This window comes from Haematobacter genomosp. 1 (assembly GCF_002196855.1).
Classification (GTDB): domain Bacteria; phylum Pseudomonadota; class Alphaproteobacteria; order Rhodobacterales; family Rhodobacteraceae; genus Haematobacter.
The window spans coordinates 1-209,953 of record NZ_NIPW01000011.1; the positions used below are offsets into that span (position 1 = coordinate 1).

A 209,953-nucleotide genomic window follows, 5' to 3' on the forward strand; every position below is an offset into this window, starting at 1 on the left:
CTTCCAGATTGTCGCGCTATAGAAGAAAGTGTTTTGTTGAAGTTCCGATCATCGCGACTTCGCGCAACGGCCCAAGGGGCCGTGGTATCTACCCGTGGAGAGGTGGCAGATGACTTTTGACGCGTTTTATGAATTGTCGCTTGCGACGCGAGTAGCTGTCGGCGCTGGATTCCTTGCGTATGGTGTAGCTTATGCTGGCCTTCGGCAAGACCACAGTGCGGTAGATGTATTTCTTGGCACGCTGGCCTTCTCGGTGCTGGCCACTCTGGTGTTCCAACAGCCTGAGGATTGGTCGGACTGGTCGAGAGCCGCATGTGCAATAGGGGCGACGCTCTGTGTTGCGCTTTTTTGGCGCGCCTGGTTGAGGGACTTCTGCATTTGGGCGATTGGCAAGCTTGGTGTTCATCGGGAAGACGGGGTACACCGATCATGGGCCGCTCTCGTCCAGACGAAAAGAAAAGTCGGACAAATTTCAGTCCACACCAGAGACGGCCGAACCCTCTATCTCAACAACCGACAGAGTTATTCGCATGCTCCTTGGGAGGGGCTATACCTCGGCGGTGACGGGTCAGTCATTATGGCGGTGGAAGAAGAGGAGCTTCCTGATGGAAGCGAAGAGCAGAGGGAGGACGTTCACCATGCCGAGTGGGGAACCCGCATGACCTACATCCCCGCAAGCGAGGTTGTACGCGTGAACATCCGGTTGAAATAGCTTCGTTACTTCTTTTTTGGTGGCTGTGAGGGTGATGCGAGCTTCGACGGTGATGCGCCGTTCTGTATTGTGGAGGGCTGGCCCAACGGCTTAGGGGAAGCTCCCTTGTTAAAGTCTACCCTGCTCCCACCGCCGTTTGTCTTTTTGTCTGTCATTCGAATCTCCATCGTCAGTGTTGTGGTGACCGCGATGGTGATGGGCGCCGGGGGTTCTGTCGAGTCCCCGGCGCTTTCATGGCAGTGGGTCAGGGTTTCTCGCTATGATTACGCCCGCGCTTGAAGTTCTCGGCCAGCTGGGGGAAGGCCTCAGCGAAGGGCTTGGCGCAGCCCAACTGTTCATCCGTGGCCTCCGGGCTGTCCACGGCTTCCCAGTCTTCGGGTGAATAGCCGCGGCCCGGTTCGAAACTGCCTTCTTCCTTCGCCAGCGCGTTCAGGGGCTCGGTCAGGTTGGTGATCGGGTCGTTGCTCATGCCGGATTCCTTAACCGAATCGTAACGATGGTCCTCTTCTGTCCTCAGGCACTGATCCCACTACAAAGCGATGCGAGATGGCTGCAGTGTATGAGATAGGTATTATTATAAGGGGTTAATGAGTGACCGTAGAATATGAGGCATTGCTATGTACGGCGGCAGAGCTCCTGCCAAGTGGGCAATTTGATGCCATCATCACTTGCTTGGATCTTTATCTGAGCCTTCCTGTCTCGCCAAAAGATAATCAAGGAAGTTCGCTAGGTCTCGCTGGCCTGCTTCATCGAGAAGTTTTGCACGGGCTTGAAGGCTCGCCAATCGATTGAACGGGCGGCGGTCCCCGCCGTGCAGTAGGTATCCCTCATCCACGTTGAAGAACTGCGCGATGGCGTAGAGGTCAGGCCCCTTTGGCAACGCTTTAGGGCGCCTGAACCATGGCTGTAGGCGATGATAAGGCACGTCTAACTCGCGCGCGAGTTCGGACAGATTCATCTCGCGCTCAGCAAGCAACATCTGAACTCTGGAGGCAAAAGGGCTCAATTCCATGGAAGCAAGCTAGTCTTTGGCGATTGCCAAAAGCAATTTGGCATTTGCCCATTGACAGATGTTGGCAAATGCCAAATTCTACCGGCATCATGGATCCGAACATCATCATAGCTGAACTTGATGCTTACTGCGCCGCCGCGGGCTTGAAACCGACGACGGTATGTCAAAACGCGCTCGGTGACGCCCGCCTTTATGATCGGCTCAAGCGGCGTTCGGAGAAGCTGCGGGAAAGCGCCGATAGGTTGCGCAGGTATATGCAGGCCAACCCAGCTGCCGGAAAAACCGAGGCGGCGGAATGACATCCCAATCATCCGCCGCCCCTCACTCGCTACATGGTCCCACAACACGCGACGATCATGGAGCGTTTCGAGTGAAAAGTCCTTCAGAACAGACAGAACAGAAGCCTGTCGGTCGCGATGAGGATCGGCAGGAGAATGCGAACCTCATTCGCCGCGTGTTCCGGTCGCCCTCCCAGGCCGAAGTCGCGCGGAAGGCGGCGGATTTCCTCGGCGGCGAGGTTACGGACCGGACCGTCATCAACTGGCTCCAGTGCCGACACGACATGCCGGCATGGGCCTTCAAACGCGTCTCGGCCTATCTCGAAATCGTCGAGCGCATCGCCCGGAGGATCGAGGGCTGATGTGGATCCTGCAGTGCGTGATCATTCTCCCGGGCTTCACCGTCGTGCGTCTCGCGCGCGCGGTGGCCGTGCGGATCAAAAAAAGCGTGAAGAATTCTTCATCTTCGTCAGGGAGCAGAAAATGACCGACCATCCCGACCGCAGGCCGGCGGATGACGAATGCGACTGTGCGCTGTGTCAGGCCGCGCGCGCCATGGACCGCGACGCCGCGGACACGTCGGGCGTGGTGGTGCCGTTTTCGAGCCGCGTGCAGTGGCCCGCGCCGACGGCGCGCGAGCCGTTTGATCCGCCGGCTGCCTGATGACCGGCGCCTTCACCCCCGTGGGTCGCGCCGCGGCGCGGATCGGCCATCTGGCCGTGCTGCGCGCCCAGTTGCTCGACCATCTACGCGCGGTGGGTGGGGTGCGGACGATGGCTGAACTGGCGGCAGAGCTGGGGCGGGACGGTGTGCTGCTGCGTGCCGATCTGGACCTGCTGGAGGCGGAGGGCCTCGTCTGGCGCCGCGACATGACATGGGCCCCGTTCGGGGTCGATCTGACTGAACCCTGCTGGTGGGCGCCACGGGTGCCAGTGCCGGCGCAACCCGAGGGCAGACCATGAATCTGGACGACATGAGCATCGACGAGTTGAAAACCTTCAGGAAGTCCATCGCCGGTGTCGAAAAGGCGGCGGATGTGCTGGCCGATCTGCCCGCGTCGGATGGCGGTGCGGTCCGGATCAGCCTGCAGCCCGGAGAGCGCGCGACCTTGACGACGGCATGGGTCATGCCCGCCGCCGGGGAGCGCGACGGCCTGGGGGGACCGATTCTTTTGGAGGTCGAGGATGAGCCGCGGTCATTTGCGGCACACGGGATGGTGGGCGGGTCGGGGGACCTGCAGCGCCATGGTCTTGCGGAGTGTCCCCCCGCCGAACCGGCAGCGTCAACGCCGGAAACGGGTGCAAGCCCCGAGGCGATCCCTCGCGCCGAAGCCCCGACCGGGGAGGCAGTTGCCGCCGCCGATCCGGTCGGGGAGCCTCCGCGGCCGCGCGCCACGGTATCCAGTGTCAGCCAGCCGGAACCGTGGACGGAGCAGGATGAGGCCTATCTCGTCGTGCTGGTGGCGGATCGTCTTGCGGCCGGGGACACACGCAAGACGGCGTTGGAGAAGGCCGCGGCGCTCATTGGCCGCACGGCGAACGCCTGCGATTTCCGGCTGCGCTCCCGCCTCGAGGAGCGCCTGCAGAAAGCGGTGGAGCATCAGCGGGGCGAGCGGGCAAAGCGGGCGGCGGGGCTGGCAAAGGTGGTGGCAGAGGCACCGGAAAAGCCCTCGACGGAGGGGGCGATCACTGCGCCTCCGGCCCCGGCTCCCGCACCGCCGCCGCCGGCGGAACATCAGCTGACGATTGCGCAGCGCGGTATTCTGGACACGCTTGGGCGCCTTTCCGGCCGCAAGGGCTTTGACGCGGAGATCGATCTGGAGATCGTCGAGGGCTTTGCCCGCGGCACCAAGACCGCGGCTCTGGCGCTGGACCTCGATCTCGATGCGCCGCTGCTGCTGGCACGGTTCCGGGACCTGACCGCCTGCATCCGTGATGCCCGCGGCAATATGACGATCGACGGGCAGGCGGACCTAATGAAGGTGTTGCGTCACCGGGTGAAAGAGGCGCGCGGCATCGCCGCCTGAGTGTCATGACCCGCTTTGCCGATGATCCGCGCCCGGCAGAGGCGCTGGCGATGGATATCGCCGAGATCGCCGACCGCCTTGCGATACAGGGGCTCAAGCGTGCCGGGGCCCGGGAGCTGACCGGACCCTGTCCGCAATGCGGTGGCCGGGACCGTTTTTCCATCAACACGGGCAAGCGGGTGTTCAACTGCCGCCATTGCGGCCGCAGCGGGGGGAATATCGATCTGGCCATGTTCGTGCTCGGCCTCGATTTTCCCGCGGCGCTGACCTGGCTGTGTGGCGAGCGGGAGGGGCTGTCGGACGCGGAACGGCGGGAGCGGATCGCGCGCGCGGAGCAGAACCGGGCGCGCAACGAGGCCCGGGCGGAGGCGGAGCGGCAGCGCGCCATCGCCGGTGCGCGGGACATCTGGTCGGCGGGTGGGCCGGCCGAAGATACGCCGGTGCGCGATTACCTCACCCTGCGCGGCGTGCCGCGCGACAGGTTTCCGCGGCTGCCCGCGTGCCTGCGGTATCATCCCGACCTTGCCTATACCGTGCAGGTCGATCGCCAGTGGGTGGAGGTCCATCGGGGGCCTGCGATGCTGGCCGCGATCCAGGCGCCGAATGGACGGTTTCAGGGGGTGCATCGGACCTGGCTCGACCTGTCCCGGCCGAAGGGCAAGCCGGTGATCCTGCACCCGCAGACGGGTGAGCCGCTCAAGGTCAAGAAGTCGCTGGGATCGGTGAAGGGTGGCGCGATCCGCCTGACCCTGGCTGCGCCGGTGATGATCATGGGCGAGGGTATCGAGACGACGTGCTCCGCGCTGGTGGCGGGCGAGCCGCCCGGGGCCGGGTACTGGGCCGGGGTCAGTCTCGGCAACATGGCGGGCAGCCGCAAGCTGGGCGAGGGCCTGCGCTATGCCGGCATCCCGGACCTGACTGACCGCGACGCATTTGTGCCGCCGCCGGGCACGGCGCGGCTGATCTTCATACAGGACGGGGATTCGGAGCCGCGCATGACGCGGGCGCAGCTGCTGTCAGGCCTGCGCCGCGCAATGGCCCTCCGCCCCGGCCTGAAAGGGCAGATCGTCCATGCCGGGCAAGGCGTGGACCTCAACGATGTACTCATGGGGCAGGAAAATGGGTGAAACGCTGGCTGATGCGCTGCCGAAGCGCATGAAGGAGATCCGGGAGGTTTTCATTCCGGCGTACCAAGCCATCGGTCCGACCGGAAGCTTTGCCATCGCAATGATGCAGTTCGAGTTGAGCGAGGCTGAGCGAGCACTCGCCTCTCAAGACGTTGCGCGCATGATGAGCGCATACCAAGCCCTCATGGACTTCAAGCTATGAGCGCTGACCAGATTGCCCGTGAATTTCTTCAGGCCTCCGGCGGTGACTGGCGCGCCACCCTCTTCCGCATGGCAGCGGTGGTAGACCTTGCGCGCGGGCGGACCGATGACGCGCTGTCGCGCGGAGCGATGCACCGCGATCAGCTCGACCTGCTCTGGCGTGACCTGCATCCCAACCGGCCCCGGGAGGCTCGCGATGACTGACCGTGTCGATAGCGTGCGCTCGATCATGTCCAATCCGGAGGATGTGGAGCTTCCCGATGACCTGACATCCCCCACGGACCCTGACGATTTGGGCCGGGAGGCCGGAAGGGGTGGAGATGAGCCCCCAGATGGCCCCGCACCCCATGACGAGGAGGCGGGGGACGAACCTCCGGCGGCGCGATGTGTCGACCTGCCGCTGAATGATCACGGCAATGGCCAGCGGCTGATCGTGCACTTCGGCGATGATCTGGTGAACGTCAAACGGGTCGGATGGTTCGTCTGGGACGACACCCGGTATATCGCCGATCCCGATGACGTCGCCGTGCGCCGGCGCGCGCACCGGATGACGGCACTGATCGAGGCCGAAATCGACCACATGGTGCTGCCCGAAGCGGAGATGGAAGTCCTCGCGGAAGCGGAGCACATGGCGGCGATTCTCGATGAGATCGGCGTGATCCCGGCGAAGGATCGCACATCGGATCAGCTGGATCAGATGATCCTGGCGAACCGGGTGATCGCCGCGGGCAAGGAGATCAAGGACCGACGCGACAAGTCCATCGGACGCCGCCTGACCCACGCCAAGAATGCCGGGAACAGCAACGCGATCAACAACATGATCAACGAGGCCGGCGCGATCATCGCGCGCCCGCTTGAGGACCTCGATGCCGATCCGCTGGTGATCAACACTTTGGGCGGTGTGCTGCGATTTCGCACCGAAGCGAACGACGAAGAGGATGGCGGGATGTATGCCCCGCCGCCGAAGGTCATTGTGGACCGGTTCGACCATAGCCGCGACCAGCTGCTGACCAAGATCATGCCGGTCGGACTTGATCCCGACGCGAAGTGCCCGACCTTCGTGAGCTTTATCAACCGTATCCAGCCGTCGCGTGAGATGCAGGCCTTCCTGCAGCGGTGGTTCGGCTATTCCATGACCGGCCTGACGCTCGAACAGGTCTTCGCCTTCTTCTATGGCGCCGGCGCGAATGGCAAATCCGTGCTGGTCGACCTGATGGCCCGGATCATGGGCGACTACGCGGCCTCCGCCAAGATCGAGTCGATCACCGGCCGGAGCCGGCGCGGGGGCGGTGATGCCACACCGGACCTTGTCCCGCTGATCGGGGCACGCTTCGTGCGGACCTCAGAACCCGATCAGGGCCAGCAGCTGCAGGAAGGCCTGATCAAAGAACTGACCGGCGGTGAGCCGATCATGGTCCGGTCGCTGAACGAGAACTTCATCACCGTCTATCCGTTCTTCAAGCTCACGATTTCCGGCAACCACCGGCCGGAGATACGGGGTGGCGACGATGGTATCTGGCGCCGCGTGATGCTCGTGCCCTTCGAAGTGCAGATACCGCCCGATGAGCGTGATCCGGACCTGGGCGAGAAGCTGTTCGCAGAGCGCGACGGCATCATGAACTGGCTTGTCAAAGGCCTGCGCGACTACCTTGCCCATGGGCTGCAGATCCCCGAACAGGTGCTGAGCGCCACGGCCGAGTACCGGGAGGACAGCGATCCGCTGGCCACCTTCCTCACGCAGGTCTGCGGCGTCTCGGGCAAGCCCGAGCATTCCATGCGCGCCAAGGCGCTGCAGGAGGCCTTTGCCTACTGGCTGGACGAGGGAGGGCGGGGCGCGTGGAAGCCGCGCACCATCTTCAACGGCCTGAGCGCCAAGCAGGGCAAGTGGCGCAGCCCGGCCACGGGCCAGACGTTCACCCGGCGCAAGACCTCGGACGCCTACTACGACGGCATCGCGCTTCTGGAGCCATTCAAGACCCGGTTCGAGGAGCATCAGACCGTTGTTGCCCGCGCCGAATTCCGCAAGTCTGGTGAGTTGCTGTGACGCCCCGCACCCCGCTTTCGAAGAAAATCAGGGACGTCAGGGACGTCCCGACCACGGTGGAGGGACGACGTCCCTTGCGAAGGGGTCCGGGGGAAAGATTGCGAAATCAGGGCCTTGTGTCGGTCTCAGGGACGACAGGGACGATAGGGACGACGATGCGCGCACGCGCGTGTGGTGTGTTACCCGGCGAAGGGTGCGGGGGATTGCTCTTCATGCGTAGCGTGGAAACGTCGTCCCTCACGTCCCTGTCGTCCCTAATAAAGCGCATCACACTGATTTTACGCGATTATCTTCCCTATCATCTCTCATCCTGTCGTCCCTGAAAAATCATCTGTCGTCCCTGACGTCCCTACGAACAACAATCGAAAACAAGATGTCGAAACATCACCCAGCGGAGGCACAAGATATGGATTTTAACGCAACCGGGCTGAGCGTCGGGGATGTGGTGAGGGCCGGTGATGATCTGGCGGCGGTCTTCGGTGCGGGTCCGGCGCGGTGGCATGCCCTGCGGGTGGCGCCGCAGCGCGAGGATCAGGCGGAGGCATGGCTGAGGCGCCGCGGGGTCTATGCCTTCCACCCGGTGCTGATGCACAAGGTGCGGCGGATGGGCAAGGTGCGGGAATATGCGCGCCGCTACCTGCCGGGCTATGTCTTCGCCCGTTTCCCGGGCGAGGCAGTCCCCCATCGGTTGGTCGGGCGCTGCGGCATCACGGGGGCGCTCATGTACCGCTTGTCCGGTTCTTGGGCGATCCTCAAGCCCTCCGATCTGCAAGCGCTTCACGATATGCGAAAGATCGACGCTGAGACTGCGCAGGAGCGGCGCGCCATCCGGTCGGCCACCCGTCGTGCTCTCACGGTCCACCCGGGTGGAACTGCCCTGTTCCGAGAGGGAGCGTTCTCTGGGATGCGTTGCGAGGTTGTTGAGTTGCTCGCCGATGGGGGCGCGAAGGTTCGGGTTAACGTGTTCGGAGCGATGATCTCGACCAAGACCCATGCAGCCGATCTGATCGGCATCGTTGGACGGTGTTGACAGGGAGCACGATGGTCGCTTAGTTTCTCTCTCCATAGCTCTATGCTGGCATGCCCGCCCCTAGTGGGGCCTAGCGCCCAGCGGGTGAGCGGCGAGGACCGGTTAGAACGCCGAGTCTGTGACCGCGTTCAATGTGCCCTGAGGGATGTCCTCGGGGCCTTTTGCTTTTCTGGGGGTCGCAATGGGTAAGCTGAAGCAGATGCCTTCTCGGCTTGCTGCTGCTCCGTCCCGTCTGTCGTCTATCGGGCAAGGATCGGAGCGTGATCGGTCCCGGATGCGGGACGCGGCGGTCCATTGGCGCAAGTGGTACAAGACGGCGCGCTGGAAGGACCTCCGATGGATCGTCCTGGAGCGAGACCTGTTCACCTGCCAGCGGTGCGGCCACGTCGAAGGCGACACTCGGCGCCTCGTCGCTGACCATCGGCAGGCACACCGTGGCGATGAAGCCCTTTTCTGGTCGCCGGCCAACCTGCTTTGCCTGTGCAAGGCGTGCCACGATGGCGCGAAGCAGCGCGAGGAGAGGCGCGGCCTCTGACCCGCCTGCCCGCATCAGGTCGGGCACCGCAAAGGGGGGGTGGGTCCAAAGTTCGGGGGTCGGTCGGGCCGGGACCCGCGTCCCCCTCATTCGGAGATTTTTTTTATGGATGACGTGGTTTTCGACCTGTTCGGCAATCCAGTTCGGTCATCGAAGGGTGAGCGGGGGCGTCCCGCTTATGAGGCGACTGAGAAAGATCGTAACAAAGTCAAACTGTTACTGGCACTTGGTTGGTCGAACCAAAGGATCGCCAACGCCGTCGCCATCTCTTTGGCCACCTTGAAGCGGTATTTTAGAGCCGAGCTCAAGGTGCGCGACCAGATGCGCGACCGTCTGGAAGCCAGACGCCTGGAGCAGGCCATGGAGCTGGCGCTCGCCGGAAACGTCGGGGCAATGCGCCAGCTTGATCGGCTGATCGACAAGAACGATCAGAAACTTGCCGCCGCGAAGATGATGAACACTGGTTCTGAGAACCCGGATCAGGACGACGACGAGAAGCCCGCTTCGCGCTACGTCGGCAAAGGTGAAGTGGCACGCAAGAAGGCCAACGCCCTGGCCTCGGGAGATGCAGATTCGGAATGGGGCAGCTTGCTGAGGCCGGGTCGTTACGATGGCTGAGGCTGCCACGGATATTCTTTGGGATACGTCTCTGCCGGATTGGAAAGAGCGGATCGTCAGGCGGGAGCCCTTGATCCCCGACTTGCCGCTGTTTGACCCGGTCGCTGACAAGGCCCTGGCAATCTTCAAACGTCTCCGGCTTCCGGATGATGTGGGGCGGGCCCGGACCTTCGGAGAGGCCGGAGACGAGTGGATCTTCAGGTTCGTCCGTGCGGTTTTCGGGAGCTATGACCCCGATCGCAAGATCAGGATGATCCGCGAATTCCTCCTGATGGTTCCCAAGGGGAATGCGAAGACCACCTATGCAGCGGCCATCATCCTGGTCGCGGCGATCATGAACGAGCGGCCGAACGCCGAACTCATGCTGATCGCGCCGAGCCAGAAGATCGCAAAGCGCGCTTTCAGCCAGGCGGCGGGGATGATCAAGCTGGATCCCAGCCTCGCGGACATGTTCCATCCGAAGGCCTACAGCAATGAGATCGTCAAGCTCGACGAGGTTGTGCCCTCCCGGATCCAGATCGTTTCAGCCGATCCTTCGGTGGTCACCGGTGCGATGTCGACCTTCACGCTGATCGACGAGACCCACGAATTCGCCAAGATGTCGAAGGCGGCCGATGTCTTCGCCGAGATCAAGGGCTCGCTCGGGAAGCGCCCGGACGGGTTTCTGCTTCAGATCACCACGCAGTCGAAGGCGCCTCCCGCGGGGGTATGGAAGTCGGAACTGACCATTGCCCGGAAGGTGCGTGACGGAGAAATCCGCCGTTCCCTGCTCCCCGTGCTCTACGAATTGCCGCCAGAGATGGCCGCTAATGACGGTTGGCTGGACCGCAAGACCTGGTCGATGGTGAATCCCAACCTCAATCGGTCGGTGACCGAGGGATACATCGCGGGCGAGATCGAAAAGGCCGAGATCGATGGGCCGCATCAGATGGCGCTGATCGCGTCTCAGCACCTGAACGTGGAGGTTGGGGTCGGCCTTCATGCAGATCGTTGGCCGGGGGCGCTCTATTGGGACCGGACAGCCGACCCGCGCATCACCTTTGACCGCATGTTGGACGAATGCGAAGTCTGCACTGCGGGAATCGATGGCGGCGGACTGGACGACCTGATGGGGCTCGGGCTCATCGCGCGGCATCGGAAAACCCGTGCCTGGTGGCACTGGGCGAGAGGCTTGGCACAGGCGGACGTGCTCGAGCGCCGGAAGGAGATCGTGCCGCGGCTTCGGGATTTCGAGCGGCAGGGTGATCTCGTGTTCTGCGAGAGCGCGGAGCAGCAGGAGGCGGAGATCGTCGCCATCTGCAAGCAGGTCCAGTTGGCGGGCCTGTTCCCGGAGCAAAGCGGTATCGGTCTCGACAGCGCCGGCGTTGCGACGCTGATCGATGCGCTCGCGGCGGAAGGCATGACGCAGCCTCTCGTCACCGCGGTCGGACAGGGCTGGAAGCTTCAGGCGGCGGTCCTCACGCTGCCGCGGAAGCTGAAGGACCGCAGCATGCTCCATGGGGGTCAGCCGATCATGCAGTGGCAGGTCGGAAACGCGAAACAAGAGCTCAAGGGGAGCAACTACATGGTGACCAAGCAGGCGGCCGGGTCAGCGAAGATCGACCTGCTGATGGCGACGTTCAATGCGGCCATGCTGATGTTTCTGAATCCGGCCGCGGATCAGAGCCGTCAGAACATGGACGGCTTTTTCGCGGCGCTGAGGGCCTGACGTGGGTCTGATCACGCGCGCTCTGTCGCTCGTCGGCCTCGAGCGGAAGGCGGCGACGAACATCACCTGGACGGATGGTCGGGATGTCATGGGCTCCGGCGTCGGAGAGGCCGGCGTCCTGGTCGATGAGCGTTCGACTCTCGGCCTTTCCGCGGCATGGGCCTGCGCGAATCTGATCTCGGGCACGATCTCGTCGCTACCGTGTCAGGTGTATCGTGGCGGTGGCCGCGTTGCTCAGGTGCGCGACGATCATCCGCTTTATCGCGTCCTGCACGACACGCCGAACTACGACCAGACAGCCGTGGATTTCTGGGACTTCATGTGCCTGTCGCTGGAGTTGTGGGGCAATGCCTACGCACGCGTGATCCGCACGGGAGACAGGGTCGTCGCCTTGCGGCCGGTGCGGCCGGACTTTGTCACGGTGCGTCGTCTTCCGGACGGGCCGCTGGAATATTCGTGGTCGCAGGATGGCCAGAGCTACCGGCTCCGCGATCGGGATGTGCTGCACATCCGGGGTCCGGGCGGCGATCCTCTCGGTGGTATGGGCACCCTTGCCGTTGCGCGCAACAGCCTGTCCGGGGCGATCGCGACCGAGCAGGCCGCGGCGCGCACGTTCCGCAATGGCCTGCGTCCTTCCGCCGTCATCAAGTTCAAGGAGTGGCTGACCCCGGAACAGCGCGCGACGGCAGAGCAGCGCGTCGCCGAAAAGTACATCGGCGCCATCAATGCGGGTCGCCCCTTCATGGCCGAAGGGGGCATGGAGTATCAGCAGATCGCCATTTCGCCAGAAGATGCGCAGATGCTGGAGACCCGGCAGTTCTCGGTCGAGGAGATTTGCCGGTTCTTCGGGGTGCCGCCGGTGATGATCGGCCATGCCGGGGCTTCCACCGCCTGGCCGACCAGCGTCGAGCAACAGGTGCTCATGTTCCAGAAGTTCACGCTGCGCCGCCGCCTGAAGCGGATTGAGCAGGCGGTGCAGCAGCAGCTCCTCAGTCCTGCGGATCGGGGCGAGGGCGTATTCGTCAAGTTCAACCTCGAAGGCCTGCTCCGCGGCGACAGCGTGTCGCGGTCGGCGTTCTACGTCGCGATGGCGAACATCGGGGCGATGACGATCAACGAAATCCGGGGGTTGGAGAACCTGGCGCCGGTGCCCGGCGGCGACGTGCCACGGATGCAGATGCAGAACGTCCCCATCACGCAGGCGGGACAGGAGGACGATGATGGAAACGAAAGCCTTCCCGCTTGAACTGAAGGAGTTGACCGACGAGGGCGTGATCGAGGGCTATGCCTCGATCTTCGGCAACGTCGATAATGGCGGCGACAAGGTGATGCCGGGCGCCTTCGTCGAAGGCCTCGCCAAAGCGCGGCAGACCGGGCGTACCGTCAAGATGCTCTGGAACCACAACCCGAGCGAGCCGATCGGCGTCTGGGAGGATCTGGCCGAGGACAGCAAGGGGCTGCGCGCCAAGGGGCGTCTCGTGCTCGAGGTTGCCCGGGCGCGCGAGGTGCTCGCACTCATGAAGGCGGGCGCGCTCAGTGCCCTGTCGATCGGATACATGACCCTCAAGTCCGCGCCCGACGGCAATATGCGGCTTCTGGAGAAGGTTGACCTCTACGAGGTTTCGCCCGTCACGTTCCCGATGAACGAGCGGGCCCGGATTTCTTCCGTCAAAGCCGATGGTTGCGACGACATCATCAATAAGCTCGCGGCCGGGGACCGGCTGACCGAGCGGGAGTTCGAGAAGCTTGCCAAGGGACTTGGCCTCTCGAACTCGCAGGCGGAGCGTGCCGCGCGCATTCACCTGAAAGGGCAGGGGGATCCTGCCGCAGCGGTAAGTGAGGCGGACCAGTTCTGGGCCGCATTGCGGGGCTGAGGCCCCATCCCCCAACCGATCAGGAGATACCCATGTCTGACCCGAAATCGGCTGCCGAACTGGCAGCGGAAGTGAAAACCGCGTTTCAGCAGGCGCTGGACGACGTGAAGGGCAAAGCTGAAGAGGCGCTCGGCAAGGCCAAGGCCGGTGAGGCGCTGACCACCTCCTTCAAGGGCCAGGTGGACGAAGCGCTCGTCAAGATGAACGGCTTCAAGACCCAGCTGGACGAACTGGAGCAGAAGGCGGCGCGCGGCGGAAACGGCGATGATGTCGAGCACAAGTCGTTCGGTCAGCAGTTCGTCGAAAGCGAGGGCTTCAAGTCCTTCGCGGACAGCGACTTCGCCAAGTCGATCGGTCGGGCTGACCTGCGGGTCAAGGCGACGATCACCACCTCGGACGCCGATGCCGCAGGCTCCATCGGCGCTGCGATCACGCCGACCCGCCTTCCCGTCATCCTTGAACTGCCCCAGCGCCGGCTGACGGTCCGTGACCTGATCTCGGCCGGGCGTATGGACGGCAATACGCTGGAGTATGTGCAGGAAACCGGCTTCACCAACAATGCGGCTCCCGTCGGCGAGACTGATGCAAAGCCGTCTTCGGACATCCAGCTCGAGTCGGTTTCGACTTCGGCCAAAGTCATCGCGCATTGGATGAAGGCGTCGAAGCAGGCGCTTTCCGATTTCTCGCAGCTCCGCTCCCTGATCGATGGGCGGCTGATCTACGGGCTGAAGTTCGTCGAGGAGAACCAGCTCCTCAACGGTACCGGAACGGGTCAGAACCTCCACGGGATCATCCCGCAGGCGTCGCCCTTTGCCGCACCCTCCGGTTCCCCTGCCGCAGAGACCTCGATCGATGTCCTGCGCATCGCGATGCTTCAGGCGACCCTTGCGGAATTTCCGTCGACTGGGGTGGTGCTCAACCCTGTCGATTGGGCATCCATCGAGCTGACCAAGGACGCCTCGGGCTGGTACATCATCGCGAATCCGCAAGGCACAGTGCAGCCGACGATCTGGGGTCTACCCGTTGTGCAGACGCAGGCAATCGCGCAGAGCAAGTTCCTGACCGGGGCCTTCAAGATGGGAGCTCAGCTGTTCGACCGCTGGGATGCGCGCATCGAGGTCGGCTACGTGAACGACGATTTCACGCGCAACCTCGTCACCATCCTGGCGGAAGAGCGGCTCGCCCTCGCCGTCTACCGGCCGGAGGCGTTTGTCTACGGCGATATCGAGCCGGTCACGCCCTGATCTGCTGACCAAGGGTGGCCGGTTCGCCGGCCATCTCTGTGAGCAGAGAGGTTCCCCCGATGAATCCTGTCCGGATCACCGCCCCGTCAACTCCCGTTGTCTCCCTCGAAGACCTGAAGCAGCATCTCCGCGTCCTGCATGACGACGATGACGCCCTGATCACGTCTTACGAGGCGGCGGCCGTGTCGTGGCTTGATGGTTATTCCGGTGTCCTTGGCCGGGCGGTCCTGTCGCAGGGCTGGCAGGAGACCTTCCCTGCGTGGGGGTGCTTTCGTCTCGCCCTGCCGGATGTGACTGCGGCGACCGTGACATACAAGGATGCCGCCGGCACGTCACAGACGGTGCCGGATGCGACACTCCGGTTCGATGGTTCGGCCGTCATCGTCGACGCGACCGGTCCCGCGGACGCAAGCGACATTACCGTGCTCTACACCTGCGCTCTTCCGGAGGGCGACCTTCCTGCAGTGGTGCAGGCGGTGAAGATGCTGGTTGCGCATTGGTATGTGCGTCGCGAGACGGTCGGGGATGCGGCTTTGTCGGTACCGTTCGCCGCGGAAGTGCTGATCGGCAGCAAGCGCAGGAAGCAGCTGTGAACGCGGCGGGAGACCGGAATTTCCGGGTGGCATTCGACGAACCGGTCGCCACGCCCAACGGGCAGGGCGGTCAGTTGATGGGCTGGACTGAACGCCTTCAGGCCTATGCAGCGATCCGCTGGCTGCGCGGCAGCGAGACGGTGATCGCCGCGCGGCTGGCCGGTCGGCAACCTGCGGTCGTCACCATCCCGGCCAGCGCGATCGCCCGGCTGATCACCACGGAATGGCGGATGCGGGATATCCGCTCCGGTGACGAATTCAACATCCGCTCGATGGTGGAAAGCGACGATCGCGCCGACATCGAACTCACCGTGGAGAAGGGAGTGGCTGTCTGATGCCCGGTCTGTCGAATGCTCTGCAGACGCTGATCCTCCAACGGCTCACGACCTTCGCACCGCTGGTTTCCCTCGGGGTTCGCGTGTGCGATCCGCCACGGGCAAAGGAGGTTCCGCCGTATATCAGTTTCGGCCCGTCCGATTGGCAAGAGGACGATGCCGACTGCATCGACGGTCGGGTCGAGACGATCCAGATCGATGTCTGGTCTTCCGCGCAAGACGGCCAGCGCGAGGCCAAGGATATCTGCGAAGCGGTAAAGAAGGCGCTGCATGGATACGACGCAGACCTTGGAGCGCACGCTCTGGTCGGAATGCGCGTGCCGATGGTCCGAGTATTCCGTGACCCCGACGGCATCACCACGCATGGGGTGGTGCAGGTCGAAGCACTGATCGAGGAGAATGATTGATGGTTGAGGGTCTGGAAAAGCTCCGCGCCCGCTTCCGGGCCTTGCCACGGGCGGTGCAGGAGGCCGCCACGCAGACGCTTGAACAGAACGCAAACGAGATCGTCGCAATGATGCGTCGCCTTGTGCCGAAGGATAGCGGCAGGCTGGCAGCGTCCATCGGGTGGACGTGGGGCGATGCGCCCGAGGGCTCGATATCGGTTGGCTCGGTGGCAGGGAGCCCGGACAGTGAGCGGCGCATTACGATTTATGCAGGCAGCGCGCAGACGATGGTGACGAACAGCCGCGGAATGAAGTTCCAGCTAGCCAAGCTGCAAGAGTTCGGAACGAAGAAAATGCCGGCTAATCCGTTCTTCTACCATGCTATCCGGGTGAAGCGCAAAGAAGGGCGGAAGCGAATGTCCGCCAGAATCAGTCGCGCTGCCAAGAAGGCGTTTAATGGCTGATTGGCAGACGCGGGCTCTGTTCCTGCGTGAATTCCATTGGCGCCGGCACAAGAAGAATGTCGGGTTCGGGGCAAAGCCAAAGCCAACCCCGCAGAGTTTCCCGCGCGACTTTATAGCTGCTGCCATCAAGGCGGGCGCGGCAATCCCGGTCCGCAAGGGCTGACCACCTCACAACCGAAACCAACGGTCCGCCTCGGCGGCCTTTTTGCCATGGAGAACGTGAAATGGCTGCCCCTATCACTGAATTCTTCCACCAGCTTGTACTTGAGGTTGAGACTGCCACCCCCGGCACCTATGCCAAAGTGTGCGGGCTCAAGGACGTGACTATCAGCCGTGCGACGCAGGTTGATACATCCGAGGTACCGGGCGATTGCGAGGATGAAAGCATCCCGTATTCGACCGAACGTTCCATCCGCGCACTGAACGTCACGGTTTCGGCTTCGGACGCGACGTGGGCACAGCAGTCGCATGAGATGCTGATGGACTGGTACTACTCGGGCAGCGTCAAGAACGTGCGGGTCGGGCACCTTAACGCTGCTGTCGGCGATACCGAGTACGAAACCGGTCCAGCGATCCTGACGCAGCTCGACGACACGCGCACCAAAGGCCAAAAAAATGCCCGGTCTATCGCGTTCGAATTCGACGGCACCCCGACGCGGACGGCGAAAGCGGCCCCCTGATGAAAATCACCCTGACATGGCCGGGCGGGGAGCATGAATTCGCGCTCCCCATCGGGCATCTCCGCGCCGTGCAGGATGCCTGTGACGCGGGTCCGATGGAAATCCTCACGGCCCTGCGCACGGGCCGGTGGCGGGTGGATATGCCGCTTTCGGTCCTTCGCTTCGGACTGATGGGGGGCGGTATGGAGAGGGAGCAGGCGAAGTCCCTTGTTAGCCGCCTCTCCGAAGCGGAGCCCATCGGATCATTTGTCATGCCCGCCATGCTGGTGATTGCCGCCGCGGTCATGGGGGTGGCCGATGACCCCGTGGGGGAGCAGACGGGGGCGACGAGCCCCCAGGAAAGTGGAAGTTCAGCGCCTTCTACAAAGGCGGGGCAAAAGCGGGCTTCACGCCGCGCGAAGTCGACGCAATGAGCCTGTGGGAATTCGCGTGCTGCATGGAGGGCATGGTGGAATTCCACGGCGGCAAGAAAACGCCGGGCGCGTCGTCATGGACTGACGAAGAAGCGCGCGAGATGGGGATTGTGGGGTTTGAGTGATGGCTGACGAATCCGTCCTTTCCTTTCGGCTTGAAGCCAATATCGCCGCGATGGAAAAGGCACTTGCCCGCGCGGAGGCGCGCGCCACCAAAGCCGCGAACAGCATCGATAAGCAGTTCGTGGCGGCGAACAAGAACGTCACGCAGGCTGTTGCGAAGTCCGGTCAGGAAATGAGCCGGTTCGGCAACATCACCGCTAACCAACGGTTCCAGATCCAGAACACTGCGGCCCAGTTCGCAGACCTTGCGGTGCAGATCGGATCGGGAACGAGTGTCCTGACCGCCCTTGGCCAGCAAATCCCGCAAATCCTTGGCCCGCTCGGCACCGTTGGCGCGTTGGCTGGTGTGGCTGCTGCTGTGTTTTTCCCACTGGCGAATGCAATGGGCCTGTTCGGAGAAGAATCGGTCGACGTCGCGAAGCAACTGAAAGAGGTCAATACGGCCATCAGCGACCTGCGGTCAATCACGGCGCAATATGCCGACGGCGACCTTGAGAAATTGCGGGAGAAATATGGGCAGGTCACCGATCAGCTTTGGGCGATGGTCGAAGCGCAGCGCACGCTGGCGAGGATCGACGCGCGCCAGGCGCTGGACACCGCAATCGGCGGCATCACCGAGGTTAGCCAGCCGGGCATGATCGACAGCCTTCGCGGCTACGCTGCGAGTGAGGCGGGGCAGCTGCGATTCCTGCGGGACGAGTTGAGCCTCACCGATGAGCAGGCCCGGCAGTTGTATGACGCCCTGAACGCGCTCGGCACCGCGGCGGGGCCGCAGGAGCAGCTGACCGCGTTCGAGCAGCTGCGGGCGCTCGCCGCCGACATGTTGCTGTCACAGGAGAACCTGAGCGCAGAGCAACTGACCCTGCTCAAGAATATCGTGGCCGGGGAGGACGCGACGCGGCAGCTGGTGGCAGCCACGGCAGAGATTGCGCCGGGCATCACGACGGCAGCGGATGAGGCCAACCGGCTCGCATCGAACCTTCTCGAGGCCATGTCGCTGCGAAACCGGCTTGCGCAGCAGAACCCCGGCGGTGGTCGAGGCGAGATCAACCAGTGGAATTACCGCGAGCCTGACCCGAACGTTTTCACGATGGACGATGTGTCGAGCTGGGAACGAGAGCAGGCCGAGGCGCGTCGAAAAGCGGAGAGCGAGGCCCGGAAGGCAGCCCGGAAAGCGCAGACAGAGTCAGAGAGAGATGCCAAGCGCGCAGCGAAGGAAATGGCCCGCGACGCAGAACAGGTCTTCAACTCCACCCGTACAGCGGCGGAGCAATATGCGCTGGAGATGGACAAGCTCAACGTCCTGCTCAAGGCGGGGGCGATCAGCCAGGATACCTACAATCGTGCGGCACAATCCCTGGGGGATGAGTTCACGCAGGCCGGACAGTTCGCGTCGGCGGTCTCCGACGAACTTCGCAGCAGTTTCAGCGGGCTTTTCGACGGCATCGTCAGTGGAAGCCAGAACGCCGGAGAAGCAATTTCCGATCTCGCACGGCGTCTCGCCGCCATGGCAGCTCAGGAGGCGACGTTCCGTCTTCTGGGCAGCCTGATGCCGAATGTCTTCGGATCGAGTGGGTTCGTCCCTCTCGTCCGCGCGGCAGGGGGCGGGTACATCTCGGGACCCGGAAGCGCTACCAGTGACAGCGTACCTGCAATGCTGTCCGACGGAGAGTTTGTCGTGCGGGCGAGCGCGACCCGGCAGAACCGCGCGCTGCTGGAGGCGATCAATCGCGGTGGCGTCAAGGGTTTCGCCCGGGGCGGCTACGTCGGCCCGTCCAGCATGTCATCTCCCACACGGCAGGGGGGCGGAGACATCCAGATCGTCAATCAGACGACCGGTCGCGTCGATCAGGTCGATCAGGAGACGAGCCGGAGCGCCTCGGGGCGGGAGACGACAAAGCTCGTCATGAAGGAGGTCAACCGCGGGATTTCCAGCGGGATGGCGGACAAAAGCATGCGTCAGAGGCAAGGGCTGCGCCCGACAGTGACGAGGCGGGGATGAGCAGTCCAGTGATCGCATGGCCAAGTGACGTGCCGAACTGCATCCTGCCGCTCTCTCCGCAAGGGGGGTTGCAGGATAATCGCGTCAGCTTTGAGCCAGAGGTCGGCGTTGCCATTGAGCGGCCGAAGACATCATGGGCGCCCGAGGTCTATTCCGTCGAATTGCGCCTGCTCACCATACCGCAGTTCGAGGCATTTCAGCGTTGGTATAAGCTCGATCTTCACCACGGGGTTCTGCCGTTCGAATTTTATCACCCGATCACCAGGGTTCGCTCCGCCTGGAAGATCGTGAAAGGTTCCCCGCCATATTCGGTGGCCAAGACCCGCCGCGCGGCTCCGGGGGCGAAATGCATAGCACTCTCTTTCAGCATCGTGTCCTTTCCCGTCTCAATCCCGGACGGATATCTCCTGCAGGAGAGCGGGGATTACGTGCTGCAGGAGGACGGTGGACGGATCATCGTGGATCCGGGGAGCCCCTTCGATGTCGGAGCGTGACATTCCCGCGGCCACGCGGGCGTCGCTGGAAGATGCGGCGTCGCCCGATGCGCTGCTGGCCTTCTTGCTGGTTGAGCACCCGGCGCTGGCGGAGCCGATCCGGCTTGTCTGCGATCCGCTCGACTATCTGTATCAGGGCGAGAAGTGGACGGGCATCGTTTTCGGCTACACGATCCTCGATGACGCAGAGGAGGCGGTTGCTGCGGCAGAGATTACCCTGCCGAACGTGGATCGCCGCATCGGCCAGGCGCTCCGGGAAATCACCGGAGAAGCGCGGCTGACGCTCTCATTGCTCTCCACGGCGGATTTCGACCTGTCCGTCGTGCCTCGCGAGCCGGTCGGCACGCCGGGCGTCATCCATCACATGCCGGGATACGTGCTGAAATCCGTCACCGGGGATGCCGTGCAGGTGACGGGGCAGGTCGGCCTGCACGATTATTCGCAGGAGCCATGGCCCTGCGTCAGCGCCACGCAGGCGCGGCTTCCCGGTCTTTATCGCTAGAGGATCCAGACATGTCTGCTTGGTGGGCCGATTACATCGGCGTGGAATACGGCGAGGAGCCGGGGAAGTTTACGTGCTGGTCTCTTGTCCGGCAGGTCTATGCGGATCAGCTCGGGATCGATCTGCCGGTCTACGGCGAGATCGAGGCTTCGGACCTGCTCCGCGTTGCCCGGGCCATGGATGCGGGGCAGGCGTCGGATGGCTGGATAGAGGTCATGGAGCCGCGGGAATACGACGTGATCCTGATGCGCGCGCCGCGCGGCAATGGGCGCGTCGTGCATGTCGGCGTCGTGGCGGGGGGCGGGTGCCTGCACGTCGAGCAATCCACCGCGACCTGTCTTGTGCCGCTGCAGCATTTCAGCGTGGCGGGGCGGATCAAGGGATTCAGGAGAAAATCAGATGAACAAACTGGAAATGGCTGAAATTGAGTTCGGAACCGGTCGGAATTGCCTCACAGCATGGGTGGGGGGGAAATACCTCGGCGTCGTGCATACCGACGGTGAAGGCGTTCATATCCTTCTTCATCAAAGAGTGCTCCGAACTTCCCGTCGCCGGTCATGGTCACGACCCGCTCTTGATGACGCTGTAGAGAAGCGACAAGGCGGCTCCGGCAGCCTGAGCGGCGACTCCACGACCGATCTCTGACGTTGTGTCAGCCGCCCAAGTCGCAAGCGACGAACCTATGGATTCTTGGGGAGTGATCGGGTTTGGCTTTTGGAGGACATCAAAAGACCGATCATTGAGGCGGATGTCCTGCGGAGGGATAGCGGTCAGGTACCCGTTCTCAACGAGATATCCTACCGTATCGTCAAAAAGATTCTGGTCGGCGCCAGAGGGTTCATCATCGCCAAAGATGAGCGATGCATCTGCAAACTGCGACTCTGGATGTGTTGCGTAGAGCGCTCCCAGCAGCCTCCCAGCCATGTCTTTGAAGCGCGCAATGTTCTCTGGATCTGCCATGACCGCTCTCCCGTTGTCGCCCGAAAGGATCGCCGCTTGCAGGTAATTGAGTCTATCCAGAACAATGGGGCAACTGAATGACCCTCTGCGTTTATCGCGAGCCCTTCGGGTTCACGCCGCGCGTCGAGCGTCACACCGGCACACTGGCGGAGATGGTCGCGCGGATGCATCTGCCCGAGGAGTTCGCAGAGCGGGGCGTGGTCTGCGTCAATGGTCATCCCGTGCCGCGCGGCGTCTGGGCGATGGTGCGCCCCAGGGCGGAAGTGACGGAGGTCACCTTTCATCTGCCGCCGGCGGGTGGTGGGGGTGGCGGCGGCAAGCAGGTGCTTGCCATGGTCGCGGCGATTGCCCTGACGGCAGGCACGGCGGCAATCGCGGGCGGGTCACTTGCGACCGCGGGTGGATGGTTTGCCAAGGGGAGTATATCGGCGCTGGCCTTGGCTTCCGGCACGGCGGCAGTCGGCAGCCTGCTTCTCGGCGCGCTGACGGCCCCGCCCACTTTCGGATCGGCAGATGTGCGCGACACGCCGGAATCCAGTGCCGAGGGCAATGTGCTGGCAGCAAATGGCCCGATCCCCCGCGTCGTCGGGGAGCGGAAAGTCTATCCGCCCTTTGCCGTCGAGCCGTTCCTTTATTTCGACGGACAGGACGAGGTCGTGGAGGCGGTCTACTGCCTCGCCGGGCCGCACCGGCTGCGTGATGTCCGCTTCGGGACCGCGCCGATCCATGAGATGCAGTCCGTCGAGTATCAGACCCGCGAAGGATGGGGGAGCGACGCCGATCAGACGCTTGTCGCGCGGCAGACCAAGACCGAGCAGCTGCAGGCGGAGCTGAAAGGCTACACGACGCAGGAGGACAATCAGAGCGCGCTCGACATCACCGACGGGATCGCATCCGCACTGCCTGTCCCACAGGTCGTGGCCACCCGTATCGCCCCCCATGAGCACTGGCTGCAGCTCGTCTTTCCGGCAGGTCTGAGTCAGGGCGGTGACACCCATGGCGACCAGCATGTGCGCGTGCCGCTGCGGATCAGGGTGCGCCGCGAGGGCACGACGCAATGGCTGAACCTGCCGGAGCTGCACTACGAGGGGGCCTCGCTGCAATCTCTGCGTGCGACGATAAAGCTCGTGTGGGTGCCGACGGCGCGGCCCGCGACGACCCAGCTTGAGGGCTGGCTTGGATGGACGGAGGGGCGCATCGCCAATCCCGCGCAGACCATCGCGCCCGGTTTTCCGTCGTGGCAGGCGCATTCGTGGTTCATCGGCAGCGGCGCGGCGGACTTCCTGAACCCGGCCACGGTGGGCAATACCCGTGTGCGCAATCTTCGGCTGACCCGCTACGACGCCACGGTCTATCTCTCTGCACCGGCATTCCCGCCGGGGCGGTATGAAATCGAGGTCACGCGCGGGGCAGGCTTCAAGCGCTCGGAGTATAACCCCATCACCTATGTCTATCAGGGGGAGGCCGGGAACGGGGTCTATGACCTTTTCAAATATGGCTTGAGCGGCGCGGTGCCGGTCGCACCGCACGGCCTCAATGGCATGTCGGACCGTGTCATGCTCATGCGCTCCGTGTCGATCTGGAACGAGCGGCCCATCCCCAGCGGGTCCGAGTTGGCCATCATTGCGGTGCGGGCGCGGAACCGCCAGCTCGGGCCGCTCTCAGTCGTTGCTGGCGGATATGTCCGCGACTGGGATGGCGGCACATGGGGGCCATACACGGTCACCAGCAACCCGGCCCCGCATCTGCGCGACATCTATGTGGGCTCGCTCAACGCCGCGGCTGTCCCCGCCGGCATCATCGACAATGGGATGATGGTCGGGTTTCGGCAGCACTGCATCGATCACGGCTACACCGTCAATGCGCTCATCGAGGGCCGGTCGATGATCGAGGCAGCGCGCGTCGTGGCGGCCTGCGGCTATGGCCAGCCTTATGTCTCGGAGGTCTGGGGGGTGATCTGGGATCGGGATCGGTCCGACGAGACGCCGGTCCAGATCTTCACGCCGCGCAACACGGCGAATTTCAGCTGGGAGAAGGCATTCCCGACGCTTCCGGACGGCTTTCTGGTCACCTATGCCGACCGCACGCTGGGATATGAGGATCGGCAGATCACCGTGCTGCGGGACGGCGTGACCGTCGCCTCCCGGCTGCTGGAGCAGGTGACCTATGACGGCATCGACACGGAGGCCGCGGCGCGGGAGCGGGCGCTCTTCGACTTGCGGCAGCTGGAGCTGCGTGCGGTCTACTACAAATTCGACGCCCCGGCAGAAGCCATCGTGTGCCGTCGTGGCTCGCTCATCGGCATGCAGCATCACTCCTTTGACGTGGCGACGGCTGCTGGTCGTGTCGTCGCGGTCGATGGCCTGACGCTGCACCTCGATGAGGCCGTCCCGGGCGGCACGGGTCGCAGCATCGCCATCCGGCAGGAGGGCATCGCCTTCGCCGGTCTCGTGGATGGGCCTGACAGTGCCGTGGTGACGCTGACGCATGCCATCCCGGTCGAGCCAGGCGCGCTGTTTACGGCGGGTCCGGGCGAAGCCGGAGCGAAGCGGATGATCGTCTTTGCCGTCGAGCCGCATGCCGACCTGACCGCCACTCTCACCTGTCTCGACGAGGCCCCCGGCCTCTGGGCCTGACCTCCTCCCATCCCGCATGACACCCCGCCTGCGGGGTCTATCGACATGGAGCCCATCAATGGCTGACAAGCGCATTACAGAGCTGACGCCGGTGACGGCAGGCGACACGACCGACGGCGACCAGTTTGCGCTGGCCAGCGCTGCGGGCGGGTCCATCGAGACGCGATCTTTGACGCGGCTGGAAGTCAAGCGGGCGCTGGCGATGGGCGCCGATCCTCTCGCTACGGCTGCGACAGCCGTCTATCTCCAGCAGCAGATCGATGCACTGACCTCTGGAGCGCGGATCGTCGGAGAATGGGACGCGTCCAGCGGGGCATTCCCAAGCACCCGGCCCGATGGCTCGCCGATTCAGCTGGGGGATGCCTGGATCGTCTCGGACGCGGGCACGGTAGATGGTGTCGCATTTGCGGAGGCGGATCGCCTGATCGCGCTCGCGCCGGGCGGGGGCGCGGAATACGATGGCGCTTGGGTCCGGGCGGGCTATGCCGACCTGCTGCAGGACGTGATCGACGGCGCGCAGCCCTACCCGGACAAATCGGCATTCGTGGCGGCGAGTATCCTTGCGCCGATCACGGCGGTGCGCGTCCTCGGGGGGCCGGGCATCCTGACCTACATCCGCGATGCGGCGGGTCAGACGGTGCATTCCGACGGATCGAGGTGGCGGCTTGCCTCTCCGGCACATTATTACAGCGTCGCGGCGCTCGTGGCCGATAGCTATGCTTTCGACCCCGATGACCGGATCACCGTCGGCTTTTCGATGGCTTCGGCCTTTGGCTATCGCGTGGTGGCCAGCGATGCGGACGTGACGACGGCGGGCGGCGTGCTGCTGCGCGTTCTGCCTCGGTCGGACCAGTTCTACCCGGTCGATGCCTTCGCCCCGCCCGCTGACGGGGCTGATTGCTCCGCGGTCGTGCAAAAGGCCATCAACAGGGGCAGGGTGGTGCTGGGGCCGCGGCGCTACCATGTCAGCAATCTTGTCCCCCGCACGTCTATGTATATCAAGGGCGAGGACAGCAGTTTCTCCGGCGGCAGGGCGGGGCTGATCTGCACCGGGGGCGCGGTATTCTCGGATACCGGGGCGACGGAGATCCATGGCGTCACGCTGGAGGATTTCTACACCGATGCTGCCGTGGCAGGCTGCCGCTTCTGGCACAGCCCGTCCACTGCAAAATATACCGGATCGTTCAAGGTCCGGAACGTTGTCGCGTCGTGCAATTTCACCTGCCTATTCACCTGTGTGCCGATTTACTGGCTGATCGATCGATGCAATTTTGGACAGTCCGGCAATCGCATTGGCGGCACTCAGGAATTCCGCATCTTCGAAGCATGGTGCACGAACGGCAATTTCCCTATTAATAATAACGTCGTGCGAGACACAAAGCACTACAACTGCGCGGCAGGCGCTACGTTCGACGCCGCATATACCGTGCGCTGCGGCAGAAGCTGGCTGTTCGTGAATTGCACAGCGGAGAGCTTTCCTTCCGCCTGCATTTTCGACGCCCGCAGCGTCGGACAGGTCGCATGGGTTGATGGATGGATCGAATGGGTCGGACACGCGGCGCTGTTTCGGTGCGCCATCGACAATACAGCCCCTTTTGCGATCAGCGGCTCTCCGATCCGCATCGTCGGCCCGACCATCTACTTTGGCGACGCGACGACGCAGTACCTCGTCCAGAATATCAACGGCGTCGTTTCGCTCCGTGATATCAATATGACCGGCGTCGTGGCGCAGGTGCGCGCCGCAAGCGATCCGCGCCAGATGGTCGAGCCGGTCAATATCTACGGTGCGCAGCCCGCCTTCTTTAATAACCTGCAGCCGCAGGGCCGGAGCTTTCTACAGCGCGTCACCCCGTGGCGGAATGGCGTCACGCAGGACCTCGTCAGCCTCACCTCGACCGGATCGCCGCCGACGAAAGCGGCGGTCGTCTCCGACCTGACCGGGGCCACAACGACGGCGATCACGGCGGGCAACGAGGGGCAGGCGGCGGCGGTGCAAATCCCGCTCGCCCTGATGCAGCCCCTTGAGGGTGGTTATGCCACGTTTGTCCTTGTCGGGCGGTTTCTGTCTTCGCCGCCGACGAACAGCTGGGCGCGCGTCGTGCGGTGGTCAAATCAGGTATCGCCGACCTACGCCAATATCAGCGGCGGTGCAGTGGACCTGGAGCGGATCACCGGCACGCGGCTCGCGGTGTCTGCCGTCGCCAGTTACATCCCTGTCGGTCTGACATCTTACCACATCGGCCTGCAATTCGCTCCCGAGACCAACGGCGCGACATTCCAGATCGAAGGCCTTTACGTGCTCACCGGCGATCAAGTGGTCCAGTACCCCTTCGTCGTCTGACCCCCCCGAAATCCTCATCCTCCACCCGCCTGAAAGGCGGGCTTTTCCATGCGCGGAGATCGCCTCATGACCCGACGTCCCAGATACCTGTCAAATAATCGCCGGCATCCGCGCAAAGGTCGTGGCGTCCCGGCAGATGGCACTGGCCCTCTGCCGGACGTCCTGCCTGAGCTTGTCTTCGGCAACATCGTCTTGGTCGGCAGCGAGATCACCCATGTTCCGGGCGAATGGCCTACGGGAGTCACGGTGGAAGGCGAATACGTGCGCCGGGCGAATGGCGCGGGTGCATGGCTGCCGACCGGCGTCACGTCCGGTCCGTACCTCGCCGCGACTGTCGCTGAGGTGGTGACATGGCGCGAGATCGGCACCGATGCGGAGGGCCGCAAGACCACCGTATATGCCCAGCCGTTCGCGACGGTGTATTCCGAGCCTGTTGTCGTCACCCCCGCGACGCTGACCGGCACGCTCCTGCCCGGGGAGGCCTATACCTCCACCGCCGCCACATTTGCGGGCTATCCGACGCCTGACGCGTCTCACTCCGTGCAGCGTCAACTTGGCACGACGGGGGCGATCGAGACCGTCCCGGTGACGGGGACTTTCGTGGTTGGCTATCGCTATCGTGTGGCGGACCGCGGATGGAGCTTCGCGGGCGAGGTATGGAGTTACAGCCCGTGGACGGATGTGATTTCCGAAGCGGCAGTGGCACCGACTGTCATCCTCTCCCGGACGCCTGCCGGGGCGATCACCGAGGGCGACACGGTCACGCTGACGGCGACGGTAACCGGCGCGCCGACGCCGACGCTGGCTTGGGTGGCGACGTTGGATGGCGATCCGATCACGCTGACCGGGACGGGGACCGAGAGGACAATCGCGGATGCCGGTCCGGGCGATTATGAGGTCACTGTCACCGCCACAAACAGCGCGAATACGGCCAGTGACACCGTGGCGTTCACGGCGGCTGCAGCGAGCACCGAGGTGGCACCTTACGTCATCACCAATCCCGCGATGCCTGCATTGACCGCTGGCGTGGCCGTCACGGCCCCGGCTGCGACGTTCGGCGGCACCCCGAGCCCGACGGCCACGCACAAGATCCAGCGGCGCCTGCCTCCGTCCGGGACTCCAGAGGACGTGGTGACCGGACTGAATTTCACGCCCGCTGCGAATTACCAATACCGCCGGGTCTCCAGCGCCAGCAATGGCGTCGGCTCTCCCGCCGTGGCCGAAAGTCCGTGGTCCGACACCGTCCCGCAGGTGGACTGGGCCTTTTCCGAGTCTGATGGCGTGCTGACGATCCCGGTGCATCCGGGCCAGCCGAATACCCCGAGCGTCACGGACATCACGCCGACAAGCGCTCGGATCGTGCCCGGCACGGCTCCGACCCCCGCTGTGACTCGGATGCTGATGATCCCCAAGGCCGAGTTCGATATTGACCACCCTGAGCTGGCGACGTTTGGGAATGCTCTCGCTTTTGCCGGAAATTCCACTTCCGACCACCTGCCAGGCACCAAGTATAAATTCTGGCGTGAAAGCGCTCCCGTAGAATTCGACACGCTCGCAGCTGTGGAGTTTGTCGATACGTTTTCAACGAATCTCGGGTCTGACCTTGCCGGGCATGTCTCCGAAAGCAACCACACATGGGCCGCGCCATTGTCGTCTGTCGGCATGCGGATCACGACGGGCGGCAGAGTCCGCGGCATCTCGAACCAAGCGACCACCAATATGCAACTGAACGGCTACGAGTTGCCGGCTGCAGGGGGGTATGTCGAAGCCAAAGCCTACGCGATGGGCACAAATCAGGAGGGTCAGGCGGCTGTTCGGAGAGCGGGCGCGCTCGGCTATATTGCTCTCGGAATCGACGCCAGCAATTTCCTGCAGCTGGTATTTCTTGCGGCCAGTGCCGACGCAGGCGGGAGCGCAGCCGATGCCATACAGGTACAGGAGCGGATCGGCGGAACCAGCTTTACGCGGATCGCACACTCTGTCCCCGGCATGGGCGACATCATGGCTGAGCACACGGCGCGGCTCTACATCAATCGAACGACGAAAGCCCTGAGGCTGCTTGTCGAGGGTGTCGAGGTCGCGACAGGGGCATACACCGGCACCTATCCGGCGGGGACGAAGACTGGTGTTCGCTGGGGGGCATCTGCATCGCAAGCGCCGTCGGATGGCAGCGCAATGCAATTCAACGAGTTGTCGGCGGGGGGGCTGTGATGCCGCTTTACCGCTACTGGTCCAGAGATTCCGGCTTGGGTGCAAGCAAGCTGACGGCTTCCACCGCGCTTGCATCGTTGATGGCAAGCACTGGCTATGCCGTGCGCACTCTCAGCGTGACGGCGGGCGAGTATACGACCGCGTCTGGTAATGCGACCGTGCCATTCACGGTCACAAGCTCGTCGGGCATGGTTTCGATCTCCGGCAATATGCCCGCTGGCTCGACCATTGCTTATACCGCAGACCCGCAGCGGCAGGCGGTCATTCGCGTGCCGGCAGGCCGCACGATTGAGATCACATCGAAGACCCCCGCGACGGCCTCGGACGCTTATGGTCGCATCATGCACGGCGCGATGATGAACCCCGGGGTGGCCCCGTCCCCGCAGACCAGCATTGTGAACGGCTTCGATCAGCGGGCCATGACCACTGCCGCCCCCGGGGCTTTCAGCCCAAAGTTCAATGACGATCTGATTCCCGATCTCCCCGCCGTCCTCGGAAACCGGGACAATTACGTCACTGTCGCCTCGCGGCTCACTGTCCCGTCGAACAATCAGAGGTATGGCCTGATTGAGGAATACTTCACCCTGACTGTAACGGAATCTGACCTTCCGGGCGTGGGAGACTACGCCCCCCCTCCGTTCCGGTCGGCGGCAGAGCGCGCGCAAGATGTCACCTATGACGACGATCTGGACGTGGACGCTATCTACGCAGCGCTGCCGAGCATTGATCTGAGCGCGACCGGCCCTTTGACCGAGGACGATCTTGAGGATGCCGTAATCGCCGGGGAGCAATTCGCTTGTCCGCTGCGCGCCATGGCGGACACCGTTTCCACAAATGGCGGCGGCTATGAGGCCATGACGCCGTGGCGCAGCGGTATGGGATCTCCCGACAACCCGCGATGCTATGGACGTTTCCGGTCAAAGCAGGTCGCGGCGATGCTCCCCATCCTCTACGGTAATTCTGCCTCAGTGGCTCTGAAAAAGCGGGCCATCAGGGCCGCATATTCCATGGGAAAGCAATACGACGGAATTCGCACAGGGCCGAATGGTGGCCACTGGACGTGGCACTTCGCCTATGCCGCCTTCTATAGATGGTGCCGTGGCTTGCCGTTGGACGAATTCACGATGGACGACTTGAGAACCGGAAACATTCTCGGCCAGTATTATACGCTGACCCCGGAGATAATCGCCTCCTTCAATACGCCCCACAACAGCGCGACAATGCCGGGGAATTCAATGCTGCGGCCCATTACCAAGATTACCGGGAACAGGGTAGAATTCCTTTCGCCAGAGTCCAAAGTGGCGTATCGGGGATTGGCATTGTGTTCCGCCGATGGAACGCGACGGACGCCTGTCACAGATGATAGCGGCTACAGCGGCCTTAACACGCCAGCGAACAAGCTTGTGGAAATAACTGTCGGCAACGCCTCCGGCTTCTCGGTTGGGGATCAGGTGGCCTTCCTCCCGATCAGGACTTTGGTCCCCGGAGACCCCGAGTGGCACATTCGCGCGGCCTCCATTCCGTCTGCGCCCACAAACGGCGCCAGCCGAAGCGTGGCGATCAATTCTCCCTACCGCAATCAGGGCGTCGGCGGCGACTTCATGCTTTTTGCTCAAGCGCTGGGGATCATGCAGCCGGGGTGGGAAGAAATGAAATCCTACGTCGTGCGCACCACGGATGGGACATACCCAGTCAACGGCGACCCCTATCCCCACATGTTCGAAGGGGCGGGGTTTGCCGAGTCCAATGACGATGATCCGGTCACCACGTGGGGGCTGCGCATTTTCAACACGCTTTGGGACGACGTTCTGTCCCTCATTCCGCAGCCGGGAGCCTGACCCATGCCCACATACAGATACTGGCCCATCGCCGCTGGCTTGGGCGCAAGCAAGCTGACGGCTTCCACGGCCCTTGCATCGCTCATGGCAAGCACTGGCTATGCCGTGCGCGCCCTCCACGAGCAGTCCGGGGAATACACCACGCAGGAGCAAGTCACGCCGCCGTCGCGCGTCATTACTGCCTATCTGTCGCAGTCGGAGCCGGTGAGCTGCACGGAGACGGGCCGGTTTTACCAGATCCTCACGCCGCCAGACCCAACGCGCGCTGGCAGCCTCGTCGTCATACAGCGTAACGGTGCAAATGAAACTGTCGCGTCATCATCAACCACGACAGCAATCACGGCGATGAACAAGCAGCAGGTTAATCCCTCGATGCTGATCCTCGCCAATGCGCTCGAGTATATCACCCCCGGCGTGGACTATGCATTTGTCGAGCTGGGCGAGGCGGGAACGGGGCGCACGGAGCTGGTGAACGACAGCAAAGCCGGTCGGCAGTGGCATTTCACTGCCGACATGGTTGCGGATTGCGTCGCAGAATTCGGTCGTCTACCCGATAGGATTGGCGAATTCTGGTATGCCAACGATCAGAGCGCCGAACCATATTGGCTTCGGGCGTTCTCACCGCTTTATTACGGCCAGCTTGAGAATGGGGCGGCTTTCGCTCTGCACAACAAAAACCCAGACTTGGCAGGCGATAGCAAGCTCAAAGATGTGATCTTTGACCATTGCCTCTGGGATTTCGAGGAAAGTAATCCTGCGGAAGTCGGTCGCGGGCTTTTCTCTCGCACCATGCCGTTCGATCTCGCGCCTCATTGTCCGTGGGGGAAGGATATCAACTTCCAGCTTGGCATCGACAAGTTTGCGCACGACAGCCGGTTCCAGGCGCTGGGGGGGGTCTACGGGCCTCCAGCCAGCCAGTGGTATACTCAGGACATGGCGCACCCGGGGAAAGACCATTGGGCCGGAATAGGGGAGGCGGCACTTATGTTCTTCCTCCCCACAATGCTCCGGTCTGCTGGTGTTGATGTCGTGCCGCCGAAAATGGGTGATCTTTACGTCGCGCCGGGCGGGGCCTATGCCGAAGTCGCATTGACGGAAGGCAATGGCGGGTATCTTTCGACCAAGGCCGCGATCCATGGCATGACGCCAGATCAGGACTGGCTGGACAATGCCCCGGAATTTCAGGAGGTGATGGGCTTCGGCATCCTGCGGGCCGGAGACCCGGGGAATCTCGCCTATTACATCTGCCGGCCCGGCGTTGGAACCGGTATCGACGAGAAATACCGAGGGACCGTGACGCTCGTCGGAGGAAAAATTCGCTTTACGCCGACGATCCCGTTTCAGACGGGCGATATCATCTTCCCGCAACGGTCCCCTCCGGCGGCGCAGACAACCGTCGGATACTATCGCCAAGATTATACCCGATATTCATTTTGGGATAAGAGCATGATTCGCATGTGGTATCCCATTGAGCACGTTCCGGAGTGGTATGACCCGGAAGCGACTTGGGGGCTGGCGGGATGGGAAATCAATTTGTGGCAAGAAGGGTGGAAGGTGGGCGAGATAGAACCTGCGGCTCACTTCACGCTCACCGGGGCCGGGCCTGTGTTCAGGGATACCGCCGACGTGCCTGCAAGCACAACCAAGGTTCGGCATAAGATTGTCATTCGCGTGCCTTACGAGGCGGCATTCGCCAATTCAAGTCGGTGCCTTTTTGGTATCGTCGCCAACGGATTCGACATTGATTATCACGAGCCGACCGATTCAATGTCTATTCTCAAAATCGAGGATACCACTGGGTCGGCGGACTTGTCTCCATCGCCCAAACCAAGCTTGGGGCGGCTCCACCGCAATATCTGGAATACGCTGGAGTTCTATGTTGATCTGGCAGAGGTCTACTCTGGGGCCACGGGTGTCTTTGCGTGCCGATTCAATGGAGGGTTGTGGCAGAAGTTTTCGCTCTCTAGCCCCGGCAATGGGGCGTTCGCGACCGGGCGGAGGCTTCACATGTATGGGGTGCCCAATTCCACCGGCAGAAGGATGGGCGCGGGGGTGCAGATCGCTGAGCATACCGTCTGGCTAACCACCGGCGGAGTTGAGACGGAGCGAATGAGGGTGGCGGGCAGCGCCGCAACGGTCAACGCATCCGTCTATAAAGACCCCTCTTCGGGCAACGCGGTCTAGCGTTTCCTCCGGCGCAGGCCGAACAGTGCTGCCGCTCCGCCTATCAGGAGAGGGGCGGCGGCAGGAAGGGGAACGGGAGCGGGTAGCACGTCTGGGACAAGGGCGCCGAGGACAAATCTTATCCGCTCTTGACCATCGGCGATGCCAATGAGCCTTTCTCCATATGGAGGTGGATAACCGGGATCGTTATAGGCTGTATACTCACATCCGAACCAACACCAACTCTTGAGTTCGGCGTGTCGAGCCCATGCCCCCACACTCAAGTTACTCCATTCGGGAGCAAAGAACTGATAGGTTTCTTGCCTGCCCACCCAATGGTCTAGGCTTCCGGCTTTACCAAAGTCGAAGTTCGCGAACGAGAAACGCCCTACAGCTTTGGTAGTTACGAAGACTGTCTTCCAGCCGTCATCGCTCCAAAAGCTTATGTCTGCGCCTGCTTGGGCCTCATTCTCGTTCGGTGGCGGTGTGAACCCCTTCGCCGTTCCGTAGTATGTGATGGCCTCAGCCTGCCCAGCTATCCCAAGGCAAGCCGCAGCCGCCAGCGCAAACGCTCTCATCGTCAAATCCCCCGAAGTTAACCAACGCGGTCACGGTGCCGTGAGGGCGTCGATTCGGGCAAGCATAATCTTCAATAAGATCAGAGGTCCGCATGATTGTTGTGAGACGCTTGAGCGATGGGATTGTTGCTCATTTCCCTATCCGTTTCAGCGAATGGCTGATGTTGTTTCCAGCCGTGGCAATGGGCGTCGCTCTTCGCTTCCAGCAGGACATGTTCAGCCTTACGCCGTCATTCGTCGCGGTTGCGCGATGGGGAGATGAGGCTTTCTGGGCGGTGCTCCTGCTGAGCTGCGGGGCAATGCGGCTTCTCGCTCTGATTGTAAACGGCACCTTCGCCGGCTTCAGGTGGTCGCCGCACCTTCGCGCGCTGGCAAGCGTCTTCGGGGCGCTCACCTGGGCGCAATTCGCCGTCGGCATCCTGAGTGCCGCTGTTTTCGAAGGTGGAACATGGTCGGGGGTCGTCATGTATACGACGATGCTGCTGGCCGAGATCGTCAATCTCGCCCGTGCGTCCGGCGATATCCAGGCTGGTCGGGGTGCGGATCGTGAATCTCGCTGAACTTGATCTTGAGAAGGCGGCGAACGCCCTGATGGTGCTGATCCTTGGTCTTGCCGCAGCTTTCGGATGGAATCGCGCCAAGAGAGGGCCCGCACGACCGGAGGAAATCGTCGAGGTTTCCGCGGCGCTCGTTAGCGACAGGTCTGCGCGCGAGATCATCGACGCGCTGGACCGAAACACCGAAGCGCTCGAGCGCAACAGCGAGACCGCGGAGGACATGCGGGATGAAATCCGCGATGTCACCCGGTCCATGTCGTCCCTCGCCGTAGAACTGGCTCGCAAGAGGTAGGAGCACCCCACATGACAGACCCCTGGAAGGGCGCCGCGCATCGCGCGAGCGCCGACGATTTCGTGCGTGCAGCCGAGCGGATCGGCTGCGAGCTGGCGGCGATCCGTGCTGTCTGGCAGGTGGAGGCGTCAGGCCGCGCGTTTCGCGCCGACGGCACGCTCGAGCGGCGCTTTGAGCCGCATAAGCTGCGGATGCCAATTGGCGACTATCGGTCGAGCCTGAAGCTGTCGGCAGCGGGCCGGGAGAGGCTCTTCCGCGCCGCTTACGCCCGCGATCCTGAGGATGCGATGCGTGCCACCAGCTGGGGCGCGCCGCAGATCATGGGCTTCAATGCCGGCGCGGCAGGCTACATCACCGCGCTCGGCATGGTGCGTGCGATGGCGGCGAGCGAGGCGGAGCAGCTCGCGGCTTTCGTCACCCTCATCCTGTCCTGGGGCCTCGATGCCGCGCTGCGGGCTCATGACTGGCGGGCTTTTGCGGCGCGTTATAATGGATCGGGCAATGTCGCTGAGTACGCCGCGCGGATCGAGACCGCCTATCAGCAGCTGTCGGGCCGGGCCTCGCCGGTGGTGCTGCGCGCCGGTGCGCGGGGAGAGGCCGTCCGTCGGCTGCAGGTGGCGCTTGGGTTGGATTCGGACGGCGCTTTCGGGCCGGAGACAGAGGCGGCGGTCCGCCGCTTTCAGGCGCAGTCGGCACTGCCGGTCGACGGGGTCGTGGGTGCGCGGACCTGGGCAGAGCTGGAGCGCCGGCGCGATGCGTCGCCGATCCGGCAGCCCGCGCGCGAGGATCGCGTGGCGCAGATCACCAAGGTAAGCGCTGCCGCAGGCGGGCTGGCATCGGCTGTCGCCGCGATCGGCGACGCGCTGCCCGAGTCGACGCTCAACATCCTCATCGGTGGCGGGATGCTGCTGGCGCTGATCGGTGTCGCTGTCTGGGCATTCCAGAAGAGCAGGGGGGTCGCGTGATGGTCATTGTCTACACTACGCCGGGCTGCCAGCCCTGCCGCGCGACCAAGCGGGCGCTCCAGCAGCGCGGTATCGCCTTTGAGGAGATCGACCTCACGCAGGATGCCGCCGCGCTGGCGCTGGTGCGCTCCTGGGGCTACCAGTCCGCGCCGGTGGTCTACCTCGGTCCCGATCACCACTGGCATGGCTATCGCCCAGACCTGATCGCGGGGCTGACATGACATGACATGGCTGCTCTCCACCCGCATCGGTCGGGCGCTCGCCGCGCTCGGCGGGCTTATCGTGGCGCTGCTGATCGCGTTTGCCTCTGGCAAGCGGGAGGGTCGGCGCGACGCGCGCGCCGATCGGCTGCAGGACTATCAGGACACACGCAGGAGGATCGACGATGCGGACGTATCTCGCGGCAATGCTGATGACGACGCTCGCTGGCTGCGCGACAGGTCGCAGCGGTGAGGCGGTCTGCGACGGGACGGAGGCGTCCCGGACGGCGCTTGCTGCCGCGCTGGTGGCGGACGGCGGGCCACAGAGCCGCGCGGCGGGGCGTGACCTGATCGCCCATGTGGATGCGGGGTGCCGCTAAAATACGTCTAGTGCAGAGATTTCATGAGAAATTCTCTCGCGAGGCTTGGGGCCTGCTTCCCCTCCTCTCTCGCGATCAATCGCAGCTTATCGTATTCCTCAGCAGTGAGTCTGATTTTCAGAACGACGCCCCTCCGCACCGGCGCGCGTCGGGTGGCTTTCGGGGCCAGCATGGCAATCTGATCCCGAACCGGCCGCAGATCATCGCCGACAACCGCGCGTCGCAGCAGTGTAATGGTCATCTCTTCCACAGGGACAGATCGCGTCGTCACCCTGCCGTCTTCGCCGACATCCGCAATATCAAATCCGTCGTCGATGAGACGGCGCTGAGTGGAGAGCGGCATATTCGTCATCTGCTTGATCAGCGTCGCCTGCCCCGCGCACCTTACGACGACGTCTGGCAGCAGACGACGATTGGCGATTAGAGGCAGATAGGTAAACAGGCCTCCTCCGCGCAGCGCGGATAAATCTGCGCCGCGGCGCTCTAACTCGCTCCATATCGCGGCCAGGCGCGATAAAGTACGGGCCGTGACGCCGATGGCCTCCGCCATTTCCCTTTGTAGCTCCTCGGTGCTGATTCCGCTGAGGTCGGGCAGGGGCTCATCGCCAGCAAGGACGATCTCACTCATCGGTATTCTCCATCATTTTTAGCAGGAGCGCCGCATCTGCCATCATCTGGGAGGACGCTCTCCGGGCGCGGTATTTCTTCTGGGATGCCCTCGCATGTGACCGCCAGACCTCCAGGCGCTCCGGCGACAGGTTGCGTAGCCATTCCTCGAATTTCGCCCGGTATTTTTCCGGGTCTGCGGCATAAAGCTCCCGCTGTCTCGCATTGCGAGCCGCGCGATCTTCGCCTGTCATCTCCATACGGCGCTGTCGCGCGCGCTCCCGATCCGCCTCCTGCAATGACATCAGGAGAAGGGGATTTTCTCTCGCGAGTTTGATGCGATACCCCGGTGTTCGCCGTCGCGGGCCGCGTGCAGCACTGAGGCGCGTAGCGATTTCCTGATTCTTGAGGCGACGGTAGATGAGTCTGCATTCGTCATCACCACAGGTGGCGGTCGATCCCGGCTTGAGGTATGCCGCGCCGCAGATCGCGCAATGGCGTGCACGGCATGCATCGCACGCTCGTACCGCGCGCGGGTCCTTGTCAGGCACTGTCAGCCGATTCTGCGCGCAGATCGTGGTGGTCCCGCAGTCGCATTTGCACTGCCACCACCTGCCCGCTCTGTCAGGTCTTTCGACAAGCACGACTGCTGTCAAGCGCCCGAATCTGATGCCCGTCAGATCACGAGGGGCAGGCATCAGCTCCGCGCCGACCGCTTTTCAATGACCTCTACGAGCGCGCCCCCGCACGCTTGATTCAGCATCTTAATCGTCTCCTCAGAGCCGACATGAGCCTGTATCTCATCGATAGTCAGCGCCAGAATCGCCGCCGCGACTTCTGCTGGATGCCACCCCGCGCTGACCGCTATATCCCGCAGCCGTGTCAGCTCAGGCTCTATTGCATGGACGCAAGCGGAATCGCGATCCTGCATATCGCTTGATCCCGGCGGGGGGGCGATGTGGGCAAGCGCCCGGATTTTTTCCGCAGCCCACGGCGCAACGGCATCATCTGCTATCCACCGCGAGACCGTCTTTCGATTGACATCAAGCGCGCTTGCGATCCGACCTTTCCATGCAGCCCCGAAAAGGAGCGCCCCATGGCGCTCCAGTTCCTTGCGTGTCATTGAGCGATCATTCTCCATCGATGATCCACACCCCTTTTCCGTTGGGTTCATAGCCTTGGACGACGGGACCATCTTCGGCGTCATAGAAGTCGATGTTGTGAATGGTTTTGAAGCCAGCCATGGTGATGGCATCTTCACGATTAGCGGCTTCGCCGATGATCTCGCCAGCATAGATGGCAACATAATGGGTCATTTCTCTGTCTCCTTGGACCTCCGGGCCGGAACCATTCCCTTGCCCTGTAAATACAATATGGGACATTATGGGACATTGCGCAAGAGGAAAATGCGCTTCGAGTTTCTTTTTTTCTCGCGTGGAGGCGGATTTTTCCGTCTATGGCAGAATCGCAGATGTTCTGCGAATGTTCTTGTATGCCAACCACGCCCTCGACCAACAAATTCCACAATCGCAACATGTCCGACGCCGCCAGCTCGGGCCTGTTGATGACGGTCTATTGTGGTGGGTGCCGCCGCACTGTCCATTACTGGGCGGTCGATCTGGTGCAGGTCGTGGGCGCTTTTCATGAGGCGCATGTCGCACCATGGCCGTGCTCCCGGTGCCGATCGATGGAGTACATGACAATGCGGGGGAGGCTCCCCGCCGCGAGCGAGCTGCAGGGCTTGACCGTGCGACGCCCGGTCCGTCAGATCGTCAAATGGATCTGGAGGGATGAGCCAGCCTGATGTGCAATCTTTACAGCAGCACGCGTCCGCAAGAGGCCATGCGACGGCTTTTCCCCGCGCTGACCTATCGGATCGGCAATCTCCCACCTCTCACCGGCATCTATCCCGATCAGCAGGCCCCGGTAGTGCGCCAGGATGGCCCGGACCTTGTGCTGCAGATGGCCCGGTGGGGTCTGCCGTCACCGCCGCAGTTCCATACCAAATCTGGGATCGATCGCGGCGTGACGAACGTCCGCAATACAGCCTCGCCGCATTGGCGGCGCTGGCTCGTCCCTGAGTACCGGTGCCTTGTGCCACTGACGAGCTTTGCGGAGCCGCGCGGAGCTGGCGTCGGGAATGCCTGGTTTCGACCCAAGGACGACGCACCTGCCTTCTTCGCCGGTATTTTTGTGCCGAGCTGGACAAGCGTCCGTAAGCTCAAGGATGGCCCCACAACGGACGACCTCTACGGGTTTCTGACCTGCGCGCCCAACGCCGAGGTAGGGGCCGTGCATCCTAAGGCAATGCCGGCGATTCTTACCGACCCTGAGGAGTGGGATACATGGCTCTCGGCATCCTGGTCGGAGGCAAGAGCGCTTCAGCGACCGCTACCCGACGGCTCGCTCGCGATTGATGAGACCCCGACGTGATACACACACGCGGCGGAGCCAAAAATGCCCGTCGCGTGCGCTCTCGGCATCCAACTACCTATGATCACAAACAGAAAAGTCCAAATTGTGGATCTGGGGGTCCCCCGTTCGAGCCGGGGAGGCGGTACCACCGAACCAGCAATATGATTGAGTTTTCTGTCTGGCTTGGAAGCGGGCGGAGAACTTTCTTCCAACCTGTCAGGTCGGGTCTTTTCCCACAGTGCGCCGCATCTGGACGACCTTGGCTGTGTGGTCGGATTTCTCCCGTTTATATCCCTTGTCGCGTGATCGGATGCTTGGGAGTTTCATGGGGCGCCTTTGATGCGCTTGTCTTGCTTGCATCAGTGATGGCGCGGGCCTCGGTGAGGCAGCTCACGGTCCGCGGTGCAAACCCAAGCCTTTCGCCAATCGCGATGGAGAGTTAGCGACCGATATCGGCCTTGATCCGGTTTTGCTGCCACTTGCCACGCCCAGACTCCCGCTGCTTGCCTCAGGTGCCTTCGAAAGTGGAGATACAGCCCTTGCAACGGCATTTCGGACCATGCTGCTTGCGGGCGGTTTTCCTGCAACGGCGGCTCTGCGAGGCCCGTTGTCGATCCGCTCTTGTCGTGGGCGCAGGCGCGCTATCCTTTGCGTAGTCCTGACGTGCTACGCACAGACGCCGGGGTGTTGGGGGTGCAGGGTGGAGAGCTGCTCTGCGCCCCCGTGTTTGGCCAGTCTCCCGTATTCGGCAAATCCCCCGTGTTCGCCAGATCACTGCCCGAGCGGAGGCACATACAGGCAGCGCGCGCGATTCGCGACGACGCAGAGGTGAAAGTCCTCATCCTGGCTCTTCTGAAGTGTCCGGCTGTTATACGGGATCACGGCGTGGAACGGTGCATCCATGAGGGGATACTGGCCGGCCCTCAGGTCGATTTCCCATCCGTCCTTGGTGGCGTGAACCGCAGAGGCGGGGATCGGCGCGCAATCCTGCCCGGAGCAGCAATACGCGCTGTACCAGCTATGAGCGAGCGCGGGCGACGGGGCAAGAAGAGCAGCGCACAGGATCAGGCGGGAAAGCTTCATCGCACATTCCTTCCACGTAGCGGACCCTCCAGCGGCAGGAGCCGGACAGGTCTGGGGACTTCGGCGAGGACGGGTAGAAGCAGCAGCGAAACGGCGTGTGGCGGGCGAGTGCCACTGCGAAAGTGTAGGCCGGTTCCGAACCTTAGCGAGGGGGAAGCGCCTCTTACGTTGCGATTGAGCGAAAAAAGGCCATGCGCCCGTCGCGCATGGCCTGATAAACCGGCAATGACCGCTGATGCTACTGAAGGTAGCTCATCGGATCGACACTCTCGTATCCGTTGCGCACTTCGAAATGCAGGAAGGACGGGTTGCCCTGTCGCACGGTCGCAATGGCCTGCCCACGGGTGACGGCGGAGCCTTTCGCCACCTTGATGCCATCGATATTGGCATAGACTGTGAGCAGGTTGTTGGCGTGGCGAATGACGAGGATCGGCACCTGATCGGTATCCTGAGTGATCGCTGCAACCGTGCCGTCGGTCGCGGCGTGGACGGCGGCTCCTGCGGCGGCGGCGATGTCGATCCCTTCATTCTTCCCGCGCGCATAGGGGCGGATGATGCTCCCCTCCACCGGCATGGCGAGCCGGGCGGAGGAGGCAGGTGTCCGCTGTGCGCCGAGGTTCGGTGAGGCGGGCGTGGCCGCAGCGATTTCCTCGTTGGTCTTGGTGTTTTTCTCCGGCAGCGGGGTCGCGGCGCTCGGCGGCGTCGGGGTGGGGGAGCCGGTGCCCGGCTGATTGGCCGCCGGCTGCGCGGGAGCGGGGCCGGTCGCGACGGGGATCATCAGAAACTGGCCGTCCCGCACGGTCATCTGGGCGTCCAGCCCATTCCATTCCGCCAGAGAGCGGGCGGAGACGTTGTAGAGCCGCGCGATCGAATAGGCGGTCTCCCCGCGCTTGACCTGATGGCGGACCGGCTCTGTCCGGCTGGCGGAGGCCGCGGGCGGCGCGCTGCCCACATTGGCGGAACTTGCGCTCTGGCTGGTCGCAGGCGTTCTCCGCACCGTGCCGGAGGTTTCTGCGCGTTCGATCGCACCGGAGGCAAGCGTCGTCACATCGACTGGCGCGGTCGCGATCGACCCGCTGGAGATACCGCTCGTATCGGAGGAGAAGCCGGAGTCCGCCGTCATCGTCATGGGCTCACTCACGCGACGGGGCAATGCCAGCACCTCGCCTTCCCGAAGGCCGGTTTCGCTGGGAAGCGCGTTGTAGGAGGCCAGTTCGCCTGCCGGGATGCCCACCCGCTGCGCGATGCTGCCGACAGTGTCGCCGCGCCGGGCCACAGCCACCTGATATGTCGGATAGGAGATGACGCCCCGCCCATCCGGTTGCGGACGGTTGGCGGTCGGCTGGCGCGCGGCTTCGGATGTGTCGAGATTGGTGGGAATGACGCCCCGCATGTCCCAGTCGAGCGGTCGCCCGCAGGCCCCCACGATGGCAAGCGCTGCGCAGGCAAGCGCGATCCGGCGCAACGGTCGCTGAGCGGAACGGAAAGGCATCACTGTCATCCTCTTCAGTTTCCCGACGGGGCCGTCTGTGCGACCCTTGCGTCCGGCATCATTCCTGGCCGAGCCCCTCCACGAGCGGCACGAACCGCACGGAGCGAAGCTCTTCGTAATGCACGCCTTCTGCCGTGCGCGTGACCTTGATCAGGCTCTGCACCGCGTCCGACTGGCCGACGGGGAGCACCATGATACCCCCCTCGCGCAATTGGGCCAAGAGGGGGCCGGGCGGATCTTCTGCCGCAGCCGTGACGAGGATGCGGTCGAACGGCGCCTGCTCCGGCAACCCGTGGGATCCGTCGGCGGTAAAGGCGGTAATGTTGTGCAGGCCGAGTTGCTGGAACGTTGCCTCTGCCTGCCGGACGAGCCTGCGATGCCGGTCGATCGTATAGACGCGGCGGACAAGCTGCGACAGGATCGCGGCCTGATAGCCGGAGCCGGTCCCGACCTCCAGCACCTTGTCGCGCGGGCCGGCTTCCAGCGCCTGCGTCATCAGGCCGACGATGGAGGGCTGGGAGATGGTCTGGCCGCAGGCGATGGGCAGGGGTGTGTCGTCATAGGCGCGTTCGGCAAAGACACCGGTGACAAAGCTGCCCCTGTCGATCCTTTCCATCGCCGCCAGCACGCGCGTATCCGTCACCCCGCGGGATCGTAGGGTGAAGAGAAAGCGCATCTTTCGTTCGGAGAGCTCGTCCTCCGTCATCGTTCAGGAGGCGAAACGTGCGCGCAGCGTTTCCACCGCGTCGTGAGCGGTCAGATCGGCGCGGAGCGGGGTGATGGAAATGTAATCATCGAGGTTGGCTGCAACGTCGCTGCCTTCTTCGGTCCGCAGGTGCTGCGGCCCGCCCTTGATCCACAGGAAGCGCCGCCCGGTCGGGGAGATCGTCGCCTCCGCCGTGAAAAGGCCCTCTCCGCGAAAACCCTGTCTGGTGATCCGGCTTCCCTTCACATCGGCCGAGCCGATGGGCGGGAAGTTGACGTTGTAGAACAGCCGGTAGCCCACCCCGTCCCACAGACCCTTCTCCAGCAGGTCGCCGACGACGCCCGCCCCGAATTCGGCTGCCGCATCGAACGGATCGGCAAGGTCGCGCGTCCGCGGCCCGAGGAATTGCGAAAGCGCAATCGCCTTCACCCCCTGCAAAGCCGCTTCCATCGCGCCGCCCAGGGTGCCGGAGTAGAGCGTGTTCTCTGCCGCGTTGTTGCCGCTGTTCACACCCGACAGCACCAGATCAGGCTTGGCGCCGTCCATCACGTCGTGGATCGCTGCCAGAACGCAGTCGGCTGGGGAGCCTTCGGCGGCGTAGGTGCGCTCCGCGAGACGGGCGATCATCATGGGACGGGTGTAGGAAATGCAATGGCCGACGCCGGATTGTTCAAAGGCGGGGGCGACGACCCAGACCTCCCCCTTCGGCCCTGCGACCCTGTTGGCGATGGCGATGGCAACCTTCAAGCCCGGCGCGTTGATCCCGTCGTCGTTCGTCACAAGAATTCGCATGTCACCGTCCCCTTATTCCGCTCCTGATTAGAGCAGGGGAGGCGTCAGGTAAAGCGAACGGTCAGGCGCGCTGCTTCTGGCGCCACACCCCCCAGGCGCCGGTGATCGCGGCAGAGGCGACCGCCCCCGTGGCGCACCCCACCATCCAGATCGGCAACGCGCGACCCGGATCACCTGTGAGCATGATGTGAAGGGCCAGCATCAGCAGGCCGAAGAGGCTTCCGAAAACCGCATGTCCCGCCATTCCGTCCCCCTTGTCGCATTGGCGCATGCGGCCCGGATGACAGACGGGCAGGGATGCGCGATTCGATTGCGAAGTCGGAAGAAAGACGCTCAGACGGGAAAAAAGTTCCCGCTTGCGCCGAAAATGTCACAGAACGGCGGAAAGCCGGGCAGCTTCGGAAAGTTCGGAGGTGAGGAGGGATCGATCCTCCCCCGGGAAGAACCGCGCCCGTGTGGCGGTCGGCATGGGCGCGGGCGTTTCCACCAGCACGCGGGGGCCGATCTTCACCGCTTCCGCCTGCCAGCTCCGGGCAAGGGAAATCTGCCCCGCCTTGGTCGCGCCGTAGGCACCGAAGAACTTTTCCCCCGCATGGGGATCGTCGAAGAACAGCGCCGTGCCACGCTCCGCCGCGCGGAGCAGCGGCTCTACCATGCCGATCAGCATGCCGGTGGCGCGCAGGTTCACGGCGAGGGAACGATCCCAGTCCTTGGTGTCGAGATGCCCCGCAGGGGTCAGCGGGGCCGCATGGATCGCCGCATGGACCCAGAGATCGACCTTGCCCCAGCGTTCGAAGATCGACAGGCACATCTGCCGCATCGCATCGTCGTTGGTGATGTCCATGGGAGCGAGCGTCGCCGCGCCGCCCTTTTGCTGGATACGGTCGTCCAGCTCCTCCAGCCCGCCGATGGTGCGGGCGACGGCGACGATGTGATAGTCACCCGCGAGAGCTTCCGCCATCGCGGCACCAAGACCGCGGGAGGCGCCTGTCACCAAGGCAATCTTCGTCATTCGGCGGCGGTCTTCATCTGAAAGCCCTTCTCCACCATATCGGCGGGGAACACGGGGTAATCGCCTGAGAAACAGGCATCGCAATACTGGGGTTGCGCCTTGTCGCGGCCCGCGGCCTCTCCTGCTGCACGGTAGAGACCGTCAAGGGAGATGAAGCGGAGCGAATCCACGCCGAGATAATCCCGCATCTCGTCCTCCGTCATGTGGGAGGCGAGAAGCTTGTCCCGATCCGGCGTATCGACGCCGTAGAAGCAGGGCCAGGCGGTGGGTGGAGAGGCGATACGGAAATGCACCTCCGCGGCACCGGCGTCGAGGATCATCTCCTTGATCTTGCGGCTGGTGGTGCCGCGGACGACGGAATCGTCCACCAATATCACCCGCTTGCCCTTGATGAGCGCGCGGTTGACGTTGAGCTTCAGGCGAACGCCCATGTTGCGGATCTGCTCGGTGGGTTCGATGAAGGTCCGGCCCATGTACTGGTTGCGGATGATGCCCATGGCATAGGGAATACCGCTTTCCTGGCTGAACCCGATCGCGGCGGGGGTGCCGCTGTCGGGCACCGGGCAGACCAGATCGGCCTCCACCGGAGCCTCGCGCGCCAGCTCAACGCCGATCTGCCGGCGCGTCTCATAGACCGAGCGGCCGCCGAGGATGGAGTCGGGGCGCGAGAAATACACATGCTCGAAGATGCAGAACCGCGGCTTCATCGGCGCGAAGGGGCGGAAGCTCTCGATCACGCCGCTGTCGGAGATGACGATCATCTCGCCCGCTTCGACTTCGCGAATGAACTCCGCCCCGATGATGTCGAGCCCGCAGGTCTCCGAAGACAGCGCCCAGCCGTCGCCGATCCGGCCCAGAACCAGCGGTCGCACGCCCAGCGGGTCGCGCACGCCGATCAGCTTCGTCCGCGTCATGGCGATGACGGAGAACGCCCCCTCCACCCGGCGGAGCGCGTCCTTCATCCGCTCGGGGATGTCCCGTTGGATGGAGCGCGCCATCAGGTGGATGATGCATTCGCTGTCGGAGGAGGACTGGAAGATGGAGCCGCGCTCGATCAGTTCCCGGCGCAGCTGTGCGGCATTCGTCAGGTTGCCGTTATGCGCTATGGCCGCGCCGCCCATGGAAAACTCGCCGAAGAACGGCTGCACGTCCCGGATGGCCGTGTTGCCCTTCGAACCGGCGGTGGAATAGCGCACATGCCCGATGCCGATGGAACCGGGCAGCGTCTTCATCACCTCGGCATCGGTGAAGTTGTCGCGCACGTAGCCGAATCGGCGGGCGGAGTTGAAACCGGTCGCGGGATCATGCGTCACGATCCCGCCCGCCTCCTGTCCGCGGTGCTGGAGGGCGTGCATGCCGAGGGCGACAAAATTGGCTGCATCGGTCACACCGATGACACCAAATATGCCGCATTCTTCTTTCAGCTTATCGTCGTCGAACGGATGGCTGTGCTGCTCGTCGCGCATGGCGCGTCCTCCGAATCCGGGGCGGGGGGAACGTCGTGCCCCACATAGTAACTCGGGACGCCGAAGTCATCCCCCTGAAAGTGCACAGCCGGTCTTCAGTTCTGCGCAGGGGTCGCGGGAAGATCAGGCGTGACGACCGGCGCGCCGCAGCTCCCGACCAACTGCTCATAGCGCGAGACGATCCAGCCCGGCGCATCCGCGGGGATCGACCGGTCGATATTCCCCTGCACGGAGGAGAAAATCTGCGCGGAACGGGAGTTGTCCACCATCGGGATCGACGTGCCCGACATCGCACGATCATAGACCACGAAGGCCACCGCCACGAGCAGCAGACCCCTGAGAACCCCGAAGAAGAATCCCAGCCCTTGATCCAGCCCGCCGAGCGCCGAGCGCTGCACGACCCCGGAGAACAGCGGCGTGAACAGCGAGGCCAGCACCAGCGCCACCGCGAAGACCGCGGCAAAGGCGGCGATCAGCGACAGTTCGCAACTGTCGGCGAGAAACTTGTTCAGGCCGGGGATTTCGCGAATCAGCGGTTCCGCAGCGGGGGCGAAGATGTAGGCGAGGATCGCCGCCACGATCCAGCCCGCGATGGCCATCGCCTCCCGCACGAAACCGCGCGAATAGGCGAGAAGCGCCGAGACGACGATGACGGCGGCCACGACCGCGTCGATGATGGTGAAGCCCTGCATCTGTCCCTGCTCCGCTGTCGTCTATCCTGCGCCGAACGTCTCGCCCACAAAGGCGGCGAGATCGGCGAAACCGCGCAGCCCGTCATCCCCTTCGGGGCTTTCTACGCTGCGGGCGGGCGCGATGGCTCGTGAAAAACCAAGTTTCCGCGCTTCTTTCAACCTGTTTTCCGTCTGGGACACCGGCCGGAGCGCGCCGGAGAGGCTGATCTCTCCGAAAACCACGGTCTCCGGGGGCAGCGCCGCATCCTCCCGCGCGGAAAGAAGCGCCGCCGCCACGGCCAGATCCGCGGCCGGTTCGGAGATTCGCAGCCCGCCCGCGACGTTCAGATAGACGTCCAGCCCGCCGAAGGGGATGCCGCAGCGCGCCTCCAGCACGGCGAGGATCATGGCGAGCCGCCCTCCGTCCCAGCCGACGACGCTGCGCCGCGCGCTTCCGGGGGGCGAGGGGGCGACGAGCGCCTGTATCTCCACCAGCAGGGGCCGCGTTCCCTCGATCCCCGCGAAGACGACAGAGCCGGGGCTGGGCCGCTCCCGTTCCGACAGGAACAGGGCGGAGGGATTGGCGACTTCCGCCAGACCGGTGCCGGTCATCTCGAACACGCCGATCTCGTCCGAGGGGCCGAAGCGGTTCTTGACCGCGCGGAGAATGCGGAACTGATGCCCGCGCTCGCCCTCGAAATAGAGCACGGTATCGACCATGTGCTCCACCACGCGGGGGCCGGCGATCTGCCCTTCCTTGGTGACATGGCCCACGATGATGACGGCGGTGTTGCGCCGCTTGGCGAAGGTGACGAGCTCATGCGCCGCCGCCCGAACCTGCGCCACCGAACCGGGAGCGCTCTCGACCGTATCGGACCACATGGTCTGGATCGAATCGACGATGACGAGGTCGGGCTTCTCCGCCTCCAGCGTCGCGATGATGTCGCGGAGCGCGGTTTCGGCGGCCAGCCGGAGCGGCGCGCCGCCAAGTCCCAGCCGCTCCGCCCGCATCCTGACCTGCGCGGGCGCTTCCTCGCCCGTGACATAGATGACCGAGAGGCCCGCTTGCGCGAAACTGGCGGCGGCCTGAAGCAGCAGGGTGGACTTGCCGATACCGGGATCGCCCCCCACCAGCACGGCGGAAGCCGGGACCAGGCCGCCGCCCAGCACCCGGTCAAGCTCCCCCATGCCGGAGGCGGTGCGGGCGGGCGGAGGCTCCCGCGCGGCAAGGTCGCCCAGGGGCACCATGCGGCCGCGAAGCTTGCCCAGCCCTTTCGGCGCGGCGGAAAGCGGTGCCTCCTCCACGATGGTGTTCCACGCGCCGCAGGCGTCGCAGCGGCCCGACCATTTGGAATAGGTCGCACCGCAGGCGGTGCAGGCGAAGGTGGGGGAGGGGGCGCGGGCCATGCTCCCTTCTGCCCGACCCCCGTGCCGCCTTCAAGCCCGTCCGGGCCCCGCGGTGGCTCTGCGGTGCCTGCGACCCCGAGTGCTTGGGTTGGCGGAACAGGTGCCATGGGAGCCGGCTGCGTTAAAAGGCCGCTGAAACAGTCCGAACTGTCATGCCGTGCGCCGGAAATCGGAAAATCGGCCCGGGAATGCCACCGGATTGATTTCCGGCTGTATTTCGCCTGATTGGGAAGAATCTCCGCTCCAACGCAGACCAAAAAGCCCTTTTAAATCGCCTGCGAGAGGACGTTTCCGGTCGGGGGGCGTTTCAGCGGGCGGGCTTTTCGGGCAGGAGGCATTTCCGCCAGGCACGTTTCCGGCGGGCTGTCGCGTATCAGACTTCCGGCCTGCTTGCCGCAGGGCGCGTCTGGGCATAAACGGGAGCAAAGGAGACAGCATGGCGCGCGGCAATTCGGCAATCGGGGCGGACCGGGCGAAATCCCGCAGGGTTGGTTCCCTGCGCGGACTGGTGCCGTTCATCCGGCCCTACCGTGTTCTGGCCATCGCTGCGGTGCTGGCGCTGATCCTGACGGCGGGCGTGTCGCTGATCCTGCCCATGGCCGTCCGGCGGGTGGTCGATGGCTTCGGGTCGGACGCGCTGCTGCTCGACACCTATTTCACCGCTTTTCTCGGCATCGCCGCGCTGCTCGCGGTGGGAACGGGCCTGCGCTACTATCTCGTCACCCGGCTGGGGGAGCGGGTGGTCGCCGATATCCGCAAGGCGGTGTTTGACAGGGTCATCAGCCTCAGCCCCGGTTTCTATGAGCGGGTGATGAGCGGAGAGGTGCTCTCCCGCATCACCACCGACACGACGGTGATCCTGTCGGTGATCGGCTCCTCCATCTCCGTTGCGATGCGCAATGCGATCATCGTGTTGGGCGGCACCCTGCTGATGCTGTTCACATCGGCCAAGCTGACGGGGCTCGTGCTGCTCATCGTGCCGCTGGTGATCGTGCCCATCGTGACGCTGGGGCGCAGGCTCCGGGCGGAATCGCGGACAAGTCAGGACTGGATCGCCGCCTCCGCCGGGAATGCCTCCGAGGCGCTGACCGCCGTGCAGACGGTGCAGGCCTTCGGCCATGAGCCGGAGACGCGCGCCGCCTTCGCCCGCGTGACGGAGAAGGCCTATGCCTCCGCCCAGCGGCGCATTGGCACGCGGGCGGTGATGACGATGATCGTCATCTTCCTTGTCTTTGCCGGCGTGGTAGGGGTTCTCTGGGTCGGGGCGCGCGATGTTCGTGCCGATGCGATGAGCATCGGCGCCCTCGTGCAGTTCGTGATCTACGCCATTCTGGTTGCGGGGGCCGTCGGTTCGCTGTCGGAGACTTGGGGAGAGGTGCAGCGCGCCGCGGGTGCGACCGAGCGCCTGCTGGAACTGCTGGCGACGGAGGACGAGATCACGGATCCCGCCGCGCCCGTTCCCCTGCCGCGCCCCGTCCGGGGAGAGGTCGCCTTCCGCGACGTGTCCTTCCACTATCCCACCCGTTCCCAACGGTCGGCGCTGGAGGATTTCACCCTCACCGTCCGGCCCGGAGAGACGGTGGCCCTCGTCGGTCCGTCCGGGGCGGGCAAGTCGACCGTGCTGCAGCTGCTCCTCCGCTTCCGCGACCCGGATGCAGGCAGCGTGACGCTTGACGGGATCGACCTGCGCGACATGGCGCGGGGCGACTTCCGCGCCGCCCTCTCGCTCGTGCCGCAGGATCCGGTGATCTTCGCGGCGACCGCGCGGGACAATATCCGTTTCGGCAGGCCCGATGCGACGGACGAGGAAGTGGCCGCCGCCGCCCGGGCCGCCGCCGCGCATGACTTCCTCATCGCCCTGCCGGATGGCTATGACACCTGGCTTGGCGAGCGGGGCGTGGTTCTGTCGGGCGGCCAGCGGCAGCGGATCGCCATTGCCCGCGCCATTCTCCGCGACGCACCCGTTCTGCTGCTGGACGAGGCGACCTCCGCCCTCGACGCCGAAAGCGAGCGTGCGGTGCAGCGCGCCGTTGCCCGGCTGTCTGAGGGGCGCACGACCATCGTCGTGGCCCACCGCCTTGCCACCGTCAGAAGCGCCGACCGGATCGTCGTGCTGGACGAGGGGCGGATTGTCGCAGAGGGCACCCATGAGACGCTCGTGGCCGAAGGCGGGCTCTACGCGCGGCTCGCACGTCTCCAGTTCGCCGAAGGACTGCAAGCGGCGGAGTAGGGCTTGCCCTCCGCGCATCCAGCTACAGATTGTCGGGAGAACGGCACCGCCGAACGGTGCCGGAAACCGGAGGAAAACCATGGGTGTATGGGATTTCGTCAAGGATGCTGGCAAGTCGCTTTTCGGCGGCGGCAAGGCGGAGGCGGCAACCACCGCTCCCGATGCCGAAGCGCTGAAAACCGAGGTCAAAAACCTTGGCCTGAACGACAGCGGCCTCCAGATCCAGACGGTAGGCGATACCGTCAAGGTGACGGGCAAGGCCGCGACACCGGAGGAGAAGGAGAAGGTGATCCTCGCCGTCGGCAACGTCGCGGGCGTGTCGAAGGTCGAGACCGATGATGACGATGGGCTGGAGCCGGTGTTCTACACGGTGAAGAAGGGCGACACGCTCTCGGCCATTTCCAAGGCGACACTCGGTAACGCCAACCGCTACAACGAGATTTTTGAGGCGAACCGCCCGATGCTCAGCCATCCCGACAAGATCTATCCTGGACAGGTGCTGCGTATTCCGCAGTAACCTTGCGTTGCCCCGCTCCGACAGAAGGTGCAGCCTGTCGGGGTGGGGTTAACGTGGCGTAGCCGGGCCGCTCCCGCCCTTGCCTTTCCCCCCGTTCCTTTTGCATCCTGCCAGCCGATAGCGGAGGGGCTGTCAGTCAAGGAGGACCGAACGAATGGGTGCCTATGCCACCATAGCCGACCGCAACGCGCTCGAAGCGGAGATGCCCTGGAGCGCGCGTGATGTGCCCGCGACGATCCATCAGCTTCTGGAGCGCACCGCGGCTCGCTACGGGGACAGCCCCGCGATCGGTTTTCAGCTCTCCTCCGGTCCGCAGGATCCCGCCGAAACCCTGACATGGCGGGAATTCCGCGATGAGGTGAACCGCGCGGCGAACCTGTTCCGCAAGCTCGGCGTGGGTGAAAACGACGTGGTGGCGTTTATCCTGCCGAACGCGCTGGAAACGGGGGTAACGCTCGTCGCCGGAATGGTGGCCGGGATCGTCAGCCCGGTGAACCCTTTGCTCGATGCAGAGCACATGGCGGGTCTTCTGCGGGAGACGAAGGCCAAGGTCGTCGTCACGCTCAAGTCCATCCCGAAGTCCGACATCTCCCAGAAGGTCGCCGAAGCCGTGGCGGCCGCGCCCTCCGTTCAGGCGGTGGTGGAGGTGGATCTGCTGCGCTACCTGCCAGCGCCGAAACGCTGGATCGCGCCTTTCCTGCGCCCGAAGGCCGGACGCCGCCATCAGGCGCGCATCGTGGACTTCACCAAGGCGGTCGCACAGGAAAGCGCCACGCTCTCCTTCGCTGATCCGGGGCAGGATCGGGTCGCTGCCTATTTCCACACCGGTGGCACCACCGGCCTGCCGAAAGTGGCCCAGCACCGCTATTCGGGCATGATCTACAACGGCTGGCTGGGCGCCACGCTGCTGTTCAAGAACACCGATGTATTGATGTGTCCGCTGCCGCTGTTTCACGTCTTTGCGGCCTATCCGATCTTCATGTCCACGCTCTCCTCCGGTGCGCAGATCGTCCTGCCGACGCCTGCGGGCTACCGGGGGGAGGGGGTGTTCGACAACCTCTGGAAGCTGATCGAGCGGTGGAAGGGCACGTACCTCGTCATCGTGCCGACGGCGATCTCCGCCCTGATGCAACGGCCCGTGGATGCCAATATCTCCACTCTGCGCGGCTGTTTCTCCGGCTCCGCGCCGCTTCCGCAGGAGCTGTTCAAGCGGTTCGAGGCCGCGACGGGCGTGCAGATCGTGGAGGGATACGGCCTGACGGAATGCACCTGTCTCGTCTCCGTCAATCCGCCGGACGGCGTGAAGAAGATCGGCTCCGTGGGCCTGCCGTTTCCCTATACCGAAGTCCGCATCCTGCACGCTGACGATCACGGCAATATCACGCGCGAATGTGCGACCGAGGAAGTGGGGGAGATCTGTGTCTCCAATCCCGGCGTCTTTGAAGGATCGACCTATACGGAGCCGGGGCGGAACCTTGGTCTTTACGCGGATCGCCGCTACCTGCGGACGGGGGATCTCGGGCGTCTGGACCGGGATGGCTACCTGTGGATCACGGGCCGCAAGAAGGATCTCATCATCCGGGGCGGTCACAACATCGATCCCGCGGAGATAGAGGAGGCTCTTGCCGGCCATCCTGCCGTGGCCTTTGTCGGTGCGATCGGTCAGCCGGATGCCTTCGCGGGCGAGCTCCCCGCCGCCTATGTGGAACTGATCCAGGGGGCGGATGTCACGCAGGCGGAACTGCTGGATTATGCGCGTGCGCATATCCACGAACGCGCCGCCGTGCCCAAGTTCATAGGCATTCTGGACGAACTGCCGAAAACGGCGGTGGGCAAGGTGTTCAAGCCCGATCTCCGCCGCCTTGCCATCACGCGGGTGCTGGACGCGGCCCTTGCCGAGGCCGGGATGTCCGCGCGGGTTGCCGAGGTGGTGGAGGATCGCCGCCGTGGGCTTGTCGCCCGCCTGCACCGGACTGGCGAGGTGCAGGAACCTGCGGTGGCCGAGGTGTTGAGTACCTTCACCGTTCCATGGGAATGGGAGGATCGCCGCCCCCTCCCGGTGCCCACCCCGGTCGCCTGAGGGCGGGCTGATGGAGGGGCCGGGTCGTTCGGAGGGCCGCCGGGCGGCGGGCAGGTGCCCGCCGCGCGAGGGGGGGGTCAGAATTCCCGCTTCAGCACCATCTTGTCCAGCGACAGGTAGCCGCCGCCGAACGCCGCGAAGAGGGCGGTGAGGCAGGCCCAGAAGGTTGAGGTGAACTCCGCCTTCTGCTGGACGCCGGACAGGAAAGAGACGCCCCCGTCAGGAGCGAGCTGCGCCCGCGCCGCGTCGGTGAAATACTGCGCCCCCTCCCCGGTCATGAAGGCCACGCCTTCGGGAGTAAGGAAGCTGGTCCCGTAGGGATTGTTCAGGTGGAAGGACAGGGTGACGAGCAGCAGGATCGTCGCCGCGAGGGCAGCGGGCCGGGTGAACAGCCCGATCACGATGAGAATGCCCCCCAGAAATTCCGTCAGCGAGACGACGAGCGACCAGAACCATCCCGGGCCGAATGGCACGAGCCCGCCCATCATTCCCGCCATGGCAAACGGCGCCTGTATCTTCGGCCAGCCCGACATGACGAGCATGGCGCCGGTGATGATGCGGATCAGCACCCAGACGCCCGGTTGGGCGATGTAATCATAGACCGGCCCCAGGAAGGGCAGCACCAGCCGGTCGCGCGGGTTATCAAGAGGCGTAGGCATGTGTCATGGCCTTTCCCATTGTTGCGGGCAGGTCATCCGGCGGACCCATGGCCGCCCCTGCTCCTGCCGCTATGGTGCAACAGTCTGTTCTTGCGTCAACCTGCCACCTTGCGATTGCGGCACGGGCGTCGCCCGCAGGACACGGGCGACAACCGGCAAGGCCCCTCTCTGCCGGGCGCGCCGCCGCACGTCAGAGCGGGGCGGGCGCAGTCCTCTGCCTGGCCATGGCATCCTGATCGCCCGACCGGCATCCTCGCTGTGGCTCCTCATCCTGCGCATCTCGACCACTCATGGAGGGGTGGCGGCCTGTCGCACGACGCGGGCCCATTACGGCGCGGCAGGGACAGTTTGGAGCGTCCGCGCGGAGGGAGCGACTAACAGGCTGCTGAAAAGCCTTTGGGTCTGCGGGAGCGGGGATCGTTCGCGATTTGGCGAAGTCCACCCGGAAATCTGCACAATTCGGATCATTTCGGGCTGTTTCCCGATGTGCACAGCGAGGACACGAGGGTTCGGAGTTTTTTCAGCAGCCTGCTGACCGCGAATGGATGGCCTTTTCCGTTTCCGGTCGGGCGCGGCATTCCCGCCGGACGCGCAAAGCGCGGGCGACGTTCCCCCGCCCTCTTCGCCATGAGTGTTCGCGGGTGTCCCCGTTATCGCGAAAAGCGTCGGTCTCCCGCCAGTCCGCAATCGGGCGGTGGTGCTTGAGCGGCCACTGCGTGCCACAGCCTCCCCCGCAGATGAAGCGCCACAGCGGGTCCGGCTCGCTTCCACCCTCCCTCAATGCGACCGGCGAGACGGATGCGGTGCAACGCGCGGTGCCTTAGCGGAATGTCAGCATCCATAGGGCAGGGTGACGGCATCCGAAAAGTCAGCTTTCAGGAGAAGCCATGACCCAGAACCTTTTTGCCAGCCAGGCCCCCGGCCTCACCGCGCCTCTGCTGCATATTTTCGACATCCTGCCGGGGGAGCCGCTGGCCTACGTCACCCGCGCGATCCTTCTGGCGGAGGAGGGAACCGTCACGCTCACCACCCTTGGCGGAGAGACGGTGACGACGCTGCCGCTCGCGCCCGGCGTCTGGCATCCGGTGATGGCGACAGCGGTAGGCGCCGCCAGCGTGCGGATACAGGGCGGATGCTGAGCCTGCGCTACTGGGCGGGGGGGAGTGCCGCGATTGCGCTGTTGCTCGCGGGCATGTGGGCGGGGGACCGGCTGGCGACGGCGGCGGCTCTCCGGGCGCGTGCGGCAGCGGCGGAACAGGCGGCCTTGCGGTCCGCCGCCCTGCGCCATGCGGAGATGGAACGACTGCGGGCGGAAGCGGGGCTGGACCTGGCCTTGGGGAAGGTGGTGGATGATGCGCGCGATATGGATGACGGTGCTGTCGTGTTCGACGCTGGCCGCATGCGGCAGCTCTTTCCCGCGCAATGAGCCGGTACCGCCCTCGCTCCTGCAGCCCTGTCCCGAACTCACTGCGCCCGGCGGCGACATGACGGCCGCCGCCGTGTGGCAGGCATGGAACCGCGACCGATGGGCCGGGGCGGTCTGCCGCTCCCGGCACGCAGGCCTCGTCGCCGTGCTGGAGGGCTAGCAAGGTGCGGAAAAGTTCTCAGGCCATGCGCTGGGGAATCGGCCCGGGAATGTCCCGAAGTATGTGGATTTCCGGCTGGGCTTCGTGAGATTGCGAACGATTTCCGCCCCACTGCGGACCAAAAGTCGGGCACCTTCCCGGGCTTGCAGTGAAAGCCAGAAAATCGGTCCGGTCACGCGCCAAACCCCCGGTTTCCGGGGCGTTCCTCAACACTGGGGGAAGATCTCTGCCCGAGAGCAACCACGGAATGCTTTTCAGCAGCCATTCAGAGACGGCGCATCCAGAACTGGAGCGGCTTCTCGGTCTCCGCTGTTTCTCCGATGTCCTTCCAGCGGAAGCGGGCGATGACACCGGGCAACGGCTCATAGCCTCGTGAACGCCAGAAGCCATCGAGCGGGCGGTAATCCGTGGGTCGCATGGGGTGATCTGCCGGGCGGATCACGGAGCAGAAGGCGCTCCAGACGAAGCCGTGTTCGCGGGCATGGGCCTCCCGCTCATCGAAGAAGCGGTGGCCGATGCCATGCCCGCGCCAGTCCGGCAGCAGAACCGATTCCGCACAGTAGAAGATCTGGTCGTGGGGCTCCGGCCGCCCGGCAAAGGCGGCGGCGAAATCGTCGGCGTGATCGGTCATCGGCGTGCCGGTGGCCGCGCCGACGATCCGCGCGCCGTCGAGCGCGCCCACCACCACCGCGCGCGGGCTGTTGCGATAGGCTTCCAGATAGCGCCGCTCGTAGGCAAGATCGCCGTCGTAAAGATAAGGCCAGTCCCGGAACACCGCGATGCGCAGCCGCGCCACATCGTCAAGCGCGCCCTCCAGCGCGCTGCCGGTGAGGCGCTCCACCCTCATGCCGAGACCTGACGGATCCAGTCTGCGAGATTGTAGAAGGTGGTCACCCGGGTGATCTTGCCGTCCTGCAGCGAAAAGAACGCGCCCGCGGGCAGGACATAGGTCTGGCCATGCGCGGGGGGCAGGTCGCCGTCGGTCTTGAGGTAAGTGCCGTTCACCACGAATTCCGCCGCACCCCGCGTGCCATCGGGAGTGGCGAACAGGACGATGTCGGTCAGGTTCTCCTTGTAGCATTCGGCCATGTGCGCGCCGAATTCCGCGAAGAGTTCCTTGCCGGGGCGGGCAGAGCCTTCGTTCACGTTATGCACGAACGCGTCGGACAGCTCGGCGAGCATCCCGTCGAGCGAACCGTTGTTGAAGGCTTCGTAATAGCGGCGCAGCGTGGCGATGGCGTCTGTCATGATTTCCCTTTCACTCAATCGTCGGGCCGAATCGCTCGATCATCCGTTCGCGGATCTGGTCGCGGGTCTGGCGATAGGCATCGAGCTTGGTTTCTCGCGATTCGCCAAGGCCGGTCGGGTCCATGATCGGCCAGTATTCGATGTCGAGATGGTAATAGCGCGTCAGTTCCAGCGCCGTTCTCTGGCTGGCGGGGGAAAGCGCCACGATCATGTCGAAGGTGGACATGTCATCGCCCCAGTCATGCATCTGCTGGAAGTTGCGCACCCGGTGGCGGGCAAGGTCGATGCCGATCTCGGCGCAGACGGCGATGGCGAAACCGTCGATGTCGAGATCGCTGCGCACCCCGGCCGACTGGACATAGTGCCGCCGGCCGTAGAACTTTTTCATCATGGCCTCGGCCATGGGGGAACGGATCGAATTGTGGTCGCAGCAGAAGAGCACGGAGGTCAATGTCGCGCCCGTCACGCTCTCAGCTCCCCCGAAGCACGCAGACCAGCGTGAACAGCCGCCGCGCCGTGTCTATATCGACGACCGCCTTGCTCTCCAGCCTCTCCTGAAGGAGCCGCGCCCCCTCGTTGTGAATGCCGCGGCGGGCCATGTCGATGGCCTCGATCTGGGCGGGGCCGAGGCGGCGGACCGCGTCGTAATAGCTTTCGCAGATCTGGAAGTAGTCCTTCACGACCTGCCGGAAAGGGCCGAAGGACAGGTGAAACTCCGCCAGACGGGCCGCTGCCTCATCCGAGACGTCGAAGACCAGCCGCCCGTCCCGCACGCAGAGCAGGAGCCGGTAAGGCCCGGGCGGTGCGTCGCGGCCATCCCGGGCGGGCAGGGTGAAGCTGTTGTCTTCCAGCAGGTCGAAGATGGCGACGCGCCGTTCCTGCTCCATCTCCGCCGAAGGCGTGGGCAGCCCGGTATCGTCGATCTCGATATGGGAGAGGCGCATCATCTCAGCCTCCATTCAGCCGGTCGAGCCGGGCACGGACGGAGAGGCCATGCGCCTCCAGGCTTTCGGAGCGCGCCAGCCGTTCGGCAGCCGGGCCGATGCGCCCCAGCGCCTCCGGCGTCATCCGGGCAAGGGTGGTGCGCTTCATGAAATCCAGCACCGAGAGGCCGGAGGAGAAGCGCGCCGAACGGGCCGTGGGAAGCACATGGTTCGGCCCGCCCACATAGTCGCCAATGGCCTCCGGCGTCCATGCGCCAAGGAAGATCGCCCCTGCATTGGAGATGTCGGCGGCCAGCGCCTCCGGCTCCGCCACGCAAAGCTCCAGATGTTCCGGGGCGATGCGGTCGGCCAGCCGCGCGGCGGTGGCGAGGTCCGGCACGGTGATGACCGCGCCGTAGTCCCGCCAGCTTGCGCCCGCGATGTCACGCCGCTCCAGCACGGGGATCAGCCGTTCCACCGAAGCGGTCACGGCGCGTGCCAGCGCGGGATCGGGGGTGATGAGGATGGATTGCGCGCTTGCGTCATGCTCCGCCTGGCTGAGCAGGTCGAGCGCGATCCAGTCGGGATCGGCGTCGCCTTCGGCAATCACCAGTATCTCCGAAGGGCCGGCGATCATGTCGATCCCGACCTTGCCGAAGACACGCCGCTTGGCCGCGGCGACATAGGCATTGCCGGGGCCGGTGATCTTGTCCACCGGGCGGATGGTTTCGGTGCCGTAGGCCAGCGCGGCGATGGCCTGCGCACCGCCGATGCGATAGACCGTCTCCACCCCTGCGAGCCGCGCGGCCAGCAGGACGAGCGGGTTCACCTTGCCGCCGGGCGTGGGCGCGCAGATCACCAGACGCTCCACCCCCGCCACCCGCGCCGGGATGGCGTTCATCAGCACCGAGGACGGGTAGGAGGCCAGCCCCCCCGGCACGTAAAGCCCCGCCGCTCCGACCGCCGTCCAGCGCCAGCCGAGCGTCGCGCCCGCCTCATCGGTCCAGCTTTCGTCGCCGGGGAGCTGCCGCGCGTGGTAGTCGCGGATCCGCTGGGCGGCGAGTTCCAGCGCCGCGCGTTCCTCCGCGTCGATCCCGGCGATGGCCGCGTCCGTTTCCCCGGCCGTGAAAGCCAGCGTTTCCGGGGTCAGGTCCAGCCGGTCGAACTTCCGGGTCAGATCGATCACCGCAGCATCGCCCCGCGCCCGGACATCGGCGATGATATCGGCCACCGCTGCATCCACGTCCGGCGCATCCTCCCGCTTGGTGGCGAGGAAGCTCTGGAAGGCGGTGTCGAACGCGGCGTCGGTGCTGTCGAGGAATACGGGCATCAGGGTCTCCTTCCCGCCTTGGTATCCGTTGCCGCCCCCCGCCTCAAGCTCAACCGAAAGAATGGGGGGCGCGGGGGCAGAATGCGGAAAGAACGAGATGGACGCGGGGGCTTTCCTTGGCTGTCAGCCCCCGTTATCATCGCTCCATGTTCACGATCGAGCACGATTTCGATGCGACCGTGGTGACGCTGGTCGATGAAGGCAGCGCCCCCCTGCAGGAGGACGTGGTCTGCAACGGTTTCGACGACCGCGTGACGGTGGAGCAATACGACCCCCGCAAGGATGAGGTCGTCTCCATCACCTTCTCCATGTCCCAGATCCGCGACCTTGCCGCCGCGCTGAACCTGCCCGAAGGGGTTTATCGCCTCCGTCCCATCCGCTGAGCGGCGGGTGGCGGGCACGGGGTTCTGTTCCGGCCCGCAGGCGTCGCCCCTGTTCGCCGGTAGCTGCTGATCTGGTGGTTCCGTACGCTGACAATGCAGCTCCCGGGTTTCGCCGCGTCGCGTTGTGCGAAGCTGCTTCGGCTGGCGGGGCTGGGCGATTTCTGCGGAGGGCTTGCCCCAGCCGCTGCAAAAGGCTTTCAGATCCCTGGGCGTGGAAATCGTCTGCGATCTGATGAAACAGCCGGAAAACCGCATTTCGCGTCATTCCGGGGCCGATTTCCTGTTGTCCCGGGCATAGGCATAGCACCTCAGAGGAGCGGGCTGAGAGAGTGCCCCCGGCTGTGCCGCGCCTGGAGAAACGGTTCATCCCATCGGCCTTTCGGGCGCGCGGGGGCATCGCCTCCTCCCATGGCGAGACAGCGCGTCACGCCCGTCTCCGGCGCAGAGCACGGAGACATCGCTCGGCGCTCGTGTTCCTTTCCGCTGCCGGATCACCGCTGCCGGACATGCCGATCCTCCGGTGGTGCACCCGATCAGAATCGCGGTCTGCAAGGACAACCGTGCCCGCTCCTGGACGGGACGGTCGGTGCTCCTCTGACGCCCCCTGCCTGCACGCGGAGCATTCGCTCGATCGCCGGAATGGATATGGTCCCGGGCAGCGCCCCCTGCCTGCACGCGGAGAGTTCTTCGCCGAGCGGGATGCCGGAGACGCGGCCTCCGCCCCGGTGCGCGTCGCCCGATGCGGGGCGACCTGACGCGCCTGTCCCGATGAACGCGCCCCGATGTGAGTTCCCCGTGCGCGCCTCTCGATGCCCATGCCCGGGTGTGCGCGGATGTCGGTTGTGCGGGGGGTGAGACTTTCCCGGAACCGGCGTCATTGGCACTGGCCCATCCGCCACAGCTTCGCGAGCGCGGCGGGAGGGGTCTTTTCCTCGGCAGGTCAGGCGGCTAGATAACGCGAAGACGACCCGGAGTAACGATGGCTCGGTTCCCGCTTCTGCTTCTTCTTCTGGCGATGGCAACCGGCGCCTGTGCCCCCGCTGCGCGGGACAGGATACCCGTGCCGGTACCGCCCACGCGCACGGAGACCGCGCCCGATGAGCAGGCGGGTGCGCGGCTGGATGCCCGGACGGCGGCGCACAATTTCATTGTCGTGGTGGACCGGATGGAGCCGGTGGTGGAGGCGGAATGCCGCCGCCAGCAACCCCGGCGCGACTGCGATTTCCTCATCGCCGTGGACGACCGTCCGGGCCAGCCCGCCAACGCCTTCCAGACGCTGGACGCAGAGGGGCGTCCGGTGCTGGCCTTCACGCTGGCGCTCATCGCCGATGCACGCAATCAGGATGAGATCGCCTTCATCATGGGCCATGAGGCCGGGCACCACATCCTCGGCCATCTGCCGCGCGCGCAGCAGCAGGCGGCGGCGGGGGCGATGATCCTCGGCACGCTGGCCACGCTCTCCGGCGCGGATGCGGAAGGCATCAAGCAGGCGGAGGGCATGGGCGCGAGCATGGGCGCGCGCACCTATTCCAAGAACTACGAACTTCAGGCAGACGAGCTGGGCACGGTTCTGGCCTATCGTGCGGGGTTCGATCCCGCGCGCGGCGCGCAGTTCTTCCGCCGTATCCCCGATCCGGGCGACCGGTTCCTCGGCTCCCACCCGCCGAATTCGGAACGGCAGCGGGTGGTGATGACCACGTTGCGGAAGCTCCAGACGGGGCAGCTCCGGTAGCGCCTCGGGCGGTGCAGGGGGGGTGAGATGCGTGTCCTGCTTCGCGCAGGCCGGTCTGCCGGGGCCGGCAGTGGCGTCAGCGCGGAGCGGCGAGGATGACGACCGATCCGGCAAGCACGAGAGCCACGCCCGCCAGATCCCAGCTGTCGGGGCGCTGACCCTCCACCAGCCACAGCCACATCAGGCTCGCCGCGACATAGACCCCGCCATAGGCCGCATAGCTCCGCCCGGCGTGATCCGCGGGCGTCAGCGCCAGAAGCCAGCCGAAGGCAAAGAGCGCGGCAATCCCCGGCGCCAGCCACCACGCGGGCGCACCCATCCGCCACCATGCCCAGATCGCGAAGCAGCCCGCGATTTCCGCGATGGCGGCAGTCAGGTAGAGGATCGGCGCAGGCGCGGCAATCACGACGGATCGCGCCAGCGGTTGACGATCGGATAGCGGCGGTCCAGCCAGAAGGCGCGCTTCGTCAGCCGGGTTCCCGGCGCCGACTGGAAACGCTTGTATTCGGAGAGATAGACCAGACGCTCCACCTTGCGCACCGTTTCCGCGTCGAACCCGGCGGCGACGACTTCGGCGACGGAGCAATCCTCGTCCACCAGCATCTCCAGCATCCGGTCCAGCACCGGGTAGGGGGGCAGGCTGTCCTCGTCCTTCTGGTCGTCGCGGAGTTCGGCCGACGGGGGTTTGTCGATGACGCGGGGCGGAATGACGATGCCCGGAGGCCCCATCATCCATCCCCGGTGATGGGCGTTCCGCCAGCGGCAGGTTTCGAAAACGCGGGTCTTGTAGAGGTCTTTCAGCGGATTGTAGCCGCCCGCCATGTCGCCGTAGATCGTGGCGTAGCCCACGGCCACCTCAGACTTGTTGCCCGTGGTCAGCAGCATCTCGCCGAACTTGTTCGACAGCGCCATGAGCAGCAGGCCGCGCATCCGGGACTGGATGTTCTCCTCCGTCAGATCGGGCTTCAGTCCCTCGAACAGTGGGCCGAGCGCCGTGCCCGCCGCTTCCACCGGGCCGGAGATCGGCACCTCGTCCAGACGGCAGCCGAGCGCATGGGCCACGCCCGCCGCATCCTCCAGCGAATGGGCGGAGGTATATCGCGAGGGCAGCATCACGCAGCGCACGTTCGCCGGGCCGATGGCATCGGCGGCGATGGCCGCGACCAGCGCGCTGTCCACCCCGCCAGACAGGCCCAGCAGCACCCGGCTGAAGCCCGACTTGCCAAGGTAGTCGCGCAGCGTCTCCACCATCACGCGGTAGTCGGCCTCCCAGTCGTCGGGAACGGGCACGACCTCTCCCGGCAGGGCGCGCCAGCCGTCCTCGCGCTGCACCAGATCGACATGGGCGATCGCTTCCTCTCCGAAGGGCATCTGCAGCGCGAGCTCCCCGCCCGGATTGAGCACGAAGGAGGCCCCGTCGAAGAACTGGTCGTCCTGCCCGCCCACCATGTTGAGATAGACGAGCGGCCGGCCGGTTTCGGCCACGCGGGAGGCCATGAGGCCGATGCGCGTCGCCTGCTTGCCCCGGTGATAGGGGGAGCCGTTGGGCACCACCATCACCTCCGCCCCCGCGCGGGAAAGGAGGCGCGCGACATCCTCGTGCCAGGCGTCCTCGCAGACCGGGGTGCCGAGGCGCAGCCCGTCCAGCACATAGCCCTCGCCCACATTGCCTTCGGCATAGAGGCGCATCTCGTCGAACACCTCCTCGTTCGGGCGGTGTTTCTTCAGCACATGCGCCATGCGCCCGCCGGAGAGCACGTGCCACGCGTTGTAGAGCCGTCCATCCTCCCGCCAGGGCGCGCCGATGCCGAGCGCGGGACCGTCGGCGCAGTCCCGGGCGAGCTGCTCCAGCACCCGCATCGCATGGTCGGTGAAGGCGGGTTTCAGCACCAGATCCTGCGGCTGGTAACCGATGAGGAACATCTCCGGCAGCACGACAAGGTCCGCCCCCGCCGCCTTGCCCGCCTCCCAGGCGCGGCGAGCCTTCTCCGCATTGGCCTCGATCGCGCCGACCGTAGGGTTGAGCTGGGCGAGCGTCAGTCGGAATGCGGCGGCGGTCATGCGGTGTCCCCGATCGTTGGTCGTGCGCTGATGTTTCCAGTTAGCCGCTTGCGCGCCGGAGGGAAAGCGGGGAGGCGCTTCACCGGCCATTAGCCAACAGGGCGCGGTGGTCTTGTCGCGCGGTGACGGCTCCGCTACGGTCTGCCCGATCCGCCCCAGCCATCGCCAAGGGCAGAAATTCAGCGGACATCACCGGGAGGAACGGGCTTGGCTCCGAGAGGTATCGCAGCAACCGCAGGTGGCATTCTCATCGCGGCGCTGGTGGCGCTTCCCGCCGGATCGCAGCAGGCGGCGCCCCCGTCCGCCCCGCCGCCCGTGCCACCGCAGGGGGAGCAGGCCGCCCCCGCAGGCACGGGGCCGGTCATCACCAAGCAGTATGACGACGGCTCTCTCTATCAGGGCACGTTTCGCGCCGGTCGGCAGCACGGGCAGGGCAGCTACAAGCTGCCGAACGGCTATGAATATACCGGCGACTGGGTGGATGGAGAGATCCGCGGGCAAGGGCGCGCACGCTATCCGAACGGCTCGATCTACGAGGGGGCCTTTGCCGACGGGCGGCCGGAGGGGCAGGGCCGCATGGTTTTCGCCGACGGCAGCACCTATGAGGGCGCCTGGACGGCGGGCGAGATGACCGGGGAGGGTATCCTGCGCCATGCGGATGGCGCGGTCTATTCGGGACATTTCCTGGCCGGGCGGCCCGATGGCCGGGGGAGCATGCAGTCCGCCGACGGTACGCGCTACGACGGAGCGTGGAAGGAGGGCCGGCGGGAGGGCGACGGCCGTATCGACTACGCCGACGGTTCGATCTTCGAAGGGGCCTTCGTCGCGGACCGGCGGCAGGGGCAGGGCCGTCTGACGCTGCCCGACGGCATGGTCTATGACGGCGCGTGGTCGGAGGGGCGGATCGAGGGGCAGGGGCGGCTGCTGCAACCCTCCGGCGATGTGTATGAGGGCGCTTTCGTCAACGGTCAGCGGGAGGGCGAGGGCCGTGTGCTCTACGGCAATGGCGACCGGTACGAGGGCGGCTTCTCCGCCGACCGGCGCAATGGGCACGGCGCCTTCCGGCAGGCCGACGGATACAGCTACGAGGGCGACTGGAAAGACGGCCGGAGAGAGGGGCAGGGCACCGCCCGCTATCCCGACGGTTCCATCTACGAAGGGGCCTTCGTCGCCGACCGCCCGGAAGGGCAGGGGCGCATCACCTATGCTGACGGCTCCATCTACGAAGGCGACTGGGCAGGCGGGGTCATCGCGGGCACCGGCAAGCTCACGCAGGCCAACGGCCTGGTCTATGAAGGCAGCTTTGCCAGCGGCAAGCCGGAGGGCAGGGGCCGCATGACCTATCCCGGTGGGCAGACCTATGAGGGCGACTGGATCGACGGCCAGCCGGAGGGGCAGGGCGCGGCGCGCTATCCCGACGGCTCGGCCTATGAGGGCACCTTCCACGCGGGCAAGCGGGAGGGCACCGGCACATTCACCCGGCCCGACGGCTTCCGCTATGAAGGGGCCTGGGCGGAGGGCGCGATGTCGGGGGAAGGCGTGGCCACCTATCCCTCCGGCGATGTCTATACCGGCAGCTTCCGCGACGGTCGCCGCAACGGACAGGGCGTGTTCCGCTATGCCTCCGGCCGCGAGGTGAGCGGTATGTGGACGGCAGGGGAGCTGAACCTGCCGGAGGCGGTGGCTCCCCCCGCAGAGAGCTCCGAACAGCCCGCGCAATAGGGCGCGAGAGACAGGTCTTGCGGGCCGCTGTCCCTTTGGCGCGACGGCTTTCCGGCAGCGTTACGCCTCGTCGCGGCGGCGCAGCAGCCGCATCCCCGCCAGCGCCCCCATCCCGCCGAGCGCGAGGGCAAGCCCGGCGGGCAGCGGGACGGGGGCAATGGTCAGGCTGTCGAGATCGACATGCCCGCAAGGCGCGTCGCCGCATTCGATGGGTTGTCCATCGACGCTCTGGCCCCAGGGGCCGATGGCCGCGATGCGGAGCCTGTCGATGCCCCGGAAATCCCCTCCAAAGGCAAAGCTGAACGCCCCGCCCGTCAGCCCCGTGGAAAAGCGGGTGTAGGCAACGGACAGACCGTTTCGGAACCCTTCGACCGCGATATTGTCATAGGGCACCGGGCGCATGTCCCACTCCTCCGGCGTCACGACGTAGCTCGCCTGTGGGTAGCCGAAGACGCTCATGCCCAGCGCGTGGAACTGCCTGCCGACGGCGACATCGACGCCGCCAGTCAGCGACGTGCCCGAATCGTCCAGATGGACCGCGCCCGGCAGCGAATACCAGACGACACCGTCGGAATTCGCATCGGCTGAGACGGTTGCCCCGCCCTCCTGCCAGACGAGCGGGGCGGGACCGCCCTGCCATCCCGGAATATCGTCGAAGGTCAGCGTCGTCGCAGCACAGGGCACGGCGAATGAACCGGCGAGAATGACGAGAGCAGCAATACGCATGGGGGCGCCTCCAAATGGCTTTTCGGGGGCGGATGCTGGAAAGATAGCAGAAAACCGCCGCTCTGGAACGGCGCCAACTGGAGAAAACTGCGCGGATGACGCGAAACTTTCGCTTTTCTTTCCCCGCTGGCCGGGTATAGTCCGCCGCATGAACGCGAACCGGCATATCCTTGTTTTCAGCGGCGCAGCCTGCGCCCTGCCGCCTCGCGGGCTCCTTCTCCTTAGCTGCCTCTGAGCGTGCCGTCAGGCGCGACCGCTCAGAGGTATCCGCGCGCCAGACACCCGACAGGCATCGCAAGACAGCAGGAGACATCCCATGACCGCCACCGCTTCCGCCGATCAGGCCCGCGTTCTGATTTTTGACACCACGCTGCGTGACGGGGAGCAATCCCCCGGCGCGACCATGACCCATGAGGAGAAGCTGGAGATCGCGGCGCTGCTCGACGAGATGGGCGTGGACGTGATCGAGGCGGGCTTCCCCATCGCCTCGGAAGGTGATTTCGCCGCAGTGAGCGAGATCGCGAAGAACGCGCGCAATTCGGTGATCTGCGGCCTCGCCCGCGCCAGTTTCACGGATATCGACCGGGCTTGGGAGGCGGTCAAGCATGCGCCCCGCGCCCGGATCCACACGTTCATCGGCACCTCGCCGCTCCACCGCGACATTACGCGGCTGACGCAGGACGAGATGATCGACAAGATCCACGCCACCGTCACCCGCGCCCGCAACCATTGCGAGGATGTGCAGTGGTCGCCCATGGACGCCACCCGGACGGAGCGGGATTACCTCTGCCGCGTGGTGGAGACCGCGATCAAGGCCGGCGCCACGACGATCAACATTCCCGACACCGTGGGCTACACCGCACCGCGCGAGAGCGCAGAACTCATCCGCATGCTGCTGGAGCGTGTTCCGGGCGCGGACAGGGTGATCTTCGCCACCCATTGTCACAACGATCTGGGCATGGCGACGGCGAACTCTCTCGCTGCGGTGGAAGCCGGCGCGCGGCAGATCGAATGCACGATCAACGGGCTGGGCGAGCGCGCGGGCAACACCGCGCTGGAGGAGGTCGTGATGGCGCTCAAGGTGCGCAACGACATCATGCCCTATCGCACCGGCATCGACACGACGAAGATCATGAACCTGTCCCGCGTCGTCGCGCAGGTTTCCGGCTTCCCGGTGCAGTTCAACAAGGCGGTCGTCGGCAAGAACGCCTTCCTGCACGAATCGGGCATCCATCAGGATGGCGTGCTGAAGAACGTCGAGACGTTCGAGATCATGAAGCCCGAGGATATCGGCCTGACCGCGAACAACATCGCGATGGGCAAGCATTCGGGCCGGGCGGCGCTGCGCACCAAGCTGGCGGATCTGGGCTTCCAGACCTCCGACAACCAGTTGAACGACGTGTTCGTGCGCTTCAAGGCGCTGGCCGACCGCAAGAAGGAGATCTTCGACGAGGATCTGGTCGCGCTGGTGACGGAGACGGCGAACGAGGCCGCGGATGAGGCGATCCAGATCCGCCGCCTGCGCATCGTCTGCGGCACGGAGGGGCAATCGGCGGAGCTGACACTGGCCATCCGGGGCGAGGAGAAGTCGGTGGAGGCGACGGGCGACGGCCCGGTCGATGCGGCCTTCAACGCGGTCAAGGCGCTGTTCCCGCATCAGGCGCGGCTGAAGCTCTATCAGGTGAGCGCGATCACCGCGGGCACCGATGCGCAGGCCACCGTGAGCGTCCGGCTGGAGGAGGACGGCAAGATCGTCACCGGGCAGGCGGCGGATACCGATACGATGCTGGCCTCCGCCAAGGCCTATGTGAACGCGCTGAACAACCTGATCGTGCGTCGCCAGAAGACCAAGCCGGAAGAGGAGGTCCGCGCCGTCTCCTGACGGGCCGGACGAGCGGAAAAGGGGCGGTGCCGATCAACCGGCGCCGCCCCGCTTGCATCCTGCGGTGGAAACGGCAAGGGTCCGCCAACGCCGCGGGCGATCACGACGTGCGGAAACGCGCCGGTTGGCCCGAGCCGCCCCTTTCGCTCAAGTCATGTGGGCTCTATACGAAGGACTGGCCGCCGTGCGGGTAGACTCGCGGCCTTCATCTTCTAGGGTTGCACACGGAAAGTCTCAGGGCATGGGTATTGCGGGTCTGTTTTCGTCCGACATGGCGATTGACCTCGGGACGGCGAACACGCTCGTCTACGTCAAGGGCAGGGGGATCATCCTCAACGAACCATCGGTGGTGGCCTACCACGTCAAGGATGGCAAGAAGCAGGTTCTTGCCGTTGGCGAGGATGCAAAGCTGATGCTCGGCCGCACACCCGGCTCCATCGAGGCCATCCGCCCGATGCGCGAGGGCGTGATCGCCGATTTCGACGTCGCGGAGGAGATGATCAAGCATTTCATCCGCAAGGTTCACCGCAGGACGACCTTCACCAAGCCGAAGGTCATCGTCTGCGTGCCGCATGGCGCGACCCCGGTGGAGAAGCGGGCGATCCGGCAATCGGTGATCTCGGCGGGCGCGCGGCGCGCCGGCCTGATCGCGGAACCGATCGCGGCGGCGATCGGCGCGGGCATGCCGATCACCGACCCCACCGGTTCCATGGTCGTGGATATCGGCGGCGGCACCACCGAGGTGGCCGTGCTGTCGCTGGGCGATATCGTCTATGCGCGCTCCGTCCGGGTGGGCGGCGACCGGATGGACGAGGCGATCATCTCCTATCTCCGGCGCAACCATAACCTGCTGATCGGCGAGGCGACGGCAGAGCGGATCAAGACCTCCATCGGCACGGCCCGGATGCCCGACGACGGGCGCGGCGCCTCCATGCTGGTGCGCGGGCGCGACCTGCTGAACGGTGTGCCGAAGGAGACCGAGATCAATCAGGCGCATGTCGCGGAGGCGCTGGCCGAGCCGGTGCAGCAGATCTGCGACGCGGTGATGATCGCGCTGGAGGCGACCCCGCCCGACCTTGGCGCAGACATCGTGGACCGCGGCGTCATGCTCACCGGCGGCGGCGCGCTGCTTGGCGATCTGGACCTGAGCCTGCGGGAGCAGACGGGGCTTTCCATCTCCATCGCGGACCAGTCACTGAATTGTGTCGCGCTGGGGACGGGCAAGGCTCTGGAGTATGAGAAACAGCTTCGGCATGTGATCGACTACGATAGCTGAGGCCGGGGCCGGAGAGCCCGGCTCAACGACCGCGCCGGGGGACATCGGTGGCAAGAGACCGCAACGGCCATGTCGAATACATGCGCCCGATCAGGAGACTCCTGATCGGCACGGCATTTGTGCTGCTCATGGGGCTGTTCATGGTCTGGCGCATCGACAGCCCGCGGGTGGAGAGCTTCCGCGCCGCGCTGATCGACCGCGTGGTACCGTCGCTCGACTGGGCCCTGGTCCCGGTGACCAAGACCGCGAACATGATCGATGACTTCCGCTCCTACGCGCGTATCTACGAGCAGAACCAGGAACTCCGGCGCGAGCTTCAGCAGATGAAGGCGTGGAAGGAGGCTGCGCTGCAACTGGAGCAGAAGAACGCCAAGCTGCTCGGGCTCAACCAGGTGCGGCTCGACCCGAAGCTCACCCATGTGACGGGCGTGGTGCTGGCCGATTCCGGCTCGCCCTTCCGGCAGTCGGTGCTGCTGAACGTGGGCGCGCGCGACGGGATCATGGACGGCTGGGCGACGATGGACGGGCTGGGGCTTGTCGGGCGGATTTCCGGCGTGGGGCAGACCACATCCCGCGTGATCCTGCTCACCGATTCCAACAGCCGGATCCCGGTGACGATCCAGCCCTCCGGTCAACGCGCGATCCTGTCGGGCGACAACACCGCCTCTCCGCCGCTGGACTTCATCGAGGCCCCCGATCTGGTGCGGCCTGGCGACCGGGTGGTTTCGTCCGGGGATGGCGGGGTATTCCCCTCGGACCTGCTGGTCGGGCAGGTGGCGCAGGGGCCGGACCGGCGGCTCCGCGTGCGGCTTTCGGCGGATTACGAGCGGCTCGACTTCCTGCGCGTGCTGCGCAGCCATCTTGCGGAGCAGCTTTCCGATCCGGGCGGGCTCATCATCGTGCCCGATCAGCCCTTCGGGCCGCCGCCCCCGCCCCCGGATGCCCAAGGAGCACGAAGCGGGGGAACGCAGCCGCCGGAAACGCAGCCGCAGGGGGCGCGGACGGATGGCTGATCCGCTGGCCCTTCAGCGGTGGATCTACAGGGCGATCTTCGTGGGCTTCGCGGCGCTGTTCTATGTCATCCGCATCCTGCCGCTGAGCACGCTGCCGCCGACACTCCCCGGGCCCGACCTGATGATCGCGCTGGCCTTCGCCTGGATCCTGCGCCGGCCGGACTTCGTGCCCGCGCCGCTCATCATCGCGGTGTTCCTGCTGGAGGACCTGCTCTATCACCGCCCGCCGGGGCTGTGGGCGGCGATCGTTCTGCTGGGCACGGAATTCATCCGGGGGCGGGTTGCGCTTTTGCGGGGGCTGCCGTTTCCTGTGGAATGGGCGATGGTCGCGGCGGTGCTCGTGGCGATGACGCTGCTGGAGCGGCTGGTGCTCGCCGCCGCGCTGGTGCCGCAGGCCACGCTCACCGCCGAGATGCTGCGCGTGCTGACAACGATGATCGCCTATCCCGTGGTCGTGCTCGCGACGCGGTTCGTCTTTGCCCTGCATGACCCCGAGCAGGACAGGTTGGGGAGACGCGCATGAAGCGCAATGACAAGGATGTGGAGGAAAGCAACCGCCGGATCACCCGCAGGGCGCTGGTCCTTGGCGGCTTGCAGGTCAGCGTTCTCGCGCTGCTTGCGGGGCGGATGCGCTATCTTCAGATCGACCATGCCGACCAGTACCGGATGCTGGCGGAGGAGAACCGCGTCTCCATCCGGCTGATCCCGCCGACGCGGGGCCTCATCGCCGACCGCACCGGCACGATCATCGCGGGCAATGAGCAGAACTACCGTGTCGTCATCGTGCGGGAGGATGCGGGCGACGTGGGCGAGGTGCTGAACCGCCTGTCGCGCGTGATCCCCATGTCGGAGGACGAGATAGAGCGCACGCTGCGCGAGATCCGCCGCCGGTCGGCCTTCGTGCCGATCACCGTCGCGGACCGGCTGTCGTGGAAGGAATTCTCCGAGGTCGCCGTGAACGGCCCGGCGCTTCCGGGCGTCACGCCGGAGGTGGGCCTGTCGCGCTTCTACCCGCTCCGGGGCGACTTCGCCCATGTAGCAGGTTACGTCGGCCCTGTGAGCGAGAACGATCTGGCCAATCTGGAAAGCCGCGATCCGGTCCTGCAGATACCGAAGTTCCAGATCGGCAAGAACGGCGTCGAGCAGCGCATGGAGGATGTGCTGCGCGGCACCGCCGGCTCCAAGCGGATCGAGGTGAACGCCGTCGGTCGCGTCATGCGGGAACTGAGCCGGCAGGAGGGAGACGCGGGCGGCAACGTGCAGCTCACCGTGGATCACCGGCTGCAACGCTACACGCTCGACCGGCTGGGAGAGGAAAGCGCCGCCGCCGTGGTGATGGACGTGCACAACGGCGATCTGCTGGCGCTGGTCTCTGCGCCGTCCTTCGACCCGAACCTGTTCGTGCGCGGGATCTCCGTGGCCGACTACCGCGCCTTGATGTCCAACGACCACCGCCCGCTGGCCAACAAGACGGTGCAGGGCACCTATCCTCCCGGTTCCACCTTCAAGATGGTGACCGCGCTTGCCGCGATGAAGGCGGGAATGCTCGACCCGTCCGACAGCGTCTATTGCCCGGGGTATCTGGCCTATGGCGGGCGCCGGTTCCACTGCTGGCGGCACGGGGGGCACGGGCGTTTGTCGCTGGTGGAGGCGCTGGCGCAATCCTGCGACGTGTTCTTCTACGAGATCGCCCAGCGCGTCGGGATCGACAAGATCAGCGAGATGTCGCGGCTTCTGGGGCTTGGCGTGCGCCACGACCTTCCGCTTTCCGCGGTGGCGGAAGGGCTGGCGCCGACGCAGGCGTGGAAGCGGCAGGCACGCGGCGAAAGCTGGCTTGTGGGGGACACGATCAACGCCTCCATCGGGCAGGGGTTCAATCTCAGCTCCCCCCTCCAGCTCTGCGTGATGACGGCACGGATTGCCACGGGGCGGAACGTGCTGCCGCGGCTCATCAAGTCCATCGACGGAATTGAGCAGCCGGTGCCGGGGGGGGAGGAGCTGGGCCTTTCTCCGGCACATCTCGCACAGGTGCGGCGGGGGATGGATCAGGTGATGAACGGCCGCACCGGCACGGCGCGGGGTGCCCGCATCGCCGATGAGGCCATGCTGATGGCGGGCAAGACCGGCACGGCGCAGGTTCGCAACATCTCGGCGGCGGAGCGGGCCTCGGGCGTGCTGGGCAACCACCAGCTTCCGTGGAACCGGCGCGATCATGCGCTTTTCGTGGCCTATGCCCCGGTCCATGCCCCGCGCATCGCGGTGAGCGTCGTCGTCGAGCATGGCGGAGGCGGCTCTGCCGTGGCCGCCCCCATCGCGCGGGACATGATCAAATTCGCATTGGGTGGCGGTCTTGGCCCGACTGCCGTCGCCCCTCCCGCGGAAGGGGCGGATCCCGCGCCCACCCCTGTCGCGCCACCCCCCCGGACGACCCGCGCATGACCTATCTCGCGTCAAACCTGAAGCAGGTGCCGACGGGCCTGCGCAAGTTCCTCCATATCAACTGGCCGCTCGTGGTGCTGATCAGCGCGATCTGCTCCATGGGCTTCCTGATGCTCTACTCCGTCGCGGGAGGGTCGCTGCACCCCTGGGCGGAGCCGCAGATGATGCGCTTCGGCCTTGGCATCGTCATCATGTTCCTTGTGGGTTTCGTGCCGATCTGGCTGTGGAGGAACCTGTCGGGCGCGGTCTATATGGCCGCCTTCCTGATGCTGGTCTATGTGGAGCTGTTCGGCCACACCGGGATGGGTGCGACCCGCTGGATCAACCTCGGCTTCATGATGGTACAGCCGTCGGAGATCATGAAGATCGCGATGATCATGCTGCTCGCCGCCTATTACGACTGGCTGGACGTGCGGAAGGTGTCGCGCCCGCTCTGGGTGCTGATCCCGCTGCTCATCATCGTGCTGCCGACGGTTCTGGTGCTGAAACAGCCCGACCTCGGAACTTCCACCATGCTGATTGCCGGGGGCGGTCTGCTGATGTTCGCGGCAGGGGTGAGCTGGATTTACTTTGCCGTGGTCATCGGCCTTGTGGTGGGCGCGGTGGCGCTGGTGCTCAACAGCCGCGGCACGCCCTGGCAGTTGCTGCATGACTACCAGTTCCGCCGCATCGACACGTTTCTCGACCCGTCGAACGACCCTCTGGGGGCGGGCTATCACATCACGCAGGCGAAGATCGCGCTCGGCTCCGGCGGCTGGGCCGGGCGGGGGTTCATGGAGGGCACGCAGAGCCGCCTGAACTTCCTGCCCGAGAAGCACACCGACTTCATCTTCACATCGCTGGCGGAGGAGCTGGGCTTTGTCGGGGGCATGTCGCTGCTCACGCTCTATGCGCTGCTGCTGTTCTTCACCATGTCGTCGGGCGTCACCAACAAGGACCGTTACGGCTCGCTGCTGACCATCGGGATCGCGGGGACGCTGTTCATCTACATCACCGTCAACATGTCGATGGTCATGGGCCTTGCGCCCGCGAAGGGGGCGCCGCTGCCCTTCGTGTCCTATGGCGGGACGGTGATGCTGGTTCTGCTCTGGGCCTATGGCCTGGTGCAGAGCGCGCATATCCACAAGCCGAGGTAACCCATGCCCCTGATCCTGTTTGCCGGCAGCCCTGACGAATGGGCCGCCTACCAACAGACGCTGCCCGCCGCGCTGAAAGAGGCGGGCGTCGAGGCGGAACTCACCGCCGAGATTCCCGCCGATCCGGGGCGCGTGGATTACATCGTGACCTCGCCCGCCGGGCGGATTTCGGATTACGCGCCATTCGTGAACTGCCGTCTTGTTCAGAACCTCTGGGCGGGGGTGGAGCGGATCACGGGCAACGCCACGCTCACGCAGCCGCTCGCACGGATGGTGGATCCCGCGCTGACGCAGGGGATGATCGAGTACGTGACGGGCCATGTGCTCCGCCTGCATCTCAGGATGGACGACTGCCTGCAGGACGGGCGGTGGCGGCGGATCGTGCCGCCGCTCGCTGCGGAGCGGAAGGTGGCGATCCTCGGGATGGGGGAGCTGGGGCAGGCGGTCGCCGGGGCGCTGGGCGCGCTTGGCTTCCGGCCGCTGGGTTGGAGCAGGCGCCCCCATGAGATGCCGGGGGTGGAGACGCATTCCGGGGCGGAGGGGCTGGCCCATGTGCTCTCGCAGGCGGAGATCCTCGTCACGCTGCTGCCGCTCACGCCGGAGACGGACGGTCTTCTGAATGCCACGCGTCTTGCGTTGCTGCCGAAGGGGGCCAGCATCATCAATCCCGGGCGTGGCCGCCTCATCATGGACGAGGCGCTTCTCGACGCCTTGGATTCAGGTCACCTTGGCCGGGCAGTGCTGGATGTCTTCCGGGAGGAGCCGCTGCCACCGGCGCATCCGTTCTGGGCGCACCCGAAAGTCCTTGTCACCCCGCATATAGCGGCTGCGACACGCCCTGCGACCGCGGCCCGCGTGGCGGCGGAGAATATCCGGCGGGGAGAGGCGGGGGACCCTCTCCTTCACCTCGTGGACAGGCGCGCCGGTTACTGACCGTGCTCAGTTCTTACCGCGGAACCGGTCGGTGAAGCGCTGCCAGCCGCGGCTCACGCTGTCCCGTGCCTCATCCAGATTGGCGTCTGCCCGGTCGATCGCATCATCGAAGCGGCTCATCGCCGGTTCGATGGTCCTTTGCCGAAACCGCCGCCAGAGAACCACGATCCAGACCACCAGAAGGAACAGGATCGTCAGGATGATGATCGACGCCCATGGGATGACCCGTGCATCCGGCCCGGAGACCTGCCGGATCGCCATGGCGTTGGGGAAGATCGAGAAGAACTCGTTCCGCCAGCCATAACGGGTGACCGACACCCACTTCGGATCGTTGGCACTGGGGATCAGGTCCTGCGCGCGGGCCTGAAGGTTGGCGCTGTCCATCTTGAAATAGGGCGGCCAGCCCCAGCCGGTATCCTCGTTGCGATAGACTATGGCACGCCCGTTCGGCTTGATGGCCTGAATGAAGCGCACGTCCCGTGTGCCCTGGGCCGTTTCCCCCGCGGGGGGGCTGGCCCAGAAGAACGAATTGTCGCCGAAATCCACGCGCCGGTTCTCCGTACCCACGATTCGCACGGTGTCATGGCGGGGGAGCGTGTAGTGCAGGAAGGAGCCGATGAGCCCCACAATGACGATGATGAGCGTCCACTTGATGTAGCGCAAGGCGGTCCCTCCGGCTCAGTTCACATTCACCAAGTAGATCAGAAAAGCGATAACCGCGAGTGGCAGCGCGTAAATTGCGAGCAATCGCCGCGCCCGGGCGGAACTGTCGTAAAGCCGCATCCCGCGCCGCACGAATTCCCGCCGCGCCGGTTTGGGCGCCGACAGGATCTGCCAGCGTTCTTCCAGCCGCTGCCGATGAAGCGAACGGAGATAGAAAACCACCGAAAAATAAAGCGCCGTGCCGATCAGAAAGGACCACACGGCGACGCGGAGCAGGATCAGAAGCGTTGCCATGACGGGCACGATATCACGCATCCGACAACCGCCAATGCCCCGATTGCGCGGCGGTTTTTCCCGGACTACCGTGGCGGGATGACCAGCCATGACACACCCAGCCCCCCGCTCTCCGATCGTCTGCTTTCCGCCGTCGCGGCGCGGGAAGGGGAGCTGATCGCACTTACGCAAGAACTGATCCGTATCCCCACGCTCAACCCGCCGGGTCGGAATTACCGCGACATCTGTACGTTTCTGGCCGACCGGCTGGCCGTGCGCGGCTTCAGGGTGGAGCTTCTGCGGGCGGAGGGGACGCCGGGGGACAGCGATGCCTTCCCGCGCTGGAACATGGTGGCCCGGCGCGAGGGCGCACGCAAAGGCGATTGCGTGCATTTCAACTCCCATCATGACGTGGTGGAGGTCGGCCACGGCTGGACGCGCGATCCTTTCGGGGGCGAGCTGGACGGGCGGCGCATCTATGGCCGCGGGGCCTGCGACATGAAGGGGGGGCTGGCGGCCTCCGTCATCGCGGCCGAGGCTTTTGTCGATACCTGTCCCGACTTTGCCGGAGCGGTGGAAATCTCTGCCACGGCGGATGAGGAGACCGGGGGTTACGGCGGCGTCGCCTGGCTGGCGGAGCGCGGCTATTTCAGCCCGGAGCGGGTGCAGCATGTCATCATCCCCGAGCCGTTGAACAAGGACCGGATCTGCCTTGGCCACCGGGGGGTCTGGTGGGCGGAGATCGAGACCAAGGGCCGGATTGCCCACGGCTCCATGCCGTTTCTGGGTGACAGCGCGATCCGGCACATGTCGGCGGTACTGGCGGAGATAGAGGCGCATCTCTACCCGCTCCTCGCCTCCAAGCGGACGGAGATGCCCGTGGTGCCGGAGGGCGCGCGGCAATCGACGATGAACATAAACTCTATCCATGGGGGTGAGGCGGAGCAGCCTCCGGGCTTCACCGGCCTGCCCGCGCCCTGTGTCGCGGATCGCTGCCGCATCATCATCGACCGTCGCTTTCTCATCGAAGAAGGTCTGGGCGAGGTGAAGGGGGAGGTCAGGGGCCTGCTCGACCGGCTGAAGGCCACGCGGCCCAACTTCGACTATGAGATCCGCGACCTGTTCGAAGTGCTGCCGTCGATGACGGACGAGGGCGCGCCGGTCGTGCGCAGCGTCGCCGCGGCGGTGGCGACCGTTCTGGGCACGCATCCCGAATTCGTCTGCTCTCCCGGCACATACGATCAGAAGCACATCGACCGAATCGGCCGGCTGAAGAACTGCATCGCCTATGGGCCGGGGATACTGGATCTGGCCCACCAGCCCGACGAATGGGTCGGGGTGGACGACATGCTGGACTCCGCACGGGTCATGGCGCTTACGCTGGGCGATCTGCTCCGCTGATCTCGCCGGATCGTGAGCGGCGCCCTCTGGCCGAGGGCGCTGTGGAACGGTAGGCGGTTATCCGCTTGATCGGCTGCGGTAACCCGTGTCTGATGCGCGCGAGAACGAGGTGAGGGAACGCGGCCATGATGAAACGCCTGAAACTCGCCGTCGCGGCGCTTGTCCTGTCTGCGGGAACGGCTCTGGCGGCGCAGGATACGCTGACCCTTGGCATGGCGCTGGAGCCGCCCAACCTGGATCCGACCGCCGGTGCGGCCGCCGCCATCGACGAGGTGACCTACGCCAACATCTTCGAAGGGCTGACCCGTTTCGCGCCGGATGGTTCCATCGTGCCGTCGCTGGCGGAAAAATGGGAAGTCTCCGACGACGGGAAGGTGTACACCTTTACACTCAACCACAACGTGAAGTTTCATGACGGGACGGATTTCAACGCCGCGGATGTGGTGTTCAGCCTCGACAGAGCGAGGGGGCCGGATTCGACCAACGCGCAGAAGCAGCTGTTCACGAATATCGACAAGGTGGAGGCGCCGGAGCCGTTTCTTGTCCGTATCACGCTGAAGTCCCCGGACGGCAACTTCCCCTTCAACCTCGCCTGGGGCGATGCCGTCATGGTGGGGGAGGAAACCGCGGCCACCAACGCCACGCATCCCGTGGGCACCGGTCCGTTCAAATTCGTCGAATGGGCGAAGGGCGACCATGTGACCATCGAACGCAACGTGGACTACTGGGGAACGCCCGCCAAGCTGTCATCCGCGACGTTCAAGTTCATCGCCGATCCGACCGCGGCCTTTGCCGCCGTGATGTCCGGCGATGTCGATGCCTTCCCGAACTTCCCCGCGCCCGAGACGCTGGTGCAGTTCGAAAGCGACCCCCGTTTCAAGGTGCTGGTTGGCACGACGGAGGGGGAGGTCATCCTTGGCCTCAACAATCGCAAGGCGCCGCTGGACGATATCCGCGTGCGGGAGGCGATTGCCCATGCCATCAACCGCCAGGAGCTGATCGACGGCGCGATGTTCGGCTACGGTGTTCCGATCGGCACGCATTTCGCCCCGCACAATCCCGACTATGTCGATCTCACCGGGCTTTCGGCCTATGACCCGGAGAAATCCCGGGCCCTGCTGAAGGAGGCCGGGGTGGAGGGGCTGCACCTCAGGCTCGCGCTGCCGCCGCCCGCCTATGCCCGCCGCTCGGGAGAGATCATCGCCGCCGAACTCCGCGCGGTGGGGATCGAGACGGAGATCACCAACGTCGAATGGGCGCAATGGCTGGAACAGGTGTTCAAGGGCAAGGATTTCGACATGACCATCGTCGCCCATGTCGAGCCGATGGACATCAACATCTATGCCCGCCCCGACTACTACTTCGGTTATGCCAAGCCGGAATTCGTGACGCTGATGGATACGCTCGCCGCAACCACCGGGCGGGAGGCGCGCTCTGCCCTTCTTAAAAAGGCAGAGACGATGATCGCGGAGGATTTCGTCAACGGCTTCCTGTTCCAGCTTCCCAAGGCAGGTGTCGCGAATGCGAAGATCCACGGCCTTTGGGAAAACTCGCCCACCCCCGCTAATGACCTGACGGCGGTCTATTGGGAGGAGTGATCCCGTGACGCGCCTTGTCATCCGGCGCGCTGAGATCGACGATGAGCCGTGGATCCGGGTTTGTGCGGAGCGGGCCTATGCGCGCTATGTGCCGTCGATCGGGCGAAAACCCGCGCCGATGACCGCCGATTTCGGCAGTCAGATCGCGGCAGGACAGGTGCATGTGGGGCTCGGGGAGCGCGGGCCGCTGGGCTTCATCGTCTTCTACCCGCAGTGGGACCACATGCTGCTGGAGAATGTGGCGGTCTCGCCGGAAGCTGCGGGGCAGGGAGTGGGCAGGGCGCTCATCGCCTTTTGCGAGGCGCAGGCGGCGGGGATGGCGGGGGTGCGCCTTTATACAAACGCGAAGATGGCCGAGAATCTGGCGATCTATCCCCGGCTCGGCTATGTCGAAACCGGGCGGCGGCAGGAGGATGGCTTCGACCGCGTGTATTTCGAGAAGCCCTTCCCGGCCTGATCCGCGGTGGCCAACCACTGGCCGAGCGGGTAGGGGTAGGTCCGGCCCGCTGATGGCTGCCCGTTTTTGCAGGTAGCCCCGTCTTTACAGGTAGTCCATGTCCGAAACCCCTTCCGCTCCGGTCACGCCGACCCATGTCGCCTGCATGAAATGGGGCACTGCCTATGGGCCGGAGTATGTGAACCGCCTGTATGCGGGCGTCCGCCGCAATGTCACGGGACCGCTCAGGTTCTTCTGCATGACGGATGATGCCATCGGGTTGGATGCGGCGATCGAGGTCCTGCCACTGGCGGAGGAGCCGTTTTTTCCCGCCATGTTCGCGGAGATGCGCAAGCACGGCTATCATGGCGCGCTCCGCAAGCTGTCGCTGTTTCGGGAAGGGGCTGTGCCGGGGTTGAGCGGGCCTTTGCTCATCCTGGACATCGACGTGGTGGTGACGGGGTCGCTCGACGATCTGATGACATGGGAGCCGGGCAAGGTCTGCATGCGGCGGGAATGGACCACGACCGGCTCGCGCGCCTCACGCGGGCATGGCTCGGTGCTCCGCATGGATCCGGCGATCCACCCCGCGCTTTACGAGGCCATGGCCCGCGACCCGGAGGGGGAGATCCGGCGCTATGTCGGGTCGGAGCAGAGCTATACGTCCGGCACGGCATGGGAAGCGGGCTATTTCGCGCCCTTCCCGGATCAATGGATCGTCAGCTTCAAGCGCGCCTGCCGCCCGCCGCGGCCGCTGAACCTGGTCCTTGAGCCGCGTCTGCCACGGGATGCGCGGATCGTCGCCTTCCACGGCCGCCCCAAGATCGAGGAGGCCATGCAGGGCTATACGGCGGGGGGGCTGGGCAAGCGCGTCCTGCCGACGCGCTGGCTCCGCAAGCACTGGCTGGGCGAGGGCTGAAGCTTAGCGCCCGACCTGCTCCCGTTCCGGGGGGCGGTCGAAATCCAGCACCGGGTTGATCGGCAGGATGCGATAGGGATTAATCGTGTCGTGGCTGTAGTGATAGTGGCGCACGATATGGTCGAAGCGCACCGTCTCCCGCACGCCCGGCACCTGATACAGCTCACGCGTGTAGGGCCAGAGGTTGGCATAGTCCGCCAGCCGCCGCCGGTTGCACTTGAAATGCAGGTGATAGACGAGGTCGAACCGGATGAGCGTGGTGAAAGCCCGCCAGTCCGTCTCCGTCGATTGCGATCCGGTCAGAAAGCGGCGGAGCGAAAGCAGCTCCTCCATCGCGTCCATCGTCTCGAAAACGCCCTCGACGGCGGGATCGTAGGCCTGCTGGCTGGTGGCGAAACCGGCCTTGTAGACGCCGTTGTTGAGCCCGTCATAGATGACCGCGTTCAGATCGTCGATTTCGTTGCGCCGGGACGCGGGGCAGTAGTCTGTCGTATTGCCGGTGATCGCGTCGAAGGCGGAATTGAACATGCGGATGATTTCGGAGGATTCGTTGGAGACAATCGTCTCCCGCTGCTTGTCCCAGAGCACCGGCACCGTCACGCGCCCCGATACATCCGGTTTCGCCTTGGTGTAGATGTCGCGCAGGAAGGGAAGACCATAGAGCGTATCCCCGGTGGCGCCCGGAAAGTCTGTGGCGAAGGTCCAGCCGTCATCCAGCATGTCGGGATGCACGACGGAAACGCCGATATGCTCCGTCAGGCCCTTCAGCGCGCGATAGATCAGCGTGCGATGCGCCCAGGGACAGGCATAGGACACATAAAGGTGGTAACGCCCGCTTTCGGCAGGAAATCCGCCCTCTCCGCTTGGTCCGGGACTGCCGTCCGGTGTGATCCAGTTGCGGAAGCCGGAGGTGGACCTTTTGAACGCGCCTCCCGTTGACTTGGTATCATACCAGCCCGGCTGCCATATGCCGTCAACAAGCTGTCCCATTCAGTGTCTCCCGTCGTGAAAACTTCATGGGACAGTAACTTGAAGCTCACGGGAAATGCTTCACATTATTTCATGTCTGTGGAGGGATGCTCATGGATCTGCTGCCAAGCGAACTTGCAAGAAACCTGCGGGACATGCCCACCCCGATGGAGCGGAGGGTCAAGAGCCGTCTCCGCGCCAAGGTGGCCGGACGCATCTATCCGGTATTGCACACGTGGGAAGGCGGATTTTCGATCGCGGCGGAGGGGGTTGTCCACCTGCGGGGCGCGGTCGATCTGTATGAGGGTCACAAGCTCGTTCGGCATTGCCTGATCGTGGCTTCCATCTCCGCAAGCGGGGAGCTGATCTGCGAGTACAAATTCTCCACCCTTGCCACGGAAGCTCCCCCTGCGGACTGGGCGCCCGATGAGATAGAGCCCTTGCACAGTGATGATCTGGTGCGGCTTCTGGCGTAATCAGGCGAGGCGGAGCAGACCGGCCCCAACGGCGATCATGCAAGCCGCAACAAGGCGTTGCGGGCCGATCCTCTCACGCAGGACGAGGGCTGCTATCGCGGTTCCGAACAGGATCGACGTCTCGCGGAGGGCTGCCACGACCGCCACCGGTGCAAGCGTCATTGCCCAGAGCGCCACGGCATAGGAGACGAGCGTCCCAAACCCCGCCAGCAGGCCCCAGTGCCATCCCTCTCTCACCTGACGCAAGAAGGAGGAGCGGCGACGCAGCAACGCCCAAGCGAGCATCGGTGCGGCGGTAAGGACGAATTCCCACATCGTATAGGCGACGGGCGCCCCTGAAAGCCGCGCCCCATAGCCATCCGAAAGCGTGTATCCCGCGATGACGAAGGCGTTCATCAGCGCATAGCGCAGCCCCGTCCGGTTGGTCGCTCCGCCGGACCACAGCGCCATGCTGAGGATGCCGCCCGCGATCACGAGGATGCCGGACAGCGCGATTCCGCCCAGATGCTCCCCGAGCAGGACCATGCCGACGAGGGTCACGATGAGCGGCGCGGTGCCGCGCATGACGGGGTAGGTCTGGCTCATGTCGGCCACCGTATAGGCGCGCGCCACGAGGAAGTAATATGCGACCTGCAATGTCACGGAGAGGGCCAGGAACGGCCAGCTTTCCCGCGCCGGAACGGCAAGGAACGGCATGACGGGCAGGGAAATGATCGCAGCCGCGGCGGCGACCATCACGGCCGTGAGTGTCTTGTCGCCCGAAGCCTTGACGATGGCGTTCCACGCCGCGTGCATCAACGCGGCGACAAGAACGAGGCCGAAGACTTCAGGGGGCATGGATGCAGGGCTTGTAACGGTTCCGTAACGGCCCTAAGCCCGGCGCCCCCTGACTGTCAAGCGGCGGGCAGTCTTATTCCGCCACGGCCTTGTCCAGAACCGCCTTCATGTCGGCAAGGGACATGTTGGAGTGCTTCTCGCCATTGATGATGAAGGTCGGGGTGGAGTTGATGCCATCCGCCTGCGACCGCTCCGAATAGGCCTTCACCAGCGCCTCTGCCGTCGCCTGATCGTTCAGGCAGGCATTGACCTGCTCGTCGTTCAGCCCGCCCGCCCGCGCGATCCCGCGCAGGTTTTCGGCGACGACCGCGGGATCGTCCGACCCGGCCCAATCGCGCTGCTTGGCGAAATAGGTCTTGGAGAAGCCGTAATAGCGCATGTCTCCCCCGCAGCGCGCCACCATCGCGGCCCAGAGATCGTAGCGGTTGAAATAGACCTCGCGCTGGATGAACTTCACCTTGCCGGTGTCGATATACTCCTTCTTGATCTCCGGGAACACGTCGTTGGAGAAGGCCGCACAGTGCGGGCAGGTGAAGGAGGCGTATTCGATGATCGTCACCGGCGCGTCTTCGTTGCCCATGACGATGTCGCGGGCGGGATCCGCCGCCGGGGCCGGGGCGGCGGTGTCGGCAGCCTGCGCACGAGCAGCGCCCGTATCGGGAAGCGCCGCCGCGCCGAACCAGAAGGCACCGGCGAGGGTTGCCATCGCAAGGGCGGAAAGGGTGGTCTTCATCGTCTTCCTCATTTTCCGAATGTGCTGTCTTTGGCGGGAGCGCGGGCGATCACGTTCTGCCCGAGCCGCTCCAGCGCGGCGCGAAGCCCCTCGTCCCGCACGCCGCCCGTGGCCTCCGCTGCGCGGCGCGTGATCTCCGGCGCGGGCTGGGGCTTTTGCGGGAGTTGGGGGGTGGTAAAAGCGGCATGTCCATCGGCGAAACCGGTGGGTGCCGTCTGGGTGATCGTGATGCGCGACACGGCGGAGTAGCCGTAGCAGGCATTCACCCGCGCAATGATCGAGGGCAGCTGCATCTGGAGCATCTGCGCCTGTGCTCCCGTCGTCAGCAGCGTCAGCGTTGCGCCGAGGCCCTGCTGGCCGTAGGACATCTTGACGGGCCGCGCCATTCCGGCGATCTCCGGCCCGACGATTTCCGCCCAATGGGTGAGAAGCCGCGCGACAGCGAAGCCACGCTTCTCCCCCGCCTGCCGGATGCGTTCGCCCAGAAGGCCCGCGGCAGGCTCGAACCCGCGCATCCGGCGGGAGGGGGAAGAGAAGGGCGGTTTCGTCTTGCGCGGCATCTTTGTTTTCCGGGTCTGAACCCTATTCTAAGGCAGCGAAGCAGCGACGCACCAGTGGAAGCGACGGAGTTGACGGAATTTTGCGTGACGTGAGACAGGACTGGACATCAAGCGATCTCTCGGCAGCGCTTCTGGAGTGGTATGACCGTCATGCCCGCGTCATGCCCTGGCGCATCGGACCGGCCGAGAGGAAGGCAGGCGTCCGGCCCGATCCCTATCGCATCTGGCTGTCCGAGGTGATGCTCCAGCAGACGACAGTGGTGGCCGTGCGCGACTACTTTCGGCGCTTCACCGACCGCTGGCCGGATGTTGCCGCGCTGGCGGCGGCGGAGGATGCGGCGGTGATGGCGGAATGGGCGGGGCTTGGCTACTACGCCCGCGCCCGGAACCTGCTGAAGGGCGCGCGGGCCGTCGTGGCGGAGCATGGCGGACGCTTCCCCGAAACGCGGGAGGGCCTTCTGACGCTTCCGGGTGTCGGCCCCTATACCGCTGCCGCCGTCGCCTCCATCGCATTCGACGCGCCGGAGGTGGTGGTGGACGGCAATGTGGAGCGGGTGATGGCGCGGCTGTTCCGGGTGGAGACGCCGCTGCCCCTCGCGAAGCCCGAGCTGACGGCGCTGGCCGCGCGGCTCACACCGGGGAAGCGACCGGGTGACTATGCCCAGGCGGTGATGGATCTGGGCGCCACGATCTGCACTCCGCGAAGCCCTGCCTGCGGCATCTGCCCGTGGCGGGAGCCATGCGTGGCCCGTGCGGAGGGGGTGCAGGCAGAACTGCCGCGCAAGCTGCCGAAAGCGGCAAAGCCGGTGCGGCGGGGTATACTCTATCTCGCACGGCGGGCGGACGGAGCATGGCTTCTGGAGACCCGGCCGGAAAGCGGGCTGCTGGGCGGTATGCTGGGGTTTCCCGGCACGGACTGGACGGTGGAGGAGCCGCAGGACGCGCCCCCTATCGCTGCGGAATGGCGCGATCCCGGCGGAGAGGTGCTGCATACCTTCACGCATTTCCACCTGCGCCTCTCCCTGCGCGTGGCGGACCTGCCCGAGGCGACGGAGCCGATGCGCGGGCGCTTCATGCTGCTCAGCCCCGCGCATCTGCCCACGGTGATGCGCAAGGCCTATGACCTGATCCGCGCGGCTCAGGCAAGCGCCACGGGAGAGGTCCAGGCGAGCCCCTCGAACCGGAGCGGAAAGACAACCCGGCGCAAGTGATGCTCCACCATCTTTCGCCCCTGCGCCAGCGCGCGCGGGTCAGGCGAGACGAGGGCGACATCCAGCCCCCCTTCGGCAGCGCGGAAGGTCAGGTGTCCGAAGGGCATCAGGGCATCGGCGCGGCTGCGGTCATGGCTGACCTCTCCGGCTCCGGCGAACAGCATGGCGATTTCCGGCAGGCGTTCCGCGGCGCGCGGCAGGCTGAAATAGGTTGTTGCGGTGAACATGGCTGATCTCTCCCGACCGGTGAGAGTTCAGACATGGGAAGGCGGAGGGTCAATGAAAAGACCCCGCCATGGCAGCATGGCGGGGCAGTTGTGCCACGGCGATCGGTCCGCCGGCGGCACTGGCGACAGGGGACGGAGGGTCAGCGGTCGCTGATCATCTCCGCGCGGATCTGCTGGCGAAGGAGGTCGATCGGGATCATCTGGCCTTCGCGCTTGAAGTGCCAGTAGGTCCAACCGTTGCAGGAGGGCGCGCCTTCCAGCGCCGCGCCGACCTGATGGATCGAGCCTTTCACATCGTTTCCAATGAGGGTGCCATCTGCCCTCACCTTGGCCGAACGGCCGTTCGCCGAATAGAGCTGTTCGCCCGGGCGGAGCATGCCGCGCTCCACCAGTTGCCCGAAGGGCACACGCGGTTCCGCCCGCTTGGAGCCGGACACTTCCAGCGCGGCGCTTTCCAGCGGGCGGACGCGGTCGAGCCGCGCCTTCGCCGCTTCGATATAGGCGGCCTCCCGCTCGATGCCGATGAAATCGCGCCCCAGCATCTTTGCCACGGCGCCCGTCGTGCCGGTGCCGAAGAACGGGTCCAGCACCACATCGCCGGGATTGGTCGTGCCGATCAGCACCCGGTGGAGCAGCGCCTCCGGCTTCTGCGTGGGGTGGGCCTTGGCACCGGTATCGTCCTTCAGCCGCTCGCCGCCGGTGCAGATCGGGATGACCCAGTCCGACCGCATCTGGACGCCTTCGTTCAGCGCCTTCAGCGCCTCGTAATTGAACGTGTATTTCGCGCCTTCCGACCGGGACGCCCAGATCAGCGTCTCATGGGCATTGGTGAAGCGTTTGCCGCGGAAGTTCGGCATCGGGTTCGTCTTGCGCCAGACGACATCGTTCAGCACCCAGTACCCGGCATCCTGAAGGGCGGTGCCGACGCGGAAGATGTTGTGATAGGAGCCGATGACCCAGATCGACCCGTTGGGCTTCAGCAACCGCCGGGCGGCGGAGAGCCACTCCCGCGTGAAACGGTCGTAGGTCTCGAAACTGGAGAACTTGTCCCAGGCGTCGTCCACCGCATCGACGCGGCTGTTGTCGGGCCGGTGCAGGTCGCCGCGGAGTTGCAGGTTGTAGGGCGGATCGGCAAAGACCAGATCAATGGACCCTGCGGGGAGGGCATTCATCGCCTCGATGCAGTCCCCGGCGATGATCTCATTGAGCGGCAGGCTGGCGGCCTGTCGGCTGGCGGTCTTCGTCATTACTCTTGCCTCTTGTACGACGGCCTTCTTGGGGCCGTTCCGTTAGGCAAAAAATGGCGAATCAGCGAATCGCCGTCAATTTGTTTATTGAGTCAAGGCGTTGCTGAAAGGTCTTGATACAGGATGTTGTGGACGGGCCTGAAGGAACGCCGATGATGTGGGGTCGGCCCCAGTGTTCGGAGCGCCTCCAGATGCGCGGCAGTGGAGTATCCGGCGTTTCTTTCCCATCCATAGCCCGGATGCTGTTGCGCCAAATCCACCATGATCCTGTCCCGCTCCACCTTTGCCACGATGGAGGCCGCGGCGATGGAGAGCGATATCGCATCGCCGCCGATGATCGCCTCCCCCCGGACGGCAAGGTCGCGGGGCAGCATGTTGCCGTCGATCAGGGCGTGATCACAGCCGCCCGGCAGGGCCGCCAGCGCCCGGCACATCGCGATGTGGCTGGCGCGAAGGATGTTGTGGGTGTCGATCTCCTCCACCGTCGCATGGGCGATGGCCACGTCGGCGCAGTCGATGATGCGGAGGGCCAGCTCCTCCCGCTTGTCCCGCGTCAACTTCTTGGAGTCGTTCAGCCCCGGCGGAATGCAATCGGGCCGGAGGCGCACGGCGGCTGCCGTCACCGGCCCGCAGAGCGGCCCGCGCCCGACCTCGTCCACGCCCGCGACACGCAAGGTGCCCTGCGCGATGAGGCGGAGTTCAAGCCGGAAATGCGGGAGGGATTCGTCAGCGCCATCCATGCGCGCCAGAAAGACCCAAGCGCGCCGGCTGTGCAAGCCCGGATGGGCGCACTGCGGCCCGCGTTTCCGACGTTTTCAGCTCTCGCCGGGCCGGAGTTTCTCGAACACTTCCCGCACCACGGCGTAATCGCGATAGCCCATGCGGGCGAGGGGATGGAACACCTCGGGCGAGAAACGTCCGTCGATCAGGCAGGCGTCGTTCAGGTGGATGCCCGTCACCTCGCCCAGAACCAGAAAGTTGTTCTGGCCGCGGAGGGGCACGATCTCCGTCATCCGGCATTCCAGCGTCGCGGGCGTGCCGACCACGCGGGAACAGGGGATCGTCACGCAATCCTCCCGCGCGACGCCGGTCGCGGCGAATTCGTCCACCTCACGCCCGAAGGCGGCGGAGGAGGCGCTGACGGCGTCGAGCTGCGCCTCGCCGGTGATGTTCACACAAAAGACACCGGTTTCGCGGATGTTGGACAGCGTGTCCTTGCCTTCCTCCCGGTCGGGCTTGCGGCCGGTGGAGGCGAACATGACCTGCGGGGGGACATAGGCCACGAGGTTGAAGAACGAATAAGGCGCGAGGTTCTCGGACCCGTCTGCGCCACGGGTGGAAATCCAGCCGATCGGGCGCGGGGTGACGATGGCGTTCAACGGATTATGCGGCAGGCCATGGCCTTCGGCGGGGGTATAGAACATAGAGTCTCCGTTGCGTTCAGCGTGGATCCTTCCTAGAGCGTCGGTAAACGATTGCCAGCCCGAAATCGGCGGGCGGCGGGAAGGGGCAGCGCGCATGTTCAGGCTGACGGAGGAAACCCCGGACGATCTGTGGGAGGTGGAAGCGCTCTATGACCTGTGCTTCGCGCCGGGGCGGACGGCGCTGTCCTCCTACCGGCTGCGCGACGGGGTTCAGCCGGTGGCGCCGCTCTGCCTGTTGCTGCGGGACGAGGTGGAGAACGTATCGGCCGCGATCCGCTACTGGCCGGTGCTGGTGGGCGGGCGCCCGACGCTGCTGCTTGGCCCCGTCGCGGTCCACCCCACGCGGCAATCGGAGGGATTGGGCGGGTTTCTGATGCGCGAGAGCATGGGCGAGGCGCGCCGCATGGGCTGGAGCCGCATTCTGCTGGTGGGGGACGCGCCCTATTACCGCCGTTTCGGCTTTTCCCGCCGCGCCGATGTGGTGATGCCGCCCCCGACCAACCCGGAGCGCGTGCTGGGCTTTGACCTCGCACCCGGCGGCTGGAACGGCGTCGGCGGAGAAGTCACGCGGCATGAAGGCCCCGTCATTCCCGAGTGATCCGCCCTTGAAAGCGGGGCGGCGGCGGGCCAGATTCCCAGCCATGACACACGCGCGCGACGATGACACCGTGAAATCCGCCTCTCCCGTGGAAGACCTTCCGGGGGATCGCATTTATGATCTCCCCCCGCATGTGAAGGCGGAGATCGAGGCGCTGGCTCGCCGCCAGCAGGAGGCGGGTTCGCTCCTCCTGAGCCTCGTCAACGCAGCTGGCGGCGTGGTGGAGAACGGGCTGGAACGCCTTCCCGACGGGGTGAAGGATCGCATCGAAAAGATCACCCGCAAGGGGTTGGAGCGCGCCTACAGGCTTGCCGCGCGCACCGGCGGCGGAAAGGGTCCGTTCGGGGCGGGCGCCCACCGGGCGGCTGCGACGCTTTCCGGTGCGGTGGGTGGCATGGGCGGCATCGGCACGTCCATCATGGAACTGCCCGTCACCATCACCGTGATCTTCCGGGGCCTGCAGAGGATCGCGGCGGAGAACGGCTTCGATCCCGGCGATGAGCGCACGCTGCTCGACTGTCTTCAGGTGTTCGCCAGCGGCGGGCCGCTGAAGCTCGATGACGGTGTGAATACCGCATTTCTCACCGCGCGGTTCACCATCACGGGGCCGACGGTGCAGCGCCTCATCGCCAGCGCGGCGGCCCCGTTCTCCGTGGTGCTCGGCCAGAAGATCGCGGCGCAGAGCGTGCCGCTGATCGGGGCTGCGGCGGGCGCTTCGATCAACTTCGCCTTTGTCGGTTATTATCAGGAGATGGCCCGCGTGCGCTTTGGCCTGAAACGTCTTGCACGGGACAACGACCCGGTGGCGGTCGCCGCCGCGTTTGCCGCCGCGATGGAGCCGAAGCGGCTATCCTGACGGGTCGCGGGGAGGTTTGCCTCCAGTGACCGGCAGGTGGCGGGGATCTTGGGGGCGCTGGCCCCGAAAGCGGCGGCTCAACAATCTGGGGATGGCCGCACAGGCCGCTCGCTCCGCGGGCGGCTCCCCCCAAGCAGCATTTCAGCGACAGGGCACCTCCCGCCCCGTGCTAGTCCTTCAGCCCGGCAAGGTAGCTCATCACCATGGGCCGCACGCTCTGCGCGCCCTCCGCCTGCGCCTCTGCGATCACACCGGCGAGGTCGGTGAGGTTGGTGCGGCGCAGCAGATGCTTCACCGGCCCGATGGAGGCGGGGCGCATGGACAGCATGTCCAGCCCCATGGCGGCGAGGCACGCAGCCTCCACCGGCCGTCCCGCATCCTCACCGCAGAAGGACAGCGGTGTGTCGATCTCGCGGCAGCGCTCCACGATCCGGGCGATGAACCCGAGAAACTCGCTGGACAGCGTGTCATAGCGGCGACGCACCCGCTCATTCTCCCGGTCGGCGGCGAAGAAGAACTGCTTCAGGTCATTGCCGCCGATGGACAGGAAATCCACCTGCTCGAAGAATTGCCGTGGGGCGAAGGCGAGGCTCGGTGTTTCCAGCATCGCGCCGATTTCCAGCCGCGCGGGCAGGACGCGGTTCAGCCGCGCCTCTCGCGCCATCTCCCGCATCAGAAGCTCGCGCGCTTCATAGAATTCGCGCGGATCCGCGATGAAGGGGAACATGATGCTGAGCGGACGCCCCGCCGCCGCGCGGATCAGCGCCTGCAACTGCATCCTGAGCACGCCCGGCTTGTCCAGCCCGACACGGATCGCCCGCCAGCCGAGCGCGGGGTTCGGCTCGTCCTGCGGCTTCATGTAGGGCAGTACCTTGTCAGACCCGATGTCGAGCGTGCGGAACACCACGCGCTTGCCCTTCGCCGCATCCATCACGCGGGAGTAGAGCCGGGCCAGTTGCTCCCGTCCCGGCACATGGCTGCGGATCAGGAACTGCAACTCCGTGCGGAACAGCCCCACCCCTTCGGCGCCGGAATGGGTGAGGGAGGGCAGGTCGGCCATCAGACCCGCATTCATGTGCAGTGCGATCCGCCTGCCATCCTTGGTCAGCGCGGGCAGGGGGCGCAGGTCGGCATAGCGTTCGAGCGCCTTTGCCTGCATGGCGATCTTGTCACGGAAGGCGGCGGCGATCGTCTCCTCCGGGCGGAGGTGGACCACGCCCGAGTCTCCGTCCACAAGGATCGGGTCGCCGTTCAGCGCCTCCGTGACGATGCCTTCGGCGCGGATGACGAGCGGGATGCCCCACGCGCGCGCGACGATGGCGGCATGGCTGCCGACCGAGCCTTCTTCCAGCACGACCGCTCTCAGCTTGCGGTCATATTCCAGCAGCTCGCCCGGCCCGATGTTGCGCGCGATGAGCACCGGGTTTTCCGGCATCTCGGCGCCGGTCTCCTGTCCCTGTCCGGTCAGGATGCGCAAAAGCCGGTTGGAGAGGTCGTCTATATCGTCCAGCCGCTCGCGCAGATACTGGTCCTGCGACTGCTGGAGCCGCGCGCGGATGGTGGATTGCTCCTTCTCCACCGCGGCCTCGGCGGAAAGGCCGCGGTCGATGTCCTCCTCCATCCGGCGCCGCCAGCCGCGGGAATTGGCAAAGAGGCGATAGGCCTCCAGCACCTGCTGCTGTTCCTTGTCCGCCGCGCCGATGGCCTGCATCATCCGGTCCACATCTGCAGACAGCCGCTCCACCCCGGCACGCAGGCGGGCCTTTTCCCTGCGGGGATCGTCATTGACCGGGTTGGTGATGACCACGCGGGGTTCGTGAAGCCAAACCCGCCCCTCGGCCGCGCCTTCCTGCCCGGTGGCGCCGCGGAACACTTCAGGCCCCTGATGCGGGGCCTGAAGCGCCTCCCCCTCACCGATGAAGGCGCCGAGTTCGGACATCTCGGCCAGAACCATCGCCACGACTTCCAGCGCGTAGAGCTCATCCTCCGAGAATTCGCGCGCGCGTTTCGACTGCACGACCAGCACGCCCAGCCGGTCGCCCAGCCGTTGCAGCGGGACGCCGAGGAAGGAGGAGTAGATCTCCTCCCCCGTCTCCGGCATGTAGCGGAAGCCCTTCTCGGCGGGCGCATTGGCGGTGTTGATGAACTTGCCCGTCTTGGCGACGCGGCCGACCAGCCCTTCGCCAAGGCGCATCCGCGTCTGGTGAACCGCTTCCGGGCGGAGGCCCTGCGTGGCGCAAAGCTCCAGCGTGTCGTCATCCCGGAAGAGATAGACCGAGCAGACCTCCGTCTTGAGGGAGGAGGCGATGAGGCTCGTCACCCGGTCCAGCCGTTCCTGCCCCGCCGCAGGAAGCGCCAGGGTATCGCGAAGGCGCCGCAACAGCTTGCGGCTATCACTCTCGCTCAGGTCGGGCATCGCACTCCGGTCGCGGCTCAGGCCTTTTCCAGCTCGAAGGCATCATGCAGCGCCTGAACCGCAAGTTCCATGTATTTCCGGTCGATAAGCACCGAAATCTTGATCTCGGAGGTGGAGATGACCTTGATGTTCACGCCATGCGCCGACAGCGCCTCGAACATCTTCGCCGCCACGCCCGCATGGCTCCGCATCCCGATGCCGACGACGGAGACCTTGGCCACCTCGTCGTCGATGATGAGTTCGTCGTAGTTGATGAGGCTGCTCGTCTGGGCATCCTCCATCGCCTTGCGCGCCCGTGCGACCTGGTTCACCGGGACGGAGAAGGTCATGTCGGTAACCGCGCCCGGATGCGCCTCGTCATAGTCCTTTTCGGAGATGTTCTGAACGATCATGTCCACGTTCACCCCCGCATCCGCCAGCGGGCCGAAGATCGCTGCGGCGATGCCGGGGCGGTCCTCGATGGTGAAGAGGGTGATCTTGGCTTCGTCGCGGCTGTAGGCCACGCCAGAGACGACTTGCGATTCCATGATATCCTCCTCGTCGCAGACCAGGGTGCCGGAGTTTTCGTCAGTATCCTCGAAGCTGGAGAGCACCCGCAGCTTCACCTTGTAGCGCATCGCCAGTTCGACCGAACGGGTCTGGAGCACCTTCGCGCCGAGCGAGGCGAGCTCCAGCATCTCCTCGAACGCGATCCTGTCGAGCTTGCGTGCCTTGGACGTGATCCGCGGGTCGGTCGTGTAGATCCCGTCCACATCGGTATAGATGTCGCAGCGCTCCGCGTCGAAGGCCGCGGCAAAGGCAACGGCGGTCGTGTCGGAGCCGCCCCGGCCCAGCGTGGTGATCCGCCCTTCGGGCGACAGCCCCTGAAAACCCGCGACCACGGCGACCTTCATGCCTTCGGCGAATTTCTGGTCGATGTTGCGGCGCGGAATGTCCACGAACCGTGCGGCGGAATGGGCGGAGGTCGTGTTGATCGGCACCTGCCAGCCCTGCCAGGAGCGTGCCGGAACGTCCATCTCCTGCAGCGTCAGCGCCATCAGGCCCGCCGTCACGTTCTCGCCGGAGGAGACGACGGCGTCGTATTCCCGCGCGTCGAACAGCGGGGAGGTCTGCTCCACCCAGCCGACCAGCTCGTTGGTCTTGCCCGACATGGCGGAGACGATGACGATCACGTCATAGCCCCGCTCCACCTCGCGCTTGACCTTTTCGGCGGCATTCCTGATCCGCGCGAGATCCGCGACCGAGGTTCCCCCGAATTTCATCACCAGAAGCGGCATCCTGCCCCCCGTTCGTCTTCCCGCGCCCGTCAGCCGGGGGTCATAAGTGAGCGGCGGAGCAAGGGCAAGGGACCATTGGGGGGAGGAGCCTGCGCTGCGATCCATCGGCCCTTCTGCAAAGGCGGGCGAAAGTCGCTGCGGGCCTTCTCCGGCACGGTTTCCTTCCCGGCGGTCAGGCAATGACAGCCACTGGCGCGAGATTCCGATGGTGTCCGGTTTCCCGCCTTGCCAGACCTTGCCGTTGCCGTTGCCGTTGCCGTTGCCGTTGCCGTTGCCAAACGTGGCGATCCTTGCAGCCGGGGCAGGATCGCGTCTCTGCCAGGTGTGGAGCCGGGGGACTGCCTAACTTGCCCGATGGCTTGGCTCCCTGCGAGCCCGACGCAGGTCGTCGTGCTCGTGGGTCTTGTTCCGGTGGCTTCGGACCGGCGTCAGTTGGTCTTACGCTTGGGCAGGAAGGACAGGGGCGCGCTCCGGGATTGGCCGATGACTTGCTTGATGGCTGGGCTCCCTGCGAGCCCGATGGCGTCTTGCAGGTTGCCGTTGCTCCGGCCCCGGGTCAGTTGGCCTTGCGCGTGGGCAGGAAGGGCAGGGGGGCCACGGGCACGCCGTCTTCGATCAGGCTGCGCGCCTCGTCGGCCCGTGCCTCACCATAGATCGCGCGATCCGGCGCATCGCCCGCGTGGATGGCACGTGCTTCGCTCGCAAAATTCATGCCGACATATTCGGAGTTCTCCTCCAGATGCCGCCGAACCTCCGCCAGAAGTTTCTCCTGCTCCGTCTGCGGGGTGAGGGGACGGGCCTCCTGCTCCGCCGGTTTCACGGCGGGGGCCATCAGCGCCTTGCCGATCGTGGACGACCCACAGCTCGGGCAAGCGAGCTGCCCCGCCTTTTCCAGGGCATCAAAGGCTCCGGCGGACTGGAACCAGCTTTCAAAGGCATGGTCCCGGTCGCATTTCAGCGTGTAGCGGATCATGGGGTCATTCCGTCGTGAACCTGTCACACCTATGGATTCCAGCGGCGAAATCAAGCCGCCTCAGGGTGGTGGAACGCTGCCTGCGAGAATCGTGGCGAAGCGGTCGCTGTCCACATTTCCGCCCGACAGGACCACTCCCACGCGGTGCCCTGCCATCCGCTCCCGCTCCGCAAGCAACGCGGCCAGCGGCGCGGCGCCCGCCCCCTCGGCGACGGAATGGATCGTGCGGAAGTAAAGCCGCATCGCTTGCGCGATTTCGTCATCCGTCACGGACACGACCCTCTCCGCGCCTTCCGCGATGATGGCCAGCGCCTCGGGGACGGGAACCCGCACTGCAAGTCCGTCTGCCATCGTCTCTGCCCGGTTGGTCGCCACCGGCCTGCCGGCATCCAGCGACAGTTTCACCGTGGGCGCGCCCGCGGCGACCACGCCGACGATCCGCGTGCCAAGGCCGAGTGCATCCCGCGCCGCGATCATCCCGGCGATGCCCGAGCCTGCGCCGATGGGAACATAGACGGTGTGCAGGTCGGGGCAGGCCGTCAGCAACTCAAGCCCCGCCGTGGCCACGCCGCGCACCAGCTCCCTGTGAAAGGGCGGCACGACCGCCAACCCGTCGCGCGCGGCCACGCGATAGGCTTCCTCCCGCGCCTCGTCAAAATCCCGTCCGAACTCCACCACTTCCGCGCCATAGGCTCGCATGGCGGCATTCTTTTCGCGTGAATTGCCGTGCGGGACGTAGATCAGCGCCCGCAGGCCGGCCGCTGTCGCGGCGCGGGCCTGACTCTGGCCATGGTTTCCGCGCGTCGCGGTGCAAAGACCCGGCACGGTGGGCTGGGTGCGGCGCAACCAGTCCACGTAAGTGATGCCGCCCCTGACCTTGAAGGCGCCGGTCGGCAGGTGGTTTTCATGCTTGACCACGACCTCCACGCCGGTCGCCTGCGACAGAAGGGGCCAGCCGATCTGCGGGGTGGGAGAAAGCTGACGCTGCACAAGCGCCGCAGCTTCCAGCAGTTCTTCGCGGGTGAAGCGTTCAGACATCCGTGACTTTCCCCTCCCGCCGCCTTTCCCCGAAGATCGCGGGAGCGCCGCCTCGCGTCAAGACAGGTCGGGCAGATGGCGTGCCGCCCCTCCTGTCGCGGGCGATAGGCACAGGCGGTGTTCCGACAGCGCAACGGGAGGCTGAGGGCTCTCCGTCACCAGACCTGCCCCGTAGACGACCGGGAGCCCGAAGGCTCTCCGTCGCCAGACGTGTTCGCGGCCTTATTCGCCCCGGCGCGGACCCTTCGGCCCACGGGGGCGGCTGCCGGGGCCGCTGCGATCAGGCCCGCCACGTTCTCCCCGATCCGGGCCACGGCGATCCGCACCCGGGCGATCCGTGCCACCGCGCGAAGGGCGGGGGCCTTTGTCGAAGCGGCTTTCACCGGAAGCGGCGCGGCCCTTGCCGAACCCCCGCTCCCCGTCGCCACTCCGCTCACCGCCACTCCGTCCGCCCTCACTCCGTCCGCCGCCGCTACTGCCTCGGCTTCCGCCGAAGCCGCCGGAGCGTTCACCGTCGCCCTTGCCGAAGCTCCGGTTGCCGGACTTTTCGGAGCTGCTCTTGCCGAACCCCGAGCGCTGCCCGCGCTCACTTTCGGAGCCCGCGCGCGAAGGCGTCTTGCCGAAGCCGGACCGAGGGCCGCGTTCGCCGCGCTCCTCACCCGAGCCGCTACGCGGGCCAAAGCCCTTGCCTGCCGGTTTCGGGCCGCCTGCGCGGGGCCTGTCGGAATCCTCGCGGCGCCCTTCGAAGCGTGGCTTGCCGCTCCGCCCACCTTCCCCGGACCCGAACCGTCCACCTTCCCCTGACCGCGGCCGCTCTGCACCTTCTTCATTCCGGCTGTGGCTGCGGAAGCCTTCCGCACGGGGCTTCGCGCCGAATTTGCTGCCGCGTTCGCCCGTGCCTTTGGCATTGTCGCGGGAGAACCCGCCGCTCCGGGGTTTGCGGTCGTCGCCGTGCGGGCGCGGCCTGTCACCGCCTTCGCGGCGCGGCCTGTCCTCATCACGCGGAAAATCGCGGGAAGTCCCACGATCGTCGCGCGATGCATCGCGATGGCTGCGGAAACCCTCGGAGCGGGGCTTGCCCTCGCCGCCGCCATGGCTGCGGAAGCCTTCGGACCGCGGTTTGCGCGGCGTGTCGGAGGCGAAGCCGCGATCCGCGGAGGCATTTGCGCGCGGCTTGCGCGGCTTGTCCTCACCCCAGGCCGAACGGGCGGGTTTCGGCGCATCGCTGCGGAGGGGGCGGGGCGGGGCGTCGCCCCCGCTACGCTCGCGCGGCTTGCCGCCCTCGCCCCGCTGGGGCCGGACGTTTTCCGAGCGGAGCGGCATCGGCTTCGTCACGCGGAGCGAGCGCGAGGGGTCGGTCGCGCCCGTCATGTCGCGCGGCCCGGAGGAGAGCTTGCGTGGTTTGCCGGGGGGGCTGTCCTTCTCCGCCTTCGTGCCGAGCCTGCGGGTGATGGCGACGGTCTGTTCCGGCTCCGGCTTCAGGCCGAGTTGGTCGCGAAGAACGCGCGAGCGGACCTCCCGCACCTCTCCCGGCTCCAGATCCTCAAGCTTGAAGGGACCGTAGCTCACCCGGATGAGCCGGTTCACGGCAAGGCCTACCGCCTCCATCGCGCGGCGGACTTCGCGGTTCTTTCCCTCCCGTAGCCCGACGGTCAGCCAGGCGTTCGCCCCCTGCTGACGGTCGAGCACGACCTGCATCGGCTGAAACCGCTCGCCCTCGACCTCGATCCCCTTGCGGAGCGGGTCCAGCACGCTGTCCTCCGGCCGGCCGTTCACCCGGACGCGGTAGCGGCGGAGCCAGCCGGTGGAGGGCAGTTCCAGCCGCCGCTTGATCTCACCGTCGTTGGTGAGCAGCAGCAGACCCTCGGAGTTGAGGTCGAGACGCCCGACGGAGAGCACACGCGGCAACTCCTCCGGCATGTTCTCGAAAACCGTCTCGCGGCCCTTTTCGTCCCGCTCGGTGGTGACGAGCCCGATGGGCTTGTAATAGAGCCATAGCCGCGGCGGCTCGGCGGCGGGAAGGGGGCGACCCTCCACCGTGATCCGGTCCTTCGGCGTGACGTCGAGCGCGGGCGAGTCTATCACCCGCCCGTTCACCGTTACGGCTCCCGCGGCGATCAGCCGCTCTGCGTCCCGGCGGGAGGCGATCCCCGCCCGCGCCAGAACCTTGGCGATGCGCTCGCCCGTCTTTTGTTCCTGTGTCATCGCGTCGCCTTACATCCAAAGCCGCCTCAGCGGAAGCGGGCTTGCACCGCCGCACGAAAGGTTTCACCTAGGCGCATGTCTCCGTTCCGCAGCCATATGGATATAGCTCTCGCCGAAGCAGAGGCAGCATCCCTCCGGGGGGAGGTTCCCGTGGGCGCGGTGCTGGTCGATCCGGCGGGGCGGATCGTCGCCCGTGCGGGCAACCGGACGCGTGAACTGGCCGATCCGACGGGCCATGCGGAGATACTCGCCATCCGCTCCGCCTGTGCGGCGCTCGGGTCCGAGCGGCTGCCGGGGCATGACCTTTATGTCACGCTGGAGCCGTGCCCGATGTGTGCTTCCGCCATCTCGCAGGCCCGGATCGCGCGGCTCTACTATGGAGCCGGCGATCCGAAGTCCGGCGGTATCGCGCAGGGTCCGCGCATCTTTGCGCATTCCCAGAGCCATCATGTTCCCGAAGTCTATGACGGCATCGGCGCGGGCGAGGCGGAACGGCTGCTGAAAGCGTTCTTCCTCGGCCGGCGCGGGTGACGTCAGACGTCCTTCAGACCGAGTGCCAGCATGATGTAGCTGATCCCGGAGGCGATCAGGTCCACGGCAAGTACCATGCCCAGCACCCAGACACTGTTTCCCGGCCAGCCGGAGAGGATCAGCAGGCCCGCGATGGCTGTTACCACGGCACCGAACAGCATCCAGCCCCAGCCGGCAAGGGGCCGTTCCTTGAAGGCCATGAAGACCCGGATCACGCCTGAGGCCAGCAGGAGAGCGCCAAGGGCGAGCGTCAGGGTCGCCGTTGCCGCAAGCGGTTGAGAGAATGCGAAATACCCGGCAAATCCGTAGAGAGCAGCGGCGATAACGGCAAAGATCTTGCCTCCCCATCCCGGAACGGAAAACGCCTGAACGATCTGCGCGATGGCCGCGACGATCATCAGAATCCCGATCAGGTAAGTGGAAGCGATAGTAGCGACAAAAAGATTACCGGCAGCAATAATACCGAAAACAAGCACCAGCACACCAAGAGCCAGGAACCATCCCCAATTTTTTCGGATGGCGTCGCGGTCGTCAGCTTCGGATGAGAGTGTCATGATTTCAACCTCGTTGAAAAGCGGTAGACCTAGAGTCATCAGGCGGGCTGGCCCCCCAAATCAAGTTAATTTGACCGCCACTTGCAGGCCAGCCGCGCCGCTTCTACAATTTTCGCGGGAGAAGGCCGCCTTGCCCTGGCGGCCAAGGGAGGAAAGTCATGCAGACCCATCAGGAGGCCACCGCCACCTTCGACTATGATACGTTGGTGCGGGAGACGCTTTCGGGCACGCTCGATGCCATGAACGCCTGCGTGGAATGCTGCGACCGGCACGCGCTTCCCGGGCGGATCGCGCTGTTCTACGAAGGGCGGGACGGCACCTCCTCCACCCATACGTTTGCAGAGCTTCGCAAGCAGGCGGCGCGCTTTGCGGGCTTTCTGAAAGCGCAGGGCGTGCAGCCGGGGGACCGGGTCGCCTGCCTTCTGCCGCGCACGCCGGAACTGCTTGTCGTGCTGCTGGGAACTTGGCGGGCGGGCGCGGTCTATGTGCCGCTGTTCACCGCCTTCGGCTCCAAGGCGATCGAGCACCGGCTTGCCACTTCCGAGGCGAAGGTGATCGTGACGGATCCCACCAACCGCCACAAGCTGGAGGGCGTCGAAGGGCTGCCGCCGGTGGTGACGGTGGGCGGCCCGAGGGGAGAGGGTATCCGCCGGGGCGACTACAGCTTCTGGGCGGAGATGGCGCTTCAGCCCGATACCTTCGCGCCCGTCATGCGGAACGGCGACGATCCCTTCCTGATGATGTTCACCTCCGGCACCACCGGGCTTGCGAAGGCGCTCTTCGTGCCGCTGAAGGCGCTGGTGCCCTTTACGCAGTACATGCGGCTGGCCATCGGATTGGAAGACAGCGATTCCTTCTGGAACGTCGCCGATCCCGGCTGGGCCTACGGGCTTTACTACGCTCTCTCCGGCCCGCTCTGCATGGGCCATCCGACGACCTTCTATGAGGGGGGTTTCACGGTGGAGAGCACCATCGGCGTGATCGAGCGGCGGGAGGTGGATGTGCTGGCTGGCTCGCCCACCGCCTACCGCATGCTGCTCGCCGCGCGGGACCGTGTCGGCCCGGCGCTGAAGGGCAAGGTCCGCGCCATCTCCAGCGCGGGTGAGCCGCTGACGCCCGAGGTCATCCGCTGGTGCGCGAGCGAGCTGGAGACCGTCATCCATGACCACTACGGGCAGACCGAACTCGGCATGGTGCTCTGCAACTTCCACGGGCTGTCGCATGAGGTGCGGCTCGGCTCGGCGGGTTTCGCGATGCCGGGGCACCGGCTCGTCGTGGTGAACCCCGAGACGCTGGAGGAGCTGGGGGCCGGGCAGCCGGGGATTCTGGCGATGGATCGCGAAGCCTCGCCGATGTTCTGGTTCGGCGGCTATCACCAGCAGGAAACCAAGGCGTTCAAGGGGAAATATTACCTGACGGGCGATACGGTCGAACTGAACGAGGACGGCACGATCAGTTTCGTGGGCCGCGCGGATGACGTCATCACTACCTCCGGCTACCGTGTGGGGCCGTTCGATGTGGAAAGCGCGCTGATCGAGCATCCCTCCGTGGTGGAAGCTGCCGTGGTGGGCAAGCCCGACCCGGAGCGGACGGAGCTCATCAAGGCTTTCGTCGTCCTCAGCCCGAAGTTCGAGGCGAGCCGCGCGCTGGCCGAGGAACTTCAGCAGCATGTGCGCAAACGGCTGTCCGCCCATGCCTTCCCGCGGGAAATCGAGTTCGTGGACGATCTCCCCAAGACGCCGAGCGGGAAGATCCAGCGCTTCCTCCTGCGCAAGCAGGAAGTGGAGCGGGCGACGACCGCCGTCGCCTGACGGGACGGATGCAGGGGGCGCCGGTCCGGCCGGCGCCAACCCACCACGCTGCCGAAGGGCGGGCTGCGGAAAAGTCTGGGATCGCGCCCGTGCAGATCCGGGAAATCAGGTCCGGGGGCCGGGACGTCCCGGATTTGCGGCCTGCTTGGGTGGGCGTTCTTCGCAAGGTCTGCCGAAAGCCATTTTCATCCGTCTGTTGGCGTGGTCAGTGCCGGTCCGCCCCTTGGGCTCCCGGCGTCCAGAAAACCGTGCGACAGGTGAAAGCTCTCGCATGGATAACGGGTAACCGCGCTGGCTGGCTGTGGCGGACGGCCCCGCCCGATCAACGGCCATTGCAAAACCCATGACCGCTGCGATGCGGGGCCATTTCGCGGAAGCGAACACAGCGCCAAAGCGCAGGGTGGCCGTGGCCGCGCGGGGTCTGCAAGGGTGCCGCGCGGGGGCCGCAAGGGGTGGGAAGTCCGTCAACCCGCCCTGGCGCGAGACGACGAAGCCACCGAGGGACGAAGCACGGAAGCACGAGGCCACCACATGATGAAGCAGCCGGGCGGCGAAGCCCCGGGCGGCGAAGCCACCACATGATTAAGCCGCCGGGCGGCGAAGCCCCGAGTGGTGAAGCCCCGAGTGATGAAGCCACTGAGGCGAGGAACGAAACCGGGCGGTGGAGCACCGAGTGACAAAACACCGAGGGACGAAACCGTCCTGCGGCGAAGCGGTCAGGCCACCTCTTCCAGCCGCTCCTTGGACATGCCGCCCGGAACGATGGTGATCGGGATCGGCAGGGAGCCGGAACTGCGGGACATCTGCGTGACGAGCGGGCCGGGATCCGCGCTCTCCGCCCCCGCGCCCAGAACGAGGATACCGATTTCCGGGTCGGCTTTCACCTGCGCGAGGATCTCCGTTACCGGCTCGCCCTCGCGGATGACCAGTTCGGGATCCACGCCGTGCTTGTCGCGCATCCACTTGGCGAAAACCTCGAAATGCGCCTCTATGCGGTCGCGCGCTTCCTGCCGCATGATGTCAGCCACACCCATCCAGTGCTGGAACTCCTCCGGCGGAATGATGGAGATGACCTGCACGCCCCCCCCGGTATGCGCCGCGCGGAGCGTGGCGAACCGCATGGCGTTGAGGCATTCCTTGGTGTCATCCAGCACCACCAGAAACTTGCGCATTCCCGATCCCTTCTGAGAGCCGTTCGATGATGTCAAAGCCGGGCGTCCGCCGCAACCGTCAAGCCAACGCGCGGAGGGCCGCCCGCCCCAGACGCCCCGCCGCCCATAATGCGACTTGCAGGATGAGCGCATATATCAGCGCCATCGCCGCCAGCACCCTGTCAGCCAGACGGACCGTCAGCCGCAACGCGCGGGATTTGCCCAGCACCTCCACCACGCCCCGCGTGCGGGGGCCGGCCGCATCGGACAGGCGCGCGATCCGTGCCGCATCCTCTGCATTGTCGATGTGGCGAAGAAGATGCAGCGTCGGCGCCACCCCCGCGTTTCCGCCCAGCCGCAGCAGGTCCGCGGTCACGTCTGCGGAACGGGCGGCCCGCGCCCCGCTGCCCAGCGGCAGGCGGGTGCTCTCCGCCAGCGCGCGGGCAAGGCCGGGCGTCATCCTCCCGAGCCTCTGCGCAAGGCGGAGCGTCGTCGCGCCCGCCTTGACGACAAGACCGCCCCCGCCCGTGGCCAGCGCCGCCCCCGTCGCCCCAAGCCCGACGATTGCCAGACCCGTCTCCAGCCGGTCGAGCGGTTGGCCGGAAAGATATGCCGCTCCTCCCCGGCGGAGGGCGTTCAGGTCGCCGAGCGGGGTCATTTCCACCGGCAAGGCACAGATCGCGAGCAGTTCGATGCTCGGGCAACGGGCCACGTCATAGGCGCAGACCGCGCACTCCGAGAGCCGCGCGAAACCGCCCTCCCGCGCGGCGCGGAAGGCGGCAAGCTCCTCGCCAAGCGGCGGGGGCAGAGGGATGCGATGGTCTTGCGCAAGAGCGGCATAGAAGGAAACGGCGTCCTCGTCCCCCGCCCGGATTGCATCGCCGAGCCGGGGGAGAAGCCAGTCCGCCGTGACGGCGCGGGCCATGGCGCGATCCGCTGCGCGGGCGATTTCCGCCGTCGAACGCTCCACGAAAGGCGCGGTAAGGGGAGTGTCGCGGAGCACGAGGATCGTGCTCCCGAGCGTCGCCACCGCAATGCCCGCAGAGAGCATCGCGGCAAGCCGGCGGCGAAACCGCCGGCCGGAGGGTTCAGGCCGCTGCTGCGGTCGAATGGGCCCAGTCCCAGTAGATGTCACGCATCCGGCGGGTCATCGCATCGGTCTTGTAGGTGGTGTCCTCAAAGGCGGAGACGCGGGTGATCTTGGAGAAGTTGCCCGACAGGAAGACCTCATCGGCCTTGCGGAAATCGTCGAGCGTCAGGATGGTCTCATGCACCGTGAGACCCGCGGCACGGGCATTGGCGATGTGACGGGCGCGGGTGATGCCGGAAAGGAACGTGCCGTTGGCGATTGGGGTGAACAGCTCGCCATCCCGCACCATGAACACGTTGGCCGTCGCCGTTTCGGCGACATTCCCGAGCGCGTCCTGCACCAGCGCATTGCCGAAGCCCTTGGCCTGCGCCTCCACCAGCATCCGCGCGTTGTTCGGATAGAGGCAGCCCGCCTTGGCATTGGTCACGTTGTCGGCCAGCACCGGGCGCCGGAAGGAGGTCGTGGTCAGCGTGGTGGAGGAGGTGATCGGCGGCATGGCCACTTCCTCAAGGCTGATGGCGAAGCCGGTTTCGCCCTTCAGCGGCGCGACGCCCAGCTCGCTGCCGTGGATCGCCCAGTACATCGGCCGGATATAGACAGCCGCGTTCGGCCCGTAGGACTTCAGCCCGTCGAGCACGATGTCCACCATCTCGCCCGCATCGACGTTCGGCGTGATCATCAGCGCTTCGGCGGAGCGGTTCAGCCGGGCGCAGTGGGTGTCGAGGTCGGGCGTGATCCCTTCGAACAGGCGGGCACCGTCGAACACGCTCGACCCCTGCCACATGCCGTGATCGGCGGCACGCATCACCGGAATGTCGCCGTCATGCCAGGTGCCGTTGAAGTAAGTGCGGATATTGGTTCCGAATGCCATGGCAAGCTCCTTCAGTCGCGATGGGTAAAGCACTTTGGCCCGCCGGGGTCCAGAGCGACGCTGGGTGCCAAGCCGCGTACCGGCGGGGGAGTTTGCGCGCTGCCGTGAGATCGTTGCAATTGTTCGAACTGGCGTGAATCCATGCGCCCGGTGCACTATCGGTAAAGGCTGTCCAATGCTCAGGGGACTCTACCCCGTACAAGGGCCCTGTATAAGTACAAGGGCCCTGTATAAACGGCAGAAGTGTCGGGCTCCGAAAAGTGACAGCAAGCGCACCCCCCCCAACTCCGGTCAGCATCGTCAAGGGCGACTCCTTTCAGGCCCTCGACCGTCGCCAGCTTGTGCCGGCTGGCGAACGTCTTTTGGTTGACGCCCCTGCTGCGCGAGCGTCGCCTGCGATAGCGTATCTGATGCTGTCCCTGAGCGTGGTGTAGGTTCTGGCTCAGGTGGTCACCGGCGATGTTCCGGTAGGGTCTGGTTGCTGACACCAACCTGGACCGGAGATTTCCCGGACGACCACTGACATGATGACCCTGCGCGACCTCGTCGAGAAGACCCCTGACGCGGACCTGCTGCGTGAGATGATTGGCTTTGCCGCCGAACGGCTGATGGATGGAGGTCGGCGCTGCCACTGGCGCAGCCTGTGGCGAGAAGGACCCGGCGCGGCGGGCGCAGCGCAACGGATACCGCGACAGAGACGATCCGTCCTCCGCGCCGGACCTTGAGGCAGGTGGCGTCGATCCGGAGATAGGGCCAATCGCCCTCGAGCGCCCGGTTCAGGGCGCCCGGTTCAGGAAGGCCGGTTCAGGAAGGCCTTCACCTTGCCGTCGATCTCTTCGCACAGGCGCGAGACCTGGCTCTTCGAGATGCCCGACATGCCCATCGCCTTGCCCAGGTCATCAACCGAGCGCGTCGGGATGCCTTGAACATAGGCCTCCTGGATCACCGCCGTCAGGGCCTTCTCGGCCATCCGTCGGGGTTCGAGAAAGCCCGGGAAGTCGCTGCCCTTCCGCAGCTTCGGGATCCGCAGCTCGACGGTCCCGGCACGGGTCTCCCAGTCCCGGTCGCGGTATCCGTTGCGCTGCGCCCGCCGCGCCGGGTCCTTCTCGCCACAGGCTGCGCCAGTGGCAGCGCCGACCTCCATCCATCAGCCGTTCGGCGGCAAAGCCAATCATCTCACGCAGCAGGTCCGCGTCAGGGGTCTTCTCGACGAGGTCGCGCAGGGTCATCATGTCAGTGGTCGTCCGGGAAATCTCCGGTCCAGGTTGGTGTCAGCAACCAGACCCTACCGGAACATCGCCGGTGACCACCTGAGCCAGAACCTACACCACGCTCAGGGACAGCATCGTATGGCACTTCTGACGTTTTCGGTAGTTCATCAACGCCTGCAATCTCGGATCGATGCTACCAGTAACCGGTGATCGGCGGCTGGACAGTCTGTCCTGCGCTGACGTTGGACGATCTGGCCTCGCCTTGAGGGCACATCCGGTCCGGATGGCGAAACCAAAGCGGTTCTGAACGAGCGCAGGCAAAATCTCTGATCCGGGAGTATGGCGGGGCAGCCCGCAAATCAGGATTGGTGACCGCACGAGGCGCTAACCGGACGCCGGTCCAGATCAAGAATTACGACACGGGTTGGAGATACCGGCCATCCTTCCGTTACCTTCAAACCGCTGCTACTGGCCTCTCTCCGCTCCGATAAGTCCGGCTACCGCCTGCATGGCCAGTCCGAAAAGGAAGATATGCGAACCACCGGTTTCGTCAGTGCTGTCCTGCAAGGATGATACTCTGCACAATCCTGACACAGCGTAGCGATACACTACAGGGCGGAGAGTGTGTCTTGCCACATAACCCTTTGATCTTGTAGGGTATTTATGGCTCCGGCGGTAGGGATCGAACCTACGACCAATTGATTAACAGTCAACTGCTCTACCGCTGAGCTACGCCGGAACACGGGGGCGGTATAGCGGGGGGTGCGGGGGCTGTCCAGAGGCAAAAGACAACTTTTCCGCACCCTCCCGAAGCTTATTCCGCGACGTCCGCGAGGAGAGCCGCATTGCCCCCGGAAGCGGTGGTATCCACGCAGAGATGGCGTTCGATCAGCACGTGACCTGCGTCCGGCTCAGTGGTGATGAGGGGCAGGATCTGCCCCTTGCGCGCGGCGAGCGCCCTGCCATAGGCACGCCCCCCTGCCGCATCGCCCCACCAGAGCGCGCCGGAGAATCCGTTCATCCCGGTAAGCGCATCAGGCGGCAGGTGCCCGCTGACCAAAACTGCCCTTCCCCCCAGACGCTCCACCGCCGCCTTCTGATCCGCCCGGGCGGCATCGCCGGGGCCGAGGCAGAGGACGGGCCCGCGCGCACGGAGGCCGAGCCGGTTCGACTCGCCCGTGGGGCCCGGCATCAGCCGTGTATCTTCTGCGATAGCGGAGGAGCGGGAGAGCGCGGCGCGGAGAGACGCGAGATCCGCACCCGCGCTGTCGGCGCTGCCCGCCGCGGGAGCGGGGAAACGCGTGAAGCGGGCGAGGTAGTTCGGCCCACCCGCCTTGGGGCCGGTGCCCGAAAGACCTTCGCCGCCAAAGGGTTGCGAGCCGACGACTGCACCGATCTGGTTGCGGTTGACGTAGATGTTGCCCACGTGGATACGCTCCACCACCTCCTGCACCCGGTCGTCGATCCGGGTGTGCAGGCCGAAGGTCAGCCCGTAACCGGTGGCGTTGATCGCATCGATCACGCCATCGATCTCACCCGCGCGGAATGTGGCGAGGTGCAGGACAGGGCCGAAGACCTCCTCGCCGATATCGGCGATGGAGGAGACACGGATGACGGCGGGCGCGATGAAATGGCCGGTTCCGGGGGCGGAGACATCTTTCAGCAGCCGCCCTTCGCTGCGCGCCCGGGCGACATGGGCGGCGATGCCCGCGGCGGCTTCGGCGTCGATCACCGGGCCGACATCGGTGGCCAGCGTCCATGGGTTGCCGAGCGCAAGCTCATCCATCGCGCCGAAGAGCATATGCGTGATGCTGGGCGCGACATCCTCCTGCACGTAAAGACAGCGGAGCGCGGAGCAGCGCTGCCCGGCGGACTGGAAGGCGGAGGCGACGATGTCGCGGACGGCCTGCTCGGGGAGAGCGGTGGAATCCACGATCATCGCGTTCAGGCCGCCGGTCTCCGCGATCAGCGGCGCGCCGGGGGAGAGATGTTCCGCCATTGCCCCGCGGATGGCCAGCGCGGTGTCCGTGGAGCCGGTGAAGGCCACACCGTCGATCCGCGGATCGGAGGTGAGCCGCGCGCCCACCCCGCCGTCGCCCGGCAGCAGTTGCAGGGCCGTTGCGGGAACCCCCGCCTTCAACAGAAGCTCCACCGCAAGCGCGGCGATGAGCGGGGTCTGCTCTGCCGGCTTCGCAATCACTGCGTTTCCGGCGGCGAGCGCCGCGGCGATCTGGCCGGTGAAGATGGCGAGCGGGAAGTTCCACGGAGAGATGCAGGCGAAAGTGCCCCGGGCAGGGTGGGGAAGGGCCGCCGCACCTTCGGCATAGTAGCGCAGGAAATCCGCGGCCTCCCGCAGTTCGGCGACTGCATCGGCCTGCGTCTTTCCGGCCTCCCGCGCGAGCAGGGCGAAGAGGCGGCCGAAATCGGCCTCGTAGAGATCGGCCGCGTGTTTCAGCACGGCGGTGCGGTCTTCGGCGGGGGCGTTCCATGGTCGGGCCGCATCGAGAGCCGCTTCCACCTGATCGGGCGTGGCGAACAGTGCGGTGCCGACCGCGTCCGTCGGATCGGCGGGGTTCATCACGGTGACGGGATCGCCACCCTCCACCGCCCGGGCGAGGATCGGCGCAGCGCGGAACCGGGCGGCAAGGAACGGCGCGCGCGCGGCCTCGATCCGGGCAAGATCGCCCGCATCGGTTAGATCGAAGCCGCGTGAATTGCCACGGCTGGGCTCGAATATCCCGGCAGGGCGGCGGATCACCGGGTTGTGGGCATCGGCCAGATGCGCCTCCACCTCCGCAAACGGATCGGCGGCAACGGTTTCGGCGGGCACGTCCTCATCGACGATCTGGTTCACGAAGGAGGAGTTCGCCCCGTTTTCCAGCAGACGGCGGACGAGATAGGCCAAGAGGTCGCGATGCGCCCCGACCGGAGCATAGATGCGGCAGCGCGTGCCCTCCCGCTCATGCACGATGTCGTGGAGACGCTCTCCCATGCCGTGCAGGCGCTGGAACTCGAAGGCGTCGCGGTCGGTCGACATGTCGAGGATGGCGGCGACGGTATGGGCGTTGTGGCCTGCGAACTGGGGATAAATCCGGTCGGTCATGCCGAGCAGCTTGCGCGCATTGGCGATATAGCTCACATCGGTCGCGGCCTTGCGGGTAAAGACGGGGAAGCCGTCCAGCCCCAGAACCTGCGCGCGCTTGATCTCGCTGTCCCAGTAGGCGCCCTTCACCAGACGCACCATGATCCTGCGGTCGAGCCGGGTCGCAAGGTCGTAGAGGCGGTCGATCACCGGGCCGCACCGCTTGCCATAGGCCTGAACGACCACGCCGAACCCGTCCCAGCCTTTCAGCGCGGGGTCGGACAGAACCGCCTCGATCACGTCGAGGGAAAGGGTCAGCCGGTCCGCTTCTTCCGCATCGACGTTGAAGCCGAGGTTCGCCGCGCGGGCGAGACCGGCCAGCGCCCGGACGCGGGGCACCAGCTCCTCCATCACGCGCGCGCGCTTTGCCACTTCGTAGCGCGGATGCAGGGCGGAGAATTTCACCGAGATGCCGGGATTGGACCGGATGTCGCTGCCCTTCGCTGCGGCGGCGATCGCCGTGATCGCGCGGGAATAGTCGAGGTGATAGCGGCGGGCGTCCGCCTCCGTCCGCGCGGCCTCTCCCAGCATGTCGTAGGAATAGGTGAAGCCCTTCGCCTCCATCCCCTCGGCGCGTTTCATGGCGGACTGGATGGTCTCGCCAAGGACGAACTGGCGCCCCATCTCCTTCATCGCGCGGGAGACGGCGCCCCGGATCACCGGCTCTCCGAGACGCCGCACCGCGGCCCGGAGGTGGCCCGCCACGCCCGGCTCCCGCTCATCCAGCACGCGCCCTGTCAGCATCAACGCCCAGGTGGAGGCATTGACGAGGCTGGAGGAGGATTTGCCCAGATGCCTGCCCCAGTCGGACGGGGCGATCTTGTCCTCGATCAGCGCATCCATCGTTTCAGCGTCCGGCACGCGCAGCAGCGCCTCCGCCAGACACATGAGCGAGATACCCTCATCCGTGGACAGGCCGTATTCGGCCAGAAACACTTCCATCAGGCCGGGTTTCGCGCTCTGGCGGATCAGGCGGACCAGCTCCGCCCCTCTGGCGGCGATGCGGGCGCGGTCGCCGGGCGACAGGTGCGCCTCCTCCGCCAGCCGGGAGAGGAGGGGGCCTTCCTCCGCCAGCCTCAGGGCTTCGATCTTCATCTGGAGGTCCATCACCGTGTCGCGCATCCGCTTTCTCCCGTTATCTGCCCATGATACACCCCTTCGAGAAGGCGGATCGCCTGCAGTCAGCACAAGGACAGGCCGATGGACCGAAAAGTGGCCGCGCCCCGGTTCGATATGGAAAGCGACGATCTGGACCGTTTCGACCGGGCCATCCTGCGGTCCCTGTCGGTGGACGGGCGGCTGCCGGTGACGGAACTGGCGCGCAAGGTGGGCCTGTCGAAATCGCCCGTGCAGGCGAGGGTGAAGCGGCTTGAGGAGGCGGGCTACATCAAGGGCTACCGCGCCGTGCTGGATCCGATCCGGCTCGGCCTTGCCCATGTCGCCTTTGTCGAGGTCCGGCTTTCGGACACGCGGGAGGCGGCCTTGCAAGCGTTCAACCGCGCGGTGCAGTTGATCCCGGAGGTGGAGGAGTGCCACATGATGGCCGCCTCCTTCGACTATCTGCTGAAGGTGCGGACAGGCGACATCGCCGACTATCGCGCCGTGCTGGGGGAAAAGCTGTCCACCCTGCCGCATGTCGCCTCCACCTCGACCTTCGTCGCGATGGAGGCGGTGAAGGACGAATCCCCCGTGTTCAGTGGCGGGCCTTGAGCACCGTCTCGTCCCCCGCCTTCAGCAGCAGCGCCCCATCGTCAGAAAAGTCGAAGCCCGTGACGCTCGCCAGCGCGTCGAGGAACTTGCGCTCCTGATCCATCAGGGCGGGCGCACAGGCCATCATCGTCGCGCCCGCCTGCCGGAAGCGCAGCGACTCCCCCGTCAGTTCGTAGCCCGCGAAGTAGCTGTTGCAACCGGCACGCCCCGAGACACGCCCGTTGGCGAAGGTAAGGGTGACGTGCGAACTGTCGATGATGCCGCCGCCGCCGATATCCTCCACCACCCAGTCCTGCCCGGTAAGAAGGTCTTCGGGCGCGCCGCCGCAGCCCTTGAACTCCCGCTCCCCGGCCATCAGCGTCACCTGGCGGGGATAGGGCATCCCGGTCATGGAGTCCCGGCAGAGCGCGTCGGCGATTGCCAGAACCACGCCCTTTCCGCCGGTGTAGCGGCGCCCCTGCGGCATCACCTCCGCCGCGGAAAGGCGCCCCGAGACGCTGTCCCCCTCCTGCGGGGTGAAGGTGAAGCTGCCATCGGTCAGCGTGAGGCTCCAGCCCGGTTCATTGCCCCGTGCCACGAAATCGGCATTGGCGGTGCTGTCTATGTCGATATGGCATTCGGGAAGCGCCCCGCCGCCGATACTCACGGTGACGGCCGGCCCCTTGCTCCAGACGAAGGTTCCCGGATCGTCCTCCGCCTCGTACTTCGCGCCGGAGGCGGTTCTGGCCTCATGAAGATCGTAGTAATCCGCGCCGATCCGCAGGCGCGCACCGTCGTTGATGAAGCCGATCTCCACCAGCCGGTCACCACAGCGATAGGTGGAGGCAAAGCCCATCGACAGGTGCTGATGCATCATGAGAGGAGGGACGGCCACCGGGCCGCTTCCCGTGGCGATCGGCGCGGGATCGGAAACCCACATCACCTCTCCTCCGAGCTGGATGGCGCCGCGCAGCATCAGCGGAATATCGGTCGGTCCCTTGATATCGAATGGGATCGGCACCTGCCGCCCTTCCGTCCCGATATCCCGCGCCGCGACGACCCGTCCCGTCTCGTCGCGCAGCTCCAGACTTGCGACAGCGCCGTCCGGCAGGGCGACCCGCTCCCGGTAGGTGAGTTCTCCCGTCACGTCGCGCTGCTGGGCAAAGGCGGCCCCTCCCGCGATCACCGCGGCCAGGGTTGCGCAGGACAAAAGACGCATGGCGTCCCTCCTTCATGTGTTCCACACAGGAATATAGCGGGAGAGTGCCGGAGGCAAAGCAGGCCTCGACCCCGGCCCGGCCGCGTGCGAGACTTCGCGGGTTGAGAACGGAGCTTTCGCCATGTCCGACCAGATCCTTTCCGAACCCCGGCTCACCTCGCTCGCGCATGGAGGCGGCTGCGGCTGCAAGCTCGCGCCCTCCGTCCTGCGCGACCTGCTGGCCGAACAGCCGCTGGCGCAGGCCTTCCCGCAGCTTCTGGTGGGCAACGAAGGCTCGGACGACGCGGCGGTCTGGCAGGTGGATGACAGGACCTGCGTGATCGCCACGACGGATTTCTTCATGCCGATGGTGGATGATCCGCGCGATTTCGGGCGTATCGCCGCGACAAACGCGATTTCCGACATCTACGCCATGGGTGGGCGGCCGATCATGGCGCTCGCCATTCTCGGCATGCCGATCGACAAGCTCTCCGTCGGGACTGTCCGGGCCATTCTGGCGGGCGGCGCGGAGACCTGTGCGGAGGCGGGCATTCCTGTTGCGGGGGGTCACTCCATCGACGCGCCGGAGCCGATCTACGGTCTTGCCGTCATCGGGCTGGCCACGCCGGAGGATATCCGTCGCAACGGCGGCGCGCGGGTGGGCGACAAGCTCATCCTCACGAAGGGGCTGGGCGTCGGCATCTATTCCGCCGCCATCAAGAAGGGCGTCCTGCCGCCCGGCGGTTATGAAGAGATGATCGCGACGACGACGCTTCTCAACCGGATCGGCGGAGAGCTTTCCCGCGACCCGGCGGTGCATGCGATCACCGATGTCACCGGCTTCGGCATTCTGGGGCATGGGCTGGAGATGGCAAAGGGCGCGGGCCTGGCGCTGCGCCTCGGGATGGGTGATCTGCCGTTCCTTGCCCATGCTGAAGCGCTGGCCGAAGGCGGGCTGGCGACCGGCGCATCGGCCCGGAACTGGGCCAGCTATGGCGGGGACGTGTTGTTGCCGGAGGGTGTGCCCGACTGGCGGGTGAAGCTTCTCACCGACCCGCAGACCTCTGGCGGGCTGCTGGTCGCCGTCGCGCCGGAGGCGGCAGAGACAATGCTCGCCCGCATCCGCGCCGCAGGCTATGACCGTGCGAGCCTTGTCGGCGAGGTGACGGATGGTCCGGTGCGCGTGGAAGTCGTCTGAACCAGTCGCCCCCGCCCGTCCTGCGCGCAGGTTGGGCGGCTATTCCCTCATCGCTCATTGACAGGTGAAGGCGCGCCCCGAGATCAGGGGGGCATCGTAGCGACATGGATGCTTTACGGTAGATGGCTGGGGCGCCAGGATTCGAACCTGGGAATGGCGGTACCAAAAACCGCTGCCTTACCACTTGGCGACGCCCCAACTGCGGCGGTGTTTAGCGAAGGCCGCGGGGGGGTGCAAGACGGAAAATCGCACTTTTTGCGCCCCGCTGCATTGTGGCTTTGCAAGGGCCATTGGAAGGGGCGGGGTGAGGAAAAGGAGCGTCCTGCGGCGGAACGGCGGGTGCCTCCGGCGAGGGTGTCGGAGCAAATTGCCGCAGGCCGGTTGCAGCAAGCGCGCGGCTGCGCTAGATTTTGCGGGCAGCATCAAGAGCGGAAGAATGCCCTCGCATTCAGACACGGTTCCTCCCCCGGAGGGCGACAGTCCCGGAGAGGGACCACGACGAAGGGGGGAGACCCCCCTGTTCGCATGTCATGACATATCCGGTTTCCGCGATAGAGTTCCGCCTGCCGTGAAGCGGGCCGGGGCGCATATGCTGCACCGAACACTCCAACAGGATTTTCCTAATGTTCTTTGAATGGATGTCCGATCCGTCGGCCTGGGTGGGACTTGCCACGCTCGTCGTTCTGGAAATCGTTCTCGGCATCGACAACCTCGTCTTCATCGCCGTTCTCGCCGACAAGTTGCCGCCGCATCAGCGGGACAAGGCGCGGATCATCGGCCTTTCGCTGGCCCTGGTCATGCGACTGGGGCTTCTGGCCTCCATCGCGTGGATCGTGACCCTGACCCAGCCGGTATTCTCGCTGCTGGGGTTCGGCTTCTCCTGGCGCGACATCATCCTGATCGTCGGCGGCGTCTTTCTGCTGTTCAAGGGCACGATGGAGCTCCATGAACGGCTGGAAGGCCACATGGCGCACAAGGAACAGCGCGTGGCCCATGCGGTGTTCTGGCAGGTCATCGTGCAGATCATCGTGCTCGACGCCATCTTCTCGCTCGACAGCGTGATCACGGCGGTCGGCATGGTGCAGCATGTCTCCGTCATGATGATTGCGGTCATCATCGCGGTGGGCGTGATGCTGCTGATGGCCAAGCCGTTGATGGCCTTCGTCTCGCGCCATCCGACGGTGGTGATCCTGTGCCTCGGCTTCCTGATGATGATCGGGTTCTCGCTGGTGGTGGAGGGCTTCGGCTATCACCTGCCGAAAGGGTATCTCTATGCCGCCATCGGTTTCTCGGTGATGGTCGAGGCGCTGAACCAGATCAGCCGCCGCAACCGGGAGCGGTCGCTCACCTCCGGCGATATGCGGGACAGGGCGGCGGATGCCGTGCTGCGCATGCTGGGCGGGCGGTCGCGGTCGTCGGGCGAACTGTCGGGCGACGCCGAGGTGATCGCCCAGCAGTCGAGCGAGGGGGGCCTGTTCGGCGCGGAGGAGCAGGAGATGATCCGGGGCGTGCTGACGCTGGCGGAACGCCCCGCGACCTCCGTCATGACACCGCGGACGGAGATCGACTGGCTCGACCTGAACACGCCCGTCGCCGCGTTGCAGGAGCAGATCCTGCGTGAAGGGCATTCGCGGTATCTGGTCGCGCGGGGGAGCATCGAGAACTTCGTCGGCGTGGCGCTCACCCGCGATCTTATGCGCGACGTGCTGGCGGAAGGGGCGATCAACCTTGATCGTTCGTTGAAGCAGCCGCTGGTTCTGCACGAGAGTGTCGATGCGCTCCGCGTCATGGAGCAGCTCCGCAAGACGCCGGTGCAGATGGCGGTGATCGTGGACGAATTCGGCACGATCGAAGGCATCGCCACGCCGACCGACATCCTCGAAGCCATCGCCGGAGACTTCGCCGATGAGAACGAGGACGAGACCACGATGGAGCGGCTCGACGACGGCTCCTATCTGGTCAGCGGCTGGGTCGATATCCGGCGGGCTTCCACCCTGCTGGAAACCGATCTGGAGGACGCGACGGAGCGGTATTCGACGCTCGCCGGCTACATCCTGTGGCAGCTGGGCCATCTGCCCGCCGTAGGCGAGCGGGTGAGCGCGGGCGCGCTGGAGTTCGAGGTAACGGCCATGAACGGCCACGCCATCGACCGGGTGCGCGTCAGGCGGCTGGACGATCCTGTTGACGGGGTCACCGAATGAGAAAAGGGGCGGCGGGTGATCCTGCCGCCCCTTTTCGTTGCGTTCCGCCGTCGTTCAGACGCGTTCGAGCGCCACGGCAATCCCCTGGCCCACGCCGATGCACATCGTGGAGAGGGAGCGCTTGCCGCCCGTCTCCCGCAGTTCCAGCGCGGCGCTGCCGGTGATCCGGGCCCCCGACATGCCGAGCGGGTGGCCGAGCGCGATGGCGCCGCCGTTGCGGTTCACGCGCTGATCGTCATCCGCGATGCCCAGATCGCGGAGCGTGGCAAGGCCCTGGCTCGCGAAGGCCTCGTTCAGTTCGATGACGTCGAAGTCCTTTTCCGTCAGGCCAAGCCGCGCCATCAGCTTCTTGGACGCAGGGGCCGGGCCGATGCCCATGATCCGCGGCGGAACGCCGGCGACAGCCCCGCCCAGAACCCGGGCGATGGGCGTCAGCCCGTATTTCTTCACCGCCGCTTCGGAGGCGATGATGAGCGCCGCGGCCCCGTCGTTCACGCCCGAGGCATTGCCCGCCGTCACCGTGCCGCCCTTGCGGAACGGCGTGCCGAGCTTGGCCAGCGCCTCCATCGTGGTGGCACGGGGATGTTCGTCCTTGTCCACCACCTTCGGGTCGCCCTTGCGCTGGGGAATGGTCACCGGGGTGATTTCCCTGGCCAGCCGGCCGTTTTCCTGCGCGGCGGCCGCCTTGGCCTGCGAGCGGAGGGCGAAGGCGTCCTGATCCTCACGGCTGACGTGGAAGTCCTCCGCCACGTTCTCACCCGTCTCCGGCATGGACTCGACGCCATACTGGGCCTTCATCAGCGGGTTGACGAAGCGCCAGCCGATGGTCGTGTCATAGATCTCGGCATTGCGGGAAAAGGCCGTGTCCGCCTTCGGCATCACGAAGGGCGCGCGGGACATGGATTCCACGCCGCCCGCGATCATGATCTCGGCCTCGCCGGCCTTGATGCTGCGCGCCGCCATGATGACGGCATCCATGCCCGACCCGCAGAGCCGGTTGATCGTGGTGCCCGGCACGGCAACCGGCAGGCCCGCCAGCAGCAGGGACATGCGCGCCACGTTACGGTTGTCTTCGCCCGCCTGGTTGGCGGAGCCGTAGATCACATCGTCGATGGCTTCCCAGTCGATGCCCGCATTGCGCTCCATCAGCGCTTTCATCGGGATCGCGCCCAGATCGTCGGCGCGGACCGAGGAAAGCGCCCCGCCGAAACGGCCGATGGGGGTGCGGATATAGTCGCAGATATAGGCTTCGGTCATTCTGTCCTCCTCACAGTGCCGGAACGGTCAGATCGCCGACCGGCCCGTCGATCACCAGCCTGGCGCCGGTCATCGCTTGCAGTTCATCCAAAGTCATCGCGGCCAGCTTCTCCCGCAGGACGAAATGGCCGTCCTTGATGTCCACCACCGCATGGCTGGTGTAAACACGGGTGATGCAGGCCACGCCGGTCAGCGGGAAGGTGCAGCTCTCCACCAGCTTCGGCTCGCCCTTCTTGGTCACGTGTTCGGTGATGACACAGACCTGCTTCGCGCCGTGGACAAGGTCCATCGCGCCGCCGACGGCGGGAACGCCCTTGTCGCCCACCCGCCAGTTGGCAAGGTCGCCGCTCTGCGCCACCTGAAGCGCGCCGAGGATCGCCACGTCCAGATGACCGCCACGCACCATGGCGAAGCTGTCCGCATGATGGAAGAAGGACGCGCCCGGGTTGAGCGTGATCGCCTTCTTGCCCGCGTTGATGAGATCCCAGTCCTCCTGCCCCTCGGGCGGGGCGGCGCCGAAGTCGAGAATGCCGTTCTCGGTATGGAAGATCACCTTGCGTCCGGGCGGCTGGTAGCGCGCCACCATCTCCGGGAAGCCGATGCCGAGGTTCACATAGGCGCCGTCCCGGATGTCCTGCGCCGCGCGCCAGGCGATCTGGGCATTTGAAAGCTTGATGTCGTCGCGAACGTTCACGGTCATTCCTGGGAAACTCCTGCGCGGATGAGCACCTCTTCCTGCTCGGGTTCGGCCACATGGACGATGCGGTCCACGAAGATGCCGGGGGTGATCACGTTCTCCGGGTCGATGCTGCCCGGTTCCACGATATGGCTCGCCTGCACGATGGTCGTGGCCGCGGCGGTGCACATGATGGGGGAAAAATTCCGGGCGGCCATGTTGTAGGTCAGGTTGCCCAGCCTATCGGCATCGCGGGCCTTGATGAGCGCGAAATCCGCCTTCAGCCAGCGCTCCTGCACATAGGGGCGTCCGTCGAATTCCTCGATCTTCTTGCCTTCGGCGAGCTCCGTCCCGTAGCCCGTGGGCGTGTAGAAGGCGGGGATGCCCGCGCCGCCCGCCCGGATCCGCTCGGCCAGCGTGCCCTGCGGCACCAGTTCGAGTTCGATCTCGCCCGCGAGGTAGCGCTCCGTGAAGGCGCGGGGGTCGCTGGATTTCGGGAAGGAGCAGATCATCTTGCCGACCATGCCGAGGTCGATCATCGCGGCGATACCGACGCGGCCGTTTCCGGCGTTGTTGTTGACGATCGTCAGGTTCTTCGGGCTGCCGGTTTCCTTGAAGCGGGCGATCAGCGCCGCCATCAGTTCCAGCGGTGCGCCGGATCCGCCGAAACCGCCGATCATCACCGTCGCGCCGTCACCGATCTCCGCCACGGCTTCCGCCGTGCTCGGGAGTGTCTTGTCCATGCGGGTCTCCTTCCTGCGGGCCGCGCGCTTCGGGGTCGGAACGGGTCCGGGCGGGCCGTCGCGCGCGACCCTATGCCCAGCCTTGCTCGACAGCAACAGGTTTGTGCGTTATGCGATATTTGTTCGATTATCGCATTTGAGGGCCGGAAATGACCGATGCGCGCGACCTGATGGGCGGTTTTGCCAAGGGCCTGCGGGTCATCGAAGCGTTTGCCGGGGTGCCGCGGCTCACCATTACCGAAGTGGCGGAGCGGGCCGACCTGGACAGGGCAACGGCGCGGCGCTGTCTCCTCACGCTCGTCGCGCACGGCTATGCGGAGCATGACGGCAAGTTCTTCGCCCTCACCCCCAAGGTCGCGCGGCTCGGCCAGGCATGGTTGCAGGGGTTGCCGCTTGCCACGGTGATCCAGCCCCGGCTCGACAGGCTGTCGGCGGAAGTCGGGCAAAGCTCCTCCGTCTCCGTGCTGGACGGGGCGGAGATCGTTTACATCGCGCGTGCCGCCCAGCAGCGGATCATGTCGATCAACCTGATGGCGGGCAGCCGTCTGCCCGCGTTCTGCTCCTCCATGGGCCGCATTCTGCTGGCCGCGCTGCCGGAAGGGCAGGCGGAGGCCCTGATCCGGTCCGCCGACCGTCCTCCATATACCGCGCGCACGCTCACCGATCCCGCTCTGCTGATGCAGGAACTCGCACGTGTCCGTCAGCAGGGCTATGCGGTGATCGATCAGGAATTGGAAATCGGCCTGTGCTCCATAGCCGTGCCGGTTCTGAACGACCGGTCACAGGTCGTTGCCGCGCTGAACATCGGCGCGCCGGCGGCGCAGGTTCCAGCGGTGGAAATGGCGGGGCGCTTCCTGCCCCCTCTGCGCGCGCTGCAGGCCGCGCTGCGGCCCCTGCTTGCATAGGGGAGCGCGCGCCAGTGCTTGCCGCTGGGCGGTTCCCTTTGTTCAGGGCCCGTCTCTGGCTTGTCCTTTCGGAGGCGGAGGTTGGGGGGCAGAGGTTGCTGGGGCAGGGGCCGATCCTGGTCGGCGTCATGCTGCGCCGCGGGCCAACCCGTGCGGGGGCTTCAGGACCGCTTGCGCAGAGCGGCCCTTCACTTTCGCCTTGCCGGGGAACCATGGCTGCGGGCCGGATCGTCAGCAAACGCTCCCGGATGGAGACCCGGCGCAAGGGTCGTTGATCGCAGCTCCCTGTTTTCCGTTTCTTTTTGAGGGGCGACCGTGCAGTATCCTCCGCGGGAGACTTTTGGGGAGGATGACTTGAATTTGTTGAACTTGTTCATGAGCCAGCTTGCCGATCCGTTTCGGATCGGGCTGCTCATCGCGCTGACATTCACGATTGCAAACACGCGGGCGACCACCGGGGTGCTCGTGCCATCGCTTGCCGGGATCGCCTTCGTTGCAGCGCTGATCCCGATGACGCTCCATCAGGGGCAACCGTTCATGGCCGCCTTCGCGACAGGGCTGGTCGCGAATGCCTTGATCCTTGGTGTGGTCATGGCGCTCCGCGGTGTCGCGCTGCGCGTGATCCGCGGGTAGATAAAGGGGCCGGGCGACCGGCCCCCTTCCGATAAGCCGGCCCCTTCCGATCAGATCGTCTGGTCGTAGTCACCGACCGAGGGTTCGGTGCGGATCACGCTGTCCAGATCCTGGAAGATCGCGCGGAGCTGCTCATCGCTTTCCGGGCTTTCGACCACGACGACGAGGTTCGGGGTGTTGGAGGACGCCCGCACCAGCCCCCAGCCGCCGTTCTCAAGGATGACGCGGGCACCGTTCACGGTCACCACTTCCTTGATCTTCACACCGCCGAGGGAGCCGCCTTCCTCCCCGCGTTTCACCAGCTTCTCCACGATCCGGCCCAGCACCTGATACTTCTCCGTATCCGGGCAGGCGGGCGACATCGTGGGCGAAGAGAAGGTCTTGGGCAGTGCCTTCTTCAGGTCGGAGAATTTGGCGCCCGGATTGCGGTCCATGAGCTTGCAGATCTCCACCGCAACGCGCATCCCGTCGTCGTAGCCACGCCCGATCGGTTCGGCGAGGAAGTAGTGGCCCGACTTCTCGAACCCCGCGAGAGCGCCCAGTTCCTTGACCCGGCGCTTCATGTAGCTGTGGCCGGTCTTCCAGTAATCGGCCTTCGCGCCCGCCGCGATCAGGTCAGGGTCGGAGGCAAAGAGACCGGTGGATTTCACATCCGCCACGAAGGTTGCGCCGGGATAGAGCTTCACCAGATCGCGCGCCATGATGACGCCCACCTTGTCGGCGAAGATCTCGTCGCCCTCATCGTCCACGACGCCGCAGCGGTCCCCGTCGCCGTCGAAGCCGAGCGCCATGTCCGCGCCCGACGCCTTCACGGCATGGGCCATGTCATGGAGCATCTCCATGTCTTCGGGGTTCGGGTTGTAGTTCGGGAAGGTGTAGTCGAGCTCGTTATGCAGCGGCACGACCTCAACCCCCATGCGCTTCAGCACTTCGGGCGCAAAGGCGGAGGCGGTGCCGTTGCCGGTGGCGCAGACGATCTTCAGCGGGCGCGAGATGCGGAAATCGCCGACCAGATCGTCCAGATACGCCTCCTTCACACCATCGACGAATTCGTACCTGCCCCCCTCGCGGGCCTCGCCCTCACCGTTCAGGACGATGTTCTTCAGCTCCGCCATCTCGTCCGGGCCATGGGTGAGGGGGCGCTCGAACCCCATCTTCACGCCGGTCCAGCCGTTCGGGTTGTGAGAGGCCGTGACCATCGCCACCGCGGGCGCATCCAGGTAGAACTGGCTGAAATAGGCCATGGGAGACAGCGCGGGGCCGATGTCCTTCACATGGATCCCCGCCTGCATGAGGCCGAGGATCAGCGCGTTCTTGATGGCGAGCGAATAGTCGCGATAGTCGTTGCCGACGGCGATTACCGGCTCGATCCCGCGTCTCCACATCTGCGTGCCAAGGCCCAGACCCAGCGCCGTCATGCCGGGCAGGTTGATTTCCTGCGGATACTTCCACCGCGCGTCATATTCGCGGAATCCGGTGGGGGCGATCATCGGATCGCGCAGGAATTCCCACGTGTTGGGCTTGGAGACGGGCAAGGGTTTCATACGGAACTCTCGTTTGGGGGGTCAGATGCGGATCGGGTCGGCTTTGGCAAGCATATCGAACGCCTTGAGACTTTCCAGAAGCGCGGGCATGCGATCAAGCCGGATCATGTTCGGACCGTCGGATGGCGCGTTGTCGGGGTCCTGGTGCGTCTCAATGAACACGCCCGCGATGCCGAGGGAGATGGCCGCCCGCGCCATGACGGGCGCAAATTCGCGCTGGCCGCCGGAAGCGGTGCCGAGGCCGCCCGGCTGCTGGATGGAATGGGTGGCATCCATGATGACCGGATATCCCGTCCGCACCATCTGGGGCAGGGATCGCATGTCCGTCACCAGGGTATTGTAGCCGAAGGTGGTGCCCCGCTCCGTCAGCAGGATACGGTCGTTGCCGGTGGAGGCGACCTTGTCGGCGACGTTCGGCATGTCCCAGGGGGCAAGGAACTGCCCCTTCTTTATGTTCACGGCCGCTCCCGTCCGCCCGGCGGCAAGCAGCAGATCGGTCTGGCGGCTGAGAAAGGCGGGGATCTGGATCACGTCCACCACCGCGGCCACATCCTCGCACTGCCAGCTCTCATGGACATCGGTCAGCACCGGCAGGCCGAAGATCTGCTTCACGCCCGCCAGAATGTTCAGTCCGGCTTCCATCCCCACGCCGCGCCTGCCGGTGAGGGAGGAGCGGTTGGCCTTGTCGAAGCTGGACTTGAAGATCAGTCCGATGCCCAGCCCGTCGCAGATCTCCTTCAGCCGGCCGGCGATCATCTGGGCGTGATCCGCCGTCTCCAACTGGCAGGGACCGCCAATGAGGACCATGGGAAGGTCGTTGCCGACCTCCACCTCTCCAATACGAAACGTTGTCATTCCGGCGTCTCCGTAACGCTGAATTCTGTTGACGCCAAAATAGGTAAGATCACGCGGAGCGCCAGTCCGGGCTGACCGGCCTCACGGCGGCAATCCGCTCGTCCCGCTCCTCTGCGGGCGCGCGTCCCATCTGCAGGACAGCCGCTGGTGCTGCCCCGTCGAGGGGCAGCTGGGCCTGCATCATCCCATTCTCCGCAGCATTTGCCGCGATGCTGCCGGGCCCCAGCGGCGCCAGCGGGCCGAGCGCTTCCCCGGAGCGGGTGCGAAACCGTCTTACCCGAATACTCATTTCTGAAATCACCTGTCCGAACAGGGGTATGGTGGCTTGTGTACCATCTGGATGCAACATTTTCGTGCAACCCGGGCGCCAGCCCCCTCTCCTTGCCTGCTTGTCCGACTTTTCGCGTCGTCCCGCGCGATGTGTCATGAACTTCCTACCATCGGGTAAACGCAACGATTGTCGCCGCGCGTCCCGATGCCTACCTAGTATCGCATGTCGATCTTGCCACCCGAAACCGCGCCGAAGCTTGTCCGGCAGATCGAATCCTGCCGGTTGTGCGCGGAGGATTTCGCACGCACCGCGACGGCCCACAAGCCGCGTCCGGTGGTCTGGTTCCGGCCGGGGGCGCGGATCCTTATCGCCGGTCAGGCGCCCGGCCTGCGTGTGCATGAGGCGGGGCGGCCGTTCTGGGATGCGTCCGGCAGGCGGCTTCGTGAGTGGCTGGGCATGTCGGAGGAGGAATTCTACGATCTCTCCCGCGTCGCCGTGGTGCCGATGGCCTTCTGCTTTCCCGGCTATGACGCCAAGGGCGCTGACCTGCCACCCCCGCCGCGTTGCGCGGCCGCATGGCACGATCAGGTGACTGAGGCGCTGGGCGAGATGCCGCTTCTGTTGCCGGTCGGTGGCCATGCCCATCGCTGGCATCTGGGCGCGAAAGGCGGCGTGACGGAGACCGTCGCGGGCTGGCGCGCCCATGCGCCGCGCGTCTTTCCCTTGCCTCATCCCTCCTGGCGCAATACCGGGTGGCTGAAACGGAACCCCTGGTTCGCGGCGGAGCTGCTTCCCGTGCTCCGGGCGCGGGTGCGGGAGGTGCTGGATGGAAGCTGAAGGAGCGGCGATGCAGAAGACGGCGATCGATCTGGCGCATGAGGCGATGGAGGCCCGTCCCGAGGACGATGCGCTTCGGCTTGCCTTCTATGAGCGGGTGGCCGATTCGGAGCTTTACCTGCTGCTCGAGGAGGAGACGGAGGACGATACCGTCCGTCCCCGCATCTTTCCGCTTGAGGACGGCGCGATGATCGCGGCCTTTGACCGGGAGGACCGGCTGGCTGCCTTTGCGGAAGGTGTTGCCCCCTATGTCGCCCTGCCCGGGCGGGTGGTCGCGGGCATGCTGGCGGGGGAGGGTCTGGGGATGGCGCTGAATCTTGGCGCAGCCTCCGGCTTTCTGATGCCCGCCGATGCGGTCCGCTGGCTGGCGGAGACGCTGGAGCGGGAGGCGGAGGAGCTGGAGGCCCGGCCGGAGGAAATCCTGCCGCCGCGTGGCCTGCCGGAAAGCTTTGTCGCGGCGCTGGATACCAAGCTGGCGCTGGCTGCCGGGCTTGCCCGGTCCGCCTATCTCGTGGGGGTGCGCTACGCGGACGGGCGGCCAAGCCACATGCTGGCCTTCATGGCCGCAGCTCCCGGTGCGACGCAGGCCTTGGTTCGCGCAACGCATGAGGCGCTGGCCTTTTCGGGGATCGAGGCCGGGGCGCTGGACGTGGCCTTCTTCGACCTCTCCGACCCGATCGCGGCGCGTCTTGCCCGCGTGGGCCTGCGCTTCGACCTCCCCGAAGCCACCCCCGTGCAGGTGGAGACGACGCCGCTTCCCCCCGGTATGGACCCCCTGAAGCCGCCGCGGCTGCGCTGACCTCGGGCGGTCCGCAAGTTTTCCTTTCCGCGCTGCGGCATGGTGGATAGGCTGGGGCAGGGGCTGAAGGGGACAGGCATGACTGGCAGGATCATCACCGTCGCGCAGCAGAAGGGCGGCAGTGGCAAGACCACCATTGCAGCCAACCTTGCCGTCGCGCTGGCGGCGGAGGGGAATTCGGTGGCGCTGATCGACACCGATCCGCAGGGTAGCCTTGGCCGCTGGTTCATGACGCGGCGGGAGCGGCTCGGGGACGCGGGGCTGGAATTCTCGACGGCCTCCGCATGGGGCGTGTCCTATGAATGCGACAAGCTGCGCAGGATGGCGGATTACGTCATCATCGACACCCCGCCAAAAGTGGACTCCGACCTTCGTCCCGCGCTGCGGGAGGCGGATCTGGTGCTTGTGCCGGTGGCGTCCTCGCATGTCGATCTCTGGGCGACGGAAGGGGTGCTCGATCTGGCGGAGCGGGTGAAGCGGACGGCGGTGCTGGTGCTGAACCGCACGAAACCCGGTACGCGTCTCGCAGCGGAAGTGGCCGAAGCCGCCCGTTCCCTGAACGCCGATCTTGCAGGCGCGACGCTCGGCAACCGGGTGGTTTATGCCGAGACGCTGGGGCAGGGGCTTTCGGCGCTGGAAGCCGCGCGGAGCAGCCCCGCCGCGCAGGAGATCGCCGCGCTGCGCAAAGAGATCAAGGAGCGACTGGCGACCTGAACGGCCGGAGAGCGGGCGTTCCGGCTGGGTCGCGGGAGCCGTTCCCCAGGGTGTCGCCGGGACCACCGGCGTGTCCCGATGCGGGCCGGTCAGGGCACCGGTGCCTTATCCTCACGCGGATCGCCGAACGGCCCGCTCCATCACAGGTGGCCCCGCCCGGTCCAAAAGGCTGCTGACAAGCCCTGAAGTCCCATGCCTCTTTCTGGAACCCCCTTTCTGGCAGCCCCCTTTCTGCAAGCCGGGAAAGCGGCTCGGAAATGACACGAACTGCGCGGGTCTCCGGCTGAATTTCGTCAGATTGCGAACGATGTTCGCTCCGATGCAGGGCTGATGGGCCTTCTGGTCCGTCTGCTCACGATGGTCGTCAACCCGTTACGCAACGCCTTCTTCCAGCTCGACCGCGGGCGTCCCGATGTGGATGCATGGGGAGCCGAGGCGACTGCCAGACAGGCTCTCATGCGCGGATTGGCTGACGCTGTGACCGAAGTCCAGTCCGGAGGTTGCTTCGGTCTGTTGATCGGGCTTCACCGCATCAGCGAGAGCACAACGGCGGTGCAGCCATGCTCCCTGTCGACAAGCTTGTGGTGGAGACCATAGCCGCCGGGACCGGTCTCGTAACAGGACCGCTGCCATGTCCCGCGCGCGGCCAGTTTCTGCACCAGCTTGCGGATAGGATCGAGGCGGTTCGAGCCCATGCGGATCCCATTCCACCGCCGCGCGTGCCGGGCGCGCCCGCAGCAGCAATCGGCCCCCCGACGCCCAGCCCGGCGACCGTGGTGCTCTCTCCCAGTCCCGAGGCTCGGTGTCAGCCCATATGGCGCAACCCTCGCACGAAGAATGCCGCAGGGAGGCCGCCGACACGGGTCAGCCCGCCTGAAGATCCGCAGTCCGACAGGCTGCCGAAAAAGCTCTGAAGTGTCCGGTCCATGCTCTGGAAATTGGGAAGTCAGTCCCGGACCCAGCAGCAATGCTTGGATTTCGGGCTGGATTTCCCGGATCGCGGACGATTTCCGCCACGCGCAGACCAGAGGCCCTTCAGCAGCCTCCCTAAGCCTTCATGCGCGACGGACTGGCTTCCCCGCTGCCAAGGTTCAGGCGGTAGCTCACCGCCTCTGCCACGTGAGCCTCCCGCACGGTCTCGGAACCCGCCAGATCGGCGATGGTGCGGGCCACGCGCAGCACGCGGTGATAGCCGCGGGCGGAAAGCCCGAACCGCTCCGCCACGCGATTGAGAAGCGTTTTGCCGGAACTGTCCGGCGTTGCGATCTCCTCCAGCAGACGGCCCTCCGCATCGGCATTGGAGCGGATGCCTGCTTTCCCTTCGTAGCGCCGGGTCTGCAGCGCCCGCGCCGCTGCGACGCGCGCGGCCACCGGAGCGGAACCTTCGCCCGTTTCCGGTCGGTCAAGGTCGGCATAGGCGACGGGCGGGACGTCCACCCGAAGGTCGAACCTGTCCATCAGCGGGCCGGAAATGCGCGCGAGGTAGTCCGCGCCGCAGTCGGGCGCCTTGGCGCAGGCCCGGGCAGGCTCGGCGAGGAAGCCGCATCGGCAGGGGTTTGCGGCGGCGACCAGCAGGAACCGGCAGGGGTAGCGGCTGTGGGCATTGGCGCGTGAGACGATGATCTCCCCGGTCTCCAGGGGCTGGCGGAGCGTTTCCAGCACGGCGCGGGGAAATTCGGGAAACTCGTCCAGAAACAGCACGCCGTTATGGGCGAGCGAGACCTCCCCCGGCGCGGCAGTGCGCCCACCGCCCACGATCGCAGCCATGGAGGCAGTGTGATGAGGCTCACGGAATGGGCGGCTTCTGGACAGCCCTCCCTCCCGGATCAGGCCCGAAAGCGAGTGTATCATGGAGGTCTCCAGCGCCTCGGCCGGCGAGAGCGGCGGCATGAGGGCGGGAAGCCGTGCGGCCAGCATGGACTTCCCCGACCCGGGAGAGCCGATGAGCAGGAGGTGATGCCGGCCCGCGGCGGCGATTTCCAGCGCCCGCTTCGCCCGTTCCTGTCCCTTGACATCGGCCAGATCCCGGCTGCTCGCCGGGGTCACGACCTCGCCCGGTTCGGCGGGGGGAAGGGGCTGTTGGCCGGTATAATGCCGCACCAGCTCCAGGAGCGAACGGGGTGCGATCACCTGCGCCGCCTCCACCCAGGCGGCCTCGCGCCCGCAATCCTTCGGGCAGACGAGACCGAGGTTTTCCGTGGCCGCTGCCATGGCCGCAGGCAGTGCCCCGCTCACCGCCTGCAACCGGCCGTCAAGCGACAGTTCGCCGATGAATACCGCCCCCTCCACCGCGTCCTTCGGCACGATATCGAGGGCGGCGAGCAGGGCAATGGCGATGGGCAGGTCGAAATGCGAGCCGATCTTCGGCAGGTCGGCGGGGGAGAGGTTGATGGTGATGCGGCGGCTGGGCAGGGCGATGGACATGGCCGCCAGCGCCGCCCGCACACGCTCCCGCGCCTCCGACACGGCCTTGTCCGGCAGACCGACGATGGAGAAGGCGGGCAGCCCGGCAGAAAGGGCGCATTGCACCTCCACGATCCGTGCCTCCACCCCTTCGAAAGCGACGGTATAGGCGCGGGCCGTCATCGGGAAACCTTCCTGCTGATTACGGCCCGACCTTGCCCCGAAGCGGTTTACAAATGGTTAATGCGTCCTGCACGTCAGGCCGAAAAGCGGTGGAACGGATGCGCGATCAGGCCTGCTTCCTGCTCCTCCGACAGACGCGCGCGCGGCAGCAGATAGGTGTGGATCGAAAAGACCACCGCGCGCGTCGCGGGCAGGCGGAGGATGCATTGCCGTTCCGCACGCACATAGCTTTCCGGCCCCGGCGCGGACCGGGGGGCGTATTCGGGGCGGGGGTGATGGAGAACCGCCGATCCGTAGGAAAGCGCGTTCACCCGCCAGAGCGGCTGTTCCGGCCGCACGGCGTCGAAGAGCCGCTGCACCCGCTTGGCCACGTCCGCGTCATAGCGCGGTACCGGCGTGTGGATGGAGAGCAACCCGCGCCCGAACTTTTCCCGCAGCGTCCAGCTTGCCGGAAAGCAGAGCACCGCACCCAGCAGCGCGTGTTCCCCGCCGCCGGGATTGTCGAGCAGACAGAGGTCGCATTGCACGAGCCGCCCCGCCGTGGCGAGCGGATCGCGCCGGTCGATCGCCACCTCGACGCCGTCAGGGCGACGAACAGTCTCCGCCTCCACGACGTAACCCGGATGGACTGCGATCTCCGATAGCACACGCTCCAGCAACTCCTCCGCCGCGGGCCGGGTGTTTTCCGCCAGCGCCAGAACGTCCTCCCGCCGCGTGGCGATCAGCCTGTCGCGGAGCGCCATCTGACCGGCGAAAGCCTCGTCCACGCGGAGCCAGTCTCCGGGCGCGAGGGGCTGGATGCCGGGAAGGCGGCGGGTCTTTTCATCCATCCATGCGGCGACGGGCAGGGCATCATGGAAAACGGGGGGCAGGGAGGGCGTGTCGGTCATGGACGATGCAAACCTGGCTGAGGGCTGGAAGCTGAAGGCTCCGGGCGGGAGCACGGTGCGCCATATTGGCGCAGGATCGGGGCGTCTCAAAGCGGCTTTCGCAGAGGCGGCGCTTGCCGAACCGGCCGTCAGGGCCTAAACGGCCCCCGTCAGCCGTGCCGGATGCGCGGCGCCCCCGTTCCGATCCGAGCCATTTTCCAAGCTGCCCGAGGAGCCGCCATGATCCCCCGTTATTCCCGCCCCGAAATGGTGGCCATCTGGTCGCCTGAGACGAAATTCCGCATCTGGTACGAGATCGAGGCCTATGCCTCCGACGCGCAGGCCGAGATCGGGGTTATCCCCAAGGAAAACGCGGAAGCGGTGTGGAAGGCCAGGGACGTGGAGTTCGACGTGGCCCGGATCGACGAGATCGAGGCCGTCACCAAGCATGACGTCATCGCCTTCCTCACCCATCTGGCCGAACATATCGGCGCGGAGCAGGCGCGGTTCGTGCATCAGGGCATGACCTCCTCGGACGTGCTGGACACGACGCTGAACGTGCAGCTCGTGCGCGCGGCGGACATTCTGCTGGCGGATATGGACAAGGTGCTGGCCGCGCTGAAGAAACGCGCGTTCGAGACCAAGGACATGGTGCGCATCGGCCGCAGCCACGGCATCCACGCGGAACCCACCACGATGGGCCTGACCTTCGCCCGCTTCTATGCGGAAATGGCGCGGGGCCGGGATCGGCTGGTGGCGGCCCGGGAGGAGGTCCGCACCGGCGCCATCTCCGGCGCGGTCGGCACCTTCGCCAATATCGACCCGCGGGTGGAGGAATATGTCTGCGAGAAGATGGGGCTGAAGCCCGAACCCATCTCCACGCAGGTCATCCCCCGTGACCGGCACGCGATGTTCTTTGCCACGCTGGGAGTGATCGCCTCGTCGATGGAGAATATCGCCATCGAAATCCGGCACATGCAGCGGACCGAGGTGCTGGAGGCGGAGGAATATTTCTCCCCCGGGCAGAAAGGCTCCTCCGCCATGCCGCACAAGCGCAACCCCGTGCTGACGGAGAACCTGACGGGGCTGGCGCGGCTCGTGCGGTCTGCCGTGACGCCTGCCATGGAGAACGTGGCGCTCTGGCATGAGCGCGACATCTCGCATTCCTCCGTGGAGCGGGGCATCGGGCCGGATGCGACGGTGCATCTCGACTTCGCCCTGAACCGGCTTGCTGGCGTTGTGGAAAAGCTGGTTGTGTATCCAGAGAACATGCTCAGGAACATGAACAAGTTCAAAGGGCTGGTCATGTCGCAGCGGGTGCTGCTGGCGCTGACACAGGCCGGTGTGAGCCGGGAGGACGCCTATCGTCTCGTCCAGCGGAACGCGATGAAGGTCTGGGAGCGGGGCGCGGATTTCAAGACGGAGCTGCTGGCCGACCCGGAGGTCACCGCCGCCCTGTCGCCCGCCGAGATCGAGGAGAAGTTCGACCTCGGCTATCACACCAAACACGTGGACACGATCTTCCGCCGGGTGTTTGGCGAGGCGTGATGCCGTCCGGCCAGGGGGCGATTGCATATTGCAACGAATCACCTTTGGCCGGACCCTTGCGTCTTCCACCACGAAAGGGAGACGGAGATGAAGACGAAACTGCTTCCTGCCACCGCCCTTGCGCTTATCGCGGCGCTGGGGCCGGGGATCGCGGCCGCGGCCTGCGGGGCGAAACATGTCTCGGCGCAGAATTGCGTGACGGGTCAGGTCTGGGATGACGCGGCCAGCCGCTGCGTGACGCCCGCCGGGTGATCCTTCGTCGAACCGGGGCGAACCGGGGCGGAGTAAGGTGACCGGGATGATATAAGCTGACCGGGGCGCAGAAAACCTGCCCCCGGTCAGCCGCCGATCTCATAGGGCAGGATGCCGCGGTGATCGGGGTCGATCCGCAGTCGGCGTTCCAGCGGCGGCACGGATCGCTGGTGGCAGTTGCGCCGCTCGCAGATCCGGCAGGAAATGCCGACCACCTCATATGATTTCTGCCGCGCGACGTTCAGATCGTCGGCATAGACGATGCTTTCCGCATGGCCGATCTCGCAACCGAGCGCGATGGCATAACGGCGGACCGGCGCCCCGAAGGAGCCTGCCGGTTTGGAGATGTCCCGCGCGATGGACAGATAACGAACGCCGTCCGGCGTCTCCATCAACTGGCGCAGGAAACGGCCCGGCGTCTCGAACGCCTGATGGACGTTCCACAGCGGGCAGGAGCCGCCGTAGCGGGCGAACTGCAGCCGCGTGGCGGAGTGGCGCTTGGTGATCGTGCCCGCCTGATCGACGCGGACGAAGAAGAAGGGCACGCCCTTCTCCCCCGGCCTTTGCAGGGTGGAGAGCCGATGTGCGACCTGTTCTATGGAGGCGCCGAAGCGGTCAGCCAGTCTTTCAAGGTCATGCCGCGTCTCCCGCGCCGCGGAAAGAAAGGCACGATAGGGCAGCAGCGCCGCCCCCGCGAAGTAATTGGCCATTCCCGTGCGGGCAAGCGCGCGGGCCTCCTCCGTCTGGAACCGGGCGAGGTCGAGCGTCGCCTCCAGCAGCGGGCGCTGGGTCAGCAGGGCGAGCTGGTGGAGCAGCTGAAACGTGCGCGTCGCAGGCGGGGCCGTGGTGGAGAGCGTGATGATCCGCCGCTCCGGATCCGCGCTGCGCAGGACCGGCGTGTCGGTCATTTCCACGCGGTAGCCGAGGCTGGCAAACACTTCCTCCGCCGCGGTGTGCGGGTCGCGCCGCCTGCCATCCACCCCATGGGTCAAGCGTTCCGCTGCACGATCCACCGCGTCGATGTAGTTGTCGCAATAGTGGAAGAAGTCGCGAACCTCCTCCCAAGGCGACAGGCGGAGCGCGCTTCCCTCCCGCCCCAGCACATCCTCCAGCGAGGCGAGACGTTCCTGACTTTGCCGATAGGCGCGGTGCAGGTCCAGAAAGGCGCGCGCCAGCACGGGGGCATTGGAGGCGGCGAGGCGCAGATCGCCCAGCGGCGGCGTGGACTCGCTGAAGACCGGATCCGCCAGCGCCTCCCGCATGTCGGAGACGATGCGCTCCCCCTCGCCGGTGGAAAGCTCCGTAACGTCCAGCCCGAATTCCTGTGCCAGCGACAGCACCACCCCGGTGGAGACGGGCCGGTGGTTGTTTTCCATCTGGTTCAGATAGGGAAGGGAGACGCCCAGCTTCTCGGCAAAGACCTTCTGCGTCAGGCCAAGGCGGGTGCGCGTCTCCCGCAGCTTCACCCCGGCATACAGCTTTTGCATCGCCATGGCGGCCTCCTCTTTGCAAATATCACCATAAGCTTTGCAAAGGTAGCTGCAAGCCCTAGCGGCGCAGCCAGAGCAGGGGCGGGAGGCCGAGCAGACCGATCACCGCCATGAACAGCAGCAGCGGCATCGCCCCGCTCTCCCCGCCCCCCAGCAGGAAGGCGGCAAGGGCGGCGCAGGCCGCGCCCCCGCCCAGCGTCACCGCACCCCCCAGCCCGGAGGCAGAGCCCGCCAGCTCCGGCCGCACGGACAGCATTCCCGCCATGGCATTGGGCATTGTCAGGCCGTTCCCGACACCGACGCCTGCGATCATGCCGAAGAAGAGCGTGACGCTCAGCAGGCCGGACACCTCCAGCGCCAGAAGGGCCAGCGCGAAAAGCATGCAGACGACATTGCCGAATACCACCATCCGCTCGATCCCGAAGCGCAGCGACAGCCGGCCCGACAGGAAGTTGCCCAAGGCATAACCGACGGCGGGACAGATGAACCCGATGCCGAGCTGCATGGGCGTAAGCCCGTAAAGGTCGCTCGCGACAAGGGGGGCACCGCCGACATAGGCGAACCACACCCCGGAGGAAAAGGTCGCGGCGTGACAAAACCCCCAGAAGCGGCGGGAGGACAGAAGGGCGGGATAGGCGCGGAATTGCTGCCGGAAACCGCCGTGGCTCCGAAGCGGCGCCGTCTCGCCCAGATCGGCCCATGCAAGGGCAAGAAGCGCCCCGCCCGCGATAAGGAGGAGCGTGAAGCTCGCCCGCCATCCGAAGGTCTGGTCGAGGAGGCCGCCCAGCGTCGGCCCGATCATCGGGGCAATGGACATGCCGAGCGTGACATAGCCGATCATCGCGGCTGACCGTTCCGGCGGGTGCGTATCCCGGATGATGGCACGGGAGAGCACCATCCCCGCCACGATCACCGCCTGTAACATGCGGAAGGCGAGGAACAGCTCCACCGTCGGCGCGAGCATGACCCCGAGCGTCGCGACCAGATAGCCCGCGACGGAGGCGAGCAGCACCGGCCGTCTGCCGAACCTGTCGGAAATCGGGCCGATCGCGAGTTGCAGAACCGCATTGGCCACCAGAAACAGCGACACGCCAAGCTGCACCACGTGGTAATCGGTGCCGAAATGCCGCGCCATCGTCGGGAGGGATGGCAAGAAGATATTGGTCGTGAGCGCGGGCAGCGCTGCCATGAAGATCAGCGTACCGATATGGGGCGGCGATTTCCGGTCAAGGAAACGTGTCGTGCTGCGAGGGGGAGGGAATGTCGCGGTCATATCCGGCTGCTAGAGCCCCTGCATCCGCGCGTCCATTCCAAAAGCGGCATGATTGACGAATAGCGACATTTGGTGTCGCTCCTGCGATTGTTATATTTGCTAAATTTGCAATTTGCATTTGTTTCTGCCAAACATATTTGCAAATATCCTTGAAAGCTCTTTCCCGCCCTCGATGCCCCGCATAGGGTGCCACAAAAGCCGGAGGGGAAGATGAAGGACATTCTCGAAGCGCTGGAGGAACGCCGGGCGGAGGCGCGGCTGGGCGGGGGCGAGAAGCGCATCGCCGCACAGCACGCCAAGGGCAAGCTCACCGCCCGCGAACGGCTGGACGTCCTGCTGGACGCGGGCTCGTTCGAGGAGTTCGACATGTTCGTCAAGCACCGCTCGACCGACTTCGGCATGGAGGAGTCGCGGCCCGCGGGCGACGGGGTCGTCACGGGCTGGGGCACGATCAACGGCCGCATGGTCTATGTGTTCAGCCAGGATTTCACCGTGTTCGGCGGCTCGCTCTCCGAAACCCATGCACAAAAGATCTGCAAGATCATGGACATGGCGATGCAGAACGGCGCGCCGGTGATCGGTCTGAACGATTCCGGCGGCGCGCGGATCCAGGAGGGCGTGGCCTCGCTGGCAGGCTATGCGGACGTGTTCCAGAAGAACGTGCTGGCCTCCGGCGTGGTGCCGCAGATCTCTGTCATCATGGGGCCTTGCGCGGGCGGTGCGGTCTATTCCCCCGCCATGACGGACTTCATCTACATGGTCCGCGATTCCTCTTACATGTTCGTGACCGGTCCCGATGTGGTCAAGACGGTGACGAACGAGGTCGTGACGGCGGAAGAACTGGGCGGCGCCGGCACGCATACGCGCAAATCCTCCGTGGCTGACGGCGCGTTCGAGAATGACGTGGAGGCGCTGATCGAGATCCGGCGGCTGTTCGATTTCCTGCCGCTCAACAACCGGGAGAAGCCGCCCGTCCGCCCGTTCTTCGATGATCCCGCGCGGGTGGAGTCGAGCCTCGATACGCTGATCCCGGACAATCCGAACCTGCCCTACGACATGAAGGAGCTGATCCTCAAGATCGCGGACGAGGGCGATTTCTTCGAGGTGCAGGCGGATTACGCGAAGAACATCCTGATCGGCTTCATCCGGTTGGAAGGCACGACGGTTGGCGTCGTGGCGAACCAGCCGATGGTGCTTGCGGGCTGTCTGGACATCGACAGTTCGCGCAAGGCGGCCCGCTTCGTGCGCTTCTGCGATGCGTTCGAGATCCCGATCCTGACGCTGGTGGACGTGCCGGGCTTCCTGCCGGGGACCAGTCAGGAATACGGCGGCGTCATCAAGCATGGCGCGAAGCTGCTCTTCGCCTATGGCGAGGCGACGGTGCCGAAGGTGACGGTCATCACCCGCAAGGCCTATGGCGGCGCCTATGACGTGATGGCGTCCAAGCATCTCAGGGGCGACTTCAACTATGCCTGGCCTACGGCGCAGATCGCGGTGATGGGTGCGAAAGGCGCGGTGGAGATCCTCTACCGCTCGGAGCTTGGCGACCCGGAGAAGATCGCGGCGCGCACGGCCGAGTACGAGGAGCGGTTCGCCAATCCGTTCGTCGCGGCAGAGAAGGGCTTCATCGACGAGGTGATCCAGCCCCATTCCACCCGTCGCCGCGTGGCGCGCGCCTTTGCCAGCCTGCGGGGCAAGAAGCTCGCCAATCCGTGGAAGAAGCACGACAACATCCCGCTCTGACGCGGGGATCGGGGTGGGCGTTCTCATGGCGGGACTTGTGGCACTACCTGTGATGGGAGGCGCGGAGGCGATCCGCGTTCCCTCCGGCGCGGCCGTGACCTTTCAGGAGATGCTCAGCGACACGGAGGGGCCGGAGGGGCTGACCTTCCGCTTTCGTTTCGTGGTCAGGCCGATCGGCGAGCAAGGCATGGAGGAGCAAGGCATGGAGCAGGACATGCGCGCCCTCTGCGAAGCCTTCGCGCTGCCGCGCATGTCCCGCCTCGCTGAATCGCCCGCGCAGGTGGTGATCTCCGTCGCGGATCGCGCTATTGCCTTCGGTGACGCCGATCCCGGCGTCGTCCAGTTCTTCGAGGCCTACCGGATCGAGAACGGCCACTGCATCTGGGAGGCGTTCTGATGCTCAAACACCGCGGATTTCCGGGTCGATACCCCGGCACCGATTTTCAGTTTACCGTGCGCCGCGCCAACAAGGAGGGCGCGACGAAACTCATCTCCCGCAAGCGCTATGCCGACCGAAGGAAGGTCGATCGCGCCGTGGACGAGGCTTTCATGGCTGCCCTCTGGCAACAGTTCGGAGAGGAGCCGTTCGAGCGGGGAAACCTCGATGCGGGGCGGCTGTCGTGGCTGTTCATGCAGGAGGTGTTTCCGGCCGAAGACCCGTTCGACCCGGAAAGCTACGAGGCGCTGCTGCGCATCGATCCGGTGAAGGCGCGCCGCTCCTTCCCGCAGGTTTTCGCGGCGCCGGAAGCCCCCGTCCAGGAGGAATGGGAGGATTGGGGCGACGGGGAGGATGAGGGTTGAAAAAGGGCAGGCGGACTCCCGCGCATTGTGGAAGTCCGCCTGTCGAAGGCCATTGCGCCGGGTGACGGAGAAGGCATGTTGATCGCGGGCGGGTTGCCGCTCCGGTCCATCCAGACCGTCAACCTTTCCTGACTTGCCGACCCGTATCCCCCCGGAGCGGGTCGGCCTTTCAGGCGGGATCCCCGGCATGTGAGGAATGTCATGGCAGTCCGGCCTGTCGCCGCGGCTCGCCTGAGGGATGTGACGGAAGGGACGGAGAATGTTCAAGAAAATCCTGATCGCGAACCGGGGAGAGATCGCCTGTCGCGTCATCAAGACGGCGCGGAAGATGGGGATCAAGACGGTCGCCGTCTATTCCGATGCCGACCGCAACGCGCTGCATGTGAAGATGGCGGACGAGGCGGTCCATATCGGCCCGCCGCCCGCCAACCAGTCCTACATCGTGATCGACAAGATCATGGACGCCATCCGCCAGACCGGCGCGGAGGCCGTGCATCCGGGCTATGGCTTCCTGTCGGAGAACCGCAAGTTCGCTGAGGCGCTGGAGAAGGAGGGCGTGGTCTTCATCGGCCCGCCGTCCTCCGCCATCGAGGCGATGGGCGACAAGATCACCTCCAAGAAGCTGGCGCAGGAGGCGGGCGTCTCCACCGTGCCGGGTTACATGGGGTTGATCGCCGACGCGGATGAGGCAGTGCGCATCGCCGGGGAAGTGGGTTTCCCAGTGATGATCAAGGCTTCCGCAGGCGGCGGCGGCAAGGGGATGCGGATCGCGTGGAACGCGGAGGAAGCCCGCGAAGGCTTTGAATCGTCGAAGAACGAAGCGGCGAATTCCTTCGGGGATGATCGGATCTTCATCGAGAAGTTCGTCACCCAGCCCCGCCATATCGAAATTCAGGTTCTGGCCGACAAACACGGCAACTGCGTCTATCTTCATGAGCGCGAATGCTCCATCCAGCGGCGCAACCAGAAGGTGATCGAGGAGGCGCCGTCGCCTTTCCTTGACCCGGAAACCCGCAAGGCGATGGGGGAACAGGCCGTCGCGCTGGCCAAGGCGGTGGGCTACACCTCCGCAGGCACGGTGGAATTCATCGTGGATGCGGAGCGGAAGTTCTACTTCCTCGAAATGAACACCCGTCTGCAGGTGGAGCATCCGGTTACCGAACTCATCACCGGCATCGACCTTGTGGAACAGATGATCCGCGTGGCCGATGGCGAGCCTCTGCCCTTCCGGCAGGAAGACCTGAAGATCAACGGCTGGGCGATGGAAAGCCGCCTTTATGCCGAAGATCCCTACCGCAACTTCCTGCCCTCCATCGGGCGGCTGTCTCGCTATCGTCCGCCGGAGGAGTTCCATCACGCGGATGCGGTGGTTCGCAATGATACCGGCGTCTATGAGGGCGGCGAGATCTCCATGTATTACGACCCGATGATCGCCAAGCTCTGCACCTGGGCCCCTGACCGGGAAGCGGCGATCGAGGGCATGGAAAAGGCGCTCGACGCCTTTGAGGTGGAGGGGATCGGTCACAACCTGCCGTTCCTGTCGGCCGTGATGGCCCACCCGCGTTTCCGCAGCGGCAACATCACCACGGCCTTCATCGCGGAGGAATATCCCGAGGGGTTTCAGGGCGTGACGCTGCCGGAGCCGCTGGCGCGCAAGGTGGCGGCTGCCGCGGCCGCGATGTTCCGCGTGACGGAGATCCGCCGCTCCCGCATCTCCGGGCGAATGGACAATCACGAGCGCAAGGTGGGCGACAGCTGGGTTGTGTCGCTTCAGGGCGAGGACCTGAACGTCGACGTTGAGGCGGATCGTGACGGCTCCACCGTGACCTTCGAGGATGGTGCGGAGCATCGTGTCATCTCCGACTGGCGGCCGGGGCAAACGCTCGCCCATGTGACCATCGACGAAGAGCCGCTGACGCTGAAGGTGGGGTATACGACCTCCGGCTTCCGCATCCGCTTTCAGGGTGCGGACATGAAGGTTCACGTCCGCAGCCCGCGGCAGGCCGAGCTGGCCCGGCTCATGCCGGAGAAACTGCCGCCCGACACGTCGAAATTCCTGCTCTGCCCGATGCCGGGGCTCATCGTCCGCATCTTTGTGGAGGAGGGGCAGGAGGTCCAGGAAGGTCAGGCGCTTGCCGTGGTGGAGGCGATGAAGATGGAGAACATCCTGCGCGCGGAAAAGAAGGCCGTCGTGAAGCACATCGCCGCCGAACCCGGCGCCAGCCTGGCCGTGGACGACATCATCATGGAGTTCGAGTGACCGGGCTACTGGCTCCGCGGAGTGCTCCGGCGCTCCTGCACTTCCTGACGGCGGAGGGGGGTCTTGTCCACCGCCGCCGCGATTTCCCGCACCGTGCGGGGCAGCGGTCGGGTGAGCAGGACGGAGCCGTTCTTGTCGAGCAGCACGAGGGAAAAACCGCGCGGGCGCAGCCGCATCCGCAGGTCCGACCGCTGATCGGGGTCGCTGTCCACGATGACGACGATCTCCCGGTCCGCGAGAATTTCCGGGCTGGAGAGCAGCATCTGCCGCTGCTGGAGATAGGCCGGGTCGTTCGGACTGTCGGCGAAGATCACCAGCGGGCGATGGGTCCAGGCGAATTCGGACAGCTTCACCCCTTCGGCCGGAAGCGGATCCGCGCCGGTGCCCGCCGCCAGCGCCCGGTGTTCGGTGCTGAGAACCGGCGCCGTCAGCGTCTCCGCCATCAGGGGGGCCGCGAGCAATGCGGCAAGGACAACGGTCGCGATGCGGATCATGGGGCCTCCAGTCGCGCAAGATATAGGCAGGCCCACGTGCAATTCACAGCTAAAAGCGCGATGATCCCGGTTGCGGCCCTGTGCCGCAGCCCCCGCGCGGAGGGAGAGAGATGACCGACAAGCCGGATGCCAAAACGGATGCATGGCGCGCCCTGGCCACGAAAGAGCTGAAGGGGCGCGACCCCGATACGCTGACGTGGCAGACGCTGGAAGGCATTCCCGTGAAGCCCCTCTACACGGAGGAGGACACGGCCAGCCTGCCCCATATGGGTAGCCTGCCGGGGATCGCACCCTATACGCGGGGGGTGCGGGCGACGATGTATGCCGGCCGGCCATGGACGATCCGGCAGTATGCGGGCTTCTCCACGGCGGAGGAATCGAACGCCTTCTACCGCAAGGCGCTGGCGGCGGGACAGCAGGGCGTGTCGGTGGCCTTCGACCTTGCCACCCACCGCGGCTATGACAGCGACCATCCCCGCGTGGTGGGTGATGTCGGCAAGGCGGGTGTGGCCATCGACTCGGTCGAGGACATGAAGATCCTGTTCGACGGCATTCCGCTGGACAAGGTCTCCGTGTCGATGACGATGAACGGCGCGGTGATCCCGATCCTCGCCAACTTCATCGTCACGGGGGAGGAGCAGGGGCATGACCGTGCCGTGCTCTCCGGGACCATCCAGAACGACATCCTGAAGGAGTTCATGGTCCGCAACACCTACATCTATCCGCCCGAGCCTTCGATGCGGATCATCGCGGACATCATCGAATACACCTCGAAAGAGATGCCGAAGTTCAACTCCATCTCGATCTCCGGCTATCACATGCAGGAGGCGGGGGCGAACCTCGTGCAGGAGCTGGCCTTCACGCTGGCGGACGGGCGGGAATATGTCCGCGCGGCCATCGCCGCCGGGATGAACGTGGACGATTTCGCAGGACGGCTGTCGTTCTTCTTCGCCATCGGCATGAATTTCTTCATGGAAGCGGCAAAGCTCCGCGCGGCGCGGCTGCTCTGGACCCGGATCATGCAGGAGTTCGCGCCGAAGAAGCCCGGCTCCCTGATGCTGCGGACGCATTGCCAGACTTCCGGCGTGTCGTTGCAGGAGCAGGACCCCTACAACAACGTCATCCGCACCGCCTATGAGGCGCTGGCGGCGGCGCTGGGGGGCACCCAGTCGCTCCACACCAACGCGCTGGATGAGGCGATCGCGCTGCCGACCGAGTTCTCTGCACGAATCGCGCGGAATACCCAGCTCATCCTGCAGGAAGAAACCGGCATCACCCATGTCGTCGATCCCTTGGCGGGGTCCTATTATGTCGAAAGCCTCACGGCGGAACTGGCCGACAAGGCCTGGGCGCTGATCGAGGAAGTGGAGGCCATGGGCGGCATGACGAAGGCCGTCGCCACCGGCATGCCCAAGCTCCGCATCGAGGAGACCGCCGCGCGGCGTCAGGCGCTGATCGACCGGGGGGAGGACGTGATCGTCGGGGTGAACAAGTATCGCCTTGCCCAGCAGGATCCGATCGAGATCCTCGACATCGACAACCAGAAGGTCCGCGAGTCGCAGATCGCGCGGCTGGAGCGTATCCGCGCCACCCGGAACGAGGCCGCCTGCGAGGCCGCTCTCGCCGAGGTCACGCGCCGGGCGACGGAAGGCGGCAACCTGCTCGAGGCGGCGGTGGAGGCTGCGCGTGCGCGGGCTAGCGTGGGAGAGATCAGCATGGCGATGGAGAAGGTGTTCGGCCGCCACCGGGCGGAGGTCAAGACGCTCGCCGGGGTCTATGGCGCTGCCTATGAGGGCGATGAAGGCTTCGCCGCCATCCAGCGCGACGTGGAAACCTTCGCGGAGGAGGAGGGCCGGCGCCCGCGGATGCTCGTGGTGAAGATGGGGCAGGACGGACACGACCGCGGGGCCAAGGTCATCGCCACCGCATTCGCCGACATCGGCTTCGACGTGGATGTGGGGCCGCTCTTCCAGACGCCGGAGGAAGCCGCGCAGGACGCCATCGACAACGACGTGCACGTGGTCGGCATCTCCAGCCAGGCGGCCGGACACAAGACGCTGGCTCCGAAGCTGGTGGAGGCGCTGAAGGCACAGGGCGCGGGTGACATCATCGTCGTCTGCGGCGGCGTCATTCCCCAGCAGGACTACCAGTATCTCTACGACAACGGCGTCAAGGCGATCTTCGGCCCCGGCACCAACATTCCCGATGCGGCGAAGAACATCCTCGATCTCATCCGCGCATCGCGGCAGAGCGAGGCGGCGGAGTAGGTGGCTGTCATCGACCATCTCGTCGTCTCCTCCGCGACGCTGGAGGAAGGGGCGGCTTTCGTTGAGGCGAACCTCGGTGTCGCTCCCGCTGGCGGCGGGGAACATGCGCTGATGGCCACGCACAACCGGTTGCTGGGCGCGGGCGAGGCGTATCTGGAGGTCATCTCTCCCGCGCCGCATCTGCCGCGCCCCGACCGTCCGCGCTGGTTCGGGCTCGACAGGCTTGCGGGGCCCGCACGGCTGACCAACTGGGTGCTGGCGGTGCCGGATCTGACGGCGTCGCTGCGCCATGCGCCGCCGGGCGCGGGCACGCCGCAGGATCTGACCCGGGGTGATCTCGCCTGGCGGTTCAGCCTGTCGGACGATGGCGAACTGCCCTTCGACGGCATCTTTCCCGCGCTGATCGAATGGCAGGGTGTGGCGCATCCGGTGCAGCGGCTGGGCAATACGGGGATCGAACTCGTGCGGCTGGAGCTGCGCCATCCCGATGCGCCGGGGCTGGCGGTGGCGCTGGCCCCCTTCCTCGCGGACGCGCGTGTCACGGTTCAGCCCGGTGCGCCAGGCATGACGGCATGGTTCGAAACGCCGCTCGGGCTCAGGTCGCTCTGAACTTGCCCTTCGCGCCAAGCGGGTCTAGGGACAGATCATGCGGATACTTTTTCTCGGGGATGTCGTGGGCCGGACGGGCCGCACCGCCATTGCGGAGCGGCTGCAGGGTCTCAGGGCGGAATGGAAACTCGATTTCGTCGTGGTGAATGGCGAAAACGCGACAGGCGGGGCAGGGCTTTCGCCCGACCACGCCAAGGCGCTGCTGGCGGCGGGCGCGGATTGCCTGACGCTGGGCGATCATGCGTTCGACCAGAAGGACATGATGTCCTTCATCGAGCAGGAGCCGCGCATCATCCGCCCGCTGAACTATTCGAAGATCGCGCCCGGGCGCGGCTTCCGGCTGTTCCCGCTCCCCGACGGGCGGCGCATCCTCGTGGCGCAGGTGCTGGGGCAGGTGTTCATGAAGCGCCCGTTCGATGATCCATTCTCCGCGGTGGAATCGGTGCTCAAGGCCCACCCGCTCGGCGCTGCCGCCACGGCCATCCTGCTCGACGTGCATTGCGAGGCGACGAGCGAGAAGATGGCGATGGGTCACTGGTGCGACGGGCGCGCCTCCGTCGTCGTCGGAACGCATACCCACGTGCCGACGGCGGACGCCCAGATCCTGCCCGGCGGGACGGCCTTCCAGTCGGACGCGGGCATGTGCGGCGACTACGACAGCGTGATCGGCATGAACAAGATGGAGCCGCTCCGCCGCTTCATCACCGGGATGGCGAGCGGGCGGTTCGAGCCGGGCAACGGCCCGGCGACCCTCTGCGGCATCTTCGTGGAGACGGATGACGCAACCGGAAAGGCCGTGCGCCAGGCCATGGTCCGGGTCGGCGGGCGGCTGGATCAGGCGGGTCCATAAGCTGTCCTTGTCCTGCGGGGGCAACCGTTTCTGGAGCACCGCATATGGATTGGCGGCCAATTCTTGCAGTGGAGCTTGTGTCGCTCCCGTGGGCTGGGCGTCTGGCTCCGGCGAGAGGCAGGGAAGTAGAAGCCCGCGCAGGCGGGCACGAATCCGAAGCAACGCTCCCTCATCGGGAAAAAGAGGGTCCGGGCCGAGGCGGTCGGCCTCCCCTGCAAAGGGATCAGCGGGCCGTATTCGAGGCGTTTGCGGTTCGGTATCGCTGCAGGACCGACGCCGCCCATGCAAAACCGTCACGGGACGATCCGATGTCGGAAGCTCCCAAGGCTCGCATCCGTCGTGCTGATCGCGTTCTGCGGTGACGTGCGGCGGTAACGTGCTGCGTCAGACTTGGGTCATGGCACCCACGCCGCCCTTGCCCCCTTGGGCCCCGTTCGCTAGAGATGCGGCAAATTTCAGACATCCAGACGGAGCATGCCATGGCCGGCCATTCCAAATGGGCCAACATCCAGCATCGCAAGGGCAAGCAGGATGCGGCCCGCTCGAAGCTTTTCTCCAAGCTCGCACGCGAGATCACCGTTGCGGCGCGGATGGGTGACCCCGATCCCGACAAGAACCCCCGTCTCCGCCTTGCGGTGAAGGAGGCCAAGACCCAGTCGATGCCGAAGGACGTGATCGAGCGGGCCATCGCCAAGGCGAGCGGCGCGGATGCCGACAGCCTCGAGGAGATCCGGTATGAGGGCTACGGCCCGAACGGCGTCGCCGTCATCGTCGAGGCGATGACCGACAACCGCAATCGCACCGCCTCCAATGTCCGCTCGCTCTTTACCAAATCGGGCGGCAACCTGGCCGAGACCGGCGCGGTGAGCTTCATGTTCGAGCGGAAGGGTGAGATTACCTATCCGTTGAGCGTGGGCGATGCCGACACCGTCATGGAGGCCGCGATCGAAGCGGGCGCCGAGGATGTGGAGACCTCCGAGGACGGCCATATCATCTGGTGCGCCTTCGACGAACTGGCGGATGTTTCCGGCGCGCTGGAAGCCCCGCTCGGTGAGGCGGAGAGCGCGAAGATTGTCTGGAAGCCCAGCACCACGACCGAACTGGATCTCGACTCCGCCCAGAAGCTCATGCGCCTGATCGACAATCTGGAGGATGACGACGACGTGCAGACCGTCACCGCGAACTTCGAGATCTCGGATGAGGTGATGGCTCAACTCTGAAGGGCCGGGCCTTTCAATTCTGGCGGTGTCGAATTGATCCGGCACCGCACGGGTGCGGGGCATTATCCCCGCTGACCTGCCGAGCGGGGGAATTCAGCTCCGGTCGGGCGCGTTTCTGGTTCGCCGCTGAGGGTCTTCTGCCACAGCAGGCAGGCTAATCCGTCCCGGACTTGCCAAGTCCGGCGGCGCGGCCCAGAAGAGGGGTATGGCCACCGTCACCGTTCCCCCGATTTCCCCGGAAACCGACAGCCAGCCGTTGACCGGCATGCTGTGGATGTTCGTCTCGGGCTTGTCCTTCGTCGGCGTGAACGTCTTCGTCAAGATTTTCGGGCAGGGCCTGCCGGCGGCGGAATCGGCCTTCCTGCGGTTCGGCTTCGGGCTTCTGTTCCTGCTTCCGCTCGCCCCTGCATTCCTGCGCCAGAGACCGACCCGCCGGATCATGGGGCTGATCTGGGCGCGGGGCGGGCTGCATGCCGTCGGGGTGATCTGCTGGTTCTACGCCATGACCTCCATCCCCCTGCAGGAAGTGACGGCGATCAACTATCTCACCCCGATCTACGTGACGCTGGGGGCGGCGGTGTTCTTTGGCGAGCGGCTGGCGATGCGGCGGATCGTTGCGATCCTCGTCGCCATCGTCGGCGTCATGGTGATCCTGCGTCCGGGCGTGCGCGAGGTCGAGCCGGGCCATCTGGCCATGCTGACCACCACCGCCTGCTTCGGCGCCTCCTTCCTGTTTGCCAAGCGTCTGTCCGAGGAAATGAACCCCGCTCTCGTCGTGGCATGGATGTCGGTGACGGTGACGGTTCTGCTTGCACCGCTGGCGCTCATGAACTGGGTGCAGCCCAGCCTTGCCGAACTCGGCGGCATGGCGATCGTCGCCGGCTGCGCGACTTTCGGGCATTATGCGATGACGCGGGCCTTCCGCCTTGCGCCGGTTTCCGTCACCCAGCCGGTGACGTTTCTGCAACTCATCTGGGCCACGCTGATCGGCGCCGCCGCCTTTGGGGAGGCGGCGGATATCTGGGTCGTGGTGGGCGCGGCGATGATCATCTCCGCCGTCGCCTATGTCACGCTGCGCGAAGCGCGGCTGAAACGAGGTCAGACCCCGGCGGGCATTACCGAAAGCGCCTGATCGTTCGGCGTGAGCAGCCTGCGTGAGATGCTGGCGGGGCTGATCTGGCCCAGCGTCTCCGCCCCGTCCATGACACGCATCGCATGGCCGGCTGCCTCGAGCGCGGCCATCGCCTTGCGGATCGGCAGGCCAGCCGGGAGGGCGCCGCTCGCGCTCTCCGTCAGCGGTTCCAGCGCGTCACAGGCGGTGAGCACGGCAAGCGGGTTCATGTTCTGAACGAAATCCGACACGTAGTCCGACGCGGGGTTGGAGTAGATCTCCCGCGGGGTTCCCGTCTGCACGATCCGTCCGCCTTCCAGAATGGCGATGCGGTTGCCGATCTTGAAGGCCTCGTCCAGATCGTGGGAGACGAAGAGGATCGTGCGTTTCAGCCGCTCCTGAAGGGCCAGAAGCTCATCCTGCAACTTGGTGCGGATCAGCGGGTCCAGGGCCGAGAACGGCTCGTCCATCAGCAGGATCGGGGCCCCCGTCACCAGCGCGCGGGCAAGGCCCACCCGCTGCTGCATGCCGCCGGACAGGTCCGTCACCCGCCGGTCGGCCGAGCCTTCCAGGCCGACGATCTCCAGCTGCTCCTGCACCTTGGCCCGTCGTTCCGCGGCGCTGAGCCCGGCGAGTTCCAGCCCCAGGCCCACGTTGTCCCGCACGGTCCGCCAGGGCAGCAGTCCGAACTGCTGGAACACCATGGAGACGCGATGCAGCCGCAGATTGCGGAGCGTTCGGGCATCCGCGCCGTTCACCGCAACCATCCGGTTGCCGTCGTTCACCCGAACCTCGCCGCGTGTGACCGGGTTCAGATCGTTCACCGCGCGGAGCAGGGTTGATTTGCCGGAGCCGGAAAGGCCCATCAGAACGACGATCTCGCCGGTATTGACCGTCAGGGAGGCGTTGTGCACGCCAAGGATCTGGCCGGTTTTCGCGCGCACTTCGGCACGGTCCATCCCCGCGTCCATCAGCGGCAGAGCGCCGCGCGCATTGTCCCCGAAGACGATGGAGACATTGTCGAACTCGACGGCGCTGTTCGTTGGTGCGGCGCTCATTTGCGGCGCTCCACGCGGAGCATCCGGTCAAGAAGGATGGCCACGATGACGATGACGAATCCCGCCTCGAAGCCCAGAGACGTATTGACCGTGTTCAGCGCCCGCACCACCGGCACCCCAAGCCCATTGGCACCGACAAGCGCCGCGATCACCACCATGGAGAGCGAGAGCATGATCGTCTGGTTCAGGCCCGCCATGATTTGCGGGGTGGCATAGGGAAGCTCCACCTTCCACAGCTTCTGCCGCGACGTGGCCCCGAAGGCCGTCGCCGCCTCGGTGAGCGACGAGGGCGTCGAGGATATGCCGAGATAGGTCAACCGGATCGGCGCGGGAAGCACGAAGATCACCGTCGCGATCAGGCCGGGCACCATGCCAATGCCGAAGAACACGATGGCCGGGATGAGATAGACGAAGGTCGGCAGCGTCTGCATCAGGTCCAGCACCGGGGCGACCCAGGCGTAAAGCCTTGGCCGGTGCGCAAGGAAGACGCCCACGGGCACTCCGATCGCCATGCAGACGACACAGGCGGAGAGCACCAGTGTCAGGCTTTCCATCGTCGCCTGCCAGTAGCCCTGGTTCATCACGAAGAGAAAGCCCACCAGCACGATCAGCGGCGCTTTCCAGTTGCGTTGGATGGCAAAGGCAATGGCGACGAAGATCGCCACGATGACCAGCGGGGGTGGCGTCAGCAGGAGCCACAATATTCCGTCGATCAACCCCTGCATTCCGGTGGACAGCGCGTTGAAGAACGCCGCCGCGTGCAGGTTCAGCCAGTCGAACACAAGCTTTGCCGTGCGTCCGACCGGGATCTTGGTCGAGGTTATCCAGTCCATCAGCTTGTCGGTCCTTCGGCTGGCTCAGGAGAGGAGGGGGAACTGCTCACTTGAAAGCCGTCGCGACCGCCGCCTGTGCGTCGCCGCCGTCCTTGGTCGTAACGCCTTCCAGCCAGGGCGACATGACTTCGGGATGCGCCTTGAGCCAGGTTTCCGCGGCCTTTGCGGGTTCCGCTCCGTCGTCAAGGATGGCGCCCATGATCTCGTTCTCCATCTCAAGCGAGAAGGAAAGGTTCTCAAGGAACTTTCCGGTATTGGGGCATTCCGCCACATAACCCTTCCGCGCCAGCGTGCCGACCGTGGCGCCGCCGAAATCGGGCCCGAACACCTCATCGCCGCCCGACAGATAGGTCAGGTCGAAGTTGGAGTTCATTGGATGGGGTTCCCAGCCGAGGAAGACCACTGGATGCGATTGGCCGTCGGCGCGCCGCACTTGCGCCAGCATGCCCTGTTCGGAGCTTTCGACAAGGTCGAAATCCTTCAGTCCGAACTGACCTTTTTCGATCATGTCGAGGATCAGCCGGTTGCCGTCATTACCCGGCTCGATCCCGTAGATCTTGCTGTCAAGCAGGTCGGAATGCGTCGCGATGTCCTTGAAATCCCTGATCCCCGCCGCCGCGCCCGCGGCATTGGTGGCGAGCGTGTATTTCGCCCCGGTCAGGTTCGTTCGGATTTCATCGATCGTGCCTGCCTGCCGGTAGGGTGTGATGTCCGCCTCCATCGAGGGCATCCAGAGACCTAGAAACGCGTCGATCTGCCCGTTCGCGAGCGAGGCAAACGTCACCGGCAGGGCAAGCAGCTTGATCTCCGTGTCATAGCCGAGCGCCTGCAGGACCGTGGTCGCAACAGCGGTCGTGGCGGTGATGTCGGTCCAGCCGACATCGGCGAATGTGACCTTGTCGCAGTTGGCGGCGGCGGGCAGCGCGGCTGCGACGAGGGCTGACGTGAGGAGCGTTGTGCGAACGATGGACATTGGATTCCTTCGTGATTTGTTGTTGATTGACTATTCAATCATGATGCGCGTAGTTGTACGCCGGTGAGCAGAGGTGTCAACATGCCGAAACGTGGAATGGAGCCTATTCGAAGGGCCGCGCTGGTAAAAGCGACCATAGCGGAGATCGGAGGCGTAGGGGGGCTCGACGCGACCGTGGCGCAGATCGCGCGGCGGGCGGGCGTCTCCTCGGCGCTGGCGCTCCATTACTTCGGCAGCAAGGAGCGGATCTTTCTCGCCGCCATGCGGTTCGTGCTGACCAGCTATGGTGTAGAGGTCCGCGCGGCGCTGGCCGGGGCTGATGCGCCGCGCGCCCGGCTGGACGCCATCGTCTCGGCCGGTTTTTCGCCGACGAGCTTTCAGCGTGAGACGGTGAATGCCTGGCTGAACTTCTACGTGCTCGCTCAGAACAGCGCGGAAGCGCGGCGCCTGCTGAACATCTACCGTCGTAGGCTGCATTCCAACTTGCTGCGTGAGCTGCGGCCGCTGGTGGGTGAGCGGGCGGAGGAAGCGGCCTATGCCATCGGCGCGATGATCGACGGGGTCTATCTGCGCGAGGCGCTGGGCGAAGGGACGCCTGACGGGGCGGAGGCGACGCGGGCCGTCATGGGGCATCTGGAAAAGGAGATTGCAGGATGAGGGCACAGCCCCAAGCAAGCCATTTCATCGACGGCGCCTTTGTCGAGGATACCTCGGGCGCGCCCGTCGATGTGATCTATCCGGCAACCGGCGAAGTCATTGCCCGCCTGCATGAGGCAACGCCCGCGATCCTCGACCGCGCGCTGAATGCCGCGCGGCGGGCACAGCGCGACTGGGCCGTGCTCCGCCCGGTGGAGCGGGGGCGCATCCTCCACCGCGCCGCACAGATCATGCGGGAGCGGAATCGCGCGCTTTCCGAACTGGAGACGCTGGATACGGGCAAGCCCATTCAGGAAACCCTCGTCGCCGATGCGACGAGCGGGGCGGATGCGCTGGAGTATTTCGCGGGCCTCGCACCGACCGTGACGGGCGAGACGATCCCGCTCGGGCAGGATTTCGTCTATACCCGGCGGGAGCCGGTCGGGGTCTGCGTCGGCATCGGCGCATGGAACTACCCCACGCAGATCGCCTGCTGGAAGGCCGCACCCGCGCTGGCCCTTGGCAATGCGATGGTCTTCAAGCCCTCCGAGACGACACCGCTTGGCGCGCTGAAACTGGCGGAGATCCTCATCGAGGCGGGCCTGCCGCCCGGCCTTTTCAACGTCGTGCAGGGGCGGGGCGCGGTGGGGGCTGCGCTGGTGACGGATCCGCGGGTGGACAAGGTTTCCCTGACCGGCTCCGTCGCGACGGGCGCCAAGGTCTATGCCGCGGCGGCGGAGGGTATCCGCTCCGTCACGATGGAGCTGGGCGGGAAATCCCCGCTCGTGGTGTTCGAGGATGCCGACCTGGACAGCGCGGTCGGCGCGGCGATGCTGGGGAATTTCTATTCCTCCGGCCAGATCTGCTCCAATGGCACGCGGGTCTTCGTGCAGAAATCCGTGCGAGAGGCGTTTCTCGACCGGCTTGTGCGGCGGAGCAGGGCGATCCTGCTCGGCGATCCGCTGGATGAGGCGACGCAGATGGGGCCGCTCGTCTCGCAGGCCCAGTTCGACAAGGTGATGGGCTATATCGCCCGCGCGGAGGCGGAGGGCGCGCAGCTCGTGACCGGCGGGCGGCAATGGGGCAATGCGGGGCTTTTTGTGGAACCGACCGTCTTCGCCGGGGTCACCGACGGGATGACGCTGGCGCGGGAGGAAGTCTTCGGCCCCGTCATGGCTGTCCTGGACTTCGAGACGGAGGAGGAGGCGCTCACCCGCGCCAATGCCACGCCCTATGGTCTTGCGGCGGGGGTGTTCACCGCCGACATGACGCGGGCGCACAGGATGGCGGCGGGGTTCGAGGCAGGCACCTGCTGGATCAACGCCTACAACCTGACCCCGGTGGAGGCACCGTTCGGCGGCATGAAGCTCTCCGGCGTGGGGCGGGAGAACGGCCGCGCGGCAGTGGAGCATTATACCCAGATCAAATCCGTCTATGTCGGGCTCGGACCCGTCGAAGCCCCGTATTGAAGGAGAGCGCATTATGACCGGCGGCATTCCGGGCGGTGTGGGTGGCCGTTTCCTGAAGAACGGCGACGGCGGTGAGACGGCGGATTTCGTCATCGTGGGCGCGGGTTCCGCCGGCTCCGCCATGGCTTACCGGCTGTCTGAGGCGGGGGCGAGCGTCATCGTGATCGAGTTCGGCGGAACCGACGCCGGGCCGTTCATCCAGATGCCCGGCGCGCTGTCCTACCCGATGAACATGTCGCGCTATGACTGGGGGTTCCAGTCGGAGCCGGAGCCGCATCTGGCCGGGCGCAAGCTTGCCGTGCCGCGGGGCAAGGTGATCGGAGGCTCGTCCTCCATCAACGGCATGGTCTTTGTGCGCGGTCATGCGAAGGACTTCGATCACTGGCGCGATTCCGGCGCGGACGGTTGGGCCTATGCCGATGTGCTGCCCTATTTCCGCCGGATGGAGACATGGCACGGCGGAGAGCCGGACGCGTTCCGGGGCGCCTCCGGCCCGCTGCATGTCACGCGCGGGTCTCGGGAAAACCCGCTGTTCGACGCCTTTGTCGAAGCGGGTGCCGAGGCGGGATATCCCGTGACGGCGGACTACAACGGCCGCCAGCAGGAGGGGTTCGGCGCGATGGAGGCGACGATCTGGCGCGGGCGGCGCTGGTCGGCGGCGAATGCCTATCTGAAACCCGCCCTGCGCCGTCCCAATGTCCGGCTCGTGCGGGGCTTTGCCCGGCGCGTGGTGTTCGAGGGGCGCCGTGCGGTGGGGGTGGAGCTTCAGCGCCATGGACGCACGGAAGTGATCCGGGCGCGGCGGGAAGTGGTGCTGGCCGCCTCCTCCATCAATACGCCGAAGCTGCTGATGCTCTCCGGCATCGGGCCTGCTCCGGCGCTCTCGGCCCTCGGCCTGCCGGTGGTCGCGGACCGGCGGGGGGTGGGGCAGAACCTCCAGGATCACCTCGAGATCTACATGCAATATGCGGCCGCCCGGCCCATCACGCTGTTCCGGTACTGGAACCTGCTGGGCAAGGCCTATGTCGGGGCGCGCTGGCTTTTCACCCGCACCGGGCCGGGGGCGTCGAATCAGTTCGAGGCCTGTGGCTTCATCCGTTCAGCCGCCGGGGTGGATTATCCCGACATCCAGTACCACTTCCTGCCGCTCGCCGTGCGCTACGATGGCAAGGCGGTTGCGGAGGGGCACGGGTTTCAGGTCCATGTGGGGCCGATGCGGTCCGGCAGCCGGGGGGAGGTCACCCTGCGCTCCGCCGACCCGGCGGAACCGCCTCGCATCCGCTTCAACTACATGTCGAAAGACGAGGACTGGCGCGACTTCCGCAGGGCCATCCGGCTCACCCGCGAGATCTTCGGCCAGCCCGCCATGACCCCCCATGTGAAGGCGGAGCTGCAGCCCGGCCCGGCCGTGGACAGCGACGCGGAGCTGGACGCCTTTCTGCGCGCGCATGTGGAAAGCGCCTATCACCCCTGCGGCACGGCGCGGATGGGGCGGGCGGAGGATCCGATGGCGGTGGTGGACCCGGAGTGCCGGGTGATCGGTGTGGAGGGGCTGCGCGTTGCCGACAGTTCCATCTTCCCGCGCATCACGAACGGCAATCTCAACGCCCCGTCGATCATGGTCGGGGAAAAGGCCGCGGATCACCTGCTGGGCCGGGTGCCCTTGCCGCCCTCCAACGCGGAACCGTGGGTAAATCCCGCGTGGCAGACATCCCAGCGGTGAGCCTCAGGTGTGCAGTCGGCGGCCTCCGGCGGAGGCGAGCTCCAGAAGGCTCATGTCGAGGCGTCGGTTGAACCGGCGCAACTCGCTCAGCACCATGGTCGGGGCGGGCAGCGGGTCAGTCACGGCGACGACGGAGCCCCGATAGTTGCACCGATCCAGCAGGCGAACGAGATCGACGATATCGAACTGGCGGGCGACGATGGGGGACAGGATGCAATCCGGCGCGATGCGGCGGACGAATTCCGGGCTGATCGTCGTGAACCGGCAGTAGATCATGGAAACGCCGCCGGGGAACTGCTGGATGAGCGGTGCGAGCGAGGGGCCGGGCTCAACCAGCAAAAGCCGATCGGATTCGGGTCCGATCGCGTCTTTTGGCTGCTTGAGCCAATCAGGCGCCGCGGACAGGCAGCTCATTCGAAAGTTACCATGTCATCTGCCCTGCCAAAAGACTGCACATCCAAAGGTTTAAACCCTTGTGTGGGTCACACGCAAAAGTATTCTCGATAATGTGAGCGATACAAGCAATTTCTGAGCGGAGATGTTCGGGAGCGACTTGCGATGTCGATTCGCGCGCGTCACACAGGCGTGAGCGTCGTTTAAAGCAGCGAAAGGATTAAAACAATGAGCAGCGCGACGGCGGACGAGGCCCTGAAATCGCTGGTCGCGGGCGTGCCGATTCCCCTCCTGCTGATCGATGAGGCGGACCGGATCCTGGCCACCAATGACGCGGCGGTCCGCCTGTTCGGGCTGGCGGTCGAGGCGCGTCATTACCTCACCGTGATCCGGCAGCCTGCCGTGACGAGTTGTATCGAGGCCACGCGCCGGACCGGGCGGGAGACACAGGGCCGAATGCTCATCGCCGGTCCGTCGCTCGACCGCTCGTTCCGGGTGGTGACCACGCCCGTATTGGACAGGCGGGTGCTCGTCTCGCTGGAGGAGATCACGGATGTGGAGCAGGCGAGCCGCATCCGGCGCGACTTCGTCGCCAATGTCAGCCATGAGATGCGCACGCCGCTGACGGCGCTTCTCGGCTTCATCGAAACACTTCGCGGGGCGGCGCGGGATGACGCGGCGGCGCGGGAGCGGTTCCTGTCCATCATGGCGCGGGAGGCGGAGCGGATGAACCGGCTCGTCGCGGATCTGCTGTCGCTCACGCGCGTGGAATCGGAGGAGCGCGTCCGGCCGACCGCACCGGTCGATCTCGCCGCGCTCGTGCGTTCCGCGGCGGCCAGCCTCCGGCCGGTGGCGGAAGCGGCGGGCGCGGAGATCGAGCTGACCGGCGCCGCCGAGCCGCTTACCGCGCCGGGAGACGCTGACCAGCTGACGCAGGTGCTTACCAACCTCATCGAGAACGCGCTGAAATATGGCGGCCCGGGTCGCGTGACGGTGGCGCTTTCGGGCCAGTCGCGCGACCCGGTGCTGAAAAGACCGGTTGCGCGGATCGACGTGATCGACCGGGGAGAGGGGATAGATGACCTCCACCTGCCGCGCCTGACAGAGCGGTTCTACCGTGTGGACAGTCACCGCTCCCGCGAGAAGGGCGGGACCGGGCTTGGCCTTGCGATCGTGAAGCATATCGTCAACCGTCACCGGGGCCGCCTGAAGATCGAAAGCCGGAAGGGGGAGGGAAGCCGATTCACCGTCCTGCTGCCCAGATCAGACAGCATGGAACCGGAGAGCTGAGAGGGCGTTATCTCAAATTGGGGAGAGTTCGCATGTCCATCATCCGAAGCAGCCTGCTTGCCGCCACCCTGATCTTCAGTCCTGCGATCCTTGCGGCGCAGGCCGCCGTGGAGACACCGAAGGTCGGCACGGCCGGAGAGTGCGAGGGCGGTGTGGCACAACCGGCAACGGGTGTGGCGCAGGGGCCATCCAGCGGCACCGCACCGGGGAATGCCGGTTCTACGGGTTGGAGCGGCGGTACGGGCGGCTCCAATACCGGAACGGTGCCTGCGGGCGCTTTGCCGGAATCGAAAACCTGGCAGCCGAAGACCGCCTCCGGGTTAGACCTCATGGGCGTCAAGAAGGTTGCGCCTGACTGCTGATCGAACGGATTGGTGTGGAAACGGTGCCCTCGGGGGAGCGGCTTAAAAACCTGCTGGTTTCCGCGCCCTTCATGAAGAATACCCCTGTCCGGTAAACCTCGCGGAACCGGGTTCAGAGGGAGTGGGTCTCCCCCGTTATTTCGTGGGTCGGGGGACCCGCCTGTGCCAGAACGCTCCCCTGCTTTTGGCGATGTCATGAAACTGTTACTCTTGTGTCACATAGTGGTCGCATCCTGGTCTTAGGAGACCTGCGGAAGGTCGCTTCACGGCGGTCGCCATATTGATCGGGCTAACAGGAGTTTTCCATGTCCATCGTCCGTAACACTGCCTCCGTCGTCGCGATAATCGCGGCCGGGGCTTGTGCCGCCTCCGCACGTGATGTCGTTCAGGTGGCCGGATCCTCCACCGTTCTCCCCTATGCGTCGATCGTGGCCGAGGCTTTTGGCGAGAACTTCGACTTCAAGACCCCGGTCGTGCAATCCGGCGGTTCTTCCGCAGGCCTGAAGCAGTTCTGCGAGGGCGTGGCTGACAATACCATCGACATCGCCAACTCCTCCCGTCCGATCCGTCCGGCCGAGGTCGAGACCTGCAAGGCCAACGGCGTGACCGAGATCATGGAAGTGCGCATCGGTTACGACGGGATCGTTTTCGCCTCCGACCGTTCCGCGCAGGACTTCGCCTTCACCCCCGCCGACTGGTACAAGGCACTGGCCGCGCAGACCTTCGTGGACGGCAAGCTGGTTGCCAATACGGTTTCCAGCTGGGATCAGGTCAACCCGGCCTTCGCCAAGCAGGAGATCGTGGCCTATGTCCCGGGCACCAAGCACGGCACGCGGGAGGTCTTCATCGAGAAGGTCATCCAGGAGGGCTGCGAGGCCACCGGCGCGCTGAAGGCGATGACGGATGCCCTTGGCAAGGATGAGGCGCTGAAGGCCTGCACCACCCTGCGCACCGATGGCCGCTCCGTTGACATCGACGGCGACTATACCGAGACGCTGGCCCGCATCCAGTCCAACAAGGCCGGGATCGGCGTGTTCGGCCTGTCGTTCTACGAGCAGAACACCAATACGCTGAAGGTCGCCACGATGGACGGGATCGTTCCTTCGGTGGAATCGATCTCCACCGGCGAATACCCGGTTTCCCGCCCGCTGTTCTTTTACGTGAAGAAGCAGCACATCGGCCAGATCCCCGGCCTGCTGGAATTTGCGGAGTTCTTCGTCTCGGACGACATTGCGGGTCCGGGCGGTCCGCTCGCGCAATACGGGCTTGTGCCCGATCCGAAACTGGCCGACACGCAGGCCGCCGTCGCGTCCCAGGCGGCGATGAACTGACACCCGGACAGGGCGGCGCGAGCCGCCCTCCTTCCTTTCAGAGGCTCGAACGCGCGCCATGTCCCTCCCCTGGATTATCCTCATCGTGCTGGCCCTCGCCGCGGCGGGCTTTCTGCTCGGCCGCGGTCGGGCGTTGAGCAGTCCCGACTCCCGGATGCTGCATTCGCTACCCGCCTTCCACGGCTGGTTCGTGGCGCTGTCCACCGCTGTCCCCGCGCTGCTGTGGCTGCTGGTGGGGCTGCTGGCGCTTCCCCTGCTGGCGGCGGGCGACGGGGCGCGGGGGCAGGGTTTCACCGTCGTCGTGGTCATCACCGTCCTGCTCTCCCTTGCCGGTCTTGCCCTGTCGCTGAAGCGCGTCTCGCCTGACTTCCGCGCGCGGAACGTGGTGGAGCGGTTCTCCCTCCTCATGCTGATCCTCGCCTCCACGATCGCCATCCTGACGACGCTGGGCATCGTCCTGTCGATGTTGTTCGAGACGATGAACTTCTTCAGCCAATACCCCTGGCAGGACTTCTTCTTCTCCCTGACCTGGGCGCCCGCCTTCCACGGGCAGAGCCAGCTTGGCATCCTGCCGCTGCTGTGGGGCACCCTTTACATTTCCTTCATCGCGCTGGCCGTAGCGGTTCCGATCGGGCTGTTCGCGGCGATCTACATGTCGGAATACGCCTCCAAGCCCTTCCGGTCGGTGGCCAAGCCGCTGATCGAGATTCTCGCAGGCATCCCGACCATTGTTTATGGCCTTTTCGCCCTGATCACCGTCGGGCCGCTGCTGCGCGACTGGATCGCCCAGCCGACCGGGCTTGGCACGTCCGGCTCTTCGGTGATGACGGCGGGGCTGGTGATGGGGGTCATGCTGATCCCCTTTGTCTCCTCGCTCTCCGACGACATCATGAACGCGGTGCCGCAGAGCCTGCGCGACGGCTCCTTCGGGCTTGGCGCGACGAAGTCGGAAACCATCCGGCAGGTCGTGCTGCCCGCGGCGCTGCCGGGGATCGTGGGGGCGGTGCTGCTCGCCACCTCCCGCGCCATCGGTGAGACCATGATCGTCGTTCTGGGAGCGGGGGCGGCTGCGCAGATGTCGCTCAACCCGTTCGAGGCGATGACCACCGTCACGGTCAAGATCGTCAGCCAGCTGACCGGCGACACCGATTTCGCCTCGCCCGAAACGCTGGTGGCTTTCGCGCTGGGTCTGACGCTCTTCGTGATGACGCTGGGGCTCAATGTGCTCGCGCTCCACATCGTGCGCAAATACCGGGAGCAATACGAATGACCGACGCAACCGCCGGATCGACGCCCGCGCCGCGCCGCGAGAGCACCCAGCGTTCCCTTCTGAAGCAGGATGCGCGGACGCGCCGCCGGAACGCGGCGGAGGCGCGGTTCCGCTCCTATGGCCTCATCGCCTGTCTGCTGGGCGTGCTGGCGCTTGTCGGGCTGCTGACATCCGTGCTCGGCAATGGCCTTTCCTCCTTCCGCCAGACCTATGTCGAACTGACGGTTCATCTTGACGCCGACAAGCTCGACCCTTCGGGGGCGCGCGACCCTGCCGCCATCGCAAAGGTCACGACCTTCGGTTATGCGCCGCTGATCGAGCGGGCGATGCGGGAGGCGCTGGCCGCTCGCGGCATCGCCATCGACGGGCTGTCGGAAAAGGAAGCCGCCGGCATCATTTCCCGAGACGCCGCCGCGCAGCTCCGCAACCATGTGCTCGCCAACCCGGAGGTCATCGGCACCGACGTGTCCTTCGACGTTCTCGCGAACGGGCGCATCGACGGCTATATGAAGGGCCGCGTGACGCGCGAGACGGCGGAGACGGACAGCATGGTCACACCGGGGCAGCTGCAGCTCGCCGCCGCGTTGCGCGATGCAGGGCTGCTGGAGTTGAAGTTCAACCCCTCCTTCATCACCGGCTCCGACGCCTCCGACCAGCGCCCCGAAAGCGCCGGACTGGGGATCGCGATCTTGGGCTCGCTCTACATGATGCTGATCGTGCTGGTGCTCGCCCTTCCCATCGGTGTCGCCGCCTCCATCTATCTTGAGGAGTTCGCGCCGAAGAACCGCTGGACCGATCTGATCGAGGTCAACATCTCCAACCTCGCCGCGGTGCCCTCCATCGTGTTCGGTATCCTTGGCCTTGCGATCTTCATCAACTTCGTCGGCCTGCCGCAATCCGCGCCCATCGTGGGCGGTCTGGTGCTGACCTTGATGACGCTGCCGACGATCATCATATCCACCCGGGCGGCGCTGAAGGCCGTGCCGCCCTCCATCCGCGATGCGGCGCTCGGGGTGGGCGCGTCCCGGATGCAGGCGGTGTTCCACCACGTCCTTCCGCTCGCCATGCCGGGGATCCTCACGGGGACGATCATCGGTCTGGCGCAGGCACTGGGTGAGACCGCGCCGCTTCTGCTGATCGGGATGGTGGCCTTCGTACGGGACTTCCCGGCAGCCCCGCCGGAAGGGCTTTTCGATCCTGCCTCCGCCCTGCCGGTGCAGGTGTTCAACTGGACCCAACGGGCGGACCCCGCCTTCGTCGAGCGGGCCTCGGGCGCGATCATCGTGCTCCTCGCCTTCCTGCTCGTGATGAATATCGTGGCCGTCGTGCTGCGTCGGCGCTTCGAACGCCGCTGGTAACGGAGTAAGCTCATGAACGACATGCGCATTACGGAGAGATTGGTGGACGACACCAGCAACAAGATCGCCGCCCGGAACGTCCAGGTCTTCTATGGCGATACCCACGCGATCAAGGATGTGAGCGTGGACATCCGCGACCGGATGGTGACCGCCTTCATCGGCCCCTCCGGTTGTGGCAAGTCCACCTTCCTGCGAACGCTGAACCGGATGAACGACACGATCCAGGGATGCCGGGTGGAGGGGGAGATCCTGCTCGACAGCGAGGATATCTACGACAAGCGCGTCGATCCGGTGCAGCTCCGGGCAAAGGTCGGCATGGTGTTCCAGAAGCCGAACCCCTTCCCGAAGTCGATCTATGACAACGTGGCCTATGGGCCCCGCATCCATGGCCTGTCCCGGTCCAAGGCGGAACTGGACGAGATCGTGGAGAAGTCGCTTCGCCGCGCCGCCCTCTGGAACGAGGTGAAGGACCGGCTTGCCGCGCCCGGCACCGGGCTTTCGGGAGGCCAGCAGCAGCGGCTCTGCATCGCGCGGGCGGTGGCGACCTCGCCCGAGGTTCTGCTGATGGACGAACCGTGCTCCGCCCTCGACCCCATCGCGACTGCGCAGGTCGAGGAACTGATCGACGAGCTTCGCGCGAATTTCTCCGTCGTGATCGTGACCCACTCCATGCAGCAGGCGGCACGGGTGAGCCAGAAGACCGCCTTCTTCCATCTCGGCCATCTCGTCGAATTCGGCGAGACCGGGGATATCTTCACCAATCCGAAAGACCCCCGGACCGAGAGCTACATCTCGGGCCGCATCGGCTGAGCGGGAGCGACCATGCCTGAGGTACATATCCAGTCCGCCTTCGACCGCGATCTCGAAGCGATCCAGGCGATGATCATGAAGATGGGCGGCATCGTCGAGACGCAGTTGCTCGACAGCGTGCAGGCGCTGGAGGAACGCGACGACGAGCTCGCCGCCCATGTCCGCGCCACAGACAAGCAGGTCGATCAGCTTGAGGAGCAGATCAATCTGGAGGCCGCCCGCGTCATCGCCATGCGGGCCCCCATCGCCACCGATCTGCGCACCGTGCTGACGGTGCTCAAGATCTCCAATAATCTGGAGCGGATCGGCGATTATGCGAAGAACCTCGCCAAGCGATCCGTCGTGCTCGGCCAGATGCCGCAGATCTCGGGCGCTGCCGGATCCATCCGGCGGATGTCCAAGGCGGTGGAGCAGATGCTGAAGGATGCGCTCGACGCCTATATCCACCGCGATGTTGAACTGGCCCGCGACGTGCGCGACCGCGACCAGGACGTGGATCAGATGTACAACGCGCTGTTCCGCGAGTTCCTGACCCATATGATGGAGGATCCGCGCAACATCACCGCCTGCATGCACCTTCACTTCATCGCCAAGAACATCGAACGCTGCGGCGATCACGTCACCTCCATCGCGGAGCAGGTGATCTATCTCGCGACCGGCGAGATGCCCTCCGACAACCGGCCCAAGGCGGATGCGACATCGGCCCAGCCGATCATGGAGGATCGGGGATGAGCACGAAGCCGAGTGTCCTTCTCGTGGAGGATGAGCCTTCGCAGCGCGAGGTGCTGGCCTACAACCTCGAGGCGGAGGGGTTCCGGGTGATCCCGGCCTCCAACGGGGAGGAGGCGCTGCTTCTGGTGGATGAGGAAGCGCCCGATCTGGTGCTGCTGGACTGGATGCTGCCAAATGTCTCCGGCATCGAGGTCTGCCGTCAGCTGAAGGGCCGTCCCGGAACGCGCAGTCTGCCGATCCTCATGCTCTCCGCCCGCTCGGAGGAGGTGGACCGGGTGCGCGGGCTGGAAACCGGCGCAGACGACTATGTCGTCAAACCCTATTCCATCGTGGAGCTCATGGCGCGCGCCCGCGCGCTCCTCCGCCGCACGCGTCCCGCTTCGGTGGGCGAGGTGCTGGAGTTCGGCGGCATCCGGCTCGACCCGGAGAGCCACCGTGTCTGGCGGGAAGAAAAGCTGCTGAAACTCGGCCCGACGGAGTTCCGTCTGCTCTCCACGCTGATGGAAAAGCCGGGGCGGGTCTGGAGCCGGGAGCAGCTGCTGGACCGGGTCTGGGGGCGGGACATCTATGTCGATACCCGGACGGTGGATGTCCATATCGGCAGGCTTCGCAAGGCGCTTGGCATCCACGGCGGAGAGGACGTCCTGCGCACCGTGCGCGGCGCGGGCTACGCGCTGGGATAATGCGCTGGGAGGTATCGGGAGGGTCGCCCGCCTTCACAAACGCGGCGACCCGGCCACAAGGTGAGCCGCTGCAGGGAGTGGATTGGCAGGCCATTTTATGCGGAGGTACGGGGTTGCCTGCCTCCATGAACGCGGCGATCGGGCAAGGCTGACGCGCTACGGGGCGGATCGGCGGGCATATTATCATGCAAGACCGTGCAGGCGCTGACCCGCAGGCTGGTCAGCCAGATCGACCGCTGAAAGATCTCGCCTTAACAGGCTGCTGAAAACCTCCTGAAGTGCTATGCCTATGCCTTGGAGATCGGAAAATCGGCCCGGAAACGCCCAGAAGTATATGGATTTCCGGCCGGATTTCGTCAGGTTGCGAACGATTTCCGCTCTACCACCAGCCCAAAAACCTTTTTCAGCAGCGTGTTAAAGGGTCTGGCCTGAAGCCCCCGAACCAAGCTTTTGTTTCATTGGTCCATTGTCGATGGCCGCCCTTGCCCGCCTGCGTGTGGGTATACGCGCGCGGATGGCGATTGTGCCGGAATTTCGGGAGCCGGCTGAGGGCATGGGTATGCGCGCGCGTGTAGCGATCTTGAGGCGACGGGCGGCCAAGTCTTCTACCGCGTGGATATGCAAGCGCGCATGGCGGCTGCTCCCCGTGCAGGTTTCCTTCAGGCCCGCGGTCGGTATGCCCGCAGGGCGGATGATACCCCTCCGCGCAGGCGGGTATCGGCGGCAGGCCATGTGCCCACGCCAGTTGCCCGCTCAGGGGGTGGGCGTTATCCGGGTAATCCCCACGGCGGCAGCGCGGGCAAGGGCCGGGTCCAGCGACATCGGGATATACTCTCCCCGCCGCCACAGTTCCCCCATATCGTCATAGTGGCGCGAGAGCGGATGCCCTGACTGCCCGGTCGCCGTGATGAAGACCGAACTGTCAGGGTCGGCGAAATCATAGACCCCGCGATAGCCCGCGCCATGGACGTTGAGATAGGGATTGCTGCCCGTGCCGCTGGTCAACCCGCGCATCAGCGTATCGTCCCCGCCCGAAGTGGACTGCCGGATGTTCACGAGATAGCGCAGCAGCGGCACGTTCCCCAGCACCGGATGGTCATGCGCCGCCTGATGGATGTCGCCCCAGCGCCAGCTTTCCAGATTGCGGCCATAGCGTTCGGAGAGCCGCAGCAGCGCATCGTCCAGTGCCATCCGCGCAATGTCCGTGCAGGTCTCCACCGGGGAGGACTGGATGATGTCGCACCATTTCCCGGCGCCGTCGATGTTGCGGAATACCCGCTCCATGAACAGCGGATCGGCATGAGTGAAGCTGTCCGCCAACGGGCCGAGCTCATCCCGGATGAGCTTTTCCTGCAGGCTCCGCATCCAGGCGGCATAGATCAGCGGCTCGGGCAGATGCTCGTTCATCTCCCCGTTCCACTCGGCCAGCAGGTTCAGCGCCTTCTGGCGGAGCCGTTCGGTGGTGCCTTCTGCGGCGGGCTCGCCGGTGAACCACAGATCCTTGCCGATGAGCGGCAGAAGCGTGCGCGCGCCCTGGCTCACCGTGTCGAGCTGCGCTTCGATGAAGCTCTCCCGCGTGTGGACTTCCCGTGTCTGCATCAGACGCTTCCACCGCTCGATGCGCTGGCTGTCGCCCCAGTCGAAGCTCACGTGCCGGGGGAAGGGGGCGTCGATGATCTTGTTGTTGGTATTGCCGAGGATGCCTCCCTCCGGCTCCACGAACCGGGGGTTCTCCGCATAGGGGAATATCCCCTGCCAGCGGTTCTGCGCGATCCAGCCGGGGCTGGGCATCCGGCCCTGCGTCTGGTGGGCCGCATCGCGCAGGGGCATGGCACCGACGAGCTGCATGGCGATGCCACGGGCATCGGCCAGCATCAGGTTCTGCGAAGGCGCGGTGTAAAGCTCCCCTGCCGCCAGCCCCTCCGTAACGGAACGCGCGGTCATCAGCCGGAGGCCCGCGGTCATCGTCCGGTCATGCGGGGTGAGCGCCGTCCAGGTCAGCGACATCACGTGGCCGGGCGGCGTGACTGTCCCCAGATCGTAATGGGAGCCCGGCAGGACAGGGCCGTTCTCCGTCCAGCGCAGGGTGAGCGTGACGGGGGGCGCGTCCTTGATCGACAGGATCGCGCGGCGTGTCTCGAAGCTCTTGTAGCCCGAGGGAGTCAGGTATTCCTCCGGGTTCTCGGGGTTCAGCCGCTCGATATGCAGATCCTGATCGTCGAGGTAGGAGGAGGTCAGCGCCCAGCCCAGATCGGCGTTCCGCCCGACGATCACCAGCGGGATGCCGGGGATCGTCCCGCCGATCACCCCGCCGCCTGCAAGGTCAAGCCGCGCGAGATACCACACCGTCGGGGCCGAAAAGTTGAGGTGCGGATCGTTGGCCAGCAGCGTGCCCCCCGACGCGGAGCGGGAGGGCGCCGCCGCCCAGGCATTGGAGGCCCCGGCGAAAACCTGCGGATGCACGGGATCGAAGGCGCTCTCCGGCCCCGACAGCGCGGCATAGGAAGGCGTCACGTTCGGCACGATGCTGGCATAGTCCGGCAGGGCGGCGATGCCGGGGCCGGGAACGTCCGGCAGGATGTCCTGCACCCGGTTCGCGGGCATCAGCAGCGATGTGCGGGCGCGCAGCACCTCCCGCTCCATCTGGCCGGTCAGCTGCAGCGCCATGAGCTTCAGAATCGCCAGCGAATCCGCCGGTTGCCAATGGGCGATCTCGGGCGGGAACAGGAAGAACTCCGGTGCGCCGCGTCCCAGAGCCTGCGCGTTCACCGTTTCGATCCAGGCGTTCACGCCGCGGGAATAGGCCTCCAGCGCGCGTTTCGTGGGCTCGTCCTGCTCCTCGAACGACGCTTGCGCCAAGCCGTAAAGGTCGAGACGGCGGATGAACTCGTCGGTCCGCACCGTGCGCGCCCCGAAGACTTCTGACAGCCGCCCCTGCGCGGTGCGGCGCAGAATCGTCATCTGCCACAACCTGTCCTGGGCGTGGACGAAGCCCAGCCCGAAGAAGGCGTCCTCATCCGTCTTGGCGAAGATATGCGGCACGCTTGCGGTGTCGCGCACGATTTCCATGGGCTGATGCACGCCCGAAAGCCGGTAGGACGCGCTGTAATCGGGCAGGGAGCGGGACGTGACATAGTAAAGGCCCGCGAGCGTCGCAGCCGTCACCAGGATCAGCGCTGTGAGAATCCGCACAAGCCAGCGGAATGCGATGAGCATGGGGGCCTTCAGTTGACGCGGGCGATGGAGCCCGTAGTTAAGTCAAAGCGGTGAGACGCGCAATCGTGAGGAGGGGACATGAAGGTCGCATTTCTGGGTCTGGGTGTGATGGGGGCGCCGATGGCGCGGCATCTGGCAAAGGCGGGCCATGCGGTCACCGTCTATAATCGCACGTATTCCAAGGCGGCCGCCTGGGTCGCAACCTATGGCGGGCAGGCCGCGCGCACGCCCGCCGCGGCGGCGGAAGGTGCCGAATTCGTGATGGTCTGCGTCGGCAATGACGATGACCTGCGGTCTGTCTGTCTCGGGCCGGAGGGCGCCTTCGCGGGGATGGCGGCGGGCAGCGTGCTTGTGGATCACACGACGGTCTCTGCGCGGGTGACGCGGGAGCTTGCGGCGGCGGCGGCGGAGCAGTCCATCGCTTTCGTCGATGCGCCGGTCTCAGGCGGGCAGGCGGGAGCCGAAAACGGTATCCTGTCCGTCATGTGCGGCGGTGCGCCGGAGGATTTCGCGCGGGCGGAGCCGGTGATCGCCGCCTATTCCCGCATCTGCCGCCTGATCGGGCCGACTGGCTCGGGCCAGCTTGCCAAGATGATGAACCAGATCTGCATAGCGGGTGTGGTGCAGGGCCTTTCGGAAGCGCTGTCCTTCGGGGAGAAGGCGGGCCTTGACGGGCGCGCGGTGGTGGAGGTCATCAGTCAGGGCGCCGCGGGATCATGGCAGATGGTCAACCGGCATGACTCGATGCTGGACGACCGTTTCAACTTCGGTTTCGCCGTGGACTGGATGCGCAAGGATCTGGGCATCTGTCTCGCGACCGGCGACGAGATCGGCGCCCCTCTGCCCCTGACCGCTCTGGTCGATCAGTTCTACAAGGATGTGCAGGCGATGGGCGGCGGGCGGTGGGATACTTCCTCCCTCCTGCGCAGGCTGAAGGCATTTGACCGGGAGGAACTGGATCAACGCTGATCCCGCTCCCGTGTTGCGCGTGCCGCGCTTGATCGGCGGCGCGCGCCAGCCTACCAAGGGGCATGATCACGCAGCGGATGAAATATGCGCTCAAGGCGCTGATGGTGCTCGCCGATGAATGGCAGGGAGGACATAATCCGCTGTCCATCGAGGAGATCGCCCGCCGGGCGGGCACGCCCAAGCGGTTTCTCGAACACATCCTGCTCGATCTGCGCAAGACCGGCACCGTGGTGAGCCTGCGCGGGCGTCGGGGCGGCTACATGCTCGTCAAACCCCCGGAAACCGTGGCGTTGAGCGAATTGCTCCGCGCCATCGACGGGCCGATTGCGCCGCTCCCCTGTCTGTCCCGCAAGGCCTATCAGCGCTGCGAGGATTGCACGGATGAGGAAACATGCCGTCTCCGCCGGGTCTTCGGGGAACTGTTCTGGTCGTATCTCATCCTGCTGGAAAGCCTGACGCTTGCCGACCTCATCCGCACGCCCGACCGGTTCGGGCAGCTCGTGGCCGAATGACGGGGATCCCGCATATCCTCATCGCAGGCGGCGGTGCGACGGGTACGATCCTCGCCGCGCAGCTTCTGCGCCGGGGCGCCCGGGTGAGTCTGGTGGAGCGGAATACGGTGGGCGAGGGGGTTGCCTATTCCACCCGCGATCCCGCGCATCTGCTGAACACCCGAAGTGCCGCGATGTCCGCTTTCCCCGACATGCCGGGCGATTTCGTGGACTGGCTGCTGCGCGAACGAGGCGCGGCGGACCCTGCCGCTTTCGAGCGGAGAGCGGATTACGCGCGCTATCTCAAGCATCTGCTCGCGCCGTGGCAGGACGATCCGCGTCTCCGCATTCTGCGGCAGGAGGCTGTGGCGGCGCAGAGCGAGGGCGTGGGCGTCACCCTGCACTGCGCGGGGGGTGAAGTGCTGGCCGGGGATCGCCTGGTGCTGGCCACGGGTCATGCGGTGCCGGAGGCCGAACCCGGGATGCGCCAGCCGTGGCGGGAGGGGGGGACGCCGGAGGGGCTGGTGCTTCTGGTCGGCACGGGGCTGACCATGGTGGATGAGGTGTTGAGCCTGCTGGAAGCGGGCCATCGCGGCGGAATGCTGGCAATTTCGCGACGCGGTCTTTTGTCGAGGCACCATCTGGAGGAGCCGCCGCGCGCGGCGACACTTCCCGATGACGTTCCTGTCGGAGAGGGGCCCGCGACCATCGCGCGCTGGCTCCGCCACACCGTCGCGCGGGAGGTCGCCGCGGGGGGCGACTGGCGGGGCGTTGTGGATGCGGTGCGGCCGGAGGTGCAGACGTTGTGGCGGGCCATGCCGGAGGCTGGCCGGCGGGTCTTTCTGCGCCATGGGGCGGTCTGGTGGGATGTCCATCGCCACCGGATGCCGCCCGGTTCACGCGCCCGCCTTGACGCCGCGATGGCGGAAGGGGTGCTGCGGCTGCAGCGCGCGCGGCTGCGGAGTCTCGTGGCGGGGACAGCGCGGCTGAGCCTGCCGGGCGGCGGGGTAGAGGAGATCGCGACCGCCGCCGTCATAGACTGCCGGGGGATCAGGCGCGACCCGGAGCGTTCCGCCTCGCCGCTGGTCGCGGGGCTGCTCGGCTCCGGGCTGGCGCGGATCGACCCGCTGCGGCTGGGGCTGGACGTGACGCCACAGGGGGCCCTCATCGCGCGGGACGGGACAGTGTCCCAGACGATCCATGCGGTCGGCCCGCCAAGCCGCGCGGCCCTTTGGGAGATCACGGCGATTCCCGATATCCGGGAGCAGGTCGCCCGGCTCGCCGCTTCGTTCGTGCCTAGTTGCGGGTAGGCTTCTGCTGACCATTCCCTGCCGAATGCCGCGCTGCGGAAAATATTGCGCTGGGCCTTGCCGGAAAGCATAGGTGCCTATACATAGGTGGCTAATCGTTATCCACCTATGTCTTTATGGCCATGCCCCAGAGCCTCACGAAACCCACCCCCGCCGATCAGCGCAACGCCTGGTTCATCGACGAACTCACCAAGGTGAGTCGCAAGATCCGCACGCTGTTCGATGCCCGCGTGCGGGCGCAGGCTCTGACCCTGTCCCGCGCGCGCGTCCTTTTGCGGCTGAGCGAGGGGGACGGCCAGACCCAGAGCCAGCTTGCCTGCAAGCTGGAGGTGGAACAGCCCTCCATGGTGGGCATTCTCGACGGTCTGGAAAAGTTGGGCTACATCCGCCGCGAGGCGCAGGAGAGCGACCGGCGCGTCAAGAACGTCTATCTCACCGATACTGCGCGGATGAAGGCGCGCGGGCTGACCGATTTCTCCCGTCGTCTGCGGGAAGATATGCTTGAAGGCATTTCTCCTGCCGATCTGGAAACGGCGACGCGCGTGCTGCGTGTCATCATGCAGAACATCGACTCTGGCAAGCTGGACGGCTGATCATGAACGATCTCGCCATCATAAAACGCGCCCTGCCCGATGAGGCGGAGGGAACGGCAGAACCGGAGGCCGCCCCACGGGAGCCGGTCACAGGCGGCGCAAGTGCGCAGTCCGGGGCACAGCCTGCCGAGGTGGTTCCGCAAACCGCCTCCGATGTGCCGCAGCAACCGGCGCGGCCCCCTTTCGTTCCGAAGCCGCCGCATCTCGTCGCGGCCTATATGGTCGCCTCGACGCTTCTGTCTCTCACCCAGAGCTTCGGCATGAACCTCGTGTCGGCCAACATTCCCCAGATCGCGGGCGACCTGTCGGCCACGCAGACGGAAGCCACATGGCTGATGGCCGCCTATATGGCGCCGAACGTCTCTCTCGCCGTGGCGCTCATCAAGATCAGGAACCAGTTCGGGCTGAGGAACTTTGCCGAGATCTCCATTCTGGGTTTCGTCGTCGCCGCGCTGCTGAATTTCCTGATCTCCGACCTGCATTCGGCGCTTGTCGTCCGCTTCATGAGCGGGATGGCCGCCTCTCCGATGTCGAGCCTCGCCTTCCTCTACATGCTGGAACCGATGCCGCCGGAGAAGAAGATGAGCGTCGGTCTCTCGCTTGCGCTCACCAACATCACGCTCGGCGCACCCATTGCGCGGATCGTGTCACCCTATCTCATCGAACTCTGGGGCGGGTGGCATGCGCTGACCGTGCTGGAACTGGCGCTCGCCATCGCGGCGCTGGGTCTGGTGTACAAGCTGCCCCTTGGCCCCATGCCGCGGGCAAATGTGATCAGCCGCGGCGATGTGGTCAGTTATCTGCTGATCGCCGTCGGCTTCGGCTGCGTGGCTGTCGTGCTGGTCACCGGCCGGCTCTACTGGTGGTTGGAGGCGCCATGGATCGGCTGGGTTCTGGTCCTCTCCGCCCTGTGCCTGACCACCGCCGCGGTGATCGAGCTGAACCGCAAGTCGCCGCTGCTGGATATCCGCTGGCTGACCAGCCCCGCCATCGTCCATTTCGCCTGTGCGCTGTTTCTGTTCCGCATCGTGCTGGCCGAACAAAGCTCCGGCGTGCCTCAGTTCTTCATCGCGCTCGGCCTGTCCAATACGCAGATGCAGGTGATGTATGGCATCATCCTTCTGGGCTCGCTGCTGGGCGGGCTGACGTCGGCGGCTATCCTGAAGCCCGGGCGGGAGGAGATGATGCACGTCGTGGCCCTCATCCTGATCGCCACCGGCGCGCTGATGGACAGTCACGCGACGAGCCTGACCCGGCCCGAACAGTTGATCCTGAGCCAGGCGATGATCGCCTATGCCACGGCGCTGTTCCTGCCCCCCGCGATGGCGAGCGGCCTGATGTCCGCGCTGAAGAAGGGGCCGAACTATATCCTGAGCTTCATCATCGTCTTTCTCATGACCCAGAGCATCGGCGGTCTGCTCGGCTCCGCCATCTTCGGCACGCTGGTGACGATCAGGACGAACCTGCACACGCTCCGCCTGTCCGAGCTGATGTCGCCTTCGGACCCTCTGGTCGCCCAGCGGATCCAGCAGTACGGCGCCAGCTACGCCAATGTCATTCCCGACAGCCTGCAACGGCAGGTGGAGGGGACGCGGCTCCTCTCCTCCGTCATCAAGCGGGAGGCGACGGTGCTGGCCTATAACGACGTGTTTCTCATCGTGGGGATCATCGCGCTGATCGCACTGGGGCTTCTGCTGGGGCACATGGCGTTGAACGCCTGGCTTCGGCGGCGTGCGGCTGCGACGGCGCCCCCGGGCGGGGCGCTGCCGAACTGACGCCGCCCCCCCGCTGACCCAGTTATCCGAGTATCTTATCATGCCACATGAAATCATCCGTTCCCGCGCCACGCATATTGCCCTCGTCACCGGCATCGCTGCCATTGGGCTGGTGCTCTATGCGTGGCAGTTGCCGCCCTTCACCACCGCCATAGAAACCACGGAGAACGCCTATACCCGCGCCAAGGTGACGTTCCTTGCGCCGCAGATCGCAGGCCATGTGGCCGAGGTGTTCGTGCATGACTTCGACACCGTGAAGGCCGGCCAGCCGCTGGTGAAGATCGACGACCGCATCTTCCGCCAGAAGGTTGCGCAGGCGGAGGCGGCGCTTGCGTCCTCCCGCGCGAGCCTTGCCTCCAACGCGCAGGACCGCGTCGTGGCGGAGGCGAGCGTCCACGCGGCGGAGGCCACGCTGGAGGGGGCGAAAGCCTCGGTGAAGGTCGCCACTGCGAACTGGGAGCGTATCACCCCGCTGCTGGGCAAGGGCGTCGCCACGCAGGCGGACGGCGACACCACCCGCGCTGCTCTGGATCAGGCGATCGCCAACCAGCATCAGGCGGAGGCCGCCCTGGAGACCGCCAAACAGAAGGTGCAGTCCACGATTGTCGCGCGTCAGGCGCTGGAGGCCGCTGTCACAGGATCGGAGGCTGCAGTGGAACTCGCCCGTATCGACCTCGACAATACCGAAATTCGTGCGCCGCAGGATGGCCGTGTGGGCGAGGTGGGCGCGCGGCCGGGGCAGTATGTGTCGGCGGGAACGCAGCTCATGCCGCTGGTGCCGGAGGCGCTTTGGGTCGTAGCGAACATGAAGGAGACGCAGCTTGCCGAAATGCGCGTGGGGCAGCCCGCGCGGATCACGGTGGATGCGATGAACCATGCCGAACTGACGGGGCGTGTCACGGGTTTTGCGCCGGCAACGGGCAATGAGTTCAGTCTTCTCAAGACCGATAACGCCACAGGCAACTTCACCAAGGTGGCCCAGCGTCTCCCCGTGAGGATCGAACTCGATCCTGGTCAGCCGCTGGTACAGAACCTCGTGCCCGGCCTTTCCGTCGTGGTCAGCGTGGATACCAGCGTGACCCCTGATGAGAACTCCGCCACCGCACCTAAGCAGGTATCGGAACTCGGGGCCGAGGCCACCCCCGGCACGGGGATCGGCGGCGCGCTGTTCTAGCAGGCGCTGAAAAAGCGTTCCGGGATTACCCTGAGGCGGAGATCTTTTCGGGAGATCGCCTGAAAGACCAGCTCTCGACCGGACCCATGTCCTGGCTTTCAACGTAAGCCCGGGTCAATGCTCCACTCGTCAGCAACCTGTCAGGACCGCGCCTCACCCAAAAGCCAGTCGCGGAACGCCGCGAACACCGGGTTGGCGGCGCTTCTGTCGGGGTAGAGGATGGCGTAGGGGCTTGCCACCCGCAGCCTGCGTTCCGAGGCGAGGAGCAGCCTGCCGCGGCGCAGCTCCTCCTCCGCCACCACCTCGGGCACCAGCGCGACGCCAAGGCCGGCAACTGCCGCCGTGACCAGCATGCCGAAATGCTCGAACCGCGCGCCCCGCAGGATCGGCCGCACATCCAGCCCGGCATCGCGGAACCAGTCGAGCCAGAGGGTCGGCCGCGTGGACTGCTGAAGAAGCGGCAAGCGGGCGAGGGCCAGATCCGGCAGCGGCCCCGCGACGACGGCGGGGCTGGCAACGACGACGAGCTGCTCCTCCATCAGCTCCGCCACATGGGCATCCGGCGGGCGATGCTCCGCCCGCTGGATCGCCGCATCGAACGGATCGTCGGTGAAATCGACCGGCGTCAGGCGCGAGGTGATGTCGAAGGTCACATCCGGCCGGAGCGCCCGGAATGCCGCAAGCCGGGGCACCAGCCATGCCGAGCCGAAGGAGGGCAGCACCGCCAGCCGGATCACGTCGCCATGACCGCCGAACGCCATCACCGTAACGGCCGCCTGATTGAGTTCCGCCAGCAGCCGCTCGGCATCCGGCAGAAACACCCGCCCCGCATCGGCCAGCACGAGCCGCCCCTTCACCCGGTGAAACAGCCGCACGCCCAGCCGATCTTCCAGCGTGTTGAGAGAGCGGCTGATGGCGCTCTGCGTCAGGTTCAGCTCCTCCGCGGCGCGGGTCGTGGCGCCGGTGCGCGCACAGGCGGCGAAGGTGGCGAGCTCCTGGATGGAGGGCAGGTAGGATTGTCGCATGGTATGAGGAAAACTCATCGGGATGCCAGAAAACATCGTTAGCATCCTTCGCGCGGGAGGAGTAGATCCTGCGGCAAGCAGAGGAGACCCGCCATGAACGACATGCAAAAACCCAAGCTCAAGGCCAAGGACGCGCCGGACCTGACCGCCTTCACCTGGGATGACCCCTTCCGGCTGGAGACGCAGCTGACGGAGGAGGAGCGGATGCTGCGCGATGCGGCCCATGCCTTCGCGCAGGACCGGCTGATGCCGCGCGTGCAGAAAGCCTTCGCCGAGGAGCATACCGACCCGGCGATCTTCCGAGAGATGGGAGAGGCGGGCCTGCTCGGCGTGACGATCCCCGAGGAATACGGCGGGCTTGGCGCGGGCTATGTCTCCTACGGGCTGGTCGCGCGTGAGGTGGAGCGCGTGGATTCGGGCTACCGCTCCATGATGTCGGTGCAGTCGTCGCTGGTGATGTATCCGATCTATGCCTACGGGTCGGAGGAACAGCGCAAGAAATACCTGCCGAAACTCTCCTCCGGCGAGTGGATCGGCTGCTTCGGCCTGACGGAGCCGGATGCGGGTTCCGACCCCGGCGGCATGAAGACGCGGGCGATCAAGACCGAGAGCGGCTATCGTCTGATCGGGTCGAAGATGTGGATTTCCAACTCCCCCATCGCCGATGTGTTCGTCGTCTGGGCAAAGTCGGAGGCCCATGGCGGCAAGATCCGCGGCTTCGTGCTGGAAAAGGGCATGAAGGGCCTGTCGGCTCCGAAAATTCAGGGCAAGCTGTCGCTCCGCGCCTCCATCACCGGCGAGATCGTGATGGACAATGTGGAAGTCGGTGAAGATGCGCTGCTGCCGAATGTCGAAGGGCTGAAGGGCCCGTTCGGTTGCCTGAACCGCGCGCGCTACGGCATTTCCTGGGGTGCTCTCGGGGCCGCGGAATTCTGCTGGCACGCGGCACGGCAATATGGCCTCGACCGCAAGCAGTTCGGCAAGCCGCTGGCGCAGACGCAGCTCTTCCAGCTGAAGCTCGCCAACATGATGACCGAGATTTCGCTGGGCCTTCAAGCGTCGCTCCGCGTCGGCCGCCTGATGGATGAGGCGCAGGCCGCGCCGGAGATGATCTCCATCATCAAGCGCAACAACTGCGGCAAGGCGCTGGACATCGCCCGGATGGCCCGCGACATGCACGGCGGCAACGGCATCTCCGAGGAGTTCCACGTCATCCGTCACATGGTGAACCTCGAGACGGTGAACACCTATGAGGGCACGCATGACGTGCACGCGCTGATCCTCGGCCGGGCGCAGACGGGCCTTCAGGCGTTCTTCTGATGGGGGCGCCGCTCGAAGGACTGAAGGTCGTCGAGCTTGCACGCATCCTGGCCGGCCCCTGGGCTGGTCAGGTGCTGGCCGATCTTGGGGCCGAGGTGGTGAAGGTGGAAGCGCCGGAAGGTGACGACACGCGCCGCTGGGGCCCGCCCTTCCTCGACCGGGAGACGCCCGACGGCGGGTCGGAACAGTCCGCCGCCTATTTCCACGCCTGCAACCGGGGCAAGCACTCCGTGATCGCGGATTTCCGCAATCCAGCGGATCTGGATTTCGTCCGCCGGCTGATCGCAGAGGCGGATGTGGTCATCGAGAACTTCAAGGTGGGCGGCCTTGCGAAATACGGGCTGGATTACGCAAGCCTCGCCACGCTCAATCCGCGGCTGATCTACGCCTCCATCACCGGTTTCGGACAGACCGGGCCCTACCGCAATCGCGCGGGCTACGACTTCATGATCCAGGGCATGGCCGGGATCATGGACCTGACCGGCGATCCGACGGGCGAGCCGCAAAAGATCGGCGTGGCCTTTGCCGACATCTTCACCGGGCTTTATGCGGTGATCGGCATTCAGGCCGCGCTGACGGAGCGGGAGAAGACGGGGCGGGGGCAGCACGTGGACCTCGCGCTCTTCGACTGTCTTACCGGGGTGCTGGCCAACCAGGCGATGAACTACTTCGTTTCGGGTGTCGCGCCGCACCGGATGGGCAATGCGCATCCGAACATCACGCCCTATGCGACCTATCCCGTGGCGGATGGCTGGTTCATTCTTGCCGTCGGCAATGACGGACAGTTCCGGCGCTTCTGCGATGTGATCGGGCGCTCCGACCTGGGCGCGGACCCGGCCTATGCGACGAATGCCCTCCGGCTGGAGCGGCGGGCGGAGCTGACGGAGGCGATTTCCGCAGCGACGCGGAAATGGTTGCGGGACGACCTGCTGGCCGCGCTGGAAACCGCGACAGTGCCCGCGGGACCGATCAACACGCTGGCGGATGTCTTCGCCGATCCGCAGGTCGCGGCGCGTGGCATGAGGATCGAGGCGGAGGGTATTCCCGGCCTTCGGACGCCGATCAGCTTTTCGTCGAGCGATCTGGCGCTCGACCGGGCGTCACCGCTTCTGGGCGCGGACGATGCGGCAATCCGCGCGCGCCTGTCCCAGGGTGCCGAAAGCTGAAACCCGGGCGCGGGGGACGCCCCCCGCGACCCCCGACGTCACCGTTCCGCAACCTGCCAGCTCTCCCCGGCAGCGGATCGGGGGATCCGGGGGGCGCTGCCCACCGGACATCCATTCCCCCATCTATTTATCCTTTATTTTCATGTTGTTGTCGTTGTTTTTGGCGAACCTGTGCGGAAGGTTCACCACGGTCTGTTCACGATTCGGCCGTGAGATCAGCTTTTGCATAGCTGCATCCGCCAGCTCTTCACGCATAGCTGCGGCGGTATATCGCTGCACTTCGGAGAGCGTCTTGTGGCCGGTGACTGACATGATCTCGTTGGCCGTAGCCCCCGCCTCAGCAAGCCGTCGCGCACACGCCTTACGCAGCCCGTGGGAGGAACATTCAGAGAGATTCGCCTCGTCGCACCAGGCGCGCAGCCTCTTGCCCAGCCCGGTCGGCGAGCGGCTTTTGCCGTAGGCAGTGACGAGGAAGGGACGATCCTTGGGCAGGGGCTCTATGACGGCCCAGAGATCGGGATGGATCGGTATATTCACCATCTCACCATTGGTCTTCACGGTCTTCTGGCGGCGGTAGAGAAGTCGGTATCCGTCTTCGGTCGGCTTGATGTTCGCCCATCCAAGCTTCACCGCATCGACCCGCGCCGCGCCCGTATAGAGCATGAGCACCATTGCCCGATGGGCAACCGTGCCGTCCTTGTGGACCTCGTAGAAGCGGGCGATCTCCCCCTCGTCCCAAGTGTGGATACCTTCGCTGGCCACCCGATACGGCTTCACCAGCCGGGCGGGGTTATCCTTCCGCCATTCCAGCGCCACGGCGTGATCGAGAAGCTGAATAAGTCGCTTGCGCAGGTGGTTCGCTGCAACCGGTGTGTCCACTTTCTCCGCGAGGATCTTCATGATGTGCCGCCGCTCCATGAGCGCCGAAGGCTTGTTGCCATGCTTCACGCGCAAGGGTTCCACCTGCCCTCGATAAAGCCTCTTGGTGACGTCGGCCAGATTGCGGAAGTCGGGGGAACGATACCACGAAGCGATGAGGTCATTGAGCGATCCGGGGATCGTGCGATCCGCTGCCACACCCCCTTTCTTACCGGTCTCATGCTCCTTCACCGCCGCCTCGTAACGGCTGATGAAGTCGGGGCAGCCATAGGACGTGCCGAGTTCCCGTTGGAAACCACCCTTCGCGCGAAACCGCCAACGGCGTTTGCCGTGGCGGTCATTGTAGGGTTTCGCTCCGGGAAACTCGGGTTTTTTCTTCATTCGGCGTCCCACGGGTTATCGGGCTGGGCGGGTGCCGCCTCATGCGTCACCACGACGATCTTCCCATCCCGGTCAATCTCAACCCGCCCCACCGACAGTCCCGCCGAGACTACGCCCTTGCAGGCGCGTGTCACATCCAACTGCTTAAAAATGGTCTGGCGGGGGTTCACGATTGCCCCTCCTTCTGCCCGATGCGCTGCATGTTGAGGGGCGAGAGGTATTCGTCGCCGCCGTCGATCTCGGGGAGGTTTTCGAGGCGGCGGATTTCGTTCGGGGAGAGCCAGCCGCCATCCCGGCCGGTGCGGTAGGCCTCATAGCGCGCGCCAAGGTCGCCGCGCAGCAGGCCCGCAAGGTCGTGTTCCACGAAGAAGCTCTTGCGCGTTTCCTCGGACAGCAGCGCCATGTTCATCGCCTGTTCGATCCGCTTCGCCATCGGGGCAAGGCAGCGCTGGACCAGAGCCCGGCTTTCCTCGCCGATGTTCGAATAGGTCGCGTTGTCGGTGATGCCGGCGGCCGAGGGCGGCACACCGAAGATGCGGCAGACGTCGAGGTTGGTGAGCTTCCGGCTCTCAAGGAACTCGGCATCCTTCGAGGAGAAGGCGAAGGGTTTCCAATCGGCCCCGCCATCGAGCACCAGCACGCCCGAGGTGCTGTCGTTCCGTTCGATCTTCTGGCGCAGCTTGTCGAGCACGTCGATCTTCTGCGTCGGATTGATCGACTGGGCGAAGACCACCGCGCCTTCCGGGCGGAAGCCCTTCTGCGCCTGCTTGCCCGCCGTCTCCGCCTGCGTGACGGCAAGGCCGAAGGTCTCGCGAGCCAGATGCACCGGGGAAAGCCCCATGACGCCATCGGAGGCCAGCCGCCAGCGCAGGTGCAACACCTCGTCTTGCAGCATAACCTTGCCCGGTGCGCCGGTCTCCATGTAGCGCAGCCGGCCGCTGCGCAGCTTCTCCACCGAGATGCCGCGCGGGTCGATCATGCGCAGTGTCGTGACCTGGCCCCGCCCGTTGCGCTCGATCTCGGCGTAGGCATTGCCGTGGGTCAGCAGGTTGACGATCAGCGCGTTGCGGAAGTCGAAGGCGGTCTGGAACGTGTTCGGCGCGTCGTGCAGCACGCCATAGAGCGGATGGTCGTTCGCGCGTTCACGGCCGCCCCGGTCAGTCGAGCGGTAGACGAAGAGCGGCACACTTGCCATCAGCTCGGCGATCAGCGTGATGCAACGCAGCGCGACCGGCAGGCCGGACGCGCGGGCGGTATCGACGGCCGCCAGCCCCCCGCCCTGTCCGAAGAATTCGGCGAGGTAGGGATCGGAGGTGGCCACGGTCTCCTGCGCGCGGCGTTCGCGGCCGAGGATGCGGGACATGAGGCTCATTGCAACGCCTCCATGATGCGCACGATCCGCGCGGCATGGGCGAGCTGCGGGCGGCCGGAGAGCGCGGCCCGCGCCTGCACCACGGTGCCGGGATAGGCCGGCCAGGCGGAGACCACGGAGACTTCGATCAGCTCCACGGCGCGCAGTTCGCGGCGGTCGCCCTGACGGTGCTGGTCGCGGACGGTGAAGCCGAAGCTCATGCCCCCAAGGTCGCCCCGTTCGGCAAGCGCCAGCACATCGCGGCCGGCCTGCGTGTCGGGAAGGTCGAGGTCGAAGGCGAGCCCGCGGGTATCTTCGGTCAGGCGGAGCGAGCCGGAACGGGTGCGACCCAGCACCTTACCGGGATCGTGGTCGAGCAGCGCCAGAATGTCGCGGCCGGAGGTGAGCGAGGCGAGGAAGGCACCGGGGGCGATGGTTTCGGTGAAGGCATCGCCGATGCGGGCTTCCGCGCCGAAGGTGGCGGCGTAGCCTTCCAGCCGGCGGCCGGTGGCGCGCAGCTCGGTCGCGATGGCGCGGCGTTCGACGGTCACAGGGCGATCTCCCGATACGGCGCGATCAGGCGGTTGATGACGGGTGGGAACGGCGGTGCGGTGTCGTCACCCATCCGGCCCGACCATTGGAAGAAGTGATCGACAAGCAGGAGAGCCGCCCGCTTCACAGCAGGCGGCACGGGATCGCAGGACGATGTGATCCCGATCGAGGCCAGATGATCCGTCGCGGCGGCAATCATCTGGACGATCTCGGCGTTGAGGTCGTCTTCGGTGATACGCAGGTGAAGCTTGGCCTCGTCGAGGGAGATCATGCGCCGGAGCCTCCGGGTGTTACAATGCGTTTATAGGCGTCAAGCGGAGCGACGTTGAAGCGCATCGGGTCGCGCACCACCACATCGGCATCGAGGAAGGCGTGGATCAGCGCGCCGCCCTTCGAGGCCACATCGGCATGATACGGGTTCACGAGGATATCCACGCCCGACCAGTAGCCGATGTAGAGGCTCGCCCATTCGCCGTAGATCAGCGGGAAGACGTTCCCGGCGCTGCCCTCGGGCACATTGTCGGCTGCGATGTTCGGGACGTTGGTCGAGGTCTCCACCCGCTTGCCGTGGAACATAGACTCGACCGGCGAGCCGGGCGGCACCACCTCGCCCATGCCGGTGAACCAGGTGCGCGCCATGTGCATGATCAGCGGATGGGTCAGGAAGGCCGTGGTGCCGGTCACATCGTCCGTTTCCAGCCGGGCGATCATGTCGGAGGTGATTTCCGGTGTGACGATGCTCGCGCTGGTGTAGATCGGCAGGATGGTGTTGAGGATGCCGCTCGGTTCGTTGACGCCGCCGCCCTTGATCGCCGCCGCATCGACGGCGCGGGCGATGAGAGAGCCGAGGTCGGCCCGCAGGATCGGCTCCAGCGCCGTGTAGCTTTGCAGCAGCATCCGGCGTGACACTTCGTATTCGGCCGCCACGGTCTTCGGCGACATGCTGGCCTTGCCAAAGCGTGCGTCCGACCGGGAGGCGGGCGCGTGCTCCGCCACCCATCCGGCGCTTCCGCTGCCCGCGAGCCGGGGCAGATCGAGATTGCCGGACAGCCCGCGCAGCACGGTCGCGCCCATGTCCTCCACCTTGAGCGCCGAGCGGCGGCGATCCATGAGCGGCCCCATCGTCGTGCCAATAAGGTTGCCCCCCGCCGCTCCGGCCGGGGTCGTGGTGGTGAGCGCGCGGGCTTCCATGAGGATTTCGGTGGGCACCATCACACCGCGCACCTCGCGGCCGCGCGACAGCTCCTGATGCGCCTCGGCCTCAATGCCGGTCAGGCGGCCGCTCATGCCTTCGGACAGTGCTTTCGCCACGCTGTAGCTGCGCAGCTCCCGCGACATATCAGCTCCCGTGACGCGCTCGCCGGAGGCTTCGAAGCGTTCGAACTCCGCGATCTTCTCCGCGTCGGTGATCCGTCCGGCGAGGCCGCGCACTTCGGTCTCTAGCACATCGAACCGCCGGCGCTCGCCTTCGTCCAGATCGCGATTGGCCGCAAGCGCCGCGTCTGAAAGGCCGCGCATCTCCGCGACCTTTGCTGCACGCGTCTCCCGCAGCGTGTTAAGAGTGGGCATCCTGATTCCTTTCCAAGGGTTTGAGGGTAGAAGGCCAGCGGGGGATTGTTTGGCGACAGGCCCCGCTGGCCGGTTGATCAGGTTTGCAGCGCGTCCATCGCAAGTTCCTGAACCACGCCCCCCTGCAACCGGCGTGTATTCCACACTTGGCTGGCTTGACGGACGTAACAGGTGAACTCCGCAGTAAACTGCCACCGCATGATTGTGTCGGGTTTGAATTGTGGAAATCTGAGAACATCCGAGCTGTCCTCCGTTCCGGCAATGAAGGCATCAACGGCAACGCCAAATGGCATTTCTTCCGAATAACTGATGTCGACTCCAACGCCGTCAGGGCCACGGGACACCTTCACATCGTCTATTCTCAAAGTAGGGCGATCAGTGCCCACAAGCGCGAGCACACGAGAGAATGCGTCAAGGGCATTGGGACGTTCGGTCGGGCTTCCCATAAGCGGGGGGCACCGGCCTAGGTAGGTCGCAGCCCCCAACTCTTGTCCTTCATTCACAACCTGTTCAATCTGGCCCCAATTGAACCATTCGCATGTCATGAACCCCGCCCTCTCAATGAATGTGAGGGTCTCAACAACCGCAGTCGTCTCACCGGGAGCGAGGATGCCATAAACCAGCGTGGCAACATCTCGCGGCGTCATCTCGGCCCCCCCTTTTCCCCTTCCCCCGGATGAAAGCATCCCAGCTTCTCGGAGAAGTCGCGCGGTGAGCTTGACCGAACCCAAGGGCTCGCCAGTCAGGAGAGAGGCATAGGAGATGAGCGGGTTGAGCTTCATAAGGCATATGTGCCTTCAACGCATTTATGCGTCAAGAGACGAAATTGCGCTCAAATCAATTTCTCTGGCTGCCGGGCGAACAGACGGTCTTCAAGTTCCGGCAGCACGTCGATCAGCATCTTGATCGCCCGCTCCATGCCCTGAAACGCGAAATGGTTGTCGCCGAAGACCGGATGTTCTGCGGCACTAAGCTGCGCCTGTTCCGCCGCGCGTGCATCGCAGAAGGCTTGCAGAATGCTGATGGCTTCAATGATCTGCGCGTGCGGGTCGATGACCCTCTGCACGCTGCCGGGGAGGTTTCGGTCGTATCTGGTCACGTTCTATGCCCTTGGGAAGCGGAGATAACGCAGGCAAAGCCTGATCACGATTCGCCGTCAAGTAGCCGGCTGATCCGCGCCCGCGCGCGCCGCGTGTAGCTGCGGGTCTCCCGTTCGGTGTCGGAATAACCCTGTTCCTTTTCGCCCGCGTCCAAGGCAAGGGTGAGAAGGTCGTGAATTTCTGCAAGGGTGGCAGAAGGCGAGCCGGGGGCGGCTGCCGAAGTGAGGTTCGGCAGTCTAGGCTCCGTTGCGATAAAATCAGAACATCGTTACGATACGCTAGCGGCAATATGTCGGTCAATCTAAATCATAACGGTGTTACGACTTGAACGGATTGCAGTGTAAGATGGCCCGTGCGGCAACTGGTTTGGGGGTGAGGGAGCTTGCCAAGCTGGCCTCGGTTTCGCCCGATACCATTGCACGCCTGGAGCGCGGCGATGAGCTTCGTGCCAGCACCATTGAAACGATCCAGACGGCCTTAGAAGCCGCTGGCGTCGAGTTTATCCCAGAGAACGGCGGCGGTGCCGGCGTGAGATTGAAGAAGGACTATACCACGTGAGAAAGCCCAACACGCGCGAGCGTGACGTTCTGAACGCGTTCGTCTTCGACATTCCTGAACCTTGGGGCAACTTCCCAGACGCGGGCCCCAAAACCCGCGCATCTATGCTCGAAGAGGGCTGGATTGAACTGAATGAGGATCCGACTTATCCCCATGACTATTATCAAATCACTCCGGCAGGCAAAATCGCGCGCGATAGCTGACCCCTAATGGGCGGTGGAGCTGTTGCTCACTAATCCATCAACTCCGCCAGACATGCCGGCAGTTCTTCCCGTTCCACCCGGCCTGACACCGCAAGCGCCATAGCCAGCGCCACCATCCCGTCGATCCGGCCCGTGCTCTTATGCTTGGCAAGTTTCCTATTGCCCGCCGCATCCCGCTCTATGACGGCATTCGCGGCGCACATGGTCAGGATCGGGTTGGCGGCGTGGCGGAGCCGCCCTTCGGCCACCAGCCGTTCCATGAGGTCGATGGCCGGGGCCATGTCCTTGAAGCCCTGGCCGAACTCGGCCAGCGGCAGCTCCGCGCCCAGGGCGTTCAGCTCGCGTTTCAGATCCTCGATGCGCCAGCGGTCATAGGCGAGGCCTTGCAGGTCGAACTCCGCCGCCGCCTCGGCAATGTCCTGGGCGACGAAGGACGGGTCTACAGTGGCCCCTGGAATGGCTGTGAGGATGCCCTGCCGTGCCCAGACGTCATAGGGCACCCGGTCAGCCTCGGATTTGTCCCGCAGGCCCGCCTCGGGGAGGTAGAAGCGGCAGAGCACGTCGAAGCTGCCTGCTTCATCCGGGAACACCAGCACGAAGGCGGTGAGGTCGCGCGAGGCCGAGAGGTCGAGCCCGCCGTAGCAGGTCCGGCCCGCCAGGTCTGCCCGCAGCGCGCCGCCGTTTGCATCCCATTCCGCCTTGGCTATGAAGCGGACATGCGCGCTCACCCGCTGGTTCAGGATCAGGTTGCGGAAGCTATGCTCGGCCGAAGGCATGCGCTGCGCCTGCGCCGCCTGGCGCTTCACGTCCGACAGGCTGCGGAAGTCGCCAAGGGCGGGGTTGGCCTTCGCCCAGGTGTCGGGGTGCCACGGATCGTCCGCATCGGTCGCGCCGTAGAAGGTCAGGTGGAAGGCAGGGTCGTCCAGTTCGCCCGCGTTCACCTTCAGCCCGTAATCCACCAACTCCGACATGATGGCGTGATCGTCGGCCGCCTGGGTGGAGATGACGCACATCAGCGGATTGTCACGCGCGCCCATGGCGGTGTCGAGGGCCTCGTAGAGGTCGCGCTTCGGGGCCTGGCCGAGTTCGTCATAGACGATGAAGGACGGCGAGAGCCCGTGCTTGCCCGCCACATCGGCGGAGAGCGCGGCGAAGATGGAACCCTTGCCCTGGCCGGTCAGCACCTCGATCTCCTTGCGGAACTTGGTGACGTTCACGCGGGCGTCCAGTTCGGGATGCGCGTCGAGGATGGCGATAATCTCGTTGAACGTCTTGCCCGACTGGAAGCGGTCGTTGGCGGCGGCATAGACCTCGCCCCGGCTCTCCGACTCTGGGCCCAGGAGGTGGCAGAGAGCGAGACCGGCGACCAGCTGCGTCTTGCCGTTCTTCCGGGGCATCGACAGCACGGCGGTGCGCACCGGCCGGGTGCCGTCCTCATCCTCGGCATAGACGGCTTCGAGGAACCGGCGCTGGAAAGGGCGCACCTGGAGCTTGGAACCGGCAAGGGAGCCCTGCGTGATCGGCAGATCCTCCAGAAACGCCACGACGCGCCCGATGCGCGAGAGGCCCGGCACCTCCCACGGCAGTTGCCGCCGCATCGGACGGCCTTCCTCGGAGGTGAAGAGGCTCCCCTGCTTCGTATCAACCAGTTCCAGATGCTTCGGTTTGGCTCCCGGCCCACGCTGCCCCATCTCTCAAGCCTCGGATTTCTTAATTAAATCTGCGCGACAGTTCCCCATCGGTTCGGAGCCGGGGATTTGCCGTCCTTGCACCGCCCCCTCCCCGTGCCACGCATCGAAGGGATCAATTGGATTCCCGTCAGCATCGAAGCCTTTGAAACGGCGACGGAAGGCCGGGCCGTGCTGCCGATCGAAGCTAGCGGTCTTCTCGTTGTGGCAGCGCTCGCAGAGTGAGAGCAGGCCAGACAGCTCGGGGAACGGAGAGCCGCCCTGCCGGATCGGGGTAAAGTGATCGACCACGCTTGCCGGTTCGATCCGGTCGCGGCGGATGCAGATTTCGCAGAGCGGGGCAGCATCGAGCTTGGCAAGCCGGAGCTTCGACCACCGAGAGGTGTTGTAGGGCCAAGACGCCATCAGCGAAGACCTCGGGCAATGCGGCACGGCTTCATGGCTGACCGGCGATCACGCAGCGTCACGGCGGGTCTCCATTACACCGAGAGCCCATGCAGCCCATCTCTTCGCAATCGAGGTCTGCATTTCGTCGATGGGCCGGGGTGGCGAGGTGTAGGGGACGTCGAAGCCCGTTCCCGACTGGTCGCTGCTGCGGATGCCGAGTTGGCCCAAACTCGGGAAACCCTCACTTCCGAGCCAGTCATTCCATGCCTCAACGCGCCGTGATCCGTCATACGCCACGGCTCGCAGATCGGGCCTCGGCCGCTCTGGCGCGCGCGTATTTTGGAAAGAGATTGGAGTATCTTTATAGGGGGGTGTGGGGGGGGAAGTGCAGTTCTGCACCCTTTTCGGAGCAGGGCTGCACCGTTTTTGGATGGGCAACCCGCAGAGTTGCACCGTTTTCAGGACGAGAAATAGGTGCGGTGTTGCCCTGTTTTACGGGAGCTGCCGCCGCATGGTTGCCCCGTTTTCCCGGAGCGGCCTGAGCAATATTGCCCGGCATCATGAAGACCATTACGGCGCGCTTGCCACGGCCGCGTCCATCGCTGCGGATCAGCCAGCCCGCGTTCGCCAGAGACCGGAAGGCGCGCTTCACGGTGTCCACAGAGACCGCCAGCGCCTCCGCGAAGCCTTCGTTATGCCACAGGCAGTCGCCGGTCGCATGGTCGGCTGCCTGGGTCACGATCACTGTGGCAAGGTTCTTTGCGGCGGCGGGCAGATCGCGCTCGCGCAGCATTGCTTCGAGCCAGCGCCAGCGGGCACTGTTCCAGTTACCTTGAAGCAGACGCGGCGGGCTTGCGTCGTCGTCGGGATCGGGATAGCTTTTCGACTGAAGCTCGGAAGCTTTTTTATCAGCCCCGGTCGCGCCCGCCAGCGCACCGGGGTTTTCCACTTTTTGGGGCGAAATCAGGTTCGCCAAATCCCGATTTTTCGCAGCGTTTTCAACGGGAGATATTTGAAGGTTCGCCAGCCTAACCGGCTGATTTCCCTGTTTTCCTTCAATCCCACCGGACAGGGGGTGCGGGGGGAGCGTGCTCCCCCGCTTTCTCCGTCAACTGCCGCGGCGCAGCGCAGCGACACCGGTCCGGGCGAGTTCGATCAGCCCCAGCGGACGCATCAGGTCTGCAAAGGCATCGACCTTCTCCGGCGTGCCGGTGATCTCGAAGACAAAGCTCTCCAGCGTCGAATCCACCACCTTCGCGCGGAAGATGTCGGCCAGCCGCAGCGCCTCCACCCGCTTCTCCCCGGTGTTCTTCACCTTGATGAGCGCAAGTTCCCGCTCTACCGCGGCCCCTTCCACGGTCAGGTCGTGCACCTCATGCACCGGGACGATGCGGCCGAGCTGCGCCTTGATCTGCTCGATGACCTGCGGCGTACCGGTGGTGACGATGGTGATCCGGCTCAGGTGGCCGGTGTGGTCCGTCTCTGCCACGGTCAGGCTGTCGATGTTGTATCCCCGCCCGGAAAACAGCCCCACGACCCGCGCCAGAACGCCGGATTCGTTGTCCACCAGCACGGTCAGCGTGTGCCGCTCGCTCACATCCGCATTGGGATCGCGAAGATCGTAGGCAGAATGCCCGGAGGAGCCCTGCATGAGGTTCAGCGCCATGATCGTTCTCCTCAGACCAGAACCGCGCCCTGGGCGCCGATCGCATTCGCCGGGTCGGCATCGCCGAGCAGCATTTCGTTGTGCGGCTTGCCCGACGGGATCATCGGGAAGCAGTTCTCATGCTTCTCGACCATGCAGTCGAAGATCACCGGCCCGTCATGGGCGATCATCTCGCGGATCGCATCGTCCAGATCGGCGGGATCGGTGCACAGAATGCCCTTCGCGCCGAAGGCTTCCGCCAGCTTGACGAAATCCGGCAGCGATTCGGACCAGGAGTGCGAATACCGCTCGCCATGCAGAAGCTGCTGCCACTGCCGCACCATGCCCAGCCGCTCGTTGTTCAGGATGAACTGCTTGACCGGCAGGCGGAACTGCATGGCCGTGCCCATCTCCTGCATGTTCATCAGCCAGGACGCCTCGCCCGCGACATTGACGACCAGCGCATCGGGATGGGCCATCTGCACGCCGATGGAGGCAGGGAAACCGTAGCCCATCGTGCCCAGCCCCCCGGATGTCATCCAGCGGTTCGGCTCGTCGAAATGCAGGAACTGCGCCGCCCACATCTGGTGCTGGCCGACCTCGGTGGTGATGTAGCGGTCCATTCCGCGGGTCATCGCTTCCAGCCGTTCGAGCGCATACTGCGGCTTGATCGTCGTCTCCGACCCGCGATAGGCGAGGCAGTTGACCGACTTCCACTCCGCGATCTGACGCCACCAGCCGGCCAGGCCCTCACGGTTCACCTTCGATCCCCGTTCCTTCCAGATACGGAGGATATCGAACAGCACCGCGCCCACGTCGCCCACGATGGGCAGATCCACCCGGACGGTCTTGTTGATCGAGGAGGGGTCGATATCGACATGCGCCTTGATCGAACCGGGAGAGAAATCGGCCAGCCGCCCCGTGATCCGGTCGTCGAAGCGCGCGCCCAGATTGATCATCAGGTCGCAGCCATGCATGGCGAGGTTGGCCTCGTAGAGGCCGTGCATGCCGAGCATCCCGAGCCAGCCCTTGCCGGACGCGGGATAGGCCCCGAGGCCCATCAGGGTCGATGTCACGGGGAAGCCGGTCGCATCGGCGAATTCGCGCAGCAGGCGGCTCGCTTCCCGGCCGGAGTTGATGACCCCGCCACCGGTATAGAGAACCGGACGTTCCGCCGTCTCGATCAGTTCGACCAGCCGCAGGATCTGCGTGGCGTCGCCCCGGACCTGCGGCTTGTAGGGGTCGCTGTCCTTGGGCTTCGGCCGGCGATAGGCGCCGGTGGCGAACTGCACGTCCTTCGGGATGTCGATCAGCACCGGGCCGGGGCGGCCGGTGGTGGCGACGTGAAAGGCGCGGTGCAGCGTCTCCGCCAGCTTGTCGGTATCCTTGACCAGCCAGTTGTGCTTGGTGCAGGGGCGGGTGATGCCGACGGTATCGGCCTCCTGGAAGCCATCGGTCCCGATCATGAAGGTCGGCACCTGACCGGACATCACCACGATCGGAATGGAATCGAGCAGCGCATCCGTCAGCCCGGTAACGGCATTGGTGGCGCCGGGGCCGGAAGTGACCAGAACCACGCCCGGCTTGCCCGTGGACCGCGCATAACCTTCGGCGGCATGCACCGCCGCCTGCTCGTGCCGGACAAGGACATGGCGGATCTGGTTCTGCTGGAACAGTTCGTCATAGATCGGCAGCACCGCGCCGCCCGGATAGCCGAAGATCACCTCGACCCCGTGATCGCGCAATGCCTGCACGATGATCTTCGCGCCGGTCAGCGCCTCACCGTTCGCGGGGCCTCGGGCGTAACGTGCGCCCTCCATCTGGCCGGGTTTCTCCGCTGTCATCTTAGCTCCTCCGCCGTTCGTCTCGGCAAATGAAAAAGCCCCCGGAGTGATACTCGGGGGGCGCATGGGACGGAAATATGGCTTCCTTAACGGACCATGCGCCAACTTCCTACGATTACGATAAGACCGTTCATGTCTCGCCCCCTCGGATGGCGTTCTCATCGCATGGGTGGACGGCATCGTCAACCCAAAAGCGCAACGATCTGTCGGTGGGGTGGGGTGGGCTTTTCACAAGTTGCGCATCCGTTGCGGGGCTGGCTTTCGCCAGCGGCAAGGCTACCCTGCACTCCGGCAGCATGACGGAGGCGGCGATGGCGCTCGAAGACGCGAAGACCGAAGTGGACACGGCGATCACACGCAGGGATGCGCGGGGTCTTTCGTATGAAAATGCCTTCGGCGGCGCGACCTCCTTCCTGCGGCGGCGCTATACGAAGGATCTGGCGGGATACGATCTGGCCGTTACCGGCGTGCCCTTCGATCAGGCCGTGACCCATCGCCCCGGCACCCGCTTCGGCCCGCGTGCGATCCGGGAGGCGTCCACGCTCCAGGCCTTCGACCCGCCCTATGGCTGGGGGTTCGATCCGCTGTCGGATTTCTCCATCGCCGATTATGGCGATCTGGCCTTCGACTATGCCCGGCCTGCGGACTTTCCCGAGACGCTGGCCGCGCATATCCGCGGCATCCACGATCAGGGGGCAGCGGTGATCGCACTCGGCGGCGATCATTCGATCAGCCACCCGATTCTGCGCGCCCATGCGGAGCGGTTCGGGCCGCTCGCGCTTGTCCACTTCGACGCGCATTCCGATACATGGCCTGATGACGATACGGGCCGCGTCGATCACGGCACGATGTTCTACAAGGCGGTGAAGGAGGGGGTGATCGACGTGGCGCATTCCGTGCAGGTCGGCATTCGCACGACAAATACCGATACTCTCGGCCTCCATGTCATTGACGCCTTCGACGTGCATGAGACCAGCCCCCGCGCCGTGGCGGAGAAGGTCCGCAGCATCGTGGACGATCGGCCGGTCTATGTCAGCTTCGATATCGACTGCCTCGACCCCGCCTTTGCTCCGGGGACCGGGACGCCGGTCTGGGGCGGTCTGTCTTCGGCGCAGGCGGCGATCATCCTGCGGCGGCTTGCGGGCATCAACATGGTTGGCGGCGACGTGGTCGAAGTGTCGCCGCCCTATGACACGGCGGGAATCACGGCGGTGGCCGGAGCGCATGTCGCGACGGAGCTGATCTGCCTCTGGGCCTGGCCTCGCCGCCGCTAGTCAGCCGCGAAGCAGGGCCATGAAGGCGGGCCATGCTTCCGGGTCCGCCACCGTCTTGTCGCGGCAGAAGGCGTTGCAGAAGCCGAAGACGCGTCCCTCGGCCTTCAGGAAATGCGTGACCGGACGACCGGAATAGGGGCAGGTCTCGTTCTCTGCCGGACCCTGACCGACCGCCTCGGCAGGGATCGGCGCGGGGCCGGGCCATGGGCGGCGGGGATAGTCGCGGCGATAGACCTCCTGATCGGGGAAATCGACCAGCGACATCGCGCGCCAGCGGCGGAAGGAGGGGTGGGAGAGATGCGCCTGCATATAGGCCAGCGCCTCCGGTCCCACGGGAAGGTTGTACGTGGCGATACGTGCCGCAATCGGCGCATAGAAGGCATCCGCTGCCGAATAGGCACCGCAGAGCCACGAGCCCTTGCTTTCCGTTTCCGCGCGCGCGTCCGACCAGATGGTTTCGATCCGGGCGAGGTCGGCCAGTACGCCCTCCGGCGGGTTGCTGTTCGTATAGGAGGCCCGGAGGTTCATGGTGGAATGATCGCGGAGGGGCGCGAAGCCCGAGTGCATCTCCGCCACCAGCCGCCGGGCGACGGCGCGAGCGGCCGGCCCGGCGGGCCAGATGCCGACACCCGGCTCCCGCGAGGCCAGTTCCTCGGCAATGGCGATGGTGTCGGAGATGACGGTGCCCTCTGCCGTGCGGATCACCGGAACCGTGCGTGCAGGGGGGAAGGCGGCAATGGCGGCGGCGAAATCCGGGCTGTACATCCGCACCGCCTTGACCTTCACCGGAATGCCGAACGCGTCGAACAGCAGCCAGCCCCGCATCGACCAGCTCGAATAAGCCCGGTCTCCGATCAACAGCTCATACATCGCAATCTCCCTTCGTGCCGCTTCAGATAGCAGGGCGGCGTTCAATCATGAAAATGCATATTTGTCGGCTAGTTCATCAAGATTTGTGATCGAATCTGCGGTTGGCGAACAGGCAGCGGCGCTGACCGTCAACGATATCGATGCGGAAGAGGGATAGCGGCGCGACCGGTTGGCTGAATGCCTCGGTCGCTGACTTGCCGTTCGCGCGCTGAAGTTCAGAGAGGATCACCCCGAAATGCGCGACGCAGATGATGTCGCGGCCCGGATGAAGCAGGGTAAGCCTGTCCACCGCCTCCGCCGTGCGACGGCACAGCATGTTCCAGCTCTCCCCGCCGGGGGGTGCGATGTCGCCCGGCTGTTCCCAGAAGCGGCGGGCGAGCGTGCCATCGCGCGCGGATATCTCGTCCGCCGTGAGTTGCTCCCAGTCTCCGAAGCCGATTTCCCGCAGGCCGGCCTCGTGCGGAAGGCGGGTTCCCGGGATCAGGTCCGCCGTCGCCACGGCCCGTTTCAGATCGGAGGAGACGACGAGGGCCTGCTCCGGCAGCTCGGCGAGCAGACGCTCGATGGTTCCGCTGTCGCTGAGATCGGCGGGTAGGTCGGTCCAGCCGACCATCCCTTTGGCATGGGTCGGCCCGTGGCGTATCCACCACCAGCGGCTCACGGAAGCTCTCCCTTCAGCACCAGCGGGAGGCCCGCGACAACAAGCACCGCCACATCCGCAAGCGCCGCGAGCCGTTGGTTCAATTGCCCCTGCGCCGCACGGAAGGCACGGGAAAGGGGGTGCATGGGCACGATGCCCAGCCCGGTTTCATTGGAGACGATCACCACCGTTCCCCGTGCCGCTGCGAGCGCGGTTTCCAGCCCGGAAAACGCCGTGGGAAGGTCCGCCTCTCCTGCCGTCTCCGCCAACATCTGACCGGAGAGCCAGAGCGTCGCGCAGTCGAGCAGGGCAACTTCGTCCTTGGCCAATGCGGCGAGCGTGGCCTCGGTTCTCCCCTCCACAATGCGCCACTCCGGGCCGCGGCGCGCCTTGTGGCGCTCCACCCGCTCCGCCATCTCCTCATCCTCGATAGCGGCGGTCGCGATATAGCAAAGGCGCGCGTTCGATCCGGCCAGTTGCTTGACCAAGTTCTCTGCAAAAACCGACTTCCCGGAATCCGCGCCGCCCAAAATCAGAAAAAGTTTTTTTTGCATATGTCGTGAACTTTTTCCGATCTGACGAGTTTTCAGCCTGCGTAGCACGGAAACGCCGCAAGGCAAGAGCCCTGAGGGGCCACCCGGAAGGACAGGTGAACCATGCTGGAAATCAGAGAAAGCGGCCTTATGCGCCGCGCGATGACCGCAGAGATGCTTGACGCCGATACAGAACGCTCGCTCGCCGAAGCCTGGCGGGACCGGGGCGATGAAGCGGCTCTGCATCGCTTGGTCACCGCCTATCTGCGGCTCGCGATCTCCATGGCAATGAAATTCCGTCGTTATGGCGTGCCGATGGGAGACCTTTTGCAGGAATCCATCGTCGGTCTCATGAAAGCGGCGGAGAAGTTCGACCCTGATCGCGGCGTGCGCTTCTCCACCTACGCCGTGTGGTGGATCAAGGCCTCCATTCAGGATCACGTGATGCGGAACTGGTCGTTGGTCCGCACCGGATCCACGACGGTGCAGAAGTCGCTTTTCTTCAACCTCCACCGCGTCCGCGCCCGGCTGGAGCGGGAAGCCCGTCAGCGGGGTGAGGACCTTGCGGGGAACGAACTTCTGCAGGCCGTCGCCGACGAGCTTGGCGTTTCGCTGCGCGATGTGACGGAGATGGAGCGCCGCATGTCCGGGCAGGATCAGTCGCTGAACGCGGTTCAGGGCGCGGAAGAAGGCCGGGAGTGGATCGACGCGCTGGAGGATGACACGCCCCGCGCCGAGGAGGTTTACGAATCCCGCCACGATACGCTGCGCCTGCGCAACTGGCTGATGACGGCCATGGGCGATCTTTCGGAACGCGAGCGGTATATCGTGCGGGAGCGCCGCCTGCGCCCGCAGCCCCGCACGCTCGACAGCCTCGGCACGGAACTGGGGCTTTCCAAGGAGCGTGTGCGGCAGATCGAGACGGCAGCCTTCGCCCGGCTTCGTAAGAGCCTTGAAACCCGCAACCGGGAGGTGCACCACTTCTTCTCATGAAGTGGTTTGCCCCCGTGCTTTTCATCGCCGCGGCTCCGGTCGCGGCGGATGCCGTTCTGCCCGCGCGGCTGGATGACCTGCCCCCGGCAGAGGTGATCCTGCTGGGCGAGGTGCATGACAATCCGCGCCATCATGAAAATCAGGCCCGTGCCGTCGCCGCGTTGAAGCCAAAGGCGCTTGTCTTTGAAATGCTGACGCCGGCGCAGGCGGATCTCGTCACCCCGCAGGCCCGCCAGTCGTCAGACGCGCTGGCGCTTGCCACAGGTTGGGCGACAAGCGGCTGGCCGGATTTCTCGCTCTACTGGCCCATTTTCGCGGCTGCCCCGGAGGCGGCGATCCTCGGCGCAGGCGTGACGCGGGAGGATATGGCGGGGCTGAGGGAAAAGGGCGCCGCAGCGCTGTTCGGGCCGGAGGCGCACCGCTTCGCGCTTGATCGGCCGCTCCCCGCGGAGGCACAGCAGGCGGCGGAGGAGGAGCAGCGGCTCGCACATTGCGACATGCTGCCGGGTGACCTGCTCCCCATGATGGTGGATGCCCAGCGGCTAAGGGATGCAGCTCTGGCACGCGCGACGCTGAGGGCGCTGGCGGAGCATGGTCCGCCCGTGGTGGTGATCGCCGGATCAGGGCATGTGCGGGCGGGGGCCGTTCCGGCAATGCTGAAGACCGCGGCCCCTGATCTGCGCGTGATCTCCGTCGGTCAGGTGGAGGAGGGCGCGGCGGCGCAGCAACCCTTCGACCTGTGGATCGTCACGCCGCCGGAACCGCGCGACGATCCTTGCGCCTCGCTCCGCAAACCGTGATCGCGGCTTGCTCCCGCCGCATCGAACGGGGATAGATGAAACGGGACGGCGGAGGCGGGACGTGCTGGACGGCAAACATATCCTGATGATCATCGGTGGCGGCGTGGCCGCGACCAAGGCGCTCGACCTCATCCGGCGGTTGCGGGACCGGGGGGCAGAGGTGACACCGGTTCTCACACCCGCCGCGGAGCATTTCGTGACGCCGCTCTCGGCCTCCGCGCTTGCCGCACGGAAGTGCTACCGAGACCTCTTTGACCTCACGGATGAGGCGGAGATGGGACATATCCAGCTTTCCCGTGCTGCCGATCTGGTCGTCGTCTGTCCCGCGACCGCGGATCTGCTGGCCAAGATGGCAGCCGGACTCGCCAATGATCTGGCCTCCACGCTGCTGCTCGCGACGGACAAGCAGGTGCTTGTCGTTCCCGCGATGAACGTGCGGATGTGGGAGCACCCCGCGACCCGCCGTAATGTGGAGCAGCTCCGTGCGGATGGCATCCTGTTCGCAGGCCCGGTGGACGGACCCATGGCCTGCGGCGAATACGGTCCCGGCCGGATGGTGGAAGTGCCGCAGATCGTGGCGACCGTCGCTTCGGTGTTCGACAGCGGGCCGCTCTCGGGCCGGCATGTGCTTGTCACCTCCGGGCCCACCCATGAACCGATCGACCCGGTGCGCTATATCGCCAACCGCTCCTCCGGTGCGCAGGGGACGGCCATTGCCGCCGCGCTCCGCGACATGGGCGCGCGGGTGACCTTCGTGACCGGTCCGGCCAGCGTGCCGCCGCCCTCCGGCGTCGCTGTCATCCGTGTGGAGACCGCAGAGGAGATGCTGGCCGCGGTTCAGGGTGCTCTGCCCGCCGACGCCGCAGTCTTTGCCGCAGCCGTGGCGGATTGGCAGGTGGCCAACCGGGGCGAGGCGAAGATCAAGAAGCAGGCGGATGGCAGCCTTCCCGCGCTCTCCTTCCGGGAGAACCCGGACATTCTGGCGACCGTGGGCCGCATGGGCGTGGGCCGTCCCCGGCTGGTTGTGGGTTTCGCGGCGGAGACGAACGACGTGATCGCCCATGCGACTGCGAAGCTTGCCCGAAAGGGGGCCGACTGGATCGTGGCCAATGATGTCAGTCCGGCGACCGGAATCATGGGCGGGACGGAGAATGCCGTAACGCTCATCAGTGCCGATGGGCAGGAACCCTGGCCGCGTCTCCCCAAGGAGGAGGTCGCGGCCCGTCTCGCCCGGCGGATCGCCGAAGCGCTCAAGTGACAGGAAGGATGAAGATGACCCCCGTGCTGCGTATTCTGTGGGAGGATTGGGCCGACCGCTCCATCCTGCTGCCCTCCTATGAGACCGCCGGGGCGGCAGGTGCTGATGTCCGCGCCAACCTGCAACCGGAGGACAGGGAGACCGGCTTCATCATCGATCCCATGCGGCGTGTCGTGATGCCGACCGGGTTTCGTGTGGAGATCCCGGAGGGGTTCGAGATGCAGATCCGTCCGCGCTCGGGACTTGCCCTGAAGCACGGGATCACCCTGCCGAATACGCCGGGCACGATCGATTCCGATTATCGTGGTCCGCTTGGTGTGCTGCTGGTCAATCTCGGCCATGATCCCTACACCGTGCATCATGGCGACCGGATCGCCCAGCTTGTCATCGCGCCGGTCGTTCAGGCCCGGTTCGAGCCTGCCGAGACACTCTCCGCCACCGCGCGGGGAGAGGGAGGCTTCGGCTCCACCGGTCGCGGTTGAGCGGTGCTGGTCGTCCTTCTCCTCGCGGCGGCGATCTGGGGTCTTGCCGCGGCCTTCGGTATCCGGCGGGAGATACGCTGGCAGGCCATCGGCCTGCTCTACGTTGCGGTTCTCGCGTTGCTGGTGGTGCTGCCGGAGGGGGCGGCGCTCCGGGGCTGGCTCGGATGGTCCGTCGGTGCCTGGCTCGTGCTGGGCGGGGCGGGTCTTGCGGTCTGGGGTTACGCGCAGTTGCTGGGCCGGCTCCGCATGCGGGCGCGGTCCGCAGTGCAGGGGGTCGAGGCGCCTGCACAGATGGGAACCCCCGCCCTGGGAGCGGCCGCGCTGAGGGAAGCGGAGGTGGAGCGTTATTCCCGGCATCTCATTCTGCGGGAAGTCGGCGGCCAGGGGCAAAGGCGCTTGCGGAATGCGCATGTGCTCGTGGTGGGGGCGGGCGGTATCGGCTCCCCCGCGCTTCTTTATCTGGCGGCGGCGGGAGTCGGGCGGATCACGCTTGTGGACGACGACAGGGTGGACCTCTCCAATCTTCAGCGGCAGGTGATCCACCGAACGGAAGATATCGGCATGTCCAAGGTCGCCTCCGCCGCCCGCGCGATCCATGCGCTCAATGCGGGCGTCGCGGTGACGCCGGTGGACCGGCGTCTGGACGACACTCTGGCCGCGGAGCTGATCCCGCGCGTGGACCTTGTGCTCGACGGCAGCGACGGTTTTGCCACGCGGGCGCTGGTCAACCGTGCGGCGGTGGAAGCGGGGGTGCCGCTCCTCTCCGCCTCGGTCGGTCAGTGGGAGGGGCAGATCTCCCTTTTCGATCCTGCGCGGGGGGCACCCTGTCTGGCCTGTCTCTTTCCGGTGGAACCAGCCGCCGGTCTTGCCCCGACCTGTGCGGAGGGTGGGGTCGCGGGGCCGCTGCCGGGCGTTCTGGGCACGATGATGGCGCTGGAGACGCTGAAGGAACTGACAGGCGCGGGCATGGGGCTGCGCGGGCGGCTTCTGCTGTACGACGGGCTTTACGGCGAGACGCGCATGATTGCGGTCCATCGCCGGCCGGGCTGTCCGGTCTGCGGCGGCATCTGAACGTTTCTGCAAAGGCCGGAATGCCGCGTTTCAAGGCCGGGGAGATCGTGTTCCTGCGTTTCCGTTCGCCGGGGCTGGAAAGCCTCTCCGACCCGGCTTAGCTTCCCGTTGTTAAGGAGAGCCCAGATGACCAATCCCCTGCTTGAATCCTGGACCGCGCCCTTCGGCCTGCCGCCCTTCGACCGGATCACGGATGACGATTTCGCCGCGGCCTTCGACGCCGCTCTGGCGGAGGCGCGCGCCAATATCTCGGCCATCGCCGCCGACCCCGCAGCGCCCGCCTTTGACAATACGATCGAGGCACTGGAACTGGCGGAGCAGCGGCTCGACCGGGTGGCGGGGGTGTTCTACAATCTCGCTGGCTCCGACGCCAATCCTGCGCGAGAGGCGCTGCAGCGCGATCTCGCGCCGAAGATGGCCAAGTTCTCCTCCGAAGTCCTGATGAACCGCACGCTCTACGACAGGGTGCGCACTGTCTGGGAACAGCGCGAGCAGCTCACTCTCACGCCGGAGCAGCTGCGTGTTCTGGACCTCTACCATCAGATGTTCGTCCGTGCGGGCGCCGAGCTGGAAGGCGCGCCCGCCGACCGTTTCCGCGCCATCAAGGAGCGTCTGGCCTCTCTGGGCACCGACTTCGGTCAGAAGGTTCTGGCGGAGGAGCGCGACTGGTCCATGGATCTGGCGGAGGACGATCTGGAGGGCCTGCCGGAGTTTCTGGTCGAAGGGCTGGCCGCCGCTGCCGCCGAGCGGGGGCGGGAGGGCTGGACCCTCACGCTCAACCGCTCGCTCATCGTGCCGTTCCTCGAACTCTCTCCCCGCAGAGAACTCCGCCAGCGCGCCTACGAGGCCTGGACGGCGCGCGGGTCGAACAGCAATGCCAACGACACGCGCGCGCTTGTCGCCGAAACTCTGAAACTCCGTCATGAGCGTGCGGAACTGCTGGGCTACCCCTCTTACGCCGCCTACAAGCTGGAACCCGAGATGGCCCATACGCCGGAGCGGGTGCAGGAGCTGCTTTCCCGCGTATGGACCCCCGCGCGCGCCAAGGCGGAGGCAGACGCCGAAGCCCTGACGCACCTGCTGCATGAGGATGGGGTGAACGGCCGGCTCGAACCCTGGGACTGGCGGTTCTATGCGGCCCGCCGGCGCAAGGCGGAGCACGATCTGGATGAGGCCGCGCTGAAGCCTTACCTGCAACTCGACCGCATGGTGGAGGCGGCCTTCGAGACGGCCGGGCGGCTTTTCGGCCTGAAGTTCGAGCCGCTCGACGTGCCGCTCTACCACCCCGACGCCCGCGCGTGGGACGTGACGCGCGACGGGAGGCATATGGCCGTGTTCATCGGCGACTATTTTGCCCGGCCCTCCAAACGCTCGGGCGCATGGTGTTCCGCCTTCCGCAGTCAGCGCAAGCTGGGCGGTGAGGTGCGGCCCATCGTGGTCAATGTCTGCAACTTCGCCAAGCCCGCGAAGGGGCAGCCCGCGCTGCTGTCCTATGATGACGCGCGCACGCTGTTCCATGAATTCGGCCACGCGCTGCATCAGATGCTGTCTGATGTGACCTACGGCTTCGTCTCCGGCACCTCCGTCGCGCGGGATTTCGTCGAACTGCCGAGCCAGCTCTACGAGCACTGGCTTGAGGTTCCGGAGGTGCTGGAGCGCCACGCCCGCCACTACCGCACGGGCGAGCCGATGCCCCGGGAGATGCTGGAACGTCTGCTGGCCGCGCAGAACTTCGATCAGGGCTTCGCAACCGTGGAGTATCTTGCCTCTGCGTTGGTCGATCTGGCGTTTCACGAGGGTCCGCCCCCTGCCGATCCGATGGCGAAGCAAGCCGAGGTTCTGGCGGAGGTCGGCATGCCCCATGCGATCCGCATGCGCCACGCCACACCGCATTTCGGCCATGTCTTTGCGGGGGAGGGATATGCTTCGGGCTACTACAGCTACATGTGGTCCGAAGTGATGGATGCGGATGCGTTCGATGCCTTCCGCGAGGCTGGCGATCCATTCGACCCGGAAATCGCGCGGCGGCTGGAGCAGAACATCCTGTCTGCCGGGAGAAGCCGTGATCCGGCGGAGGAATACACGGCCTTCCGGGGCAGGATGCCCGGTGTGGAGGCATTGCTCCGCGGACGAGGGCTGGACGACGCGGCCTAGCGGTCGCTGGGCCGCCGACGGGTCGGCTGATCGACGATATCACTGACCATGCGGAGGAGGAGGCGCGTCTCCTCCGCCACGGCGGCCTCGAAGGAGAACGCCTCCTGCGGAATAACGCCGGGGTCCTCCGCGCCGTCCTGAACGGTCTCTCCACGCGTCAGCCGATGGCGCAGATCGTCAAGCCTGTCGCGCGGCAGGTTGGCCATCAGATCGCGGAGCACCTTGCGGTGCGCAACGATCATGGCTTCCAGACGTTCGGGGGTGAGGGACATGGTGCGCCTCCTGTGTCAGGGCGGGGAACAACGCGGGCGTCGCCGCGGCTGTTCCGCTCAGTCCGCGACGTCCTTGTGGATGATGACATCTGTTTGCGGATAGGCTTCGAGAATGCGCCGCTTGAGCGCCGCGCTGATGGCATGGGCATCGCGGAGCGGCTGATCGCCGTCCAGCTCGATGTGCAGGTTCACAAAGACGCGGCTGCCGCTTGTTCGGGTTTTCAGGTCGTGGAAACCGCGCACGCCGGGCCAGTCGCGCGTGATCGCGGCGATGCCTTCGATCAGCGCCGGGTCCGCGCGGCGGTCCATCAGGGCGTTCCACGCATCCCGCCCGATCCTGATCGCCCCGAACGCCATGACAGCGGCCGCCGCAATGGCCACGATGCTGTCCACCTGACCAAGCCCATAGCGGGCGGAGACCCACAGCGACACGATGGCGCCTATGTTGGGAATGAGGTCGCCGATGTAATGCACCGAATCCGCCGCGACGACCTTGCTTCCCGTCCGCCGCACCACGCGTCGCTGCCAGAGCACGAGGCCGATGGTGAGCCCGATGGAGAGGACCATCACGGCGATGCCGCCCTGCTGCGCAGACAGGTCGTGCGACTTCGGGCCGAACAGCCGCGCGAACCCGTTCCATGCGATGAGGGCGGCGGACATCAGGATGAAGGTGGACTGGCCGAGCGCGGTCAGATCCTCGACCGACGTATGGCCGAAGGCGTGATCCTCGTCCGGCGGGCGCGCGGCATAGAGGATCGCGGCCAGCCCGCCGAGCGACACCAGCAGGTCGAGCGAACTGTCAGCAAGGCTCGCCGCGATGGAAAGCGATCGCGTTTCCACCACCGCCCACAGCTTCAGCGCGACGAGGATGAGCGCGACGGAGACGGAGGCCACCCCCGCGGAAATATTTTCGCGCGTCGCCGGTCTGTCCATGCTGCACTCCTGAGTGGGAGGTCATGTATAAGGGCAAAACCGCCGAAGTTACAGGGGCCGGTGCAGGGTCAGTCGCGGGTTTCCTGCGCATCGACCCCCCAGATCGTCGCCTTGGGAACCCAGCCGTCGGAGCCGGAGGCGGTGATCTCGCACCAGTCGGGCAGGCACTTGCCGAGCCGCGCGATGACGCCCGCCTGCGCTTCTGCGACGACGCGGCCATCTTCCTCCGGTCGGGCGCGAAGCGGGACCATATCGGTCTCCACCAGCACGGTACGCACCCCCGACAACAGCGCGAAGTGGATCCAGCCGCCAACTCCGTCCCGGTCCTCGACCCGCCGCCAGTTGCCGTGCTCCGCAACGACCCGGAGCGGCATGTCCCGCCGGGTGAACACCCAGTCGATCCGATGCGTGAGCGAGGGCCCGCGCCGCACGTTTCCCTCCGAGGTCTTGAGCGAAACGAAGCGCGGGACAGGCAGATTGGTGACTGCGCCGCGCTCCTCCTCCTGCGCGCGGACCATGCCCGCCAGAAGGATCGCGATGACTGCTGCGATGACGCAGAAGACGGCCTGTTTCATGATATGTGCTGCCCGCTGGTCTCGTTGGACCCGAATCACGCCTTGTGGCGTCTGCTCCGCGGCAGGATTTCATCTGGCCGCCGCGAAGGCCAGCAGGATTTCGCGATGCCCCCAACGGGACGGCGCTGTGTACGCCCCATGCGGCTTCCCGAGGCGCGGCGGCCTCCATGCGAAAGGGGCGCCGGAGGGCGCCCCTTCCATATCCGAACTCTGGCCGCGATCAGTTGCGGCTCTTGTCCACCATCTTGCCCTTGGAGATCCAGGGCATCATGGCGCGGAGCTTCTCACCGACCTGCTCGATCTGGTGCGCGTCGTTGATGCGGCGGGTCGCCTTGAAGTAGGGCTGGCCGACGGCATTCTCCTGCATGAAGTTGCGCACGAACTTGCCGTTCTGGATGTCGGTCAGCACTTCTTTCATGCGGGCCTTGGTTTCCTCGTACGGAAGGACGCGCGGGCCGGAGACGTATTCGCCGTATTCCGCGGTGTTGGAGATCGAGTAGTTCATGTTGGCGATGCCGCCTTCGTAGATCAGGTCCACGATCAGCTTCACCTCATGGAGGCACTCGAAATAGGCCATCTCCGGTTCGTAACCCGCTTCGACCAGCGTCTCGAAGCCCATGCGGATCAGCTCGACCAGGCCGCCGCAGAGCACGGCCTGCTCGCCGAACAGGTCGGTCTCGCATTCTTCCTTGAAGGTCGTCTCGATGATGCCCGAGCGGCCGCCGCCGATGGCGGAGCAATAGGACAGGCCGATCTCCAGTGCCTTGCCGGACGCATCGTTCGCCACGGCAACAAGGCAGGGCACGCCGCCGCCCTTCACGAACTCACCGCGCACGGTATGTCCCGGCCCCTTCGGCGCCATCATGATGACATCGACGCCCGGCTTCGGCTCGATCAGGCCGAAGTGGATGTTGAGGCCGTGAGCGAAGGCGATGGCGGAGCCTTCCTTCAGATTGTCATGAACGTATTTCTTGTAGGTCTCGGCCTGAAGCTCGTCGGGCATGGTGAACATCACGAGGTCGGCCCAGGCCGCTGCTTCCGCGATCTCCATGACCTTCAGCCCTTCGGCTTCGGCCTTCTTGGCGGAAGCCGAACCGGGGCGCAGCGCGACGACGACGTTCTTTGCGCCGGAATCCCGCAGGTTCAGCGCATGGGCGTGGCCCTGGCTGCCATAGCCGAGAATGGCGACCTTCTTGTCCTTGATGAGATTGATGTCGCAATCACGATCGTAATAGACGCGCATCGGGCGCCTCCTTCTGCTGATTTATGGGGCAGATCATAGACATGCCGGCTGCATGGCGAATGCAAACTCGCGAAACATTCGCAAATAAGCGATGTTTCAATTCTTCATGTTGAGGAATATGGATATATTCATGCTCAACGATACCGACAGACGCATTCTTCGCCACTACCTCGCCGATCCCGACGCGCCCGCGCTTCGGCTGGCGGAGCGGGCCGGCGTCACGGCCGCCACCTTTTCCCGCCGGCTGGAGCGGATGCGGGAGGAGGGGGTCGTGCAGGGGGAGCAGGCGATCATCGACTGGCGCGCGCTCGGCTGGGAGGTGGAGGTGAGCCTGCGGTTCACGCTCGACAAGACCGATCCCCGCGCATTCGACCAGTTCCTCGCCGCCGCGCGCGAGGTGCCGGAGGTCGTGGCGATCCAGACCTTCCTGGGCCGTGTGGACGTGCGGCTGTCGGTCATCGCCCGCGACATGGCGCATTATCAGGAGATTTATCGCAACCGCATCCTGACGCTGCCGCATATCGCGGATATCGAGGCGCTGATGCTCGTTTCCGTCATCAAGGATGCGGAGACGCTGCCGCTGTGATCGAGCTTGACGATATGGACCGGCGCCTGCTGCGCGTTCTGGCGGAAGATGCGCGACTGTCGGCGGGAGAGGCGGGCCGGAGGCTGGGCTTGAGCCAGCCCGCGGCCTGGCGGCGGTTGAAGCGGCTGACGGAGGCGGGCGCGATCCGGGGGCGTCGGGTGCTGCTGGACCATCAGGCGCTCGGCTTCGGCGTGACGGTGTTTCTGGGCATCAAGCTCGCCACGCGCGGGCGGGTTAGCCTCGACGATTTCGAGCGTGCCGTGACAGCCATCCCGGAGGTGCTGACGGTGCAGCATGTGCTGGGCGTCTTCGATTATCGTCTGCGCGTCGTGGCCCGTGACATCGTCGATTTCGAGCGCATCCTGCGGCGGCGCATCATGACATTGCCGGGGGTGGGGCAGGTGGAGGCGAATGTCATGCTGTCGGAGGAGCATCGTCCGGGCCCGCTGGGATGACCCCCTCGGTCGGGTCGCTGGCGCGAAAGGCCAGCATTGCGGATCGGACGCGCAGAAGATGGATCAGCATCGGCTCCCATCCCGGATCGACGCCCTGAGGGAGCCGAGGCGAAATGCCCGTTTTCAGCCCGCTGGCAAGGTCGGAGAGCATGCCCGCCACACCGGGCGCGGCGCCTTCCTTTCGCAGAAGGTCAACGCCTGCCTCCGCCATGAGTAGGGCGCAGGCGTAGAGCCGTATCGACTGGGAATCGTAGATCTCCGTCACATGGCTCACCCGTTCGGCGGACAATCGGCCGCGGAGCGACCACCGCGCCTCCTGCCGGGCGGCGGCGGTGCTTTCTCCCAGCGCGACCACCGGGCCGTGGGTTTGGGAAATGACTTTCAGCGCGGCCTCCGCACCGGGCACGTCGCCCTTGCCGATGGCACCGCCCAGTTGCCGCAGACCGGCCGCCAGTTGTGCCGTCATCGCGGCGGCGGATCGTTGGACCAGGGTGACCGGGTCGCGCGTGAACAGCACCTGACTGAACAGAAGGCCCACGCCGGTGCCGGTCGCCACGTCGATCAGGCGCGACAGGCCCGCGGTCTGCGGCCCCATGGCCAGCACCAGAAGCGCCGAGACCCCGGCCTGAATCGGCACGACGGCGGGCTGGCCATAACTTGTCGCAACCATCATCGCGACAAAGCTGACGATGGCCAGACGGAGAACCGGATAGGTGTCCGGCACCAGCAGCAGGCCCAGTTCCCCCACCACCGTCCCCGTGACCACGCCCGACATCAGGCCGATGGCCTGCCGCGCGTGGCTGGGCAGGGCGGGCGACAGGCAGACGATCGCACTTACCGCCGCAAAGACCGGCCGGTCGTGACCGAAGACCCCATGCGCTATGACCCACGCCAGCGTTGCGCCCGCCGCGCTTTCCAGCGCGTCGAGCCATGTGATACGCCAACGGCCAAGAACGCGCGCCGCGATACCGCGCCTTGCCACCCTGTCAGACGCGGACGAGCGGGGTGTCCACCAGATGCTCGGCAAGGAACCAGCACTGAAGCTCGTTCGTCCGTATCACGTTGGAGACGAGCACGTCGTTGGAGCCGTCGTCGCCCTGCTCCTGCACCTTCTCCGCCGCGTCGTGGGCGTCGATCAGGATCATCTCATGGGCTTCGAGCAGGCGGGACAGCATGGCGGGCACTTCCTCCGCACCATTGGGAGCGCGGGGAACACGGGTGATCTCCGCCACATGGCGCGGGTCGCCGACGGCGATGCCGCCCAGCGTCTGAATCCGCTCCGCGACCATGTCGATCAGTTCGAGTTGCTCACCCGCATGCTTGTCCAGCAGGAGGTGGAGCTGGTAAAAGGTCGCGCCCCGCATCAGCCAGTGAGATTTCTTGTAGAAGGCGTGCAGGATTTGCGTGTCGGCCAGAACCTGGTTCAGCCGCTCGCAGGAGTAGAGCCGTGCATTGTGCGACAGGCCCAGCGGAAACTGTCGCGCCGTGCCGAACTCCTGAATGATCCGGCCTTCCTGATGGAGCCACGGCTGGCTCGACATGTCTTCGACGGTTTTGCGTTGCTTCGCCATTCTGGCCTCCAGCCCGATAGGTGCGGATGCCGAGACGCTTCGCGCACCGACGCGCCCCGGCGCAGGAGGATGTAGGGCGGGCGATGCCCCCGGCCAGTGGCCGGCCGCGGTTTCCTTCAGTCCACGCCGCGATAGGGCTGAACGTATTGCAGGGCCATGTCCCAGGGGAAGAAGATCCAGGTGTCCTGGCTGACTTCGGTGATGTAGCTGTCCACCATCGCGCGCCCTTTCGGCTTGGCATAGACGGTGGCGAAATGCGCCTTGGGGTAGAGCCTGCGGACGAGTTCCAGCGTCTTGCCGCTGTCCACCAGATCGTCGATGACGAGAATGCCGGTGCCGTCCCCCATCAGTTCGGGCTGCGGAGCCTTGATGACATGAGCATCCCCCTGCGACTGGTCGCTGTAGGATTTGACGGAGACGGTATCGATCACCCGCACGTTCAGTTCGCGCGCGATGATCATGGCAGGCGCCATGCCGCCGCGGGTGATCGCGACGATGGCGCGCCAGCCGCCCGCCTCCGACTCCGGCCCCTTGCCGTCGAGCCGCCATGCCAGCGCGCGCGCATCGCGGTGCAACTGATCCCAGCTGACGTGAAATCCCTTTTCATGCGGCAGACGGTCGTTCATGGCGGCTCCCAATCAGGTGGCGGCAATCTTGATACCGAGGGCGACAAGAAAGGCGCCGAAGGTGCGGTCGATTACGGGTTTCAGTCCGGCATAGCCGCGTTGCACGCGGTCCAGCGAGAAGATGCGGGCGACGAAGGCGTTCCACAGAGCCTCGTTCAGGAAAACGGCGATGAGCACGAGAGCCAGCGAAAGGGCCGAGGCCCCGCGCGGGATCGTGCTCACAAAGACAGCACCGAAGAAAACGGCGGGTTTCGGATTGGCAAGCTGGGTCGCGATGCCCAGCCACACCGCAGACAGCGGCGAGCGGGGTGCATTCCCTTCCGCTGCGGTCGCCGGCGCAATCGTCATGTCGGCCGGATCGCCTGCATGCCGCCACATCTTGATGGCGAGCCAGATGAGATAGGCCGCGCCCCCGATCTTCAGCGCCCAGAGCAGGCTCGGCGCCAGCCGGAACAGCACCGCCAGCCCGAAGAGCGCCGCAGTCGCCCAGAATACCGCGCCCAGCCCCAGCCCGACCGCGAGCCATGCGCCCCGCCGCGCGCCCTCCGTCAGCCCGACCCGCGCGGCCATCAGCACCGCCGGACCGGGAGAGATCGCGGCCAGCAGATGGACGAACCAGACCGCGAGGAACGCGGCGAGCGTCATGTCAGCTCTCCTTGCGACCGGCGGTCGCGTCGATATCCGGCGCGTCCACCGCTTTCATGCCGACGGCATGATAGCCTGCATCCACGTGCAGCGTCTCGCCCGTTGTGCCGGTTCCGAGGTCGGAAAGAAGATAGAGCGCAGCCTTGCCCACCTCCTCCTGCGTGACGTTGCGGCGGAGGGGGGAGTTCAGCTCGTTCCATTTCAGGATATAGCGGAAATCGCCGATGCCGGAGGCGGCCAGCGTCTTGATCGGTCCGGCGGAAATCGCGTTCACGCGGATCGCGTCCTTGCCCAGATCCTCCGCCATGTAGAGCACGGACGCCTCCAGCGCGGCCTTGGCGATGCCCATGACGTTATAGTGGGGCATGACCTTTTCCGCGCCGTAGTAGGTCAGCGTCAGGCAGCTCCCGCCCTCCGTCATCAGCGCGGAGGCGCGCTTGACCGCGGAGGTGAAGGAGAACACCGAGATGTCCATCGTCATGCGGAAATTCTCAGCACTCGTATCCACGTAGCGGCCGCGCAGTTCGTTCTTGTCCGAAAAGACGATGGCATGAACGAGGAAGTCGATCTTGCCCCAGACCTTTTCCAGCCGGGCAAAGAGCGCATCCATGGAGGATTCGTCCGCCACGTCGCATTCGATGATCTCCGTCACGCCGATCTGCTGGGCCAGCGGCTGCACCCGCTTCAGAAGCTGTTCGCCCTGATAGGACAGCGCGATCTCCGCCCCCTGATCGGCCAGCGCCTTGGCAATACCCCAGGCGATGGATTTGTCATTGGCCAGGCCCATGATCAACCCGCGTTTGCCCGCCATAAGACCCGTCATCGCCCAATACTCCCTGCGTTGCTTCGATACCGGAGGTTAGCGGGCACCGGGCCCGATATTCCCGGACCTTTAGGCGATTGCCTTTTGGTCATCAAGGGTGGCAGGATGCGCAGCCCGACGATCCCCCGAGTTCGGCGGGATCGGGAAGCGGCGCGGGCAGCTTCGATGAAGGGCGAGGATTCAAGCGGACATGACAGACAGAAACGGTATCTTCGCCGGCGAAGACCCTTTTGCCATTGCCCGCCGGTGGCTGGCGGAGGCCGAAGCGACAGAGCCGAACGACCCCAACGCCATCGCGCTCGCTACCGTGGATGCGGAGGGGCTGCCGGATGTCCGCATGGTTCTGCTGAAGGAAATCGGCGCGGACCGCTTCACCTTCTATACCAACTACGGCTCCGCCAAGGCACAGGAGATCGAGGCGACGGGCAAAGCCGCCTTCGTCCTGCACTGGAAAAGCCTGCGCCGGCAGGTGCGCGTGCGGGGCCGTGTGGTCCGCAATGATGGTGCGGCGGCGGACATCTACTTCGCCTCCCGTTCCCTTCAGTCGCGGCTTGGCGCATGGGCGTCGCAACAGTCGCGCCCGCTGGACAGCCGGGGCACCCTGATGGCGGAGGTCGCGAAGATCACCGCACGGCTGGGACCGCGCCCGCCCCGCCCGGAATTCTGGGGCGGTTACGACATATTCCCCTCACAGATGGAATTCTGGGCCGATGGGGCCTTCCGTCTGCATGATCGCTACCGCTGGAGTCGCGCCGGGATGGAAGGCGAGTGGGAAATACAGCGGTTGTATCCATGAAATGCCCGACATCCAGACCGCGAAAGCACTGGAACGCAGGGTTTCACGGTCATTGTGTCGATGCGCACGATAATTCTCTTGAACTTGCGAGGCAATACCGTCCAACTTGCGCAAAAAACAGAAGACCTTGGGACGACTTCTGACATGACCGAAACGGACAAAGACACCCGCGTCGTTCGCGGCTGGGTCAAGTGGTTCGATCCCGACAAGGGGTTCGGCTTCGTCGTGTCTGATGAGGGCGGGCCGGATATCCTGCTGCACGCCAATGTTCTGCGAAACTTCGGTCAGTCTTCCGTGGCGGATGGAGCAGGGATCGAGATCCTCTGCCACGCCACCCCCCGTGGAATGCAGGCCGCGCAAGTGATGGAGGTGTCGCCTCCCCCCCCGGTGCCGCTGCCGGTGCTGGAGGATCTGGCCTCCGCTCCGATGGAGGAGTTGCTGAGCAGGCCATTGGAGCCTGCGCGGGTCAAATGGTTCGACAAGGCAAAGGGGTTCGGCTTTGCGAATGTCTTCGGCCGCTCCGAGGATGTGTTCGTTCACATAGAGGTGCTGCGCCATTCCGGGCTGTCCGATCTTCAGGCAGGGGAAGCGGTCTGCCTTGGTGTGGTCGAAGGTCGGCGCGGGCGCATGGCGGTCCGCATCGCCTCGTGGGAGGCTGCGGTGCACCAGAAGGTCGTCACGCTGTGAGATCACTTCTGTTCGCGCTGGCGCTGAGCGCAGCCGCCGGCTCCGCCGGAGCTGGGACGGTCTGCCGCCCCGACACAGTGGAAATTCGCGGCCCGCGGGGAGAGACCCGCTTTTCCGTTGAACTCGCGGACACGCCCGACAGCCGCGCCTACGGGTTGATGAACCGGGCGAGCCTGCCGAAGTCGAGCGGGATGCTTTTCGTCTATGAATATCCACAACATGTCTCCTTCTGGATGCGCAATACGCTGATCCCGCTGGACATGATCTTTCTCGATGCACGCGGGGTCATCACGCGGATCCACGAAAACGCCCGCCCGCATGACGAAACGGCCATTGACGGCGGTTCCGGCGTGCTGGCGGTGCTGGAGATCAACGGCGGCCTTGCCCGACGGCTCGGCCTTGTCCAAGGCGGTGTGCTGCGTCATCCCGCCTTCGGGCCGGGCGGCGCCTGGCCCTGCGGAAGCTGAACCCGCTTTTTACCAAAACGCCCCTTTCCAAATTTCGCGCGCCTCTGTAGGAACCGTGCGAGCGGGGCGTGGCGCAGTCTGGTAGCGCGCTGGTTTTGGGTACCAGAGGCCGGAGGTTCGAATCCTCTCGCCCCGACCACAGGCGGCTTGACGTGCCGCAGGGGAAACCCATTCGATACTCCCGGCGCAGAGCAGTAGGCTGATTTTCACAAGCTCCGGCGCCTGCGCTCGCGTCTGAGCGGGCCGAAAGGTTGCGGCACATGTGCGTTCGGCACCGGCCCGGCCCGCTTCCCATTTCGGCGAATGTCACGTTGAGCGGCCACTCCTTATCGCGCCGGCAAGGCGGAGGGACAGGCAGCCCCCTTACGGCCGGGAAAGCTGTCTGGCTCCGCAAAGGCGAATGAAGCGCAACGGGCGTGCCCCCGCTGGCACCTATCCCCCCTGGGATCCTCGCGGTATCCCTTGCGGCGGACGGCCCGGTCTCTGCACACAGGGTAATACCCTGAATTCAGGACAAGACATGCACGGCGCAACGCGACGCGGGGGCGGCGTTCCTTTGCCGCAGGGACAGTTCGTCGCGGAGCACCTCACAACCATCTGATATGCAGGCGTGATCGCCGCTTGTCTTTATTCCGGGCTCAGTGATAATCGCGCCTTGAACGGGCTGACCTGACACCCCCCTTACCGGTCGGGCGAATGGCGGTTCGCAGCCCCTCCCACGCGCGGATCGAGCGAATGAACCTGATCGCCTTTCTCTCCGTGCTCGCGGGTCTGTTCGTCATCATCGCGCTGGGGGAGCCGCTGGCGGCGCGTCTGCGCATTTCCTATACCGTGGTTCTGGCGATGCTCGGCATCGCCATCGGCGCGGGGGCGAGCTTCCTGCTGTCCACCGACATCACGGACGCGCTGAACCCGCTCGCCCTTTCCGTGTTGAGCCTGCCGATCACCTCCGAGGCGTTTCTGTACATCTTCCTGCCGACGCTCATCTTTCAGGTGTCACTGACGCTCGACCTGCGGCGGATGGTGGAGGATTGGGTGCCGATCACGGTCATGGCCATCGTGGCCGTGGTCGTCGCCACGTTCGTGATCGGCCTGTCGCTGGACCCGTTCACCTCGCAACCGCTGGTCGTCTGTCTGCTGATCGGCGCCATCGTGGCCACGACCGATCCCTCGGCGGTGGTCGGAATCTTCCGCGACATCGGCGCGCCGGCGCGTCTTTCACGGCTCGCGGAAGGCGAGAGCCTGATGAACGATGCCGCCGCCATCGCGCTGTTCAGCGTGTTCATCACGCAGATCCTGCCCTGGGCGCCGCAGGTCACCGTGGGCCATCAGGTGGTCCATTTCGTCGTGCTTCTGGTCGCGGGGGCGCTGACGGGCTATGCGCTGGCGGTGATTGCCGTCGTCGCGATGGAGCATCTGCGGTCCACCCCGATGGCGATGATCTCCGTCTCGCTCGCGCTGCCCTATCTGACCTACATCCTCGCCGAACATGCCCTGCATGTTTCGGGGGTGATCGCGGTCGCGGCTGCCGGGATGACGGTGAACCTTCTCGGTCCCTCGCGGATGCCGCCGGGGCAGTGGCGGTATCTCACCGATACGTGGGAGCTGCTCTCGCACTGGTCCGGCTCGCTGATCTTCATTCTGGCCGCGATCTTCGTGCCGCGGCTCCTGCATGATGTGAGCTGGCACGATGGGCTGCTGCTTCTGGTGCTGATCGTCGCGGCGACGGTCGCGCGGGCGCTGGTGCTGTTCGGGCTGCTCCCGCTGATGACGCGGCTGCATCTGTCACCCCCCGTCGCCCCGGCCTATCGCACGGTGATGCTCTGGGGCGGGCTGCGCGGGGCGGTCACCCTTGCGCTGGCGCTCGCGGTGACGGAGCATGAGCTTGTCGGGGCGGAGGCCAAGCATACCGTTGCCGTGCTTGCCACCGGGTTCGTGCTGTTCACCCTGCTCGTTCAGGGGACGACGCTCCGCTGGCTGATCGGGCGTCTGGGGCTGGACCGTCTGACGCCGATAGACGAGGCGCTCCGCGACCAGGTGGTGGCGGTCGCGTTGCAGACGGTGCGGGAGGAGGTTGCCGACCTGACCCAGCGGCAGCATCTGACGCGGGAGATCGTCCGCTCGGAGGCCAAGAGCTTCGGCGCGCGGATCGACGGCGCGGTCAAGACGGCGGAGGCCGCCGATGAGATCCTCGACCGTGACCGGCTGACGCTGAGCCTCGTCACGCTTGCCAGCCGCGAGAAGGAGATCATTCTGGAGGCGTTTCGCGACAGGGAGGTGTCGTCGGCCCTCGTGGAGCGGCTGTTGCTGGATGCGGACCGGCTGATCGAGGCGACCCGCGCCGGGGGCAGGGGGGCCTACCGCACGCAGGCGCGGGCCAACCTCGCCCCCGGCCGGGCCTATCTTCTGGCCTTTAGGCTCCACCGGCAGCTCGGCATTTCGTTTCCTCTGGAGCGACTGATGGGCAGCCGGTTCGAGGTGCTGCTCAGCACCCGCATGTTCCTGCGCGACCTGCATGATTTCGTGAACACCAAGATCCTGCGCATCCACGGCCAGCGGGTGACGGATATCCTCCACGAGGTCCTTTCGCGGCGCGAGGAGGATCTGGAGCGGGATATCGAAGGGCTGCGGCTGCAGTATCCCGGCTTTTCGGAGGAGTTCGAGCGCCGCTTCATCCGGCGCGCGGCCCTGCGGTTCGAGGAGAGCGAATACGAAACCGCCTATGCCGACGGGCTGATCGGGGCGGAGCTTTACGGCTCGCTCACGCGCGGTCTTGCCGACCGGCGGGAGGCCAATCAGGCGCGCCCCAAGCTCGACCTCCTGCTTCAGCGACAGGAATTCGTCAGCCAGATCCCGATGTTTCAGGGGCTGGAGCCGCAGACGCGCGCGCGGCTCGCCCGGGCGCTGGTCAACATCTATGTCGAGCCGGGGGAAGTCATCGTTCATCGCGGCGATCCGGCCAATGCAGTCTATTTCATCGCTTCGGGAGCCGTAGAGCTTGACGGGGCGGCGCCGCAGCAGATCCGGCTGGGCAGGGGGGACATGTTCGGAGAGCTGGCGATTTTCGCCCGCCGCCCGCGCCGGACGGCGCAGGTTCAGGCGATCACGCATTGCGCGCTGATGATGCTCAGCGAGCAGCACTTCCTCCATCTCGTCAGGGGGGAGCCCGGCCTTCGGGCGAAGGTCGTGGCACAGGCGTCGGCGCAGGGAATGGACGCCGGGAAGGTGGAAGCGATGCTCGATCGGCGCGGCTGATTCTCTCTCCACGGCCGCCGGTTCTCCACTCCGCCTGTGGATAACTCTGTGGGGAAGGCGGAGACGACTCGGCCGCAATTTGCCGGAAGCCGGTCAAGGCCATAAACCCGTGGAAAACCTGCGAAATCCGTTGACCGGCTGACGCCGCTTGGGCAGTTTGTAGGCAAGAAGAAGCGGACCACTACATCTTGTGGTGGTCATGGAAGGCTCCACTAGCCCCGATCCGCGATGAGACTGCCCCCGGCTTGCCGCAGAGGCAGATGGCGGAGCCATATCTGCGGCGCGGGAGGCGGGGGATAACCGGTCGGCGACGGAGACGCAAGCATGAGGATCGAGAGGCAGTTCACGGTCGAGGGGCGCGACGTCTATGATCGCATCGCCTTTCGCGTGACCCGGTCCGAGCAGCGAAATCCGTCGGGCGAAGTGGTGTTCCGCTGCCGCAAGCTGGAGGTGCCGGAGGGTTGGAGCCAGATCGCGGCGGACATCCTCGCGCAGCACTGTCTCCGCCGGAGCGGTGTCCCCGCCCGGCTTTGCCGCGTGCCGGAAGAGGGTGTGCCGGAGTTCCTGTGGCGCTCCGTCGCGGATGAGGCGGCCCTGTCCCACCTGACCGAATCCCGCCGTTTCACGGCAGAAACCTCCGCCCGGCAGATGTTCGACCGCCTCGCGGGAGCGTGGGCCTACTGGGGATGGAAGGCCGGGTATTTCACTGCCGAGGCCGACGCGCGGGCCTATCACGACGAGATGCGGCACATGCTTGCGCGGCAGATGGCGGCACCCGACGCCGCCCAGTGTCGGCAGACCGGCCTGCACTGGGCCTATGGCATCGAGGAAGCGGGTCGCGATGGCATCGCGGTGGACCTTGCCGCGGGCGAGTTGCGCAGGACGGATTCCCTCGAAAGGCCCGAGGCCGGGGGTCTGGCCATCCTCTCCATGCCGGAGCCGGAGGATGCCCCCGACATGTGGTCGCGGGAGGCACGTCTTGTCCGCGCGGGCGTGCGGTACGGGGTGAACGTCGCGACGCTGCCCGCCGGTCCGGCAGGGATGATGGCGCAGCTTGAGGCCGGTGACCGGCTGGTCGGGCTTGCGCAGGGGCAGGGGAACGTCCGCCGCCCGGCGCGGCTCGCCCTGTGCGACGCGGATCACCCGGAGGCCGCAGAGTTCATCGAATGGAAATCGGCGGAGGCGCATAAGCTCGCCAGTCTGACGGCGGGATCCCATCTGATCGCGGCGCTGACAGGCGATATCCGCCTCGCTCTCCGCCGGGCGGGACCGGACATCGCCGGCAATCCCGCGTTGCAGGCGGCCATACGGGCTGCGAAACGCGCGCTGGTGCCCGAGGGCGTGATTCAACGGACGTTGGCCGAGGCGGTCGAGGGCCGCGCGCCGCGCATCGCCACGTTCGAGGCTGACTGGGACGGCAAAGCGGCCGCAACCGTCTCCGGCACGCGCACCGCGACCGCCATCCGGCTGTCGGACGCCTTCATGCGCGCGGCGACCAAGCCCGCCGCCCGTGCCGGCCGGGAGCGCCGGTTGCAGGACCGCCTTGCCCGCGCCGTCTGGGCCACGTCCGAGCCGGGGGCTCTGTTCGGGGATACGATCAACGGCTGGAACACCTGCGCGCAGGAGGGGGGGATCGACGGCACCTCCCCCGACGGGGGCTTCATGTTCCTTTCCGACACTGCCGCGATGCCCGCGACGCTGAACCTCGGCGGCTTTCTGGGGCAGGACGGATTCAGGACCGCAGCCTTTTCCCACGCGGCGCGGCTCTGGGTGCTGACGCTCGATCTCTCGCTCTCCATGATGCGGCGGGGCGATGCGCTGCTTGCCGCCCGGTCACAGGACTACCGGCCGCTGGCGCTGGGGCACGCCGATGCGGGTGGTCTTCTGATGGCCATGGGTAGCGGCTACGCCACGGCGGAGGGCCGCGCCATGGTCTCCGCGATCACGGCGTTGATGACAGGGGCCGCCTATGCCGCCTCTGCCGAGATTGCGGCGGAGAAGGGTGCGTTCCCGGCTTGGCCGCGGAATGCCTGTTCGATGCTCCGCGTGGTGAAGAACCATCGCCGCGCCGCGGGGGGAGTGGGCGCTTTCGAAGGGCTCGGTATCCTGCCGCGCCCTCTGGATGCAGACCGTTGCCCCCAGCCGGACATCGTCGCGCGCGCCCGCCTCTGCTGGGACGATGCGGTCGCAGCCGCAGCGGGGCACGGGTTCCGCCATGCTCAGGTTACGGCGCTCCGGCAGGATCCCGTCACGGACCGCTTGCTGGATTGCGAGACGACCGGCATCGCTCCGGCAACCGCGCTGATCCACTGGGAGCCTTCCCCCGACGGCCAGCCGCGCCGCGTGCTCGCCTCGGCGGTGGAGGACGGGCTTGCAGCGCTTGGCCATCCCCGTGTGGAGATCGCCGCGATCACCGCACATGTCATCGGCCACGGCAGTCTGGAAAACGCGCCCTGGATCAACCACACCAGCCTTCTGGGGCAGGGTTTGGGTGCCGGGGAACTGGCGCGGGTGGAGGCGGCGCTCGTTTCCGCCACGCATATCCGTTTCGCCCTGACGCCCTGGACGCTGGGGCTCGGCTTCTGTCGGGAAGTGCTGGGGCTGCCGGCGGCACAACTGGCGGATCCGGCTTTCGACCTGCTGGCGCACCTCGGCTTCGCTCCCGCCCAGATCGCTGCAGCGAATGCCTATGTCTTCGGCACGGGGACTTTGCAGGGCGCGCCCTTCCTGAAGGCGGCGGATCTGCACGTGTTCCACTGCCAGGGTTCCACTGGCGAAGGCGAAGTGGATGCAACCTGCCAGATCCACATGATGGCCGCGGCACAGCCCTTTGTTTCCGGCGGTATCGGCGGTGCGCTCCGCCTGCCCGCCAAGGCTGCTGCCTCCGACTGCCTCGACCTCCAGACGCTGGCCTGGTCGCTCGGGCTGAAGGGGATCAGCCTATCGCGCGACAGTTCACAACAGGATCCCGCGCTCGCCGCCGTTCTGGAGGAGGCCGAGGAGTCCCTTGCACTCCCAAACCCCGCCACAGCCGCGCAATCCCTGCTCGGCCGCAACTTCCGCACCACCTGAGCGAAAGCCGCGCGCTCCGATCGTTTTGAAGGGGGTGGCGGAAGAGGTGTCTGCCATCCGCCATACCTCACTGTTCCGGGGCTTTCCGGATTTGCCTTTGATAATTGAACAAAATGCTACTTTCATGATCCGGAATGTTCCGGTATCGTTCTTCCTGTTCCGCCCCGTATTGGGGGAAGCATCGGGGGAAGATATTGGCACCGCACCTTACCCGCCGTCCTGAGAAGGCCCTGACCGCACAGGCCGTGAAGAACGCGACGGAGCCCGGCAAGTATTTCGATGGCCACGGGCTATACCTCCGCGTGGATCCGAACGGTTCGCGGTTCTGGGTGCAGCGCATCACCATTCGCGGAAAGCGCTGTGAGCTTGGATTGGGCTCTCCGGCGCTGGTGTCCCTCGCAGAGGCCCGCTCCGCCGCTCTGGATAACCGCAAGCTTGCCCGATCCGGTGGCGACCCCTTGCAGGTCAAGCGCGAGGCGGCCGCCGTGCTGACGTTCGAGGAAGCGGCTCGCAAGGTGCATGAGATGCACAAGCCCACTTGGCGCAACCCGAAGCACGCAGCGCAGTTCATCACCACGTTGGAGACTTACGCCTTTCCGAAGCTGGGCAAGCTCAAGGTGGCCGATGTGTCATCTGCTGACGTGCTGGCTGTTCTCACCCCGATCTGGACCACGAAGGCCGAGACGGCGCGGCGGGTGCGGCAACGCATCGGCACGGTGATGAAATGGGCCGTGGCCCAAGGCTGGAGGAACGACAATCCGGCCGAGAACATCGGGCAGGCCCTGCCGAAGACCGATCCGACGAAGGCGAACCGGAAGGCGCTGGCCCATAGCGACGTAGCCGCCTGTCTCGACGTGGTGAAGGGTTCCGGCGCCGGGCGCAGCACTAAGCTGGCGCTGGAGTTTCTGGTGCTGACCGCCGCTCGCTCCGGTGAGGCGCGCGGCGCGCTCTGGTCGGAAATAGACCGCAAGACCAAGGTATGGGAAATCCCGGCCGCCCGCATGAAGATGAAGAAGCCCCATCGGGTGCCGCTGTCCCCGAGGGCGCTCGCCATTCTCGATGAGGCCGAGGCGCTGCGCGACGGTTCCGCACTGGTGTTCCCAGGCACGAAGCAGGGGCGCCCGCTGTCGGACATGACCCTTTCCAAGCTTGTGAAGGAATTGGGCTTCGAGGCTGACGTGCACGGCTTCCGCACTTCGTTCCGCACTTGGGCGCAGGAGCGGACAAACTTCCCGAGGGAGGTTGCAGAGGCCGCGTTGGCCCACCTGTCCGGCGATGCCGTGGAACGGGCCTATGCGCGCAGCGACGTGTTCGAGAAACGCAGGAAGATGATGGACGCTTGGGCCGGGTATCTGGCCGAGAAGCCCGCAAACGTGGTGAGGATTGGATGAGCGACGAAGATTATGGCTACTATGGCGTCTCTGAGATGGATTTGTGGCGGCTTGCCGACTGCTTCTCGGTCATCAATGCCGCGACGCTCATCGCCGGACTTTGGCCGGGCGAGCGAGGTTACGATGAGCAATACGATTCGTATTTTTTCCGCCCCGATAGGACGGGAGAGAAGCTAAGCCGGTTCAGCGCCGTTTTGCAAAGCATGAAAGCTTCAATCCTCTCAAACAAGCTAGAAGCGCGAATGGCGTTTCCAAGCAGAATCAGAAATGGCTCCGAAGACACGGGGAGCTATCAGTCCGACGAGCTACACATCCCGCAACTGCCTCTGCTTCTTTGCATCGAGAACGGCGGAAAGCTGATGGCCGCAGTCAACGGTCAGTGGAAGATTGATTCTGAGATATTTGTTCGATCTACGCCCGACTGGGACGAAACCTACGTAGAAACCGACGAATTAAAACGATGGCTTAAGGCCAGAGGTGTGTTCCCCCCATTCTTCTTTCCACAAGGTGATGAAAACGGGATTATGAACGCGGACAACCCGCGCTACTCCGCCAAGCTTGCTTGTGCGCTGGCAGCGTGGAAAGACGTTGCATCGCCTCGCAAAGGCAAGAGCGTAAAGCAGAGCCTCAAGGATTGGGTTATTTCAAATGGCGTTAGGTTCGGGCTTGGGGAAGATGGCGTGGTATCAGAAACAGCGGCGGAAGAAATTGCCAAGATCGCCAACTGGAACCTCAAAGGTGGCGCAACGCCAACCATGGTTTGCGACACGCCGGGGGGCGGAAGTGGAGTTGTGCTGCCAAAAGAACCGCAAAACTACACCACAATCTGCTCTGATCGGACCGAAAACCAAAGTTCGCAAGACGAGGATTTTCCATTTTAGATCAGCAACGGGGGGTGGTTTCGCTTAAGTTGGGGGTGGTTATAAGTTACTGATAATAAGAGATATTGCTAGGAATGTCGGCTTGCATGTTCGATTTTTGCGGCCTTCTCCTCCAGATTACCCCGAAAGCCTAGGCTAAGTTTTCGTTACCTCCCCGCCTATTTGTTCTCTGAATGCTTTGCCAGCTTTCCTGCATGTTCCTCAAATATGCAGGGAAGACCGACATGCCCCAGAAGCACCTTCGCCGCCGCGCCGTTGAAGAAATCACCGGACTCAGCCGCAGCACGATTTACGACCTGATGAGCAAGGGGTTATTCCCGCGCCCCGTGAAGCTGACCGGCAAAGCCGTGGCGTGGCCGGAGAGCGCCATTGCCGACTGGCTGGAAAGCCGCCGGAGCGCTGCCGCCTGAGAAACCGCCACCCCGAGGCATTGGGGCGGCGGCGATATTCTGATGCGGCTGTGGGAACAGTCCAAGGATAGCGCTCAGCGCCCCGGCCCGCAATATTCGAGGCCAAGCATGGCTCATTTCACGATCTATCCCGAAGGCTCCCCGCCTTTCTCGGCTTTCATCGAAGGCCGCGAGTTGTGGGCGATGGAGAACCTTATGCGCGCCGGGGAAAAGGGCTGCACGCCTATTTCCGATCCGGGGCCGCGTTGGAGCGCCTATGTCCACAAGCTGCGCAAGATGGGCGTTCCCATTGAAACCCGGCACGAGGCCCACGGCGGCCCGTATCCGGGCAACCATGCCCGATACATCCTGAAAGCCCGCGTGCAGAAAGGCGGTGCCGCATGATCGAACTGGGCACCATCCGCAAGAATGCACGGGAGGAAATCCGCTTCACG

214 protein-coding genes, 3 tRNA genes and 1 pseudogene are annotated in these 209,953 nt (G+C 65.5%); 125 read left to right on the forward strand and 93 right to left on the reverse strand.

Annotated features, from left to right (window positions below):
• The first annotated feature begins 109 nt into the window (after positions 1–109).
• A complete protein-coding gene (locus CDV49_RS08150) occupies positions 110–712 on the forward strand; it encodes a hypothetical protein (RefSeq protein ID WP_088215058.1) in 603 nt (200 codons plus the stop codon).
• 244 nt (positions 713–956) lie between these two features.
• Here the strand turns inward: CDV49_RS08150 and CDV49_RS08155 are convergent, their stop codons facing one another.
• Both CDV49_RS08155 and CDV49_RS08160 read right to left on the reverse strand, forming a co-directional pair.
• Entirely contained in the window at positions 957–1,181 is a 225-nt protein-coding gene (locus tag CDV49_RS08155) for a hypothetical protein (protein WP_088215059.1), read from the reverse strand.
• Positions 1,182–1,376: 195 nt separating this feature from the next.
• On the reverse strand, positions 1,377–1,691 hold the full coding sequence (locus CDV49_RS08160) for a helix-turn-helix domain-containing protein (RefSeq protein ID WP_179209146.1): 315 nt from the start codon (positions 1,689–1,691) through the stop codon (positions 1,377–1,379).
• 101 nt (positions 1,692–1,792) lie between these two features.
• Between CDV49_RS08160 and CDV49_RS08165 the strand changes: the two genes are divergently transcribed.
• The 27 genes from CDV49_RS08165 (at position 1,793) to CDV49_RS08295 (ending at position 20,823) form a co-directional block, all read left to right on the forward strand.
• Positions 1,793–2,023 (forward strand): hypothetical protein, encoded by a 231-nt coding sequence (locus CDV49_RS08165; RefSeq protein ID WP_256947278.1) that lies wholly within the window; start codon positions 1,793–1,795, stop codon positions 2,021–2,023.
• 71 nt (positions 2,024–2,094) lie between these two features.
• Positions 2,095–2,364, forward strand: coding sequence for a hypothetical protein (locus tag CDV49_RS08170; protein WP_088215062.1), 270 nt, complete (start codon positions 2,095–2,097; stop codon positions 2,362–2,364).
• A 121-nt stretch (positions 2,365–2,485) separates the two neighbouring features.
• Positions 2,486–2,665, forward strand: coding sequence for a hypothetical protein (locus tag CDV49_RS08175; protein WP_088215063.1), 180 nt, complete (start codon positions 2,486–2,488; stop codon positions 2,663–2,665).
• On the forward strand, positions 2,665–2,964 hold the full coding sequence (locus CDV49_RS08180; RefSeq protein WP_088215064.1) for a hypothetical protein: 300 nt from the start codon (positions 2,665–2,667) through the stop codon (positions 2,962–2,964). Before CDV49_RS08175 ends, CDV49_RS08180 begins: the two co-directional genes overlap by 1 nt.
• Positions 2,961–4,028 carry a hypothetical protein gene (locus CDV49_RS20440; protein WP_088215065.1) on the forward strand — a complete coding sequence of 356 codons (1,068 nt, stop codon included), beginning with the start codon at positions 2,961–2,963 and terminating at the stop codon, positions 4,026–4,028. The genes CDV49_RS08180 and CDV49_RS20440 overlap by 4 nt, the downstream gene beginning before the upstream one ends.
• A 5-nt stretch (positions 4,029–4,033) precedes the next feature.
• Positions 4,034–5,155, forward strand: a complete 1,122-nt coding sequence (locus tag CDV49_RS08190; RefSeq protein WP_088215066.1) for a DUF7146 domain-containing protein — start codon at positions 4,034–4,036, stop codon at positions 5,153–5,155.
• Positions 5,148–5,357 (forward strand): hypothetical protein, encoded by a 210-nt coding sequence (locus CDV49_RS08195; protein WP_088215067.1) that lies wholly within the window; start codon positions 5,148–5,150, stop codon positions 5,355–5,357. Before CDV49_RS08190 ends, CDV49_RS08195 begins: the two co-directional genes overlap by 8 nt.
• On the forward strand, positions 5,354–5,560 hold the full coding sequence (locus tag CDV49_RS08200; RefSeq protein ID WP_088215068.1) for a hypothetical protein: 207 nt from the start codon (positions 5,354–5,356) through the stop codon (positions 5,558–5,560). The genes CDV49_RS08195 and CDV49_RS08200 overlap by 4 nt, the downstream gene beginning before the upstream one ends.
• Positions 5,553–7,400, forward strand: coding sequence for a DNA primase family protein (locus tag CDV49_RS08205; RefSeq protein WP_088215069.1), 1,848 nt, complete (start codon positions 5,553–5,555; stop codon positions 7,398–7,400). Before CDV49_RS08200 ends, CDV49_RS08205 begins: the two co-directional genes overlap by 8 nt.
• Positions 7,401–7,806: 406 nt before the next feature.
• Complete coding sequence (gene nusG / locus CDV49_RS08210; RefSeq protein WP_179209147.1) at positions 7,807–8,430, forward strand: transcription termination/antitermination protein NusG; 624 nt, start codon at positions 7,807–7,809, stop codon at positions 8,428–8,430.
• 181 nt (positions 8,431–8,611) lie between these two features.
• Positions 8,612–8,965, forward strand: coding sequence for an HNH endonuclease (locus tag CDV49_RS08215; RefSeq protein ID WP_088215237.1), 354 nt, complete (start codon positions 8,612–8,614; stop codon positions 8,963–8,965).
• 105 nt (positions 8,966–9,070) lie between these two features.
• Positions 9,071–9,583, forward strand: a complete 513-nt coding sequence (locus tag CDV49_RS08220) for a resolvase (RefSeq protein ID WP_088215071.1) — start codon at positions 9,071–9,073, stop codon at positions 9,581–9,583.
• A complete protein-coding gene (locus tag CDV49_RS08225; RefSeq protein ID WP_088215072.1) occupies positions 9,576–11,291 on the forward strand; it encodes a terminase large subunit in 1,716 nt (571 codons plus the stop codon). Before CDV49_RS08220 ends, CDV49_RS08225 begins: the two co-directional genes overlap by 8 nt.
• Position 11,292: 1 nt before the next feature.
• Entirely contained in the window at positions 11,293–12,537 is a 1,245-nt protein-coding gene (locus tag CDV49_RS08230) for a phage portal protein (protein ID WP_218821921.1), read from the forward strand.
• The gene (locus CDV49_RS08235) at positions 12,512–13,165 is read left to right on the forward strand and encodes an HK97 family phage prohead protease (protein ID WP_088215073.1); all 654 of its coding nucleotides are present in this window, start codon (positions 12,512–12,514) and stop codon (positions 13,163–13,165) included. Before CDV49_RS08230 ends, CDV49_RS08235 begins: the two co-directional genes overlap by 26 nt.
• A 32-nt stretch (positions 13,166–13,197) precedes the next feature.
• Positions 13,198–14,409 (forward strand): phage major capsid protein, encoded by a 1,212-nt coding sequence (locus CDV49_RS08240; protein ID WP_088215074.1) that lies wholly within the window; start codon positions 13,198–13,200, stop codon positions 14,407–14,409.
• Positions 14,410–14,468: 59 nt separating this feature from the next.
• Positions 14,469–15,002, forward strand: coding sequence for a head-tail connector protein (locus CDV49_RS08245; RefSeq protein ID WP_088215075.1), 534 nt, complete (start codon positions 14,469–14,471; stop codon positions 15,000–15,002).
• Entirely contained in the window at positions 14,999–15,337 is a 339-nt protein-coding gene (locus CDV49_RS08250; protein WP_444881520.1) for a head-tail adaptor protein, read from the forward strand. Before CDV49_RS08245 ends, CDV49_RS08250 begins: the two co-directional genes overlap by 4 nt.
• Positions 15,337–15,744: a DUF3168 domain-containing protein gene (locus CDV49_RS08255; RefSeq protein ID WP_088215077.1), complete on the forward strand. Its 408-nt coding sequence runs from the start codon at positions 15,337–15,339 to the stop codon at positions 15,742–15,744. Before CDV49_RS08250 ends, CDV49_RS08255 begins: the two co-directional genes overlap by 1 nt.
• The gene (locus CDV49_RS08260; RefSeq protein ID WP_088215078.1) at positions 15,744–16,187 is read left to right on the forward strand and encodes an HK97-gp10 family putative phage morphogenesis protein; all 444 of its coding nucleotides are present in this window, start codon (positions 15,744–15,746) and stop codon (positions 16,185–16,187) included. Before CDV49_RS08255 ends, CDV49_RS08260 begins: the two co-directional genes overlap by 1 nt.
• A gap of 224 nt (positions 16,188–16,411) precedes the next feature.
• Positions 16,412–16,867, forward strand: a complete 456-nt coding sequence (locus tag CDV49_RS08270; RefSeq protein WP_088215080.1) for a phage tail tube protein — start codon at positions 16,412–16,414, stop codon at positions 16,865–16,867.
• On the forward strand, positions 16,867–17,280 hold the full coding sequence (locus CDV49_RS08275; protein ID WP_088215081.1) for a gene transfer agent family protein: 414 nt from the start codon (positions 16,867–16,869) through the stop codon (positions 17,278–17,280). The genes CDV49_RS08270 and CDV49_RS08275 overlap by 1 nt, the downstream gene beginning before the upstream one ends.
• Positions 17,277–17,405 carry a hypothetical protein gene (locus tag CDV49_RS20855; RefSeq protein WP_256947279.1) on the forward strand — a complete coding sequence of 43 codons (129 nt, stop codon included), beginning with the start codon at positions 17,277–17,279 and terminating at the stop codon, positions 17,403–17,405. The genes CDV49_RS08275 and CDV49_RS20855 overlap by 4 nt, the downstream gene beginning before the upstream one ends.
• On the forward strand, positions 17,405–19,405 hold the full coding sequence (locus tag CDV49_RS08280; RefSeq protein ID WP_088215082.1) for a hypothetical protein: 2,001 nt from the start codon (positions 17,405–17,407) through the stop codon (positions 19,403–19,405). The genes CDV49_RS20855 and CDV49_RS08280 overlap by 1 nt, the downstream gene beginning before the upstream one ends.
• Complete coding sequence (locus CDV49_RS08285; RefSeq protein WP_143413139.1) at positions 19,402–19,899, forward strand: hypothetical protein; 498 nt, start codon at positions 19,402–19,404, stop codon at positions 19,897–19,899. Before CDV49_RS08280 ends, CDV49_RS08285 begins: the two co-directional genes overlap by 4 nt.
• Positions 19,886–20,401, forward strand: coding sequence for a DUF1833 family protein (locus CDV49_RS08290; RefSeq protein ID WP_088215084.1), 516 nt, complete (start codon positions 19,886–19,888; stop codon positions 20,399–20,401). The genes CDV49_RS08285 and CDV49_RS08290 overlap by 14 nt, the downstream gene beginning before the upstream one ends.
• Positions 20,402–20,412: 11 nt before the next feature.
• On the forward strand, positions 20,413–20,823 hold the full coding sequence (locus CDV49_RS08295) for an NlpC/P60 family protein (protein WP_088215085.1): 411 nt from the start codon (positions 20,413–20,415) through the stop codon (positions 20,821–20,823).
• A 139-nt stretch (positions 20,824–20,962) separates the two neighbouring features.
• Here CDV49_RS08295 and CDV49_RS08300 read toward each other — a convergent pair whose 3' ends face one another.
• Complete coding sequence (locus CDV49_RS08300) at positions 20,963–21,361, reverse strand: hypothetical protein (protein ID WP_088215086.1); 399 nt, start codon at positions 21,359–21,361, stop codon at positions 20,963–20,965.
• Positions 21,362–21,438: 77 nt separating this feature from the next.
• Between CDV49_RS08300 and CDV49_RS08305 the strand changes: the two genes are divergently transcribed.
• From CDV49_RS08305 to CDV49_RS08325, 5 genes are all read left to right on the forward strand, one after another.
• Entirely contained in the window at positions 21,439–23,997 is a 2,559-nt protein-coding gene (locus tag CDV49_RS08305) for a hypothetical protein (protein ID WP_088215087.1), read from the forward strand.
• A 58-nt stretch (positions 23,998–24,055) separates the two neighbouring features.
• Positions 24,056–26,338 (forward strand): hypothetical protein, encoded by a 2,283-nt coding sequence (locus CDV49_RS08310; RefSeq protein WP_088215088.1) that lies wholly within the window; start codon positions 24,056–24,058, stop codon positions 26,336–26,338.
• 66 nt (positions 26,339–26,404) lie between these two features.
• Positions 26,405–28,549, forward strand: a complete 2,145-nt coding sequence (locus CDV49_RS08315) for a hypothetical protein (protein ID WP_143413141.1) — start codon at positions 26,405–26,407, stop codon at positions 28,547–28,549.
• Positions 28,549–30,387: a hypothetical protein gene (locus CDV49_RS08320; RefSeq protein WP_088215090.1), complete on the forward strand. Its 1,839-nt coding sequence runs from the start codon at positions 28,549–28,551 to the stop codon at positions 30,385–30,387. The genes CDV49_RS08315 and CDV49_RS08320 overlap by 1 nt, the downstream gene beginning before the upstream one ends.
• A gap of 3 nt (positions 30,388–30,390) precedes the next feature.
• Positions 30,391–32,571 carry a hypothetical protein gene (locus tag CDV49_RS08325; RefSeq protein WP_088215091.1) on the forward strand — a complete coding sequence of 727 codons (2,181 nt, stop codon included), beginning with the start codon at positions 30,391–30,393 and terminating at the stop codon, positions 32,569–32,571.
• On the opposite strand, the gene CDV49_RS21075 is transcribed toward CDV49_RS08325, so the two are convergent.
• Entirely contained in the window at positions 32,568–33,128 is a 561-nt protein-coding gene (locus CDV49_RS21075) for a VPLPA-CTERM sorting domain-containing protein (RefSeq protein ID WP_143413142.1), read from the reverse strand. The two genes, CDV49_RS08325 and CDV49_RS21075, sit on opposite strands and share 4 nt — an antisense overlap.
• A 92-nt stretch (positions 33,129–33,220) precedes the next feature.
• On the opposite strand from CDV49_RS21075, the gene CDV49_RS08330 reads away from it, so the two are divergent.
• From CDV49_RS08330 to CDV49_RS20445, 6 genes are read left to right on the forward strand one after another with little or no spacing between them, the layout of a single operon-like run.
• Positions 33,221–33,688, forward strand: a complete 468-nt coding sequence (locus CDV49_RS08330; protein ID WP_088215092.1) for a hypothetical protein — start codon at positions 33,221–33,223, stop codon at positions 33,686–33,688.
• Positions 33,675–33,977, forward strand: coding sequence for a hypothetical protein (locus CDV49_RS08335; RefSeq protein WP_088215093.1), 303 nt, complete (start codon positions 33,675–33,677; stop codon positions 33,975–33,977). Before CDV49_RS08330 ends, CDV49_RS08335 begins: the two co-directional genes overlap by 14 nt.
• 11 nt (positions 33,978–33,988) lie before the next feature.
• The gene (locus CDV49_RS08340) at positions 33,989–34,942 is read left to right on the forward strand and encodes an N-acetylmuramidase domain-containing protein (RefSeq protein ID WP_088215094.1); all 954 of its coding nucleotides are present in this window, start codon (positions 33,989–33,991) and stop codon (positions 34,940–34,942) included.
• Positions 34,942–35,163, forward strand: coding sequence for a glutaredoxin family protein (locus CDV49_RS08345; RefSeq protein WP_306424939.1), 222 nt, complete (start codon positions 34,942–34,944; stop codon positions 35,161–35,163). Before CDV49_RS08340 ends, CDV49_RS08345 begins: the two co-directional genes overlap by 1 nt.
• 1 nt (position 35,164) lies before the next feature.
• Positions 35,165–35,395 carry a hypothetical protein gene (locus CDV49_RS08350; RefSeq protein WP_088215096.1) on the forward strand — a complete coding sequence of 77 codons (231 nt, stop codon included), beginning with the start codon at positions 35,165–35,167 and terminating at the stop codon, positions 35,393–35,395.
• Positions 35,355–35,522, forward strand: coding sequence for a hypothetical protein (locus tag CDV49_RS20445; RefSeq protein WP_179209149.1), 168 nt, complete (start codon positions 35,355–35,357; stop codon positions 35,520–35,522). Before CDV49_RS08350 ends, CDV49_RS20445 begins: the two co-directional genes overlap by 41 nt.
• A gap of 7 nt (positions 35,523–35,529) precedes the next feature.
• On the opposite strand, the gene CDV49_RS08355 is transcribed toward CDV49_RS20445, so the two are convergent.
• The 4 genes from CDV49_RS08355 to CDV49_RS08370 form a co-directional block, all read right to left on the reverse strand.
• The gene (locus CDV49_RS08355; protein ID WP_088215097.1) at positions 35,530–36,150 is read right to left on the reverse strand and encodes a hypothetical protein; all 621 of its coding nucleotides are present in this window, start codon (positions 36,148–36,150) and stop codon (positions 35,530–35,532) included.
• On the reverse strand, positions 36,143–36,679 hold the full coding sequence (locus CDV49_RS20140) for a hypothetical protein (protein ID WP_143413143.1): 537 nt from the start codon (positions 36,677–36,679) through the stop codon (positions 36,143–36,145). Before CDV49_RS20140 ends, CDV49_RS08355 begins: the two co-directional genes overlap by 8 nt.
• Before the next feature lie 146 nt (positions 36,680–36,825).
• Positions 36,826–37,251 (reverse strand): hypothetical protein, encoded by a 426-nt coding sequence (locus CDV49_RS08365; protein ID WP_088215099.1) that lies wholly within the window; start codon positions 37,249–37,251, stop codon positions 36,826–36,828.
• 7 nt (positions 37,252–37,258) lie between these two features.
• Positions 37,259–37,444: a hypothetical protein gene (locus tag CDV49_RS08370; protein WP_088215100.1), complete on the reverse strand. Its 186-nt coding sequence runs from the start codon at positions 37,442–37,444 to the stop codon at positions 37,259–37,261.
• A gap of 487 nt (positions 37,445–37,931) precedes the next feature.
• On the opposite strand from CDV49_RS08370, the gene CDV49_RS08380 reads away from it, so the two are divergent.
• The gene (locus CDV49_RS08380; protein ID WP_088215102.1) at positions 37,932–38,561 is read left to right on the forward strand and encodes an SOS response-associated peptidase; all 630 of its coding nucleotides are present in this window, start codon (positions 37,932–37,934) and stop codon (positions 38,559–38,561) included.
• A gap of 753 nt (positions 38,562–39,314) precedes the next feature.
• Here CDV49_RS08380 and CDV49_RS08385 read toward each other — a convergent pair.
• The 9 genes from CDV49_RS08385 to radA form a co-directional block, all read right to left on the reverse strand.
• Positions 39,315–39,626, reverse strand: coding sequence for a hypothetical protein (locus CDV49_RS08385; RefSeq protein ID WP_088215103.1), 312 nt, complete (start codon positions 39,624–39,626; stop codon positions 39,315–39,317).
• Between the two features lie 238 nt (positions 39,627–39,864).
• The gene (locus CDV49_RS08390) at positions 39,865–41,118 is read right to left on the reverse strand and encodes a peptidoglycan DD-metalloendopeptidase family protein (protein WP_256947280.1); all 1,254 of its coding nucleotides are present in this window, start codon (positions 41,116–41,118) and stop codon (positions 39,865–39,867) included.
• Positions 41,119–41,176: 58 nt separating this feature from the next.
• Positions 41,177–41,824: a protein-L-isoaspartate(D-aspartate) O-methyltransferase gene (locus CDV49_RS08395; protein ID WP_088215105.1), complete on the reverse strand. Its 648-nt coding sequence runs from the start codon at positions 41,822–41,824 to the stop codon at positions 41,177–41,179.
• Between the two features lie 3 nt (positions 41,825–41,827).
• Entirely contained in the window at positions 41,828–42,616 is a 789-nt protein-coding gene (gene surE, locus CDV49_RS08400) for a 5'/3'-nucleotidase SurE (RefSeq protein ID WP_088215106.1), read from the reverse strand.
• Positions 42,617–42,677: 61 nt separating this feature from the next.
• Complete coding sequence (locus CDV49_RS08405; RefSeq protein WP_088215107.1) at positions 42,678–42,860, reverse strand: hypothetical protein; 183 nt, start codon at positions 42,858–42,860, stop codon at positions 42,678–42,680.
• Between the two features lie 126 nt (positions 42,861–42,986).
• Positions 42,987–43,628: an SDR family NAD(P)-dependent oxidoreductase gene (locus CDV49_RS08410; protein ID WP_088215108.1), complete on the reverse strand. Its 642-nt coding sequence runs from the start codon at positions 43,626–43,628 to the stop codon at positions 42,987–42,989.
• Complete coding sequence (gene purF, locus CDV49_RS08415; RefSeq protein ID WP_088215109.1) at positions 43,625–45,094, reverse strand: amidophosphoribosyltransferase; 1,470 nt, start codon at positions 45,092–45,094, stop codon at positions 43,625–43,627. Before purF ends, CDV49_RS08410 begins: the two co-directional genes overlap by 4 nt.
• Positions 45,095–45,189: 95 nt before the next feature.
• A complete protein-coding gene (locus tag CDV49_RS08420) occupies positions 45,190–45,786 on the reverse strand; it encodes a CvpA family protein (RefSeq protein ID WP_088215110.1) in 597 nt (198 codons plus the stop codon).
• Between the two features lie 21 nt (positions 45,787–45,807).
• Positions 45,808–47,172, reverse strand: a complete 1,365-nt coding sequence (gene radA, locus CDV49_RS08425) for a DNA repair protein RadA (protein WP_088215111.1) — start codon at positions 47,170–47,172, stop codon at positions 45,808–45,810.
• A gap of 436 nt (positions 47,173–47,608) precedes the next feature.
• Here radA and CDV49_RS08430 point away from each other — a divergent pair, with 436 nt between their 5' ends.
• The 3 genes from CDV49_RS08430 (at position 47,609) to CDV49_RS08440 (ending at position 51,999) form a co-directional block, all read left to right on the forward strand.
• Positions 47,609–49,402: an ABC transporter transmembrane domain-containing protein gene (locus CDV49_RS08430; RefSeq protein WP_088215112.1), complete on the forward strand. Its 1,794-nt coding sequence runs from the start codon at positions 47,609–47,611 to the stop codon at positions 49,400–49,402.
• 79 nt (positions 49,403–49,481) lie between these two features.
• Positions 49,482–49,919, forward strand: coding sequence for a peptidoglycan-binding protein LysM (gene lysM, locus CDV49_RS08435; RefSeq protein WP_088215113.1), 438 nt, complete (start codon positions 49,482–49,484; stop codon positions 49,917–49,919).
• A 154-nt stretch (positions 49,920–50,073) separates the two neighbouring features.
• Positions 50,074–51,999, forward strand: coding sequence for an acyl-CoA synthetase (locus tag CDV49_RS08440; protein WP_088215114.1), 1,926 nt, complete (start codon positions 50,074–50,076; stop codon positions 51,997–51,999).
• A 77-nt stretch (positions 52,000–52,076) separates the two neighbouring features.
• Here CDV49_RS08440 and CDV49_RS08445 read toward each other — a convergent pair whose 3' ends face one another.
• Entirely contained in the window at positions 52,077–52,658 is a 582-nt protein-coding gene (locus CDV49_RS08445) for a DoxX family protein (protein WP_088215115.1), read from the reverse strand.
• A gap of 887 nt (positions 52,659–53,545) precedes the next feature.
• On the opposite strand from CDV49_RS08445, the gene CDV49_RS08450 reads away from it, so the two are divergent.
• Together CDV49_RS08450 and CDV49_RS08455 are read left to right on the forward strand one after the other, a co-directional pair.
• Positions 53,546–53,797 carry a spike base protein, RCAP_Rcc01079 family gene (locus CDV49_RS08450; protein WP_088215116.1) on the forward strand — a complete coding sequence of 84 codons (252 nt, stop codon included), beginning with the start codon at positions 53,546–53,548 and terminating at the stop codon, positions 53,795–53,797.
• Positions 53,791–54,084, forward strand: coding sequence for a hypothetical protein (locus CDV49_RS08455; protein WP_088215117.1), 294 nt, complete (start codon positions 53,791–53,793; stop codon positions 54,082–54,084). Before CDV49_RS08450 ends, CDV49_RS08455 begins: the two co-directional genes overlap by 7 nt.
• A 425-nt stretch (positions 54,085–54,509) precedes the next feature.
• Here CDV49_RS08455 and CDV49_RS08460 read toward each other — a convergent pair whose 3' ends face one another.
• Genes CDV49_RS08460 through hisD form a run of 5 tightly spaced genes read right to left on the reverse strand, consistent with a single transcriptional unit; the run spans position 54,510 to position 57,745 of the window.
• Positions 54,510–55,091, reverse strand: coding sequence for a GNAT family N-acetyltransferase (locus CDV49_RS08460; protein WP_088215118.1), 582 nt, complete (start codon positions 55,089–55,091; stop codon positions 54,510–54,512).
• A complete protein-coding gene (locus tag CDV49_RS08465) occupies positions 55,088–55,492 on the reverse strand; it encodes a ketosteroid isomerase-related protein (protein WP_088215119.1) in 405 nt (134 codons plus the stop codon). The genes CDV49_RS08460 and CDV49_RS08465 overlap by 4 nt, the downstream gene beginning before the upstream one ends.
• A gap of 10 nt (positions 55,493–55,502) precedes the next feature.
• Positions 55,503–55,958 carry an arsenate-mycothiol transferase ArsC gene (locus CDV49_RS08470; RefSeq protein WP_256947281.1) on the reverse strand — a complete coding sequence of 152 codons (456 nt, stop codon included), beginning with the start codon at positions 55,956–55,958 and terminating at the stop codon, positions 55,503–55,505.
• Between the two features lie 4 nt (positions 55,959–55,962).
• Positions 55,963–56,439 (reverse strand): UPF0262 family protein, encoded by a 477-nt coding sequence (locus CDV49_RS08475; protein ID WP_088215120.1) that lies wholly within the window; start codon positions 56,437–56,439, stop codon positions 55,963–55,965.
• Between the two features lies 1 nt (position 56,440).
• Positions 56,441–57,745 (reverse strand): histidinol dehydrogenase, encoded by a 1,305-nt coding sequence (hisD, locus tag CDV49_RS08480; protein ID WP_088215121.1) that lies wholly within the window; start codon positions 57,743–57,745, stop codon positions 56,441–56,443.
• Positions 57,746–57,891: 146 nt separating this feature from the next.
• On the opposite strand from hisD, the gene CDV49_RS08485 reads away from it, so the two are divergent.
• On the forward strand, positions 57,892–58,128 hold the full coding sequence (locus CDV49_RS08485; RefSeq protein ID WP_088215240.1) for a hypothetical protein: 237 nt from the start codon (positions 57,892–57,894) through the stop codon (positions 58,126–58,128).
• A gap of 979 nt (positions 58,129–59,107) precedes the next feature.
• Positions 59,108–59,860: a M48 family metalloprotease gene (locus CDV49_RS08490; RefSeq protein ID WP_088215122.1), complete on the forward strand. Its 753-nt coding sequence runs from the start codon at positions 59,108–59,110 to the stop codon at positions 59,858–59,860.
• A 76-nt stretch (positions 59,861–59,936) separates the two neighbouring features.
• On the opposite strand, the gene CDV49_RS08495 is transcribed toward CDV49_RS08490, so the two are convergent.
• Positions 59,937–60,266 carry a YnfA family protein gene (locus CDV49_RS08495; protein ID WP_088215123.1) on the reverse strand — a complete coding sequence of 110 codons (330 nt, stop codon included), beginning with the start codon at positions 60,264–60,266 and terminating at the stop codon, positions 59,937–59,939.
• Positions 60,263–61,921, reverse strand: coding sequence for an NAD+ synthase (locus CDV49_RS08500; protein ID WP_088215124.1), 1,659 nt, complete (start codon positions 61,919–61,921; stop codon positions 60,263–60,265). The genes CDV49_RS08495 and CDV49_RS08500 overlap by 4 nt, the downstream gene beginning before the upstream one ends.
• A gap of 315 nt (positions 61,922–62,236) precedes the next feature.
• Between CDV49_RS08500 and CDV49_RS08505 the strand changes: the two genes are divergently transcribed.
• The gene (locus CDV49_RS08505) at positions 62,237–63,643 is read left to right on the forward strand and encodes an MORN repeat-containing protein (protein WP_444881521.1); all 1,407 of its coding nucleotides are present in this window, start codon (positions 62,237–62,239) and stop codon (positions 63,641–63,643) included.
• Positions 63,644–63,703: 60 nt separating this feature from the next.
• Here the strand turns inward: CDV49_RS08505 and CDV49_RS08510 are convergent, their stop codons facing one another.
• Entirely contained in the window at positions 63,704–64,369 is a 666-nt protein-coding gene (locus tag CDV49_RS08510) for a VPLPA-CTERM sorting domain-containing protein (protein ID WP_088215125.1), read from the reverse strand.
• Between the two features lie 316 nt (positions 64,370–64,685).
• Between CDV49_RS08510 and CDV49_RS08515 the strand changes: the two genes are divergently transcribed.
• The 7 genes from CDV49_RS08515 to CDV49_RS08545 all read left to right on the forward strand — a co-directional run bounded on the left by CDV49_RS08515 (position 64,686) and on the right by CDV49_RS08545 (position 73,048).
• Positions 64,686–66,251 (forward strand): 2-isopropylmalate synthase, encoded by a 1,566-nt coding sequence (locus CDV49_RS08515; RefSeq protein ID WP_088215126.1) that lies wholly within the window; start codon positions 64,686–64,688, stop codon positions 66,249–66,251.
• Between the two features lie 241 nt (positions 66,252–66,492).
• Positions 66,493–67,527, forward strand: coding sequence for a rod shape-determining protein (locus CDV49_RS08520; RefSeq protein ID WP_035713771.1), 1,035 nt, complete (start codon positions 66,493–66,495; stop codon positions 67,525–67,527).
• Between the two features lie 47 nt (positions 67,528–67,574).
• A complete protein-coding gene (gene mreC, locus CDV49_RS08525; RefSeq protein WP_088215127.1) occupies positions 67,575–68,540 on the forward strand; it encodes a rod shape-determining protein MreC in 966 nt (321 codons plus the stop codon).
• Positions 68,533–69,063 (forward strand): rod shape-determining protein MreD, encoded by a 531-nt coding sequence (locus CDV49_RS08530; RefSeq protein ID WP_088215128.1) that lies wholly within the window; start codon positions 68,533–68,535, stop codon positions 69,061–69,063. The genes mreC and CDV49_RS08530 overlap by 8 nt, the downstream gene beginning before the upstream one ends.
• Positions 69,060–70,979 (forward strand): penicillin-binding protein 2, encoded by a 1,920-nt coding sequence (gene mrdA, locus CDV49_RS08535; protein ID WP_088215129.1) that lies wholly within the window; start codon positions 69,060–69,062, stop codon positions 70,977–70,979. Before CDV49_RS08530 ends, mrdA begins: the two co-directional genes overlap by 4 nt.
• Positions 70,976–72,115, forward strand: a complete 1,140-nt coding sequence (gene rodA, locus CDV49_RS08540; RefSeq protein ID WP_088215130.1) for a rod shape-determining protein RodA — start codon at positions 70,976–70,978, stop codon at positions 72,113–72,115. Before mrdA ends, rodA begins: the two co-directional genes overlap by 4 nt.
• Positions 72,116–72,118: 3 nt before the next feature.
• Positions 72,119–73,048 carry a 2-hydroxyacid dehydrogenase gene (locus CDV49_RS08545; RefSeq protein WP_088215131.1) on the forward strand — a complete coding sequence of 310 codons (930 nt, stop codon included), beginning with the start codon at positions 72,119–72,121 and terminating at the stop codon, positions 73,046–73,048.
• Between the two features lie 6 nt (positions 73,049–73,054).
• Here CDV49_RS08545 and CDV49_RS08550 read toward each other — a convergent pair whose 3' ends face one another.
• Together CDV49_RS08550 and CDV49_RS08555 are read right to left on the reverse strand one after the other, a co-directional pair.
• Positions 73,055–73,711, reverse strand: coding sequence for a DUF1523 family protein (locus tag CDV49_RS08550; protein WP_256947283.1), 657 nt, complete (start codon positions 73,709–73,711; stop codon positions 73,055–73,057).
• Positions 73,712–73,726: 15 nt separating this feature from the next.
• The gene (locus CDV49_RS08555) at positions 73,727–74,026 is read right to left on the reverse strand and encodes a hypothetical protein (protein WP_088215132.1); all 300 of its coding nucleotides are present in this window, start codon (positions 74,024–74,026) and stop codon (positions 73,727–73,729) included.
• 57 nt (positions 74,027–74,083) lie between these two features.
• Here CDV49_RS08555 and CDV49_RS08560 point away from each other — a divergent pair, with 57 nt between their 5' ends.
• From CDV49_RS08560 to CDV49_RS08575, 4 genes are all read left to right on the forward strand, one after another.
• Entirely contained in the window at positions 74,084–75,385 is a 1,302-nt protein-coding gene (locus CDV49_RS08560; protein WP_088215133.1) for an acetylornithine deacetylase/succinyl-diaminopimelate desuccinylase family protein, read from the forward strand.
• 125 nt (positions 75,386–75,510) lie between these two features.
• Complete coding sequence (locus CDV49_RS08565) at positions 75,511–76,983, forward strand: ABC transporter substrate-binding protein (RefSeq protein ID WP_218821923.1); 1,473 nt, start codon at positions 75,511–75,513, stop codon at positions 76,981–76,983.
• 4 nt (positions 76,984–76,987) lie between these two features.
• A complete protein-coding gene (locus tag CDV49_RS08570; RefSeq protein WP_088215134.1) occupies positions 76,988–77,440 on the forward strand; it encodes a GNAT family N-acetyltransferase in 453 nt (150 codons plus the stop codon).
• A gap of 97 nt (positions 77,441–77,537) precedes the next feature.
• On the forward strand, positions 77,538–78,338 hold the full coding sequence (locus tag CDV49_RS08575; protein WP_088215135.1) for a glycosyl transferase: 801 nt from the start codon (positions 77,538–77,540) through the stop codon (positions 78,336–78,338).
• 3 nt (positions 78,339–78,341) lie between these two features.
• Here the strand turns inward: CDV49_RS08575 and CDV49_RS08580 are convergent, their stop codons facing one another.
• On the reverse strand, positions 78,342–79,328 hold the full coding sequence (locus tag CDV49_RS08580; RefSeq protein ID WP_088215136.1) for a glutathione S-transferase family protein: 987 nt from the start codon (positions 79,326–79,328) through the stop codon (positions 78,342–78,344).
• Between the two features lie 92 nt (positions 79,329–79,420).
• Between CDV49_RS08580 and CDV49_RS08585 the strand changes: the two genes are divergently transcribed.
• Positions 79,421–79,783: a hypothetical protein gene (locus CDV49_RS08585; protein WP_088215137.1), complete on the forward strand. Its 363-nt coding sequence runs from the start codon at positions 79,421–79,423 to the stop codon at positions 79,781–79,783.
• On the opposite strand, the gene CDV49_RS08590 is transcribed toward CDV49_RS08585, so the two are convergent.
• From CDV49_RS08590 to CDV49_RS08600, 3 genes are all read right to left on the reverse strand, one after another.
• Positions 79,784–80,620 (reverse strand): EamA family transporter, encoded by an 837-nt coding sequence (locus tag CDV49_RS08590; protein ID WP_088215138.1) that lies wholly within the window; start codon positions 80,618–80,620, stop codon positions 79,784–79,786.
• A gap of 73 nt (positions 80,621–80,693) precedes the next feature.
• Positions 80,694–81,353: a DsbA family protein gene (locus CDV49_RS08595; protein ID WP_088215139.1), complete on the reverse strand. Its 660-nt coding sequence runs from the start codon at positions 81,351–81,353 to the stop codon at positions 80,694–80,696.
• A gap of 8 nt (positions 81,354–81,361) precedes the next feature.
• On the reverse strand, positions 81,362–81,913 hold the full coding sequence (locus CDV49_RS08600; protein WP_256947284.1) for a DUF721 domain-containing protein: 552 nt from the start codon (positions 81,911–81,913) through the stop codon (positions 81,362–81,364).
• A gap of 80 nt (positions 81,914–81,993) precedes the next feature.
• Between CDV49_RS08600 and mutY the strand changes: the two genes are divergently transcribed.
• Positions 81,994–83,124 (forward strand): A/G-specific adenine glycosylase, encoded by a 1,131-nt coding sequence (mutY, locus tag CDV49_RS08605; RefSeq protein WP_256947285.1) that lies wholly within the window; start codon positions 81,994–81,996, stop codon positions 83,122–83,124.
• Here mutY and CDV49_RS20145 read toward each other — a convergent pair.
• The 4 genes from CDV49_RS20145 to CDV49_RS08625 form a co-directional block, all read right to left on the reverse strand.
• Positions 83,052–83,351 carry a DUF2218 domain-containing protein gene (locus CDV49_RS20145; RefSeq protein ID WP_143413144.1) on the reverse strand — a complete coding sequence of 100 codons (300 nt, stop codon included), beginning with the start codon at positions 83,349–83,351 and terminating at the stop codon, positions 83,052–83,054. The genes mutY and CDV49_RS20145 overlap by 73 nt on opposite strands.
• A 140-nt stretch (positions 83,352–83,491) precedes the next feature.
• Positions 83,492–84,598 (reverse strand): site-specific DNA-methyltransferase, encoded by a 1,107-nt coding sequence (locus CDV49_RS08615; RefSeq protein ID WP_088215142.1) that lies wholly within the window; start codon positions 84,596–84,598, stop codon positions 83,492–83,494.
• 92 nt (positions 84,599–84,690) lie between these two features.
• A complete protein-coding gene (locus CDV49_RS08620; protein ID WP_088215245.1) occupies positions 84,691–85,338 on the reverse strand; it encodes a ribonuclease HII in 648 nt (215 codons plus the stop codon).
• Positions 85,339–85,413: 75 nt separating this feature from the next.
• A complete protein-coding gene (locus CDV49_RS08625; protein ID WP_088215143.1) occupies positions 85,414–86,022 on the reverse strand; it encodes a flavin reductase family protein in 609 nt (202 codons plus the stop codon).
• Positions 86,023–86,116: 94 nt separating this feature from the next.
• Between CDV49_RS08625 and CDV49_RS08630 the strand changes: the two genes are divergently transcribed.
• Entirely contained in the window at positions 86,117–86,620 is a 504-nt protein-coding gene (locus tag CDV49_RS08630; RefSeq protein WP_088215144.1) for a GNAT family N-acetyltransferase, read from the forward strand.
• Positions 86,621–86,663: 43 nt separating this feature from the next.
• Positions 86,664–87,476, forward strand: coding sequence for an EcsC family protein (locus CDV49_RS08635; protein ID WP_088215145.1), 813 nt, complete (start codon positions 86,664–86,666; stop codon positions 87,474–87,476).
• Between the two features lie 169 nt (positions 87,477–87,645).
• Here the strand turns inward: CDV49_RS08635 and ptsP are convergent, their stop codons facing one another.
• The 5 genes from ptsP to CDV49_RS08660 form a co-directional block, all read right to left on the reverse strand.
• Positions 87,646–89,892, reverse strand: coding sequence for a phosphoenolpyruvate--protein phosphotransferase (gene ptsP / locus CDV49_RS08640; protein WP_088215146.1), 2,247 nt, complete (start codon positions 89,890–89,892; stop codon positions 87,646–87,648).
• 17 nt (positions 89,893–89,909) lie between these two features.
• The gene (locus CDV49_RS08645) at positions 89,910–91,169 is read right to left on the reverse strand and encodes an aspartate kinase (RefSeq protein ID WP_035713737.1); all 1,260 of its coding nucleotides are present in this window, start codon (positions 91,167–91,169) and stop codon (positions 89,910–89,912) included.
• Between the two features lie 556 nt (positions 91,170–91,725).
• Positions 91,726–92,142, reverse strand: a complete 417-nt coding sequence (locus CDV49_RS08650) for a DUF1178 family protein (protein ID WP_088215147.1) — start codon at positions 92,140–92,142, stop codon at positions 91,726–91,728.
• A 60-nt stretch (positions 92,143–92,202) separates the two neighbouring features.
• Positions 92,203–93,180 (reverse strand): threonine dehydratase, encoded by a 978-nt coding sequence (locus CDV49_RS08655; RefSeq protein WP_088215148.1) that lies wholly within the window; start codon positions 93,178–93,180, stop codon positions 92,203–92,205.
• A 222-nt stretch (positions 93,181–93,402) separates the two neighbouring features.
• Complete coding sequence (locus tag CDV49_RS08660; RefSeq protein WP_088215149.1) at positions 93,403–95,385, reverse strand: pseudouridine synthase; 1,983 nt, start codon at positions 95,383–95,385, stop codon at positions 93,403–93,405.
• 96 nt (positions 95,386–95,481) lie between these two features.
• Here CDV49_RS08660 and CDV49_RS08665 point away from each other — a divergent pair, with 96 nt between their 5' ends.
• Positions 95,482–95,916, forward strand: coding sequence for a nucleoside deaminase (locus tag CDV49_RS08665; RefSeq protein WP_256947286.1), 435 nt, complete (start codon positions 95,482–95,484; stop codon positions 95,914–95,916).
• Between the two features lie 2 nt (positions 95,917–95,918).
• Here CDV49_RS08665 and CDV49_RS08670 read toward each other — a convergent pair whose 3' ends face one another.
• Positions 95,919–96,470, reverse strand: coding sequence for an HdeD family acid-resistance protein (locus CDV49_RS08670; RefSeq protein WP_088215151.1), 552 nt, complete (start codon positions 96,468–96,470; stop codon positions 95,919–95,921).
• Positions 96,471–96,628: 158 nt separating this feature from the next.
• Between CDV49_RS08670 and CDV49_RS08675 the strand changes: the two genes are divergently transcribed.
• Positions 96,629–98,281, forward strand: coding sequence for an AMP-binding protein (locus CDV49_RS08675; protein ID WP_088215152.1), 1,653 nt, complete (start codon positions 96,629–96,631; stop codon positions 98,279–98,281).
• Positions 98,282–98,997: 716 nt separating this feature from the next.
• On the opposite strand, the gene CDV49_RS08680 is transcribed toward CDV49_RS08675, so the two are convergent.
• The 6 genes and pseudogenes from CDV49_RS08680 to putA form a co-directional block, all read right to left on the reverse strand.
• On the reverse strand, positions 98,998–99,453 hold the full coding sequence (locus CDV49_RS08680; RefSeq protein ID WP_035713720.1) for a universal stress protein: 456 nt from the start codon (positions 99,451–99,453) through the stop codon (positions 98,998–99,000).
• Positions 99,454–99,511: 58 nt separating this feature from the next.
• Positions 99,512–100,483 carry a hypothetical protein gene (locus CDV49_RS08685; RefSeq protein ID WP_088215153.1) on the reverse strand — a complete coding sequence of 324 codons (972 nt, stop codon included), beginning with the start codon at positions 100,481–100,483 and terminating at the stop codon, positions 99,512–99,514.
• A 37-nt stretch (positions 100,484–100,520) separates the two neighbouring features.
• Entirely contained in the window at positions 100,521–101,393 is an 873-nt protein-coding gene (locus CDV49_RS08690; protein WP_088215154.1) for a branched-chain amino acid aminotransferase, read from the reverse strand.
• Between the two features lie 672 nt (positions 101,394–102,065).
• Positions 102,066–102,625: pseudogene (locus CDV49_RS08695) on the reverse strand (transposase); the annotation flags it as partial.
• A 643-nt stretch (positions 102,626–103,268) separates the two neighbouring features.
• Positions 103,269–103,343: transfer RNA gene (locus CDV49_RS08700), tRNA-Asn, on the reverse strand.
• A gap of 75 nt (positions 103,344–103,418) precedes the next feature.
• Entirely contained in the window at positions 103,419–106,868 is a 3,450-nt protein-coding gene (gene putA / locus CDV49_RS08705; protein WP_256947287.1) for a bifunctional proline dehydrogenase/L-glutamate gamma-semialdehyde dehydrogenase PutA, read from the reverse strand.
• Positions 106,869–106,946: 78 nt separating this feature from the next.
• Here putA and CDV49_RS08710 point away from each other — a divergent pair, with 78 nt between their 5' ends.
• The gene (locus CDV49_RS08710) at positions 106,947–107,456 is read left to right on the forward strand and encodes an Lrp/AsnC family transcriptional regulator (RefSeq protein ID WP_256947288.1); all 510 of its coding nucleotides are present in this window, start codon (positions 106,947–106,949) and stop codon (positions 107,454–107,456) included.
• Here CDV49_RS08710 and CDV49_RS08715 read toward each other — a convergent pair.
• Positions 107,440–108,654 carry an META domain-containing protein gene (locus CDV49_RS08715; protein WP_088215155.1) on the reverse strand — a complete coding sequence of 405 codons (1,215 nt, stop codon included), beginning with the start codon at positions 108,652–108,654 and terminating at the stop codon, positions 107,440–107,442. The two genes, CDV49_RS08710 and CDV49_RS08715, sit on opposite strands and share 17 nt — an antisense overlap.
• A gap of 121 nt (positions 108,655–108,775) precedes the next feature.
• On the opposite strand from CDV49_RS08715, the gene selD reads away from it, so the two are divergent.
• Positions 108,776–109,831 (forward strand): selenide, water dikinase SelD, encoded by a 1,056-nt coding sequence (selD, locus tag CDV49_RS08720; protein ID WP_088215156.1) that lies wholly within the window; start codon positions 108,776–108,778, stop codon positions 109,829–109,831.
• A 123-nt stretch (positions 109,832–109,954) separates the two neighbouring features.
• Here selD and CDV49_RS08725 read toward each other — a convergent pair.
• A tRNA-Gln gene (locus CDV49_RS08725) sits at positions 109,955–110,029 on the reverse strand.
• A gap of 425 nt (positions 110,030–110,454) precedes the next feature.
• Here CDV49_RS08725 and CDV49_RS08730 point away from each other — a divergent pair.
• Positions 110,455–112,032 carry a TerC family protein gene (locus CDV49_RS08730; protein ID WP_088215157.1) on the forward strand — a complete coding sequence of 526 codons (1,578 nt, stop codon included), beginning with the start codon at positions 110,455–110,457 and terminating at the stop codon, positions 112,030–112,032.
• A gap of 54 nt (positions 112,033–112,086) precedes the next feature.
• Here CDV49_RS08730 and pcaF read toward each other — a convergent pair whose 3' ends face one another.
• The 3 genes from pcaF to CDV49_RS08745 are packed head-to-tail and all read right to left on the reverse strand — an operon-like array spanning position 112,087 to position 114,708.
• A complete protein-coding gene (gene pcaF / locus CDV49_RS08735) occupies positions 112,087–113,289 on the reverse strand; it encodes a 3-oxoadipyl-CoA thiolase (RefSeq protein ID WP_088215158.1) in 1,203 nt (400 codons plus the stop codon).
• A gap of 10 nt (positions 113,290–113,299) precedes the next feature.
• Positions 113,300–113,989, reverse strand: a complete 690-nt coding sequence (locus tag CDV49_RS08740; RefSeq protein WP_088215159.1) for a 3-oxoacid CoA-transferase subunit B — start codon at positions 113,987–113,989, stop codon at positions 113,300–113,302.
• The gene (locus tag CDV49_RS08745) at positions 113,986–114,708 is read right to left on the reverse strand and encodes a 3-oxoacid CoA-transferase subunit A (protein ID WP_088215160.1); all 723 of its coding nucleotides are present in this window, start codon (positions 114,706–114,708) and stop codon (positions 113,986–113,988) included. The genes CDV49_RS08740 and CDV49_RS08745 overlap by 4 nt, the downstream gene beginning before the upstream one ends.
• 149 nt (positions 114,709–114,857) lie before the next feature.
• On the opposite strand from CDV49_RS08745, the gene CDV49_RS08750 reads away from it, so the two are divergent.
• The gene (locus tag CDV49_RS08750; protein ID WP_179209150.1) at positions 114,858–115,613 is read left to right on the forward strand and encodes an IclR family transcriptional regulator domain-containing protein; all 756 of its coding nucleotides are present in this window, start codon (positions 114,858–114,860) and stop codon (positions 115,611–115,613) included.
• A 354-nt stretch (positions 115,614–115,967) separates the two neighbouring features.
• Entirely contained in the window at positions 115,968–116,246 is a 279-nt protein-coding gene (locus CDV49_RS08755) for a hypothetical protein (RefSeq protein ID WP_143413145.1), read from the forward strand.
• A gap of 50 nt (positions 116,247–116,296) precedes the next feature.
• Here the strand turns inward: CDV49_RS08755 and CDV49_RS08760 are convergent, their stop codons facing one another.
• The 3 genes from CDV49_RS08760 to CDV49_RS20860 are packed head-to-tail and all read right to left on the reverse strand — an operon-like array spanning position 116,297 to position 118,829.
• Complete coding sequence (locus CDV49_RS08760) at positions 116,297–117,790, reverse strand: phosphomannomutase/phosphoglucomutase (protein ID WP_088215162.1); 1,494 nt, start codon at positions 117,788–117,790, stop codon at positions 116,297–116,299.
• A gap of 21 nt (positions 117,791–117,811) precedes the next feature.
• The gene (gene kdsA, locus CDV49_RS08765) at positions 117,812–118,645 is read right to left on the reverse strand and encodes a 3-deoxy-8-phosphooctulonate synthase (RefSeq protein ID WP_088215163.1); all 834 of its coding nucleotides are present in this window, start codon (positions 118,643–118,645) and stop codon (positions 117,812–117,814) included.
• A 49-nt stretch (positions 118,646–118,694) separates the two neighbouring features.
• Complete coding sequence (locus tag CDV49_RS20860) at positions 118,695–118,829, reverse strand: hypothetical protein (RefSeq protein ID WP_256947289.1); 135 nt, start codon at positions 118,827–118,829, stop codon at positions 118,695–118,697.
• Between the two features lie 318 nt (positions 118,830–119,147).
• Between CDV49_RS20860 and CDV49_RS08770 the strand changes: the two genes are divergently transcribed.
• From CDV49_RS08770 to parA, 3 genes are all read left to right on the forward strand, one after another.
• Positions 119,148–119,753, forward strand: a complete 606-nt coding sequence (locus tag CDV49_RS08770) for a uracil-DNA glycosylase family protein (protein WP_373447792.1) — start codon at positions 119,148–119,150, stop codon at positions 119,751–119,753.
• Complete coding sequence (locus CDV49_RS08775) at positions 119,743–120,552, forward strand: SseB family protein (protein WP_256947290.1); 810 nt, start codon at positions 119,743–119,745, stop codon at positions 120,550–120,552. Before CDV49_RS08770 ends, CDV49_RS08775 begins: the two co-directional genes overlap by 11 nt.
• A 78-nt stretch (positions 120,553–120,630) precedes the next feature.
• Positions 120,631–121,266 (forward strand): ParA family partition ATPase, encoded by a 636-nt coding sequence (parA, locus tag CDV49_RS08780; protein WP_088215250.1) that lies wholly within the window; start codon positions 120,631–120,633, stop codon positions 121,264–121,266.
• Between the two features lie 524 nt (positions 121,267–121,790).
• On the opposite strand, the gene CDV49_RS20450 is transcribed toward parA, so the two are convergent.
• From CDV49_RS20450 to CDV49_RS08790, 3 genes are all read right to left on the reverse strand, one after another.
• A complete protein-coding gene (locus CDV49_RS20450) occupies positions 121,791–121,961 on the reverse strand; it encodes a hypothetical protein (RefSeq protein ID WP_179209151.1) in 171 nt (56 codons plus the stop codon).
• A 352-nt stretch (positions 121,962–122,313) separates the two neighbouring features.
• The gene (locus tag CDV49_RS08785) at positions 122,314–123,852 is read right to left on the reverse strand and encodes a YifB family Mg chelatase-like AAA ATPase (protein ID WP_088215165.1); all 1,539 of its coding nucleotides are present in this window, start codon (positions 123,850–123,852) and stop codon (positions 122,314–122,316) included.
• 74 nt (positions 123,853–123,926) lie between these two features.
• Positions 123,927–124,742, reverse strand: a complete 816-nt coding sequence (locus tag CDV49_RS08790) for a heme-dependent oxidative N-demethylase family protein (protein ID WP_088215166.1) — start codon at positions 124,740–124,742, stop codon at positions 123,927–123,929.
• Between CDV49_RS08790 and CDV49_RS20455 the strand changes: the two genes are divergently transcribed.
• From CDV49_RS20455 to CDV49_RS20460, 3 genes are all read left to right on the forward strand, one after another.
• The gene (locus tag CDV49_RS20455) at positions 124,741–124,881 is read left to right on the forward strand and encodes a hypothetical protein (protein ID WP_179209152.1); all 141 of its coding nucleotides are present in this window, start codon (positions 124,741–124,743) and stop codon (positions 124,879–124,881) included. The genes CDV49_RS08790 and CDV49_RS20455 overlap by 2 nt on opposite strands.
• Positions 124,882–124,961: 80 nt before the next feature.
• Positions 124,962–126,269 carry an adenylosuccinate lyase gene (gene purB, locus CDV49_RS08795; protein ID WP_088215167.1) on the forward strand — a complete coding sequence of 436 codons (1,308 nt, stop codon included), beginning with the start codon at positions 124,962–124,964 and terminating at the stop codon, positions 126,267–126,269.
• 87 nt (positions 126,270–126,356) lie between these two features.
• Positions 126,357–126,521: a hypothetical protein gene (locus CDV49_RS20460; RefSeq protein ID WP_156961335.1), complete on the forward strand. Its 165-nt coding sequence runs from the start codon at positions 126,357–126,359 to the stop codon at positions 126,519–126,521.
• A gap of 86 nt (positions 126,522–126,607) precedes the next feature.
• Here the strand turns inward: CDV49_RS20460 and CDV49_RS08800 are convergent, their stop codons facing one another.
• The gene (locus CDV49_RS08800) at positions 126,608–128,014 is read right to left on the reverse strand and encodes a helix-turn-helix domain-containing protein (protein ID WP_088215168.1); all 1,407 of its coding nucleotides are present in this window, start codon (positions 128,012–128,014) and stop codon (positions 126,608–126,610) included.
• Positions 128,015–128,069: 55 nt separating this feature from the next.
• On the reverse strand, positions 128,070–129,284 hold the full coding sequence (locus tag CDV49_RS08805) for a multidrug effflux MFS transporter (protein WP_088215169.1): 1,215 nt from the start codon (positions 129,282–129,284) through the stop codon (positions 128,070–128,072).
• A 210-nt stretch (positions 129,285–129,494) separates the two neighbouring features.
• On the opposite strand from CDV49_RS08805, the gene CDV49_RS08810 reads away from it, so the two are divergent.
• From CDV49_RS08810 to CDV49_RS08825, 4 genes are all read left to right on the forward strand, one after another.
• Complete coding sequence (locus CDV49_RS08810) at positions 129,495–131,027, forward strand: acyl-CoA carboxylase subunit beta (protein ID WP_088215170.1); 1,533 nt, start codon at positions 129,495–129,497, stop codon at positions 131,025–131,027.
• A 25-nt stretch (positions 131,028–131,052) separates the two neighbouring features.
• A complete protein-coding gene (locus CDV49_RS08815) occupies positions 131,053–131,424 on the forward strand; it encodes a DUF6497 family protein (protein ID WP_143413146.1) in 372 nt (123 codons plus the stop codon).
• The gene (locus CDV49_RS08820) at positions 131,424–131,828 is read left to right on the forward strand and encodes a hypothetical protein (protein ID WP_088215172.1); all 405 of its coding nucleotides are present in this window, start codon (positions 131,424–131,426) and stop codon (positions 131,826–131,828) included. Before CDV49_RS08815 ends, CDV49_RS08820 begins: the two co-directional genes overlap by 1 nt.
• A 259-nt stretch (positions 131,829–132,087) precedes the next feature.
• Positions 132,088–134,088 carry an acetyl-CoA carboxylase biotin carboxylase subunit gene (locus tag CDV49_RS08825; RefSeq protein ID WP_088215173.1) on the forward strand — a complete coding sequence of 667 codons (2,001 nt, stop codon included), beginning with the start codon at positions 132,088–132,090 and terminating at the stop codon, positions 134,086–134,088.
• Between the two features lie 5 nt (positions 134,089–134,093).
• On the opposite strand, the gene CDV49_RS08830 is transcribed toward CDV49_RS08825, so the two are convergent.
• The gene (locus CDV49_RS08830) at positions 134,094–134,582 is read right to left on the reverse strand and encodes a DUF4174 domain-containing protein (RefSeq protein WP_088215174.1); all 489 of its coding nucleotides are present in this window, start codon (positions 134,580–134,582) and stop codon (positions 134,094–134,096) included.
• Positions 134,583–134,692: 110 nt separating this feature from the next.
• Here CDV49_RS08830 and scpA point away from each other — a divergent pair, with 110 nt between their 5' ends.
• The 5 genes from scpA to CDV49_RS08855 all read left to right on the forward strand — a co-directional run bounded on the left by scpA (position 134,693) and on the right by CDV49_RS08855 (position 140,660).
• The gene (gene scpA / locus CDV49_RS08835; protein WP_088215175.1) at positions 134,693–136,849 is read left to right on the forward strand and encodes a methylmalonyl-CoA mutase; all 2,157 of its coding nucleotides are present in this window, start codon (positions 134,693–134,695) and stop codon (positions 136,847–136,849) included.
• Positions 136,850–137,458 carry a VOC family protein gene (locus CDV49_RS08840; protein ID WP_088215176.1) on the forward strand — a complete coding sequence of 203 codons (609 nt, stop codon included), beginning with the start codon at positions 136,850–136,852 and terminating at the stop codon, positions 137,456–137,458. It begins immediately after the preceding gene.
• A gap of 37 nt (positions 137,459–137,495) precedes the next feature.
• Positions 137,496–138,308, forward strand: a complete 813-nt coding sequence (locus tag CDV49_RS08845; protein ID WP_088215177.1) for a TIGR00282 family metallophosphoesterase — start codon at positions 137,496–137,498, stop codon at positions 138,306–138,308.
• Between the two features lie 479 nt (positions 138,309–138,787).
• The gene (locus tag CDV49_RS08850; RefSeq protein WP_088215178.1) at positions 138,788–139,528 is read left to right on the forward strand and encodes a YebC/PmpR family DNA-binding transcriptional regulator; all 741 of its coding nucleotides are present in this window, start codon (positions 138,788–138,790) and stop codon (positions 139,526–139,528) included.
• Between the two features lie 205 nt (positions 139,529–139,733).
• Positions 139,734–140,660: a DMT family transporter gene (locus CDV49_RS08855; RefSeq protein WP_088215179.1), complete on the forward strand. Its 927-nt coding sequence runs from the start codon at positions 139,734–139,736 to the stop codon at positions 140,658–140,660.
• Here the strand turns inward: CDV49_RS08855 and choV are convergent.
• Genes choV through choX form a run of 3 tightly spaced genes read right to left on the reverse strand, consistent with a single transcriptional unit; the run spans position 140,627 to position 143,503 of the window.
• Complete coding sequence (choV, locus tag CDV49_RS08860; protein WP_088215180.1) at positions 140,627–141,697, reverse strand: choline ABC transporter ATP-binding protein; 1,071 nt, start codon at positions 141,695–141,697, stop codon at positions 140,627–140,629. The genes CDV49_RS08855 and choV overlap by 34 nt on opposite strands.
• Positions 141,694–142,530, reverse strand: a complete 837-nt coding sequence (gene choW, locus CDV49_RS08865; protein WP_088215181.1) for a choline ABC transporter permease subunit — start codon at positions 142,528–142,530, stop codon at positions 141,694–141,696. The genes choV and choW overlap by 4 nt, the downstream gene beginning before the upstream one ends.
• Before the next feature lie 46 nt (positions 142,531–142,576).
• On the reverse strand, positions 142,577–143,503 hold the full coding sequence (gene choX, locus CDV49_RS08870) for a choline ABC transporter substrate-binding protein (RefSeq protein ID WP_088215182.1): 927 nt from the start codon (positions 143,501–143,503) through the stop codon (positions 142,577–142,579).
• Between the two features lie 81 nt (positions 143,504–143,584).
• Here choX and betI point away from each other — a divergent pair, with 81 nt between their 5' ends.
• Genes betI through betA form a run of 3 tightly spaced genes read left to right on the forward strand, consistent with a single transcriptional unit; the run spans position 143,585 to position 147,331 of the window.
• Positions 143,585–144,160 carry a choline-binding transcriptional repressor BetI gene (gene betI, locus CDV49_RS08875; RefSeq protein ID WP_088215183.1) on the forward strand — a complete coding sequence of 192 codons (576 nt, stop codon included), beginning with the start codon at positions 143,585–143,587 and terminating at the stop codon, positions 144,158–144,160.
• On the forward strand, positions 144,157–145,608 hold the full coding sequence (gene betB / locus CDV49_RS08880) for a betaine-aldehyde dehydrogenase (RefSeq protein ID WP_088215184.1): 1,452 nt from the start codon (positions 144,157–144,159) through the stop codon (positions 145,606–145,608). The genes betI and betB overlap by 4 nt, the downstream gene beginning before the upstream one ends.
• Positions 145,609–145,621: 13 nt before the next feature.
• On the forward strand, positions 145,622–147,331 hold the full coding sequence (gene betA / locus CDV49_RS08885) for a choline dehydrogenase (RefSeq protein WP_088215185.1): 1,710 nt from the start codon (positions 145,622–145,624) through the stop codon (positions 147,329–147,331).
• 3 nt (positions 147,332–147,334) lie between these two features.
• Here the strand turns inward: betA and CDV49_RS08890 are convergent, their stop codons facing one another.
• Entirely contained in the window at positions 147,335–147,745 is a 411-nt protein-coding gene (locus CDV49_RS08890; protein ID WP_088215186.1) for a hypothetical protein, read from the reverse strand.
• 207 nt (positions 147,746–147,952) lie between these two features.
• Here CDV49_RS08890 and CDV49_RS08895 point away from each other — a divergent pair, with 207 nt between their 5' ends.
• The 8 genes from CDV49_RS08895 to phoB all read left to right on the forward strand — a co-directional run bounded on the left by CDV49_RS08895 (position 147,953) and on the right by phoB (position 155,560).
• The gene (locus CDV49_RS08895; RefSeq protein ID WP_088215187.1) at positions 147,953–149,014 is read left to right on the forward strand and encodes a sensor histidine kinase; all 1,062 of its coding nucleotides are present in this window, start codon (positions 147,953–147,955) and stop codon (positions 149,012–149,014) included.
• 32 nt (positions 149,015–149,046) lie between these two features.
• Positions 149,047–149,376, forward strand: coding sequence for a hypothetical protein (locus CDV49_RS08900; protein ID WP_088215188.1), 330 nt, complete (start codon positions 149,047–149,049; stop codon positions 149,374–149,376).
• Between the two features lie 305 nt (positions 149,377–149,681).
• Positions 149,682–150,707, forward strand: coding sequence for a substrate-binding domain-containing protein (locus tag CDV49_RS08905; protein WP_088215189.1), 1,026 nt, complete (start codon positions 149,682–149,684; stop codon positions 150,705–150,707).
• 58 nt (positions 150,708–150,765) lie between these two features.
• Positions 150,766–151,977: a phosphate ABC transporter permease subunit PstC gene (pstC, locus tag CDV49_RS08910; protein ID WP_088215190.1), complete on the forward strand. Its 1,212-nt coding sequence runs from the start codon at positions 150,766–150,768 to the stop codon at positions 151,975–151,977.
• Positions 151,974–153,335: a phosphate ABC transporter permease PstA gene (gene pstA / locus CDV49_RS08915; RefSeq protein WP_088215191.1), complete on the forward strand. Its 1,362-nt coding sequence runs from the start codon at positions 151,974–151,976 to the stop codon at positions 153,333–153,335. Before pstC ends, pstA begins: the two co-directional genes overlap by 4 nt.
• Positions 153,336–153,347: 12 nt before the next feature.
• On the forward strand, positions 153,348–154,145 hold the full coding sequence (gene pstB / locus CDV49_RS08920) for a phosphate ABC transporter ATP-binding protein PstB (RefSeq protein WP_088215192.1): 798 nt from the start codon (positions 153,348–153,350) through the stop codon (positions 154,143–154,145).
• A 12-nt stretch (positions 154,146–154,157) separates the two neighbouring features.
• On the forward strand, positions 154,158–154,877 hold the full coding sequence (gene phoU, locus CDV49_RS08925) for a phosphate signaling complex protein PhoU (RefSeq protein WP_088215193.1): 720 nt from the start codon (positions 154,158–154,160) through the stop codon (positions 154,875–154,877).
• Entirely contained in the window at positions 154,874–155,560 is a 687-nt protein-coding gene (gene phoB / locus CDV49_RS08930; protein WP_035713014.1) for a phosphate regulon transcriptional regulator PhoB, read from the forward strand. The genes phoU and phoB overlap by 4 nt, the downstream gene beginning before the upstream one ends.
• 753 nt (positions 155,561–156,313) lie before the next feature.
• On the opposite strand, the gene CDV49_RS08935 is transcribed toward phoB, so the two are convergent.
• Positions 156,314–158,776, reverse strand: a complete 2,463-nt coding sequence (locus CDV49_RS08935) for a penicillin acylase family protein (RefSeq protein WP_088215194.1) — start codon at positions 158,774–158,776, stop codon at positions 156,314–156,316.
• A 78-nt stretch (positions 158,777–158,854) separates the two neighbouring features.
• Between CDV49_RS08935 and CDV49_RS08940 the strand changes: the two genes are divergently transcribed.
• From CDV49_RS08940 to CDV49_RS08965, 6 genes are all read left to right on the forward strand, one after another.
• The gene (locus CDV49_RS08940) at positions 158,855–159,745 is read left to right on the forward strand and encodes an NAD(P)-dependent oxidoreductase (protein WP_088215195.1); all 891 of its coding nucleotides are present in this window, start codon (positions 158,855–158,857) and stop codon (positions 159,743–159,745) included.
• A 62-nt stretch (positions 159,746–159,807) separates the two neighbouring features.
• Positions 159,808–160,257 (forward strand): RrF2 family transcriptional regulator, encoded by a 450-nt coding sequence (locus CDV49_RS08945; protein WP_088215251.1) that lies wholly within the window; start codon positions 159,808–159,810, stop codon positions 160,255–160,257.
• Positions 160,254–161,546, forward strand: a complete 1,293-nt coding sequence (locus tag CDV49_RS08950) for an FAD/NAD(P)-binding protein (protein WP_179209153.1) — start codon at positions 160,254–160,256, stop codon at positions 161,544–161,546. Before CDV49_RS08945 ends, CDV49_RS08950 begins: the two co-directional genes overlap by 4 nt.
• Before the next feature lie 122 nt (positions 161,547–161,668).
• Positions 161,669–162,139, forward strand: a complete 471-nt coding sequence (locus CDV49_RS08955) for a MarR family winged helix-turn-helix transcriptional regulator (RefSeq protein WP_179209154.1) — start codon at positions 161,669–161,671, stop codon at positions 162,137–162,139.
• Positions 162,140–162,141: 2 nt separating this feature from the next.
• On the forward strand, positions 162,142–163,914 hold the full coding sequence (locus tag CDV49_RS08960; protein ID WP_218821924.1) for an MFS transporter: 1,773 nt from the start codon (positions 162,142–162,144) through the stop codon (positions 163,912–163,914).
• Positions 163,915–163,954: 40 nt separating this feature from the next.
• Positions 163,955–165,088: an HlyD family secretion protein gene (locus CDV49_RS08965; protein ID WP_088215198.1), complete on the forward strand. Its 1,134-nt coding sequence runs from the start codon at positions 163,955–163,957 to the stop codon at positions 165,086–165,088.
• Between the two features lie 140 nt (positions 165,089–165,228).
• Here CDV49_RS08965 and CDV49_RS08970 read toward each other — a convergent pair whose 3' ends face one another.
• Positions 165,229–166,149: a LysR substrate-binding domain-containing protein gene (locus CDV49_RS08970; protein WP_256947291.1), complete on the reverse strand. Its 921-nt coding sequence runs from the start codon at positions 166,147–166,149 to the stop codon at positions 165,229–165,231.
• Between the two features lie 66 nt (positions 166,150–166,215).
• Here CDV49_RS08970 and CDV49_RS08975 point away from each other — a divergent pair, with 66 nt between their 5' ends.
• Together CDV49_RS08975 and CDV49_RS08980 are read left to right on the forward strand one after the other, a co-directional pair.
• Positions 166,216–167,433 (forward strand): acyl-CoA dehydrogenase, encoded by a 1,218-nt coding sequence (locus CDV49_RS08975; RefSeq protein WP_373447794.1) that lies wholly within the window; start codon positions 166,216–166,218, stop codon positions 167,431–167,433.
• Positions 167,433–168,599: a CaiB/BaiF CoA transferase family protein gene (locus CDV49_RS08980; RefSeq protein ID WP_088215200.1), complete on the forward strand. Its 1,167-nt coding sequence runs from the start codon at positions 167,433–167,435 to the stop codon at positions 168,597–168,599. The genes CDV49_RS08975 and CDV49_RS08980 overlap by 1 nt, the downstream gene beginning before the upstream one ends.
• A gap of 123 nt (positions 168,600–168,722) precedes the next feature.
• Here the strand turns inward: CDV49_RS08980 and CDV49_RS08985 are convergent, their stop codons facing one another.
• The 8 genes from CDV49_RS08985 to CDV49_RS09015 all read right to left on the reverse strand — a co-directional run bounded on the left by CDV49_RS08985 (position 168,723) and on the right by CDV49_RS09015 (position 174,430).
• The gene (locus CDV49_RS08985) at positions 168,723–169,859 is read right to left on the reverse strand and encodes a tyrosine-type recombinase/integrase (RefSeq protein WP_088215201.1); all 1,137 of its coding nucleotides are present in this window, start codon (positions 169,857–169,859) and stop codon (positions 168,723–168,725) included.
• Positions 169,856–169,993, reverse strand: a complete 138-nt coding sequence (locus CDV49_RS20465) for a hypothetical protein (RefSeq protein ID WP_179209145.1) — start codon at positions 169,991–169,993, stop codon at positions 169,856–169,858. Before CDV49_RS20465 ends, CDV49_RS08985 begins: the two co-directional genes overlap by 4 nt.
• A gap of 32 nt (positions 169,994–170,025) precedes the next feature.
• Complete coding sequence (locus CDV49_RS08990; RefSeq protein WP_088215202.1) at positions 170,026–171,231, reverse strand: phage portal protein; 1,206 nt, start codon at positions 171,229–171,231, stop codon at positions 170,026–170,028.
• A complete protein-coding gene (locus CDV49_RS08995) occupies positions 171,228–171,761 on the reverse strand; it encodes an HK97 family phage prohead protease (protein WP_088215203.1) in 534 nt (177 codons plus the stop codon). The genes CDV49_RS08990 and CDV49_RS08995 overlap by 4 nt, the downstream gene beginning before the upstream one ends.
• Positions 171,758–172,033 (reverse strand): head-tail connector protein, encoded by a 276-nt coding sequence (locus CDV49_RS09000; RefSeq protein ID WP_088215204.1) that lies wholly within the window; start codon positions 172,031–172,033, stop codon positions 171,758–171,760. The genes CDV49_RS08995 and CDV49_RS09000 overlap by 4 nt, the downstream gene beginning before the upstream one ends.
• The gene (locus tag CDV49_RS09005; RefSeq protein ID WP_088215205.1) at positions 172,030–173,331 is read right to left on the reverse strand and encodes a phage major capsid protein; all 1,302 of its coding nucleotides are present in this window, start codon (positions 173,329–173,331) and stop codon (positions 172,030–172,032) included. The genes CDV49_RS09000 and CDV49_RS09005 overlap by 4 nt, the downstream gene beginning before the upstream one ends.
• A 77-nt stretch (positions 173,332–173,408) precedes the next feature.
• A complete protein-coding gene (locus tag CDV49_RS09010; RefSeq protein WP_143413147.1) occupies positions 173,409–173,978 on the reverse strand; it encodes a hypothetical protein in 570 nt (189 codons plus the stop codon).
• 185 nt (positions 173,979–174,163) lie between these two features.
• Positions 174,164–174,430 (reverse strand): hypothetical protein, encoded by a 267-nt coding sequence (locus tag CDV49_RS09015; RefSeq protein ID WP_143413148.1) that lies wholly within the window; start codon positions 174,428–174,430, stop codon positions 174,164–174,166.
• 325 nt (positions 174,431–174,755) lie between these two features.
• Between CDV49_RS09015 and CDV49_RS09025 the strand changes: the two genes are divergently transcribed.
• Both CDV49_RS09025 and CDV49_RS09030 read left to right on the forward strand, forming a co-directional pair.
• The gene (locus tag CDV49_RS09025; RefSeq protein WP_256947292.1) at positions 174,756–174,989 is read left to right on the forward strand and encodes a helix-turn-helix domain-containing protein; all 234 of its coding nucleotides are present in this window, start codon (positions 174,756–174,758) and stop codon (positions 174,987–174,989) included.
• Complete coding sequence (locus CDV49_RS09030; protein WP_088215210.1) at positions 174,986–175,192, forward strand: hypothetical protein; 207 nt, start codon at positions 174,986–174,988, stop codon at positions 175,190–175,192. The genes CDV49_RS09025 and CDV49_RS09030 overlap by 4 nt, the downstream gene beginning before the upstream one ends.
• Positions 175,193–175,221: 29 nt before the next feature.
• On the opposite strand, the gene CDV49_RS09035 is transcribed toward CDV49_RS09030, so the two are convergent.
• The 5 genes from CDV49_RS09035 to CDV49_RS09055 all read right to left on the reverse strand — a co-directional run bounded on the left by CDV49_RS09035 (position 175,222) and on the right by CDV49_RS09055 (position 180,732).
• Positions 175,222–176,790, reverse strand: coding sequence for a terminase large subunit (locus CDV49_RS09035; RefSeq protein ID WP_218821925.1), 1,569 nt, complete (start codon positions 176,788–176,790; stop codon positions 175,222–175,224).
• Positions 176,791–176,886: 96 nt separating this feature from the next.
• Positions 176,887–177,285 carry an HNH endonuclease signature motif containing protein gene (locus CDV49_RS09040; protein WP_088215212.1) on the reverse strand — a complete coding sequence of 133 codons (399 nt, stop codon included), beginning with the start codon at positions 177,283–177,285 and terminating at the stop codon, positions 176,887–176,889.
• Positions 177,286–177,628: 343 nt separating this feature from the next.
• Positions 177,629–178,243 carry a helix-turn-helix domain-containing protein gene (locus CDV49_RS09045; protein ID WP_088215213.1) on the reverse strand — a complete coding sequence of 205 codons (615 nt, stop codon included), beginning with the start codon at positions 178,241–178,243 and terminating at the stop codon, positions 177,629–177,631.
• A gap of 132 nt (positions 178,244–178,375) precedes the next feature.
• Positions 178,376–178,933: an acetolactate synthase small subunit gene (gene ilvN, locus CDV49_RS09050; protein ID WP_084695116.1), complete on the reverse strand. Its 558-nt coding sequence runs from the start codon at positions 178,931–178,933 to the stop codon at positions 178,376–178,378.
• An 11-nt stretch (positions 178,934–178,944) separates the two neighbouring features.
• A complete protein-coding gene (locus tag CDV49_RS09055) occupies positions 178,945–180,732 on the reverse strand; it encodes an acetolactate synthase 3 large subunit (RefSeq protein WP_088215254.1) in 1,788 nt (595 codons plus the stop codon).
• Between the two features lie 335 nt (positions 180,733–181,067).
• Between CDV49_RS09055 and speB the strand changes: the two genes are divergently transcribed.
• On the forward strand, positions 181,068–182,030 hold the full coding sequence (gene speB, locus CDV49_RS09060; protein WP_088215255.1) for an agmatinase: 963 nt from the start codon (positions 181,068–181,070) through the stop codon (positions 182,028–182,030).
• On the opposite strand, the gene CDV49_RS09065 is transcribed toward speB, so the two are convergent.
• The 3 genes from CDV49_RS09065 to cobU all read right to left on the reverse strand — a co-directional run bounded on the left by CDV49_RS09065 (position 182,031) and on the right by cobU (position 184,094).
• Positions 182,031–182,900 carry a glutathione S-transferase gene (locus CDV49_RS09065; protein WP_088215214.1) on the reverse strand — a complete coding sequence of 290 codons (870 nt, stop codon included), beginning with the start codon at positions 182,898–182,900 and terminating at the stop codon, positions 182,031–182,033. It abuts the gene before it with no gap.
• Positions 182,901–182,976: 76 nt separating this feature from the next.
• The gene (locus CDV49_RS09070; protein ID WP_088215215.1) at positions 182,977–183,561 is read right to left on the reverse strand and encodes a histidine phosphatase family protein; all 585 of its coding nucleotides are present in this window, start codon (positions 183,559–183,561) and stop codon (positions 182,977–182,979) included.
• Positions 183,558–184,094: a bifunctional adenosylcobinamide kinase/adenosylcobinamide-phosphate guanylyltransferase gene (cobU, locus tag CDV49_RS09075; protein ID WP_088215216.1), complete on the reverse strand. Its 537-nt coding sequence runs from the start codon at positions 184,092–184,094 to the stop codon at positions 183,558–183,560. Before cobU ends, CDV49_RS09070 begins: the two co-directional genes overlap by 4 nt.
• Positions 184,095–184,196: 102 nt before the next feature.
• Here cobU and CDV49_RS09080 point away from each other — a divergent pair, with 102 nt between their 5' ends.
• The 6 genes from CDV49_RS09080 to CDV49_RS09105 all read left to right on the forward strand — a co-directional run bounded on the left by CDV49_RS09080 (position 184,197) and on the right by CDV49_RS09105 (position 190,831).
• Positions 184,197–185,066, forward strand: a complete 870-nt coding sequence (locus CDV49_RS09080; protein WP_088215217.1) for an RNA polymerase factor sigma-32 — start codon at positions 184,197–184,199, stop codon at positions 185,064–185,066.
• Positions 185,063–185,866, forward strand: coding sequence for a ChaN family lipoprotein (locus CDV49_RS09085; RefSeq protein ID WP_088215218.1), 804 nt, complete (start codon positions 185,063–185,065; stop codon positions 185,864–185,866). Before CDV49_RS09080 ends, CDV49_RS09085 begins: the two co-directional genes overlap by 4 nt.
• A 61-nt stretch (positions 185,867–185,927) precedes the next feature.
• Positions 185,928–187,124, forward strand: a complete 1,197-nt coding sequence (coaBC, locus tag CDV49_RS09090; protein WP_035744036.1) for a bifunctional phosphopantothenoylcysteine decarboxylase/phosphopantothenate--cysteine ligase CoaBC — start codon at positions 185,928–185,930, stop codon at positions 187,122–187,124.
• 14 nt (positions 187,125–187,138) lie between these two features.
• Complete coding sequence (gene dut / locus CDV49_RS09095) at positions 187,139–187,606, forward strand: dUTP diphosphatase (RefSeq protein ID WP_088215256.1); 468 nt, start codon at positions 187,139–187,141, stop codon at positions 187,604–187,606.
• A 3-nt stretch (positions 187,607–187,609) separates the two neighbouring features.
• Positions 187,610–188,677, forward strand: coding sequence for a HesA/MoeB/ThiF family protein (locus CDV49_RS09100; protein WP_088215219.1), 1,068 nt, complete (start codon positions 187,610–187,612; stop codon positions 188,675–188,677).
• Positions 188,678–188,803: 126 nt separating this feature from the next.
• A complete protein-coding gene (locus CDV49_RS09105) occupies positions 188,804–190,831 on the forward strand; it encodes a M3 family metallopeptidase (protein ID WP_088215220.1) in 2,028 nt (675 codons plus the stop codon).
• Here the strand turns inward: CDV49_RS09105 and CDV49_RS09110 are convergent.
• The 4 genes from CDV49_RS09110 to ilvC all read right to left on the reverse strand — a co-directional run bounded on the left by CDV49_RS09110 (position 190,828) and on the right by ilvC (position 193,854).
• Positions 190,828–191,103, reverse strand: a complete 276-nt coding sequence (locus CDV49_RS09110) for a hypothetical protein (protein WP_088215221.1) — start codon at positions 191,101–191,103, stop codon at positions 190,828–190,830. The genes CDV49_RS09105 and CDV49_RS09110 overlap by 4 nt on opposite strands.
• A 57-nt stretch (positions 191,104–191,160) precedes the next feature.
• The gene (locus CDV49_RS09115; protein ID WP_088215222.1) at positions 191,161–192,036 is read right to left on the reverse strand and encodes a cation diffusion facilitator family transporter; all 876 of its coding nucleotides are present in this window, start codon (positions 192,034–192,036) and stop codon (positions 191,161–191,163) included.
• A 68-nt stretch (positions 192,037–192,104) separates the two neighbouring features.
• Entirely contained in the window at positions 192,105–192,611 is a 507-nt protein-coding gene (locus tag CDV49_RS09120; protein ID WP_088215223.1) for an SH3 domain-containing protein, read from the reverse strand.
• A 220-nt stretch (positions 192,612–192,831) separates the two neighbouring features.
• Positions 192,832–193,854, reverse strand: a complete 1,023-nt coding sequence (ilvC, locus tag CDV49_RS09125; RefSeq protein ID WP_088215224.1) for a ketol-acid reductoisomerase — start codon at positions 193,852–193,854, stop codon at positions 192,832–192,834.
• 130 nt (positions 193,855–193,984) lie between these two features.
• Here ilvC and CDV49_RS09130 point away from each other — a divergent pair, with 130 nt between their 5' ends.
• Both CDV49_RS09130 and CDV49_RS09135 read left to right on the forward strand, forming a co-directional pair.
• Positions 193,985–194,440 (forward strand): Lrp/AsnC family transcriptional regulator, encoded by a 456-nt coding sequence (locus CDV49_RS09130; protein ID WP_035744048.1) that lies wholly within the window; start codon positions 193,985–193,987, stop codon positions 194,438–194,440.
• Positions 194,437–194,895: an Lrp/AsnC family transcriptional regulator gene (locus tag CDV49_RS09135; protein WP_035744050.1), complete on the forward strand. Its 459-nt coding sequence runs from the start codon at positions 194,437–194,439 to the stop codon at positions 194,893–194,895. The genes CDV49_RS09130 and CDV49_RS09135 overlap by 4 nt, the downstream gene beginning before the upstream one ends.
• Here CDV49_RS09135 and CDV49_RS09140 read toward each other — a convergent pair.
• The 5 genes from CDV49_RS09140 to fabI form a co-directional block, all read right to left on the reverse strand.
• Complete coding sequence (locus CDV49_RS09140) at positions 194,855–195,877, reverse strand: FUSC family protein (protein WP_179209155.1); 1,023 nt, start codon at positions 195,875–195,877, stop codon at positions 194,855–194,857. The genes CDV49_RS09135 and CDV49_RS09140 overlap by 41 nt on opposite strands.
• 4 nt (positions 195,878–195,881) lie before the next feature.
• Positions 195,882–196,466, reverse strand: coding sequence for a Dps family protein (locus tag CDV49_RS09145; RefSeq protein WP_035713051.1), 585 nt, complete (start codon positions 196,464–196,466; stop codon positions 195,882–195,884).
• 116 nt (positions 196,467–196,582) lie between these two features.
• Positions 196,583–197,092: a xanthine phosphoribosyltransferase gene (gene gpt / locus CDV49_RS09150; RefSeq protein WP_088215226.1), complete on the reverse strand. Its 510-nt coding sequence runs from the start codon at positions 197,090–197,092 to the stop codon at positions 196,583–196,585.
• 12 nt (positions 197,093–197,104) lie between these two features.
• Positions 197,105–197,737 (reverse strand): LysE family translocator, encoded by a 633-nt coding sequence (locus CDV49_RS09155; RefSeq protein ID WP_088215227.1) that lies wholly within the window; start codon positions 197,735–197,737, stop codon positions 197,105–197,107.
• Position 197,738: 1 nt separating this feature from the next.
• Positions 197,739–198,560 carry an enoyl-ACP reductase FabI gene (gene fabI / locus CDV49_RS09160; protein ID WP_088215228.1) on the reverse strand — a complete coding sequence of 274 codons (822 nt, stop codon included), beginning with the start codon at positions 198,558–198,560 and terminating at the stop codon, positions 197,739–197,741.
• 190 nt (positions 198,561–198,750) lie between these two features.
• Between fabI and pdxH the strand changes: the two genes are divergently transcribed.
• The 10 genes from pdxH to CDV49_RS09210 all read left to right on the forward strand — a co-directional run bounded on the left by pdxH (position 198,751) and on the right by CDV49_RS09210 (position 209,903).
• Entirely contained in the window at positions 198,751–199,356 is a 606-nt protein-coding gene (gene pdxH / locus CDV49_RS09165; RefSeq protein ID WP_088215229.1) for a pyridoxamine 5'-phosphate oxidase, read from the forward strand.
• Between the two features lie 144 nt (positions 199,357–199,500).
• Positions 199,501–200,043 (forward strand): cold-shock protein, encoded by a 543-nt coding sequence (locus CDV49_RS09170; protein ID WP_088215230.1) that lies wholly within the window; start codon positions 199,501–199,503, stop codon positions 200,041–200,043.
• Complete coding sequence (locus CDV49_RS09175) at positions 200,040–200,510, forward strand: DUF192 domain-containing protein (protein ID WP_373447793.1); 471 nt, start codon at positions 200,040–200,042, stop codon at positions 200,508–200,510. Before CDV49_RS09170 ends, CDV49_RS09175 begins: the two co-directional genes overlap by 4 nt.
• 62 nt (positions 200,511–200,572) lie before the next feature.
• Positions 200,573–200,649 (forward strand) — tRNA-Pro (locus CDV49_RS09180).
• A 596-nt stretch (positions 200,650–201,245) separates the two neighbouring features.
• Positions 201,246–203,765: a cation:proton antiporter gene (locus CDV49_RS09185; protein ID WP_088215231.1), complete on the forward strand. Its 2,520-nt coding sequence runs from the start codon at positions 201,246–201,248 to the stop codon at positions 203,763–203,765.
• A gap of 324 nt (positions 203,766–204,089) precedes the next feature.
• Positions 204,090–206,837: a ribonucleotide-diphosphate reductase subunit alpha gene (locus CDV49_RS09190; RefSeq protein WP_088215232.1), complete on the forward strand. Its 2,748-nt coding sequence runs from the start codon at positions 204,090–204,092 to the stop codon at positions 206,835–206,837.
• A 194-nt stretch (positions 206,838–207,031) separates the two neighbouring features.
• Positions 207,032–208,228: a tyrosine-type recombinase/integrase gene (locus tag CDV49_RS09195; RefSeq protein WP_256947293.1), complete on the forward strand. Its 1,197-nt coding sequence runs from the start codon at positions 207,032–207,034 to the stop codon at positions 208,226–208,228.
• On the forward strand, positions 208,225–209,109 hold the full coding sequence (locus CDV49_RS09200) for a hypothetical protein (RefSeq protein WP_088215234.1): 885 nt from the start codon (positions 208,225–208,227) through the stop codon (positions 209,107–209,109). Before CDV49_RS09195 ends, CDV49_RS09200 begins: the two co-directional genes overlap by 4 nt.
• 224 nt (positions 209,110–209,333) lie before the next feature.
• Positions 209,334–209,519: a helix-turn-helix transcriptional regulator gene (locus CDV49_RS09205; RefSeq protein ID WP_088215235.1), complete on the forward strand. Its 186-nt coding sequence runs from the start codon at positions 209,334–209,336 to the stop codon at positions 209,517–209,519.
• Positions 209,520–209,561: 42 nt separating this feature from the next.
• Entirely contained in the window at positions 209,562–209,903 is a 342-nt protein-coding gene (locus CDV49_RS09210; RefSeq protein WP_218821926.1) for a winged helix domain-containing protein, read from the forward strand.
• Positions 209,904–209,953 lie beyond the last annotated feature (50 nt).

What these genes read in the sequence shown, in the direction of transcription:
- CDV49_RS08150 (WP_088215058.1), top strand. Translation starts at nt 110, where the DNA reads ATGACTTTTGACGCGTTTTATGAATTGTCGCTTGCGACGCGAGTAGCT.
- CDV49_RS08155 (WP_088215059.1), bottom strand. Translation starts at nt 1,181, where the DNA reads ATGAGCAACGACCCGATCACCAACCTGACCGAGCCCCTGAACGCGCTG.
- CDV49_RS08160 (WP_179209146.1), bottom strand. Translation starts at nt 1,691, where the DNA reads ATGTTGCTTGCTGAGCGCGAGATGAATCTGTCCGAACTCGCGCGCGAG.
- CDV49_RS08165 (WP_256947278.1), top strand. Translation starts at nt 1,793, where the DNA reads ATGCCAAATTCTACCGGCATCATGGATCCGAACATCATCATAGCTGAA.
- CDV49_RS08175 (WP_088215063.1), top strand. Translation starts at nt 2,486, where the DNA reads ATGACCGACCATCCCGACCGCAGGCCGGCGGATGACGAATGCGACTGT.
- CDV49_RS08180 (WP_088215064.1), top strand. Translation starts at nt 2,665, where the DNA reads ATGACCGGCGCCTTCACCCCCGTGGGTCGCGCCGCGGCGCGGATCGGC.
- CDV49_RS20440 (WP_088215065.1), top strand. Translation starts at nt 2,961, where the DNA reads ATGAATCTGGACGACATGAGCATCGACGAGTTGAAAACCTTCAGGAAG.
- CDV49_RS08190 (WP_088215066.1), top strand. Translation starts at nt 4,034, where the DNA reads ATGACCCGCTTTGCCGATGATCCGCGCCCGGCAGAGGCGCTGGCGATG.
- CDV49_RS08195 (WP_088215067.1), top strand. Translation starts at nt 5,148, where the DNA reads ATGGGTGAAACGCTGGCTGATGCGCTGCCGAAGCGCATGAAGGAGATC.
- CDV49_RS08200 (WP_088215068.1), top strand. Translation starts at nt 5,354, where the DNA reads ATGAGCGCTGACCAGATTGCCCGTGAATTTCTTCAGGCCTCCGGCGGT.
- CDV49_RS08205 (WP_088215069.1), top strand. Translation starts at nt 5,553, where the DNA reads ATGACTGACCGTGTCGATAGCGTGCGCTCGATCATGTCCAATCCGGAG.
- nusG (WP_179209147.1), top strand. Translation starts at nt 7,807, where the DNA reads ATGGATTTTAACGCAACCGGGCTGAGCGTCGGGGATGTGGTGAGGGCC.
- CDV49_RS08215 (WP_088215237.1), top strand. Translation starts at nt 8,612, where the DNA reads ATGGGTAAGCTGAAGCAGATGCCTTCTCGGCTTGCTGCTGCTCCGTCC.
- CDV49_RS08220 (WP_088215071.1), top strand. Translation starts at nt 9,071, where the DNA reads ATGGATGACGTGGTTTTCGACCTGTTCGGCAATCCAGTTCGGTCATCG.
- CDV49_RS08225 (WP_088215072.1), top strand. Translation starts at nt 9,576, where the DNA reads ATGGCTGAGGCTGCCACGGATATTCTTTGGGATACGTCTCTGCCGGAT.
- CDV49_RS08235 (WP_088215073.1), top strand. Translation starts at nt 12,512, where the DNA reads ATGGAAACGAAAGCCTTCCCGCTTGAACTGAAGGAGTTGACCGACGAG.
- CDV49_RS08240 (WP_088215074.1), top strand. Translation starts at nt 13,198, where the DNA reads ATGTCTGACCCGAAATCGGCTGCCGAACTGGCAGCGGAAGTGAAAACC.
- CDV49_RS08245 (WP_088215075.1), top strand. Translation starts at nt 14,469, where the DNA reads ATGAATCCTGTCCGGATCACCGCCCCGTCAACTCCCGTTGTCTCCCTC.
- CDV49_RS08255 (WP_088215077.1), top strand. Translation starts at nt 15,337, where the DNA reads ATGCCCGGTCTGTCGAATGCTCTGCAGACGCTGATCCTCCAACGGCTC.
- CDV49_RS08260 (WP_088215078.1), top strand. Translation starts at nt 15,744, where the DNA reads ATGGTTGAGGGTCTGGAAAAGCTCCGCGCCCGCTTCCGGGCCTTGCCA.
- CDV49_RS08270 (WP_088215080.1), top strand. Translation starts at nt 16,412, where the DNA reads ATGGCTGCCCCTATCACTGAATTCTTCCACCAGCTTGTACTTGAGGTT.
- CDV49_RS08275 (WP_088215081.1), top strand. Translation starts at nt 16,867, where the DNA reads ATGAAAATCACCCTGACATGGCCGGGCGGGGAGCATGAATTCGCGCTC.
- CDV49_RS20855 (WP_256947279.1), top strand. Translation starts at nt 17,277, where the DNA reads ATGAGCCTGTGGGAATTCGCGTGCTGCATGGAGGGCATGGTGGAATTC.
- CDV49_RS08280 (WP_088215082.1), top strand. Translation starts at nt 17,405, where the DNA reads ATGGCTGACGAATCCGTCCTTTCCTTTCGGCTTGAAGCCAATATCGCC.
- CDV49_RS08285 (WP_143413139.1), top strand. Translation starts at nt 19,402, where the DNA reads ATGAGCAGTCCAGTGATCGCATGGCCAAGTGACGTGCCGAACTGCATC.
- CDV49_RS08290 (WP_088215084.1), top strand. Translation starts at nt 19,886, where the DNA reads ATGTCGGAGCGTGACATTCCCGCGGCCACGCGGGCGTCGCTGGAAGAT.
- CDV49_RS08295 (WP_088215085.1), top strand. Translation starts at nt 20,413, where the DNA reads ATGTCTGCTTGGTGGGCCGATTACATCGGCGTGGAATACGGCGAGGAG.
- CDV49_RS08300 (WP_088215086.1), bottom strand. Translation starts at nt 21,361, where the DNA reads ATGGCAGATCCAGAGAACATTGCGCGCTTCAAAGACATGGCTGGGAGG.
- CDV49_RS08305 (WP_088215087.1), top strand. Translation starts at nt 21,439, where the DNA reads ATGACCCTCTGCGTTTATCGCGAGCCCTTCGGGTTCACGCCGCGCGTC.
- CDV49_RS08310 (WP_088215088.1), top strand. Translation starts at nt 24,056, where the DNA reads ATGGCTGACAAGCGCATTACAGAGCTGACGCCGGTGACGGCAGGCGAC.
- CDV49_RS08315 (WP_143413141.1), top strand. Translation starts at nt 26,405, where the DNA reads ATGACCCGACGTCCCAGATACCTGTCAAATAATCGCCGGCATCCGCGC.
- CDV49_RS08320 (WP_088215090.1), top strand. Translation starts at nt 28,549, where the DNA reads ATGCCGCTTTACCGCTACTGGTCCAGAGATTCCGGCTTGGGTGCAAGC.
- CDV49_RS08325 (WP_088215091.1), top strand. Translation starts at nt 30,391, where the DNA reads ATGCCCACATACAGATACTGGCCCATCGCCGCTGGCTTGGGCGCAAGC.
- CDV49_RS21075 (WP_143413142.1), bottom strand. Translation starts at nt 33,128, where the DNA reads ATGAGAGCGTTTGCGCTGGCGGCTGCGGCTTGCCTTGGGATAGCTGGG.
- CDV49_RS08330 (WP_088215092.1), top strand. Translation starts at nt 33,221, where the DNA reads ATGATTGTTGTGAGACGCTTGAGCGATGGGATTGTTGCTCATTTCCCT.
- CDV49_RS08340 (WP_088215094.1), top strand. Translation starts at nt 33,989, where the DNA reads ATGACAGACCCCTGGAAGGGCGCCGCGCATCGCGCGAGCGCCGACGAT.
- CDV49_RS08345 (WP_306424939.1), top strand. Translation starts at nt 34,942, where the DNA reads ATGGTCATTGTCTACACTACGCCGGGCTGCCAGCCCTGCCGCGCGACC.
- CDV49_RS08350 (WP_088215096.1), top strand. Translation starts at nt 35,165, where the DNA reads ATGACATGGCTGCTCTCCACCCGCATCGGTCGGGCGCTCGCCGCGCTC.
- CDV49_RS20445 (WP_179209149.1), top strand. Translation starts at nt 35,355, where the DNA reads ATGACGACGCTCGCTGGCTGCGCGACAGGTCGCAGCGGTGAGGCGGTC.
- CDV49_RS08355 (WP_088215097.1), bottom strand. Translation starts at nt 36,150, where the DNA reads ATGAGTGAGATCGTCCTTGCTGGCGATGAGCCCCTGCCCGACCTCAGC.
- CDV49_RS08365 (WP_088215099.1), bottom strand. Translation starts at nt 37,251, where the DNA reads ATGACACGCAAGGAACTGGAGCGCCATGGGGCGCTCCTTTTCGGGGCT.
- CDV49_RS08370 (WP_088215100.1), bottom strand. Translation starts at nt 37,444, where the DNA reads ATGACCCATTATGTTGCCATCTATGCTGGCGAGATCATCGGCGAAGCC.
- CDV49_RS08380 (WP_088215102.1), top strand. Translation starts at nt 37,932, where the DNA reads ATGTGCAATCTTTACAGCAGCACGCGTCCGCAAGAGGCCATGCGACGG.
- CDV49_RS08385 (WP_088215103.1), bottom strand. Translation starts at nt 39,626, where the DNA reads ATGAAGCTTTCCCGCCTGATCCTGTGCGCTGCTCTTCTTGCCCCGTCG.
- CDV49_RS08390 (WP_256947280.1), bottom strand. Translation starts at nt 41,118, where the DNA reads ATGCCTTTCCGTTCCGCTCAGCGACCGTTGCGCCGGATCGCGCTTGCC.
- CDV49_RS08395 (WP_088215105.1), bottom strand. Translation starts at nt 41,824, where the DNA reads ATGACGGAGGACGAGCTCTCCGAACGAAAGATGCGCTTTCTCTTCACC.
- surE (WP_088215106.1), bottom strand. Translation starts at nt 42,616, where the DNA reads ATGCGAATTCTTGTGACGAACGACGACGGGATCAACGCGCCGGGCTTG.
- CDV49_RS08405 (WP_088215107.1), bottom strand. Translation starts at nt 42,860, where the DNA reads ATGGCGGGACATGCGGTTTTCGGAAGCCTCTTCGGCCTGCTGATGCTG.
- CDV49_RS08410 (WP_088215108.1), bottom strand. Translation starts at nt 43,628, where the DNA reads ATGACGAAGATTGCCTTGGTGACAGGCGCCTCCCGCGGTCTTGGTGCC.
- purF (WP_088215109.1), bottom strand. Translation starts at nt 45,094, where the DNA reads ATGCGCGACGAGCAGCACAGCCATCCGTTCGACGACGATAAGCTGAAA.
- CDV49_RS08420 (WP_088215110.1), bottom strand. Translation starts at nt 45,786, where the DNA reads ATGCAGGGCTTCACCATCATCGACGCGGTCGTGGCCGCCGTCATCGTC.
- radA (WP_088215111.1), bottom strand. Translation starts at nt 47,172, where the DNA reads ATGGCCCGCGCCCCCTCCCCCACCTTCGCCTGCACCGCCTGCGGTGCG.
- CDV49_RS08430 (WP_088215112.1), top strand. Translation starts at nt 47,609, where the DNA reads ATGGCGCGCGGCAATTCGGCAATCGGGGCGGACCGGGCGAAATCCCGC.
- lysM (WP_088215113.1), top strand. Translation starts at nt 49,482, where the DNA reads ATGGGTGTATGGGATTTCGTCAAGGATGCTGGCAAGTCGCTTTTCGGC.
- CDV49_RS08440 (WP_088215114.1), top strand. Translation starts at nt 50,074, where the DNA reads ATGGGTGCCTATGCCACCATAGCCGACCGCAACGCGCTCGAAGCGGAG.
- CDV49_RS08445 (WP_088215115.1), bottom strand. Translation starts at nt 52,658, where the DNA reads ATGCCTACGCCTCTTGATAACCCGCGCGACCGGCTGGTGCTGCCCTTC.
- CDV49_RS08450 (WP_088215116.1), top strand. Translation starts at nt 53,546, where the DNA reads ATGACCCAGAACCTTTTTGCCAGCCAGGCCCCCGGCCTCACCGCGCCT.
- CDV49_RS08455 (WP_088215117.1), top strand. Translation starts at nt 53,791, where the DNA reads ATGCTGAGCCTGCGCTACTGGGCGGGGGGGAGTGCCGCGATTGCGCTG.
- CDV49_RS08460 (WP_088215118.1), bottom strand. Translation starts at nt 55,091, where the DNA reads ATGAGGGTGGAGCGCCTCACCGGCAGCGCGCTGGAGGGCGCGCTTGAC.
- CDV49_RS08465 (WP_088215119.1), bottom strand. Translation starts at nt 55,492, where the DNA reads ATGACAGACGCCATCGCCACGCTGCGCCGCTATTACGAAGCCTTCAAC.
- CDV49_RS08475 (WP_088215120.1), bottom strand. Translation starts at nt 56,439, where the DNA reads ATGATGCGCCTCTCCCATATCGAGATCGACGATACCGGGCTGCCCACG.
- hisD (WP_088215121.1), bottom strand. Translation starts at nt 57,745, where the DNA reads ATGCCCGTATTCCTCGACAGCACCGACGCCGCGTTCGACACCGCCTTC.
- CDV49_RS08485 (WP_088215240.1), top strand. Translation starts at nt 57,892, where the DNA reads ATGTTCACGATCGAGCACGATTTCGATGCGACCGTGGTGACGCTGGTC.
- CDV49_RS08490 (WP_088215122.1), top strand. Translation starts at nt 59,108, where the DNA reads ATGGCTCGGTTCCCGCTTCTGCTTCTTCTTCTGGCGATGGCAACCGGC.
- CDV49_RS08500 (WP_088215124.1), bottom strand. Translation starts at nt 61,921, where the DNA reads ATGACCGCCGCCGCATTCCGACTGACGCTCGCCCAGCTCAACCCTACG.
- CDV49_RS08510 (WP_088215125.1), bottom strand. Translation starts at nt 64,369, where the DNA reads ATGCGTATTGCTGCTCTCGTCATTCTCGCCGGTTCATTCGCCGTGCCC.
- CDV49_RS08515 (WP_088215126.1), top strand. Translation starts at nt 64,686, where the DNA reads ATGACCGCCACCGCTTCCGCCGATCAGGCCCGCGTTCTGATTTTTGAC.
- CDV49_RS08520 (WP_035713771.1), top strand. Translation starts at nt 66,493, where the DNA reads ATGGGTATTGCGGGTCTGTTTTCGTCCGACATGGCGATTGACCTCGGG.
- CDV49_RS08530 (WP_088215128.1), top strand. Translation starts at nt 68,533, where the DNA reads ATGGCTGATCCGCTGGCCCTTCAGCGGTGGATCTACAGGGCGATCTTC.
- mrdA (WP_088215129.1), top strand. Translation starts at nt 69,060, where the DNA reads ATGAAGCGCAATGACAAGGATGTGGAGGAAAGCAACCGCCGGATCACC.
- rodA (WP_088215130.1), top strand. Translation starts at nt 70,976, where the DNA reads ATGACCTATCTCGCGTCAAACCTGAAGCAGGTGCCGACGGGCCTGCGC.
- CDV49_RS08545 (WP_088215131.1), top strand. Translation starts at nt 72,119, where the DNA reads ATGCCCCTGATCCTGTTTGCCGGCAGCCCTGACGAATGGGCCGCCTAC.
- CDV49_RS08555 (WP_088215132.1), bottom strand. Translation starts at nt 74,026, where the DNA reads ATGCGTGATATCGTGCCCGTCATGGCAACGCTTCTGATCCTGCTCCGC.
- CDV49_RS08560 (WP_088215133.1), top strand. Translation starts at nt 74,084, where the DNA reads ATGACCAGCCATGACACACCCAGCCCCCCGCTCTCCGATCGTCTGCTT.
- CDV49_RS08565 (WP_218821923.1), top strand. Translation starts at nt 75,511, where the DNA reads ATGATGAAACGCCTGAAACTCGCCGTCGCGGCGCTTGTCCTGTCTGCG.
- CDV49_RS08575 (WP_088215135.1), top strand. Translation starts at nt 77,538, where the DNA reads ATGTCCGAAACCCCTTCCGCTCCGGTCACGCCGACCCATGTCGCCTGC.
- CDV49_RS08580 (WP_088215136.1), bottom strand. Translation starts at nt 79,328, where the DNA reads ATGGGACAGCTTGTTGACGGCATATGGCAGCCGGGCTGGTATGATACC.
- CDV49_RS08585 (WP_088215137.1), top strand. Translation starts at nt 79,421, where the DNA reads ATGGATCTGCTGCCAAGCGAACTTGCAAGAAACCTGCGGGACATGCCC.
- CDV49_RS08590 (WP_088215138.1), bottom strand. Translation starts at nt 80,620, where the DNA reads ATGCCCCCTGAAGTCTTCGGCCTCGTTCTTGTCGCCGCGTTGATGCAC.
- CDV49_RS08595 (WP_088215139.1), bottom strand. Translation starts at nt 81,353, where the DNA reads ATGAAGACCACCCTTTCCGCCCTTGCGATGGCAACCCTCGCCGGTGCC.
- CDV49_RS08600 (WP_256947284.1), bottom strand. Translation starts at nt 81,913, where the DNA reads ATGCCGCGCAAGACGAAACCGCCCTTCTCTTCCCCCTCCCGCCGGATG.
- CDV49_RS20145 (WP_143413144.1), bottom strand. Translation starts at nt 83,351, where the DNA reads ATGTTCACCGCAACAACCTATTTCAGCCTGCCGCGCGCCGCGGAACGC.
- CDV49_RS08615 (WP_088215142.1), bottom strand. Translation starts at nt 84,598, where the DNA reads ATGACGAAGACCGCCAGCCGACAGGCCGCCAGCCTGCCGCTCAATGAG.
- CDV49_RS08620 (WP_088215245.1), bottom strand. Translation starts at nt 85,338, where the DNA reads ATGGATGGCGCTGACGAATCCCTCCCGCATTTCCGGCTTGAACTCCGC.
- CDV49_RS08625 (WP_088215143.1), bottom strand. Translation starts at nt 86,022, where the DNA reads ATGTTCTATACCCCCGCCGAAGGCCATGGCCTGCCGCATAATCCGTTG.
- CDV49_RS08630 (WP_088215144.1), top strand. Translation starts at nt 86,117, where the DNA reads ATGTTCAGGCTGACGGAGGAAACCCCGGACGATCTGTGGGAGGTGGAA.
- CDV49_RS08635 (WP_088215145.1), top strand. Translation starts at nt 86,664, where the DNA reads ATGACACACGCGCGCGACGATGACACCGTGAAATCCGCCTCTCCCGTG.
- ptsP (WP_088215146.1), bottom strand. Translation starts at nt 89,892, where the DNA reads ATGCCCGACCTGAGCGAGAGTGATAGCCGCAAGCTGTTGCGGCGCCTT.
- CDV49_RS08645 (WP_035713737.1), bottom strand. Translation starts at nt 91,169, where the DNA reads ATGCCGCTTCTGGTGATGAAATTCGGGGGAACCTCGGTCGCGGATCTC.
- CDV49_RS08650 (WP_088215147.1), bottom strand. Translation starts at nt 92,142, where the DNA reads ATGATCCGCTACACGCTGAAATGCGACCGGGACCATGCCTTTGAAAGC.
- CDV49_RS08655 (WP_088215148.1), bottom strand. Translation starts at nt 93,180, where the DNA reads ATGTCTGAACGCTTCACCCGCGAAGAACTGCTGGAAGCTGCGGCGCTT.
- CDV49_RS08660 (WP_088215149.1), bottom strand. Translation starts at nt 95,385, where the DNA reads ATGACACAGGAACAAAAGACGGGCGAGCGCATCGCCAAGGTTCTGGCG.
- CDV49_RS08665 (WP_256947286.1), top strand. Translation starts at nt 95,482, where the DNA reads ATGGATATAGCTCTCGCCGAAGCAGAGGCAGCATCCCTCCGGGGGGAG.
- CDV49_RS08670 (WP_088215151.1), bottom strand. Translation starts at nt 96,470, where the DNA reads ATGACACTCTCATCCGAAGCTGACGACCGCGACGCCATCCGAAAAAAT.
- CDV49_RS08675 (WP_088215152.1), top strand. Translation starts at nt 96,629, where the DNA reads ATGCAGACCCATCAGGAGGCCACCGCCACCTTCGACTATGATACGTTG.
- CDV49_RS08680 (WP_035713720.1), bottom strand. Translation starts at nt 99,453, where the DNA reads ATGCGCAAGTTTCTGGTGGTGCTGGATGACACCAAGGAATGCCTCAAC.
- CDV49_RS08685 (WP_088215153.1), bottom strand. Translation starts at nt 100,483, where the DNA reads ATGCTCTCTGCGGGCATTGCGGTGGCGACGCTCGGGAGCACGATCCTC.
- CDV49_RS08690 (WP_088215154.1), bottom strand. Translation starts at nt 101,393, where the DNA reads ATGGCATTCGGAACCAATATCCGCACTTACTTCAACGGCACCTGGCAT.
- putA (WP_256947287.1), bottom strand. Translation starts at nt 106,868, where the DNA reads ATGCGCGACACGGTGATGGACCTCCAGATGAAGATCGAAGCCCTGAGG.
- CDV49_RS08710 (WP_256947288.1), top strand. Translation starts at nt 106,947, where the DNA reads ATGGACCGAAAAGTGGCCGCGCCCCGGTTCGATATGGAAAGCGACGAT.
- CDV49_RS08715 (WP_088215155.1), bottom strand. Translation starts at nt 108,654, where the DNA reads ATGCGTCTTTTGTCCTGCGCAACCCTGGCCGCGGTGATCGCGGGAGGG.
- selD (WP_088215156.1), top strand. Translation starts at nt 108,776, where the DNA reads ATGTCCGACCAGATCCTTTCCGAACCCCGGCTCACCTCGCTCGCGCAT.
- CDV49_RS08730 (WP_088215157.1), top strand. Translation starts at nt 110,455, where the DNA reads ATGTTCTTTGAATGGATGTCCGATCCGTCGGCCTGGGTGGGACTTGCC.
- pcaF (WP_088215158.1), bottom strand. Translation starts at nt 113,289, where the DNA reads ATGACCGAAGCCTATATCTGCGACTATATCCGCACCCCCATCGGCCGT.
- CDV49_RS08740 (WP_088215159.1), bottom strand. Translation starts at nt 113,989, where the DNA reads ATGACCGTGAACGTTCGCGACGACATCAAGCTTTCAAATGCCCAGATC.
- CDV49_RS08745 (WP_088215160.1), bottom strand. Translation starts at nt 114,708, where the DNA reads ATGGACAAGACACTCCCGAGCACGGCGGAAGCCGTGGCGGAGATCGGT.
- CDV49_RS08750 (WP_179209150.1), top strand. Translation starts at nt 114,858, where the DNA reads ATGACCGATGCGCGCGACCTGATGGGCGGTTTTGCCAAGGGCCTGCGG.
- CDV49_RS08760 (WP_088215162.1), bottom strand. Translation starts at nt 117,790, where the DNA reads ATGAAACCCTTGCCCGTCTCCAAGCCCAACACGTGGGAATTCCTGCGC.
- kdsA (WP_088215163.1), bottom strand. Translation starts at nt 118,645, where the DNA reads ATGACAACGTTTCGTATTGGAGAGGTGGAGGTCGGCAACGACCTTCCC.
- CDV49_RS20860 (WP_256947289.1), bottom strand. Translation starts at nt 118,829, where the DNA reads ATGATGCAGGCCCAGCTGCCCCTCGACGGGGCAGCACCAGCGGCTGTC.
- CDV49_RS08775 (WP_256947290.1), top strand. Translation starts at nt 119,743, where the DNA reads ATGGAAGCTGAAGGAGCGGCGATGCAGAAGACGGCGATCGATCTGGCG.
- parA (WP_088215250.1), top strand. Translation starts at nt 120,631, where the DNA reads ATGACTGGCAGGATCATCACCGTCGCGCAGCAGAAGGGCGGCAGTGGC.
- CDV49_RS20450 (WP_179209151.1), bottom strand. Translation starts at nt 121,961, where the DNA reads ATGGGCTCGAACCGCCTCGATCCTATCCGCAAGCTGGTGCAGAAACTG.
- CDV49_RS08785 (WP_088215165.1), bottom strand. Translation starts at nt 123,852, where the DNA reads ATGACGGCCCGCGCCTATACCGTCGCTTTCGAAGGGGTGGAGGCACGG.
- CDV49_RS20455 (WP_179209152.1), top strand. Translation starts at nt 124,741, where the DNA reads ATGGACGATGCAAACCTGGCTGAGGGCTGGAAGCTGAAGGCTCCGGGC.
- CDV49_RS08790 (WP_088215166.1), bottom strand. Translation starts at nt 124,742, where the DNA reads ATGACCGACACGCCCTCCCTGCCCCCCGTTTTCCATGATGCCCTGCCC.
- purB (WP_088215167.1), top strand. Translation starts at nt 124,962, where the DNA reads ATGATCCCCCGTTATTCCCGCCCCGAAATGGTGGCCATCTGGTCGCCT.
- CDV49_RS20460 (WP_156961335.1), top strand. Translation starts at nt 126,357, where the DNA reads ATGAAGACGAAACTGCTTCCTGCCACCGCCCTTGCGCTTATCGCGGCG.
- CDV49_RS08800 (WP_088215168.1), bottom strand. Translation starts at nt 128,014, where the DNA reads ATGGCGATGCAAAAGCTGTATGCCGGGGTGAAGCTGCGGGAGACGCGC.
- CDV49_RS08805 (WP_088215169.1), bottom strand. Translation starts at nt 129,284, where the DNA reads ATGACCGCGACATTCCCTCCCCCTCGCAGCACGACACGTTTCCTTGAC.
- CDV49_RS08810 (WP_088215170.1), top strand. Translation starts at nt 129,495, where the DNA reads ATGAAGGACATTCTCGAAGCGCTGGAGGAACGCCGGGCGGAGGCGCGG.
- CDV49_RS08815 (WP_143413146.1), top strand. Translation starts at nt 131,053, where the DNA reads ATGGCGGGACTTGTGGCACTACCTGTGATGGGAGGCGCGGAGGCGATC.
- CDV49_RS08820 (WP_088215172.1), top strand. Translation starts at nt 131,424, where the DNA reads ATGCTCAAACACCGCGGATTTCCGGGTCGATACCCCGGCACCGATTTT.
- CDV49_RS08825 (WP_088215173.1), top strand. Translation starts at nt 132,088, where the DNA reads ATGTTCAAGAAAATCCTGATCGCGAACCGGGGAGAGATCGCCTGTCGC.
- CDV49_RS08830 (WP_088215174.1), bottom strand. Translation starts at nt 134,582, where the DNA reads ATGATCCGCATCGCGACCGTTGTCCTTGCCGCATTGCTCGCGGCCCCC.
- scpA (WP_088215175.1), top strand. Translation starts at nt 134,693, where the DNA reads ATGACCGACAAGCCGGATGCCAAAACGGATGCATGGCGCGCCCTGGCC.
- CDV49_RS08845 (WP_088215177.1), top strand. Translation starts at nt 137,496, where the DNA reads ATGCGGATACTTTTTCTCGGGGATGTCGTGGGCCGGACGGGCCGCACC.
- CDV49_RS08850 (WP_088215178.1), top strand. Translation starts at nt 138,788, where the DNA reads ATGGCCGGCCATTCCAAATGGGCCAACATCCAGCATCGCAAGGGCAAG.
- CDV49_RS08855 (WP_088215179.1), top strand. Translation starts at nt 139,734, where the DNA reads ATGGCCACCGTCACCGTTCCCCCGATTTCCCCGGAAACCGACAGCCAG.
- choV (WP_088215180.1), bottom strand. Translation starts at nt 141,697, where the DNA reads ATGAGCGCCGCACCAACGAACAGCGCCGTCGAGTTCGACAATGTCTCC.
- choW (WP_088215181.1), bottom strand. Translation starts at nt 142,530, where the DNA reads ATGGACTGGATAACCTCGACCAAGATCCCGGTCGGACGCACGGCAAAG.
- choX (WP_088215182.1), bottom strand. Translation starts at nt 143,503, where the DNA reads ATGTCCATCGTTCGCACAACGCTCCTCACGTCAGCCCTCGTCGCAGCC.
- betI (WP_088215183.1), top strand. Translation starts at nt 143,585, where the DNA reads ATGCCGAAACGTGGAATGGAGCCTATTCGAAGGGCCGCGCTGGTAAAA.
- betB (WP_088215184.1), top strand. Translation starts at nt 144,157, where the DNA reads ATGAGGGCACAGCCCCAAGCAAGCCATTTCATCGACGGCGCCTTTGTC.
- betA (WP_088215185.1), top strand. Translation starts at nt 145,622, where the DNA reads ATGACCGGCGGCATTCCGGGCGGTGTGGGTGGCCGTTTCCTGAAGAAC.
- CDV49_RS08890 (WP_088215186.1), bottom strand. Translation starts at nt 147,745, where the DNA reads ATGAGCTGCCTGTCCGCGGCGCCTGATTGGCTCAAGCAGCCAAAAGAC.
- CDV49_RS08895 (WP_088215187.1), top strand. Translation starts at nt 147,953, where the DNA reads ATGAGCAGCGCGACGGCGGACGAGGCCCTGAAATCGCTGGTCGCGGGC.
- CDV49_RS08900 (WP_088215188.1), top strand. Translation starts at nt 149,047, where the DNA reads ATGTCCATCATCCGAAGCAGCCTGCTTGCCGCCACCCTGATCTTCAGT.
- CDV49_RS08905 (WP_088215189.1), top strand. Translation starts at nt 149,682, where the DNA reads ATGTCCATCGTCCGTAACACTGCCTCCGTCGTCGCGATAATCGCGGCC.
- pstC (WP_088215190.1), top strand. Translation starts at nt 150,766, where the DNA reads ATGTCCCTCCCCTGGATTATCCTCATCGTGCTGGCCCTCGCCGCGGCG.
- pstA (WP_088215191.1), top strand. Translation starts at nt 151,974, where the DNA reads ATGACCGACGCAACCGCCGGATCGACGCCCGCGCCGCGCCGCGAGAGC.
- pstB (WP_088215192.1), top strand. Translation starts at nt 153,348, where the DNA reads ATGAACGACATGCGCATTACGGAGAGATTGGTGGACGACACCAGCAAC.
- phoU (WP_088215193.1), top strand. Translation starts at nt 154,158, where the DNA reads ATGCCTGAGGTACATATCCAGTCCGCCTTCGACCGCGATCTCGAAGCG.
- phoB (WP_035713014.1), top strand. Translation starts at nt 154,874, where the DNA reads ATGAGCACGAAGCCGAGTGTCCTTCTCGTGGAGGATGAGCCTTCGCAG.
- CDV49_RS08935 (WP_088215194.1), bottom strand. Translation starts at nt 158,776, where the DNA reads ATGCTCATCGCATTCCGCTGGCTTGTGCGGATTCTCACAGCGCTGATC.
- CDV49_RS08940 (WP_088215195.1), top strand. Translation starts at nt 158,855, where the DNA reads ATGAAGGTCGCATTTCTGGGTCTGGGTGTGATGGGGGCGCCGATGGCG.
- CDV49_RS08945 (WP_088215251.1), top strand. Translation starts at nt 159,808, where the DNA reads ATGATCACGCAGCGGATGAAATATGCGCTCAAGGCGCTGATGGTGCTC.
- CDV49_RS08950 (WP_179209153.1), top strand. Translation starts at nt 160,254, where the DNA reads ATGACGGGGATCCCGCATATCCTCATCGCAGGCGGCGGTGCGACGGGT.
- CDV49_RS08955 (WP_179209154.1), top strand. Translation starts at nt 161,669, where the DNA reads ATGCCCCAGAGCCTCACGAAACCCACCCCCGCCGATCAGCGCAACGCC.
- CDV49_RS08960 (WP_218821924.1), top strand. Translation starts at nt 162,142, where the DNA reads ATGAACGATCTCGCCATCATAAAACGCGCCCTGCCCGATGAGGCGGAG.
- CDV49_RS08965 (WP_088215198.1), top strand. Translation starts at nt 163,955, where the DNA reads ATGCCACATGAAATCATCCGTTCCCGCGCCACGCATATTGCCCTCGTC.
- CDV49_RS08970 (WP_256947291.1), bottom strand. Translation starts at nt 166,149, where the DNA reads ATGTTTTCTGGCATCCCGATGAGTTTTCCTCATACCATGCGACAATCC.
- CDV49_RS08975 (WP_373447794.1), top strand. Translation starts at nt 166,216, where the DNA reads ATGCAAAAACCCAAGCTCAAGGCCAAGGACGCGCCGGACCTGACCGCC.
- CDV49_RS08980 (WP_088215200.1), top strand. Translation starts at nt 167,433, where the DNA reads ATGGGGGCGCCGCTCGAAGGACTGAAGGTCGTCGAGCTTGCACGCATC.
- CDV49_RS08985 (WP_088215201.1), bottom strand. Translation starts at nt 169,859, where the DNA reads ATGAAGAAAAAACCCGAGTTTCCCGGAGCGAAACCCTACAATGACCGC.
- CDV49_RS08990 (WP_088215202.1), bottom strand. Translation starts at nt 171,231, where the DNA reads ATGAGCCTCATGTCCCGCATCCTCGGCCGCGAACGCCGCGCGCAGGAG.
- CDV49_RS09000 (WP_088215204.1), bottom strand. Translation starts at nt 172,033, where the DNA reads ATGATCTCCCTCGACGAGGCCAAGCTTCACCTGCGTATCACCGAAGAC.
- CDV49_RS09005 (WP_088215205.1), bottom strand. Translation starts at nt 173,331, where the DNA reads ATGCCCACTCTTAACACGCTGCGGGAGACGCGTGCAGCAAAGGTCGCG.
- CDV49_RS09010 (WP_143413147.1), bottom strand. Translation starts at nt 173,978, where the DNA reads ATGACGCCGCGAGATGTTGCCACGCTGGTTTATGGCATCCTCGCTCCC.
- CDV49_RS09035 (WP_218821925.1), bottom strand. Translation starts at nt 176,790, where the DNA reads ATGCGGCGGCAACTGCCGTGGGAGGTGCCGGGCCTCTCGCGCATCGGG.
- CDV49_RS09040 (WP_088215212.1), bottom strand. Translation starts at nt 177,285, where the DNA reads ATGGCGTCTTGGCCCTACAACACCTCTCGGTGGTCGAAGCTCCGGCTT.
- ilvN (WP_084695116.1), bottom strand. Translation starts at nt 178,933, where the DNA reads ATGGCGCTGAACCTCATGCAGGGCTCCTCCGGGCATTCTGCCTACGAT.
- CDV49_RS09055 (WP_088215254.1), bottom strand. Translation starts at nt 180,732, where the DNA reads ATGGAGGGCGCACGTTACGCCCGAGGCCCCGCGAACGGTGAGGCGCTG.
- speB (WP_088215255.1), top strand. Translation starts at nt 181,068, where the DNA reads ATGGCGCTCGAAGACGCGAAGACCGAAGTGGACACGGCGATCACACGC.
- CDV49_RS09065 (WP_088215214.1), bottom strand. Translation starts at nt 182,900, where the DNA reads ATGTATGAGCTGTTGATCGGAGACCGGGCTTATTCGAGCTGGTCGATG.
- cobU (WP_088215216.1), bottom strand. Translation starts at nt 184,094, where the DNA reads ATGCAAAAAAAACTTTTTCTGATTTTGGGCGGCGCGGATTCCGGGAAG.
- CDV49_RS09080 (WP_088215217.1), top strand. Translation starts at nt 184,197, where the DNA reads ATGCTGGAAATCAGAGAAAGCGGCCTTATGCGCCGCGCGATGACCGCA.
- CDV49_RS09085 (WP_088215218.1), top strand. Translation starts at nt 185,063, where the DNA reads ATGAAGTGGTTTGCCCCCGTGCTTTTCATCGCCGCGGCTCCGGTCGCG.
- dut (WP_088215256.1), top strand. Translation starts at nt 187,139, where the DNA reads ATGACCCCCGTGCTGCGTATTCTGTGGGAGGATTGGGCCGACCGCTCC.
- CDV49_RS09105 (WP_088215220.1), top strand. Translation starts at nt 188,804, where the DNA reads ATGACCAATCCCCTGCTTGAATCCTGGACCGCGCCCTTCGGCCTGCCG.
- CDV49_RS09110 (WP_088215221.1), bottom strand. Translation starts at nt 191,103, where the DNA reads ATGTCCCTCACCCCCGAACGTCTGGAAGCCATGATCGTTGCGCACCGC.
- CDV49_RS09115 (WP_088215222.1), bottom strand. Translation starts at nt 192,036, where the DNA reads ATGGACAGACCGGCGACGCGCGAAAATATTTCCGCGGGGGTGGCCTCC.
- CDV49_RS09120 (WP_088215223.1), bottom strand. Translation starts at nt 192,611, where the DNA reads ATGAAACAGGCCGTCTTCTGCGTCATCGCAGCAGTCATCGCGATCCTT.
- ilvC (WP_088215224.1), bottom strand. Translation starts at nt 193,854, where the DNA reads ATGCGCGTCTATTACGATCGTGATTGCGACATCAATCTCATCAAGGAC.
- CDV49_RS09130 (WP_035744048.1), top strand. Translation starts at nt 193,985, where the DNA reads ATGCTCAACGATACCGACAGACGCATTCTTCGCCACTACCTCGCCGAT.
- CDV49_RS09145 (WP_035713051.1), bottom strand. Translation starts at nt 196,466, where the DNA reads ATGGCGAAGCAACGCAAAACCGTCGAAGACATGTCGAGCCAGCCGTGG.
- gpt (WP_088215226.1), bottom strand. Translation starts at nt 197,092, where the DNA reads ATGAACGACCGTCTGCCGCATGAAAAGGGATTTCACGTCAGCTGGGAT.
- CDV49_RS09155 (WP_088215227.1), bottom strand. Translation starts at nt 197,737, where the DNA reads ATGACGCTCGCCGCGTTCCTCGCGGTCTGGTTCGTCCATCTGCTGGCC.
- fabI (WP_088215228.1), bottom strand. Translation starts at nt 198,560, where the DNA reads ATGACGGGTCTTATGGCGGGCAAACGCGGGTTGATCATGGGCCTGGCC.
- pdxH (WP_088215229.1), top strand. Translation starts at nt 198,751, where the DNA reads ATGACAGACAGAAACGGTATCTTCGCCGGCGAAGACCCTTTTGCCATT.
- CDV49_RS09170 (WP_088215230.1), top strand. Translation starts at nt 199,501, where the DNA reads ATGACCGAAACGGACAAAGACACCCGCGTCGTTCGCGGCTGGGTCAAG.
- CDV49_RS09185 (WP_088215231.1), top strand. Translation starts at nt 201,246, where the DNA reads ATGAACCTGATCGCCTTTCTCTCCGTGCTCGCGGGTCTGTTCGTCATC.
- CDV49_RS09190 (WP_088215232.1), top strand. Translation starts at nt 204,090, where the DNA reads ATGAGGATCGAGAGGCAGTTCACGGTCGAGGGGCGCGACGTCTATGAT.
- CDV49_RS09200 (WP_088215234.1), top strand. Translation starts at nt 208,225, where the DNA reads ATGAGCGACGAAGATTATGGCTACTATGGCGTCTCTGAGATGGATTTG.
- CDV49_RS09205 (WP_088215235.1), top strand. Translation starts at nt 209,334, where the DNA reads ATGCCCCAGAAGCACCTTCGCCGCCGCGCCGTTGAAGAAATCACCGGA.
- CDV49_RS09210 (WP_218821926.1), top strand. Translation starts at nt 209,562, where the DNA reads ATGCGGCTGTGGGAACAGTCCAAGGATAGCGCTCAGCGCCCCGGCCCG.